The 230686-nt window shown below is 46.5% G+C and carries 200 protein-coding genes and 6 tRNA genes (1 of these 206 cut by a window edge); 88 read left to right on the top strand and 118 right to left on the bottom strand.

The genetic code is table 11. The annotated features are described in order from the left end of the window. The 3 genes from galB to AC1DYT_RS01020 all read right to left on the bottom strand — a co-directional run. Nucleotides 1-1203: the 5' portion of a beta-galactosidase GalB gene (gene galB, locus AC1DYT_RS01030; RefSeq protein ID WP_477467805.1), read on the bottom strand. 1224 nt of this gene lie to the left of the window's left edge; the window shows 1203 of its 2427 coding nt (coding positions 1-1203); its start codon is at nucleotides 1201-1203; its stop codon lies off the left edge, out of view. A 37-nt stretch (nucleotides 1204-1240) separates the two neighbouring features. Beyond that, nucleotides 1241-1639: a hypothetical protein gene (locus AC1DYT_RS01025; RefSeq protein WP_477467804.1), complete on the bottom strand. Its 399-nt coding sequence runs from the start codon at nucleotides 1637-1639 to the stop codon at nucleotides 1241-1243. A 314-nt stretch (nucleotides 1640-1953) separates the two neighbouring features. Continuing rightward, nucleotides 1954-4782 carry an outer membrane beta-barrel protein gene (locus tag AC1DYT_RS01020; protein WP_477467803.1) on the bottom strand — a complete coding sequence of 943 codons (2829 nt, stop codon included), beginning with the start codon at nucleotides 4780-4782 and terminating at the stop codon, nucleotides 1954-1956. A gap of 258 nt (nucleotides 4783-5040) precedes the next feature. Between AC1DYT_RS01020 and AC1DYT_RS01015 the strand changes: the two genes are divergently transcribed. Together AC1DYT_RS01015 and AC1DYT_RS01010 are read left to right on the top strand one after the other, a co-directional pair. Next, nucleotides 5041-6114 (top strand): sensor histidine kinase, encoded by a 1074-nt coding sequence (locus tag AC1DYT_RS01015; protein WP_477467802.1) that lies wholly within the window; start codon nucleotides 5041-5043, stop codon nucleotides 6112-6114. A 7-nt stretch (nucleotides 6115-6121) separates the two neighbouring features. Continuing rightward, nucleotides 6122-6895 carry a LytR/AlgR family response regulator transcription factor gene (locus AC1DYT_RS01010; RefSeq protein ID WP_477467801.1) on the top strand — a complete coding sequence of 258 codons (774 nt, stop codon included), beginning with the start codon at nucleotides 6122-6124 and terminating at the stop codon, nucleotides 6893-6895. 55 nt (nucleotides 6896-6950) lie between these two features. Here AC1DYT_RS01010 and AC1DYT_RS01005 read toward each other — a convergent pair whose 3' ends face one another. Further along, nucleotides 6951-7532 carry a CFI-box-CTERM domain-containing protein gene (locus AC1DYT_RS01005; RefSeq protein WP_477467800.1) on the bottom strand — a complete coding sequence of 194 codons (582 nt, stop codon included), beginning with the start codon at nucleotides 7530-7532 and terminating at the stop codon, nucleotides 6951-6953. A 127-nt stretch (nucleotides 7533-7659) separates the two neighbouring features. Further along, nucleotides 7660-7818, bottom strand: a complete 159-nt coding sequence (locus AC1DYT_RS01000) for a hypothetical protein (protein ID WP_477467799.1) — start codon at nucleotides 7816-7818, stop codon at nucleotides 7660-7662. Between the two features lie 223 nt (nucleotides 7819-8041). Here AC1DYT_RS01000 and AC1DYT_RS00995 point away from each other — a divergent pair, with 223 nt between their 5' ends. Both AC1DYT_RS00995 and AC1DYT_RS00990 read left to right on the top strand, forming a co-directional pair. Beyond that, nucleotides 8042-8866: a hypothetical protein gene (locus tag AC1DYT_RS00995; RefSeq protein WP_477467798.1), complete on the top strand. Its 825-nt coding sequence runs from the start codon at nucleotides 8042-8044 to the stop codon at nucleotides 8864-8866. A gap of 247 nt (nucleotides 8867-9113) precedes the next feature. Continuing rightward, nucleotides 9114-9320 carry a hypothetical protein gene (locus AC1DYT_RS00990; RefSeq protein WP_477459560.1) on the top strand — a complete coding sequence of 69 codons (207 nt, stop codon included), beginning with the start codon at nucleotides 9114-9116 and terminating at the stop codon, nucleotides 9318-9320. An 820-nt stretch (nucleotides 9321-10140) separates the two neighbouring features. Here AC1DYT_RS00990 and AC1DYT_RS00985 read toward each other — a convergent pair. Continuing rightward, the gene (locus tag AC1DYT_RS00985) at nucleotides 10141-11016 is read right to left on the bottom strand and encodes an alpha/beta fold hydrolase (RefSeq protein WP_477467797.1); all 876 of its coding nucleotides are present in this window, start codon (nucleotides 11014-11016) and stop codon (nucleotides 10141-10143) included. 181 nt (nucleotides 11017-11197) lie between these two features. On the opposite strand from AC1DYT_RS00985, the gene AC1DYT_RS00980 reads away from it, so the two are divergent. From AC1DYT_RS00980 to AC1DYT_RS00965, 4 genes are all read left to right on the top strand, one after another. After that, on the top strand, nucleotides 11198-12013 hold the full coding sequence (locus AC1DYT_RS00980) for a 5'-nucleotidase, lipoprotein e(P4) family (RefSeq protein WP_477467796.1): 816 nt from the start codon (nucleotides 11198-11200) through the stop codon (nucleotides 12011-12013). Between the two features lie 47 nt (nucleotides 12014-12060). Then, complete coding sequence (locus tag AC1DYT_RS00975; RefSeq protein WP_477468092.1) at nucleotides 12061-14538, top strand: alkaline phosphatase family protein; 2478 nt, start codon at nucleotides 12061-12063, stop codon at nucleotides 14536-14538. 36 nt (nucleotides 14539-14574) lie between these two features. Beyond that, nucleotides 14575-15441: an aldose 1-epimerase family protein gene (locus AC1DYT_RS00970; RefSeq protein ID WP_477467795.1), complete on the top strand. Its 867-nt coding sequence runs from the start codon at nucleotides 14575-14577 to the stop codon at nucleotides 15439-15441. A 79-nt stretch (nucleotides 15442-15520) separates the two neighbouring features. Then, complete coding sequence (locus AC1DYT_RS00965; protein ID WP_477467794.1) at nucleotides 15521-15859, top strand: hypothetical protein; 339 nt, start codon at nucleotides 15521-15523, stop codon at nucleotides 15857-15859. Between the two features lie 55 nt (nucleotides 15860-15914). Here the strand turns inward: AC1DYT_RS00965 and AC1DYT_RS00960 are convergent, their stop codons facing one another. The 9 genes from AC1DYT_RS00960 to AC1DYT_RS00920 form a co-directional block, all read right to left on the bottom strand. Continuing rightward, nucleotides 15915-16667 (bottom strand): PLDc N-terminal domain-containing protein, encoded by a 753-nt coding sequence (locus AC1DYT_RS00960; protein ID WP_477467793.1) that lies wholly within the window; start codon nucleotides 16665-16667, stop codon nucleotides 15915-15917. Nucleotides 16668-16726: 59 nt separating this feature from the next. Further along, nucleotides 16727-18568, bottom strand: a complete 1842-nt coding sequence (locus tag AC1DYT_RS00955; protein WP_477467792.1) for a glycoside hydrolase family 35 protein — start codon at nucleotides 18566-18568, stop codon at nucleotides 16727-16729. A 14-nt stretch (nucleotides 18569-18582) separates the two neighbouring features. Then, nucleotides 18583-21387, bottom strand: a complete 2805-nt coding sequence (locus AC1DYT_RS00950; protein ID WP_477467791.1) for a DNA gyrase/topoisomerase IV subunit A — start codon at nucleotides 21385-21387, stop codon at nucleotides 18583-18585. 38 nt (nucleotides 21388-21425) lie between these two features. Further along, nucleotides 21426-21803: a GxxExxY protein gene (locus AC1DYT_RS00945; protein ID WP_477467790.1), complete on the bottom strand. Its 378-nt coding sequence runs from the start codon at nucleotides 21801-21803 to the stop codon at nucleotides 21426-21428. A 136-nt stretch (nucleotides 21804-21939) separates the two neighbouring features. Continuing rightward, nucleotides 21940-22539, bottom strand: a complete 600-nt coding sequence (locus AC1DYT_RS00940) for a TlpA family protein disulfide reductase (protein ID WP_477467789.1) — start codon at nucleotides 22537-22539, stop codon at nucleotides 21940-21942. Between the two features lie 49 nt (nucleotides 22540-22588). Beyond that, nucleotides 22589-23101 carry a hypothetical protein gene (locus AC1DYT_RS00935; protein ID WP_477467788.1) on the bottom strand — a complete coding sequence of 171 codons (513 nt, stop codon included), beginning with the start codon at nucleotides 23099-23101 and terminating at the stop codon, nucleotides 22589-22591. A gap of 46 nt (nucleotides 23102-23147) precedes the next feature. Next, nucleotides 23148-24692, bottom strand: a complete 1545-nt coding sequence (locus AC1DYT_RS00930) for an MFS transporter (RefSeq protein WP_477467787.1) — start codon at nucleotides 24690-24692, stop codon at nucleotides 23148-23150. A gap of 198 nt (nucleotides 24693-24890) precedes the next feature. Further along, on the bottom strand, nucleotides 24891-26246 hold the full coding sequence (locus AC1DYT_RS00925; protein ID WP_477467786.1) for an NHL repeat-containing protein: 1356 nt from the start codon (nucleotides 26244-26246) through the stop codon (nucleotides 24891-24893). A 131-nt stretch (nucleotides 26247-26377) separates the two neighbouring features. After that, nucleotides 26378-27826, bottom strand: a complete 1449-nt coding sequence (locus AC1DYT_RS00920; protein WP_477467785.1) for an aminotransferase-like domain-containing protein — start codon at nucleotides 27824-27826, stop codon at nucleotides 26378-26380. A gap of 89 nt (nucleotides 27827-27915) precedes the next feature. Here AC1DYT_RS00920 and AC1DYT_RS00915 point away from each other — a divergent pair, with 89 nt between their 5' ends. Both AC1DYT_RS00915 and AC1DYT_RS00910 read left to right on the top strand, forming a co-directional pair. After that, a complete protein-coding gene (locus AC1DYT_RS00915; protein WP_477467784.1) occupies nucleotides 27916-28380 on the top strand; it encodes a GNAT family N-acetyltransferase in 465 nt (154 codons plus the stop codon). Between the two features lie 18 nt (nucleotides 28381-28398). Further along, the gene (locus AC1DYT_RS00910) at nucleotides 28399-29592 is read left to right on the top strand and encodes an aminotransferase class V-fold PLP-dependent enzyme (protein ID WP_477467783.1); all 1194 of its coding nucleotides are present in this window, start codon (nucleotides 28399-28401) and stop codon (nucleotides 29590-29592) included. Between the two features lie 7 nt (nucleotides 29593-29599). On the opposite strand, the gene AC1DYT_RS00905 is transcribed toward AC1DYT_RS00910, so the two are convergent. Then, entirely contained in the window at nucleotides 29600-30049 is a 450-nt protein-coding gene (locus tag AC1DYT_RS00905; RefSeq protein WP_477467782.1) for an N-acetyltransferase family protein, read from the bottom strand. A gap of 2 nt (nucleotides 30050-30051) precedes the next feature. Continuing rightward, nucleotides 30052-30939, bottom strand: a complete 888-nt coding sequence (locus tag AC1DYT_RS00900) for a LysR family transcriptional regulator (RefSeq protein ID WP_477467781.1) — start codon at nucleotides 30937-30939, stop codon at nucleotides 30052-30054. A 124-nt stretch (nucleotides 30940-31063) separates the two neighbouring features. Between AC1DYT_RS00900 and AC1DYT_RS00895 the strand changes: the two genes are divergently transcribed. From AC1DYT_RS00895 to AC1DYT_RS00880, 4 genes are all read left to right on the top strand, one after another. Further along, on the top strand, nucleotides 31064-31453 hold the full coding sequence (locus AC1DYT_RS00895; RefSeq protein ID WP_477467780.1) for a rhodanese-like domain-containing protein: 390 nt from the start codon (nucleotides 31064-31066) through the stop codon (nucleotides 31451-31453). 78 nt (nucleotides 31454-31531) lie between these two features. Then, the gene (locus AC1DYT_RS00890) at nucleotides 31532-33397 is read left to right on the top strand and encodes an LTA synthase family protein (protein ID WP_477467779.1); all 1866 of its coding nucleotides are present in this window, start codon (nucleotides 31532-31534) and stop codon (nucleotides 33395-33397) included. A gap of 44 nt (nucleotides 33398-33441) precedes the next feature. Further along, entirely contained in the window at nucleotides 33442-33774 is a 333-nt protein-coding gene (locus tag AC1DYT_RS00885) for a type II toxin-antitoxin system HigB family toxin (RefSeq protein ID WP_477467778.1), read from the top strand. Beyond that, entirely contained in the window at nucleotides 33775-34227 is a 453-nt protein-coding gene (locus AC1DYT_RS00880; RefSeq protein ID WP_477467777.1) for a helix-turn-helix domain-containing protein, read from the top strand. 47 nt (nucleotides 34228-34274) lie between these two features. Here the strand turns inward: AC1DYT_RS00880 and AC1DYT_RS00875 are convergent, their stop codons facing one another. The 7 genes from AC1DYT_RS00875 to AC1DYT_RS00845 all read right to left on the bottom strand — a co-directional run bounded on the left by AC1DYT_RS00875 (nucleotide 34275) and on the right by AC1DYT_RS00845 (nucleotide 45638). Beyond that, nucleotides 34275-35342, bottom strand: coding sequence for a glycoside hydrolase family 76 protein (locus AC1DYT_RS00875; protein WP_477467776.1), 1068 nt, complete (start codon nucleotides 35340-35342; stop codon nucleotides 34275-34277). Nucleotides 35343-35359: 17 nt separating this feature from the next. Continuing rightward, nucleotides 35360-36772, bottom strand: coding sequence for a glycoside hydrolase family 125 protein (locus AC1DYT_RS00870; protein ID WP_477467775.1), 1413 nt, complete (start codon nucleotides 36770-36772; stop codon nucleotides 35360-35362). A gap of 175 nt (nucleotides 36773-36947) precedes the next feature. Beyond that, complete coding sequence (locus AC1DYT_RS00865) at nucleotides 36948-38108, bottom strand: glycoside hydrolase family 76 protein (RefSeq protein WP_477467774.1); 1161 nt, start codon at nucleotides 38106-38108, stop codon at nucleotides 36948-36950. 154 nt (nucleotides 38109-38262) lie between these two features. Further along, entirely contained in the window at nucleotides 38263-39402 is a 1140-nt protein-coding gene (locus tag AC1DYT_RS00860) for a SusE domain-containing protein (protein WP_477467773.1), read from the bottom strand. Between the two features lie 33 nt (nucleotides 39403-39435). Further along, nucleotides 39436-41088, bottom strand: a complete 1653-nt coding sequence (locus AC1DYT_RS00855; RefSeq protein ID WP_477467772.1) for a RagB/SusD family nutrient uptake outer membrane protein — start codon at nucleotides 41086-41088, stop codon at nucleotides 39436-39438. 11 nt (nucleotides 41089-41099) lie between these two features. Continuing rightward, a complete protein-coding gene (locus tag AC1DYT_RS00850; RefSeq protein WP_477467771.1) occupies nucleotides 41100-44429 on the bottom strand; it encodes a TonB-dependent receptor in 3330 nt (1109 codons plus the stop codon). Nucleotides 44430-44690: 261 nt separating this feature from the next. Further along, the gene (locus tag AC1DYT_RS00845; RefSeq protein WP_477467770.1) at nucleotides 44691-45638 is read right to left on the bottom strand and encodes a FecR family protein; all 948 of its coding nucleotides are present in this window, start codon (nucleotides 45636-45638) and stop codon (nucleotides 44691-44693) included. A 167-nt stretch (nucleotides 45639-45805) separates the two neighbouring features. Here AC1DYT_RS00845 and AC1DYT_RS00840 point away from each other — a divergent pair, with 167 nt between their 5' ends. From AC1DYT_RS00840 to AC1DYT_RS00810, 7 genes are all read left to right on the top strand, one after another. After that, nucleotides 45806-46159 (top strand): DUF4180 domain-containing protein, encoded by a 354-nt coding sequence (locus AC1DYT_RS00840; RefSeq protein WP_477467769.1) that lies wholly within the window; start codon nucleotides 45806-45808, stop codon nucleotides 46157-46159. 219 nt (nucleotides 46160-46378) lie between these two features. Next, on the top strand, nucleotides 46379-46933 hold the full coding sequence (locus tag AC1DYT_RS00835; protein WP_477467768.1) for a dihydrofolate reductase family protein: 555 nt from the start codon (nucleotides 46379-46381) through the stop codon (nucleotides 46931-46933). 128 nt (nucleotides 46934-47061) lie between these two features. Beyond that, nucleotides 47062-48093: an SDR family NAD(P)-dependent oxidoreductase gene (locus tag AC1DYT_RS00830; RefSeq protein ID WP_477467767.1), complete on the top strand. Its 1032-nt coding sequence runs from the start codon at nucleotides 47062-47064 to the stop codon at nucleotides 48091-48093. Between the two features lie 42 nt (nucleotides 48094-48135). Continuing rightward, nucleotides 48136-48948 carry a helix-turn-helix domain-containing protein gene (locus AC1DYT_RS00825; RefSeq protein ID WP_477467766.1) on the top strand — a complete coding sequence of 271 codons (813 nt, stop codon included), beginning with the start codon at nucleotides 48136-48138 and terminating at the stop codon, nucleotides 48946-48948. 28 nt (nucleotides 48949-48976) lie between these two features. Then, on the top strand, nucleotides 48977-49333 hold the full coding sequence (locus AC1DYT_RS00820) for a glyoxalase superfamily protein (RefSeq protein ID WP_477467765.1): 357 nt from the start codon (nucleotides 48977-48979) through the stop codon (nucleotides 49331-49333). A 122-nt stretch (nucleotides 49334-49455) separates the two neighbouring features. After that, on the top strand, nucleotides 49456-49686 hold the full coding sequence (locus AC1DYT_RS00815) for a hypothetical protein (protein WP_477467764.1): 231 nt from the start codon (nucleotides 49456-49458) through the stop codon (nucleotides 49684-49686). After that, nucleotides 49686-50096 carry a putative toxin-antitoxin system toxin component, PIN family gene (locus AC1DYT_RS00810; protein ID WP_477467763.1) on the top strand — a complete coding sequence of 137 codons (411 nt, stop codon included), beginning with the start codon at nucleotides 49686-49688 and terminating at the stop codon, nucleotides 50094-50096. The genes AC1DYT_RS00815 and AC1DYT_RS00810 overlap by 1 nt, the downstream gene beginning before the upstream one ends. Before the next feature lie 3 nt (nucleotides 50097-50099). On the opposite strand, the gene AC1DYT_RS00805 is transcribed toward AC1DYT_RS00810, so the two are convergent. The 8 genes from AC1DYT_RS00805 to rhaT all read right to left on the bottom strand — a co-directional run bounded on the left by AC1DYT_RS00805 (nucleotide 50100) and on the right by rhaT (nucleotide 62105). Further along, nucleotides 50100-50690 (bottom strand): RNA polymerase sigma-70 factor, encoded by a 591-nt coding sequence (locus AC1DYT_RS00805; RefSeq protein ID WP_477467762.1) that lies wholly within the window; start codon nucleotides 50688-50690, stop codon nucleotides 50100-50102. A 182-nt stretch (nucleotides 50691-50872) separates the two neighbouring features. Continuing rightward, nucleotides 50873-52129, bottom strand: coding sequence for a YeiH family protein (locus tag AC1DYT_RS00800; RefSeq protein ID WP_477467761.1), 1257 nt, complete (start codon nucleotides 52127-52129; stop codon nucleotides 50873-50875). Nucleotides 52130-52469: 340 nt separating this feature from the next. Then, nucleotides 52470-53984, bottom strand: a complete 1515-nt coding sequence (locus AC1DYT_RS00795; RefSeq protein WP_477467760.1) for a hypothetical protein — start codon at nucleotides 53982-53984, stop codon at nucleotides 52470-52472. A gap of 31 nt (nucleotides 53985-54015) precedes the next feature. Next, nucleotides 54016-55443 carry a DoxX family protein gene (locus AC1DYT_RS00790; protein WP_477467759.1) on the bottom strand — a complete coding sequence of 476 codons (1428 nt, stop codon included), beginning with the start codon at nucleotides 55441-55443 and terminating at the stop codon, nucleotides 54016-54018. Between the two features lie 24 nt (nucleotides 55444-55467). Further along, nucleotides 55468-56772 carry a RagB/SusD family nutrient uptake outer membrane protein gene (locus AC1DYT_RS00785; protein ID WP_477467758.1) on the bottom strand — a complete coding sequence of 435 codons (1305 nt, stop codon included), beginning with the start codon at nucleotides 56770-56772 and terminating at the stop codon, nucleotides 55468-55470. A gap of 11 nt (nucleotides 56773-56783) precedes the next feature. Continuing rightward, nucleotides 56784-59921 (bottom strand): SusC/RagA family TonB-linked outer membrane protein, encoded by a 3138-nt coding sequence (locus AC1DYT_RS00780; RefSeq protein WP_477467757.1) that lies wholly within the window; start codon nucleotides 59919-59921, stop codon nucleotides 56784-56786. Between the two features lie 565 nt (nucleotides 59922-60486). Then, the gene (locus tag AC1DYT_RS00775) at nucleotides 60487-60870 is read right to left on the bottom strand and encodes an RNA recognition motif domain-containing protein (RefSeq protein ID WP_477459518.1); all 384 of its coding nucleotides are present in this window, start codon (nucleotides 60868-60870) and stop codon (nucleotides 60487-60489) included. Between the two features lie 149 nt (nucleotides 60871-61019). Next, nucleotides 61020-62105, bottom strand: a complete 1086-nt coding sequence (gene rhaT / locus AC1DYT_RS00770) for an L-rhamnose/proton symporter RhaT (RefSeq protein ID WP_477467756.1) — start codon at nucleotides 62103-62105, stop codon at nucleotides 61020-61022. A gap of 233 nt (nucleotides 62106-62338) precedes the next feature. Here rhaT and AC1DYT_RS00765 point away from each other — a divergent pair, with 233 nt between their 5' ends. After that, nucleotides 62339-62977, top strand: coding sequence for a putative polyvalent protein kinase domain-containing protein (locus AC1DYT_RS00765; RefSeq protein ID WP_477467755.1), 639 nt, complete (start codon nucleotides 62339-62341; stop codon nucleotides 62975-62977). Between the two features lie 20 nt (nucleotides 62978-62997). Here the strand turns inward: AC1DYT_RS00765 and AC1DYT_RS00760 are convergent, their stop codons facing one another. From AC1DYT_RS00760 to AC1DYT_RS00735, 6 genes are all read right to left on the bottom strand, one after another. Continuing rightward, nucleotides 62998-64023 (bottom strand): GntR family transcriptional regulator, encoded by a 1026-nt coding sequence (locus AC1DYT_RS00760; protein ID WP_477467754.1) that lies wholly within the window; start codon nucleotides 64021-64023, stop codon nucleotides 62998-63000. A gap of 137 nt (nucleotides 64024-64160) precedes the next feature. Then, the gene (locus AC1DYT_RS00755) at nucleotides 64161-65531 is read right to left on the bottom strand and encodes an alpha-amylase family glycosyl hydrolase (protein ID WP_477467753.1); all 1371 of its coding nucleotides are present in this window, start codon (nucleotides 65529-65531) and stop codon (nucleotides 64161-64163) included. A 68-nt stretch (nucleotides 65532-65599) separates the two neighbouring features. Next, nucleotides 65600-66679, bottom strand: coding sequence for a SusE domain-containing protein (locus AC1DYT_RS00750; protein WP_477467752.1), 1080 nt, complete (start codon nucleotides 66677-66679; stop codon nucleotides 65600-65602). Nucleotides 66680-66694: 15 nt separating this feature from the next. Then, a complete protein-coding gene (locus tag AC1DYT_RS00745) occupies nucleotides 66695-68179 on the bottom strand; it encodes a RagB/SusD family nutrient uptake outer membrane protein (RefSeq protein WP_477467751.1) in 1485 nt (494 codons plus the stop codon). 7 nt (nucleotides 68180-68186) lie between these two features. Next, nucleotides 68187-71141: a SusC/RagA family TonB-linked outer membrane protein gene (locus tag AC1DYT_RS00740; RefSeq protein ID WP_477467750.1), complete on the bottom strand. Its 2955-nt coding sequence runs from the start codon at nucleotides 71139-71141 to the stop codon at nucleotides 68187-68189. Nucleotides 71142-71494: 353 nt separating this feature from the next. Then, nucleotides 71495-73150, bottom strand: coding sequence for a DUF6377 domain-containing protein (locus tag AC1DYT_RS00735; protein ID WP_477468091.1), 1656 nt, complete (start codon nucleotides 73148-73150; stop codon nucleotides 71495-71497). 581 nt (nucleotides 73151-73731) lie between these two features. Here AC1DYT_RS00735 and AC1DYT_RS00730 point away from each other — a divergent pair. The 6 genes from AC1DYT_RS00730 (at nucleotide 73732) to AC1DYT_RS00705 (ending at nucleotide 78675) form a co-directional block, all read left to right on the top strand. Next, on the top strand, nucleotides 73732-74664 hold the full coding sequence (locus tag AC1DYT_RS00730) for an outer membrane protein assembly factor BamD (RefSeq protein WP_477467749.1): 933 nt from the start codon (nucleotides 73732-73734) through the stop codon (nucleotides 74662-74664). A 26-nt stretch (nucleotides 74665-74690) separates the two neighbouring features. Further along, nucleotides 74691-75023, top strand: a complete 333-nt coding sequence (locus AC1DYT_RS00725) for a DNA-directed RNA polymerase subunit omega (RefSeq protein ID WP_477459509.1) — start codon at nucleotides 74691-74693, stop codon at nucleotides 75021-75023. A gap of 165 nt (nucleotides 75024-75188) precedes the next feature. Then, nucleotides 75189-76391, top strand: coding sequence for a bifunctional phosphopantothenoylcysteine decarboxylase/phosphopantothenate--cysteine ligase CoaBC (gene coaBC / locus AC1DYT_RS00720; RefSeq protein ID WP_477467748.1), 1203 nt, complete (start codon nucleotides 75189-75191; stop codon nucleotides 76389-76391). A 131-nt stretch (nucleotides 76392-76522) separates the two neighbouring features. Then, nucleotides 76523-77464, top strand: a complete 942-nt coding sequence (gene porD / locus AC1DYT_RS00715; RefSeq protein ID WP_477468090.1) for a type IX secretion system protein PorD — start codon at nucleotides 76523-76525, stop codon at nucleotides 77462-77464. 176 nt (nucleotides 77465-77640) lie between these two features. Beyond that, nucleotides 77641-77916, top strand: coding sequence for a DUF4342 domain-containing protein (locus tag AC1DYT_RS00710; RefSeq protein ID WP_477467747.1), 276 nt, complete (start codon nucleotides 77641-77643; stop codon nucleotides 77914-77916). A gap of 219 nt (nucleotides 77917-78135) precedes the next feature. Continuing rightward, nucleotides 78136-78675 carry a hypothetical protein gene (locus AC1DYT_RS00705; RefSeq protein WP_477467746.1) on the top strand — a complete coding sequence of 180 codons (540 nt, stop codon included), beginning with the start codon at nucleotides 78136-78138 and terminating at the stop codon, nucleotides 78673-78675. A gap of 9 nt (nucleotides 78676-78684) precedes the next feature. Here AC1DYT_RS00705 and AC1DYT_RS00700 read toward each other — a convergent pair whose 3' ends face one another. Next, nucleotides 78685-78828 carry a hypothetical protein gene (locus AC1DYT_RS00700; RefSeq protein ID WP_477467745.1) on the bottom strand — a complete coding sequence of 48 codons (144 nt, stop codon included), beginning with the start codon at nucleotides 78826-78828 and terminating at the stop codon, nucleotides 78685-78687. A gap of 322 nt (nucleotides 78829-79150) precedes the next feature. On the opposite strand from AC1DYT_RS00700, the gene AC1DYT_RS00695 reads away from it, so the two are divergent. Continuing rightward, a complete protein-coding gene (locus tag AC1DYT_RS00695) occupies nucleotides 79151-79954 on the top strand; it encodes a glycine-rich domain-containing protein (protein WP_477467744.1) in 804 nt (267 codons plus the stop codon). Beyond that, nucleotides 79947-80729 carry a class I SAM-dependent methyltransferase gene (locus AC1DYT_RS00690; RefSeq protein ID WP_477467743.1) on the top strand — a complete coding sequence of 261 codons (783 nt, stop codon included), beginning with the start codon at nucleotides 79947-79949 and terminating at the stop codon, nucleotides 80727-80729. Before AC1DYT_RS00695 ends, AC1DYT_RS00690 begins: the two co-directional genes overlap by 8 nt. 54 nt (nucleotides 80730-80783) lie before the next feature. Here the strand turns inward: AC1DYT_RS00690 and AC1DYT_RS00685 are convergent, their stop codons facing one another. From AC1DYT_RS00685 to AC1DYT_RS00660, 6 genes are all read right to left on the bottom strand, one after another. Then, nucleotides 80784-81086: a hypothetical protein gene (locus AC1DYT_RS00685; protein WP_477467742.1), complete on the bottom strand. Its 303-nt coding sequence runs from the start codon at nucleotides 81084-81086 to the stop codon at nucleotides 80784-80786. Next, nucleotides 81086-81442 carry a hypothetical protein gene (locus AC1DYT_RS00680; RefSeq protein WP_477467741.1) on the bottom strand — a complete coding sequence of 119 codons (357 nt, stop codon included), beginning with the start codon at nucleotides 81440-81442 and terminating at the stop codon, nucleotides 81086-81088. The genes AC1DYT_RS00685 and AC1DYT_RS00680 overlap by 1 nt, the downstream gene beginning before the upstream one ends. Nucleotides 81443-81734: 292 nt before the next feature. Next, on the bottom strand, nucleotides 81735-82160 hold the full coding sequence (locus AC1DYT_RS00675; RefSeq protein ID WP_477467740.1) for an aspartyl protease family protein: 426 nt from the start codon (nucleotides 82158-82160) through the stop codon (nucleotides 81735-81737). 162 nt (nucleotides 82161-82322) lie between these two features. Further along, complete coding sequence (gene tamL, locus AC1DYT_RS00670) at nucleotides 82323-84581, bottom strand: translocation and assembly module lipoprotein TamL (RefSeq protein WP_477467739.1); 2259 nt, start codon at nucleotides 84579-84581, stop codon at nucleotides 82323-82325. Next, a complete protein-coding gene (locus AC1DYT_RS00665; protein ID WP_477467738.1) occupies nucleotides 84578-89701 on the bottom strand; it encodes a translocation/assembly module TamB domain-containing protein in 5124 nt (1707 codons plus the stop codon). Before AC1DYT_RS00665 ends, tamL begins: the two co-directional genes overlap by 4 nt. Before the next feature lie 157 nt (nucleotides 89702-89858). Then, a complete protein-coding gene (locus AC1DYT_RS00660; protein WP_477467737.1) occupies nucleotides 89859-90353 on the bottom strand; it encodes a hypothetical protein in 495 nt (164 codons plus the stop codon). Between the two features lie 238 nt (nucleotides 90354-90591). Here AC1DYT_RS00660 and dnaE point away from each other — a divergent pair, with 238 nt between their 5' ends. The 3 genes from dnaE (at nucleotide 90592) to AC1DYT_RS00645 (ending at nucleotide 94950) form a co-directional block, all read left to right on the top strand. After that, nucleotides 90592-94182, top strand: coding sequence for a DNA polymerase III subunit alpha (gene dnaE / locus AC1DYT_RS00655; protein ID WP_477467736.1), 3591 nt, complete (start codon nucleotides 90592-90594; stop codon nucleotides 94180-94182). A gap of 51 nt (nucleotides 94183-94233) precedes the next feature. Next, a complete protein-coding gene (locus AC1DYT_RS00650) occupies nucleotides 94234-94644 on the top strand; it encodes an EthD family reductase (RefSeq protein ID WP_477467735.1) in 411 nt (136 codons plus the stop codon). Between the two features lie 81 nt (nucleotides 94645-94725). Then, nucleotides 94726-94950: a hypothetical protein gene (locus tag AC1DYT_RS00645; protein WP_477467734.1), complete on the top strand. Its 225-nt coding sequence runs from the start codon at nucleotides 94726-94728 to the stop codon at nucleotides 94948-94950. A gap of 4 nt (nucleotides 94951-94954) precedes the next feature. On the opposite strand, the gene AC1DYT_RS00640 is transcribed toward AC1DYT_RS00645, so the two are convergent. Then, a complete protein-coding gene (locus AC1DYT_RS00640; RefSeq protein ID WP_477467733.1) occupies nucleotides 94955-95431 on the bottom strand; it encodes a winged helix-turn-helix transcriptional regulator in 477 nt (158 codons plus the stop codon). Nucleotides 95432-95561: 130 nt separating this feature from the next. Between AC1DYT_RS00640 and AC1DYT_RS00635 the strand changes: the two genes are divergently transcribed. Next, entirely contained in the window at nucleotides 95562-96317 is a 756-nt protein-coding gene (locus tag AC1DYT_RS00635) for an SDR family oxidoreductase (RefSeq protein ID WP_477467732.1), read from the top strand. Here AC1DYT_RS00635 and AC1DYT_RS00630 read toward each other — a convergent pair. Continuing rightward, nucleotides 96312-96665 (bottom strand): hypothetical protein, encoded by a 354-nt coding sequence (locus AC1DYT_RS00630; RefSeq protein ID WP_477467731.1) that lies wholly within the window; start codon nucleotides 96663-96665, stop codon nucleotides 96312-96314. The genes AC1DYT_RS00635 and AC1DYT_RS00630 overlap by 6 nt on opposite strands. Before the next feature lie 183 nt (nucleotides 96666-96848). Between AC1DYT_RS00630 and trxA (AC1DYT_RS00625) the strand changes: the two genes are divergently transcribed. After that, complete coding sequence (trxA, locus tag AC1DYT_RS00625; protein WP_477467730.1) at nucleotides 96849-97169, top strand: thioredoxin; 321 nt, start codon at nucleotides 96849-96851, stop codon at nucleotides 97167-97169. Nucleotides 97170-97299: 130 nt separating this feature from the next. On the opposite strand, the gene AC1DYT_RS00620 is transcribed toward trxA (AC1DYT_RS00625), so the two are convergent. The 11 genes from AC1DYT_RS00620 to AC1DYT_RS00570 all read right to left on the bottom strand — a co-directional run bounded on the left by AC1DYT_RS00620 (nucleotide 97300) and on the right by AC1DYT_RS00570 (nucleotide 107147). Continuing rightward, nucleotides 97300-98004 (bottom strand): head GIN domain-containing protein, encoded by a 705-nt coding sequence (locus AC1DYT_RS00620; protein WP_477467729.1) that lies wholly within the window; start codon nucleotides 98002-98004, stop codon nucleotides 97300-97302. A gap of 114 nt (nucleotides 98005-98118) precedes the next feature. Continuing rightward, nucleotides 98119-99780 (bottom strand): M1 family metallopeptidase, encoded by a 1662-nt coding sequence (locus AC1DYT_RS00615; RefSeq protein ID WP_477467728.1) that lies wholly within the window; start codon nucleotides 99778-99780, stop codon nucleotides 98119-98121. Nucleotides 99781-99795: 15 nt separating this feature from the next. Next, nucleotides 99796-100440: a M949_RS01915 family surface polysaccharide biosynthesis protein gene (locus AC1DYT_RS00610; protein WP_477467727.1), complete on the bottom strand. Its 645-nt coding sequence runs from the start codon at nucleotides 100438-100440 to the stop codon at nucleotides 99796-99798. 169 nt (nucleotides 100441-100609) lie between these two features. Further along, nucleotides 100610-102475, bottom strand: a complete 1866-nt coding sequence (locus tag AC1DYT_RS00605) for a CocE/NonD family hydrolase (protein ID WP_477467726.1) — start codon at nucleotides 102473-102475, stop codon at nucleotides 100610-100612. Between the two features lie 123 nt (nucleotides 102476-102598). Then, a complete protein-coding gene (locus AC1DYT_RS00600; RefSeq protein ID WP_477467725.1) occupies nucleotides 102599-103033 on the bottom strand; it encodes a type II toxin-antitoxin system VapC family toxin in 435 nt (144 codons plus the stop codon). Continuing rightward, complete coding sequence (locus AC1DYT_RS00595) at nucleotides 103030-103260, bottom strand: hypothetical protein (RefSeq protein ID WP_477467724.1); 231 nt, start codon at nucleotides 103258-103260, stop codon at nucleotides 103030-103032. The genes AC1DYT_RS00600 and AC1DYT_RS00595 overlap by 4 nt, the downstream gene beginning before the upstream one ends. 39 nt (nucleotides 103261-103299) lie before the next feature. Continuing rightward, on the bottom strand, nucleotides 103300-104205 hold the full coding sequence (locus AC1DYT_RS00590; protein WP_477467723.1) for a LysR substrate-binding domain-containing protein: 906 nt from the start codon (nucleotides 104203-104205) through the stop codon (nucleotides 103300-103302). Further along, nucleotides 104202-104987 (bottom strand): hypothetical protein, encoded by a 786-nt coding sequence (locus AC1DYT_RS00585; protein ID WP_477467722.1) that lies wholly within the window; start codon nucleotides 104985-104987, stop codon nucleotides 104202-104204. The genes AC1DYT_RS00590 and AC1DYT_RS00585 overlap by 4 nt, the downstream gene beginning before the upstream one ends. 2 nt (nucleotides 104988-104989) lie before the next feature. After that, nucleotides 104990-105769, bottom strand: coding sequence for a hypothetical protein (locus AC1DYT_RS00580; RefSeq protein ID WP_477467721.1), 780 nt, complete (start codon nucleotides 105767-105769; stop codon nucleotides 104990-104992). A 42-nt stretch (nucleotides 105770-105811) separates the two neighbouring features. Then, nucleotides 105812-106012, bottom strand: a complete 201-nt coding sequence (locus tag AC1DYT_RS00575) for a hypothetical protein (RefSeq protein ID WP_477467720.1) — start codon at nucleotides 106010-106012, stop codon at nucleotides 105812-105814. 127 nt (nucleotides 106013-106139) lie between these two features. Further along, entirely contained in the window at nucleotides 106140-107147 is a 1008-nt protein-coding gene (locus AC1DYT_RS00570; RefSeq protein ID WP_477467719.1) for an aspartate-semialdehyde dehydrogenase, read from the bottom strand. A 336-nt stretch (nucleotides 107148-107483) separates the two neighbouring features. On the opposite strand from AC1DYT_RS00570, the gene AC1DYT_RS00565 reads away from it, so the two are divergent. The 9 genes from AC1DYT_RS00565 to recJ all read left to right on the top strand — a co-directional run bounded on the left by AC1DYT_RS00565 (nucleotide 107484) and on the right by recJ (nucleotide 114766). Continuing rightward, complete coding sequence (locus AC1DYT_RS00565; RefSeq protein WP_477467718.1) at nucleotides 107484-108434, top strand: NAD-dependent epimerase/dehydratase family protein; 951 nt, start codon at nucleotides 107484-107486, stop codon at nucleotides 108432-108434. An 89-nt stretch (nucleotides 108435-108523) separates the two neighbouring features. Next, nucleotides 108524-109249, top strand: a complete 726-nt coding sequence (locus AC1DYT_RS00560) for a YebC/PmpR family DNA-binding transcriptional regulator (RefSeq protein WP_477459485.1) — start codon at nucleotides 108524-108526, stop codon at nucleotides 109247-109249. A gap of 145 nt (nucleotides 109250-109394) precedes the next feature. Further along, the gene (locus AC1DYT_RS00555; protein ID WP_477467717.1) at nucleotides 109395-109616 is read left to right on the top strand and encodes a DUF2442 domain-containing protein; all 222 of its coding nucleotides are present in this window, start codon (nucleotides 109395-109397) and stop codon (nucleotides 109614-109616) included. Nucleotides 109617-109745: 129 nt separating this feature from the next. Further along, entirely contained in the window at nucleotides 109746-110756 is a 1011-nt protein-coding gene (locus AC1DYT_RS00550) for a hypothetical protein (RefSeq protein WP_477467716.1), read from the top strand. Nucleotides 110757-110790: 34 nt separating this feature from the next. Next, nucleotides 110791-111192, top strand: a complete 402-nt coding sequence (locus AC1DYT_RS00545; protein WP_477467715.1) for a hypothetical protein — start codon at nucleotides 110791-110793, stop codon at nucleotides 111190-111192. Between the two features lies 1 nt (nucleotide 111193). Beyond that, complete coding sequence (locus tag AC1DYT_RS00540) at nucleotides 111194-111862, top strand: hypothetical protein (RefSeq protein ID WP_477467714.1); 669 nt, start codon at nucleotides 111194-111196, stop codon at nucleotides 111860-111862. A gap of 32 nt (nucleotides 111863-111894) precedes the next feature. Further along, nucleotides 111895-112404: a phosphoribosyltransferase family protein gene (locus tag AC1DYT_RS00535; RefSeq protein WP_477467713.1), complete on the top strand. Its 510-nt coding sequence runs from the start codon at nucleotides 111895-111897 to the stop codon at nucleotides 112402-112404. A 17-nt stretch (nucleotides 112405-112421) separates the two neighbouring features. Next, nucleotides 112422-112667, top strand: coding sequence for a hypothetical protein (locus AC1DYT_RS00530; protein ID WP_477467712.1), 246 nt, complete (start codon nucleotides 112422-112424; stop codon nucleotides 112665-112667). Between the two features lie 389 nt (nucleotides 112668-113056). Further along, the gene (gene recJ / locus AC1DYT_RS00525; RefSeq protein ID WP_477467711.1) at nucleotides 113057-114766 is read left to right on the top strand and encodes a single-stranded-DNA-specific exonuclease RecJ; all 1710 of its coding nucleotides are present in this window, start codon (nucleotides 113057-113059) and stop codon (nucleotides 114764-114766) included. 143 nt (nucleotides 114767-114909) lie between these two features. Here the strand turns inward: recJ and AC1DYT_RS00520 are convergent, their stop codons facing one another. Further along, complete coding sequence (locus tag AC1DYT_RS00520; RefSeq protein WP_477467710.1) at nucleotides 114910-116274, bottom strand: IS110 family RNA-guided transposase; 1365 nt, start codon at nucleotides 116272-116274, stop codon at nucleotides 114910-114912. A gap of 316 nt (nucleotides 116275-116590) precedes the next feature. On the opposite strand from AC1DYT_RS00520, the gene lptB reads away from it, so the two are divergent. The 6 genes from lptB to AC1DYT_RS00490 all read left to right on the top strand — a co-directional run bounded on the left by lptB (nucleotide 116591) and on the right by AC1DYT_RS00490 (nucleotide 120666). Beyond that, a complete protein-coding gene (lptB, locus tag AC1DYT_RS00515; protein WP_477467709.1) occupies nucleotides 116591-117331 on the top strand; it encodes an LPS export ABC transporter ATP-binding protein in 741 nt (246 codons plus the stop codon). A gap of 123 nt (nucleotides 117332-117454) precedes the next feature. Next, nucleotides 117455-118990: a GH3 auxin-responsive promoter family protein gene (locus AC1DYT_RS00510; protein WP_477467708.1), complete on the top strand. Its 1536-nt coding sequence runs from the start codon at nucleotides 117455-117457 to the stop codon at nucleotides 118988-118990. A gap of 57 nt (nucleotides 118991-119047) precedes the next feature. Then, nucleotides 119048-119437, top strand: coding sequence for a hypothetical protein (locus tag AC1DYT_RS00505; RefSeq protein WP_477467707.1), 390 nt, complete (start codon nucleotides 119048-119050; stop codon nucleotides 119435-119437). A gap of 21 nt (nucleotides 119438-119458) precedes the next feature. Beyond that, nucleotides 119459-119842: a hypothetical protein gene (locus AC1DYT_RS00500; protein ID WP_477467706.1), complete on the top strand. Its 384-nt coding sequence runs from the start codon at nucleotides 119459-119461 to the stop codon at nucleotides 119840-119842. Between the two features lie 13 nt (nucleotides 119843-119855). Next, on the top strand, nucleotides 119856-120245 hold the full coding sequence (locus tag AC1DYT_RS00495; RefSeq protein ID WP_477467705.1) for a hypothetical protein: 390 nt from the start codon (nucleotides 119856-119858) through the stop codon (nucleotides 120243-120245). Nucleotides 120246-120267: 22 nt separating this feature from the next. Further along, entirely contained in the window at nucleotides 120268-120666 is a 399-nt protein-coding gene (locus AC1DYT_RS00490) for a hypothetical protein (RefSeq protein ID WP_477467704.1), read from the top strand. Nucleotides 120667-120675: 9 nt separating this feature from the next. Here AC1DYT_RS00490 and AC1DYT_RS00485 read toward each other — a convergent pair whose 3' ends face one another. Further along, nucleotides 120676-121155 (bottom strand): N-acetyltransferase family protein, encoded by a 480-nt coding sequence (locus tag AC1DYT_RS00485; protein ID WP_477467703.1) that lies wholly within the window; start codon nucleotides 121153-121155, stop codon nucleotides 120676-120678. Beyond that, nucleotides 121155-122012 carry a dihydropteroate synthase gene (gene folP, locus AC1DYT_RS00480; RefSeq protein ID WP_477467702.1) on the bottom strand — a complete coding sequence of 286 codons (858 nt, stop codon included), beginning with the start codon at nucleotides 122010-122012 and terminating at the stop codon, nucleotides 121155-121157. The genes AC1DYT_RS00485 and folP overlap by 1 nt, the downstream gene beginning before the upstream one ends. Before the next feature lie 202 nt (nucleotides 122013-122214). Here folP and AC1DYT_RS00475 point away from each other — a divergent pair, with 202 nt between their 5' ends. Genes AC1DYT_RS00475 through AC1DYT_RS00460 form a run of 4 tightly spaced genes read left to right on the top strand, consistent with a single transcriptional unit; the run spans nucleotide 122215 to nucleotide 126021 of the window. Further along, on the top strand, nucleotides 122215-122697 hold the full coding sequence (locus AC1DYT_RS00475; RefSeq protein WP_477468089.1) for a DUF1599 domain-containing protein: 483 nt from the start codon (nucleotides 122215-122217) through the stop codon (nucleotides 122695-122697). Then, complete coding sequence (locus AC1DYT_RS00470; protein ID WP_477467701.1) at nucleotides 122694-123848, top strand: BT_3928 family protein; 1155 nt, start codon at nucleotides 122694-122696, stop codon at nucleotides 123846-123848. Before AC1DYT_RS00475 ends, AC1DYT_RS00470 begins: the two co-directional genes overlap by 4 nt. Nucleotides 123849-123865: 17 nt before the next feature. Further along, on the top strand, nucleotides 123866-125512 hold the full coding sequence (locus tag AC1DYT_RS00465; protein WP_477467700.1) for an AAA family ATPase: 1647 nt from the start codon (nucleotides 123866-123868) through the stop codon (nucleotides 125510-125512). Beyond that, on the top strand, nucleotides 125509-126021 hold the full coding sequence (locus AC1DYT_RS00460) for a shikimate kinase (protein WP_477467699.1): 513 nt from the start codon (nucleotides 125509-125511) through the stop codon (nucleotides 126019-126021). Before AC1DYT_RS00465 ends, AC1DYT_RS00460 begins: the two co-directional genes overlap by 4 nt. A gap of 201 nt (nucleotides 126022-126222) precedes the next feature. On the opposite strand, the gene gyrB is transcribed toward AC1DYT_RS00460, so the two are convergent. Next, nucleotides 126223-128181 carry a DNA topoisomerase (ATP-hydrolyzing) subunit B gene (gyrB, locus tag AC1DYT_RS00455; RefSeq protein ID WP_477459468.1) on the bottom strand — a complete coding sequence of 653 codons (1959 nt, stop codon included), beginning with the start codon at nucleotides 128179-128181 and terminating at the stop codon, nucleotides 126223-126225. 299 nt (nucleotides 128182-128480) lie between these two features. Here gyrB and AC1DYT_RS00450 point away from each other — a divergent pair, with 299 nt between their 5' ends. Together AC1DYT_RS00450 and AC1DYT_RS00445 are read left to right on the top strand one after the other, a co-directional pair. Then, complete coding sequence (locus AC1DYT_RS00450) at nucleotides 128481-129077, top strand: OmpH/Skp family outer membrane protein (RefSeq protein ID WP_477467698.1); 597 nt, start codon at nucleotides 128481-128483, stop codon at nucleotides 129075-129077. A gap of 124 nt (nucleotides 129078-129201) precedes the next feature. Next, nucleotides 129202-129672: a nucleoside deaminase gene (locus tag AC1DYT_RS00445; protein ID WP_477467697.1), complete on the top strand. Its 471-nt coding sequence runs from the start codon at nucleotides 129202-129204 to the stop codon at nucleotides 129670-129672. Between the two features lie 87 nt (nucleotides 129673-129759). Here the strand turns inward: AC1DYT_RS00445 and kdsA are convergent, their stop codons facing one another. The 4 genes from kdsA to AC1DYT_RS00425 all read right to left on the bottom strand — a co-directional run bounded on the left by kdsA (nucleotide 129760) and on the right by AC1DYT_RS00425 (nucleotide 133787). Next, nucleotides 129760-130539 carry a 3-deoxy-8-phosphooctulonate synthase gene (kdsA, locus tag AC1DYT_RS00440; protein WP_477467696.1) on the bottom strand — a complete coding sequence of 260 codons (780 nt, stop codon included), beginning with the start codon at nucleotides 130537-130539 and terminating at the stop codon, nucleotides 129760-129762. Continuing rightward, nucleotides 130526-131272 (bottom strand): 3-deoxy-manno-octulosonate cytidylyltransferase, encoded by a 747-nt coding sequence (kdsB, locus tag AC1DYT_RS00435; protein WP_477467695.1) that lies wholly within the window; start codon nucleotides 131270-131272, stop codon nucleotides 130526-130528. Before kdsB ends, kdsA begins: the two co-directional genes overlap by 14 nt. A 6-nt stretch (nucleotides 131273-131278) precedes the next feature. Beyond that, on the bottom strand, nucleotides 131279-132214 hold the full coding sequence (locus tag AC1DYT_RS00430; RefSeq protein WP_477467694.1) for a KpsF/GutQ family sugar-phosphate isomerase: 936 nt from the start codon (nucleotides 132212-132214) through the stop codon (nucleotides 131279-131281). 277 nt (nucleotides 132215-132491) lie between these two features. Beyond that, complete coding sequence (locus AC1DYT_RS00425; RefSeq protein ID WP_477467693.1) at nucleotides 132492-133787, bottom strand: nucleotide sugar dehydrogenase; 1296 nt, start codon at nucleotides 133785-133787, stop codon at nucleotides 132492-132494. Between the two features lie 595 nt (nucleotides 133788-134382). Here AC1DYT_RS00425 and AC1DYT_RS00420 point away from each other — a divergent pair. The 5 genes from AC1DYT_RS00420 (at nucleotide 134383) to AC1DYT_RS00400 (ending at nucleotide 145599) form a co-directional block, all read left to right on the top strand. Continuing rightward, nucleotides 134383-135399: a hypothetical protein gene (locus tag AC1DYT_RS00420; protein ID WP_477467692.1), complete on the top strand. Its 1017-nt coding sequence runs from the start codon at nucleotides 134383-134385 to the stop codon at nucleotides 135397-135399. Nucleotides 135400-135420: 21 nt separating this feature from the next. Then, the gene (locus AC1DYT_RS00415) at nucleotides 135421-138963 is read left to right on the top strand and encodes an alpha/beta fold hydrolase (RefSeq protein WP_477467691.1); all 3543 of its coding nucleotides are present in this window, start codon (nucleotides 135421-135423) and stop codon (nucleotides 138961-138963) included. A 97-nt stretch (nucleotides 138964-139060) separates the two neighbouring features. Then, complete coding sequence (locus tag AC1DYT_RS00410) at nucleotides 139061-139933, top strand: ABC transporter ATP-binding protein (protein WP_477467690.1); 873 nt, start codon at nucleotides 139061-139063, stop codon at nucleotides 139931-139933. A 4-nt stretch (nucleotides 139934-139937) separates the two neighbouring features. After that, complete coding sequence (locus AC1DYT_RS00405) at nucleotides 139938-141515, top strand: hypothetical protein (protein WP_477467689.1); 1578 nt, start codon at nucleotides 139938-139940, stop codon at nucleotides 141513-141515. A 403-nt stretch (nucleotides 141516-141918) separates the two neighbouring features. Then, nucleotides 141919-145599 carry an ABC transporter permease gene (locus tag AC1DYT_RS00400; protein WP_477467688.1) on the top strand — a complete coding sequence of 1227 codons (3681 nt, stop codon included), beginning with the start codon at nucleotides 141919-141921 and terminating at the stop codon, nucleotides 145597-145599. Between the two features lie 81 nt (nucleotides 145600-145680). Here the strand turns inward: AC1DYT_RS00400 and AC1DYT_RS00395 are convergent, their stop codons facing one another. Next, the gene (locus AC1DYT_RS00395; protein WP_477467687.1) at nucleotides 145681-146100 is read right to left on the bottom strand and encodes an RNA-binding S4 domain-containing protein; all 420 of its coding nucleotides are present in this window, start codon (nucleotides 146098-146100) and stop codon (nucleotides 145681-145683) included. A 16-nt stretch (nucleotides 146101-146116) separates the two neighbouring features. Continuing rightward, nucleotides 146117-146638, bottom strand: coding sequence for a hypothetical protein (locus tag AC1DYT_RS00390; RefSeq protein ID WP_477467686.1), 522 nt, complete (start codon nucleotides 146636-146638; stop codon nucleotides 146117-146119). 294 nt (nucleotides 146639-146932) lie between these two features. On the opposite strand from AC1DYT_RS00390, the gene AC1DYT_RS00385 reads away from it, so the two are divergent. The 6 genes from AC1DYT_RS00385 (at nucleotide 146933) to miaA (ending at nucleotide 153046) form a co-directional block, all read left to right on the top strand. Continuing rightward, a complete protein-coding gene (locus AC1DYT_RS00385) occupies nucleotides 146933-147748 on the top strand; it encodes a 2,3,4,5-tetrahydropyridine-2,6-dicarboxylate N-succinyltransferase (protein ID WP_477467685.1) in 816 nt (271 codons plus the stop codon). A gap of 113 nt (nucleotides 147749-147861) precedes the next feature. Next, complete coding sequence (locus tag AC1DYT_RS00380; RefSeq protein ID WP_477467684.1) at nucleotides 147862-148989, top strand: glycosyltransferase family 4 protein; 1128 nt, start codon at nucleotides 147862-147864, stop codon at nucleotides 148987-148989. Further along, nucleotides 148982-149548, top strand: a complete 567-nt coding sequence (locus AC1DYT_RS00375) for an L-threonylcarbamoyladenylate synthase (protein ID WP_477468088.1) — start codon at nucleotides 148982-148984, stop codon at nucleotides 149546-149548. The genes AC1DYT_RS00380 and AC1DYT_RS00375 overlap by 8 nt, the downstream gene beginning before the upstream one ends. A 385-nt stretch (nucleotides 149549-149933) precedes the next feature. Then, entirely contained in the window at nucleotides 149934-151346 is a 1413-nt protein-coding gene (locus AC1DYT_RS00370; protein WP_477459452.1) for a CCA tRNA nucleotidyltransferase, read from the top strand. Between the two features lie 36 nt (nucleotides 151347-151382). Beyond that, nucleotides 151383-152039 (top strand): IS1096 element passenger TnpR family protein, encoded by a 657-nt coding sequence (locus tag AC1DYT_RS00365; RefSeq protein WP_477467683.1) that lies wholly within the window; start codon nucleotides 151383-151385, stop codon nucleotides 152037-152039. A gap of 95 nt (nucleotides 152040-152134) precedes the next feature. After that, complete coding sequence (miaA, locus tag AC1DYT_RS00360) at nucleotides 152135-153046, top strand: tRNA (adenosine(37)-N6)-dimethylallyltransferase MiaA (protein ID WP_477467682.1); 912 nt, start codon at nucleotides 152135-152137, stop codon at nucleotides 153044-153046. A gap of 257 nt (nucleotides 153047-153303) precedes the next feature. Here miaA and rfbA read toward each other — a convergent pair whose 3' ends face one another. The 19 genes from rfbA to AC1DYT_RS00265 form a co-directional block, all read right to left on the bottom strand. Further along, complete coding sequence (rfbA, locus tag AC1DYT_RS00355; RefSeq protein WP_477467681.1) at nucleotides 153304-154164, bottom strand: glucose-1-phosphate thymidylyltransferase RfbA; 861 nt, start codon at nucleotides 154162-154164, stop codon at nucleotides 153304-153306. Nucleotides 154165-154176: 12 nt separating this feature from the next. Next, nucleotides 154177-155040: a dTDP-4-dehydrorhamnose reductase gene (gene rfbD, locus AC1DYT_RS00350; RefSeq protein ID WP_477467680.1), complete on the bottom strand. Its 864-nt coding sequence runs from the start codon at nucleotides 155038-155040 to the stop codon at nucleotides 154177-154179. Nucleotides 155041-155092: 52 nt separating this feature from the next. Further along, a complete protein-coding gene (locus AC1DYT_RS00345; RefSeq protein WP_477467679.1) occupies nucleotides 155093-156028 on the bottom strand; it encodes a GDP-L-fucose synthase family protein in 936 nt (311 codons plus the stop codon). Between the two features lie 84 nt (nucleotides 156029-156112). Continuing rightward, complete coding sequence (locus AC1DYT_RS00340; RefSeq protein ID WP_477459712.1) at nucleotides 156113-156430, bottom strand: DUF3467 domain-containing protein; 318 nt, start codon at nucleotides 156428-156430, stop codon at nucleotides 156113-156115. Between the two features lie 68 nt (nucleotides 156431-156498). Further along, complete coding sequence (gene rpoC, locus AC1DYT_RS00335; RefSeq protein WP_477459446.1) at nucleotides 156499-160785, bottom strand: DNA-directed RNA polymerase subunit beta'; 4287 nt, start codon at nucleotides 160783-160785, stop codon at nucleotides 156499-156501. 115 nt (nucleotides 160786-160900) lie between these two features. After that, nucleotides 160901-164704 (bottom strand): DNA-directed RNA polymerase subunit beta, encoded by a 3804-nt coding sequence (gene rpoB / locus AC1DYT_RS00330; RefSeq protein ID WP_477459445.1) that lies wholly within the window; start codon nucleotides 164702-164704, stop codon nucleotides 160901-160903. A 192-nt stretch (nucleotides 164705-164896) separates the two neighbouring features. After that, complete coding sequence (gene rplL / locus AC1DYT_RS00325) at nucleotides 164897-165280, bottom strand: 50S ribosomal protein L7/L12 (RefSeq protein ID WP_477467678.1); 384 nt, start codon at nucleotides 165278-165280, stop codon at nucleotides 164897-164899. Between the two features lie 61 nt (nucleotides 165281-165341). Further along, nucleotides 165342-165860, bottom strand: a complete 519-nt coding sequence (rplJ, locus tag AC1DYT_RS00320; RefSeq protein ID WP_477459444.1) for a 50S ribosomal protein L10 — start codon at nucleotides 165858-165860, stop codon at nucleotides 165342-165344. 2 nt (nucleotides 165861-165862) lie between these two features. Continuing rightward, nucleotides 165863-166561 carry a 50S ribosomal protein L1 gene (gene rplA, locus AC1DYT_RS00315; protein WP_133231749.1) on the bottom strand — a complete coding sequence of 233 codons (699 nt, stop codon included), beginning with the start codon at nucleotides 166559-166561 and terminating at the stop codon, nucleotides 165863-165865. 103 nt (nucleotides 166562-166664) lie between these two features. Next, nucleotides 166665-167105, bottom strand: a complete 441-nt coding sequence (rplK, locus tag AC1DYT_RS00310; protein WP_128531932.1) for a 50S ribosomal protein L11 — start codon at nucleotides 167103-167105, stop codon at nucleotides 166665-166667. A 204-nt stretch (nucleotides 167106-167309) separates the two neighbouring features. Continuing rightward, nucleotides 167310-167852, bottom strand: a complete 543-nt coding sequence (nusG, locus tag AC1DYT_RS00305) for a transcription termination/antitermination protein NusG (protein WP_133231747.1) — start codon at nucleotides 167850-167852, stop codon at nucleotides 167310-167312. Between the two features lie 14 nt (nucleotides 167853-167866). Next, nucleotides 167867-168061 (bottom strand): preprotein translocase subunit SecE, encoded by a 195-nt coding sequence (secE, locus tag AC1DYT_RS00300; protein ID WP_133231745.1) that lies wholly within the window; start codon nucleotides 168059-168061, stop codon nucleotides 167867-167869. A gap of 18 nt (nucleotides 168062-168079) precedes the next feature. Beyond that, nucleotides 168080-168150: transfer RNA gene (locus AC1DYT_RS00295), tRNA-Trp, on the bottom strand. A gap of 127 nt (nucleotides 168151-168277) precedes the next feature. Beyond that, a complete protein-coding gene (gene tuf, locus AC1DYT_RS00290; protein ID WP_133231743.1) occupies nucleotides 168278-169465 on the bottom strand; it encodes an elongation factor Tu in 1188 nt (395 codons plus the stop codon). 65 nt (nucleotides 169466-169530) lie between these two features. After that, nucleotides 169531-169602 (bottom strand) — tRNA-Thr (locus tag AC1DYT_RS00285). 94 nt (nucleotides 169603-169696) lie between these two features. Next, nucleotides 169697-169769 (bottom strand) — tRNA-Gly (locus AC1DYT_RS00280). A gap of 82 nt (nucleotides 169770-169851) precedes the next feature. Next, nucleotides 169852-169932 (bottom strand) — tRNA-Tyr (locus AC1DYT_RS00275). A gap of 63 nt (nucleotides 169933-169995) precedes the next feature. Then, nucleotides 169996-170068, bottom strand: a tRNA-Thr gene (locus AC1DYT_RS00270). 397 nt (nucleotides 170069-170465) lie between these two features. Continuing rightward, nucleotides 170466-170999 carry a DUF6886 family protein gene (locus tag AC1DYT_RS00265; RefSeq protein ID WP_477467677.1) on the bottom strand — a complete coding sequence of 178 codons (534 nt, stop codon included), beginning with the start codon at nucleotides 170997-170999 and terminating at the stop codon, nucleotides 170466-170468. A 113-nt stretch (nucleotides 171000-171112) separates the two neighbouring features. Between AC1DYT_RS00265 and AC1DYT_RS00260 the strand changes: the two genes are divergently transcribed. Both AC1DYT_RS00260 and AC1DYT_RS00255 read left to right on the top strand, forming a co-directional pair. After that, nucleotides 171113-171778, top strand: a complete 666-nt coding sequence (locus AC1DYT_RS00260) for a phosphatase PAP2 family protein (protein WP_477467676.1) — start codon at nucleotides 171113-171115, stop codon at nucleotides 171776-171778. 72 nt (nucleotides 171779-171850) lie between these two features. Beyond that, on the top strand, nucleotides 171851-173044 hold the full coding sequence (locus AC1DYT_RS00255) for an acetyltransferase domain-containing protein (RefSeq protein WP_477467675.1): 1194 nt from the start codon (nucleotides 171851-171853) through the stop codon (nucleotides 173042-173044). Between the two features lie 122 nt (nucleotides 173045-173166). Here AC1DYT_RS00255 and trxA (AC1DYT_RS00250) read toward each other — a convergent pair whose 3' ends face one another. Further along, entirely contained in the window at nucleotides 173167-173466 is a 300-nt protein-coding gene (gene trxA, locus AC1DYT_RS00250; RefSeq protein WP_477467674.1) for a thioredoxin, read from the bottom strand. 254 nt (nucleotides 173467-173720) lie between these two features. Here trxA (AC1DYT_RS00250) and ispG point away from each other — a divergent pair, with 254 nt between their 5' ends. Beyond that, the gene (gene ispG / locus AC1DYT_RS00245; RefSeq protein ID WP_477468087.1) at nucleotides 173721-175805 is read left to right on the top strand and encodes a (E)-4-hydroxy-3-methylbut-2-enyl-diphosphate synthase; all 2085 of its coding nucleotides are present in this window, start codon (nucleotides 173721-173723) and stop codon (nucleotides 175803-175805) included. Continuing rightward, nucleotides 175795-176289, top strand: a complete 495-nt coding sequence (locus AC1DYT_RS00240) for a hypothetical protein (protein WP_477467673.1) — start codon at nucleotides 175795-175797, stop codon at nucleotides 176287-176289. The genes ispG and AC1DYT_RS00240 overlap by 11 nt, the downstream gene beginning before the upstream one ends. 75 nt (nucleotides 176290-176364) lie before the next feature. Here the strand turns inward: AC1DYT_RS00240 and AC1DYT_RS00235 are convergent, their stop codons facing one another. Then, on the bottom strand, nucleotides 176365-176829 hold the full coding sequence (locus AC1DYT_RS00235) for a GNAT family N-acetyltransferase (RefSeq protein ID WP_477459438.1): 465 nt from the start codon (nucleotides 176827-176829) through the stop codon (nucleotides 176365-176367). A gap of 275 nt (nucleotides 176830-177104) precedes the next feature. Here AC1DYT_RS00235 and AC1DYT_RS00230 point away from each other — a divergent pair, with 275 nt between their 5' ends. Both AC1DYT_RS00230 and AC1DYT_RS00225 read left to right on the top strand, forming a co-directional pair. Beyond that, nucleotides 177105-178259 carry a helix-turn-helix domain-containing protein gene (locus AC1DYT_RS00230; RefSeq protein WP_477467672.1) on the top strand — a complete coding sequence of 385 codons (1155 nt, stop codon included), beginning with the start codon at nucleotides 177105-177107 and terminating at the stop codon, nucleotides 178257-178259. Nucleotides 178260-178499: 240 nt separating this feature from the next. Beyond that, nucleotides 178500-179579 carry a hypothetical protein gene (locus AC1DYT_RS00225; RefSeq protein WP_477467671.1) on the top strand — a complete coding sequence of 360 codons (1080 nt, stop codon included), beginning with the start codon at nucleotides 178500-178502 and terminating at the stop codon, nucleotides 179577-179579. A gap of 85 nt (nucleotides 179580-179664) precedes the next feature. On the opposite strand, the gene AC1DYT_RS00220 is transcribed toward AC1DYT_RS00225, so the two are convergent. Further along, entirely contained in the window at nucleotides 179665-180207 is a 543-nt protein-coding gene (locus AC1DYT_RS00220) for a hypothetical protein (protein WP_477467670.1), read from the bottom strand. Nucleotides 180208-180546: 339 nt separating this feature from the next. Between AC1DYT_RS00220 and dnaK the strand changes: the two genes are divergently transcribed. Further along, a complete protein-coding gene (gene dnaK / locus AC1DYT_RS00215) occupies nucleotides 180547-182442 on the top strand; it encodes a molecular chaperone DnaK (protein WP_477467669.1) in 1896 nt (631 codons plus the stop codon). 378 nt (nucleotides 182443-182820) lie between these two features. On the opposite strand, the gene AC1DYT_RS00210 is transcribed toward dnaK, so the two are convergent. Continuing rightward, nucleotides 182821-185208, bottom strand: coding sequence for a TonB-dependent receptor (locus tag AC1DYT_RS00210; RefSeq protein WP_477467668.1), 2388 nt, complete (start codon nucleotides 185206-185208; stop codon nucleotides 182821-182823). Nucleotides 185209-185466: 258 nt separating this feature from the next. Between AC1DYT_RS00210 and AC1DYT_RS00205 the strand changes: the two genes are divergently transcribed. Then, nucleotides 185467-186255, top strand: coding sequence for a DUF4261 domain-containing protein (locus tag AC1DYT_RS00205; protein ID WP_477467667.1), 789 nt, complete (start codon nucleotides 185467-185469; stop codon nucleotides 186253-186255). A 14-nt stretch (nucleotides 186256-186269) separates the two neighbouring features. On the opposite strand, the gene pth is transcribed toward AC1DYT_RS00205, so the two are convergent. The 4 genes from pth to AC1DYT_RS00185 all read right to left on the bottom strand — a co-directional run bounded on the left by pth (nucleotide 186270) and on the right by AC1DYT_RS00185 (nucleotide 188836). Beyond that, nucleotides 186270-186830 carry an aminoacyl-tRNA hydrolase gene (pth, locus tag AC1DYT_RS00200; protein WP_477467666.1) on the bottom strand — a complete coding sequence of 187 codons (561 nt, stop codon included), beginning with the start codon at nucleotides 186828-186830 and terminating at the stop codon, nucleotides 186270-186272. Nucleotides 186831-186950: 120 nt separating this feature from the next. Next, complete coding sequence (locus tag AC1DYT_RS00195; RefSeq protein ID WP_477459430.1) at nucleotides 186951-187535, bottom strand: 50S ribosomal protein L25/general stress protein Ctc; 585 nt, start codon at nucleotides 187533-187535, stop codon at nucleotides 186951-186953. Between the two features lie 135 nt (nucleotides 187536-187670). Next, nucleotides 187671-188615 carry a ribose-phosphate pyrophosphokinase gene (locus AC1DYT_RS00190; protein ID WP_477467665.1) on the bottom strand — a complete coding sequence of 315 codons (945 nt, stop codon included), beginning with the start codon at nucleotides 188613-188615 and terminating at the stop codon, nucleotides 187671-187673. A gap of 150 nt (nucleotides 188616-188765) precedes the next feature. Beyond that, a tRNA-Gln gene (locus tag AC1DYT_RS00185) sits at nucleotides 188766-188836 on the bottom strand. Nucleotides 188837-189050: 214 nt separating this feature from the next. On the opposite strand from AC1DYT_RS00185, the gene AC1DYT_RS00180 reads away from it, so the two are divergent. The 3 genes from AC1DYT_RS00180 to AC1DYT_RS00170 all read left to right on the top strand — a co-directional run bounded on the left by AC1DYT_RS00180 (nucleotide 189051) and on the right by AC1DYT_RS00170 (nucleotide 194319). Next, on the top strand, nucleotides 189051-192197 hold the full coding sequence (locus AC1DYT_RS00180) for a glycosyltransferase family 117 protein (RefSeq protein WP_477467664.1): 3147 nt from the start codon (nucleotides 189051-189053) through the stop codon (nucleotides 192195-192197). A gap of 83 nt (nucleotides 192198-192280) precedes the next feature. Next, nucleotides 192281-192883 carry a hypothetical protein gene (locus AC1DYT_RS00175; RefSeq protein ID WP_477467663.1) on the top strand — a complete coding sequence of 201 codons (603 nt, stop codon included), beginning with the start codon at nucleotides 192281-192283 and terminating at the stop codon, nucleotides 192881-192883. Between the two features lie 50 nt (nucleotides 192884-192933). Next, entirely contained in the window at nucleotides 192934-194319 is a 1386-nt protein-coding gene (locus tag AC1DYT_RS00170) for a serine hydrolase (protein WP_477467662.1), read from the top strand. A gap of 65 nt (nucleotides 194320-194384) precedes the next feature. On the opposite strand, the gene AC1DYT_RS00165 is transcribed toward AC1DYT_RS00170, so the two are convergent. Further along, nucleotides 194385-194630 (bottom strand): hypothetical protein, encoded by a 246-nt coding sequence (locus AC1DYT_RS00165; protein WP_477467661.1) that lies wholly within the window; start codon nucleotides 194628-194630, stop codon nucleotides 194385-194387. Between the two features lie 149 nt (nucleotides 194631-194779). On the opposite strand from AC1DYT_RS00165, the gene AC1DYT_RS00160 reads away from it, so the two are divergent. Further along, a complete protein-coding gene (locus tag AC1DYT_RS00160) occupies nucleotides 194780-195865 on the top strand; it encodes a hypothetical protein (protein ID WP_477467660.1) in 1086 nt (361 codons plus the stop codon). A gap of 128 nt (nucleotides 195866-195993) precedes the next feature. On the opposite strand, the gene hpf is transcribed toward AC1DYT_RS00160, so the two are convergent. From hpf to rpsU, 4 genes are all read right to left on the bottom strand, one after another. Continuing rightward, nucleotides 195994-196341 (bottom strand): ribosome hibernation-promoting factor, HPF/YfiA family, encoded by a 348-nt coding sequence (hpf, locus tag AC1DYT_RS00155; protein WP_477461340.1) that lies wholly within the window; start codon nucleotides 196339-196341, stop codon nucleotides 195994-195996. A 12-nt stretch (nucleotides 196342-196353) separates the two neighbouring features. Next, the gene (locus tag AC1DYT_RS00150; RefSeq protein ID WP_477467659.1) at nucleotides 196354-197262 is read right to left on the bottom strand and encodes a tyrosine-type recombinase/integrase; all 909 of its coding nucleotides are present in this window, start codon (nucleotides 197260-197262) and stop codon (nucleotides 196354-196356) included. Between the two features lie 95 nt (nucleotides 197263-197357). Further along, nucleotides 197358-198071 (bottom strand): hypothetical protein, encoded by a 714-nt coding sequence (locus AC1DYT_RS00145; protein ID WP_477467658.1) that lies wholly within the window; start codon nucleotides 198069-198071, stop codon nucleotides 197358-197360. A 162-nt stretch (nucleotides 198072-198233) separates the two neighbouring features. Further along, on the bottom strand, nucleotides 198234-198425 hold the full coding sequence (rpsU, locus tag AC1DYT_RS00140) for a 30S ribosomal protein S21 (protein WP_128531938.1): 192 nt from the start codon (nucleotides 198423-198425) through the stop codon (nucleotides 198234-198236). A 151-nt stretch (nucleotides 198426-198576) separates the two neighbouring features. Here rpsU and AC1DYT_RS00135 point away from each other — a divergent pair, with 151 nt between their 5' ends. Next, nucleotides 198577-199893, top strand: coding sequence for a sensor histidine kinase (locus AC1DYT_RS00135; protein WP_477467657.1), 1317 nt, complete (start codon nucleotides 198577-198579; stop codon nucleotides 199891-199893). Here the strand turns inward: AC1DYT_RS00135 and AC1DYT_RS00130 are convergent. From AC1DYT_RS00130 to AC1DYT_RS00090, 9 genes are all read right to left on the bottom strand, one after another. Next, nucleotides 199883-200569 carry a carboxypeptidase-like regulatory domain-containing protein gene (locus tag AC1DYT_RS00130; protein ID WP_477467656.1) on the bottom strand — a complete coding sequence of 229 codons (687 nt, stop codon included), beginning with the start codon at nucleotides 200567-200569 and terminating at the stop codon, nucleotides 199883-199885. The two genes, AC1DYT_RS00135 and AC1DYT_RS00130, sit on opposite strands and share 11 nt — an antisense overlap. Nucleotides 200570-200671: 102 nt before the next feature. Continuing rightward, entirely contained in the window at nucleotides 200672-201652 is a 981-nt protein-coding gene (locus tag AC1DYT_RS00125) for a M1 family aminopeptidase (protein WP_477468086.1), read from the bottom strand. Nucleotides 201653-203156: 1504 nt separating this feature from the next. Then, a complete protein-coding gene (locus AC1DYT_RS00120; protein WP_477467655.1) occupies nucleotides 203157-205082 on the bottom strand; it encodes an HsdM family class I SAM-dependent methyltransferase in 1926 nt (641 codons plus the stop codon). Further along, nucleotides 205007-205804 carry a hypothetical protein gene (locus AC1DYT_RS00115; protein WP_477467654.1) on the bottom strand — a complete coding sequence of 266 codons (798 nt, stop codon included), beginning with the start codon at nucleotides 205802-205804 and terminating at the stop codon, nucleotides 205007-205009. The genes AC1DYT_RS00120 and AC1DYT_RS00115 overlap by 76 nt, the downstream gene beginning before the upstream one ends. Then, nucleotides 205804-206892 (bottom strand): hypothetical protein, encoded by a 1089-nt coding sequence (locus AC1DYT_RS00110; RefSeq protein WP_477467653.1) that lies wholly within the window; start codon nucleotides 206890-206892, stop codon nucleotides 205804-205806. The genes AC1DYT_RS00115 and AC1DYT_RS00110 overlap by 1 nt, the downstream gene beginning before the upstream one ends. After that, nucleotides 206882-209248 (bottom strand): sensor histidine kinase, encoded by a 2367-nt coding sequence (locus tag AC1DYT_RS00105; RefSeq protein ID WP_477467652.1) that lies wholly within the window; start codon nucleotides 209246-209248, stop codon nucleotides 206882-206884. Before AC1DYT_RS00105 ends, AC1DYT_RS00110 begins: the two co-directional genes overlap by 11 nt. Before the next feature lie 685 nt (nucleotides 209249-209933). Further along, a complete protein-coding gene (locus AC1DYT_RS00100) occupies nucleotides 209934-211550 on the bottom strand; it encodes a carboxylesterase/lipase family protein (RefSeq protein ID WP_477467651.1) in 1617 nt (538 codons plus the stop codon). A 473-nt stretch (nucleotides 211551-212023) separates the two neighbouring features. After that, nucleotides 212024-212914, bottom strand: coding sequence for a helix-turn-helix domain-containing protein (locus AC1DYT_RS00095; RefSeq protein ID WP_477467650.1), 891 nt, complete (start codon nucleotides 212912-212914; stop codon nucleotides 212024-212026). Between the two features lie 144 nt (nucleotides 212915-213058). After that, nucleotides 213059-213877 (bottom strand): SDR family NAD(P)-dependent oxidoreductase, encoded by an 819-nt coding sequence (locus AC1DYT_RS00090; RefSeq protein WP_477467649.1) that lies wholly within the window; start codon nucleotides 213875-213877, stop codon nucleotides 213059-213061. A 166-nt stretch (nucleotides 213878-214043) separates the two neighbouring features. On the opposite strand from AC1DYT_RS00090, the gene AC1DYT_RS00085 reads away from it, so the two are divergent. Together AC1DYT_RS00085 and AC1DYT_RS00080 are read left to right on the top strand one after the other, a co-directional pair. Further along, nucleotides 214044-214604, top strand: a complete 561-nt coding sequence (locus AC1DYT_RS00085; RefSeq protein WP_477467648.1) for a hypothetical protein — start codon at nucleotides 214044-214046, stop codon at nucleotides 214602-214604. A gap of 114 nt (nucleotides 214605-214718) precedes the next feature. Then, a complete protein-coding gene (locus AC1DYT_RS00080) occupies nucleotides 214719-215117 on the top strand; it encodes a hypothetical protein (protein WP_477467647.1) in 399 nt (132 codons plus the stop codon). A gap of 20 nt (nucleotides 215118-215137) precedes the next feature. Here the strand turns inward: AC1DYT_RS00080 and AC1DYT_RS00075 are convergent, their stop codons facing one another. Then, nucleotides 215138-215839, bottom strand: a complete 702-nt coding sequence (locus AC1DYT_RS00075) for a head GIN domain-containing protein (RefSeq protein ID WP_477467646.1) — start codon at nucleotides 215837-215839, stop codon at nucleotides 215138-215140. Between the two features lie 347 nt (nucleotides 215840-216186). Between AC1DYT_RS00075 and AC1DYT_RS00070 the strand changes: the two genes are divergently transcribed. Together AC1DYT_RS00070 and AC1DYT_RS00065 are read left to right on the top strand one after the other, a co-directional pair. Continuing rightward, nucleotides 216187-217200 (top strand): hypothetical protein, encoded by a 1014-nt coding sequence (locus AC1DYT_RS00070; RefSeq protein ID WP_477467645.1) that lies wholly within the window; start codon nucleotides 216187-216189, stop codon nucleotides 217198-217200. Nucleotides 217201-217296: 96 nt separating this feature from the next. Continuing rightward, complete coding sequence (locus AC1DYT_RS00065; protein WP_477467644.1) at nucleotides 217297-218235, top strand: sugar phosphate isomerase/epimerase family protein; 939 nt, start codon at nucleotides 217297-217299, stop codon at nucleotides 218233-218235. A gap of 42 nt (nucleotides 218236-218277) precedes the next feature. Here AC1DYT_RS00065 and AC1DYT_RS00060 read toward each other — a convergent pair whose 3' ends face one another. From AC1DYT_RS00060 to AC1DYT_RS00040, 5 genes are all read right to left on the bottom strand, one after another. Then, complete coding sequence (locus tag AC1DYT_RS00060) at nucleotides 218278-218889, bottom strand: hypothetical protein (RefSeq protein WP_477467643.1); 612 nt, start codon at nucleotides 218887-218889, stop codon at nucleotides 218278-218280. A gap of 18 nt (nucleotides 218890-218907) precedes the next feature. Beyond that, entirely contained in the window at nucleotides 218908-219318 is a 411-nt protein-coding gene (locus tag AC1DYT_RS00055; protein ID WP_477467642.1) for a Spx/MgsR family RNA polymerase-binding regulatory protein, read from the bottom strand. Nucleotides 219319-219419: 101 nt separating this feature from the next. After that, the gene (locus AC1DYT_RS00050) at nucleotides 219420-221864 is read right to left on the bottom strand and encodes a TonB-dependent receptor (RefSeq protein ID WP_477467641.1); all 2445 of its coding nucleotides are present in this window, start codon (nucleotides 221862-221864) and stop codon (nucleotides 219420-219422) included. Nucleotides 221865-222009: 145 nt separating this feature from the next. Next, nucleotides 222010-223038 carry an alpha/beta fold hydrolase gene (locus AC1DYT_RS00045; protein WP_477467640.1) on the bottom strand — a complete coding sequence of 343 codons (1029 nt, stop codon included), beginning with the start codon at nucleotides 223036-223038 and terminating at the stop codon, nucleotides 222010-222012. Between the two features lie 50 nt (nucleotides 223039-223088). Continuing rightward, nucleotides 223089-223448, bottom strand: a complete 360-nt coding sequence (locus AC1DYT_RS00040) for a response regulator (protein ID WP_477461320.1) — start codon at nucleotides 223446-223448, stop codon at nucleotides 223089-223091. A gap of 202 nt (nucleotides 223449-223650) precedes the next feature. Between AC1DYT_RS00040 and AC1DYT_RS00035 the strand changes: the two genes are divergently transcribed. Then, entirely contained in the window at nucleotides 223651-225504 is a 1854-nt protein-coding gene (locus AC1DYT_RS00035) for an ATP-binding protein (RefSeq protein WP_477467639.1), read from the top strand. Nucleotides 225505-225723: 219 nt separating this feature from the next. Here AC1DYT_RS00035 and AC1DYT_RS00030 read toward each other — a convergent pair whose 3' ends face one another. From AC1DYT_RS00030 to AC1DYT_RS00020, 3 genes are all read right to left on the bottom strand, one after another. Next, nucleotides 225724-226032 carry a YMGG-like glycine zipper-containing protein gene (locus AC1DYT_RS00030; protein ID WP_477467638.1) on the bottom strand — a complete coding sequence of 103 codons (309 nt, stop codon included), beginning with the start codon at nucleotides 226030-226032 and terminating at the stop codon, nucleotides 225724-225726. Between the two features lie 93 nt (nucleotides 226033-226125). Further along, nucleotides 226126-226926 (bottom strand): alpha/beta fold hydrolase, encoded by an 801-nt coding sequence (locus AC1DYT_RS00025; protein WP_477467637.1) that lies wholly within the window; start codon nucleotides 226924-226926, stop codon nucleotides 226126-226128. 12 nt (nucleotides 226927-226938) lie between these two features. Continuing rightward, nucleotides 226939-228249: a GntT/GntP/DsdX family permease gene (locus AC1DYT_RS00020; protein WP_477467636.1), complete on the bottom strand. Its 1311-nt coding sequence runs from the start codon at nucleotides 228247-228249 to the stop codon at nucleotides 226939-226941. A gap of 105 nt (nucleotides 228250-228354) precedes the next feature. Between AC1DYT_RS00020 and AC1DYT_RS00015 the strand changes: the two genes are divergently transcribed. The 3 genes from AC1DYT_RS00015 to AC1DYT_RS00005 are packed head-to-tail and all read left to right on the top strand — an operon-like array spanning nucleotide 228355 to nucleotide 230402. Then, a complete protein-coding gene (locus AC1DYT_RS00015) occupies nucleotides 228355-228852 on the top strand; it encodes a VOC family protein (protein WP_477467635.1) in 498 nt (165 codons plus the stop codon). 43 nt (nucleotides 228853-228895) lie between these two features. Continuing rightward, the gene (locus AC1DYT_RS00010; protein WP_477467634.1) at nucleotides 228896-229396 is read left to right on the top strand and encodes a hypothetical protein; all 501 of its coding nucleotides are present in this window, start codon (nucleotides 228896-228898) and stop codon (nucleotides 229394-229396) included. A gap of 49 nt (nucleotides 229397-229445) precedes the next feature. Further along, nucleotides 229446-230402 carry an acetyl-CoA carboxylase carboxyltransferase subunit alpha gene (locus AC1DYT_RS00005; RefSeq protein WP_477467633.1) on the top strand — a complete coding sequence of 319 codons (957 nt, stop codon included), beginning with the start codon at nucleotides 229446-229448 and terminating at the stop codon, nucleotides 230400-230402. Nucleotides 230403-230686: the final 284 nt, after the last annotated feature.

Here is a 230686-nt window from a genome sequence, read left to right as displayed (position 1 = left end):
GCGTTTATGCCACTCGTCCCAGTACAGGTGGTAATCGTACTTGGTTTTCTGCATCTTCCACATATCGAAGGCTTCATCCATCACGATGAAACCCATCTTGTCGCAAAGGTCGAGCAGTTCGGGCGCGGGTGGGTTGTGCGAGGTACGGATACCGTTTACGCCCATGCCTTTCAGTATCTGTAATTGCCTTTCGAGAGCGCGGGTGTTGATAGCCGAGCCGAGGCTACCCAAATCATGGTGATCGCAAACGCCCAATATTTTCATGGGTTTGCCGTTCAGGATAAATCCTTTATCGGCATCGAATACGAAGGTTCGGATGCCTAGCGGGGTGGTGTAAGTGTCGACAACTTTTTTATCAATGAGCACTTCGGTTACCACTTTGTATAAATAAGGCGACTCGACCGACCATAAGCGCGGTGCATGCACTGCAAGTGTGTTTTCAAAAGAAGCAACCGAATCAGCCGATTGCGATGCGGACGGAATCGTCCCCGCTATGGCTACCAGTTTGTTATCCGCATCGAAAATCTTATTCCGTACTGTATATAATTTTGCTTGGTTCGAACTGTTCCGAACTGTTGTTTTTACCACTACACCTGCCGACTTAATACCAAGCCTTGGTGTTGTTACATAAGTCCCCCAATGATCAATTGCCACCGGGTTAGTGGTCACCAGCCAAACATTGCGGTAGATCCCACTGCCAGAGTACCAGCGCGAGTTGGGCTGTTCGGAGTTATTCACCTTTACGGCTATTACATTCACGCCACCGTAGTTAAGGTATTTGGTCAACTCGTATCGGAAAGAAATATATCCATTGGGCCTGAAACCAAGGTGGTGGCCGTTCACCCAAACATCGCTGTGATGATACACGCCGTCGAAATCGATATAAACCAGTTTACCTTTTGATGCCAGTGGAACAGTAAAAGTTTTGCGGTACCAGCCAATGCCGCCGGGCAGTGCGCCGCCCTCGGGCGTTGCCGGGTTATCTTTATTGAAAGTGCCTTCTATGCTCCAATCGTGCGGCAGGTTCAAAACGCGCCAATCTTTATCGGGGGCCGAGGCTTTATCGGCGTCCTTCACGTCGCCTAAATGGAATTTCCATCCTTTATCAAAATCGGCTACGGTACGGGCAGATTGTGCCTGCGCATTACCCATGGCGGCAACAAAAAATAAAAGCAGGGCAAGGCCCTTTTGGCAAATTTTCATGAAAGCGGCGTTTATATATTGAGTGTCAAATATACAATTATACCGCAGGCTGAAAAGCAAACAGGCCTTTATAATTTTTGCGGTATGCGATCAGTAAGAAAACGTTAAGCCCCAATACCGTGATACCCAAAGGCAGTAGTTGCTGCCCCAGGAAAACCTCGAACAAAAACATGTTCAGCGTAATTGGGAACAGTGCGATGAGGAACAAGGCGGTGAAACGATTAATGAGCAAACTTATACCGCAAAGCATCTCCAATATCTTTAAACAGGGAAAAAAGTATTCCGCACGGGAAAGCGTCATGAGGTAACTATCGGCTTTCCTATCCAGCAGTGGGAAATGCACAATGCTATCCATTATCTGCACGAATTGATTGATGCCGAAAATAAGGAAAATAAGGCCGAGCACGATGCGTGCAATAAGTATCGCTATCTTCATGACGCTGGATTTTAAGTGGTTATCCAAATATAATGAAAGGGAATGAATTTGATGAACACGAATTTTTTCAAATTGAGACGAATTACACGAATGCCATGCAAGTGGCTTGATTATAAATGGCAACCTATCGGAGATCTGACAACCTGTCTCCTCCTTTTAATTCGTGAAATTCGTCTCAATTAGTGGCATTCGTGTTCACTCAATTCGAAATAATTAGTGTTCACTCAATCTTAGCCACTAATTGCGAAAGGCACCCCTCACAGGTGCCTCGTCGCGTTTTTGAATATAGAAACAGATCAGTAAAAAGCTGTAGATTAAAACGGTGGCGGGCCGCCCATGCCTGGTCCACCCGGACCGCCGGGGCCACCCGGTCCACCCGGACCAGATGGCCTTGCGCCTGCGAATTTCTGCAGCCTGAGCGTAAAGGTGAGTAGGAAGTAACGACCCAGTTTATTGGCATTGGTTTGCGTAATATAGCTGCCGCTGCTGGTAGTGGTGTAGCCGGTGTTCTGGTTAAATACATCGTTCACCGCAAAGCGCAGGGTACCTACGTTGCCTTTTAAGAAGCGGCGTTCCACATAAGTATTCAGGATGTTGGGATTTGTTGAGCCCGTGTATCCATAGTATATCTGCTTGCTAAAATCGTAGCTCAGTGTCCAGTCTTTAAAGAAGTAGTTCTTACCGTTCAGCCCCAAAGTAAGCGTGCTGAATTTGGTATTCACGTTGGCCGCACTTAGGGTATTAGTGGTACGGTTAACGGCGTAAGTAGTATTCGCTTCCGCATCAATAATATCCGTAATGTTTACCCTAAACCTTACCCCTTGTGACAGTACCAGGTTTTTGGCGATGTTCTTTTCCAGCGATAAACCATCGGTACCGAAACCGCCTATGTACGATATATTGTTGTTGTAGTTGGCATTACCCTGAAAAAACAGGTTGTACTTACGTTTTGCCCAAGGCTTGGCAAACACGTAGAAGGCATTGGCGGCGTAGTAACCATCGGCATTTTGGTAGGTGGTTAAAATAGAGCCTGCCAGGTTAGGGTCTGATGCGTTTACCGGGTAGTTGATGGTGGTAGATACGATTTTGTTGTTGCTCTGCGTAAAGCTCAGGTTACTGAAAAACACATTGCCCGATGCAAAATCGAACTTGTTGTACCGTATCGAAAGCACGTTATTGAACTCCGGCTTCAGATCGGGGTTACCCAATACGGGGTACGATGCCGTAGAATAATCGGTAACGGGCTGCAACTGCGAATAAGTGGGCTGCTGGCTGGTGCCGTTATAGTTAATACTGAGCGATTGGCTCCGCGAGAAATTGTAGATGAACCTGGCAGTTGGTGCCACGTTGAACTGCTCCTTACGGTTTACGGCAAAGCCCGGCGAGCTGCCTTCCAGTACCGATGGCTGCGCTACCACACCCAGCGTATAGTTGTACTTTTTATCGATGAAGCGGAAGTTAAGCCCGAAACGGTTGGTGGTAAAATTGTATTCGTAATTATTGGTAAGCAGCGCATAGTTGTTGCGCACGCCGGCATCGGTAAGGGTATCGGTGTTCCTGTCGGCAGTGGTGTTTTGGTATTTATAGCCGTAGGTAAACTCCAGGTACGATTTTTTGGCCAAAGGCTCCAGGTAAGATACGTTTACGCCTACGCTATCGGTACGGCTCGCGGTATTGATCAACTGGTTGGCCGGTGCGTTTTGCCTGGTGCCCGGCGTATAAACGTAAATAGGATTTTGGTACTGATCAATATTGTATGAACCCGCGCCCACGTTCAAGCTAAAGTTACGCCCCTTTTTGGCAAAACGGTGGTTGTACAGCACATTGCCGCCGAAGTTTGGCGCGGTAGAGTGCAGGTATGAGCTGAAGGTATAATCGGAAATGATCTGCGTAGCGTTCATCAACTGGTTAGCCGCGTTTTGATCGGTAGTGACGGCTGCAAAGGCAAAGCTGGGCGTTATCTTCAGGTAATTAACCGTATCGGGTTTGTACTCTATATTGAAGTTGAAGCGGTGGTTAAGGGTGCTGGTTTCCTGTATGCTGCTTTGGTTGTTGGTGCTGGGGTTGTCTATCGAGATATTGTTCTGTATGGTGGTGCTGGTGGTATTCACGGTATTGTTGGCAAAACTGTAGCTGCCATATACGGTTGTTTTTTTGCTCCAGCTATCGCGATAGTTGAAACCAATGCTGCGAGCAGTAGTGATACCGTTGCCGCTGTTGGCATTGCCACCCGGGCCGCCTCGCGGACCTCCACCTCCTCCGCCTCCCGGAGGGCCACCGAAACTGAACAGGTTGGTGTTGGTATTATTCAGGTTGCCCAAAACGGCCAGTTGCCTGTCGCCATCAAACCTGAAGAGGTTGCCCTGCGCCACATAACGGCCGTTTTCAGTGCCGTTGGGCAGCATATCCTGCCCGCCGCCAACACTGGCCTGGCCAAAGTAGCCATAGTTTTTACTGGGCTTGATGTTGATGTTCAATATCTTATCGGGCTCGCCGGTTTTCACACCTGTAATGTTGGCCTGGTCGCCGTAGTCATCAACTACTTGTATGCTTTGTATGATATCTGCGGGCAGGTTGCGCGTGGCGGTTTTCACGTCGCCCCCAAAAAAATCTTTGCCGTTTACGCGTATCTTGGTAACACTTTTGCCCTGTGCGGTTACGTTGCCGTCTTTATCCACATCCAGGCCGGGCATTTTCTTTATCATATCCTCCACCGGCGCACCATCGCGTACTTTGTAGGCGGCGGCGTTGTATTCAACCGTATCTTCTTTAAGCTTTACGGCGTTCACATCGGTAACGGTTACTACGCCCAGCATCCTCGTGTCTGATTTAAGCACGATGGGCAGCAGCGTAAAGGGGGTTGTTTTATCATCGAGCGTAAAGCGGCGTTTTATAGGCTGATACCCCATAGACAGTACTACCAGGCTAAACTCCTTCACGGTTACGTTATGGAAAATAAAAGCGCCGTTGGCGTCGGTTATAATAGCGCTGCTATCTGTAGCGGTTATCATTTTCAGGGTGGTACCGGGCAGCGTTACGCCGGCGGTATCCTTCACCACGCCTTTTACATCCCGGCCTGCCTGGGCAAATACCTTTACATTGAGCAGTAAGGCAAGGGCTACGAATAAGTATTTAAGTTTCATATATTTTTTGATGATGCACAAAACAATAGCTTTGGGTGCAGCTAAAAAAACGGGATAGACCGATATGGGTAATATGTAGACGGATACTACATTTTACCCGATGAAAAGCAGGTAATCGTTCAAGGGAGAAAAAACTGGCTTTCGGCGGTTGCAATCGGGCCTCCATCGGTAAAAGCGCCCTCCCCGTAGATTTTGGTTGGGGATATGGCCTGCGGATATGTAATATTGTAACATCCTGTTTACAAACCTGTTAATTAAATGATATTTCAACGTTTTAAAAACTCATTCGGCAGCATACTTATCCAGGCGCTGATATGGATAGTGCTGGGTAATGTGCTGCTATTTTACCAGCCCTTTCTGCGCGATATAGAGGTGCCCTACCAGTTTTGGATAAAACAAACCTTTGTATTTGCCCTGCTTATTGGCGCGTACTATTTAAATGCGTACGTGCTGGTGCCTGCCTTTTTGCTTAAAAAACGTAACGGTATTTACTTTTTGCTGCTTACGGCCATTATTATAGCCATTGTGTTTTTAACCGGCTTTGCCGACAGGTTCTTCAACATCCGCGAATTGCTGGAAGAAGCTTTTCATAAGCGTGGCCCTATTAAACGGGGTTTTGGCAAGCACGGCTACTTCGATACGTTCACCATCACCATTACTTCGCTTGTGCTGGGTATCAGTACCAGCGTGGCTACTGTGCAAAGCTGGCAAAAGAACAGGGCCCTGCAAAAAGAGATGGAGGCCGATAAAATAAGCTCCGAACTATCCTTTTTAAAGGCGCAGATAAACCCGCACTTCTTCTTCAATACGCTGAATAACATCTACGCGCTTACTTTGGTGAACGTAGAAACCTCGCGCACGGCGCTGCACCAGCTGTCGCGCATGATGCGCTACGTATTGTACGATACCCAGAACAGCACCGCCCTGCTGAGCCAGGAGATTGCCTTCATCAAAGACTATATCAGCCTGATGCAATTGCGCCTTACCGATAAGGTTACGGTGAACTACGCATCGCCCATTCCGCTGAAGGAATACCCCGTAGCGCCTATGCTGTTTTTGCCCTTCGTGGAGAATGCCTTTAAGCATGGCGTAAGCGATACCCTGCCCAGCACCATAGAAGTGCGCGTTACGCAGGACGAAAACCAGGTAAAGCTGCACGTGCAGAACACTAACTACAAAAAGCAAGGTGCCGATCTGGAAGATAATAAAGGCATCGGCCTGGCTAACACCATCCGCCGGCTGGATTTGCTGTACCCCGGTAAGCATATACTGGAGGTGGATAACAATTTGGAAACGAATGTTTATACCGTTAACTTAACGCTTTCATTATAAACCCGCCATGACCATAAACTGCATTGCTGTTGACGATGAGCCGCTGGCCCTTGGGTTGGTATGCGCCTTTATTGAGCAAACCCCCTTCCTCACCCTGGTGGGCAAATACGGCAGCGCGGTAGAGGCTTTGGGCGGATTGCAGCAACATAAGGTAGACCTGATTTTTTTGGATATACAGATGCCCAACCTCAACGGCATCGAACTGGCGCGCGTGCTGGATGCCCGCGGACCAAGCAAGCCCCGTATCATCTTCACCACGGCCTACAACCAGTTTGCGCTGGAAGGCTACCGCGTAGATGCGCTGGATTACCTGCTGAAACCCTTTAATTACGAAGAGTTCCTCCATGCCGCAAACAAGGCTTTGGCCTATGCCGAGTTGCTTCATAAATCCAACAACCCCGCAACCACAGTTGCAGTGGCAGCAGCAGAAGTAGCGCCGCCCATTACAGAACGGGTGGAAGACGATTACCTCTTTGTAAAGGTAGAATACCAGCTGGTGCGCATAGCCCTCAGCGATATCCTGTACCTCGAAAGCCTGAAAGATTACGTAAAGATTTTCCTGAAGAACTCGGATAAGGCCATCCTCACCCTCAGCAGCCTGAAGGCCCTGGAAGAAAAACTACCCGCCAAGCGCTTTATGCGCGTGCACCGCTCCTACATCGTATCGCTGGATAAAATCAATTCCATCACCCGCAACGCCATGCAGATAGGCAAAATCAACATCACCGTTGGCGACCAGTATAAGGATGCTTTTGGAGCGTTTTTGAGCAGGTGGGTGTAGGGGGTGACGCTTGTGATGCCGTGATGACACTGATTATTGACTGATGTTTGCCGATTTATAGATATTTAAGTGAAATAACTGTTTCTTTATATCGTTCTAAAGCCTCGCTGTTTTTATGATTATTGATAAGCACAATGCAAGTTTCGATTTCCTTATAAACGTTTTTCCAAATATCTATAGAGTTTTTTAACCCATTAATTTTAGTAACTATAACAGGGGCTATCTGATAGTATTGGTTAATTTGATCAATCCCCGTTCCTAAATTCCTAACGTAGCCGTCACGGAAATTTCTCAGTATTTGCAATTCTTCGCAATTATCATTTAACCCTTTCGCTTTAATACAGGCTGTAGTTATAAAACATCCACTGTCGGAATTTTCACTGGAACTGCTACTTGATGAATCGTCATCGCCGCCACGGTCTATTTTATCTCCGTCATTATTCCAAAGGAATGAATCCCAAGTATCTGGGTCTACCGTGTAATGTATATGGTCCTTATCCTCGCGTTTCGCTTGCTGATAAGCTTGATCTGCTAAATCTTGGGTATATCCTGTCCCTTTATGAACACCGTCTGTATATTCATGATAGTCAGCGATAATATCATTTTTAAAAGAGTGCGTTTTTTTATGTTCGTTCATCTTAGTTTTATTATGGTGTTTGTAATTACTTATGAATCAATTTAATGAATATATCCTTATTCGCTACAGTTGAATTATAAACGAAGTCGCTCTCTGGAGCGACTTCGTTACAACTGCCTCGCCTCAATTAAGCCTGAGAATCAGGGTCAGAATATTCAGGTTCTACAGGATTTGCGTCGGTGCCGCCACCATCGTCGTCGTCATCTCCACCAACGCGGAAGTTTTTGAGAGTAAAATCCTTGATTTGGCTCTCGATTTTGATTTTTTTTTCATTTCCATTTTGCAACCAGTTGTTTTAGTTTACCATTTAAAAGGAACACCTCGTTGCCGTTTAATCCTTTTAAATAGCAGATTTAATTTTAATTTGTACTTTGTTTGGCAGCGCTGCCTGAACTAGGTCCTGATTTTTAAAATCAATGTAAATTTAATTTAATACTATATTATAAACGAATTAAATAGCTTATTTCCAGTTATTTATATAATTTTCGGAAATTTTCAAAAATTGCTCTATGGATAAAATATTAAAAACGCTTGATAGGAAAAAGCTTTTAAAATTTGGCAGTAGACTAATCGATTATGTGCTTTTAGAAATTGAAAGCACTAATCAAAAACTGCTATCAAGAATTAGTGGAGAAAAGGAACCCACAATTAGTGGTATTGTAAACGAAAACGGAACTGCGAGCGATAGAACAATTCGACGTTGTATATTGAAAATAATGGCCCATTATAAAGTGGAGTATAGTCAAATTGAGGATATATTTATTGGAGGAGAAAACACTTTAACAACTGAAAAAAAAACCGAGCGCACCCAATTTATCGCGGATGTAGAAATCAATCATTGTGAGTTTATTTCAGGATATTGGCTGTCAAGATTCGATTATATAAAAAATCAGGATACAGGAGAGCTTGGCCATCAGTACGATGTTGAACAACTTGAGATTTCAGGAGAAGATGATTTAGAAGGGTTAAATTTATCGGGGATTTCGGCTCACGGGAAAGTATTTTTTCATCGGTTAAAAGTTCAGGTAGTTGGAGATTATTTAGTTGGCACTTGGGCCAACTTTAAGGATTCAAAAAATATAGGAACATTTTTGCTATACATAGATATGAATTTCTGTGTGATGACTGGTCTTCATTTAGGCAATTCTAACGGCAAAACTATCCAATCTGGAAAATGGGATTGGATAAAACTTGAAGTTGATAAGCAATTAGATGACAACTTATTTAAAACTCGAACGATGGACAAAGTTGAACGTTTGGATGCGAATTTCAACCAATGGCTAAAAAACAGAGTTCCTGTTGCATTAGAAGAAGTGCTTGAAAGAAAATCTTAAGATTAGCTCCGCTTAAATTCTAACAAAATTGTTCCTCCCGCGCGCCGAGTGTCTAGGCTCGGCTAAGGCGCATAACGTTGGTAAACGTCCAGGTTTACCTTAGCCCAAACGCTAAACCCGCAGGCGCGGACGCGGACACTTGCCGAGGCGGGTTAAACTGGAAACTTTAGTTTCTTGCTACGTTTCATTTCCCACTTTCTGATTTCTATATAAAAAACAGTTATATTTGAATAAAGGGGAACACCATATGGTTATCGAACGGGACAACAACATCATTACTATTAAACTTGATGCTTCGCTTATCGGCATAGAAACCGTACAGAAATTTGCGGACTATTTTCGTGCAGTGGAATCCAATGCAAAAAATGGTGGAACACAGGAAGAGGCCGACGAACTGGCACGCGAATCGCAAAAAGGTTGGTGGAAAGAAAACCGCGACCGTTTCATAAAATGATTATTACCGTTGATGCGAATATCCTCTTCAGCGCATTAATAACCCCTAAAGGTAAATTAGCGGAAATACTTACTTATCCCGCTGCCGCGAGATTAGCGCAGCCTATCTCGTGGTTGCCTTTGTGCAAGCTTCCAGCTTGCGTCAGCTGAAAGCTGACCTTGTGCACACCACGGGCTGAAAGCCCGCGGTAGCGTATTCTTTCAAATATATAATTCAACTTAAAACGATGAACAAAAAGTTATGTCGGGCGAGTTTATTTCATGTAAGCTATTTAGCACTATTCCTTACATTAATCTTAGGTGCTTGTAAAAAGGCCAGGAATTATCCCGACGCCTACGTTTTATTAAAGAATAACAAACCCTTCATCAAATTGAAGGGAAAGAGAAATATCATGACGCATAACCTCCTCTCCATCTTTGAAAATGAAACATACGAGGATAGCGTCCTGATTCCTGTTCCATCTATAAGTGATAAGAGGATCCCGGGGCGGGAGATTGTATTTGATAATGGCAATAATAAATATTCGTACGATGGCTATGTACTCATAACGGGCAACAAATTGAAAGTCAACTTGCACGATACCGACACAGTTGATAATAGCAGAAAGCAGTATTCGTATGTATGGAATGGAGATTACACGCTCCACTATGACTCAATAAAACAGGTGCGATGAAGTAGTTTTTACCTTTTGCCTCTCCAAGTTTCTAAACTTTGCCAGGCGGAGGTGTTCCAAAGCGTTCCACAAAAAACACAAAACACTGATAATCAATAGGAATTTAAAAAACAGTGTTCCACATTCAAAGTGGAACACCTCGGGAACCTACTTCAAAAACCCATCCAGAAAACCCAATATCGTTTTCGTCTGCGTCATCAGGCTAACATGGCCCTGCGCAGGCACGATGGCCAGTTGCGATTTGGGCATCGGCGCCATATCGGCAACTACGCCACCGCCTAATAGCTGGTAGGTTTTCATCAACTCCACTTTATCCAGGCCATCATTATCGCCCGAGATGAGTAACACAGGTGAGGTAATTTTCGCGATGTTGCTGTCGCCCACGTCGAAGGATTCCCCGGCGAAAACGATCATTTGCTCTATAAACTTCCGCCATTTTGTTTTGTCGGGCGCTACGGCATCGTATCCTGTGTGCAATGGGGTGTTATCAAAAAATTCAGGCTTAAACCCATCGAACGCCTTGTTTATTACCGGCAACCAGCCGCTGGTTTTATAGGTAGAAGAAATGATAACCAGTTTATTTACCCGTTTAGGATAATTTACAGCAAACTGGTAAGCTATAGACCCCCCCATACTGTATCCCGCAACATCGGCACTGTCAACCTTTAAATAATCCATCACACCAGCCACATCGCTTGCCAGGGTAGCGATGTCTAATTTCCTGTCATAATAAGGAGAGTGCCCATGCCCCTGCATTTCGAGGGCAATTACCTTCCTTGTTTTGGATAGTTCGGGTATCAGCTCCGCCCAGTTCATCTCAATGGTATAAAAAGCACCATGCAGCAAAACGATAGGCTTGCCCTGGCCATACACTTCGTAATAAACCTTTATGCCATTAACCGGCGCATAACCGCTGGCGGCAGGCTTCAACTTTTGCCCTGCGGCCTGAAATATTGTAAAAAACAGCATAGCGATTACAAATACCGGCTTGAGGGCTGCAGTTGCTTTAGATACCTTTTTCATAGTGTGTGAGTTAATTTATGTTGATGATGTCCACAATGCAAACATAGGGGGCTTTTATACATTGCGCGCTGTGCAAAAACGACATATAAGGGGTGCAACGCGACAAAACAAATGCAATTTATTGAAAAAAATCGGAAAAATTTTCGCGCCCCGCACACCCGCATAATCGTATATTGCAGGTATGAAAAAAGCTCTCGCCATACTGCTGGCAGGCGCTATGCTGATAGCCGCCTGCTCCACTCCAAAGAAAACACAAAATTTATCATTGGCCAATGGCGGCAAGGTATGGAGCTCGCTGTGGCAGCAACGCTCGGCAGAGTATAAGGCACTGTGTTTCCAGGCGTATAATTTGGCCCGGCTGCGCCTCAATGAGGCCATCCGCACCGCTGGCAACAAACCTTTTGCCGTGGTTACGGATGTAGACGAAACCCTGCTGGATAACAGCCCCTACGATGCCATGCGGGCCGACTCGAACCTGGAATACAGCAAAGAGACCTGGAAGGCCTGGACCGCCAAAGCCATTGCCGATACCGTGCCCGGCGCACCGGCTTTCTTCAAATATGCAGCATCCAAAGGCGTGGCGGTGTTCTACATCACCAACCGCGGCGAGGATGAGAAAGCCGCCACCATCAAAAACCTGCAACTGTACGGCCTCCCCAATACCGACGACGAGCACGTGCTAATGAAGCAAGGCAAGCTATCGAGCAAAGAGGGCCGCCGCCAAAGCGTGCTGTCCACCTATAACATCGTGCTGCTCTGCGGCGATAACCTACCCGATTTTGATGCCCTGTACGATAATACCGAGGATAAACCTCAAACCGAGCAAACCCGCGCCGCCGTTACCGACCGGCTGAAGCGCGAATTCGGCAACCGATATATCATTATACCTAACCCCTCTTACGGCGATTGGGAAGGTGTGCTGTTTGATAATAAAAGGCTGAACAATTCGCAGCGCGATTCTACCATGCGGGCCAAGCTGAAGGTGACCAAGCCTTAACACATCTGTATTAAGTTTTTGTTAAAAAGGGCGCATCCAACAATACAATACGTAATTTTGGGCATACCGCTCCGCTCATGAAACAAAAACTGATTATTTGTATTGCCGCAACTATCGCCTTTGCATGTTCCGCTTCGGCGCAAACACCGGGTAAAATAGCCCGAACCGGGCAAGTACTGCTGCCCAACGGTTGGAAGTTGAGTCCCGCCGGGCGCTCGCTGCAACTGGGCGATTTACCGCTGAATATGCAATTGTCCGCCTCGGGCAAATACCTCGCGGTAACTAACAACGGCCAAAGCACGCAATCGCTGCAATTGATCGATCCGCGCAGCGAGAAACTGCGGGATGAGCAAGTGCTGGGCAAATCCTGGTACGGCATCGCGTTCAGCCGCGACGAGAAAAAGCTTTACGCCTCGGGTGGTAACGATAACATAATCCTCACGTTTTCGATCAACAACAACAAACTCGGCACGCCCGATACCATAAAGCTAGGTGTTCCATGGCCAAAAAATAAGATATGCCCCACCGGGATTGCGGTAAATAAATCAAATACCCGTCTATACACGGTTACCAAAGAAGATAGTACGCTGTACGTAATCAACCCTACACAAGGCAATATCATCAGTAAAGTAAAGCTTAGTGCCGAGGCCTATAGTTGCATCCTGTCGCCCGATGAGAAGACGCTTTACATATCCCTTTGGGGCGGCGATAGGCTAGCTTTTTATGATACCAATAGTCAAAAACTCAGCAGTATCGCCGCCGGCAGCCACCCCAACGAGTTGCTGCTGAACAAAAAAGGCAGCCTGCTGTTCGTAGCCAATGCCAACGATAACTCGGTATCCATCATCAATACAGCTACTCATAAAACTATCGAAACGGTATCTACTGCTTTATATCCTACCAAACTAACCGGCTCTACAACCAACGGCTTCGCGCTATCGGCCAACGAAAAAACACTTTACATTGCCAACGCCGATAATAACTGCCTTGCGGTATTCGATGTATCTAACCCCGGCAGCAGCCAAAGCCGCGGCTTTATCCCTGTAGGCTGGTACCCTACGAATGTAAAAATGCTGGGTAATAAAATATTGGTGAGCAATGGCAAGGGCTTTATCTCCATGGCGAACCCCAATGGGCCGCAACCGATCAAAAAAGTGGATAACAGTGGCTATCAAAGAGGAGCTACAAATACCAAAGAACAATACATCGGCGGTCTGTTTAAAGGCACGCTATCATTTATCGATGTGCCGAACGAGCTTAAGCTGAAGGCGTATACCAAACAAGTTTATGCCAACACGCCCTTTACCGATAAGATAGCCGCTACCCCAAAAGGCCAGGCCGGCAACCCTATCCCCCGCAAACCGGGCGATAAATCACCGATAAAATATGTGTTTTACATCATCAAAGAAAACCGCACTTACGACCAGGTGCTGGGCGATATGCCCGCAGGCAACGGCGATACCTCGCTTTGCATCTTCGGGCAAAAAATAACGCCCAACCTGCATGCCATAGCCAGCCAGTATGCCCTGATGGACAATTTTTATGTGGATGCCGAGGTAAGCGCCGATGGGCATAACTGGAGCACAGCTGCCTATGGTACCGATTTTGTGGAGAAAACCTGGCCCACCAGCTACGGCGGTCGCGGCGGCAATTACGATTTTGAAGGCTCCCGCAAAGCCGCCTATCCGCGCGATGGCTTTATATGGGATTACTGCAAACGCGCCGGCGTAAGCTACCGCACCTATGGCGAATTTGCCGAGGGTGGCGATAAACCGAAGGCCAACCTCAAATCTCTGGAGGGCCATTTCTGCCTGAAGTATCCGGATTTCGACCTGAGCATAAAAGATGTTAACCGCGAAGCTATATGGGAGCATGATTTCGATTCGTTGCTTACGATTAATAAGGTACCACAATTTAATAGCGTAAGATTTGGCAACGACCATACCAGCGGGCAGCGCAAAGGCGCCTACAGCCCTTTTGCTGCTGTTGCCGATAACGACCAGGCCGTGGGCCGCTTTATAGAACATCTTTCGCAAAGCGCTATCTGGAAAGAATCGGTAGTGTTTATCCTCGAAGATGATGCCCAAAACGGCCCCGATCATGTAGATGCGCATCGTTCACCGGTGTTTGTAGTAAGCCCTTATGTAAAGCGCAACGCAGTAATACACAACATGTATTCAACTTCGGGCGTGCTGCGCACTATCGAGCTTATTTTGGGCCTGCCGCCCATGAGCCAGTATGATGCCGCCGCTATGCCGTTATACGAGTGCTTTACCTCCACGCCCGATTTAAGGCCATACACCACCCAAACTGCGCTGGTAGATATTGAACAGCGCAATGTGGCCGTAAACCAAAGCAGCATACGCTCAGAATCATTTAACCTGGCCGAAGAAGATGCCGCGCCTGATCTGGACCTAAACGAGGTTATCTGGAAATTCGTAAAAGGCGAAACCGCTACCATGCCCGCGCCAAAACGCAGCGCCTTCGTAATTTTGCAGAAGAAAAAGAAACTGGATGATGATTGATTTGTTGATATATTTACCTTAGAAATATCGCAGCACATGACTATCCTCGAAAACGAATTCCTTAAGGTATCTATAGATACCCGGGGCGCGCAGCTCAGCACTTTCCGCAACAAAGCAACCGGCGTTGAACACCTTTGGCAGGCCGACCCTGCCATATGGCCCTGGCACGCGCCCAACCTGTTCCCAATCGTTGGGCAGCTATTAAACGACGAATTACTGGTAGATGGCGAGAAATACCCGATGAAAAGACACGGTTTCGCCCGCCAGTCGGAATTTATCAAGCTGGAGAGTAGCGACGTATCGGCGGCATTCTCGCTACCCAATTGCGAAAAAACGTTGGCGGTGTACCCCTACAAGTTCGATTTCCAGGTGTTGTACACTTTGATAGAAAACGCCTTGAGGATAACCTACAAGCTAATCAACCGCGATAAAAAACCGGTTTACTTTTCGGTAGGCGGGCACCCGGCGTTCAACGTGCCGTTCGGCCCGGGCGAAAACTATGAGGATTATTACGTGGAGTTCGAGTCTTTAGAAGAACCGGCTACGCACCTGCTTTCGCCCGAGGGCTTGTTCAACGGCCAAACAGAACCTGTAGCCATTCGCGAAAAAAAGCTATACCTTACCCGCGAATTATTTGCTAAAGATGCTTTGGTTTTCAAGAACCTCAAATCGCGCATGGTTACTATCAAAAGTAACACCCACGAGCATAGTCTTTCGGTAGAATACCCGCACTTCAATTATCTGGGTCTGTGGGCGAAGCCCGGTGCCGATTTTCTGTGTATAGAGCCATGGCTGGGTTGCGCCGATTCGGCAGGCGAACCGAAAGACATAAAAGCGAAAGAAGCTATACAAAAAGTAGCCGTGGGGCACGTTTTTGAGGCCTCTTTTTACATTAGTATTTAGGCTAAAGATTTTTTTTTACTTTAGTAAAACATTAGCTTCACTTTTGTGCTTATCATAAAAACACTCAACAATTAATATTATGAAAAAGAAAATTTATTTAATCGCCGTTACCATGCTGCTTATGGTAGCGTCATTCAATTCGAACGCTGCAACTTTTACTGATGACAAAAAAGCCTTTAAGGAAGCTGCCGCAAGGATGACAGACGACCAGAAGCACGCCCGTATAGAGGAAATTAAGGCACGCGTACAGGAAATTAAAGCGATGGATAAATCGAACCTGAACAAAGCCGATAAAAAAGAATTGAAAGCCGAACTGAAAAGCCTTAAGCACGAAGCACAGGCCATGGGCGGCGGTGGCGTTTACCTTTCTATAGGTGCTATCATCATCATTATCCTGGTATTGATCCTGATCCTGTAATTACAGGCCTAAAATATTAAGCATACGAAAAATGCCCCTCAGTGAGGGGCATTTTTTATTGATACACTTTCTTCAACTCTTCCTTAGCTTTTGTAAACCATTGGCGGTTGCTTTTCTTTTCTACCGCGCTTAGATGGGGCTGCTCGTCAAGCATATCGGTAAATATCTGTTCGGCATCTTCTATCCTGTCCTGCCGCATCAAAAACAGGCCATATTGGTAACGTTGCTCAAAATAAGAGTAGCGGCCTTTCATGCCTTTAAATTCGGCTTCGGCGGCATCTACCTGCCCAACTTGCTCCAATGCCATGGCGTAAACGATATGTGCTTTTGAACGGGCGAACTGCGGTATCTTATAAATTTGGCGGGCTATGGGTAATACTTCGGCATAACGGGCCTGGGCGTAATAAGCCAGCATTAGTTGCGCCAAAGCGTGTTCATTCTCGGCGAAGGCCCCGGTTAGGCTGGCTTTGTACAGGTCGATGGCCTTATCGGTAAGGCCGGCATCCAGGTAGGCATCGGCCAGTTTGATGCGGTTGGCGAAGGTATCGGTAAATTTCAGCTCGTCTTCCAGCTTTTTTAGCTTGCTGCCGGGGTTGATGATGCCTTTTACATCTATGGCCGCAGTATTGATGCGGCGGTTGCCCCAAACTTCGGTATAAAGGTATATCAGGCTGCCGATATAGGGCAGGAACACGATTATCCACATCCATTTTTGTTGCGTGCCGCGCTTAAAACTATGGAACAGGCAAAAGCCCTGCAACGCAAACGATACGTAATAGTAATTTAAGTTTAGTAATGAGGGCAACATGGTAACGCGATTAGGTTACCGAAAATAAAAAAAATGCCGCATTCGGCGGCACATTTTTATTATTCTTTTACGAGGTCGCTCAGCACGGGGTGGTTGAGGGTGGATAGCTCGGTATGACCGCCCTTCAATTCATCGAACACCACTACCTCGTTAACGCCTTTCTTTAACCAAACAGCGGGTACGTACAGGGTTTGTTGAGGGCCTATCTGCCAGTATTTACCCAAATTATGCCCGTTCAGGAACACGAATCCCTTGCCGAAGCCATGCATATCCAGATAGGTATCACCAATACCACGCAGCGAGAAAGTTCCCCTGTAAAGGGCTGGTTGCACCACATCCTCGCCTGCCGGTGCCGGTGCATATTTTAGCCCCGCAAGTGTAGTAAACGGAAACTTATACATTTTCCAGCCCAGCAGTTCCTTTCCATTCAAGGTTACTTTATCGGTAATGCCCTGCCGGTTGTCGGTTAAATACGGACCGTAATTGATACGGCCGTTGTTCTCTACCAAAATATCCAGTACCGCATTTGCGGTAGGGCTATTCAATTGCATGGAATCCTGCTTAAGCCGCCTGTCTAAAACGCTGATGCGCTTGCCATTCAAGTAAACCGTGGCAAAATCGCGCATCTCTTTTATCTTCAACAAACCGCTTGCAGCGTCTTTCAAAGTTGTGCGGTACAATACAAAGCCATAGCCCTGGTCTATATCTTCAAAGCTCAGCGGCCGTTCAGATTCTATAGGCACGCCCAAATTACCGAACAGATTTGCTTTGCCGGTTAGTTTGATTACCTCCAGGGCAAATGTCATGCGTTTTTTACCGGGCACATCGGGCAGGGTTTCCCCGGGGGGAAGGTGTTTGGCAATCACCTCGCGGAATTTGTAATATTTCGCCGTAGGGTTGCCTGCTTCGTCCAGCGGTGCATCATAATCATAGCTGGAGGTTTGTGGCGAATAAGCATCAGTACGGCTCATGTTGGCCCCGTTCATAAAATCGCGTGTGGTACCGCCGTGGAACATGTACAGGTTGATGGATATGCCCGCGCCAAGTACTTCATCCAGTTTTTTGGCATCGGCATCAGCGTTGCTGCCGCTATGAGGCTTCCCCCAGCTATCGAACCAGCCCGGGTACCACTCGGCAATATAATATGGCCCCTTGCCGTCGTGATGTTTATTGATGAGTTCTTTTACTTTCTTAGGATCGTCTTCGCCGTTAACCGCAGGTAAAAAACCGGGCAGATAACCCGCAGGCATTTGCGAGGGACCATCGCAAGTAAACAAAACGCCATCGAAACCAGCCTCGCGGAATATCCTTTCGTTTTGGGCCAGGTACTGCTTATCGTTGCTGTACGAGCCGTATTCATTCTCTATTTGCACCATAATGATGTTGCCGCCATGGGTAACCAACAAAGGCGATAGCTGCTTACCCAGCTGTAGCACATAGTTGCGGTAGGCATCCATAAATTTAGGGTCCAGGCTGCGCACCTTCAGGGTTTTATCCTTCAGCAGCCACCAGGGATAGCCGCCAAACTCCCATTCGGCGCAGGCGTAAGGGCTTGGGCGCATTACCACCCACATGCCTTCTTCTTTGGCTATCTGTGCAAATTGCGCTATGTTTTTGTTACCACTAAAATCGTACTGGCCCTGCACCATCTCGTGCGCGTTCCAAAACACGTACATACCAATGGTATTAAGCCCCATGGCTTTTGCCAGCCTGATGCGCTCGCGCCACATATCCTCGGGGATTCGGGTATAATGCATCTCGCCGGAGATTATCTGCATTGGTTTACCATCCAGCATAAAGGTGCTGTCGCCAAGGGCGAAGATATGGGTATCTGTCTGGGCCTGGCTTAACAATGCGCCGTTCAGCAACAGCGCGCAGCAAATCAATATCTTCTTCAACATTCTCTATTCACAAATTAAAATAAACCCAGTTGGCCTGTATCGTCTATATCGATATCATCGGGGTTGGTTATCTCGAAATCTATTTTCTTGGGTTGCACCGATTTTTCTGGTTTCACCGATTGCACCGATTCAGATGATTTCACCGATTCCGAAGTTGATTCATTCGGCTTCGCTGGTTCGTCTGATTTAACGGGGGTTGGGGCCGATTGTTGCTCTTCTGGCGCATCATCTGTCGGGTTGCCGCCATTTTCCGGGGTATTATCCGGATCCTCCGGGCCATCGGGTTCGGCATTGCCTGCCTCTTCGGTATCGTCCTCATCGTCGCTAATAATCGGCACTATTGATTTTACCTGGTGAATAGATACACGGTTACCCATCGCTTTCATGCCCTTTACGTCTATTAACTCAGTCAGGTTCAGGTCTGCGGTTTCGGGCACCAATGCCTTACCTTTCAGCAATTCTACTTTAACCATCGGCTGCTTGGCGCCTGTGATGAGGATAAGCTTAGAGCCCGGCTCGTCGCTGATTACGCTGGTTTGCTTGCCTATTACTGTATTCTCGAAGGTGAAGCGTTTCACCAGGTAGTTCTTCGATTTACCATCGTAATGCACTACCGAGAAAACCTTTGCAGGATCGTACTTTTCGATGATGATCATCTTATCGTCGAAGTGGTTGTTCAAATCGAAACTGGTGAGCTCGTAGCTGCCGTTGGCGAAGATATTCAAGATGCGGTCGTCGCCGTCGAATTCGCCAAGGTATTTGCCGCGGCCATCAGCATTAAGGCGCTTCAATATCTCGTCGTACCAAATCTTGCGCCCGGCCAGGGTAGATACGCCCTTGCTCTTGAGGATAACTTTCTTGACAGGGTACTTGGTTACCATGTTACCCATGGAGCCGCGACCCTTGATAGTCAGCAGCGCAAAATCCTCATCGAAGTTCAGCTTCTTGAGCTTGGCGTGGGGTTTCAGCTGCACGTTTACTATCTCGGCCTCGCCGTTGGGGTTGGCGGTAAAATACAGCACTTTGCTGCCCTTGGTGCCCTTGGTCAAATCGTATTCCTTATCGCGGGTGATGCCCGTTACCGAGAACCGCTTGATATAGCTTACGCCACTTTGCCCGTCTTTATAAATCATGTTGTAAACGGTGCGCTCATCGTTTTTCTTGAACACCGCCACATGCAATATATCCTTGCCTACGAATACCTTATCCTGCACACGGTTCACCACGAACTTACCATCCTCGCGAAACACGATAATGTCGTCTATATCCGAGCATTCGCCAACTAATTCTACATTATCGTCTTTTTTAAGGGCCGAGCCAATGAAGCCATCTACGCGGTTTACGAATAGTTTGATATTGGCCAGGGCCACCTGTGCGGCTTCTACCTTATCAAATGTGCGCAGCTCCGTTTTGCGTTCGCGGCCTTTGCCGTATTTGTCGCGCAGTTTCTCGAACCAGGCGATGGTATAATCGGTAAGGTGCTTGAGGTGGTGTTTCACCTGTTTTATTTCGGCTTCGAGATTTTTGATCTGCTCGTCGGTCTTCTTAAAATCGAAGCGGGTGATGCTGCTCATCGGCTTATCAATCAGCTTCTTATAATCCTCTGGCAATATCTCCCGGTAAAACAATGGGAAGAAAGGTGTAAACAAACGGGTCAGCGTTTCTACAACCAGTTCGAAGGTTGACGAGCCCTCGTAATCCGGGTGCTTGTACATCCCCTCCTGTATGAATATCTTAAGCAGCGAACTGAAGAATATCTTCTCCATCAGTTCTTTCAGCCTGATATCCAGCTCCATCTTCAGCAACTCGCGGGTGTAGTTGGTGCTCTCTACCAGCATATCGTTCACGCTCATGAAGCGTGGCTTATCATCCTGTATTACGCAGGTATTGGGCGATACAGACACCTCGCAATCGGTAAAGGCGTAAAGCGCATCTATAGTAACATCGGGCGATATACCCGGTGCCAGGTGCACAATGATTTCCACATTTTGCGAAGTGTGGTCGTCTATTTTCTTTATTTTGATTTTGCCTTTATCGTTAGCAGCTATAATACTTTCGATAAGGCTGACGGTAGTGGTAGAAAACGGCACCTCGGTAATTACCAGGGTTTTCTTGTCCCGTTCTTCAATTTTCGCGCGTACGCGCACCCTTCCGCCGCGTTGCCCTTCGTTATAGGCAGAAGCATCGGCCATACCGCCGGTAGGGAAATCGGGCAGTAGGTTTGGGCGGATGCCTTTTAGCGATGCGATGGACGCATCAAGCAATTCGATAAAGTTATGGGGCAATACCTTGGTGGCCAAACCAACGGCAATACCCTCCGCCCCTTGTGCCAGCAGTAGCGGGAACTTTACGGGCAATGTTATCGGTTCGCGGTTACGGCCATCATAACTGGCCTGCCATACGGTGGTATCGGGATTGAAAACTACATCCAGTGCAAATTTGCTCAACCGCGCCTCGATGTAACGCGGGGCTGCAGCCGAATCGCCCGTTACCGGACGGCCCCAGTTACCCTGGGTATCAATCAGTAGTTCCTTTTGGCCTATCTGTACCATGGCATCGCCGATGGAGGCATCGCCATGCGGGTGGTACTTCATGGTGTTGCCGATAACGTTGGCACCTTTGTTGAAACGCCCGTCGTCCATCTCTTTAAGGGAGTGCAGTATGCGGCGCTGTACAGGTTTCAGACCATCGTTGATGTGCGGCACGGCGCGGTCGAGGATTACATAAGATGCATAATCGAGGAACCAATTTTCGTAGAGCCCGTCGAGGGTGGTGATGTTATGAAGTTTGTCTTCGTTATTTTCAGGAGTTTCTGACATTTTTTTAACACAGAGATACTAAGAAGGCACAGAGTGCACTAAGTTTTTATAATTCGACGAATACCGTCTTTTAACAACAAGACGTTAAAGTTTATTAACAGCCCGAGCTTGCAACCCGATACCTTTAAATAAGTTAAAACCTGGGCCACATGCACCTCGTTTAAGGCTTCAATAGCTTTTAGTTCAACTACTAATTTATTTTCAACAAGCAAATCTAATCTATATCCGCATTCTAACTTAATTTCTTCGTAAATAAGCGGCAACGGCTTTTCTTTTTCAACGCGGATACCTTTCTTGGCTATTTCATAAAACAGGCACTCCTTGTAAGCAGATTCTAATAAACCCGGACCAAGTGTTTTGTGGACATTAATTGCTGCACCTATAACCTCAGTAGCCAGATAGTTTTCAAATTGCATACTCTGTTAACTCTGTGCCTACTTTGCGCACTCCGTGTTTAAATAGTTTAAAACACTAAGATAAATCATACAAAGAAATTCAGGTAATGTTATTTATAAACATTTCACAGCATGCATTCTGAATATGTCCTGCTAATTATTTTGCTGAAGCTAACTTCTGTAGGAAGCCTTTAACCTTCTCTGTATCATAATTAGCCATGCCCTCATGCCTGAACACTATGGCACCTTCCTTATCAAATATCAAAGTGGTGGGCAGGTTGCCGCCATAAACGCTTTCGGGCACATCGCTCATTACCTCGTATAGCGGCAAATGATAATCGTACTTCGTCATAAACTGCGCTGCTTCTTTCAGCTTGCTATCGGCGTCTACCGCTATGAAAACGATGTTGGTATCAGCCTTTAGTTTTTGGTGCAGACTATTGAGAGAGGGCATTTCGGCGCGGCATGGCGGGCACCAGGTGGCCCAGAAGTTGAGCAGCACAACCTTTCCTTTTAATTGCTTTAAGCTGATGTTTTTGCCCGATGCATCGCGGAAGGCAATATCGATAGTGCTTTGTTTGGGCACCGGGGCGGCTGCGCTTACATCGACCCTGAAAAGCCCCACGCTCATTAAGCTGCGCATCAGCAAGGCCTTAGCCGATGGCACGAAAACCAACACCGCCAGTGCAACGATTATTATCCCATTGATGAGGTTAGCTTTTGTAAGGAATTTATTTCCGGTTGGATTATCGGACATTTCGGCTGGATTATTTATTGCTGACACAGGTTAAAGGTAGGTGGAAAGTTCAGATATCCAAAAAAAGCCGTATCCGGCGATAAAAAACAAATACTACCAAAGGCACCAGCGCGAGTGAAAAAATAAGTAACATGCCAAAAATCGCACCGCCGATGGTGTAATTGTTAGTAACATATTTTTTACCGGTCGATACGTAATATTCTAACCATTCGCCACGCCAAACGGCCAGCACATAGTTATGCTGCCAATCTATATCTTTTACATATTCCTTTACCTCATCATCAACAAATTGTTCGCTTCTAATATATTCGGCATTGCCCAGGTTTGGTGAGGTGCCGTGTTTCAGTTTATTAAACTCTTCAATAGTTGGCAGCCGCTCGTTTATCACCTTAAAACTATCAATAGTTGCAATATAAGGGTTTATGCTATTTTTAATAAAATCTTTATCCCTTTGTATTTGAGCTGGCGCATCAATATATACATGTATGCCATAAGCTATAAGCATTACCGCCCAGCCTAACGAGAGCGATAGCCACACGACCTTTATAACCGGTTTAAGCATTGCCTAATTTATGTAAAAAGAAGCTGACTTATAATGGTAATCCGATTTAGTCCCGCGCCTTCTTCACAGCCTTATTCCTGATGAATATCACAGACATCAATGCCCCCATAAATCCAAGCCCGGCGGATATCCGCATAATTTTGGCATAGGCACTGATGAAGCCCTGGTGGTAAGCCTTTTCAATGCGTTTTTTATCAGCAGCGGCTACCGTGGCCGGTACTTTGGCGTTGCCGAGGTTTTTGGCAGCGGCTACTATTTCGGTCCGTTCCTGCCCTTTCAGGGGTATGGCTTTCAGTTCGGTTTGCAGTGCTGCTGAAAAGAACAGCACGGCCAGCGCGCCGAATATAGCGTTGGCAAAAACATTGGCAATGCGCGTGATGGCATTGTTTACGCCGGAAGCAGTGCCCGAGTGATGATCGCTTACCGAACCCATTACCGATGCCGTAAGCGGCGCCACCGTGAACGACATGCCCAGCCCGAACACCAACACGCCCGGCAAAAAACTGGTCCAGTACTCGGCAGGGCCGTTGGTTTGTTTTACGAACGACAGGATGAGCAGACCCGCGCCCGCCGTTGCCGGCCCCGCGATAAGCAATAAGCGCGGCCCGTGCTTATCTGCCAGCGCACCCGCAAAGCGGGCGAGCGTTATCATCATTAAGGTGAAAGGCAAAAACGTAAGGCCCGATTGCAACTGCGTATAGCCCTGCACCTGCACCATATTCAGCGACAAGAAAAGCATGCCTGCGCCCAAACCCGCGTAAAGGAAAAACGTAAGCAAATTTGCCCCACTGAACGTAAGGTTCCTGAACAGTTGCAAGGGCATCATAGGATGGCTGCTGTTTTTTTCGATAAGGATAAAAGCCGCCAGCAATACAATGCCCAAAGCCAGGGCGGCATCTACCTGCCAAGTGAAACCAGCGGCTGGGATCCGCAAAAACCCGAAAGTGAGCGCGGCCAGTCCAAGGGCTATGGTAATTGCCCCGGCAAAATCAAGCGGCTGCTTGTTATCCTCGTCGCGGCTTTCTCTTACCTTAAGTGCCAGGAACACGAGCGCGGCCAGCCCTATCGGGATATTGATGAAAAATATGTACCGCCATAAACCGGCATCGGCCAGGGCGCCGCCCAATACCGGCCCGCCCATGGTAACCACCGTAGTAACGGCCGACCATGTGCCGATGGCTTTCCCTCGTTCTTTCGGGTTGATGGAGGAGGATATGAGCGATAAACTACCAGGTATCATTAGCGCGCCGCCCACGCCTTGTACCATCCTGAACAGTATAAGCAACGTAACGCTAGGTGCCAGTCCGCAGGCCGCCGACCCGGCGATAAAGATGGCGATGCCTATCATGAAAATCTTCTTGCGGCCCAGCCTGTCGCCCAGTGAGCCGCCGATGAGGATAAGCGCCGCCAATACTAGCAGGTAAGCATTCAGTATCCAAAACAGGCTGGCACCGCTGGCACCAAGGCTTTGCTGCAAAGCGGGTAAAACTACGTTAAGGGCCGTCCCATCGATAAATGCCATAGCCGAAGCCAGGATGGCAGATGCCATAATCCATTTACCTTCGGTACTTTTTAACGCTACTGTAGCCATGAGATTGATTGGCTTTGGATATGTAGTACAAAGGTAGGGGATAAAGGTTTGGAACAAGCCGCATACGCTAATCCAAATGCACATCCCAAACCACCTGCAGGGTCGTGCGAGCAGATGAAGATGCCAATAATCCCATAAAAAAAGCCCGCGACAACAAGAGTTTCCTGTTATCGCGGGCTAATGATATGTTGCCTTTGTTTAGTTTATCCTGCGGATAAGGTTGTTGCCAAAATCGGCTACGTAAACGTTGCCGCCCGTACCTGCTGCAATGCCCGTAGGGCCATTGAACACGGCAACCGTACCCGCGCCGTCGGTAGACCCCGAACCACCCGACACGCCGGCCATAACGATAAGCTTTTTATCGGCACCAATTTTGACGATGCGCCTGTTGCCATCGCATATCCAGAAATTGCCCGAACCATCTATGCTCAGCGAATTTGGCGCACCTAACAAAGCCGAAATAGCAGTGCCACTTGTTGAGCCGCCGGCAAAGGTAGTTACCAGCATATCGGCATCAATTTTACGGATGTCGTTGTTGAGCGGCTCGGCTACATAAATGTTGCCAGTGGCATCCAGCGCTATGCCTGTTGGTTTGTTGAAGTTGGTTGCGGTGCCCGTACCGTTGGCGTAGCCGGTGGTACGGCTACCCGCTATGGTAGTAACCACGCCTGCTGCGGTAATTTTGCGGATAAGGTTATTGCCATAATCGGCCACGTAAACGTTGCCATTGGCATCAACCGCAACGCCGCGCGGCGTGTTGAATGTTGCTGCTGCGCCGGTACCATCGGCATAGCCGGCATCGCCACTGCCGGCAAGGGTAGTTACCGTACCCGTTGGCGTTACCTTACGGATGGCGTTGTTGCCACGGTCGGCCACGTAAACATTGCCTGCTGCATCAACCGCAAGGCCCGATGGCGAATAGAACTGCGCGGTTTCGGCATTGCCATCAACCAAACCCAGGTTGCCGTTACCCGCAAGGGTGGTAACCTTCCCATCGGTAGTTATTTTGCGGATGGCCGAATTATACGAATCGGCTACGTACACGTTGCCCGCCACATCGGTAGCTATGCCCATCGGATCCTGGAACAAGGCAGCCGTGCCCATACCATCCAGGAAACCGCCTGCGGTTGCGCCGGCAAAGGTGCTTACCTGCCCTGTGGTGGTGCTTTGGTCGCTGCCGGTGTTAAACTGTATTGCTGCTCCGTAAGCTGTTGCGTTCAAATAAGTGGCATAGGCCCGCAAATAGTAGGTAGTGTTTGGCGTAAGGCCGGTAATACTACTGGCATAGGTGCCGTAGTTAACCGTTTCAGACGTTTTAGTGTCGGCGATGGTGGGTTGTTGGTTGCTGCTGCTGTAGCAAACCCCATAAGCCGTAGCCGTGCCCGTGGATAAAAAACCGCCGCTTGTGGCACCGGTGCCGGCAGCATTCACAATTACGGGGCCGGTAATTACCGTGGGTGCAGTACCCGCATCGTCGCTGGTTTTGGTACAAGCGCTAAATACGGCAATGAAGATAATGGAAAAAATAGTGGGGAAGGTAAGTGTGCGTTTCATGGGTTGCAGTAATGTGCGTTTTAAGCGGTAAATAAAACACATTACGGTTGCTTGCCTGTTTATGTAACGGCTAAGCCCTGTTTTGTATCGATTAACAAGTCATCTGCCACAAACACAGCGCATAAATCTCTTTACAAAAACGACCGCACCTTTATCAATTCGCCTAACACCCTGAAACTTTTATCCACCGCATCATCATAAGGCATACCGAAACTAATGCGGATAAAGTTGGCGAAGCGCCCATCGGTACTGAATATCTGGCCCGGCGCAATGCTGATGTTGTGCTGCATGGCCGCCTTGTACAGTTCGAACGCATTGATGCTTTTATCCAATTCTATCCATAAGGCGTAGCCTCCCTGGGGCCTGCTTATTTTGGTATCGGGCGGGAAGTGGGCGGCTATGCCCTGCATGTACCGCAGGCATTGAGTATATAGCGCCCTTCGCAGGTTGCGCATGTGCAAATCGTATCTCCCCGCCTCAAAAAAGTGGGCTATAGCTGCCTGCGTTGGCGTAGCCGAACTGATGGTATGCATCATTTTGATGTTGATGATCTGCTCCTTGAACCTGCCGGGGATACACCAACCCACCCGGTAACCCGGTGCCAGCGATTTAGAAACCGATGAGCACAGCATCACCCAGCCTTCGGTATCAAAACTTTTGCAGGTATGCGGCCGTGTTTTGCCGAAGTATATCTCGCCATAAATATCATCCTCTATCAACGGCACTTGCCTTTGGGTAAGCAACTCAACCAGTTGCCGTTTACGCTCGTCGGGCATGCAGCTGCCTACAGGGTTACTAAAATTGGTGACGAAAAGGCAGGCCTTTATAGGCACTCTTTCCATGGCCTGCTCCAGGTAGGCTATATCTAAACCCGTATCCGGCGACACGGGTATCTCCAGCACTTTCAGATCGAGGCTGAGCATTACGTTGAATATACCGAAGTAGGTAGGGCTTTCAATGGCAACGGTGTCGCCCGGCTTGGTAACGGCCCGCAGGCAGAACACCAGGGCCTCCATGCAGCCCTGCGTAGTTACCACGTCATCGCCGGTGATGTTGCCGCCCCAGTTGAAGGCGTTTTTGGCTATTTGATTGCGCAGCGAAATGTTGCCTTGCAGGTGCTCGTAATTGCTGTTGCCGCTTGGGCTTTTCCGGATAGCCTCTATCATCGATTTATTGAGTTTTGCCAACGGGATAAGTTCCATAGCCGGTGAGGCGCGCGACAGCTTCAGCACGCTTTCCTCAGGCATGTTCTGGTACACGGTGGCTATCATTTCGGCAACGGTGGTTTGACCGGTGCTTTTAAGCGGAGGCTTCACAGCAGGCGATTTGCTGAACCGCGATGGCGAAAACTTAACGTAATAACCCGATTTGGGCCGCGCTTCGATGATGCCCATGTTCTCCAGTTCCACATAAGCTTTATACGCTGTACTGATGCTGATGCCCTGCTCACGGCTGAGCACGCGTACCGATAGCAGCTTATCGCCGGGTTTCAACAAGCCCTGTTTTACCTGTCGCTCAAAACGGGCGGCAATCTGCTCGTATAAAAAATCTTCGTCGGCGATAATGGCGGCGGTTTTCATGCAAAAATCTGTTATGCTCAAAATTAACAAATCTGCATCTGTTTTACTAAATGCATATGCCTTTATTTTGTTGCATAATTATTTAAGCGATGGAACTGGAATTGATAAACTACCGGCCCGCGTACCAGCCCTACTTCGAAAAATTGAATAAGGCCTGGCTCGAGCAATATTTTACGGTAGAAGAACTGGACAAATGGGTGCTGGAAAATCCCGAAGAGGCCATCATCAACCGCGGAGGCGAAGTTTATTTTGCCGCTGTCGGCGAAACAATCGTAGGTACAGTGGCGCTGCGTGTTATTGAAGATGGCGTTTTTGAGATGACCAAGATGGCAGTAGATGGTGCGTATCGCGGCGTCGGCGCGGGGCAGTTCCTGTGTAAGTCGGCCATTGAAAAGGCGAGAGGACTCGGCGCGACGAAACTTATCCTGTATTCAAACCGGGTACTGGCGAACGCCATACACATTTACCGCAAGGCCAACTTTGTGGAGATACCTGTGGTGCCCGGCACCTATCAACGATCGGACATAATGATGGAAATCAATTTCAAAGATTAAATTTAGCAAGCAAAAGCCATGACAATAAACATATTAAGCCCTGAAGAAATACAGCAATTCCGCGCCGAAACAAACGGCACAGCCAAAGTGATACACTTTAATAATGCAGGCTCATCCCTGCCGCCGGATGTAGTTACCGATACCGTTATAGCCTACCTGCGGGAGGAGGCTACCTACGGCGGCTATGAAACCGAAGCTAAATATCAGTCGCATTTGGATAACACTTACGATCTAATTGCACGCCTCATCAACGCCCATCGCGATGAGGTAGCCATTGTGGAAAGCGCCAGCGTTGGCTGGGGGCTGGTGTTCAACGGCATCGATTTTAAACCGGGCGATGAGATCATCACCTCGGAGATGGAGTACGTTACCAACCTGATGGGCTTTTTGAATGCCAAAAAGAACCACGGCGTAGCGTTTAAAGTGGTGCCGAACGACGAGGAAGGAAATTTCTCGATGCAAGGCTTGGAGGATGCCATTACGCCCAAAACAAAATTGATTGCTATAACACAGGTAGCATCAACCGCAGGCGGGATGATACCCGTGGCCGAAATTGGAAAAGTTGCCCGTGCGCATGGGATATTATATCTGGTAGACGCCTGCCAAAGCGCCGGCCAACTGCCTGTAGACGTAGAGGAAATCGGCTGCGATATGTTATCGGTAACGGGGCGTAAATACCTGCGCGCACCGCGCGGAACAGGCTTTTTGTATGTGCGCAAAACCGTGCAGGACCAGCTGAAACAAATATTGATAGATAGCCATAGCGCCGATTGGGTAAGCGAAACCGAATTTAAGGCACGCAATGATGCCAAGCGGTTCGAACTCTACGAAAAAAACCGCGCACTCACCCTCGGCTTAGGCAAAGCGATCGAATACGCGCTGAATATCGGCATCGACCGGATTTGGCAACGCATACAATACCTGGCCGATACCGTGCGCAGTAGCTTACGGGAAATAGAAGGCGTTACCGTGCACGATTTTGGGCCGCAGCAATGCGGGATAGTTACTTTTTCTGTAGCAGGCTTAGGTGGCGCAGCCGTAAAAAGCAAATTGAAAGAGCAGGGTATCAATGTATCCTTAGCCAAGGCTATCTCCACCCTTATTTACATGAACAAGAACCATTTGGAGGGCATCGTGCGGGCATCCGTACATTATTACAATACCGAAGAGGAAATTGAAGCATTGTGCGTGGCGCTTAAGAGCATCAAATAGTTCGCACTCAGGTAAGGTTCAGCGTGAACCTCACCTTGTTTAACCCTTCCGCTAAATTCCTTTTATAAAAGCGGATAGCCGGTTCGTTAAAATCGGGTGTTTGCCATTGTATGTTGATGCAGCCGCGTGCAATGGCAATCTCCCTTAGCAGATTGATGATGTGCTCGCCTATTTTTTGCCCTCTCGCTTCTTCTACCAGGAAAAGGCAATCGAGGTACATAAATTCGGCGGCATCCCAGGTAGAATAATCAAAGGTGTAGGTGGCGTAGCCAATAAGCTCGCTGCCTTGCTCCACTACCAAGCCACTCAGGCGTTTGCTCAGGAAGAGGGCGTCGGTCAGCCCTTCGGCTTTTCCCTCCGGCTTAAAAGCAGCCTTTTCATATTCGGCATGGGCGGCTATCAAAGGCATCAGTTGGGGGATGTCGGCAGGTTCTGCTTCACGTATTTTGTACTCCATGGTTATTTTATCAGTTCCTGTTTCAGGTTATCTATAAACTCCAGTATGTGTTTTTTGTGGCTGTCCTCGTGCCTGATGGCGGCATAATGGGTGCGGATAAGTCCCTTGCTGCCGATGCGCACCAGGGTAAAAGCATCGGATGTGGCAAAGGGCTTCAGCGCCCAAATGGGCATGGTCATGATACCCATGCCGGCTTTCACCATTTCCAGGGCAACCTCGGTTAGCGGGATAGCCATGATTTCGCTAGGCTGCACTTTCGCTTCCTTTAAAAAATGCTGGTGCACCGTCACCGTTTCTAACGGATAGGAATGGATGATCAATACTTCTTTAGCAAAGTCTTCCGCAGTAAGGTGTTTTTTTGTACTTAAAGCATGCCCGGCCGGCACAACCGCCATCACTTCATCTTTAAACAGTTCTATATACCGGATGCTCTTATCGTTGAGCGGGTCGGAAGTGATGCCAACATCCAGCTCGTTGTCCAGTAATTTTTGTAGTGGCCTGTGCGTGGCCTCCATCACAATCTTTACGTTGAGCTTTGGGTAGAGCAGTTTCATCTTCACCATAAAAGCGGGCAGCCAATGGTAGCTGGTGTAGCATTCTGTACTAATGCGGATATCGCCTGTATGGCCCATACGCAGGTCATTCAGTTTGGCGTTGGCTTGTTCTAGCTCATCCAAAACCCGGGTGGCGGTATCGTATAAAATCTTACCCTCATCGGTCAGTATCCATTGGTTTTTGGTGCGGTAAAATATTTTCACCCCGATGCGTTCCTCAATATCCTTTAGCTGGTGGCTCACCGCCGATTGCGTAAGGAATAATTTAGGTAAGGATTTGCTGATGCCCTTTTCATCGGCAATGGTTTTGATCAATTTAAGATGCCTCACGTCCATACGATAAAGTTACCTATTTGCGGGGCTTATTATACATGCAGATTGCTCATGTGCACTTGCGCGAATCCTCATACAAATGCATCGCCCTACTACCCTACTTTTGGATCATCAAAACACATAAGACATGACAGCAATCGATCACTACCAAAACAAATTAGCTTACGAAATGGACCCATCCGACTTGTTCGATGCACTGGAGGCCGGGCAGCAAGTCGTCGTAATTGATGCCCGTAAAAACTTTGCCTACGAGCGCGAACGCATCCCCGGTGCCACCAATCTGCCGCACCGGGAGATGAATGCCGATACCACCGCAGGGTTCGATAGGACCAAATTATACATTACCTACTGCGACGGCATCGGCTGTAATGCATCCACACGAGGTGCTTTGAACTTGGCAAAGCTGGGCTTCAATGTAAGGGAACTCATAGGCGGCATAGAGTGGTGGAAATTCGACGGTTACGAAACAGAAGGTACGCAGGCAAGCGCAGGCCTGGCCATTAAATGCGCTTGCTGAAAAATCAGGAATGATTTGACCCGGCGTTAACTTAACGGTTTTTTAACATCCGCTTTAAATAACTATTTTTGAGGCCCGATGTTAAAAAGCCTTTTTAGTTTTTGCCGATTCCTGATTTTTTGGATAGTATTCGCCTTTATTACCCGGGCGGTGTTCGAGGTATATTTCCACGAGAAATTTGAGGGCAGCACAACCTGGGATATTATCCAGACTTTCATTTACGGCCTCCGCATGGATGCTTCTATGGCCGGGTATATCGCGCTAATCCCCTTATTGGTGTTCGGGTTTAACTGGTTTACCAAATATCATATTAAACCAATTTGGTTGCGCGGGTACGTTTACTTCATGTTGTTTTTGACCTGCTTTATCACTATCCTCAACTTCAACATTTTCCGCGAGTGGGGTACCAAGGTAAACTTTAGGGTATTTGCCAATGTGTACAATTCTCCGTCGGAGGCCATGGCATCTACCGGCTCCTCGCCCATCGGCATCAGTTTGTCCATTGGCGCGGTGCTGCTTACTGTGGGCATCTTGTTATCGCATTTTATCATCGATTATAATTTCAGGAAGCCTAAGGTTTCGATATGGGCGCGGCCTTTCATCTTCCTGCTGCTGTTTGGGATAAACTTTGTTGTAGTACGCAGTGGCCTGCAATTGGTGCCCATCAGCCAAAGCACGGTTTACTTTTCCGACAGACCCATCCTTAACCAGGGTGCATTGAATACAGAGTGGAACCTGCTGCAAAACACTTTCGAGAGCGTAAAAACGCAGGATAATCCCTATCTGTTTATGCCCGCTGCCCGTGCTACGGCATTGGTAGATAGTATGTACGCGGTGAAAAAGGACACCACTATCAATATCCTGACTACAGAACGACCCAACGTGGTTATCATCCAGCTGGAGAGCTTTACCGCAGATGTGATCGAATCCCTTGGCGGCGAAAAAGGCGACGCGCCAAACTTTGAAGACTTCATCAAAAACGGCGTGTTGTTCGATAGTATTTACGCCGCAAGCGACCGTACCGACAAGGGCATCGTGGCCATTTTAAGCGCCTTCCCTTCGCAGGCTTCGCGTACCATGGTTATAGATAATTCTAAGCAGGAACACCTGCCGGCTATCAGCAACTCACTGATCAATCATGGCTATCACACCTCCTATTTTTACGGGGGCGATGCCAATTTCATGAATTTTAAAGCCTACCTGTTGAGCCATAATATTGATGGGATGGTTGATAAATTCAGCTTCTCCGAAAAGGAAATGAACTCCAAATGGGGCGCACACGACGATATTGTACTGAAACGAAACATAAAATACCTGAACGAGCAGAAAGAACCATTCTTTAGCTATATACAAACCCTCAGCAACCACGAGCCATTCGAGGTGCCCACCAAACCGCACTTCCCCGGCGAGGACCTGCCCAACAAATTCCGCAGCACGGCTTATTATACCGATGCCAGCCTGAAGGCATATTTCGACGATGCCAGGAAACAGCCCTGGTACAAAAACACCCTGTTCATATTGGTTGCCGACCATGGTCATCGCTTGCCCCTAAACCACTCTGAACCCTACGACCCGCGCAAATACCGCATCCCCTTACTATTTTTTGGTGATGCTATAAAACCCGAATACCGAGGCAAGCATATCACCAAACTGGGTAACCAGGTTGATATAGCAACTACCCTGCTAACGCAAATGGGCCTGCCGCACAAGGAGTTCAAATGGTCTAAAAACCTGCTTAATCCCTACAGCAAGGAGTTCGCATTCTTCGATTGGGATAACGGCATGGGCTTTATGACGCCCGGCCAGGCTGTATCTTACGACAACGCAGGTCAGCGGGTAAACTACGTCAAAACCCCCTCGGCACCAAAAGCGGAGACGGATGGGACGCTGCTTTTAGGGAAGGCTTTTTTGCAGGAAGTTTTTACGGAGTATATGAAGTTTTAAAAAGTTCTCTTTTTGTGAACTTTCTGGTTATATTTGTCTAAGGAATGAAAGTCCACCTTATCAAAAAACAAACGTTAGAAAATTTCGCGGCCCAGCATCCGAGAAGTAGAACTTCTTTGGAGGATTGGCTTGAGAAACTAAAATTTGCCGATTGGGAAGAGCCGGGCGATATAAAATACACATTCAACACCGCTGATATTTTTGGCAAAAGCAGTAACCGGGTTGTATTTGATATTGCAGGAAACAATTATCGTATGATATGCAAGTTTGTCTTTGGTGCAAAGCAAGTACATCTTTTTATATGCTGGTTAGGAACACATGCCGAATACGATAAGGTTTGTAAACAATGTGAACAGTACACTATTAATCTTTACTAAATGGAAGCGGCAATAAAATACACTATCATTAAAAACGAGAGCCAGTACAACGATTATTGCAATCAACTGGAAGTACTATTGACGCAGGAGGAAGTCGAAACGCTCCAGGATGAAGTGGATTTGTTAACATTATTGATAGAAAAGTACGATGAAGCGCATAACTCATTTGCGGAAACCGACCCAATTAAATTGCTACGCTCATTAATGGACGACCACCATTTAAAACCTCAGGATATGGTTATGATATTAGGCATTAGTAAGGGTTACGTATCGGATATCCTGCATTATAAAAAAGGACTCTCAAAAGAAGTTATCCGAAAATTGGCAGATTATTTTAAAGTGAGGCAGGAAGCTTTTAACCGCCCCTATAAACTAATATCCCCCGTTAACGCTCGTTTGCGTAATGCCAGCGTGATGAATACTACCAAAAAGCTAGCAGTCGCCAAAAGTTAAGCTAAAGATCTGACAACTTTTTAAAAGTTGTCAAATCTAAGGACGGCCTATTTCAACGCCGCCAACCTTGCATAAGTTTCCAGCATGGCCGATTGATCAATTAGGCTTTTTATCTTTTCCTTGCCCAACAGGTTTTGCTTGTCGCGTTCGTTATTCCAAACATGCTCGGCATCGGCGATGATGAAGCTTAGCCGCACTTTATTTTTCTCTACCTTGTATAGTTCGATATAACCCCGTATTAGCACCGCGTTGAACCAATAGTTGCCGGGCAGTTTACCGTTGCGGAAGAAAACCTTCTCGGCACCGTTGGCCACATTCACTGCATCGGCCAGGTATTTTTTGTCGTGGGTGATGTTATACAGTATAACGCCCGATTGCAGCATAGAGCCGGCGTTGTAGGTATAAAGCGCAGAATCAATTTTGAGCGAAGGCAACCTGATGTTATCATAATAAACACCCTTTGGCGATAGCAGATTCTTCTTTGTCCAGTTGTAAACGGAGATAGCGGTATCTAAATAAGCCTTGTCTTTGGTGGCCTGGTAAAGGCGCAGGGCTACCAACACTCCCGGACCGTTGGAGCAAGTGTTCTTTCCTTTTAAATTCCCTTCCTCCCAGTAAAAGCCGCCACCTGCAACCTGGTCGTGCCCGGTGAGCAGGAAACGGTAAATCAGCTTAGAGGTTTCCAAATATTCCTTTTTATGGGTTCGGGCATAGGCGTCCATCAATGCGATGGCTATCCATTCGTTATCGTCGTAAAAGCGGGGGTCTATCTTTTCCTTTACCACCATGGCCTGGTATGCCGGTGCGGGGCTGCGGTCGGAATAGTATTGATCAATCGCTTTCATCACCGGGGCAATGTATTGTTTGCCCGGTTCCAGTACCTCCATCTCATTAGCTGCCTGCAGCAAAGCGGTTAAGGGCCACAGGAAGGAATGGTTGCCTTTGTTGGCCTCCGCATTACTAGTTTCGAGGTACAGGTTTGCGCCTTTGTCATAAAAAGTTTGATAGATATTTTCATGGATAAGTCTGATTCGCTCTTTGTAATTTGGCCTTTGTGCGACAGCACTAAAGGCCATGGCACAGCCAAGTACCATTAATAATGATATTTTTTTCATAGGTGTGTTTCTAATTATTAAGCCAGTAACTGGGGCTTGGTTGTATAAGTTTCCCAAAGCAGTTCACCAAACAAGGTGTTGGCCCAGGCAAACCATTTACGGGTGAATTTCTTTGCGTCGTCTTTATGGAACGATTCGTGCATAAAGCCGGTGCCGCCGTGCGTTTTGCGCAATTGCTCTATAGCCGCTTTTATCTCGGCATCATCGCGGCTGGTTAAAGCCAGTACGGTGATGCTTATCGGCCATATCATATCCTTGCCGGCATGCGGCCCCCCTATGCCTTCGCCTGCTGCCCCTTTGAAAAAGAAAGGGTTATTTAGCGACCAGAGCATTTTGCGGGTATTGATGTAAACAGGGTCGGTGTTATCTATCGCGTTTAAATAAGGCATTGCCAATAAGCTTGGCACGTTGGCATCATCCATCAGGTTGAAGCTGCCGAAACCGTTCACCTCGTAAGCATAAACTTTCCCGTATTGCGGAGTGTCGATAACGGCGTGTTTTCGCAGGGCACTATATACTTCGACTGACAAAGTCAGCAATTCGGTAGCTAAAGCACCGTCCTTCAATATCGCCCCCACCATTTCCGAGGCTTGCTTTAAGCTGGTAACCGCGAAAAAGTTTGAAGGTATAAGATATGAATAAACCGTCGCATCATCGCTTGGGCGGAAGGAAGAGCAGATAAGTCCAACCGGTTTTACCGGGTAGCCGTAACCGTTCATGGGCACGCCATCGGTAGCCCAGGAGGTATTGCGCTGGAACGAGTACGGCCCATCGCTATCCTTACGTTGCTGCTCTTTAAAGGTTTTCAGCGTGCTTTGAATGGCCAGTTTCCAGTTGGCGTCGAATGGCGAGGTATCGCCGGTAAGTTTCCAGTATTTATAAGCCAGGCGTATCGGGTAGCAAAGCGAATCAATCTCCCACTTACGTTCGTGCAGGCCGGGTTTCATTTTGGTTACGTCGTCTTTCCATTCGCCTACTTTATTAGGATCGTCGTAAAAAGCGTTGGCGTATGGATCGCGCAGGATGCAGGTAGTTTGGCGGTTAATAACGCCCGCTACCAGGTTCTTCAATTCGGCATCTTTGTTGATAAATGCAATGTAGGGCCATACTTGTGCGCTGCTATCGCGCAGCCACATGGCATCAATATCGCCGGTTATTACGTAGGTATCAGGTCTGCCGTTAATGGTTTTATAGGTTACTGTGGAATCCAGCGTATTTGGGAAACAGTTCTCGAATAACCAGCCCAGTTCGGGGTTCTTCACTTTGGCCTTGAATTCCTTTATTGCAGCTTCTACCGCTTTGCTGGTAAATTTACGCTCATTCGCAGGTACACGCACTACGGGGTAAGCATCTGCCGCAAGGGATAGCTTGTTCATGAACACGCCTGCGCCCAACAAAGCCGTGCTGCCTAAAAATTGCCTTCTTTTCATATCTCAATAAAGTATTTGTAACGGTAATAAATCTTCCGGCAAATTAACTAAAAAGCCGGAAGATAAGGTCTGTGTTTGAAATAAGGAGCCTCTGCATCTCTCATCATAGCGACGGGTTTCAAACCCATCGCTATATGGGGGAATTCTCCTTTTCGCATCGCTATGGCATAGGGTTTTAAAATACCCCGGCAGCTTTCAGCCTTGCCGCGGCTTCTATCATAGTAAGTCCGCTTATTTGGGTAGTAAGGTCGATAGTGCCGGATGGTGCCGATTTCCAATCGGGGCTAACCGTCATGGCAGGCCTGCCAATGCCTTTGGTAAACAGCGTTTGCGCGTTGTATTTCAGGAATTTCACGTATGCATCCTTATTTGCCGGAGTAATATCCGGACTTTGTATCAACAGGGTTAAATACCGTACCAATATCCCCTTGAACAAACCGCCATCGCCCTGCCCTTCAGAACGGAGTAGACCGCCCGGCGAAATATCCGTATCTACGATGGTGGCACTGGCATTACGGGTTGCATCGGCCAGGTAGCTTGCATCCTTGGTAACGTTGTACAATTCCAATGCCGCGCCAATGTAAACACCCTGGTTATAAGTGAATTTATTCTTGCTTATCTGCCCATCGTGGTTGCCGTTGATGCCGTCCCAAATGATGCCCGTAGCGGGATCTACCAAGGTGGCTTTCATCCAGGTGTACAGGTCCTTGGCTAGGGCCAGGTCCGCAGCGTTATTTTTTAAGCGGTACAGGCGACAGGCAAATATAATGGCGGGCGCGTTTGCCGGGGTATTCTTATAATCGAGCTGCCCTTTGCGCCAGGCGATGCCGCCACCCTGGTTGGTATTTACGCCTGTTTTGATATCCGTCCACAATATGTTAGCGGCATCCAGGTAATCGTTATCGTTGGTTACCTCGTAGGCGCGCAGGCTTGCCAGGGCCAGCCATTCCATATCGTCGTAATACTCGTTYTGATATTTGTTGCCGTTGGCAATACGCGTACCGTTCAACAACGATTTCATGCGTTGCTTATAGATATCGTTACTGGTACGTTGATAGGCATCGGTAAAGGCATCAAGCGTGTGGGCCTGCGGCCAATAGTTGTAATTGGTATTACCGCCGTTATCCTGCTTAAAATAGTTGCCGTTGGCCGATAGGTAGTTGTTATAAGTAGCCGTTTGCAGCGAATCTGCCGTTTCGGCCCAGGTGTAGTTTACAACCACTGCCGCTTTGTTACCATACAGCGGGAAGGGCTTATCCTTCAGGCAGGAAGTGAGCATTAGCGGTATGATACCCGCCAGCACCACTTTGCCTATATGTTGAGTTATGTTCTTCATTTTTTTGATATTAAAAGGAACAACCATTAAATGATGCCTCTGTAAACTCTGCGCTTCCTTTGGGTACTCCGTGTTAAAAATTAAACACAGAGGTATCAGAGTAGGCACAGAGGGCACAAAGCTTTTTGGTTATTTCCGTGTTTCAATCCAATCTTTAATTAACCTTAACCGAATGCGTGTAATTAGCCACGCTGCCGCTGAAATCCACCTTGATATCTGCCGTTTTGTTGTCGGCAGCACCGGTAAACTTAAAGCAGTAGTCGTATTGCGAGCTGTTTACAGGCACCATGTAGTAGAACGACGGTGAAGTACCCGCATCCGGGCGGCTATTGTCTGAATTGGTGCTGCCATAGTATTGCGTGCTGGTTGCACCTGCGGCATCCTTAAAGGTAAACCTGAACTTATAACGCTCATCACGCCCCCACGATTCCTGGTGGAATACTACAGACGCGCCGTCTATTTCCCAAACGCCGGCGGCTTTGTATGGCAAATCGAACCAGATCTTATTATCGGCAGCAAACCAAAGGCCTACCGAAACTACTTCGGTAATTTTAAAGGATGCCACATTAAAATCAAGCTCTATACGCTGCACTTTGGCAGCGCCGGTTACCGTGGTATTGCCTGCCTCGGTAAGTTTTGTACCATCGTAAGAATACGTAGATGGCGTGCCGGTGTTACGGTCGGCAAAGTGGTAGGTACCGGCTTTAAGCGAAGTGAACGCCTCAAATTTTCCCGGTGCTGTCAATTTAAATTTGATAGCTTTAGTCAAGTCGTCCCTGCCTTCTGTAGCCGTACCTGTAAGGTAAAGCTCAGTTGGTATATCGGTAAAACCTGCAGGGCGTTGTATTTCTACAGTACGTATCTCGGCAGATTTTTGTACGTTGATACCTTTAGATGACATCACAGTCCAAATTACCTTGCCCGATTCCTGCGGCTTTACACCGGCAGCGGTGGCAATTTTGTTGAGGTCGCTAAAGGTGAGGCTCAATTTATTGTAAAGGCCGTTACCATCAGAAGGCACCGAGTAAAGGGGCTTTGAAAAATCGCCGCCCTCTTTATCGAATGCCACCTCATATAAAACCAAACCATTATCTTCTGCATGTGCCTGTGCCCATTCAAACGAAACCGAGCCCGAAGCGCCCGATGCAATTTTTACGAATTTGTTATTCTCAGGAGCAAACAGCGTGCTCACTGCCGATACGTTGGTGTGGTTAAGCGTTTTATCTTTTTTGCAGCCCGATACCACCAACACAGTAACTATAAAAGCCAGGAGGCTATAAAATATCTTCTTCATGTTCTTAAGCTTAAAGTTTTAATAATAAATGAATTACCAACCCGGGTTTTGCGTAAGGTTGGGGTTAACGTTACGCTCATCGCGCGGGATGGGCCATAAATATGCTTTGCTTTTATCAAAGCTGCGCAGGTTAGCGCGGATGTAGCCATTATCGATAGAAGCTGTACCGTATCTGGCACCATGCGCCCAACCATTCAGCACGGTTTCGGCGGTTTTCCATCTGCGTATATCGAATATCCTTAGGCCTTCCATCGCCAGTTCGGCGCGGCGTTCGTTGCGGACTACATCGCGCAGGGTAGTTTGCGCGCCGCCGGGGAAATTCAATGCGGCAGCATCGGTGAAGCCTGCACGGCTGCGGATAGGTTTAATGGTTTTATCCCATACGCCCGCGTCCAGTTGGCTCAGCTCGTTTTTGGCTTCGGCATACATCAGCAGCACATCTGCATAACGTATCATAATCAAATTCAAACCCGACTGGAAATTGGTTGCCGATGAAGGGTCGTAATACTTGCGAATGTAGTAGCCCGTAGGCGAGCTTACCGCGCCCGAGGCGTATTCATCCGTACCGCGGCCGGTGTTGGCATCAGGCGCAGGGTCCGAGCCTGGTTTAGTATAGATGGTTTTGGTGCTACCATCGGGCTTTTTCCATTGGTACAGGTTGTAAACCACGGTATTGGTTAAGCGCGGGTCGCGGTTTACGTAAGGGTTGTTCTCATCGTAACCGCTGCCTGCATCGCCTGGCTTTTTACCGTTGGCCATCAGGTAGCTATCAACCAGTTCCTGTGTTGGGGCGAGAGCATTGAGCCTTGCGCCTACCGATAGGGGGGCAAAATCAAAGAAGCTGTTATAGGTGCGGTTGGTTACGTTGGGTACGTATTCCAGATCCAGTATCACCTCGTTGTTATACTCATTCGCCGGAAGAAACAAGCCTTCGTAAGAGCTAAATAACCCGTACGTGCCATTGCTGTTGTTGCCAATGAGTTGCTCGCAGGTTGCAACCACATCTGCCCAGCGGCTATCATAAAGCTGCACCCTTGCCTTTAATGCTACGGCGGCGCCTTTGGTAATGCGGCCACGGTCGGCAGCGGGGTACGCGGTATTTACCGGCAATACGGTGGCTACCTCGTCCAGTTCTTTCAGGATGAAATCAATCACTTGCGCTTTTGGGTTACGGGCAATGGTTTTCGATTCATCGATAGTGATATCCTTATCTATCAAGGGCACATCGCCAAACCAGGTTTCTAACTGAAAAAAGTGGAACGCGCGAATAAACCTTGCCTCGCCTTTCATGCGGGCCTTCAGATTGGCATCAAGGGTGGTTACCCTATCTACATTTTCTAAAAAGATGTTGCAGGTTTTGATGCCTGCATAGTGGTAGTTCCACTCATCTTTCACGCGCCCCAACGAGGCATCGTAAGTACCGGCGGCCAATGATGCCACGCCGCTGTTATCGCCCCTGCCGTTGTAGGCATTATCAGATGCACCTTCATTGTAAAAGAACCAGTCGTTGCGGTACATTTGTGAGTAGGCGGTGTTTAAAACGCTGTTGGCTTTCTCGGCGGTGGTCCAGTAATTTATATCGGTAAATTTGTTTGCGGGTGCAAGGTCGAGTTTCTTACATGCCGATGTAAAAACAATCAGCATAATGAAGAACGCAGCCTTATTATAGTTTTTAATCTTTTTCATGATAGCAATATTTATAAGGTTACATCAATACCAAATCCGTAATAAATTGGCGTAGGGTATGCCCGACCACTATTTGCGCCGTTTGCCTGTACATTGCCGTTAAGCTCGGTAGTTTCGGGGTCGAGGAACTTCATGCCCGATACCGTAAGGATGTTTTGGCCGGTAAGGTATGCCCTCACCTTGCGCATGCCTATCTTTTTGGTAATGCCGGCAGGCAAGGTATAGCCAAATTGCACGTTCTTCACCCGCAAGTACGAGCCATCGAAAAGGTACATATCCGAACCACGGCGAAAGTTATTCTCGTTGCTTTGGCTGCCATTTGCGGCCAGGCGTGGGAAACGTGCATCAGGGTTTTGCGGAGTCCAGTAATCCAGCTGGTGTTGGTATATCACCTGCGAGTAGCCGAAGTGGAAGGGCTCTACCTGCTCGCCGCGTACGAACATGCTGCGCTTGCCTACACCCTGTGCAAATACATTCAAATCGAAACCTTTATAGGTTACGTTATAGGTAAAGCCGAACGTTAAGCGCGGGAAGCCGTTGCCTAAAACAAATTTGTCGTTATCATCAATAACGCCGTCGCCGTTTACGTCTACATAGCGGTTATCGCCGGGCACCACGTTAACACCGGCAAATTTCGGCCCGTTGTTCACATCGTCCAGGTTTTGGAAATAGCCATCGCGTTTGTACCCTACGTAAGACCCTATAGGCAACCCAACTTTGTTGATAATCTGCATCTCATCGTAGCTGCGCAACTGGTCGCCGCCTTCCAGGTAAAGCACCTTGTTTTTAGAGTCGGCTACGTTGAATGAAAACGAATGGTTGAAGCCGCCGGTTTTTAAACGGTAGCTGGCATTCACTTCCCATCCGTGGTTTTGCACCTTGCCTGCATTATAATCAGGCAAGCCCGCTCCGAAAGTGCCGGGCACTATTGGCGGCAATAAAATATCGCGCGTTATTTTGTTAAAATAATCTACCGAGAGGCTAAGCGAATTATTGAGGAAGGTCGCATCAATCCCCACGTTGAAAGTAGCTGCCCGTTCCCAGCGGATATCCGGGTTGGCAAAGGTGATAGAAGTACCGCTTACGCTGGAGTTGTTGAAGCCATATGCATCCTGGAAAGGCCCGTAGGTGCGTTGATACTGGTAATCGCTTACGTTTTGGTTACCCAAAATACCGTAAGATGCGCGCAGTTTCAGGTCGCCTACGTTGCGGCGGTAGCTATCCATAAAACCCTCTTCCGTTAAACGGTAACCGCCCGAAATGGATGGGAAGAACGCGTTGCGGTTTTGTTTGGCGAATTTGGAAGAAGCATCCAACCTGAAATCAACCTCGCCGTAGTATTTATTCTTGAACGAATACCCTGCACGGCCGAACAGCGAGTTTAAGCTGGTCTCAACCGTGTTGTTATTGGTACCCGTAGATGATGGGTCGATAATGGTTCCCGTTACCGGCGTACCCAGTTCCGGGTCGGTGTATTTTAGGTGGAGGAAATTGCTGGTGTTGTTGGTACTCTCGTTGGCCACGCCCACTAATACATCCACATTATGGTTTTTAGCGAAAGTTTTGGTGTACTGTGCCAAAAACTGGGTATTGATGAACAGGTTTTTGTTATTGTCATCGTCCGTATTCCTGTCGGCACCGTAAGTGCCTTTAGGCAAGTAGTTCACCTGTATCACGCGGCCAAACATGTGGTTAGATAACAACGTACCGCCAAAAACGCCCTTAATTTTCAGGTCCTTGGTAATGGTAAGCTCCGCGTTAAGGTTACCGAAGATATTGTCGTTATCGCGTTTGCGGTAGCCGCCTTTTTGTAAAATACCCAGCGGGTTAAACTCCTGCAAAACATCGTTGGTGAGGAAGTTGCCATCCGCATCCTGTATCTTATAATACGTAGGCGTACGGCCTGCGTCAACGATTAGAAATGATGTATTGAACGAGTGCTCTTTTATCTCGGTACGGGCATAGGCCAGTATGCTGGTCAGCTTCAATCTGCCGAACTCGGTGGTAAGATTCATGCGGTAGTTGTATCTACGAAGGCCATAATCGGGGCCAACCAGGTTGCTCCGCTGATCAGTAACACCGGCCGATACCATGTAGGTAGTATTGATTGCGCCGCCGCTCAGGGCCAGGTTGTGGCTTTGCTGCGTACCGTTTTTCAGGATAGCATCTAAAAACCACTCGTTATCGCCATTTTGCTGAAAGGCCCGTATTTGCGCCGGACTGTAAATTGGCTGCAAACCGGCATTAACCACCGTTTCGTTACGGAGGATGGCATTCTCGAAACCCTGCACCGGTTTATAGCCCACGTGCGGCATCTGCACGCCTGCCTGCCCGTTGTAGGTTAGCGTTGCGCCGGCATTCTTTTTGCCTTTTTTGGTGGTAACTAAAATTACGCCATTGGCAGATCGCGAACCATAGATGGCCGCGCTGCCCGCATCCTTCAATATCGATACACTTTCGATATCCTGGGGATTCAGCAGGTTGATATCGCCGCCTGTAATGCCATCTATTACTACCAGCGGGCTATTGTTGCCCAACGTGCTTACCCCACGGATGTTGATGGTTTGATAAGCACCCGGTTCTGAACTGGTTTGCTGTATAGTTAAGTTGGGCAGCGTACCCTGCAAAGCCTGCGTAAGGTTTACCGATGGCTTGCCTTCTATGGCTGCAGAAGATACCTGGTCTACTGCGCCTATAACGTTTAAACGTTTCTGCGTGCCGTAACCAATCACGATAACTTCGTTCAGCGATGTACGCTCAGGCAGCAACTGGATACTTAATGTAGTTTGTCCGTTAAGCGGAACTTCCTTTGCCGTAAAGCCAATAAAGCTGAAAACCAAGGTACCGTTAGCATCAGGCGCATCTAAGATAAAGTTGCCGTTGATATCGGTTACCGTGGCAATAGTAGTACCTTTTAAACGTACGCTTACGCCCGGCAGGGGCAGGTTAGCATCATCAGTTACCTTACCGCTTATCTTGGCGAATTGCCTTGCGGGCCTGGCTGCGGCAGCATCGGCCTCGGTGCGCTCGCTGATGACGATTACATCGTCGATAATTTTGTACGAGAGGTTAAATGGAGTTAAAACCTCATCAAGTACCTGTTTAATGGTTTTGTTATTTACATTAATGCTTACCCTGAAACTGGGCTTAAGCACATTATCTGCGTAAGCAAACTTCACTTGCTTATCGGCAGAAATTTTATCCAGCACATCGGTAAGCTTATCGTCTTTCAACTTAAGCGTTACCGGCTGCTCCAGGAATTTCTGGCCGAAAGAGTCGTTTGCGATGGCCGAGAGGCACATGAGGCAAACCACAAAACAGGCGAGCGAGGTAAATTTCATTAATATAAAAACATAACGAACTACTCCATTTGAAAATAGAGATATATTCATAAATTTGAAAAAATTAAAGTGTTTGAAATTCAAGTGTTTCGTTCTGAATTGGACCTCTAAACGCTGCACTTAATAATAACCCGGCATTTTAATCAACCCTGCTCAAATCCCTTTGGCCAGGGTTTTTTTATTTTTTATGTCATTGCTGTCTTCATTGCTTTTAGGGTGAATGATAATTGGTTGTATCTCTAGTTATTAATGATTCGATATTTAGCAGCCCTTGCCTTTAAAATGGTATGCCTGCCCTTCCTGCACTACTTTGCCCTTCACCAGCTTGGATATGATAACCATAATATTCTGCAAGGATACGTTGGTAAAATTGGCGGATATGGTACATTTTACCAGGTTGGCATCTGCAATCATTTTTACGTTGTAGCGGTGTTGCAAGGCGTTCAAAACTTCCTGCAAGGCCATGTTTTTAAACACCAGCCCGCCGTCTTTCCAATCGGTTAAAGCGGCAACATCAACCCCAGTGGTTTTTAGGGCAGTGTTATCTTTTTTATTAATGTACACCTCTTCGTCCGGCGTCAGGAAAACGGTTTGAGCAGGCTTGGTTTTATCCAAAGCCGTTATAACACCCACCTTACCGCTGGTCACATCTACCTTTACGAAAGCATCTTCCGGGTAAGCTTTTACATTGAAGCTGGTACCCAGCACCTGCGTGCGTATTGCACCCGTATGCACGATGAACGATTTTGCAGCATCGTGTGCAACCTCCAGGTATGCCTCGCCTTCCAGGGTAATCTCACGCAAATTGCCGCGAAATTCGCTGGGGTAACTTAGCTTGCTGCCGCCGTTTAGCCAAACTTTGGTACCATCGGCCAGGGTATAATTCGCTACCTGCCCGTTGGCTGCGGTAAGCTGTTTGATTTGTATAGGGTATAAATAGTTGAGCAAATTATCGTGATACAAGGCAAGCACGGCAGATGAAAGTACGAGCAGGGTAACAGATGCCGCAACTACCCACCTACGCGATGCAATGCGCCGCTGCGGCAGCGGCTGGTCAATAGCCGAGATAATGCGGCTATACACCCCCTCGCCGTCGAACTCCGAATCGTAATCCGCGGCCTTTTGCTGGTTTAGCTGCAAATCGTCAAAGTACTTTTCTACAAGTTTTTCCTGCTGCGAGCTATCGCCGGCCTGGTTACGTTTTTTCAAGAAGGTATGCTTTATTGGTGGTTTATATAGGTAAGATGCAATTGCGGCGGCTACCCCCTAAAGGATATGAAAATATTTTTTGGGGGAGGGATAAATAGTGCATCCGGTCTTAGCATTTTAGGTTAAGAAGGCATTATACTTGCCGTTATAATACGCTCAATACTGAAATGCAAATTATTACCCACAACAAAAACGGCATCCAAATAGCTGAATTAGTTTCGGAAGCCATTCTGATACAAACGCCCGAAGATGGCGCGCAACTCATAGCCGACCTTTACTACCAGGGCTTTGACCTGATCATTATACATGCTTACCAATTAGCCCCGTCCTTTTTTGAACTAAAAACAGGACTGGCAGGTGAGGTTTTGCAGAAGTGTTCCAATTGGCGTATTCGGTTTGCTATTATTGGGGATTTTAGTCAGCTTCCTGGTAATAGCATACACGATTTCATCTTCGAAAGTAATAAAGGCAAATCGGTTAATTTTTTAAGTTCTGTTGCCGAAGTGATTGAAAGAGCCTGACATGTTCGCCTATTGTTAAAGTGCCGCAAGGATTGTAATAATTTCACAACCGCCCAGAGATGAGCGCGTATCATTACATGCCCTTGGGATAAGCAATAGCATTTGGCTCAAAAAGCCCTTTTTTTGCCGCGATTGCCCTCAAACAAATGGATTCAATACTTTATTTTTGATAGTATCTTAGCTAATCGATTAGCAACATCAATACTAAAACCCGACACCATGAGAAAGGTAATATATGCCACCAACATCACTATAGATGGCTGCTGCGACCACACCAAAGGAATTGCTGATGACGAACTGCATGAATATTTTACGGAACTGCTGCGCGGTATGGGCCTGCTGGCCTACGGGCGGAAAACTTATGAATTGATGGTTCCTTTTTGGCCCGAGGTTGCAAAAAACCAATCGATGGGGAAAGTAAGCAACGAATTTGCCCGGGTGTTTGATTCCATCGATAAACTTGTCTTTTCTCAAACCCTGGAGAGTGTCGACGACAAGAACACAAAAATTAGCCGTGCCGACCCGGCGGAAGAGATATTAAAATTAAAGCAAGGCGAAGGCAAGCCAATAGGTCTGGGCGGCGTGACGCTTTCCTCGCACCTGATAGCGCTTGGTTTAGTTGATGAATACAACTTTGTTGTCCAACCTTTCATCGCCGGAGAAGGTACGCGGCTGTTGGCCGGAATTACCCTGCCGAAGACATTGGGTTTAAAACTTGTGGAATCGAAGGTTTTTAAATCGGGCTGCGTGGCGCTTCGGTATGTAAAACAATAGGGGAAATTAAGGCAGAAGCATTGTATGGGTAATCGAATGGCCCGCAAAACAAAATATTTCGGCCTTTAAAACAAAACAGGCCTTTTGAACTGCCGCTACCTTTGTTGCTGTTAAACAACATAAAAAAAATGGAACAGCAACAAACAGTACACAATTATAACGGCGCATTGCAAAAGCCCCTAAAGTCGGGCTTCGATGCACAATCCACCGCAGAAGAGGTGATGCAGGGCATCAGCCTAATTGGTAAAACGGCCATCGTAACCGGCGGCTATGCAGGCATAGGCCTCGAAACCGTTAAAGCTTTAACTGCGGCAGGGGCAAGCGTGATAGTCCCCGCCCGCGATATGGCCAAGGCATCCAAAAACCTGGAGGGCATGCAAAACGTCAGCATTCAGCAGATGGACCTGATAGACCCGGCTTCCATCGATGCATTCGCCCAAAAATTCATCGCCACAAACAATCCGCTGCATATCCTCATCAACAATGCCGGTATTATGTGGGTGCCGCTGCAGCGCGATCCAAGGGGCTACGAATCGCAGCTGGCCACCAATCACCTTGGACATTTCCAGCTTACGGCAAAGCTTTGGCCTGCTTTAAAACAAGCAAATGGCGCACGCGTTGTAACCTTATCCTCGTTCGGCCACCAGATGGCCCCGTTCGATTTTGAGGACCCTAACTTTAATCACCGCCATTACGAAACCCTGCAGGGCTATGGCCAATCTAAAACCGCTAATAACCTTTTCTCGGTAGAGCTTGATTACCGCGGCAGGCATGCCGGCGTGCGCGCTTTTGCCGTACACCCCGGTGCGGTAAACGGAACTGAACTGGGGCGTGTGGCCCCTATGCAACTATTCCAACAGATGGGCACGCACGATGCCGACGGCAATATCTATCCCGAGGTAGCCAAAACACTAAAAAACCCAAGCCAGGGTGCCGCTACCTCGCTTTGGTGCGCCACCAGCCCGCAATTGAATGGCATGGGCGGCGTTTATTGTGAGGATGCAGACGTAGCCGAAATAGATTCAGGCAATATAGAACACCGGTACGACAAGCCCGCCACCCTGCGCGGCGTGAAGCCTTACTCGGTAGATGCTGATAATGCACAACGCCTGTGGCATTTAACCGAGGAACTTACCGGGGTGGTATTTACCGCCGAATAGATACAGTTACCCATAATTCGCTACTTTTATATTGGCAATACCATGGCGCAGCAAACACAATACATCCATACCCATATCAAACGCGCTTGCCTTGAGCAGCAGTTTTTTAAAGCCGATGTACGGTTTGAAGACCATCTGCTGGTATGGATTATATCAGGCGAGACCCGGATAGTGCAGGCCGATCATACTTATACCATAGGCGCGGGCGAAACTTTGTTTTTCCCGCGCAATTTGCTGGCTACTGTACTTAATTACCCAAAGAATGGCTTGCCGCACCAGTCCGTTGCCATGCACCTCAGCAGCAGCCGGCTTAAGGATTTTTATAGCAGGAACGAGCCTAAGGCCCAACCAGCCAACACCCCTCCCCTTAGCTTTCAAACCTTTGCGCAGCACCCTTTGCTGAAAAGCTGCCTGGCATCGTTGATACCGTACTTCGAATTAAACGAGCCCCTGCCCGAGGCAATCGCAATGTTGAAAATAGAGGAAGCCTTGCATATTATACGTGCAATAAATCCCGGAATAGATCAGCAGCTGGCCAACTTTGCCGAACCCGGGAAAATAGGCATCGCCGGTTTTATGGAGCGCAATTACATGCACAATATGCCGATGGAGAAATTCGGCTACCTCACCGGGCGCAGCCTTACCACCTTTAAGCGGGATTTTAAGAAGGCATTCGATACCACGCCGCAAAAATGGCTCACCCAAAAACGACTGGAGCTTGCACATTACCAAATAAGGGCCAAAAACCGAAAACCCTCAGAGGTTTACCTGGAAACCGGTTTCGAGAACCTATCACATTTTAGCTACGCATTCAAAAAACACTTCGGCTATGCGCCTACCGATAGGTTTGGGTAGTATCTTTATTCGCCTGTAATCATCTGCCATGAAAATATTAAGCACAACACCTGTTAGCCATGTATCTGATATCAAAAACGCCATGGCCTACTATACCAGCATACTGGGCTTTACGGTAGATTTTGAGTATGGAGATTATGTGGGTTTAACCTATGGCGAGGCCTGCATCCATTTAAGCGGACCCAACCACGATGGTATTAAAAAGCCCGCAGGTAAGGCCTTGTTTTGCTTTTATTGCGACGACGTGAATGCTTATTACAATGAAGTTACCGCCAAAGGGGCTGTACTTGAATTCGATATTGGCGACCGAAGTTACGGCCTGCGCGATTTTGGCGTGAATGACCAAGACGGCAATACGCTGGTATTCGGCATGAATGTAGCGTAGGTGCCTGCCGCAAATCATTCACTATTATCATCAGATTTAAAGCACTTTGGTTAAAAGGGGCGCAGCCTTGATTTGATGTAAATTGGCTATATTTGTTTAAATGCAATCTTAGCCCGTGTAAAATGAAAAAAATTGCGATAAACGTACCACCGAATTTGGCTGATGCTTTTGAAAATGCAGATATAGAAAGCAAAAGGAAAGCAGAGATTTTTATTAATGCCTGGCTTACCGATTTTTTCAGCAAGCAATCGGCAAATGAAAGGCTGTTCGAAGTAATGAAGCGTGCGACCGCCGAAGCCAGCGCAAACGGGTTCAGCGAAACTGCGTCGCAGAAAATGCTTAAAGAGTCTTGATGGAATTTTTCGTTTTTGATACTAACGTACTTCTAAGTGCCATATTTAACGAAAACTCCATCCCCGGGCGTGCGTTAAAAGAAGCCCGAACAAAAGGCACCTTACTTGTCTCCGATGAAATCGTATCAGAATATCTCGACGTTTTTGCGAGAGACAAATTCAACGGATGGTTGTCGTTCGAAATCAGGATAGACTTCATCGAAAACATTGTAACCAACGCTTTACCTATACTGGTTTTGGAAAACGTGATTGCATGCCGCGACCCTAAAGACGATAAATATTTATCCCTGGCAAAAGCAGCCCAGGCAGATTGCATAGTGTCGGGCGATCAGGATTTGCTCGTACTGAATCCTTTTGAAAACATTCCAATACTTAACGCTGCAGATTTTCTGAAAGCGTTAGAGAAATAACACTCACCTCAACATCTCCATCAACAACAAAACGGCTATCGTAGGCAAATAATCCGTTAGTCCGCTACGGAGGTAGCGCAGGGCAATAGTCATTTGATTTTCTACGGTTTTTATAGATATGCCCAGGCGGGTGGCAATTTCTTTATTGCTCAGATATTCTTTACGGCTTAGAGTGAATATCTGCCGGCACTTCTCGGGCAGTTGGGCAACATTATCTTCCAGCACACGGCTGATATCGTGCTGTAGCAGGCGGCTATCGGCGCTGTACCTTTCGGCGAGAGCCTCAATGGCAGATACATCTAACGTGGCTCTTTGCGTGCGTATGTAAACCAGCACCCGGTTTTTTATGGCCACCTTTAAATACCATTCCAACGAGGCAATCTTCAATTCGCTGCGTTTGGCCCACAAATCAATAAACAGCTCCTGCACCAGGTCCTCGCACACATCTTTATCGCGGAACAGGTTGTAGGCCGCGTAGTAAAGCTTGGGCGAATATTTTTTGTACAGTATCTCAAATGCCTTACGGTCATCCAGCCTCAGCAGCTCTAACAGGTCTGCATCGGGCCACATTTGAAATTCCTGTTCTGGAAGCATAAATGGACAAAAAAAGGTTGATGAATTGGTAAGGCATAATTACAAGTTTATTTTTAAAAAGGAAAATTTTTGTTCTTAACCGGCACCGGGCCAATCAAAACATGAATTAAAAAAAACTTGCTAAGCCAAAAGGCCCGGGTATTCCCGAGCCTTTGCAGCATTATACCTAGCTTACGCTTCATTTAAAACAATATCAGTGCTATACCGAGTGTTATAAAAATATTGAAGGTTTGTGCTACCAAAAAGGCGTATAATGGCTTCTTGCTGTTCTCATTAAAGAGGTCCTTAAAATTGGTCTCTAACCCGATGCTGGTAAAGGCCAATGCAAACCATAAGCCTTGCAAATTTTTCAGGCTGTCTTTTACCAGGAGGTTGGTTGCCGGCGGCACGAGGAAGGAAAACAGCAGCGATGCGCCAATAAAACCCAATACGAATTTTGGGAAACGCTCCCAGATTACTCCCAGGGTTGGCTTGGTATCTTTATCTTTTGCCGAGGGATGTTTGGTGTAGGTCCAGTAAATAGAGATGGCGAAGGCGGCCAACCCCAACAAAACATTTTGAGAGAATTTAACGATGGTGCTCACCTTTAAGGCTACCTCGCCAACCAAACTGCCCGATGCCACTACTGCTCCTGTGGTATCGATGCTGCCACCCAGCCATGCCCCGGTAACGGGCTGCGAAAAGTTAAAATAATGCGCAATGATAGGCATAAATATCATCATGGGTATAGCGGTTATCAGCACCATAGAGATTACGTAGCTTAGCTTTTTCGAATCGCCTTTGATAGCACCAGCTGTTGCAATTGCTGCTGAAACGCCGCAGATGGATACCGCGCTGGAGATCATCATGGCAATCTCGTCATCTACCTTCAGCTTTTTACAAACCCAAAAAGCAAAATACCAAACTGAGGTAACCACCAGCAAAGCCTGGATCAATCCTAATGAGCCTGCTTTTAAAATATCGCCAAAAATTACGCTGGTACCCAGTATCACCAAACCAATTTTAACAAACAGTTCGGTTGATAACGAAGACTTGAGCCACTCTGGCAGTTTAATAAAGTTGCTGATGGCGAGCCCTATTACCAGGCTAAAAATAACCGCCTCCAGGTTTAGCGCTTTGGCTTTACTACTGCCGGCAAGTACCAGCGCAATAATAGTAAGCACATATACCAGCGGGAAACCCAGTGCATAATTGCGGATGGGCTTGCCGGTGATAAGCGCGCCTATACCGCCTATAATGAGCGTAAAAACGAATTGCTCCAGTATTTTCACGAGGTTACCGGCGCTTAGCACTTTACCAGATAGATCAGCGGCATCTTTCCAGGCGAAGGTGGGGACGGGGAGTAGGAAACCAGCCACGGCCAGTATAATAATTAAGGAACCTAAAATAACCACGGCCCAATCTTCGTGCAGGGTTAGTTTAGCTGGGGATGTTGACATGTTGTTTTGATATTTGGGTTTAAATTGATAATGTGATGTTAATTCGGGTAGCTATTTTGAGGTGGCTTTATCATCTCCTCTTTTATAAAATTTAACTTAGTTTTCTTGCGGTTGATTTTACCGCAAAGTGCGCAAAGAATTTGCTGCGTTTGAACGCAAAGAAACACAAAGCTCTGCAAAGTGTACAAGGTTGCACAATCAATTATATTACAGTTTTATTCTTTACGTTTTTACGTGAAAAACTCTCTACCGAGTAACTTTGTGTTTCTTTGCGGTTCCTTCTTTGCGCACTTTGCGGTTAATTTTTACCACAGAGTACAAGCCATCCCTACTATATAATTTAAAAGGATTTTATACTCGTTTGCCTGCCTTCTACAAGCGGATATTTCTTTGGGTCCTTGTCTAAAACTACGTAAATAGAATCTTTAAACTCGTTTATCCCAATTAAAATTAGGCGGTTTGGCGTTGGCCTGCTATAGTGCAAAACCTGCTTCTCGTTTTTGTAGTGGATGTTTTTATTTTGCAGGTAAAGGATATGTTTAACCGTATCGGCCTTGTAGTAAAAATACCGCCGTTCGCCCGACATACCGCCTACTTCCCATCGCGTTACACCCAAATCGCGTGGCTTGTTTTGCCTGGCCAATCTATCAGCGTTTTGCGAACTCGCCTCGTTTAATTTCCTGTTTTTACTTTGGGTTACCCTTAGCGGCGAGTAGCCTATCATCCGGTCGGCAATGGCTCCGCGATTGGTTTTATAACTTAAGGACGACCAGCCTTCGAAGGTCGCATCCTGCCAGCGGATAGAATCTTTTGGCGAATATGGGATCACTTTATTGTTAAGCCTGAACTCGCTTACCTGGTAATAACTCTTTGCGTCGGGCAATCCCGGTGTGCTGGGGATATTATAGTTATTTCCGTAAAAAAAGCCATAACCCCATAAAGCAACGGTTACCGGTACAAAGGCGATATTAAAAACAGCTTTTGTGGCTGTTTTAAGGCGGCGTTGCCAGGTTTGGTTTAATACGGGGTAGTAATGATAGGGCTGCAAATTGTCCCGCTCCTTTACGATGAGGTTCCATATTTTGGGCAGATCGTACCAGGAAATAAATACGCCTATAATGGCAAAATAAGCCGCCGGTACTGCTACACCTGCATCATAAGCGTGGTTGGCAATACAAATATTAAAGGTAACTACAGCAGCCAGTGCTGCGCCTAAAACCGCCGTTTTACGGTGCAGTAATAAAATGCCAGGGATAAATTCCGCGAAACCTAAAAACACCGTGTACCCAAATGACACCCCCACGTGCGACCAATACAGTTTCTTCTCAGCCATATCAATAAACGGCGTGTTCAGCATACCCACCGTCGGGTAAACCATTTGCATCGGGAAGATCTTTTTGCAGCCCCAGCCTATCATACCATAAGCCAGGCGGTAACGGGCAAGCACACGTATCCAATAGTATAGCTTATCATAAGAAAGCGTTTTCCTGTCGATAGCTGTCCAAATTCCTGCACCAACAACCGAGCCTGCAAAAAGCAGTATCAGGTTGATGTAGTTGAGAATACCGAACACCCCTTCTTCCGATTCGATGGTGATGATCTGTGGCGGCCAAAAGGCTACGATGGATTGAAAATCATTATAAGTGATCTTGCCCCACTTTAAGCTAAACAAGTGCTGGTAAAACGCCGAATACAGCGGGATACACAAAAACAGCATGTACAGGAAACCTATCCTGAAGGCTACTTTTTGGGTAAGCGTCCAGGCTTTTGGCCGGGTGGGCTCTACCACCTTTTCCGGTTGATGACTTACAGGCGCTTCCTGTACTTCATCGGGGTGAATAATTAATTCTGACATATCTTTTGATTTTATGTGATGATCGAATAGCTTAAATTTTTACGGCCCTGCGGCGGCCCTCCAGCATCATATATTTTTTGTTTATCCTGCCGAGTACCACGTGTATCGAGTCGCGGTTCTCGTTTATACCGTTTAGCACAATGGTCGAGTCATTTGGCCGGTTATAGGTGAGGAATAGCTTCTCGCCGCGCTCGTTAATGTTTTTATTTTGCAGAGCAAGCGTGTGTTTAACCGTATCTGCTTCATAATAAAAATAATGACGGCCACCATGTCCGGCCAGTTCATAATTGCGGTCGATATCTTTTTCGTGATACCCCTCCCCGCTCGAAAAATCAATTTTTACCGGGCGATTCACTTTTATGGTAAGGGTAGACCATTTTTCGAATACCACATCCTGCCAGCGGTTATGGTCGGTTTTAGAATATGGGATAGTATCCTTATTCAACACAAACTGTTTCACATCGTAATAACCGTAAGCCTTGCTTAAACCCGGTGTACGCGGAATTTTATAAGGATCGTTATGGAAATTATCAAAGGTTTTCCAGGCGAATACCAGTACAAAAAGCAGGAATGCGCTGCGTAATACCCTCCGCGTATCGCGCAGCTTTTTATCAGCAAAAACGGGCACCAGTTTATTGGCATAAGCGGGGATTTGCAGCACCAGCAAGTCGTACAGCCTTGGAATATCATACACAAACAGGAAAGCCGCAATCAAAACAATGTAAGTGCTCAGCACCTGTTCGCCCACGTCATAGAAGCCGTTAACCACGGCCACGTTACCAATAAAGCCGAATATCAGCCCAACTCCAAAGGTCACGGTTTTGCGGTTAAACAGCAGGAAGGCAGCCAGCACCTCTATAAACCCTAAAAATGATTCGTAATTGGGTGAGATTCCCAACGTTTGGAAATAGATTTTCCAGGCAAAAAAATCACCGTAATTGGTAAGCAGGTCGCTTAGCGATGGATAAGGCATTTGCAGCGGGAAAAGCTTGATAAACCCGTAGGTGATAAGCACTGCTGCCAACCTGTAGCGTACAATTACCCGCAACCAGTAATATAAAATACTATACTCTTTGCGTTTGCTGTCCAGCCTGGCCCAAACAATGGCACCCACCAATGCAATGGCCACACTTATTCCCCAGTTAACAAACCCACCCCAGCCAAACTTGGGAAGGTTTTCCTGCGAGATGAATTGCGGCTGGTATTTGGTAAGCTTTAGTAAATCGTAAAAATTAAGGTGCAGCCAGTTAATGCTGAATAGCCCGCGGTAAAACTTCCAGTCGAGGGGTACACTCAACAGCACCAGGAAGATGAAAAAGAACCGGAAGAGGCTTAGTTGCCAGCCCTTCCATTCTTTAAAAACCTGCGTTGGTTTAGCAATACTGCTTAAATGTGCGCCAAGCCGGTGCAGCCAATTCCCTACCGGGGATTGCGCTTTATTGGTTAGTGCTTCGCTCATAAATTTTAGTTTTTATTGTGATGATTAATAACCGGGGTTTTGTACCAATGCCGGGTTAGCCAATATTTCGGCACCGGGAATGGGAAAAATGTATTTGTTGGGATCGCTAAGGCTTAGCACGGCTGGTGCGCGACCTGTACGCACCAAATCAAACCAGCGTTGCGGCTCCAGGGCAAACTCCACCCTGCGCTCGTTTTCTACTGCCGGCAAAATATCGTCGGCAGTGGCCGCTGTACTGGCGGCAATACCCGATCGTACCCTTACGGCGTTCAAATCGGCTAAAGCACCTGTAAGATCGGGCGCTGCTTTTTTGGCCCGTGCTTCTGCGCGGATCAGGACCAATTCCGCTGTGCGGATCACATAACCAGCAGATACGTTTGTTGGCGAAATACCGCCGAAAATTGCCGTACCTGTTTTTGTTGCCAGTATTTTACGCCCGCCGCCAACGGCTGGGTCGTTAAGCAGGTTATACAGGGTTGCTTTGGGTTCCAGCGCGCGGTTATTACCGTTCCATAAAGAAAATGCGGGGTTAAGGTCGGTAGTGTTATAGGATAATTCCAAGACCGATTCGGTTGTACCGGCAGCTAAAGCAAAGGGTGTGTTTAGCTTATAGCCTGCATTTGCCAATACTAAACCCGCATCGTTTTCGGCCTCCTGGTATTTCTGCAGGTACAGGTTAAGGCGTGCACGCAATGCATACACTGTAAACTTAGTGGCACGGTTACGCACAACGGTAGCAGGCAACAGGGCTTCGGCCTTGTTCAGATCATCAAGCACCTGGGCGTAAACCTGTGCTTGCGTGCTTTTTGGCGTACCTACCTTATCGGCCACTACATTGGTTGGCGTTAAAAAAATGGGCACGTTACCAAACAAGCGGGCAAGGTCGAAGTACGATAGCGCCCTGATGAAGTAGCCTTCGCCCAAAAGCTGATCTTTAAGCGCCGGCGTTAGGTTAATATCAGTTACACCCGGTACCTTTTGGATAATGTGGTTTGCCCGGTTAATGGTATTATAATTATTGGCCCATAGGGTTAGCAGCAGCGGAATATCCGAGCGTAGGCTGTAGTTTACTACGTTAAGGTCGGTTTGCGCGTTATTAATAGAGCGTACGTCCCCGCCCGATTGCAGCACAACGTTTTGAAAAGTTGAGCTATAGTTTAAGCTGGCGAGGCCACGATAAGCGCCCCGCACGGCAGTTTGTGCCGATGCGGCATCAAATATGGTGTTTTCATCAGATACCTGGTTATATGAGGGCACCTCCAGGTATTTTTTGCAGGATTGCAGCGAGATCCCGGCTATTACAGTTATCAGTATTAATGTCTTTTTCATGTGCTTTGGTGTTAAAAAGTGAGGTTTACGCCAAATTGAACGCCCACCGGCTGCGGTGGCGTGGCAGTGTCTACTCCTTGCAGGTTGGCTACGCCACTGCCGGATGATTCAGGATCGGGCCCGGTGTAATGGGTGAACAGCAACAGATTGGTGCCCTGTGCATACACGCGCAGGCGCTCTATTTTAAATTTATTGGTTAATGCCTTTGGCAGCGTGTAACCTACCACCAGGTTTTTAAGGCGGATGAACGAGCCATCTTCGAGGTAGCGGCTGTTTTGCTCAATGTTGTAGTTGTTGCCAACGCTGGTTACGCGCGGCGTATTGGTGATTTGTCCGGGCGTGGTCCACCTGTTCAACTGACTTGCCAAAATTGACCGGGACGCATCGCGGGTACCACCTCCCTCTAAAATGTATTTGTTAAAGTTGAACACGCTGTTACCGTATTGGAAAGCGAAGAACGCGCTCAGATCAAAATCGCGGTAGGTGAAAGTATTGGTGATGCCGCCATAGAATTTAGGGAAAAGTGTACCCAGCAGCATCCTGTCGGCAGAAGTTACGGTAGTTCCTGTTGTACCATCCGCATGCTGGAATACGGCGTTACCGGTTTGCGGGTCTACGTACAATTGCTTGTACAACCAAAAGCTCTGTAGCGGTGCACCTTGCACATCGCGCAGGTATTCGCGGGCCTCAAAAGTGATGGGGCTGGCCAGTTTTTCGGCCTTGTTAATATTGCGGGAGAAGTTAAAATTGGTTGTCCATTCAAACTTGTCAACTTTAATATTGGTTGTATTAATGCCTATCTCAATACCTTTATTACTGATCTCGCCTGCATTGGCAAGGGTGCTTAAATACCCGGTTGATGTAGGTACCGGTAAATTAAGCAAAGCATTTTTAGTGTATTTGTAATAGCCTGTAAGATCTATCGATACACGGTTATTAAATAACCCCAGGTCGATACCGGCATTGTAAGTAGTGGTGGTTTCCCATTTCAGATCAGGGTTGGCTAATTGCGCCGGAGCGGTGCCGGCTTTAGAGCCGCCTGTCAGGTTATCCGGATATTGCGCCGCACCCGACCATAAGCCCTGTGCCGCATAATCATTTAAACCATTTTGGTTACCAGCCTGGCCAACACTTGCACGGAACTTAAGATCAGAGATGGTTTTGTTATCTTTCAGGAAAGGTTCTTCTTTTATCCTCCAGGCAGCTCCAACAGCCGGGAAATAACCCCAGCGATTGTTGGCACCAAACTTGGACGAGCCATCGGCCCTGATAGAACCTTCGAAGTAATACTTCTCGCTGATGTTATAGTTTACCCTACCAAAAAATGAAGCGATAGTCGACTTGGATTTATTTTCTGAGGAGGTGCGCACGGCCGCCGATGATATCTCCTTGTAGGAATTATTTGGAAAACCGTAACCGGTAGCGCCCGTAGCATCCAGCGTGGTGGTTTGAATGCTGTTACCGATTAATACATTCAGGCTTTGGTGCCCGCCAAGATCCTTGGTGTATGATAAAGTTTGTTCATTTTGAAAAATGGTGTAGTTGGTAATAACCGAGTTTTTGTAGCCGCCCGGGAAAGTAACACCTCCGGTAATAGTTTGGTCGTTGAAATACTCCCCCTCTTTGTAAAGGTCATAATCAAGGCCTACCGAAGTTTTAAACTTCAAGCCCGGCAGTAATTTCACCTCCAGGAACTGGTTACCAACGTAGCGGGTGCTGATGGTAGAAATATCGGTGATATCGGTATTGATCAGGTTTTCTACATTCTCGTAAAGCGAGCCGCGGGCAAGGGTGCCATCCGGGTTATAAATAGGCAGGTAAGTTGGCGAATGCAGCGCGGCCAATAAATGCCCTGCAGCCTGGCCCGCACCATCGCGCACTTGCTGGCGGATGGAATGATACACGCCGTTGCTTGAGCCAAAGGTGAGGTACTTACTCAGTTTTATATCGAAGTTGAGCTTTACACTGGCCCGTTTAAAATCAGCAGGGATCAAGATAGATTGCTGATCGGTGTACCCGGTGCCTATGTAATACCTGATCTTAGCGCTGCCGCCCGTAACGTTCAGATCATAGTTCTGCACTTTGGCCGTACGGAACTCTTCGCTCATTTTATTATAAGTCTGCTGCTCTTCCGGTAAACCGCGACCGGCAACGCCGTTGATCACCTCACTTGCAGGGCGGAAAGGCCTGTTGGCAAAATTTTGGTTTAGCGCAGGATTATCAATACCCGAGTTAATCCATTGCTCGTTTACCAGTTCGGCATGCTCGGGGCCGGTGGTGAGTTTCCATAAACGGCTTTTATCGGCCCACTGGAAACCATTGTAGGTGTTTAAATTAAATTTTGGTTTGTCTGAACCGTACTCGCCGCGTTTAGTGGTAACCAAAACAACCCCGTTTGACGCGCGCGAACCATATATCGCGATGGCGCTGGCATCCTTTAATACTTCTATACTTTCAATATCGGCAGGGTTGATATCTGCAAGCGGCGAAGTTTTCTTGCCGCCCAAATCGATGGTGGTAAGTGAATTGTTATTGGCTATGATACCGTCGATAACAAATAGCGGGTCGTTACTGGCGTTAATAGATGCAGTACCCCGTACCACGATGCGCACGCCTTCGCCCGGCATGCCCGACATAGTATTCACCTGCACACCGGGAGCTTTACCCTGTATCTGTGCATCAAAACCGGCAACGGGGGTGTTTTTGGTTTCCTGTGCGCTTATTTTACTTACCGAGCCAATGAGGCTTTTGCGTGTTTGCGTACCGTAGCCTACTACAACCACATCGTTTAATTGATTAAGGCTGGCTTTCAGCTTTATTTCTACAGGGCTGCCATCTACCACGAGTTCCTGTTTATCAAAACCGGTGAAAGTGATCACCAGCGTGTAAGGGAATTTTTGGCCGGTGATGAAACTAAAACGACCATTTGCATCTGCAGCAACCGCATGGGTAGTACCTTTTATAGTCACTACTGCGCCGGGCAGCGGCTCGGTGGTAACAGCATCTGTTACCCTCCCATTTAGTTTCGAGTTGATGATGGGCGTAGTTGGCGTTTGTGCCGATGCTATGAATGAACCAAGATTTAAGAGCGCAAAAAGGGAAAAAAGGAGTGTTATTCGCGAAGATTTGGCATGGATAAATATTTCCATATATTTAACATGGTTAAGTGAATGATAAATTTTATTTGCTTGGCTGAGAATGAAGGCTGGTGTGTGATTGCCGTTACGTAGCCGGCCTGTCATTTCGTATAACCGGCAAGGCTTCCTTGCCGGTTTGTTTTTTTATGTCGTGGTTAACACATTGCGTTTGGAGGTTGAACTTTGGGGGATTATTTGTGTGGTGGTTTAGCAAGCCTTATTGGGCTGCTTTAAGGTAACCACTATTTAATGTGGCTATTGATCAGCAACAACATATCAAACAAACACCTGCAAGGGCAGGCATCGCTTGATTTAAAGCAACCACCCCGGGAAGGGTAGCATTTGTATTTATTGTAATAGTTTTCATGTTGCGGGGGCAAACATAAATAATAATATTTAATCTACCAAATCCATAGACTAACTATTTTAAAAATAGAAAACGACGACTTTCTTAAGAAGCGAGTATTGGTTCAAGGTCCCAAAAAGCGTCGCAGGTATAATCGCCCTGTTCAATTGCTGTAAATGGCAAAGGCCTCCGAAATATCGAAGGCCTTTAGCATTTACTATGGATGTTGTTTTATTTATTGTTGCGCGGACGCCTTGGCCTCAAGCCTGTACCCGACACGGCATCGGTGGGCTGGCGTTCAACCCTTGCGTAATTTGAAGTAGTCGCAGGCCTCCTGCTGAAAGATGATGGTGCAGGCTTCTTCTTTACGTCTTCTTCGCGGGTAATTTTCACGGTCAGGAAACGGTCGCCTATCGGGCTGCCATCCAGTTCGTTTACAGCATTTTCTGCATCCTCTTCGGTAGCTACTTCTAAAAAGGCATAGCCCTTACATATCCTTGTTTTTTTATCTCTCACTATTTTGATGGTCACCACGCGGCAATACGGGTCGAACATCTGAACAAGTTCCATTTCGGTTATATCCAAAGAAAAACCACTAACGAATATTTTAACCATTTCTATTGTAATGTGTACTAAATCAGGCAAATAAAAGATAATTTACCGCGGGGCATTTGGCAAATATCAAATTCTGTAGATGTATTTGCCTGCAAAGTTAAACATTACAATTTGTATTACATTGCATCAAAAGACACTTAATGTGCATCCTATTTAAGCGAATTACCATAGCCTACGATGAGTACAGACAGGATGATGGTGGCAATGCCCGCCGTAACCGTGTACCGGGCCTTTTTACCCACGCCTTTCCACTCGTTCAGCAGCAGGCCCCAGGTATTGGCAATGAGGATGATGAAGGCCATATGCAGTATCCAGGAGCTGGCACCATTGCCCATCTTGCTTTCGCCCATGCCGTAGAAAAAGAATTGCAAGAACCAGGTAGTACCCGCCAGGGCACAGAAAAGGTAGTTCTTCAGCAGCGGTTTCTGTTTATCGGTATAGTTGCTAAATGTTTTGTTGCGTGCGTTCAATATTATGCACCATACGAGGTTGGTGCTTAGCCCGCCGCATAAAATAACCACGTAGGTAACATTATTCTGATACAGGAAGTTGCCCGGCCCGGGGTGCGATGCTTTCCATACCTCGTTAGCGGTATCGGCCATGGTTTTGCCGGCCTCTATGCCAAAGTTGAAGCAGGCGCTCAGCACGCCCGATACGATAGCCACGAATATCCCCAGCCCAAAACGGTAATCTTTATTATCGGCCACATCGGCCCGTCCTTTAGCCAGATCAGCTTCTTTCAAAGTACCGGCCCTGCCGCAAATGATGATGCCAATAACACATACCACGATACCTGCAAGCACCCACTGCCCCCAGGGGTTATGCAGCATCATGCTGAAAGTATCCTTGCCCTCCTTTGGATAGAAATTATAATAAACCGACGGAATTATGGAGCCGAACACCGCGCAAAGGCCTAATATGATAGTGCTGCCCAGCGATACGCCGAGGTACCTTACGCCCAACCCGTAGGTAAGCCCCCCTATCCCCCACAGCAAGCCGAAGAAGTAGGTGAGCAGCAATATCTGCCCATCGGTTGCCTTGATGATACCCATAAAATCGGGTATGGTAAGCCAGGCCGCGATTGGTGGTACGATGAGCCAGGAGAAGATGCCTCCCACTATCCAAAAGCTCTCCCAGGACCAGCCTTTTACTTTTTTATAGGGGATATAAAAACTACCCGACGCAAAGCCACCTATGAAGTGGAACACTACTCCTAAAAATACTACGCTGAACATGCCTGAATGGTTTAAAACTGGTTGGTTTATAATACAAGGGCAAAATAGACTTAACAATCTATACAACTGTCCTCAACTATCCCCCTTGTAAGACATCCCCCAGAAAAACCATTATTCTTGGAAAAAAGAGAAAACACTTCCGAGTAATAGCCCACCTTAACCGAGAGATTTTTGTGCGTTTAATGAGGCCTTTGAAGAAAGCATTGCAAATTGTATATTTGATTATTGTTTAAATGGAGATTAAGAAAGATGAATTACAGGATATCATTCTCAGAAATGAACAAACTTGCCCAGGCAGCCAGCTCAAAGCAGCCCAAAGCTTCCTTAGAAGATATGCGGAAACAAGTAACCCAGTTGAAAAACAGCAGCGTTTCAAAAATCAAGAAACAGCAGCACTCTTAGCTTTTTGGGGAGAGCGGTTTTATTATCACGGGCCGCCAATTATCGCAACAAATCTTATTGGCAAAGGTGCGGAACAAAAGGTTTATCGTTTCGACGATATGCATGTCGTTAAAACAAATACCACTATTTTTTATGAATGCTGGCTCGATTACTTAAATAGCCTGCTGATACACAATTATTTCTTTCCTGCCACGGCCTATACCTTTTTAGGCTTTTGTTTGATAGAAGGAATATGGCAAGCGGTAGTTAAACAAAAGTTTATCCGTTCGAACGAAACAACTGATACTACAATTGTCAAAGATTTCCTGGAATATAACGGCTTCAGGCACAAACGCAATAATGATTATTTTAATACCGAATTAGGCCTAATCTTTGAGGACCTTCACGATGAAAATGTACTCACCTATGATGGTGTACTTTATTTTATCGATACTATTTTTTATCTGACACCCGTGTTCTACGCCAGTTAAAAGGAAATAAACACGAAATTTTACAGCGAATTGCGGTTGATTACCTGGAACGGGATAACGATATGCCCGGCCGAATTATTGAGCACCAGTTCAGCGGCTTTCTCGCCCATCAGCTTAAAATCGGTAGAAATGGTGGTGATGCCGTTTAGTATAACTCGTTTTATAGGCGTTTCGTTGTAGGATATCACGCCGACATCGGTGCCTACGGTAATTTTAGAAAGGATAAGCTGTTCGATGAGTTCCACCAGGTCAGCCTCGGTTAAGTTGATATAGGCCGTGCCTTTTTTGATTACCTCGCCCTCCAGCGAGGGGATAACCTGGTATTCGAAAGCGTACTGCCGGCAAAACTTCAGGAACCCCGATAAAATATCCCTCGAAAAGTAAGAATGCTCGGGGAAGATAATCTTCAGCGTATGGTATTTGGCCAGTTTATCCAGCAGCAATTGCAGGGCCTGGTATATATCACGCGCAAAATCCTCATACACAGCACCAAACTCTCCCGTTACGCCCGGTTCCAGCTTATCCATCAGTATCAATTTTTCCTTCGGGATGGTGTTGATTACCTCGTTGGCCCGCCCGGCGCTTTCAATAAAATGGGGTATGATGACGAACTTATCGTAACTGTTGATCTTATCCGCTATAAGTTTTTTGAAGAAGTTGAAATCGTTGTTGTAGATGTAAAAATCGATAGCTGCATGGCCGCCCAGCGTATCGGCAAAGGCATCGTACATGATTTTTTTGTGGCTGCTCAGCTTATTGAAAAGCAACATTACCTTTAGCGGCTGCTTAAACTGGTGCCCGGTAATGAAGTAGCCCTTCCCCGCTACAGATTCCACCACCTTCATTTTCTTGAGTTCTTTATAGGCCCGCTCCACGGTATTGCGCGAACATTCCAGCGCAGTGCTAAAGTCGTTTATAGATGGCAAAATATCCCCCAACTCTATGCTGCCCAGCTCTATGCCCCGCAAAATAGAGTTCACCAATTGCGCATACTTGGGCGTAATGGAGTATTCATCAATGGCTACTATCTTCAGGAAATTTTTCATACCAATGAGCCAAAGCTATAAACATTTATGGCATGCTACCGCAAAACACGCAAAAAACGCCCCGGATCTCATCCCGGGGCGTTACCAATTTAACTATCACCAATCAAATAAATCAATCTTCAATTTTATCCTTGATACTATTGTGTAAGCACCAGGTACTGGTATGGCGTAACGAATAATTTGTCTGTCAGGGTAACCGATGCACCTGTGAAAGCGTCCTTCCAACCTGTTTTGCTTATGCTTGCAGGCAGATTATAGGTTACGTTATTATTGCGCAGGTTATCTATCACTAGTACTTTCTCTTTATCGGTTACCTTGGTAAAAGCAGCCACATCGTCGCTGCTGTACACCGCCAGATCGCCGTTTTTGAGGGCATCGCTGTTTTTTCTAAAGTTGAGTATCTTTTTGTAGGCAGCAGTCAGGTCTGCGTTTATGGTCCAGTCTACCGGGGTGTGGTAAAAGAAATCCATGCCGCGGGTGGTGCCTACTTCCTGGCCGGTGTAAATCATCGGTACGCCTTTCATATAGGCCGTTACCACAAATGCCGCCAGCGAGCCGTTCTTGCCGCCATACAGGTTAATGGGGCTGCCATCGCTGTTATACACATCGTGGTTGGTAATGTAGCGCACCACTTGCGAGCCACGGTATGCGGTGGCATATTCGCTGGTGTTCAGATCTTGCAGGGTGGTTACCGAGGCACCTGTGCCGTAAACCTTGCTCTCCAGGCCAGAGTAATAACCCATACCATAAACCAGGTTAAAGCCTGCTTTGAAATGGTCGTTACGGGTACCCTCGGCCAGCATCAGCAATTTGTGCGTAGTGATGGTGCGTAAGGCATCATTCGCTTCTTTCCAAAAATCGAAAGGCACAAAATCAGCCGCATCGCAACGGAAACCGTCCACATTGGCTGTGTAAACCCAGTATTTCATGGCATCTATCATCGCAGCGCGCATATCCTTGTTACTAAAATCCAGCTGCGCTACGTCGGCCCAGCCGGTGCCCGGCGGGGAGATAATGTTGCCTTTGGCATCCTGCTTGTACCAGCTTTTGTTAGCAATCCAGGCGTTATCCCAACTGGTGTGGTTGGCTACCCAATCCAGTATTACGGTCATATTACGGTCGTGCGCGGCGGCTACAAGCGCCTGCAAATCTGCAAGGGTACCGAACTCGGTGTTAACGCCCTTATAATCCTTCACCGAATACGGCGAGCCGAGGCCCCCTGCAGAGTTCAGCACACCAACGGGGTAAACCGGCATCAGGTAAATTACGGTGGCGCCTAAATCTTTAATAGCATCAAGCCGGGCGGTTACGCCTTTAAAGCTGGCATCGGCACTAAAGGCGCGCAGGTTTACCTGGTAAATAATGGCATCCTGTGGGCTTACTACGCCCGTGTAGGCCGTGCCGTACTGCGGGTAAGAGTTATCTGGAACAATGGCGGGAGTTTTATCATCCTTTTTGCAAAAGCTGAAAAAAGTAATAACAAACGCCAATAACGTATTAGTTATCATTTGTTTAATGTTATGGCTCATTTTTTTGTTGGCTAATATCGGGCGGCAGCAAGCAGCCGCCCGATGCGTTAATTTTTCTTTAACTTGTAAGTGTAGTTGGTTGGGTCGTGCAGGTCCAGCGTAATGGTGTAATTGCCGCTTGTTGGCACGCTCAGGTTATCTAAATCCCCATTGTAACCAAATACCGGATTGTCCGCGTAAGCTAATTTGCCCTCGCCTTTGGTAATACCAAAATCTATCACCCACTGATGGTTTGCCCTGAATTTGAACGAACCCGATGCGCTCATATCGCAGGTAAGCGTCCATACTTGTTTAGCAACATCGTAGCTCATGTCGGTATCGCCGCCCCATCCGCCTGGCGTGGCATCGCCTATGATGCCCCATGTGGTTGGCACTGCGCTCCAGGTTTTAGCATTGAGGTTGATAGCCACCTGCACATAACCCGGACCCGGCGAAACCAGGCCGCCGGCCAAACCATCTTCGGTAATAGTGCCGCCGCCTGCATCGCCATAGTTGATATGGTCCCAGTCCGGCGAACTGGTGAACTTAAAGTAATAGTTATCGGCCGTAGGCATGTACACGTAGCCTTCGTAAATCTTCGGCTTCAATGCTGCCGCAACCGGCGCTGTACCCGGCGACCAGCCCTGGTAAGCACCCGGTATGTACAGCACCGGTATTACTGGCGCTGCCGCGTAAGGCGTTACGGCTACTACTACGGGTTTGGTAAAAGCATATTGGTCCTGGTAAGCGCGTACTCTGAAAACCAGCGTACCTGCTGCGCCCGTTGCCAGCCCTTTTGATATGGCCAGAGCGTTAAGGTCCTTGCCTTTGTATGATTTGCTTAGCGCATCGTTACCGATGGTAATGTTGCTGGCGTTTGCCCAGGCTGCTGTACCTACGGTATCGGCGGGTACATCTACCTGTAATGTATAGGTAACCGATGCTTTGATGGGATAAGTAACAGCCGGCCAGGATAGCGTGAGCACCGATGTGGTATCATTGGCCTTGGTGAGGGTTACTGTGCCGGTTGAGGCGGTAATCGACGAACCAAAGCCCACCGTTGCCAGTTTTGTGACCACAGCATCTTTTTTGCAACCATATGCCAGGCCGCATAGCATTGCTAATGAGAGGTATATGAACTTTTTCATAATGGATATCATGGGTTAATAACCTGGATTTTGTTTCAACGATGGGTTTGTGTTCAGCGCCGAGGTAGGTATCGGGAACAGCTTGCGGAAATCTGCTACGGCGGGCACGAAGCCATGCGCCAGGGTAAATGTTCCGAACCTGATCATATCCTGCCTACGATGGCCCTCCCAATTAAGCTCGAAGCCACGCTCGTTGTATATATCGGTAAGCGTTGGGTTTGCAGCTAATGCACCTAAGCCTGCGCGCTGCCTTACCTGATCTACAAATGGCTTGGCCGCACCGGCATTACCCAAACGTACGTTGCATTCTGCCTGCATCAGCAGGATATCGGCATAGCGGTAAATAGGGAAATCGTTTGATGCGCCGCCGCCGTTCATTGGGGCCACCGGGTAAAACTTCAAGTCGCGTACGCCTTCGTTAGGCGCTGCGCCCGGGTCATCCAAAGAGCTTACCGTTTCGCTGTAATTCACCCCGCCGGATTGCGCCCCGATTAAGAACTGTTTCTTGCGGACATCGGCATTATCGTACCTATCGTAATACTCCTGCGGGATGATGGAACCGTTCCAGCCGCTGTAGCCGAATGTTGCCTGGAAATTTGGCCCGTTCAAACTCCGGATAGAGAGGATATTCCTCGATACGATATCCACCGTTACATAAATAGACAAGATGGTTTCGTCGGTAGGGTTTTGGTTACCGAAAAGCTCGTAATACTGGTAACCCAGCGGACTAGCAGCGTTTGCACCACCAGGATGCAGCGAGAAACCGCCGGTTGCTATCTTGTTGCAGGCGTTAAGGCAATCCTGCCAATGCGCAGTACCTGTGTACACCTCGGCATTGAGGTAAACCTTTGCCAGCAGCGCATAGCCCGCCCATTTGTTGAACCTGCCGTAATACTCACCGCCTTTGGTTTCAGATAGCCTGTCTACGTTTTCGGTAAGCTCCTTTACGATGAAATTGTACACATCTGCACGGCTGGCTTGCGGCAACTTATCTACCGTGATGTTGTTATCGGTATAAAAAGGTACCGAGCCAAAATCATCTATCAGCAAATAGTAGAAGAACGCGCGCAGAGTTTTGGCTTCCGCAATTTTTGATGCGTCGGCGCCCGAGCTGGTCAATTGGTCTACTGCCAGGTTTGCGGTGTAGATAGATTTGTACAGCCAGTTCCAGGTGTTGCTGATGATACCCATGTTGGGCAGCCACTGGCGCTGGTAAAGTATGGCAAAATCAAGCTGCCAATCGCCTGTGTTGCGGTGGGGTATCACCTGCTCATCGCTGCTCATGGCATTCAAGTCGTACCAGCCGTTATCCGCGCCGGCATAGCCAACACCGCCCCAGTTGCCGCCTACTTGTGAATACACATTCGCCAGCGCAACATTGGCTCCCTTTGCAGAGCCATAGAACTCCCCTGCCGGGTATTTATCATACACCTTTTCATTAACCTTGGTGCAACCTGCGCCAAGGCCTATGATTAAAATGCTCGTTAATATTTTTTTCATGATCGTATTATTTTAAAACCACATTTAATCCAACAGAGAATGTACGGGTACGCGGGTAAATACCGCCATCGTAGCCCGTCCCGTTACCACCACTCAGGTTTATCTCGGGGTCCACGCCGGTGTAGCCGGTTATCAGCGCCAGGTTTTGCCCGGTTAACGATACGCGCAGCGAGCTGATGTATTTGTTATTAGCAGTGTTGATGCTATACCCGAACGAGAGGTTCTCGAAACGCAGGAAGGCACCGTTCTCTAACCACAAATCCGACCCATATTGCGAGGTGAATAAGCCAAGCGGCACAGCGCTCGCCAGCACATTAGATTTACCCAGGTTTTCGAAATAGCTGAAGCTTGGGCGTATGCCGTTGTAAATCTTGTTGCCTCCAGATCCTCTCCACACCATAGATGCATCGAAGTTTTTGTACCGGAAGCTTGGCGTAAATGCGTAGGTATAAGTAGGCAGTGCCGAACCCTCGAACACCCTATCCGGGCTTTGGTTACCCTGGTCGATGATGCCATCGCCATTTTGGTCTACCACGGTTTCGGCATTAGATGCATCCTTGCCTTTGTGCTGCAAAATGTAGTAGGTGCCAATCGGTTTGCCTTTGATGAGGTACGAATTGCCGCCCCAGCCCACGTAATCGGTATTCAGCGGCACGCCGTTGATAGAGCCACTTAGGTTAAGCACCTTGTTTTTAATGTACGATGCGTTGCCCGCAAGCGTAAGCGTAGTAGTAGCGGTTTTGATGGCGGTGTAGCTTAAAGTAAGCTCGACACCACGGTTTTGCAGGCTGCCTACGTTGGCTGCAATACTGCCGTAAGGATATGGCGGCTGCGGCACAGCGTAGTTGTACAGCAGGTTATCGGTTTTTGCGGTGTAGGCATCTATGGTACCGCTCAGCCTGTCGTTAAGGATAGTAAAATCTATACCGATATTGGCCTGTTTACGGGTTTCCCAACGCAGATCGGGGTTAGCATTCTGGCTAATAACGAAGTTGGTAATGCTTTGCCCACCGAAATACGTAACGCCAGAGTAACCCACCAATTGCAGTGAGTTCTGCGGAGCCAGGCCCTGCTGGTTACCGGTAACACCGTAACCTCCGCGCAACTTCAATGAACTGAAAACGCGCTGGTTCTTCATGAAACCTTCCTGGTCCAAGCGCCAGGCAATAGATGCTGAAGGGAAGTTACCGAACTTATGGTTGGCACCGAATACCGATGAACCATCGCGGCGGAAACTGGCCGTAAGCAAGTATTTATTAGCGAACGAGTAGTTTACCCGGCCGAGGTACGATAGCAGGCTGCGGTCGTTTTTGTAGGATGAAAAATCGCCGGGGGTTACTTTGCTCAGATCGCCTAATTGCAGGGCGTTGTAGGTGGCAATATCGTTGATAAAGCCTTTCGCCTGCGAAAAGTTTCCGTTGTACGTTTGTATCTGGTACTCGTAAACCGCAATCGCATCCAGATGGTGCTTTCCGAAATCTGTTTTGTAACTTAAGCTGATATCGCTCAGCTTCTCGTCCTGATGATAGTTGCTGATATTGGCGATACCTTGATTGTCGATAGCTGTAGACACGGTAGACATCGCCGGCAAATAGTAGCCGGTGTTGCCGTCGACCTTACGCCAGCTACCGAACCAACCTGCAGACAGGCCTTTGTACAGTTGCAAATCGGCACGTAAGCTACCGAACAGGCTGTTTGCCTTTACATCGTTCTTAACGGTTTGCGCAACCGCATAAGGGTTGATGTACTGGAACACGTTAGGGTCCGAATAGTAGCTACCATCGGCGTTCAGCACCGGATCCGTAGGCTTTGACACATAGGCGTTGCTGATGAGGTTGGAGGTAAACGCTGCACGGCCTATGCTTGGCGGGCTGTAGCGGGCGTTGTCTATACCGCTGTTCAGGTTCATGGTGAGCGTAAGGCGGTCATCCAAAGCCTTTTGGGTAGCGGTTATCCTGCCGATATAGTTTTTGTAGTTTGAATTGATAACGATACCATTTTGCAAAATAGCTGTTAACGAAGCACGGTAGTTGAAGCTGTTTGCACCGCCACCGAAGGCCAGCGTATGGTTTTGGGTGTAGCCGTTGCGGGTAAGCAGGCTAAACCAATCGGTATTGGAGCCGTGGTTGGCAGATGCCGGTACGCCGTAATTCTGGGCCTGCTCCCACCATTGGTCGGCGTTCAGCAGCTCCAGTTTCTTGCCTATAACGTCTACAGAAACGCTTGTAGAGTACTCTACCGTAGATTTGCCGTTGCGGTTCTTTTTGGTAGTAACAATGATAACGCCGGGCGCACCACGTGAGCCGTAAATAGCTGTAGCAGAGGCATCTTTCAACACATCTACCGATTCAATTTCGCTTGGGGGCACTTGTTTGAACAGGTCCATATTACCCTGTACGCCGTCAATCACCACCAATGGGTCGTTCCCACCGATGAGCGATGTGGTACCCCGGATGCGCACGCTTGGCGCTGTGCCCGGCTCGCTACCCGTTTGGGTAACGTTTACGCCTGCGGCTTTACCTGCCAGCTGCTGCAGTGGGTTGGTAATAGGCCCGGGGTTCAAATCCTTGCTGCCGATGGTTGATACCGAGCCGGTAAGGTCGGTTTTTTTCACCGTGCCGTAACCCACTACTACTACCTCGGCCAGCGAGCGTTGGTTGGGGGTTAGGGCAACTTTAAGTGGCTGATTTGCAACCAGTACCCGTTCCGCAGCATCGTAACCCAAAAAATTAACCGTTACAGTAACCGTTTGCAGGTTACTGTTGGCGATGCTGAAAGCGCCATCTTTATCGGCTGAGGTGGTTTGGCCGGTTTCTTTTACCGCCACCGTTGCGCCGGGTAAAGGCAGGTTATGCTCATCTACAACAGTGCCGCTGAAGCGTGCTTTCTGGGCAAAAGTTGTTAACGTGCAAATAAGGAACAGCACGGACAGGCCGTACTTAAATAAGTAAACTTTGTTCATAGAAAATTGGTTTTAATAATTGGTTTTACCGACCGACAGATTGCGTAGGTTTGGCTTGTCCAAAGATATAGGAGGGCTAATTCGGTTGTTTATGCTGCGAGAGGGCTATATTAAAAATAATTGGATAATTGCCTTTTTATCAATTTGATAATCAATCACTTAAAATAAAAAACAAGCGAGAAATATATAGAAAATAGCGCTGCGTTGGAAAGCGAAAACCTGCGTTTTTCTACTGTTTTTTATAACAATAGATGTTTTTTTGGTACTTTTTTCGCGCTTTTTTGGAGATAAAAATGGCCTTTAGGCGCGGCTGATCGACAACCCGGGAGGGCTTAGTTTTTTGGGACGGACCACTAAATAAAATCGGCAACTTCTTTCACCGCCTTTATCAGCATGATGCGTTCTTCGAATTCTTCGTTGGGTACGAAAGACCGGTTCTTCACTTTGGTTTTGTAAGTATAGATGGTATTGAGCGAGTAGTTCAGGATTTTGGCAATGGTTTCGTTTTCGTCTATCCCCAAACGTATCAGGGCGAAGATGCGCAACTCGGTGTTCAGCAAATCGCCGTTATGGAGATGCACCCGATGGTCGGCGGGGAACAGCGCGTTGAAATCATCCACAAAGTTGGGGAAGATATTGAGGAACACTTTATCGAAGCTATGCGAGAGGTTCTCGCGCTCGAAGTTGGTATTGAGCTTATTTATGATCAGCGTAACCTCTTCGTAGCGCTTCTCTTTCATGTTTTTATCGATAGTGCGTTTCAGCCTGTCGAGCTTTTCTATATAATCTGAGTGGATATTGAAGAAGTAGCCGATGTACTCGTCCTTGATCATATTAGCCTCATCCAGCTTGGTATTCATGCCTGATAAGGAGCGGTTTGCACCATCCAACACCTTGTTTACCTGCGTAAGCGAGTTGTTGACCACGTTCAGTTCCTGGTTCTTGTTCACGATGATTTCATCGGCAATACGCAGCTTTTTGAGCTGCCGCACGGTAATAACGCTGAATATGATAACCACCACGATGAGCGAGGTGATGATGGATGCGTATATCATCAACGAGCGTTTCTGCTTTTCTATGCCGTTTATCTTCTCGGTTTGGATGATGGGCATAATGCTGCTTATCTGCGCCTCGCGGTGGCGGGCACCGTAAAAGTTGGCATCGTCTATAGCGCTGTTGATATAGGTAAAGGCCGTTTTGGCATCGCCTTGCTGGTAATAGTATTCGGCCAGGTTGGTGAGGGCCACCGCCTCCTTGGTAGAATGCATGTTATCTATGATGGCCGCCCGCATCAGGTTGCTGAGGGACTGCTGCGGCCTGTGCAGTTCCTTATATATATAACTGAGGCAACTGAAGTTGATGGCGCTATCCTGGTACGACTGCGGCATCCGCATTATTTGGGTATAAGGCTCCAGCGCAAACTGGTAACGCCCGGTGCGCAAGGCCTTAAGCCCCGTAGCCGAAAGGTACTCATAGGTGCCGGGCCGGGTGGAGTTGATGATAGAATCGCAATAGGCGAGGCCGATGGTGCTATACTTTTGGTAATAATCGTCGATTTTATCGTAGTCGCCCAGGTCGAAATGGCTGCGGGCCTGCAAAAACAGGTATTCGTAACGCTGACCGGCATTCAGTTGTTTCACGTCCACCTTGTTCAGGGTATCCAACCCTTCTTTGAACATCCCGGCAGAAACCAGCACGAAGCTCATATTCACCTTGGCATAGTTTATCTTATTGGCATCCTTAAGCAGGTGGGCGCAGCTGTTTAGCCGCTGGCAGTACACGTAGGCAGAATCGTGCACAAAGGATTTATAGGCATCGAACAACCGCTGGTAATTCACGTAGCGCGCGCTTAAATCGGCGTAGTCTTTTACCAATTGCGCTTTTAAGGTTTGGATATGGCGAAGCTTGGCCTGCTCGGTCTGGGCCTTATTTTCGATGGCGCGGTTCAAAACCCGTTGCAGGCTGTCTAGGTCATCAGCCGCTCTTAGCTGCCCCGCAAAGCACAACACAAACAACAGGCAGGCTGATATGCAAAATCGACCTATCGGCCTACCCTTCCTAACTACTTGCTTGCCTGTACGCTGCATCCTTGTCGTTACTGTAAAATCAAAGTTAATAAATTAGTTCATAGATAATGGTTCATAGTTCATGGTAGCTGCACGACGCGGGCTGCTGCATGAGCTACTTGTACATAATAATGAACTAAGCTTTCTTTCCATGAACCATTATCTATGAACCATGAACTATTGAAGAGTTCATAGATAATGGTTCATAGTTCATGGTAGCTGCACAAGGTTGTTTTTGGCGGAGCCGCCTCGTCAAGTGTCGACACTTGGCGCGGCGGAACAATCCCTCCTTCCATGAACTATGAACCATCAACCATGAACTATCAAACCGTTAAAAGATGTTAAATACATGCGCCGTATATGCAAGGAGCGGAAACGTCGTTATATATTCGTCCGTTAAAGCGGTTCCCCGGCCGTGCGCGGCGGCAACCCGCACAAGAAGAGGAATGGAGAACTTAAAAAGCAATCCCTGGGCTACTAAATAAATAATTGACTGATTTATAATATTCAACTATCTTTGCAAAATGTTTAAAAAGCAACTTCACTTTGTTTCGGGCGTAATGCTGTTATTACTTATTGCCCTTGGCAGTTGTAAAAGCAAGTACGAGAAACTAAAAGCGAGTAACGATAACGCCAAGAAATACTCCGAAGCGGTAAAGTTTTATAACAAAAAGGATTACAGCAAGGCCCTTGGCTTGTTCGAGGATCTGGTTACCATCTATCGTGGCCGTGCCGGCGCGGAAGACCTGTACTATTACTACGCTTACACTAACTATAAGCTGAAAGATTACACCTCGGCACGTTACCATTTCAAAACGTTTGCCGATACCTACCCTACCAGCCCGCGTGCTGAAGAGTGCCGCTTTATTGCCGCGTATTGCTTCTACCTCGATTCGCCGATATACTCGCTGGATCAGGAGAACACTACCAAAGCCATCGAAAGCTTGCAGTTGTTCATTAACCTTTACCCTAAAAGCGACCGTGTTACCGAGGCAAGCAAGTTGATACAGAACCTGCGCGATAAGCTGGAGCGCAAGGCTTACGAAAACGCTAAGCTTTACTTAACCATCGGAGATTTTCAGGCAGCAACTATTGCGTTCAACAACACCCTGCGCGATTACCCGGATACTAAATATGCCGAGGAACTTGAGTTTTTAACTATTAGGGCGCAATACAAATATGCTGAGGTAAGCAGCGAGCAGCGCCAGGAAGAACGTTTCGGCCTGGTGATAACCTACGCCGATCAGTTTACTGAAAAATACCCGGCCAGCAAATACTTAAAAGAGACTGCCGATTATAAAAAAGACAGTGAGCAGGGCATCATAACTGCCAAAAGGGTACTTGCCGAACTGGCTTTCAACCCAAAACTGGCTGCCAAAGTAGCTAATAAAGATACTACCGCCGGCTCACAGCCGCCATCTATAAAAGATAGGGACAAGCAAAAAATACCGAATTAATACATAAAGAATTTTAAATAACAGATATGAGCACCACCAACACCACTAAACCAGCTGTAGCAAGCAGCACCGTAACACGTGACCTGCGTGAACTGGATGTGAAGACCGACAATATTTATGAGTCGCTCGTAATTATGTCAAAAAGGGCAAACCAGATATCGAACAACATAAAGGAAGAATTACACCAGAAACTTTCTGAATTTGCATCGGCAAACGATAACCTGGAAGAGGTTTTCGAAAACCGCGAGCAGATAGAGATATCAAAATACTACGAAAAATTGCCTAAACCTACCCTGGTAGCCGTTCAGGAATTTTTAGAAGATAAGATCTACTACCGCAACCCGGCAAAAGAAGTATAGTAGAAGCCCCCCAACCCCCTAAAGGGGGAGCTTTTGACTTGCATGATTTTTTTAAAACTCCCTATGGGAGTTTTTTTGTTACTTTTACTTTTGCTCCCCCTTCAGGGGGTCGGGGGCTAACTTTTACTTCGGCCCCCCCTTTAGGGGGCTGGGGGGCTCGACTTTATGCTACTTGGAAAAAAAATCATCCTTGCTGTTTGTGGCAGCATAGCAGCTTATAAAACGGCTACGCTGGTGCGCCTGCTGGTGAAAGCCGGGGCGCAGGTGCAGGTAGTGATGACGCCCGATGCCACTAACTTCATCACCCCGCTTACGCTCTCTACCCTATCCAAACGCCCCGTTTACAGCGAATACTTCAAGCCCGAAACCGGCGAGTGGAATAACCACGTGGAGCTTGGCCTTTGGGGCGATTTGATGATCATTGCCCCGGCCAGCGCCAACACTATGGCCAAAATGGCGGGTGGATTGGTAGATAACCTGCTTACCGCTGTTTATCTTTCGGCAAAATGCCCAGTGTACTTTGCCCCTGCTATGGATCTGGACATGTGGAAACACAATGCCACCCAGGATAACATCGGCAAGATACAGGCGTTCGGCAACATTCTGATACCACCCGGCAGCGGCGAACTGGCCAGCGGCCTACACGGCGAAGGCCGCATGGCGGAACCGGAAGAGATAGTAGCTTTTATAGAGGCCGACATCAAACAGAAACTTCCCTTAATCAATAAAAAAGTATTGGTTACCGCCGGACCTACCTACGAGGCTATAGATCCTGTACGTTTTATAGGCAATCACTCATCCGGCAAAATGGGCTTTGCCATTGCCGATGAACTGGCTGCGCTTGGTGCCGACGTTACCCTAATAGCAGGCCCAACAGCCCAGCAAAGCAGGCAACGGAGCATAAAGCGCATCGATGTTACCAGCGCGGCAGATATGCTGCGCGAATGCCTGGCGAACTTTGGCAATGTAGACGGTTGCATCATGAGTGCTGCCGTGGCCGACTACACGCCGCTGGAAGTAGCCGAACAAAAAATAAAGAAGCAGGATGGCGGGCTTAATATCGAACTGAAGAAGACTACCGACATCCTAAAAACCCTTGGCCAGCAAAAACGCGCCGGGCAGGTGTTGGTTGGCTTCGCGCTGGAAACAAATAATGAAGAGGAATATGCTATCGCGAAGCTAAAAAGCAAAAATCTGGATATGATTGTTCTGAACTCGCTTAACGATGCCGGGGCTGGTTTTAAGGGCGACACCAACAAAATTACGATGATTGATAAGGCCCTGGTGAAAACCACCTTCGGCCTCAAAAATAAAAATGAGGTGGCAAAGGATATTTGTGCTAAATTTATCCAACTGCTAAAACCATGAAACGCTGCCTGCTAGTCATACCCACAAGGGAATCGCTTTTTATACAAAATGCGAGCAATGGCCCGTGCGATTCCCCTCTCGAGAGGGGTGGAGGGGTGTGTTTGTCGTCAGGATTAGTGGCTAACACACCCCTGCTCCCGCTCAGGCCTGCGCGCCCCCTCTCGAGAGGGGAACAAAAAAGCTTAAAAGCAATTTTCCTCGTCATCACCCTTTTGTTCTGTTGCTGTCTCGCACAGGCGCAGGATTTGAACGCGCGGGTAAAAATACTTACGCCTAAGATACAGGTGAGCAACAAGCGCGTTTTCAGCACGCTGGAAACCGCCATGAAAGATTTTTTGAACGGCCGCAAATGGGCCGCCGATGCCATTGCCCCCAACGAGCGTATCGATTGCAACTTTGTGCTTAACATTACCAATTGGGATGGCGGCAGCAATTTCAGCGGCGAGCTGCAGGTGCAATCATCCCGCCCGGTATATAACTCCAGCTATACCAGCACACTGCTCAACGTTAATGATCGGGATGTAGATTTCAGTTATACCGAGGGCCAAACCATCGATTTCAGCGACCAGAATTTCCAGAACAACCTGAGCTCGGTAATGGCTTTTTACGCCTACGTCATCGTTGGGCTCGATTATGATTCTTTTTCGCGCTACGGCGGAAGCCAGTACTTCGCGCAGGCGCAAACCGTGGTTACCAATGCGCAAACCGCATCCTTTAAAGGCTGGAAAGCTTTCGACAGCAACCTAAACCGTTACTGGTTATCAGAGAACCTGAACAACAAGCTGTACAACGGCCTCCGCAGCTTTATATACGATTATCATCGCAACGGCTTGGATATGATGGCCAACAATGCCGTGCTGGCCCGCAAATCTATCAGCGCCATATTGCCGCAGCTCACCCAGGTAGATCGCAAACGCATCGGCTCCTACTTCCCGCTGGCGTTTTTTACCGCTAAGGATGATGAGTTCGTTTCGATCTTTAGCAAAGCCTTCGGCCCCGAAAAGGCCCAGGCCATGAATATACTGCTGCAAGCCGACCCGAGTAATGGCAATAAGTACGAAACGTTGAAATAATTCGGAGGCAAGAGATAAGAATCAAGAGACAAGAATAGCAAATTTCTGAATCACAATTTTCCTGTCTTGATTCCTGGCTCTTAATTCTTGCTTCTATCTTCCGCTGTAACAATTTCTCTATCATCCAGTCCAATAATAAAAACGCAAAAACATTTAAAACCAATTACCTATATATTATGGCAACAAAAGAATCATTCTCTATCAATGGAGAGAGCATCGTAAAAAAAGTAAAAGAATTAATTGCCGAAGGCAACGTAACCAAAATCACTATCACCGATAGCCATGGTAAAGAAATCATGAGTTTCCCGGTTAACTACGGGCTGGTCGGCCTGTTGGTAGCACCGATTTTTGCAGCAGTAGGCGCAGCAGCGGCTTTGCTAACCGAGTGTACCATCACCGTGGAGCGCAAAGGCGATGCGCCGGAGGAAAAAGAAGACGTTACGAAGTTTTAAGAGGTAATTAGCCTTTCGGGCTAGCACCTTCATTGCCGTCGGTTTCAACCGACGGAACAAGCAAAATAAATTACTGGCTTTAGCCGAATTCGTAAAGAGTTTGGCTAAAGCCTTTTTGTTTGTCTTTTAGTCCGTCGGTTGAAACCGACGGCAATGGTTCTGTTATCGGCAGGAAACCGCCGTGTGCTTAGATTAGCTATTTTTGCCTCGTTATAATGCATGAAGAAAAAGCCAAAAGTTAAAAATATTCAAAATCTCAAAGGTTACCTGTTCGCCTTATTATTTTTAGGAATAATTGGCGGCCTAAACTTGTGGATTTATATGGGCGACAAAAAACTAACAGAAAAGGGGGTGAATGTAGTGGGCTTAATTGATGATAGTGGTGGTAAAAACCTGACCATTACTTATACTTACAATAACCATACATATAATGTGGTTGCAAACAAACCACATTCTTCAATAGAAATTGGCGAGGCTTATGACGTAAAAATTAACCCGCTGGATCCCGAAGATTTCCTGATCCAGTTTTGGAAACCAATAATTCGCACCGGAGACTTTCAAAAAGGCAATTGCACTGCCGCCACCAAATTATGGTTTAGTAACCTTGTTAAATTCACTTACACTGTAAATGGGCAAGATTATTCCCGTGTGCAAACCGTGCCGCCATCATTTTCAAAAGAATTGTTAACTGATGTAACACTACTATATAAAAAGGCCAATCCTAATGTGGCATATTTAATTTTTCAGAGGGCTAAGTGATGCTTAAAATCACAACGCCACGCCTTCAATCAAAACAATCCTCACCACCGCGCTATCCTTCATTCCCATAAAAGCCAGACGCTTCGGGTTGGTTTTATAGCCATCAAAATCGGCTTTGCTGCCGAAGGTTACTAAATGGATTTCGTAGGGCATGGCTCACTATTTTCCACGAACGCAATGGCTTCCGGCGCCAAAAAAAGCACTCGGGCATGCGGCATTCATTGCTTTGCGGCTCCCCATCGCCACGGGCTATAGTGTATTCCGCTACATCTTTACCCGCTTTATGATTGCCTAAAAAGCAAATTCAAAACATCATAAAACTTTTAATAATCAGGTAGTTATACGCGTTGTTTAAACGATTTCCATTATTTAGGTTTGCTTATCAGTAAAATGATAGGCCTTTCGCTTTGGGTATTGTCTTCCTTTCTAAAAGCAAAAAAACCAGTAACCTAAATTTCAAACCTTTAAAAAAAACATGATGACAACCTCACAACTCCCAACCCTAAGCGCCGACCTTGTAAAAGTGGCAAAAACTTCGCGCGGCCCTTTAAATGGGTACGGTACAACTACGTTAGTGGCAATAGAGCGCCAGTACCGTATGTTTCTAATGCTGATAAAAAAACATCGGGACACTGTTATTGCCCCCACAGAATTAATTGATGAAATGTGGCATTTACACATGCTGCACCCGGTTGCCTATGCTGCAGACTGTAAACGGATACTGGGTTTCGTGCTCGACCATAATCCCGGTTTTGGCAGCGAACATGGTGAGTTGCCAGAGTTGCTGACCGCCTTTAGTTCAACAGAAACGATGTGGGAAAAAGAGTTCGGCGAACAGTACGTGGTAAGCTTTATTGAAAAGGTCACCCTGCTGCCAACAGGGGTTGTGATGTGCGAGACTAAACCAGAAGCACCCGCAGAAGAGGAAACTGAAGACGAAGGCGAAGCCACCGAACTGCCCGCCCCGGCTGAAGAAACAAAAACCGGCAATTATAAATTTAACTTGCCTATGGCCGTTGTAATGTGCGGCACCAAAATAGAGGAAGGTACACAAGAAGGTGAAAGCGGCGAAGTGGAAACAACAGAGGTACCGGCACCGGCAGAAGAAACAAAAGACATCGGTTATAGATTCAATTTACCACGGGCTGTTGTAATGTGTGGCACCAAAACAGAAGAAGGCACGGAAGAAGGCGGTACCGGCGAGGACGAAACAACCGGCGAACCGGCAGAAGAAGGGCGCAGCGGATACGTTAAACATGCCGAACTGGAATATGCCTGAATCAAGCCAAACAAGCCTTAACTCCGATACTGCAGTTAACGACTATTTTGACAAACATTACTTATCCCTGGTTTCTTCGGAAACCAGGGGTACGGCGTGTTCTCAGCAGGCTGATTTTTTGTTAAGCTATGTCCCTGCCAATTTAAATTGCCCGGTATTAGACCATTGCTGCGGGCACGGGCGGCACCTTAAAGCCTTAGCCGCTGGCGGTTATATTAATTTAACAGGCCTGGATATCAGCGAATATTTCATAAGCATAGCAAGGGCGCAATTGCCTTTAGCCACTTCATTGTTCTGCGGCGATGCCAAAAGCTTCGTCGCGCGAGGCACATTCGGTTTTATTTATAATATCGAAAGTTCGTTCAATTGTTTTACGCCACAGGAAGCAGGCAAAGTCCTCAAGAATATCAAATGTATGCTGGCAGAAGATGGTATATTTATCATACACGTTTTTAACCCCGGCTACCTGATTAAAAAACTACCCGCAGCATTAACGTCGGTAGTTGATAACGTACAAAGTTTTGAAGAACGGCTTTTTGACGAGGAAAACGAAATAGTTACCGTACGCCAAACCCACCGGGTAAAACAAACGGACGGCATCGTCAGCCAAAAGAAAACCAATATTTCCCTGTTTATGTACAATATCGATACCCTAACACGCCTGCTTGTCGACGCCGGATTTGCCATTGAAAGCACCTACGGCGACTTTCATAAAAACACTTTTGACGGCGATACATCGCCCAACATTATCCTGGTTTGTATGCACAAGCGTTAGCCGGATGCACAATAATCATATCCTACCAGGTTTGTTAAACACCTGAGCCGATCATCACAACGCAACGCCTTCAATCAACACGATCTTATCTACCGCCCTATCCTTCATTTCCATAAAAGCCAGGCGCTTCGGGTCGATTTTATAGCCTTCAAAATCGGCTTTACTGCCAAAGGTTACCAGGTGGATTTCGTAGGGTAATGGCTCGCTGTTTTCTACGAATGCATCTGCCTTCGGCCTGATACGATAAACCAGCATGCCATTATGATTATTCAATAACGGCAATACCTTATCCTCGAATGCGTGGAACTCCTCCTCGCAGCCGGGTTTTATAAAGATGAGTTGGGTGTAATAAAGCATTATATCCTAATCATCTCCCTTTTTGAAATAAATTCTTGAAATAGCTTAAAAAACAACCTTAATGCGCCATCATCGCTTGTTGACCAAAAGCGTATGATGTTATAATAGTCTTGTTCCATTTTCTGCATTTTATATCTTTTTCGCAACCACGTATCAAAATCTGCCATCACGTCCCAATCGGTTATGGTATCATAGGAGCGGAACGTCCAGCCGTCAATGAATGCTTTCAAACAGGTTAGGGAATTATCGCCAATATACATCACTGGTCTTTCCTTGATGCAGAAAACTAAATCCACTATCGAGTCTGGTTTATTGGGTTTTGATGCCTCTTTTACAAACACTTCGCCTGATCCCATTTAGGTTGTTTTAGTCCTATATAACTGCCAATTTACAAAAAAAGCCTGTCTTCATAAAACCATTTAATAAGCAATTCTAAATCGATATACAGCGCAATAAATATCCCTCTTTACTCCTTCGCGCCTTGCGTGCCTAAAAAATCTCCTGAGGCTGGCGCAAGCGTACTCTTGTGCCCCGCTTGCAAAGTAGCCAACATAAAAGCTAAAATGCAAAGCTGCTCTGCTAACGGGCCACAAGCCAGGAGGCTTGCGGCAGCGAATGAACTATTCACTACTCACCATTAATTACTCATCATTTCAGCGCCAACACCTTTTTCCCAAAATCAATTACGGCTTTGTGCATCATCAGGATATCGCTGCCGATAACGCCTAAAACTTCAGGGTGGCCCATTTGGCTGTAGGCGATGTTGATGGTAGATAAATCAAGCACAGCAACTTCTATTTCAGGAATGAGCAAGCTGCCAATCCATAAATTATGGATGATAGCCGTGGCAGATGCTATATCACTGGCGCCCAACCCCATGGATAAGCGCTCGGTGCTGGTGATAGGCAAATCCTCGTTTGCTGCCTGTAGAAGTTGATGATCCAATGCAGTACGGGATGCACCAGTATCTAAAACCACTTTAAATGGCTTGCCGAATAGCATAATATCAAGCAATGGGTGAAAGCCATCGCCATGCAGGTCTATCATTTGCAGGGGCACGGTAATCTTGTTCATTGGGTCATTGGGTCATTGGGTCATTGGGTCATTGGGTCATTGGGTCATTGGGTCATTAATTGGACTTGGCCAAACCTTGAAGGTTACAAACATAATTCCCTAATCCGTCATTCACTCAATCAATAATTCACTACTTCACTCACTAATGAACCAATGAACCGCTTAAAACGGATAGCCTATCGCAATATTCAATATGGCATTCCTGAAGCTTGGGCTGATGCTGCGGCTGGCGCCGTTGGTACTGTAAGGTGTCATCAGCGGGAAACCAACATCGGTACGCAGTACCAGCACGGTGGCATCGAACCTTAAGCCAAACCCTGCATCCACGGCCAATTGGCTCAGGAAGTTCGGCCCGAAGGTACCGCCTGCCTGGTGCGGCTTGGCGTTCCAAACGTTACCGGCGTCGGCAAACAAGGCACCGTAAACAATGCTGAAAAGCCGCGTACGGTATTCCAGGTTGGCCTCCAGCTTAATATCGCCCGATTGATCTGCAATAAAGCCGCCGTTGAGTGAGCTGGCATCCACAGTGCCCGGCCCTATCGATCGTGCCCGGAAACCCCTGAGGCTGTTAGGTCCGCCGATGAAGAACTGCTGGTTGTATGGCAATATGGTAGAGTTGCCGTAAGGCAGGCCCAGGCCTACCAATACCCTTGCTGCAATTTTGCTGCCCACGCCCAACTTGTGGAAGAAGCGTAGCTCGGTCTCTAATTTAGCGTATTGGTTAAACGTGCTGCCCAGGAATTTTTTGTCCTTCCCGGCAAGCGTATCTGCACCTGTGAGCAAACCGTAGATGTTGTTAGATAGGCTTAGCTTGCCACGGTAAAAAATACTGTTGGTGCGGTAATCTTCGGTAGTATTATCATAGGTGTAAGCATAGCTTGGGCCCCAGGTAAACTGCGGGTCTATCACATGCTTAAGCGCCGGGTTGCGGTTGTTGGGGTTATTGATGCTATCGGTGTAAAGCAGGCTTACGTTACGGGGCTTTACATAGGTTATCTCCAATAAATTCAGCTCGTTTAGCTTATGCGGACTGGTTTTGAACTGGTACCCGAACGAGCCGCTGAACGAATTGAGCGAGTATAATTTACTACGCACAACCGAAGTATAATTGAGCGTAAGCGTGGTGCGCGGTATGTAAGCGTTATCTGCCTTTAAGTTGAACGGCCCGATGATGCGCGGCCAGGAAACCGAAGGTTGTATCCCGTACTGAAACACGTTGAAGCCCCCGTTTTGCCCGCCTACCTGCACATCGGTACTGGCAAACAGGGTAACGGCAAACAGCTCGCCGCCTTTAAAGGCGTTGCGGTTTTTCCAGCTGAGGTTTATTTGCGAACCGGTGTAGCTGGCAGAAGTAGTGCGCCCCAACAACTCCAGCTGCAGGGATTTGCGTTTGTAGGGCGTAAGGAAGTAGTAAACATCCAACTTTGGCGAATCGGGCGTTACGTCCTCGAAACGGTTTTTAACATATTGGTAAGGCCCCAGGTTGATGAACCTGTTGAGCGAATTATTATGGGTTGTGCGGCTATAAGTATCATTGGGGTGCAGCAACACCGTATTGGCAAATATAAAAGGGCGCACGGTTTTACGCGGATCTATGAGGTTGTACCAACGGTAGGGCACCGCCTGGTCCAGTTTCAACGAAGTATCGCGCAGCGAGTAGTTAGGATACACATAAATATTGCGGATGCTGTAGATTTCCCTGGCCCTTTCGGATGTGGTGGGCTTGATGCTCACGATAAGGTCTACCTGGTGATTGATGATGGTGCTATCTACCTTGATGATCAGCTGCTCGGGTGCGAAAAAGAAGAAGCCCTCCTCCTTTAAACGCGCATCAATGCGGATGCGCTCAGATTTGATGACATCCAGGTTGTACTTGTCGCCGGCTTTCAATAATGTTTGTGCCATGGTGCCTCTTACGGCTGTATCCAGGCTATTATCAGTAGCTATGGGGAACGCTACATTACGAATGGTGTATGCCGGCCCGGCAGTTACCGTAAACTCAGCTCTTGCTGTTTTGGGCTTGCCGATGGTATCGCCAATTACCGTCGACTGGAAATAACCTTCGTTTTGGAGGCGGCTTTGCATAATGGTGCTATTCTTCTCCAGGTTTACCTGGCTTACGAATACCGGTGGCTCGCCATACTTGCTGAAGAATTTTTGGATGAAGCCTTTACGCGCCTTGGTTTTATAGTATAGCCATAACTTTATGCGCAGGCCCAGCAGCTTTGCATTTGGCTGCGGGCGTATCAATGTCTTCATTTCGGCACTGATGGCTTTGGAATCTGCTTTTTTGATGTCCTTATCCGCCACTTTTACACTGCCGCCCGTGTACAGTTTCTCGCCTTTGGGCAAGTATTTGGTGGTACTGCAGGCGCTTAGCAGTACGGTTACCAACAGTAAATATGTTATACGTTTTATCATTGTGTAGTTGTGGTCTGCGTTCTGGCCCTGTCTTCTTTATCTTTTTGCTGCGAGGCTTTGTCCTGCGCGTCTTTCAGTTTCTGCTCCTCGTTGTAGCGCTTGCGCATCTCTTTCTCGGCATCAGTTCGTTTGCGGAATATCTCGCGGAAGCGGTTATAATCAACCGTGAGCGAGAAGCCCAGCCCGGTTTCGATGATTTGCCCCTGTATCACCACGTATTCGTCTTTACGGTAGGCCCGCAGCGAGTAGCGGCCATCCTTGCTCAGCTTGTAATTGACGGATACGTTGCCCGCTATGTTGGATGTCTTTTGCCCCTGTTGCGCCCCCTCTAAATTGAAGTTATTACCGACGGATACCGTAAGCCTGTCGTTGAGGAAACGCTTGGATACGCCTATGTTTAGGTCCGTTCGGTTCTGCGCCGTGCCCGAGGAATAATCCTGCCCGGAGGTTAAGCCGAAATCAAGATCTACGCCCGAGATCAGGCCACCGGCAAGGTTGTTCAACTGATCGGTAAGCAAGCTGCTTACGCTGCTGCGGATGGCTCCCTCTACCCCTGCGCTCCCCCCCTGGCTTTGCAGCGGATTATCGCCTATGAAGTGGCCCAATACCAATACGCCCAGCACTTGCTTATTCAACTCGTTTGGATCTTGCCGTACTTGATTTAGGCGGGTATTTACCGTGCTGGTTACCTCGCCGGATACATTGTAGTTGCTATCGGGCAGGGTGATATCAAAACTAATTTCGGGTTTCAGCAACTCGTTACGCAGGTTAAGATTTACATTGAAAGGCAGCTTTTGCTTGTATTGCGTGTTGTTAGCATCGCCCAGCTGGCTTGCCACCAAATCTATAGGCGGTACGTTGGCTACGTAAATGGCCGTAAGGTCGATGTTGGCACTGGTTGGGTCGCCTGTCCATGTGATGGTACTGCCCGGCTTAAAGTTGAATTTGCGGCTAACGGTTGCGTACTGCAAATTGTACGAACCCTGATTCACGACATAGGTACCCGTAAGGTTGATTTTGCCGCTGGGGTCTATGCCCCCGTTAAGGTGGGCCTCACCTTTCAGCTGCACTACATCGCCGTTGCGTTCATCTATCACAATGGTGAAGTTTGCATTCTTATTTATGTTCACCGTGGCAGTAACGTCGAGGCCACGCAATTCCGATTTCTTGAGCGAATCCAGCTGTCTGGCCAGCAGGATAGAATCCATCTTCGGTGCACTTTGATCTATAAACTCTACTACCCCTTCGCGGTCTTCTGCCGCCGGGTCGGCCGTTGGCAGCACGAAAACCATATCCGTTTTTTCGTTCACGGTTAAAGTGGCATCTACGATGGGTTTGGCCATATCGCCGCGTACCTTCACATTGGCATCCATAAACAACTTGCCGTAAAACAGTTGATTATCGGCCTTGGTAGAATTTATCATACGGAAGTTATCCGCCCGGATATCCATGCCGAATTTGAAATCGGTATAGGTTTTGGTATAGATGGTGCCGGTGATGATAGCTTTATTATTGGTAGAATCTACCAAAGTAAAATCGTTGAAGCGGATGCCCTCGTCGTTAAACGTGATGCTCTCCTTGGGCATAGTAAAATAGGAGTTGAGCATCGATACGTTGAAAGCCACCTTATTAAAGTTAATATCACCCCGTACCGCCGGCGCCGCCGTCGTCCCCGTTATTTTTAATGCCCCGGTTATATTACCGCTGGAATTGCGGATGGCGCCGAAACTAAACCCTTCGATGCTCTTCACGCCCAGGTTCACGATGTTCAGGTTCAGGTCGAAACGGCCTTCAGGAGCGGTGTAATACATACCGTTCAAATCAACCTGGTTGCCTTTGCCTGTGATGCTCATCTGGGCGGCGTAGGCGTTGGCCGTTTGGTTATTTACCTTAAGCGCGATGTTGCCTACGGTATCGCCTTTAAAGTTGAAATCGCTTACGTTGATGGCCGCTTCGAAAACCGGCGATTTCTGGAAGTTGCTCACCACCGCGTTGCCGTTGATGGTACCACCTACCAGCAATGAATCCTGCTTGGCCATTTTGGTGATGGTCTCTATTTTAAAATTCTTGAAATCTATGCTAATAGGCGCATTGTATTGGCCCGACGGTGTATTGATACTCAGCACCTGGTTGCTGTTGGTGAGGCTAAAATTGCGCGCCAGGATGCCTTTGTTGCCGAACTCCAGCGCGTTGTTGGGGTTAACGGCCCAGGCGGTATAATCAAGCATTACGCCATCCTGCAAAAAGCTGAATTGGTACTCGTTTGGTATTACGCTGAATACGCCCGCCACACGATAACGCTCTTTTTTGGCGGCATCGCGCACTTGCAGGCTAATGCCCAATTTATCATTCTGCGCTGAGCCTGTAACGCTGGTATATAACAAATCAAGCGAGGAGCCCACCTTTATCTCATCTACTGTAAGGCCGTAATTAAGTGCGTTGTTGCCGGTGTTTATAGCCAGTTTCATGTTGTTCACGGTATTGGTGCCGTATATTACTTTAGGCATCGAACCATTAACTACCAATTCGCCGGTGGTACTGTTGAAGCGGCCGTTTATCAATACCGGATCCAGCTGTTTGAGGTCGGGCGCGAATTTATCTATCAGCGGGGTTTTTACCAGCCGTGCATCAAAAGTGAATTGCTGCGGCGAGTATTTGATTTTTGCCGCCGGTGTGCCGGTCACCAGGTTGGTATTATAATATTTGTTGATCACATCCAGCACCGCCGGACCAACCTGGGTTAGTTTATATTTGCCGCCCATGTGCGCATAAAACACCGGCGTTTTAAGGCGCAGACTGCTGCTATCGGCATTGGCGGTAGATATCAGGCTAACGGTATCCAGATTGATGCGCTTGCCTGCATTGTTCACCAGCAGTTCCGTCGCCATAATATTGGCGTTGAGGTAATCCGGGTCTGCAGTGGGTACATCGGCCACTATCTTGCCGTGGAAACGCATCACCTCCTTGGTAAAGCCCAATTTCTGCAAATCGATGCTATCAACCATCAGCGTAGCGTTTACCGATGGGTATTTCTTGTTCATATTGGCCTTGGCATCCAGGCTGAAGTTGATGTTAGGATCCACCATGCGGGCGTTTGCCACGTAGGCGCCGTTCCTGGCCGTGCCTTTCATCACCAGATTTTTGTAGGTATAGCCTTTGATGTATGCGCTGGCCACATTGCCATTGAATTTAAGGCTCGCGGTTTTCGGGTCGAGGCCCGCACCACTAATGTTGGCGCTCATGGTAACCATGCCCACCATCTGAGGCTGCTTAGTGAGCGCTCCCACGTTTAGGTTATTGGCCTTTACATTGGCCGAATAAGTTTCGCTGCCTTTGCGCCTGCCGCTTTTTAGGGCCGCCACCAAATCTACCGCGCCGTAACTGCTGCGCAACTTCATGTTGGTACTAAAGTTTTTCATGGTGCCTTTAAACGTGCCCTTTAAATCCATGTTCTCGGGGATGCTCACCGTTGGCGGTATAGTGCCTTTTGGTGCCAGGCGTACGATATCGTCGCGACTGGTGCGGAAATCGTTTATTGTAAGGTCGAGATAAGCCTTATCCACATCGGGCAATCCTTTCGCAATGGCGGATGCTTTGATATAAGTATTGCCAAAGCCACTTACTTCCACATTGGGTATGCGCAGGTTATCTACCGTGCCGGTAACGCGGCCGTTTATTTTGAGCACCGTATTAGGCGATGATTTGAATGGCTCAATTGACGACATGGTAGGCATCAGCAGCAATATATCGCGCAGGCCCAATTTGCTGCCATCTAAATTGGCATTGATGCTCAGCTTGCCCAGGTTGTTGGTGAGTGCATCTATGGAAGGGTAACCCACTATGAGTTCTTTTTGGATGACTGAGGTAGGCGTTTCGGCCAGCAGATCTTTCAGGTACGCGCCCTTCGGACCGTAGAAAAAGCTGGTGTGGAATTTATTCAGCTTCAGCCCGCTTTTTTCGCTAAAGGTAACCGAGTTTACCCTGCCCAACAGGCTATCCGGGTGATAAGCCAGGTTTTCGATATCGGCATTCAGGTTTTTAATGCTCATGTGCGCAAAATCAAGCCCACGGGGTAAGGCTTTCTGCACATCGTTATCGAATTTGATGTTATCGTTCACCAGTGTTATCCTGCCCAGGTTGGCAGTCCAGCCCTTGGTCGTTTGCCTTGCCGATACCAGGGTATCCAGTTTTTTGATGGCTTTATCTATCGCCTTAGCAACGGTTTTCGGTTTTTCGAATATAACCCCGGCATCGGTATTGCTAAGTTCTATGGTTTTAACCCCTACGTGCTGGTTGCGCAGGTCTATCTTATCCATATTCACCAAAAACTTGCCCAGGTTTACCGATGCCGCCATCTCGCCGCTACGGTAATCAACCTTTACCTTATCAACGTTTATCTCGCCCAGGGTAAGGTCCATATTCAATGGCGTAATGGCGGTATCTACAACAGCCGCCTGCGCAATGGATGAGCCCGCAGGCGTTTGGATAATTTTGGCGTTCACCCCGCTCAGGTTTATCTTAGGGATGGTAAACTTCATCTTATCCAGGTCGAAATCTTTGATGCGGGTATCGAAATGGCCCAGCAGGAATTTAACATCGTTGCCGGTGGTGGCATCTTTATAGGATACGTTTATCCTGTCGAGTATGATTTTGTCCAACGAGAACTTCATAGTAGAAGCCGTGTCGGCCGGCTCTACCTCCTTCTTCTGCTCGCCTACGAATGCTTTGATGATGTAATCGAAATTGAAGAGGCTATCCGGGCCGCGGCTTATCTTGGCGGTGATGCCTTCCAGGTTTATCTCGTTTATCTCAACCTTATTCTGCAGCAGTTTCAGCAGGGTAATATCTACTTTCAGCTTATCGCCTGCTATCAGGGTGTCTTTTTTCTGGTCTTCAAAATAAACATCCTCCAGCACCAGCAATTTGGGCAGGCCCAGGCTAATGTGGCCTATCTCTACTTTGGTATGAATTTTATTCTGCAAAAAAGTTACCGCCTTATCCTTTGCGTAGTTTTGTACGGCGGGTACCTGTATCAAAATAATCACAAGCAACACCAAAAAAATGATGCTGCCGATTATCCAAAGTATTGTTTTGAGGGCTATACGTCCAAATCGTTCCAAATCTGTAAAGGTTAGGGGTAATTATGGCCCGGTGCAAGTCATTTGCCAAGGCGTTCCCTGTATATTTTGCCAACACGATTATAGCGAGAATGTTTTTTGCAAGGGGGTTGTTAGCTAAGAAAATAACTGATTTAACACTTGTAATGCAAAAATTACGTCAGTTGGAGAGATGCCAGCCCTTGCTCTTTAAAAATGCGGTGCATGATTTGCAAAATCCGGTCTCTTCATCTAAATGATTGCCGCCTTCAGCATCGCGCATAAAACAGGTTTTATTAGGGCAATGGGGCAGGCCTTGGGTGTGGCCCAACTCATGCAAAGCAAGCTTATAAAACTGGCTTGCGATTTTAGTTTTATGAAGACGATAGGTCGATATCACACAAGCGTTTCCCGGCTGCAAACCGAGGCCCATAACGCCCCAATCGACTATGTCACCATTTCGGGTACTGATGTCCTCGTTGGTTAGTCCGATGATAACCGTATCGGCGTTGCCGAATTTAGTGAGATAACTGATGATAGAATCGGCCCGGTAACGGTTCCTGGGTTTATAGTAAGCGTTTGGGGGCAAAGCAATTGAGGGTTTTAATATTGCTTTGGGGTTTACCTTTATCAGTTTCTCATACACTGCTTTTATATCCTCTGTTGATATGCCCATAAACGGTTGCACAACGAACACTCTATTTGCAGGCGGTAAATTTGGCTGGCACCCTGCACCTGTTAATAACATGGCTATAGCAAAAACAAACAAAAATACCGATCTGATTGGCGACAAGGGCACTATTTGCATCCGTGTTTTTTTGTGTTAAAGATAGCCTATGATTTTTCCACAAAACGGTATTTCGTATCGATTTTTGATAAATTTGTAATCTACACGATACGGAGAGAAAGATACCATGCCCGAATTTTCGCACTTACACGTACACACCCAATTTTCGTTGCTCGACGGCGCCGCCGATATAACCAAGTTATATAAAAAGGCCGCTGCCGATGGCATGAAAGCCCTGGCCATTACCGACCATGGCAACATGTTCGGCGCCTTCAAATTCGTGGCCGAGGCAGGCAAGCATGGTGTAAAACCGATAGTGGGCTGCGAGTTTTATGTGGTAGACGACCGGCATAAAAAGCAGTTTACCAAAGAGAAAAAAGATAAGCGCTACCACCAGCTGATGCTGGCCAAAAACGCCGAAGGGTACCAAAACCTCATCAAGCTGTGCTCTCTGGGATATATGGAGGGCCTTTACAGTAAGTGGCCGCGTATTGATAAGGAACTTATCTTAAAATACCATAAAGGCATCATCGCCACTACTTGCTGCCTGGGCGCATCCGTTCCCCAGGCTATCCTGCGCGATGGCGAGGCCGCTGCCGAAATAGAATTTAAATGGTGGCTTGATTTGTTCGGCGAGGATTTCTACATAGAAATGCAGCGCCACGATATCCCCGAGCAAAATACGGTGAACCTGGTGCTGGCCAAATTCGCCAAAAAATACAACGTAAAGGTAATCTGCTCTAACGATTCGCACTACGTGGATCAGCAAGACTCGAACGCACACGACATCTTGCTTTGCGTAAACACGGGAGATTTGCAAAGCACCCCTATAGCAACCGACGAAGAGGGCGGCAAAGGTTACCGCTTCGGCTTTACCAACGATCAGTTTTATTTTAAGACGAAGGATGAGATGGGCAAGTTGTTCCATGATATCCCCGAATCCTTAGATAATACCCAGGAAATTGTAGATAAGGTAGATGTGCTGAAACTGAAGCGCGATATCCTCCTACCCAATTATGTTATCCCCCCCGAATTTAAGATACACAGCGACCTTACGCCCGATGCCGACACCCTTAACCAGTGGGAATACCTGAAGCATTTGACTTTTTTAGGTGCTAAGGAACGTTATAAAGATATCAGCCCGGAAGCGGAGGAGCGTATCAATTTCGAGCTGTTCACCATCCGTACCATGGGTTTTGCGGGGTACTTCCTTATTGTGGCAGACTTCATCAAAGCCGGGCGCGATATGGGCGTATTCATCGGTCCTGGTCGTGGTTCGGCCGCAGGTTCGGTAGTGGCTTATTGTACGGGTATCACCAATATCGACCCGCTGAAGTACAACCTCCTGTTCGAGCGTTTCCTCAATCCCGACAGGAAAAGCATGCCCGATATTGATACAGATTTCGACGATGCAGGCAGGCAAAGGGTTATCGACTATGTGGTTGATAAATACGGCAAAAACCAGGTGGCGCAAATTATCACCTACGGCTCTATGGCCGCCCGCACCAGCATACAGGATGTTGGCCGCGTGCTGGATATGCCACTTGCCGATGTGAACGCCCTGAAAAAGTTGGTACCCGATACGCTGGGCATCAACCTGAAAACGGCCATAGAACAGGTGCCCGAGCTGCAGGCCATCTACAAATCAACCGAGCTTAAAGGTATCGTGCTCCGCGAAGCGGAGAAATTGGAGGGTTCGGTACGTAACACAGGCGTGCATGCGGCGGGTATCATCATTGCGCCTTACGATTTAACAGACATCGTACCTGTTGCCACCGCCAAGGACTCTGACCTGCTGGTTACCCAGTACGACGGGCGTGTGATTGAAGATGCAGGCGTTATCAAGATGGACTTTTTGGGCCTTAAAACGCTCACCATTATCAAGGATGCCCTGCGCATGATCAAGCAGAACCATGATGTACATATCGATATCGATTATATACCGCTTGATGATGTTCAGACCTACGAACTTTACCAGCGCGGCGATACAAACGGCACCTTCCAGTTTGAAAGTGACGGTATGCAAATGTACCTGCGCGACCTTAAACCCGATAAATTCGAGGATTTAATTGCCATGAACGCCCTGTACCGCCCGGGGCCGATAGAGTACATCCCTAACTTTATCAAGCGTAAGCATGGGCAGGAACCTATCGTTTTCGACCTGGCAGATATGGAAGAATACCTGGGCGAAACCTACGGTATCACGGTGTACCAGGAGCAGGTGATGCTTTTATCGCAAAAGCTCGCCGGCTTCAGCAAAGGCGATGCCGACGTTTTACGTAAGGCCATGGGTAAAAAGCAAATTGAGGTACTCAACAAAATGGAGTCTCAGTTTATGGATGGGGCCATTGCAAAAGGTCACCCTAAAGATAAGCTCACCAAAATATGGACGGATTGGAAAGCATTTGCCCAGTACGCGTTCAATAAATCGCACTCTACCTGCTATGCTTTCGTGGCATACCAAACGGCCTACTTAAAAGCGCATTACCCGGCAGAATACATGGCGGCAGTATTGAACAACCAAAACAACATGGAGAAGATTACCTTCTTTATGGAAGAATGCCGCCGCATGGGCGTGCAGGTTTTGGGGCCCGATATCAACGAAAGCGATATGGCCTTCGCCGCCAATAAAAAAGGCGTTATCCGCTTTGGAATGGCTGGCGTTAAGGGCGTGGGCGAAAAGGCCGTAGAAAGTATCATAGAAGAACGCAACGAGCGCGGCCCTTACACCAGCGTATATGATTTTGCGCAGCGAAGCAACACCCGATCGGTAAACCGTAAATCCTACGAAAACCTGGTTTATGGCGGGGCCTTCGATGGCTTTGGCCTTTGCCGGGCGCAGTTTTTTGCCAAGACGGAGAACGGTCTGCTTACGGGCATAGAACGCCTGATTAAATACGGTAACGACTACCAGAACACCAAAAACAGTTCGCAATCGTCGTTATTCGGTGGCGAGGTAGCATCGTATATCCCCGAGCCAGCCATGCCCGATGCAGAGGAGTGGCCCTTGATAGAGCGTTTGAAATATGAGAAGGACGTAATAGGCATCTACCTCACCGGCCACCCGCTTGATAACTATAAGCTGGAACTGGAAAAATATTGCAACACCACCCTGGCCGAGCTTAAAGTAGTGCAAAAGGCCCGTTCGGGCGAGGGCGGCGAAGAAATAATGGCCAAGTTTGCAGATTTGCGCAAGCGCGGCGAGATATGTATTGGCGGCCTGGTAGGCAACGTGCAGCATAAAACGACCAAAATGGGCAAACCCTTTGGCACCTTCGTGCTGGAGGATTACGATGAATCGTACGAGTTTGCATTTTTTGGCGAGGATTACGTCAAATTCCGTAACCTCATGATGGATGGGTATTTCCTGCACATCAAAGGCAATATCGAAGAAAAATTCAGACAAAAAGATAACTGGGATTTGCGTGTAACCGTGATGAGTCTGCTATCAGAAATGCGGGAGAAGCTCACCAAATCCGTAACCGTAAGCCTGGATATAAACGCCGTAAACGACCAGGTGATAGCGAGCCTGCTGCATATGGTGGATACCAATAACCAAAAATACCCATCGCGCAGCTGCCTGCTCAAATTCAAGATAAACGATGGAGAGGAATCGATGTTCGTGAACCTTGCATCCAAAAGCCACAAAGTAAACCCCAGCGACGATTTGATGGCCGAAATATTGAGCCTAACGAATATGAACGCGGTACTGGCGTAGGATTTGATAATGTGCAGGTTATCATCTAAATTCGGGCAACCAATTTAAAATATGATGAAAAAACAAACCGCCATACTAATTTTAGCGTTAGTCTTAGTTTTTGGCTGCCTGTCCGTAAAACAAGCAGTTGCGCAAGCCGTTAAAAAAGGCATGATAAAAGTAACTATACTTTACCCCAACGGCGAGGGTAAAACCTTTGACATGGACTATTACGCCACGAAGCACATCCCTATGGTGAAGCGTTTGTTTGGCGATGACATGAAAGGCGCCACCATAGACAAAGGCATTGCGGGAAGTGCTCCCGGCGCGCCGGCACCTTATCTGGCTATAGGCACACTATACTTCGAAAACATAGCCGCTTTTCAGAACGGCATGAAAACTTATGCACAAGAAATCCGCGCGGATATCCCAAAATATACCAACACTACGCCGATAATCCAGATTAGTGAGGTGATTGAATAGTAAATAACTAATCTTAACGGATGCGGAACCGAGTCGATGATTTAGGATTTATCAGACGATGAGCATATGATAGCGACAACAATGAGGGAGCAACTACATGATTATATCGATGAAGTTGATGATAAAAAACTGGGATTTTTACTTGCCATTTTTGAAGATGTATCTCTCGGTTCTTCAGACTTGTGGAGTGACCCTGCGTTTTTAAACGAAATTAAAAGCAGAATAAAAGAACTCGAAAGCGGTGCTAACAAAGGGAGAGATTGGAATGAAATATTGAAAGAGATTAAGTTGGCTTATCAACGTTGAGCAATTATAATTCCTTTAACAAGTCATCGAAATCTCTTGCCTCTACTTTTCCCGCTTTAACATCATTCAATTCTTTAACGGCATCCTGTAATTTTACCACTATTGCAGGCTCCCTAAACGTGTAGCAACTTTCATCCGCAACCTTTATGCTATCGCTGTTTACGGTTAAAAAGTGGGCGCCCCATTTTTCGAGGGCGTAGAATATCGAGGCGAGTTCTTTGCCTAAATCGGTAAAGGCATATTCTACGCGTGGGGGTACTTCGGGGTACACTTTGCGGGTGAGTATCTTATCTTCTTCCAGCTCATGCAATTGCTGGCTAAGCATCTTCTCGGTCATACCCTCAATGTTGCGGCGTATCTCGCTGTAGCGTTTCGGGCCATCTAAAAGCTGGTTCAAAATCTTCACTTTCCACTTGCCGCTTATCACGCTCAGGGCAGCTTCCATGCTGCAGGTGTATAGGGGATGTCTTTGTTTTGTCATATAAAAAAAGTGGAAATGGCTTTAACGCAAATGCGCCCATAACCTACCAAAAGGTGCGTTCCGTACAAAATGGTACATTCTTGACGGGGGCCTGCACCCGCCGTACATTTGAGTCATCAAAACAAAGATAATGAAAAAGTTAAGCAATAAAACAGCAGTAATAACAGGCGGCAACAGTGGTATAGGCCTGGCCACCGCACAAGAATTTATAGCACAAGGCGCAAAGGTTATCATCACCGGCCGCAACCAAAAATCTATAGACGAGGCCATCGCTTTATTAGGCGACAACGCTTACGGCGTAATTGCCGATAGCGGCAACATGGCACAAATAAAAACCCTGAACGAGCAGGTTAAAGCCATCGCTCCTAACATAGACATCATCTTCGTGAATGCAGGTATTGGTAAGTTCAACTCGGTTGAGGCGATGGAAGAAGAGATGTTCGACGATATCATGGATATCAACTTTAAGGGTGCCTATTTTACCTTGCAGCAGTTGCTGCCGTTGGTAAACGAGGGTGGTTCTATCATCTTCAATACCTCTATCAACGCTCACATAGGCATGGCTGGGGCAAGCGTTTACGCGGCAAGTAAGGCCGCCCTGTTGTCGTTAACTAAAAACCTGGCGGTAGAGTTATTACCACGCAAAATACGTGTAAACAGCGTAAGCCCCGGCCCGGTTGGCACGCCGTTGCACAGTGCAGATAAACTGGGCATTACCGATGATCAGCTGCAACAAATGGGCGAAGGTATATTGAAGCAAATCCCGGTTGGCAGGTTCGGTACAGCCGAAGAACTGGCCAAAGTAGTAACCTTCTTCGCATCTGATGATTCTACCTTCCTGTTAGGCTCTGAACTGATTGCCGATGGCGGGATGTATAATTTATAAGTTGATTGGTTTGTTTGGGATAATGGCCGGGGCATCTGCTTCGGCCGTTTTTTGCACATAGCGGCTGATGAGATAGCAGACCATGGCAATGATAGGCGTAGTAACAAAGGTGATAAACAACCCCGCAAACAACACTGCCATCCCTGGCATACCGCAGATACCTCTTCCGTGGGCTTCGCGCGACATCGCATCCAAAATAATTTCCATGGCCATAAAAGAGCATATAATACCTAAAAAAAGCGCAAACCCGAAAATGGCGAATAAGGGCAATTGTATCTTGCGTACCAGCCTTAACACCGAAAGGATAATCTGCAGAAAAGGTGCCACAAACAATAACAGGAATTCCATAACCAGCTTTTTAATTGATACCTTAAGTAGTAAAAAGGTAACCTTAAACTGCCTGATTATTACACATCTGTCAATATTATCCACATTATCAATAGAATTGTCACATTGTCATGCACCTACTTGTGGCAAGCTATTTGAATAGTATATATTTGTACACTAAAAATTTTAAATATAAAAAATATCATGGCTTTAGAAATAACAGATGCAAACTTCGAAGAACTTGTTCTTAAATCAGATAAACCAGTACTTGTTGATTTTTGGGCAGAGTGGTGCGGTCCGTGTAGGATGGTTGGCCCGGTAGTAGAAGATATTGCTAAAGAATACGATGGCAAAGCCATTGTAGGTAAAGTAAACGTAGATAACAACCCAGGCATATCCATGAAATACGGCATCCGCAACATCCCGGCTTTATTATTCTTTAAAGGCGGCGAAATTGTAGACAAACAAATTGGCGCCGTGCCAAAATCAGTACTGACCGAAAAACTAGCTAAGCAATTAGCATAAGTTTATCTATCATATATAAAACGCAAAAGGCTTCGGTTACCCGAAGCCTTTTGCGTTTGTTTAAAGTCTTTAGTCGTAAGTCAAAAAAGGATGTCTTCTGACTCAAGACTTCTTACTTAAGACTTTCGACTTACATCCTGCTTACGCTGCCGCTGCCGGCTTTTGAGGTATTGATGCTTTTTGGCGCACCGGTGTAGTGCACGTCGCCGCTTCCTACTATCGAGGCATCTAATTTATCAGAAACGTTTACGGTGGCATCGCCGGAGCCTGCTACACTTACTCTAGTGCTACCGGTGACAACGCCCCGGGCGGTGTAGTCGCCTGAGCCAACTACGCTAACGGTTGATGTATCGGCGCTGCCGGTGATGGTGATGTCGCCGCTGCCTGCTATGCTGCTATCCAAATTCTTAACATTCAGTTTGCCGGTGATATCGCCGCTGCCTGATAATTTGATTTTCAACGAAGTAGCTTTCAGGCCTTCTTTAAAAAAGATATCGCCGCTGCCTGCAAGGGTAATCGCGTTAACGTCCTTAAGGGCAACGTAAATCACAACTTTTTTATCGTGCCAGCTCCAGCTGTTGTTGTCATCGCGTTTGGTGTAAATTTTTAAGGTACCGCCCTCTACTTCGGTTACTATACGGCCAATGATATCGGCAGGAGCATCAACCTTTACCGATTCTGACGAACCCTGGGTGATGTACACATCGAAAGAGCCGGCTACGTTTACGGCGTTGAAACCGGTTAAATGGCGATCCTCAGTATTGTTTTTGGCAAATGCCGATGCGCTTGCAACTACCATTACGGCAGCCAGTATCAGTTTTTTTAATGCTTTCATGTTTGTTAGTTTATGGTTTCCATTCTATCAGACGCGCTTTACATTTAATAAGTTGCACCAAACGGAAAATATAATCGCAGACCATCACGATTGAAGCATCAGCAAACCTGTAACCTAATCAACCAAAACCCCGATGTAATAGTTAAAGGTGTCTACCTCAATATTATCCTTTGCTGCACCATCTATACTAACCTGCGTAAAACGGCTGGTTGGCTTGAGGAATTGATACTCGCCGCCCTTTATGCGCACTTTTACCGGCATGTTGAAGCCCGGCGTTTCGGCCACCCAGCGGGCCATCAGCTTGCCTTGTATGGTATCGAACTCAAGCACCGGCAGTTTTACGTGTTTAAGGTACTGCTCAAACACGGGCGAAAGGTTTATACCGCTTTGGGCGTTGATGTAGCCCACTACATCATCATAGGTAACGGTTTTATGGTAAAAGGTTTTATTGAGACCACGCAGGATGGCGCGCCATTTATCATCGTCGTTAATAATGGTGCGCACCATGTTGAGCAGGTTGCCGCCTTTGTAATACATATCGCTGCTGCCCTCTTTGTTTACGCCGTAAGCACCTACAATCGGGCCATCGTTCTGGATGTTCATGCGGGTGCCATGCACATATTCCTGCCCGGCCTGCTTGCCGTAAAAGGTTTCGATGAATAACGACTCGCTGTAGTTGGTGAAGCTTTCGTGTATCCACATGTCGCCCAAATCTTTACTGGTGATGTTGTTGCCGAACCATTCGTGCCCACTCTCGTGCACCACGATGAAATCCCACTTCAATCCCCAACCGGTACCCGATAGGTCGCGACCGAGGTAGCCGTTGCGGTAATGATTGCCATAGGCCGTTCCGCTTTGGTGCTCCATGCCCAGGTGCGGGGTTTCAATCAATTTGTAGCCGTCTTCATAAAAAGGGTAAGGGCCAAACCAATGTTCGAAAGCTTTGAGCATGCGCGGGGCATCCAGTCCCCATTGTTTCTTGGCTTTCTCGAGGTTATAGCTTAGCGGCCAAAAATCCATCTCGAGTTTGCCTTTTTCGCCCTGGTAGGTGCCGGTGTAGTGGGCGTAATCGCCTATGTTGGCTTCGAGGTTATAATTGTTGATGGGCTGCGACACAAACCAATCGAAACGGGTGTAGCCATCCTTTAACCTGGTAACCTTACGCAGGTGCCCGTTTGATACATCTTTTAAGCCGTTGGGCACGCTGATGCTTACCATGGCGCTGTCTACCTCGTCATCCTGTACATCTTTAGTTGGCCACCAAACGCTGGCTCCCATTCCCTGGCAGGCAGTTGCCACGTGGGGTTTACCTAAGGAGTCGGTAGCGTACTGTACGCCACCATCCCATGGGGCACGTTTGGCAATGGTTGGGTTGCCGCTATAGTAAACGGTAAACTCATCCTTGCTGCCCTTGCTGATGGTTTTGGGAAAGCTAAGGAACACCGCGTTGAACTCCCGGGTGTAGCTTAGCTCCTGCCCTTTGTAAACCACCTTTTCTATCTTCAGGTTGTTCCACAGGTCGAACTGCAGTTTGGTGAAATCTGCCGCGGCCGTAAACTTGAATAGCACATTACCACTGATGAATTTTTTATCGATATCGAACTTAATATCCAGATGGTAGTAGTTGATATCGTAACAGGTACGCAACGGCGTGGTGAGCGAACCGCGCAGGGTATCAGCACGGGTAAACACTTCTTTTGGCGTGCCGAGCTGGGCGTGGGCAGTGAGGGTTGATGCTGCCAGCAGCAGCGCAGCGTATATATTTGTTGCTTTCATTGTTAATTTAAAAATCTATTTCCAGTCTTCTATCATATTGTTTTTCCAAAGAGCAGAAGCATAGTCGCGGAAGCTTTTCGGGCCTGCTTTAAAGACAGCATCGAAAGTGTATTTGCCACCATAAGTCTCTTTCGGAGCGGTTTCTTTTTCTCCGGGCAATATGACTTTGGTTGTCCCTCTCACCGCATACTTTTTATCGCCTTCGTGCATAATTATCTTCAAATCGCTGGGGCTAACGTCGCCGTGGCAAACCGTTTTATACATCAGCCAAACTTCGGCTGTCCCATTATTATCTAAATCGGTAACCGCAAAAGTCTTGGGCAGGTAATGTGCCGCCAGGTCTACATCACAGTCCTTTATAAAGTCGTATGTCTGCCAGGTTAATTTTAATTCTCCAGCTGTTTTTCTATAATGATAGGCATGCAATTCTTCGTTACGAAAATTGTCGCTATCAGGGCCTTTGCTAGATATTATTCCACTCTCCGTGGTAATTACCAAATGTTCGCCGTCCTTATCGGTAAAGCTTACAGCATCAATAATATGCCCGGTATATTTGATGGACTTAGGGATAGCGGTTTTATCCAGCTGCGTTACCTTTACCTGCGCGGTGGCGTATTGGCAGGTCATCAATATTAAATACAGGTAAAGCAGTTTTTTCATTTGTCTGAACTCGAATTTTATAGAATTAATGAATTTTTAGAATGTAAATCATGGATTGGCGACGAGTTTGCCATGTCGCCCCCTCGCACCACCCCGACCGCTCCTCGACATGGTGTTAAGGGAATCCCTTCTTCCTAAATTCTAACCTTCAGCCTCTAATCTCTAGCCCCTATTTCAACACCTCCACATCAAAATAGCTATCATTAAATATGGTTTCGGTTGCTTTTATGTAATCGCTATCGTTGGCTTTGTAAGGGTTATCCAAAAACGTTTGCGGGTTGCGGGCAAACAGCGGGAAAGCTGTACTTTGCACCTGTATCATAATACGGTGCCCCTTTTTAAAGGTGTGCAATACATCCTGCACCCGGAAGTTGATATCCGTTTTCTGACCTGCCACCAGTGCCTCCGGTTTTTCGAAGCTGTTGCGGAAACGGGCGGGCATTACCTCGCTGCGTACCATTTGCTGGTAGTTGTTCAGCGTGAGGCTTTTGTTGGGCATGTAGGGGTTGTTCGGTTCATCTGCGGGGTAAACATCAATCAGCTTCACAAAGAAATCGGCATCGGTGCCGGTGCTGGCCACTTTAAGGTGCGCCATGATTTCGCCGCCAAGGGTAACGTCATCGGTAAGTACCTCTGTTTGGAAAACCAGCACATCAGTGCGGCGTCCGGCGAAGCGCTGGTCTTCGCTCATGTAATTATGCGGGGTGAAGCCTATGGTAGTCGGCAGGTCCTCGGTGTAAGGAACGGGTTTCAGCGGGTCGCTGATGTAGCTGGTAGAACCGGCATTTGCTGGTTGTGAAGCGGCCAGTTTGCCGTCGTTATTCAGGTAAAACTTTATATGCTCTGCGGCGGGCGAAGGCCATTTATCGAATGTACGCCACTCATTTTTGCCTGTATTGAACATATAGGCTTCGGGCAGGCCGCTGTTTTTATCGCCATTGCCCTTGAGGAAATGATTGAAGAATTTCTGCTCGATATTTTTTTGATAGAAAGTAGCGATGCTATCGCCAAAGTAGATATTGCTGTGCATGGTGTGTCCCGTCTCGCGCGACCACCGGCCGTGCCCGAAAGGTCCCATCACGATGGTATTGTAACCATCCGGATTTTTCTGCTCGATAGCTTTGTAAATAGCCAACGGACCGGTTAAGTCCTCCGCATCAAACCAGCCGCCAACGGTCATCACCGCCGTCTTGGTTTTGACGTAATGTTTGGGCAAGCCGCGTTGTTGCCAAAAAGCATCGTAGCTGGGGTGGTTGATGGTTTCCTGCCAGTAAAAATTGTCCTTATAGTACTTATCGGCATTTTTAAGCGGACCCATATCCAGCAAAAACTGGTAGCCATCTTTAGTGTGCGGGTTTATCATCTGGCTGTTATACCAGGGCGTTGCGGTGGTGTCCTTTTTCTGCACGCCAAATACCGGGTAGGTGAAAAAGTAGCTTTCTAAAAGCGCGCCGTTGTGATGAAAATCGTCGAAAAAGAAATCGGAAATCGGTGCCTGCGGCGATGAAGCCTTCAGAGCCGGGTGGTTGCTGAGGATACCAGCAGCGGTATAAAAACCGGGATAGCTGATACCCCATTGCCCTACGCGGCCATTATTGCCGGGCAGGTTTTTAATGAGCCAGTCGATGGTATCATAGGTATCCGAACCTTCGTCTACATCCGTTTTTTTCTTTTTGTTATCGATAACCGGGGTCATGTTTGTCCAGGTGCCTTCGCTTTTCCAGCGGCCGCGCACATCCTGGTAAACGAAAATGTAGCCTTCCTGCATCATGTATTTTGAGGGACCCAATTGGCCGGCATACTTGGTTTCGCCATAGGGCGCTACGCTGTAGCAGGTGCGCTGCATCATGATAGGATATTTATTGGTGGCCGAAGCGTCCTTTGGCGTGTAGATGGAAGTGAACAGCTTTACGCCATCGCGCATGGTGATGTACACATCTTTTTTGGTGTAATGCTCTTTTACATCGTAACTCTGCGCAAGGGCAGCGGTGCAGGCGGTAGCCAGCAGGAATAAAACGGCGAAGATTTTTCTCATGATTATCAGTATTAGCTGAGGCTAATTTAGCAAGTAAATCAACAAAATGCTAACCGTGGCAGGGTTGTTACAAAAGGGGGTAATAATTGAGGGGATTGGGGTAGTATTTAAACGAGTGCTTCGCTAAAGATACGAAGTATTAATCCCCTCGGCCTCTATAAGGTTATTCAGTAGCTTATCGTCTGTAACTGCGATGTCTACTTTCTGGGCGACGATTTTTATAGACGATAATTGCAAAGCATCTAAGGACCTCAATCCGCTAACACCATATTTTTTTATGAGTTGAAGAGCAGTATCCATACACGCATCATCTAAAGGAGTAACGATGTATTTGTCTAAATCCGCCAAAAATGAATTCAGGATATCTTCGGCATTTATTAGCGAGAGCTCTTTCGTCCGTACTTTCTTATAAACTGCGGAGCTAAACTCAATTTTTGACAATTGTGAAATGTAGATATCCGAGATATAATACTTCTCAAATAGTTCATCTATCCTTGAGGTTCCCTCCTGCCGGTAGTATAATTTAATTAAGACCGAGGTATCTAAAAAAACTTTCACAGCTGCGACCTTCGTTCTTCTATCACCGCTTCAGCAATATCGGTATGCACATCTTTAAGTAATTCCCGGCTTTTGGCAAAGGAGAAATCTTTAAGGGTTAAACGCTTGTTTACTGACTGGATATCTTCATCCATAAATGTCACAAGCACTTTAACAGGTTTGTCTACCAATACCGGTTTATCTAAAACAACAGTACCATTATCATATGTGCCGCTCAATTGTACCATAACCAAATTTACTGAAATCTATTCAAAAAGAAAAATAAACTAACCGTCCTTTAATATAAACCGGGTAGCATAATTCATAAAATTGCCCGTCAACCCGTTATCCTCCGTGCCTTTACGGCGGATGAAGTAGAAATCGCGGGTTATCTTTAGGCCCTCGATGGGTACTTCTACCAAGTCGCCTTCGGCTAATTGGCGGATGATGGAGGGGCGGGGCATAAAGCCGAGGCATTGGTCGGCCAGGAGGAAGTTTTTGAGTGCTTCGGTACCGCCGAGGCGTATTTTGATGGATAGGTCGGCCGGTTTGATATGCAATGCCGAGAGGGCTTTTAGGAGTGCCGTTAAGGTACCTGAGCCGCGTTCCCTCACCGCCAAAGGCGTTTTTACGAACTGCTTCAAGGTTAGCGATTTCCCCGCCAACGGACTTTTTGCCGAGCACACAGGTATCACCTCGTCGCTCATGAAATGGGTGTAGGTAACAGTAGTAAGCTTGGTTTCGGCCTCGATGATGCCGAGGTCCACCTCGTGCCGCAGCAAGGCATCCAGTATATATTCGGAATTACGGTTAACCAATTGCACGCCCACATTGGCGTATTCCTGCTGAAAACCCGAGAGGATATACGGCAAAATGTATAAGGCGATGGTAGTGCTTGCCCCCAGGCGCAGGTGCCCTGCGGCATTGGCGGCGTTGCTGAGGATGGAGAGCTCATACTCGGCCTTACGCTCAATTTCGGTAGCCTGTTTCAGGTAATCGTTCAGTTTTATACCTGCGTCGGTAAGTGAAATGCTATTGCCTTTGCGCTCGAAAAGCGGCATCTTGTACTGGTCTTCCAACGCTTTGATGTGCTTGCTGATGGCAGGCTGGGTAATAAACAGCACCTGCGCCGCCTTAGAGAAACTAAGGTTGGCGGCAACTTCCATAAAAACGCGGTGGCTGAAGGATATCATTCAGCTAAGATAACCTTTTCGAAATATTGGCCGGTGAATTTGTAGGTGATAAACTTTTTGGTTATTCCCCCCTCTGAAGTAATCAAAGGAATTTTTATGGTTTGCGTTTTTATATCGAACGTTAACTGGGGTTGTGTGGCTATGCCGCGATTAACTGAGGCACTCAAATCAGAGTCGATATCTAAGCAGTTATTTAGTCCACTTTTGGTTTTGATAAGTTTTGCATTGGGGTTAAGCTTCCCTTGCTCTATTGCGAAGACCTTTACTCCCTGCGTAATGTAAGCGCTTGATAGAATGCCTGTATTAACGCCTATATAATAAGTTATTTTACCTGTTTTAACCTTGTATAACCCGGAATAAAAAGGCTCATACCCTCCGGAGTCGATTACTAAAATTATCGATTTTGTAATAGGTCCGGATTTATATTGAACGAGGTTTTTGAATTTCCGCATAGTGCCTCCAAGTGCAGTATCCCAAGAATATATTCGTAACGATCCGTCGGCAGAAGTATTAATTATTAAACCCGAGTTTGTGACCGACTTAAAAGATTGATTTATAGTGTGAGGGTACTTTTTGGTGATGGACTGCAATTGCGAGGAGAATCCGTCATTTGCATGTTCAAGTGAGTCATCAGCCCCTACGTCGCCTCTTCTTTCATCCCAATAGGCAATTTTCTTAAAAGATTTTAAAAGGCCAGCTTCGATAGTTTGTGGGTTTTGCGCGAAAGCGCCCTCAACAGCCAATAAAAAGCAACTACACAATATCAATTTAATGCGCTTCATCCCTATTTTATCTTTTCGAAATATTGCCCGTTGAATTTATAGGTGATGAATTTTTTGGTAACGTTACCCTTTGTATCAACCAATGGCATACGAATGGTTTGTGTGGCAGCAGCAAAGGTAATGGTTGGCCTTTTCCCATAAGGAATGTGGACGATAGAGCCGAAATCGTACTCGTACGAAATCTCATTCTTCAATCCCGAGCCTGTTTTGAGCAGCTTTACATTGGTATTTAGCTTACCATTTTCGATAGCAAATATTTTAATGCCCGTACCCGCATACCGTGATGATTCTATAATGCCCGTAATCCCAAGATAATACGTTTTGTTGACTGCTTTAAAGGTGTATAGGTTTGAATAAAAAGGCACGCCAGTCTCTTGGGAACTGACAAACAGTTCTGATTTTGTTGTATTTCCCGTTTTATACTGCATCAGGTTCTCAAATTCGCGCATGGTGCCGCCACCACCCATATCCCATGAATAAATTCTAAACAGTCCGTCGGAAGATGTGAAAATATCCAAACGCTCTTTTTTTAATGAAGCAAAGGATTGAGCAATTGTAGCCGGATATTTTTCCGTTGTGTATTTTAGTTTCTCACCAAAAACGTCGTTTGCGTTGTCGAGGGAATCGCTTGCGCTAACAGTCGTATCGCTTAGCCTTTGATCCCAATAGGCTATCTTCTTGAATGACTTGAGCAAGTCGGCTTCGATGGATTGTGGGGTTTGGGCGAAAGAATCGACGGTTAGAGCTAATAAGGAAAGAAACATGCCGAATGTATATCCCATTCGGAGACTGATAAAGAGTTGGTATTTAAAGGGATTCATTGGTTAGGCAAATAACAATTTAAATGTAGGAAAAACTGGCCCATCAAAGTGGCAGGCAATCGCCTCGGCAATATTCAGATTTAATGCTTCAATGGTATCAGCTTCGGTAAATATTGATTGACCGATGGCTGTTGCGTAATAGCCTCCATCGACATCTTTTTCCGTCAAAAAAATCAATTTATCCACTATGAAAATGTGTTTCATAAAAATAGGGATAACCTTTCGATTATCCCTATTCATTTATTCCGTAGAGACGCAATATTTTGGGTCTCCCGTATGCAAATCCGAAATGCATGACTGAGACGCAAAATATTGCGTCTCAACAATTAAACTACACCTCTACAGCCTGCCCAATCAAATGCTTAGCTACCAAATACTCGGCAATTTGCACGGCATTGGTTGCAGCGCCTTTGCGCAGGTTATCAGATACTATCCAGCAGTTTAAGGTGTTCGGCTGGGTTTCGTCGCGGCGGATGCGGCCTACAAAAACTTCGTCTTTATCATGTGCATCCAACGGCATCGGGTATTTCAAGTTCGCGATGTCATCAGTTACTACGATGCCCGGCGATTTTGAAAGCAGTTCCTTTACTTCTTCCACATCAAAATCATTCAGGAACTCGATGTTAACCGACTCTGAGTGCCCGCCCATTACCGGGATACGCACGGTGGTAGCCGTAACCTTGATGCTGGCATCGCCCATTATCTTAACGGTTTCCTTCACCATTTTCATTTCTTCTTTGGTGTAGCCGTTCTCGGTGAAAACGTCAATCTGCGGGATAACGTTCAGGTCGATCGTGTACGGGTATGCCTTCGGTCCGTCGATGCCTTTACGTTCGTTAAACAACTGGTCAACCGCTTTTACGCCGGTACCGGTTACCGATTGGTAGGTAGACACAACCACGCGTTTAATTTTATATTTATCGTGCAGGGGCTTTAAGGCCACTACCATTTGTATGGTTGAGCAATTTGGGTTGGCGATGATCTTGTCATCGGCAGTAAGCACATCGGCATTCACTTCGGGCACGATCAACTTCTTACTTGGGTCCATGCGCCAGGCCGATGAGTTATCTATCACGGTTGTGCCAACTTCGGCAAACATAGGGGCCTGCTCCAAAGAAGCACTGCCACCCGCGCTGAACAGGGCAACATCGGGCCTTTGCTTTATCGCATCCTCAACAGAAACCACCTTATACTGCTTACCCTTAAAAGTAATTTCTTTACCAATACTTTTAGCGGAAGCTACGGGGAATAATTCTGTAACGGGGAAGTTGCGCTCCTCAAGGATCTGCAACATTTTAGTGCCTACCAGCCCGGTGGCACCTACTACTGCGACTTTCATTTTTAAATTGTTAAATAAATAATACTGTTTTAGCCTCACCCCAGCCCTCTCCAAGGGAGAGGGAGGCAAGATTGAACTTGCTAACAAGTCCTCTCCTTTGGAGAGGATTTAGGTGAGGCTCAAATATGCGATTTTTTTGCGAATGTCTACTAAACTGGTATGCGAAATATTGTCTGAACTCGAATTTTAAGGAATTAAAGGAATGAGCAGAATTAAAATAGCGCATCGCTTCGGGCTTCATTCTGTCACTTCTAAAAATTCCCCCAAATTCGAGTCCAGACAATAAATTCGAGTTCACCCAAAAAAATTTACCTTTGTACCCAAACCTGCATCTGCATGAGCGAAAAGATTTTAGTGATAGGCGCCAACGGACAAATTGGTACCGAACTGGTTACTGCTTTGAGGAATATACACGGGGCCGAAAATGTTATAGCGTCGGACATTAACAACCCCAACTATGCTATCCGTAACAGCGGCCCTTTCGAGTTTGCAAACGTGCTGGATAAAGATAACCTGCACCATATATTCGAGAAACACCGCCCTACGCAGGTGTACCTGCTGGCGGCCATTCTATCGGCCGTAGGCGAGCAAAAACCACGTATGGCCTGGGATTTGAACATGACCGGCCTATTGCATATTCTTGATTTCGCCGTAGAGTTTAAAGTTGCAAAGGTTTTCTGGCCAAGTTCTATAGCCGTTTTCGGCCCGCACTCGCCACAATATAATACGCCGCAATACTGCATAATGGACCCTAACACTGTTTACGGTTTCAGCAAACTGGCCGGCGAACGCTGGTGCGAATATTACCACGCCAAATACGGGCTGGATGTGCGCAGCCTTCGTTACCCTGGCTTGATAGGCTGGCGTGCCAACCCGGGCGGCGGCACTACCGATTACGCCGTTCACATCTTCCACGAGGCATTAAAAAAAGGCAATTACCAAAGCTTTTTGAAAGAAGGTACCGCCCTGCCCATGATGTATATGGATGATGCTATCCGTGCTACCATTACCTTAATGGATGCACCGGCCGAACAAATAAAAATACGCAGCAGCTATAACCTGGCGGGTATAAGCTTTACGCCCGAACAATTGGGAGATGAAATTAAAAAGCATTTGCCTAATTTCGAACTGAGCTACGCCGACCACGACCCGCGCCAGGCCATAGCCGATAGCTGGCCAAAATCGATAGACGATAGCAAGGCAACCGAAGACTGGGGCTGGCAAATAGAGTACGACCTTGGTAAAATGACCAGCGACATGCTCGAAAATTTAAAGAAAGTAATTTAGAAGACCAATAAAGTATATTCACCGCAGATCAACATCGGCTCAATCAATATTCGGTGTAATCAATAAAATCGGTGTAATCCAAAAAGACAATGGGAAGAGCATTCGAATTCCGTAAGGAAAGGAAATTTAAGCGCTGGGCCAAAATGGCGGTGCAGTTTACGCGTTTGGGTAAGGAAATTGTAATGGCGGTTAAAGCCGGTGGCGGCGACCCGCACACCAACTCGCGCCTGCGCACGGCCATCCAAAACTCCAAGGCCGTTAACATGCCGAAGGACCGTGTGGAAGCGGCCATTAAACGCGCCACCAGCCGCGACGAGAAAGATTACGAAGAGCTGGTGTACGAGGGTTATGCACAACACGGCGTGGCTATATTGGTAGAAACCGCTACCGATAACATCAACCGTACCGTAGCAAATGTGCGCAGCTACTTTACCAAATACGGCGGCACGCTGGGCAAAACCGGCTCGTTGGATTTTATCTTCAGCCGCAAATCGGTATTCACTTTCGACCCGGGCGATCGCGACCTGGAAGAACTGGAATTTGAACTGATTGATGCCGGTTTAGAAGACCTGTTTGTAGATGCAGACGAAGAAGGAAATGAAATTGCCGTATTGCACGCCGCTTACGAAGATTTCGGCAAAATGCAGAAAGCTTTGGAAGCCCTGGGCATCGAAACCAAATCGGCCAAGCTGGAGCGTGTTGCGCAATCAAACATCGCCGTAACCGAAGAGCAATCTGTAGACGTGTTCAAGATAATAGACCGCCTGGAAGAAGACGACGATGTGCAGGCCGTGTACCATAATATGGCGGAGTAATTTTGATTTCGGATTTTCGATTTCGGATTCTATTTTACCCAACCCGTCATTGCGAGGCACGAAGCAATCTCCCGATTAGCATATCCACAATGCAAAGCTTAGAGATTGCTTCGTTCCTCGCAATGACGCTCTAATAAAATCAACCATGCCACTAACGTCAACCCGCAAACAGGAACAAAAAATAAAGGTAACCTTTGCCAATGGTTTGCTTTTTGTAGAGAAGGCAGATGGCAAGCAACAAGCCTTCCCGCTGGAGTGGTTCCCGAAACTGCTGAACGCTACCGATGAGGAGCGCGAAGATTGGGAGCAAACGGCAACAGGGATAAGGTTTGGCAAGCTGGACGTTTTTGTAGATGTGAGATTTTAGATATGAGATTTGAGACAGGAGCGTAGCTCATTTCTTGTATAGTCCAATAATAATGTAGGTAGATATGGGATTGAGATTTTGGGGCAGTTGTCTCACATCTCACATCTCATATCTCAAATCTAAAAAACCATGACTTTCGAAGAGTTTTTTCAGAAAAAGAGGATAGACCTTACCGCGCTGCAAGCCGGTGAGCCTGCCCTGTTTTTTGAATTTAAAACCCACTTCGAGCAAATGGGAGAAAAGAGTTTCGACCATACCAAAAAATACTGGTTCAATAAGTTACGGTTGCAATACCACCTGGCAGCCGAACAAAAGCCTGAGAAAGTGCACGTAGAGAACCGCTTGGCCGAACAAACCATTGTGGAAACGCTTACAGAAAGCATCCCCGTGCCAAGTGCGAAGAAAGTGGAAAGCCCGGACTCGAAAGCCGAAATTTCTCCCGAAGCCCTTGCGCCAAAACCTGCATTTAAGCCGCGCTTCAACCCCAAAATGGTTTCTCCAAAACCGGCAGAGGAAGCCGAAAGCACAGAGCCGAAGGAAACTCCCGACGTGAAACCAGACGCGGAAAGCGCTGCGGAAACTACCGCACCAAAGCCCGGTTTCAAGCCACGCTTCAACATGAAGATGGCACCAAAACCTGCAGAGCCCGTTGAGGATAAAACAGAAGTACCTGCACAAGCTGAAGCACTGCCGCCTATTGAAGAAACACCTGCCGCTCCTGCGGAAGCAACAGCACCAAAGCCAGGCTTCAAGCCACGCTTCAATATGAAGATGGTGCCGAAACCAGCAGAGCCCGTTGAGGATAAAGCAGAAGTACCTGCACAAGCTGAAGCACTGCCGCCTATCGAGGATACACCCGTCACCCCTGCGGAAACAACTGCACCAAAGCCCGGCTTCAAACCACGCTTCAATATGAAGATGGTTGCGCCAAAACCTGCGGACGCAGAACAACCGAAAGCAGACGATGCCGCACCATCTGCTGAACCCGGCGATGAACCAGCGCCTGCTGCACCAATTGAGGTTAAGGCAGAAATACCTGCAACGCCGGATGCCCCAGCTGAGGAAACTACGCCCAAACCTGTCGGCTTTAAGCCCAGGTTCAACGCCGCCAAAATGAAGCCCAAACCACCGCAGGAATAATTAATTATTTTAGAACCCATAGTACCCAATATATATGGACCCCGAAGAATTGCTGAACGAAAACGGCACAGAATCCAATAAACCAAAAAAGGAAAGCCCCCTGGTAAGCCTCGAACGCGACCTGAAACTTTTCAACGAATCTATCCGCGAGGTAGCCGTAGAAATCATGCTCGAAGGTTTATCTATGCACCCCATATTTGTTGCTCATCAGCACGAACTCAAGCTAGGTGAAGTAATCCTTGATCGTAACGAACTCAACACCGAGTGGAGCATCCACGCATCCACCATCGAAGAATTTACCGAGCGTGGCATTATCAAAGCCGAACTGAAAGAGCGTTTCCTCGGCACCTATAAAAACCCGCACGATTTTATGTGCCTGTTTGTAGTAGTACCCGAAGGGGCGAATTTTGTGTATTATCCGTATGTGAAAGGGTAGGATGAAATCCAATATTCTTGATATCTCACCTCAATTGGCCTATTATCTTATAGATGATGTTGAGGCAATAGATAATTCAGACTTAATTGAGCGTAATAAAGATACGATAGGTAAGTATTATCAGTATTTCGGTTTGCTGCATGATAGCCGGATTCTGAAAACCACGCTAAACCCCCAAAACTTCCTTCTAAATCTAAATGATTTCACTACCCATGTATTCGCCGAAGCATTGGTTGCAAAAAAGGGATTGAAAATTGAGGATGACAAGCTCGTATTTAAGGTTGATATTAATTTTGAAACAGAAGCCATTACATTCAATACAATTGATGATGATGGGTTTATCACTACGATAAAACCTGTAAAGGTCGACGAGTATTTATATGAAGAAATCATTTCAATAACAGATGAATTTATTGAAATAGGGTTAATTGTATGGGTTAGCGGTCGCGCAAGAAAGCCGGGGCGACACATCCTCATACTTACAAAAGCTAAGAATATTTCTTTAATCGAGCATCAGGATAACGACTGGGAAGCCGTTTTTGGTAAAGGATTCGACAAGTACTATAACCGGTTTAAAGCCGAACTTTTAAAAGGAACCTATTTATCCGACCAATCCCTCTGCGGAAAATTGATAGATGAGATTGATGGCAATGCCGTTAATCAGCTTTAGTATTATATTTGTTCAAATATCCAACACTCGCCATGCCCGATAAAAAGCTCCTGATATTAAACAGTACGCAAATACAGCAAAAGATTGACCGTATTGCCTACCAGATACTGGAAGATAATTTCGACGAAACGGAGATCCTCATCGCCGGCATCCTGCCCCGCGGCAACCATGTGGCCGAGCGGTTGAAGGCCGTGCTGGATGAGATAGCGCCGTTTACTACCTCTCTGCTTACTATAGAACTGGAAAAGGACAGCACCAGCCTGAGTGCGCGCATCAATTTCGACGTGGAGGAATGCAGCAACAAGGTAATTATTTTGGTTGATGATGTGTTGAACAGCGGCAAAACCCTGGCCTATGGTTTCGGCGTTTTCCTGGATGTTCCTCTCAAGAAACTCCGCACCGTGGTACTGGTAGACCGTAACCACAAAAGCTTCCCCGTAGCAACAGATTATGCCGGCATGGCCCTCTCTACCGTTATCAAAGAGCACGTTAACGTGGTTTTGGATGTGGAAGGCGAAGAAGATGCGGTTTATTTGGTGTAGAATAATTAAATTTGTGTATGTCAGCAGCAGAAGTACAAGAGACCAAAACAAGTTTGATAGCCTGGATAGAGCAGCTATCCGATTTGGAGATGCTTTCTATGTTGGAGGGCCTCAAGGATGCCAAGTTAGAGGATACAGGAAAAGATTGGTGGGATGAACTCACCCCAGCCCAAATAGAAAATATAAACGCAGGCTTAGCGGAAGCCGAAAGCGGCAACGTAATGTCATCCAAAGAATTTTGGTCGAAGCTGAAAGATGCCTGAAGTTTTCTATGCGCCAAGAGCCCTTCGTAACGCCGCTGAAATAAAAAATTATATCCTTTATTATTTTACGCAGCGAGAGGTCAACAATTTTTCAAGGCTGCTAAATAAGTTTGAACAGAACGTCAGCGTTTTTCCGCTACTTTATCGAAAAAGCAGCAGGAACTCCAAAGTACATCGGGCAGTTTTGAGTAAGCAGCTTTCAGTTTTCTATATCCTGAAAAATGGTCTGGTTATGGTAATCGCCATAATGGATAACCGGATGAGCGAAACTAAATGGCCATAGGCCTCGACATTTCTACCTTTTATTGCCCCCGCCTTAATCTCCGCTTCTTCCCGCTCTTGCGCTCTCTTTTTCCTATCTTTACACCCTAAAAATCTACGATATATCTATGGCCAAACGGTGGGTGATAAAAGATGGAGCAGATAAAGATGTAGTGCAAGCGCTTGCCGCAGAGCTTAACATAAGTACCGTATTGAGCAATATGCTTGCCCGCCGGGGCATCAGCAACTACGACGAAGCCAAGCTCTTCTTCCGCCCAAGCGTGCTCCACTTGCACGACCCTTTCCTGATGCAGGATATGGAAAAAGCTATCGACCGCATAGATGCCGCCATCGCCCAAAATGAAAAGGTCATGGTTTATGGCGATTATGATGTAGATGGCACCACAGCTGTCGCGCTTACGTACAGCTTTTTCAAAAACCACCACGCCAATATCGAATATTACATCCCCGATAGGTATAAAGAAGGCTACGGCATCTCAACAGCTGGGATAGATTATGCGGCGGCCAATGGCATCACGCTCATCATCGCGCTGGACTGCGGCATCAAATCAGTCGATAAAATTGCTTACGCCAACACCCTCGGGGTAGATTTCATCATCTGCGATCACCACTTACCCGGCGAAGAATTGCCCGCCGCCGTGGCCATCCTCGACCCTAAACGCGCCGATTGCCAATACCCATACAAAGAGCTTTCGGGCTGCGGCATCGGCCTTAAGCTGGCCCAGGCCTATGTGGAAAAACACGACTTACCTTTCGAAGAAGTAAGCGCCTATTTCGATCTGGCCTGCATCAGTATAGCCTGCGACATCGTGCACATTACCGGCGAGAACCGGGTGCTGGCCCACTTAGGCCTGCAAATGATAAACGAGAATCCCTGCATCGGCGTAAAAATGCTAATGGAAGTAGCTGGTCGTAAAGGCCCATACACCATCAGCGATGTGGTATTTTTATTGGGGCCACGCATTAATGCCGCCGGGCGCATCAACGATGCCAAAGATGCCGTACAGCTATTAATTGCCTGCCACGAAGACGATGCCAAAGAAAAAGGTCTGCTCATTAACGAGCGTAACCAGGAGCGCAAGGAATACGATGTGCAAATTACCGAAGAGGCCCTGAGCCTGATAGATAATGACGAGGTACTCATTGGCCGTAAATCTACCGTGGTATTCAACGAGCGTTGGCACAAAGGCGTTATCGGCATCGTAGCCTCGCGCCTTACCGAAAAATATTACCGCCCTACCGTGGTGCTCACGCGCAGCAACGGGCATGTGGCAGGTTCGGCACGGTCTGTACTGGGGTATGATTTATACGAGGCTCTTTGCGGCTGCAGCGATTTGTTATTGCAATTTGGCGGGCATAAATATGCGGCGGGCCTCACCATGCAGCCGGAGCAGGTACCCGCGTTCATACAACGGTTTGAGGAAGTGGTAAGCAGCACCATTACCGATGAGCAATTGATACAGCAGGTGCTGATAGATGCAGAGCTGCAACTGAGCGATATCGAACCCAAATTCTTCAGGATACTGAACCAGTTCGCGCCCTTCGGTCCGGAAAACATGGCACCGGTATTCCTGAGCAAAAATGTGTATGTTAGCGGGAATGCGGGCCTGGTAGGCGGCAATCACGTAAAAATGAGCGTAATGCAGCCCGGCTCGCCGGCATTCAGCTGCATAGCCTTTAACCATGCCGAATACCTGCCGCAATTAAAACCCGGCGTACCATTCGATATTTGCTACGCCATAGAAGAAAACATTTGGCGCGAGCAAAGGACGATACAGTTGAATATAAAAGGGATAAGGATGGTGAGTGGTGATTAGTGAGCAGAGAGTGGTGAGCGGTTAAAACCCAAACCCACGCGTCATTGCGAGGCACGAAGCAATCTCCCGATAGGACAAGCGGTCATGCATCGCTTAGAGATTGCTTCGTTCCTTATAATGACGTGAAGCCAATGCGTTGTTAATCAAGCTGCTTTTTGTATCGTCCATCCGAGTTTTGCGGCTGCTTTTTGCAGGCGTGCCAATTTTTTTGCCGTTTGCAGTTCTACATCCTGTTGTACTTTGCCAGCATCATAGGCCTCCTGTTTGAGCACCATATTGTAGAAGATGACTGCTATTTTCCTGGCTATTGCTTTGATTGCCTTTGCGGAGCCTTTCGTCGACGCCAGTTTTTTGTACTGCTGGCCTAACGGCCCTTTATTTTGCCACAGGCTATTCGCTGCCAATCGGAACGCCTGCGTAGCCGGGTTATTGGTAATCCGTTTTTCATAACCGATGACCCTGCCGCCGGATACTTTGGGACGGGGCGCAAGGTTGAGCCAACTGGCGAAGTGCCCCGCTGTTGGCCACTTGCGCATATCGTTGCCCGTTACGGCTAAGATGGTCAACAGGCCGATTTCATCCAGTCCGTCTACTTCCGTGAGGTCTACACCGAAGATAGCCTGCAGGTAGCTTTTCAGGTTGAAGTGGTATTGGTTCTTGCGTACCATGCCCTTCTTTTGCACATCGCGGAGGGTGGCCTGCTTTTCTTCCGGCAGCAGCTTTTGAAGCGTGCCTTGTATATAGGTTTCGTAAACCGCCATCTGCGCTTTAGCGAAATCGTAGCTTTCCAGGCTCTGCGATAAGATATTGGTATAATAGTTTTGGTAATCGCCTTTCAGCGAGCTCAGCAAGTCCTCAGGGCTGGCTTTTAGCCGATTATAATCGATAAGCTTCAACAAGGCTTCCGGCTCACGGATGCCTGTGCTGATTGCCCGCAGGAGCAGCATCCCGGCAACGCCTTCGATGTCGCTTATCAGGTGCTGAAACTTGATATTCATCAGCGTCAGCACTTTTTGGATGCGGTTCAGCGTGTCGCTTTTCTGCTGCTGAAGTACCTCCCGTTCATGGAGGTAGCTGCGTAGTTCGCGGTACAGCTCAGGTGCGATGTGGGAGTCGCGCAGCATGCCATGCGCCAGCAGTTGGTGGAGCCATTGCGCATCGTTGATGTCCGTCTTGCGGGCTGACACGTTCCGGTAGTGGCTGGGGTTCACCAGCACGATCTTCATCCCGTTTTGCTCCAGTATGCTGAACAGTACTTTCCAGTAAGAGCCCGTTGCTTCCATCGTTACGACCTCTACCTTTTCGCTCGCTAATAATGCTGCCAGTTCGTGAAGGCTGTCCGTAAAGCTGTTGAATTCTGCGATACGATTGTTATTGTTGCGATCTGTGTAGGATACCACCATCAGCATGCTGCCGATATCGATGCCCGCCGAACGCGGGTGCTGCAGCCCGAATTGTTCCATCTGCACAGGCGCACCATTCTTGTTGTTTTTCTTAACTTTGCCCATATACTTGTTTTTTTATAAACAGGGCAAGCTCTGCCGCTCTCAAAGTATTAAGCTTAAAAGCACGGTAAACCTTCCGCCCTCGGGCGGAGGCTCCCAATAATGTTTTTTACAAAGAGTGGCAATCCCAAACTCGCAATCGGGCTCTGGACGGCCCCAAGGGTTAGACGGGGTGTGTAGCTTGCCTTGTTTTTTTTGCAAGGTTATGCATTCCACCGATGCAGGCAAAGCACGTCATTACATTTTTTTCCAGGGCACCCTGGTGGATACTCGCAATGACGAGGATAGTTTTCCGTTATAGCGGTAATAATTTAGAAATATGATTCTTCGGGCAGAAAATTTAGTAAAGAAATATAAGCAGCGCAGCGTTGTAAACGATGTAACCTTTAACGTGGCGCAGGGCGAGATAGTAGGCTTGCTTGGGCCGAACGGTGCAGGCAAAACCACCTCTTTTTACATGATTGTAGGTCTGGTTAAACCCAACGAGGGGCATATTTATCTAGACGATGAAGAGATAACAGGCGACCCCATGTACCGCCGTGCGCAAAAAGGCATCGGCTACCTGGCTCAGGAAGCATCGATTTTTCGTAAGCTTTCGGTTGAGGATAACATCAAAGCGGTGCTGGAGATGGGCAAGATGCCGAAGGATAAGCAGCGCGATAAACTAGAGGAACTGATAGACGAATTTAGTCTGCACAAGGTGCGCAGAAACCGCGGCGACCTGCTGAGCGGTGGCGAGCGCCGCCGTACCGAGATTGCCCGCGCCCTGGCTGCCGAACCCAACTTTATCCTGCTGGATGAACCCTTCGCCGGCGTAGACCCTATCGCTGTGGAAGAGATACAAGCCATGGTGGCCAAGCTGCGCCATCGCAACATAGGCATATTGATAACCGACCACAATGTACAGGAGACCCTCTCCATAACCGATCGTGCGTACCTGCTTTTCGAGGGCAAGATACTGGAATCGGGCGTACCCGAAGTACTGGCTGCCAACGAGATGGTGCGTAAAGTTTACCTGGGTGCTAATTTTGTATTGAAAAGAAAAACTTTTGCCCAGTAAATTATATCTTTGAGTTGATAGGTGATGGTTCATAGTTCATGGTAGCTGCGTAAAAAGCCAAAAAGCGATTTTCGATGAGCCTCCGTCTATGAACTATCAACTATGAACCATTAACTCCCCCTTATGGCCATCATAAATTCCGTATTTACCTGGTTCATGAAAAAGCGTATCCACCAGATAGAGCTTTTTATGAAATACCCCAACGAAGTGCAGGAAGAATGGTTTGAGCAGCTTGTGGCCGGTGCCGAAAATACCGAATGGGGCAAACAGCACCACTACAAAAGCATCGAAAGCCTGGCCGATTTTAAGCGGCAGGTGCCCATCCAAAATTACGATACGCTGAAACCCTATATCGAGCGGATGCTGAAGGGTGAGCAAAACGTGCTATGGCCATCAGAGATACGCTGGTTTGCCAAATCATCGGGCACCACCAGCGATCGCAGCAAGTTTATCCCCGTAAGTGAGGAATCGCTGGAAGAATGCCATTTTAAAGGTGGCAAGGATATGCTTACCATATACTTCAACAACCGCCCCAACGCCCGCATTTTCACCGGCAAAAGTTTAACCCTTGGCGGCAGCCATCAAATAGGCCAGCTAAATGCCGATACTTCTTTCGGCGACCTATCGGCGGTAATCATGAAAAATCTACCCCTTTGGGCCGAGTTTTACCGCACCCCGCACCTGGATATCGCCTTGTTGGAAAACTTCGAGGAAAAAATAGAGAAGATGGCCCACGCTACCATAGATGTAAATGTAACCAGCATCAGCGGCGTGCCCACCTGGAACATATTGCTGTTTAAGCGCATCCTGGAGATTACGGGCAAAAACAACCTGTTGGAGGTATGGCCAAACCTGGAGCTTTACTTCCACGGCGCGGTAAACTTTACGCCCTATCGCGAGCAGTTCAGGAAGTTGATACCAAACACGGATATGTACTACCTGGAAACCTACAATGCATCGGAAGGTTTCTTTGGCATACAAGATCTGGAAGAACCCGGCGATATGCTGCTGATGCTGGATTATGGCATCTTTTACGAATTCCTCCCGCTGGAAAAATTACACGACGAAAACCCCGACACCCTAACATTGGACGAGGTAGAGCTGGATAAAAACTACGCCCTTATCATCAGCACCAATGCCGGCCTTTGGCGGTATATGATAGGCGATACCATAAAATTCACCTCGCTTTCGCCCTACCGCATCGCCATTACCGGCCGTACCAAGCATTTTATCAACGCCTTTGGCGAAGAACTCATCATCGACAACGCCGAACGCGCCCTGGCCGAAGCCTGTTCCTTAACCGGTGCCATCATCCGCGATTATACCGCCGCACCGGTGTACTTCAATGGCGACCAATGCGGCGCGCATGAGTGGTTGATCGAATTCGAGAAGAAACCCGCTGAATTCGAGCGTTTTGTAGACTTACTGGATCTTACCCTGCGCCGCGTAAACTCCGATTACGATGCCAAGCGTTTTAAAGATATGGCCCTGCGCCGCCCCCAGGTGCGCAAGGTTGCCGAGGGTACCTTCTTCAACTGGATGAAGTTGAAGGGCAAAATTGGCGGGCAGCACAAAGTACCCCGTCTGGCCAACAGCCGCGAGTACATCGATTCGATATTGAAGATGCTGGATGGTGTAGTGGTGCCTTCTAAAAATTAAATACCTGTTGTAGCGTTTACCAAAAAACGCCCGTAATAGTTATAAAACCAATTGATTATGAAGAGGGCTTTACTGTTGATTGCTATTGCCACCACATTATCCGCCTGCGAAAAGGAAGGTGCGGTTAACGCCAGCGTATTTGGCAAATACGAATTGCGGGCAAGCTATGGCGGCTTCAGCTATCATTACGATAAATTCCCGGCCGGAAACGGCCGTATCTTCCAGTTTAAAAGCGACAGCACCTACGTGAGGTATGCCAACGGTGTCATTACCGAAAGCGGCAACTTCCATATCAATATAAAAGGCACCGAGAATGGCGCACGCTACGGCACCATCACCTTCGATGAGCCGGTGTACCTGGATAACTTCCGCATCAAAGCCGATACGATAACCATCGGCACAACAGCAGCTGATGGCATAGCATCAGATTACGTTAAACTAAAATAGTGGATTAAAGCAGTTACGGATATGAAAAAAGCTTTGTTTTTTATGGCGCTGATTGCCGTCTTGGCATCGTGCAAAAAGGAAAAAGTAGCCCCCGCTTATAGCATCGTTGGAAAATGGGAGCTACGCTTCACTACGGGTGGCGGGCTCGCTGCGGTTCCTGCGGCCAGTGTTTTTATTTATGAATTTAAGGCGGATAGCACTTTTGTCCAATATATAGACAATACCGTGCATGCTACCGGCCAATACCATACCTCTATAACCAACAGCACGGCCGCAAACACTTACGGCAGTATAGAAATTTCGGGCAATGGCACAGACAGCTATAAGTTGAATAAAGATAGCCTCGTCCTCGGTGTAACCAACGCTACTGGTATTTCTCATATTTACGTTAAAAAAAATAACTAAAATAAATTTTACGATGAAAAAGGGGTTGTTAATTGTTGTGGTATTGGGCTGCCTGGCGGCCTGCAAAAAAGAAGAGAACCCTAAAATTAACTCCGGGCTTTTTGGCAAGTGGGAACTGGCCTGGGTAAGTGGCGGCCTGCGCCCCTCGGTGCGCGTTACAAACAGCGGTAATATGTACCAATTCAACAGCGACAGCACCTACGTAAAATATCTTGATAATAAAGTAGTCGCCAGCGGTAAATTCAGCATTAGGATTATTGAAACACAAGATACCGTAAAGTTCGGTACCGTTACGCTCACCAACCCCGATTACCATGATGCGTGGGCAGAAACGCCTAATACGATAACCATCGGCACGTCGGCTTTTGATGGGCCATCGTACGAGTATCATAGAGTGAAATAGTATAAACCTTCAATAAATCATCATGAAGAATTTCCTGTACACACTAACGGCTATTGCAGTCTTTGCATCCTGTAAAAAAGCAGACTTGCCGGTTACATCTACCGGTTACAACGGCACCTTTGAGTTACGTGCCAGATATGGCGGCATTGCCGGCATTAGCGAAAAATATCCAGCGGGTAACCAAAGCCTCCTACAGTTAAATGCCGATAGTACTTATAAAATGTCTGTGAAAGGCGCGCAGACCTCGGCGGGGAAATTCAGGATAACAAAAAATGCCTTTACTTATGGCAATATCGTTTACGACCGGATTTACTACGATGCCGATACTTACGGCACAGAAGCAAGGTTACACGGCGATACGCTTACCTTGGGTACCGATATTACTGACAATATCGCCGCGGATTATAAAAGGATAAAATAAAGCCTTTTTTTACACCTCGCCGATATTTCCCCAAAATATCCAATGCTGGTTAAGGTAGTCGCCGCCATGTTTAAGATAAAAGTATTGGTAAGGGTTGCCAGGTGATACCCCTACGCACAAGCTACCCGCTCCAAGTTTTTTTAGCCATTCAAGCGCGGCGTTGAAAAGGTTAAGCCCGATACCCAGCCGCTGGTGCTTTTTCAAAACATAAAAGGATTGTATTTCAGCATCCATATCATACCTGGTAGTGAGGTGTACCGCTATATAACCTATCATTTCATCATCGGCAATCGCCTTAAACACCATGCGTTCGGGTTTGGCGCTTACCGGCGATTGCCCGGCAAAATAGGTCTTCCAACGGTATTCGCGGGTAGGGTAATCTATGTCAACATCTTCAACCAAATCAGGAAACGATTGCAGTTTACTTGCAATCTCCACGCTGGTAATTTGGGGGATATCCGCTTCGCTGGCTCTCTCAATCCGTATCATCACAATCCGTTACAAGCTTCCCATATTTTTACCGCTTCTACTGCTTCCTTTACATCGTGCACACGCAATATGCTTGCATCTTTGATAAGGGCAATAGTGTTTAATACGGTGGTGCCATTAAGGGCTTCTTCGGCAGTACGGCCCAGCAAACCGTATATCATCCGTTTGCGCGAGATGCCTGCCAGCACCGGCAATTGCAGCAGGCCGAATTCCTGCATACGGTTCATCAATTCATAGCCCTGCTCCGCAGTTTTGGCAAAGCCGAAGCCGGGATCGAGGATGATATCGTGCAGGCCCAATTGCCTCAACTGGTATATTTTCTTCACGAAGTAATCAAACACCTCGGCAAACACGTCATCGTATTGCGCCTGCTGTACCATGGTTTGCGGCGTGCCTTTCATGTGCATCAATATATAGGGCACCTGCAAGCGGGCCACTGTTGCAAACATATCCGCATCAAGGCTGCCGCCCGATATATCGTTGATGATATGCGCACCCGCTTTTACAGCCGCTTCGGCTATGCTTGCGCGGAAAGTATCGACGGACATAATAGCCTCCGGGAAATCTTTTGCAATGGCTTCAACAGCAGGCAATAACCTTTCTATTTCTTCCTCAACCGAAATATCTACTGCCCCCGGGCGGGATGAGTAAGCCCCAAGATCGAGAAACGTTGCGCCATCAGTCAACATTTTCTCTACCTGCTGCAGTATAGCCGCAGTATCAGTTTTGCGGCTGCCGGCGAAAAAAGAGTCGGGTGTGATATTGATAATACCCATCACTTTCGGGGTAGATAAGTCAATCAATTTGCCACCGACGTTCAGGCTTAGTTTTTTCCGAAAAAATGTATCTTTAGCCACTGGATTTGTTGGAAGGTTGAAATGTTTTAAAGTTGTAAAGTTAATCGACTTTGCCAGTACTCTCTGCGTTAAATACGAACATTTCAACCTTACAACGTTTCAACTTTACAACGTCTTGGCAACATTCCAACTTTAAAACAAAGTTTTGAGCAACACCGCAACCGAATATAAAGCCGTTATTGAGCTATGCAAGGGCCTTTTCATGAAAAAGACCCGCGATTACGGTACCGCATGGCGCATTTTAAGGCCTTCCTCCATCACCGACCAGATATTCATCAAGGCGCAGCGCATCCGCACGCTCGAAGAAAAAAAAGTATCTAAAGTGGGCGACGATATCACCGGCGAATACATCGGCATCGTAAATTACTGCCTCATTGCCGTGATGCAGCTGGATAGTAGCGACGAAACACCATACGAACTATCACCCGAACATGTAGAGCGGCTTTTCGATGAAAAAGCAAAAGAAACCGAGGAATTGATGTTTGCCAAGAACCATGATTACGGCGAGGCCTGGCGCGACATGCGCATCAGCAGCCTTACCGATCTGATACTGATGAAGATACTCCGCGTAAAGCAGATTGAAGACAACCAGGGCCAAACGCTGGCATCCGAAGGCGTAAAAGCCAACTACCAGGATATGCTCAACTACTCGGTTTTTGCGCTGATAAAATTGGGGGCAGCATGAAAAACGGACTGATTTGGTTCTGCCGGATAGCCGTAGGTTTGCTGTTCATCTTCTCGGGCCTGATAAAAGCTAACGACCCCCTGGGTTTCTCCTACAAGCTGGAGGAGTATTTCGAGGTGTTCCACCTTACTTCATTAAATGGTTTTGCGCTTAGCGCGGCCATCATCCTTTGCGCGCTGGAAATGCTGCTGGGTTTCGCTTTGCTGGTGGGCACGCGCGCCGCTACGATTGTTTGGGGATTGTTATTGCTCATCGTGTTTTTTGGTTTCCTTACTTTTTACTCGGCATACTTTAAGGTGGTACAAACCTGCGGTTGCTTTGGCGATGCCATCCCGCTTACGCCTTGGCAGTCGTTCAGCAAGGATATGGTTTTGTTGGCATTAGTGCTGGTGCTATTCTTAAACCGCAAAACCATCCGCCCATTGGTTAACGCCAAAACCGGCGATAAACTGTTGATTGGCGCCGCCGTAATCTCAATAGGTTTTGGCTTGTACACCTACAACTTCTTGCCGATAATAGACTTTTTGCCATATAAAATAGGCGCGAATATTTTGGAAGAGATGCAAACGCCACCAAATGCGCCGGTCGATGTTTACGAGATCATCTATCACCTCAAAAACAAAAAGACCGGCGAGACTAAGTTAATGACCGATAAGGAGTACCTTAAAACTCCAGCCATCTGGAAAGACACCAACTGGGAAATAGGACCCAACCCCGAAAACAGGCTGATTAGCAAAGGGTTTGAACCTAAGATACGCGACCTGAATATACAGGATGCCCAGGGGACCAATTACAATAAGGAACTCCTCTCCAACCCGTTTTATAGCCTGCTCATCGTAGCTGACAAACTGGATGAAACCAACCTGGAGGCTATCGGCCGCATCAATGCGCTGGCCGCCAACCTGCATCAAAACTATAATACGCGTACCATACTGCTCACCTCAACCCCACCGCAAAGCGCGGAAGCATTTGCCAAAAAGAACAGCCTGGTGAGTGAATTATTTTATGCCGATGGCGTTCCGCTGAAGAGCATGGTACGCGCAAACCCGGGTATTATCCTGTTAAAAAACGGCACGGTAATAAATAAATGGCACTACCACAACCTGCCTACATACGAAACCTTGAACAAGGAATATTTTAGCAAGCAATAAATCGTTACTTTTATCTTATGAAGATAACAAAGCTGGAATTAAAAAATTTTAAGCGCTTTGATGATTTAACCATTGATATGACAGGCCTGGCCCAGCCGGCTAAACTGGTTTTATTAATTGGTACAAATGGGTCGGGGAAATCTTCGGTGTTTGATGGTTTCGAAGTCTTGAATAAGATAATTAAGGGAGATAATTGGGATACCGCTAATTTATATTACCGTAAAAAGCAATATTTCAGTTTCGAAATAAATGCCTACGGGGATTTTTCTGACGTTTACGGTAAAAATCTAGGTTTCATATCATCTTCACATAAACGAATAAAAAACGGCAACTACTTTTATGGACGAAGTAGTGTGAGACAAATACCAAAATTAACACGTACGAACTTAGGCGGACAGGGAAATGTGTCCTTCGACAAGGATACCGATAGGCCTAAATCTTTTATTGACCGAGATAGTCGCTTTGAAAACGACATTGAAAAAGTAGCTTCTTCAATTTTAACTGATGTATTTAAAGGGAATAATTCTACGGAAGAAATAAAGGAAAGCTATATAAATCCGATAAACAATGCTTTTCAAAACATTTTCGGCGAGGAGGCAGGCACTAGCATTAAGTTGATTTCATTCAAGCCTCCGCTGGAAGGCAAAATAGCCGAAATTCTATTTGAGAAAGGGCAATCAAAAATACCTTATGATTTTTTGAGCAGCGGGGAAAAAGAGATTTTCAATATTCTGTTAAACCTGCTTACCCGAACGGAATACTTTCAGGATACGGTTTATTTTTTAGATGAAATAGATCTTCACCTAAACACGTTGCTGCAAAAAAACCTGTTAAAAGAAATTACCGAAAACTGGATACCTGATAATTGCCAGCTGTGGACGGCCAGCCACTCGTTAGGTTTTATTGAATATGCAAATGAGGCCGAACACGCCGCGATAATTGATTTCGATAACCTGAATTTTGATATCCCGCAGGTAATTTTCCCATCACAAAAAAATAATGTGGATGTGTTTGAGATTGCGGTAAGCAAGGAGTTTTTGTCGAAAGTGTTCGAAGGTAAACAGATAGTTTTTTCGGAAAATACTGATACGCCGTTGTACAACAATCTGAACATTAAGGACACGATTTTTTTTAATGCGCAAAACAAAGCGGATGCTTTTCATAAAACAAAAAACAACCCAAATTATAATGGATTAGTCGACCGGGATTATCTAACCAATGAAGAGCGGGTAATCCTAATGGAAACATATAATAACCTTTATATCCTTAATTACTACTCTATTGAGAATTACTTGTTCCACCCGGATAATTTAGAGGAATATTTTTCTTCCGTTGGTAAAGAATTTGACAAAACCAGCTATACTAATGCCGTAAGAGCAGCAAGCGCCGAGAAGCGGGATAAGATACTGTTAGGCCTCGCCGTGGCGAGAGATAGCTACCCTTTTTATAGAGAAAATGAAAATGTAAACAAATTAAGAACTATCAGGGCTAACAACCCTCTTATACTTGAAATGCTGGATAGCAACGATTTTGAAACTTTCTATAAAGTGTTCCCTGCCAAAGATTATGGCACCCAAATAAAAGAACGCCAAAATATCAACCGTATCGACCTTGCCAAAACCAACTGGTTCAAAACCAAAATAGAAGAAGTCCTTACCAAATGAACCGCGTATTTTTAATAGGATTTATGGGCTGTGGCAAAACCAGCTGGGGCAAAAAACTGGCAGCGGGTTTGGGTTACGAGTTTATCGACCTGGACCACGTGTTGGAAGCGCAAGTAGGCTGCACCATTGCCGAATACTTCGCCAGCCATGGCGAAGAAGCCTTCCGTAAGCTGGAATCGGAAGTGCTCAAAACAACGGAATACCCTAATGACGTTATCGTATCCACAGGCGGCGGTTTGCCCTGCTTTTTCGATAATATGGAGTGGATGAACAGCCACGGGCAAACGCTTTATATACAACTATCGCCGCGCGGACTAGCCTCGCGTTTGGAGAACGCCAAAACACCCCGCCCCGTACTGCAAGGCAAAAAAGGCGAAGAACTGGTAGCCTTTATCGAACATAAATTAGCCGAACGCGAAAGCTTTTACCTGCAAGCCACGCATCATGTGGACGGCATTGATTTGAGCGTAGAAAACCTAATCAAAACAGTCGGCCTGGACGCGAAGTAAGGTGTCTGAACTCGAATCTTAAGGAATTTATTGAATTAACAGAATTATGCTGGATTAATTACTAATTCTGCGCATTCCGAAAATTCCCTAAAATTCGAGTTCAGACAAAGTTCAGACAATAAAAAAAGCCCCGCTCTTCTCAAAGCGGGGCTGAATATTAAAAGCATCTGCACATCTGTAATTTGCACATCTGCACATCTACTACGTGTCTATACGCGCATATTTAGCATTGCGTTCTATAAATTCGCGGCGCGGAGCCACTTCATCGCCCATCAGCATGCTAAAGGTGTGGTCGCACTCGGCGGCGTTTTCTATACTTACTTTTTTGAGGGTACGGTTAGCCGGGTTCATGGTGGTATCCCATAGCTGCTCGGCGTTCATCTCGCCCAAACCTTTGTAACGTTGTACGTGTACGCTATCTTCCTTGCCGGCACCCTTAAGGCGTTGGATAGCGGTATCGCGCTGCTCGTCAGTCCAGCAGTATTCAAACTCCTTACCTTTTTTAACCTGGTAAAGCGGCGGCGAAGCAATGTATATGTAGCCGTACTCTATCAGTTCTTTCATGTATCTGAAGAAGAAAGTCAGGATCAGCGTGGTAATGTGCGACCCATCCACGTCCGCATCCGTCATCACAACAATTTTATGGTAGCGCAGCTTGGCAATGTTCAACGCCTTAGCATCCTCGGGTGTACCAATGCTTACACCCAAGCCGGTGAACATGTTCTTTATTTCCTCGTTCTCATAAATTTTGTGCTCCATGGCTTTCTCCACGTTCAGTATCTTACCACGCAATGGTAATATCGCCTGAAACTCGCGGTTACGGCCCTGTTTAGCGGTACCACCCGCCGAGTCGCCCTCTACCAGGTACAATTCGCACAGTGCAGGGTCGTTATTGGCACAATCGGATAATTTACCCGGCAAGCCAGATCCGCTCATCACGCTCTTGCGCTGTACCATTTCGCGCGCCTTACGGGCAGCGGCGCGGGCAGTTGCAGCAAGTATAACCTTCTGCACAATCATTTTGGCTTCCCTTGGGTTCTCCTCGAGGTAGTTGCCCAAGATTTCGCCCACGGCAACGTTAACGGCACCGCTCACCTCGCTGTTACCCAGCTTGGTTTTGGTTTGCCCTTCAAACTGTGGTTCCTGTACTTTTACCGAAATAACGGCGGTTAACCCCTCGCGGAAGTCATCACCGGTAATTTCGATTTTCATATTTTTCAGTAAGCCGGATTTATCGGCATATGATTTCAAGGTACGGGTAAGCCCCATCCTGAAGCCGGCCACGTGTGTACCACCCTCTATGGTATTGATGTTGTTTACATACGAATGCACATTTTCGGTGTAGGTATCGTTATACTGAAAAGCCAGTTCAACCGGGATGCCTTGTTTAATACCTTCCAGGTAAATAGGATCCGGGATGATAGCCACGCGGGTACCATCCAGGTATTTCACAAACTCCCTAAGGCCGCCTTGAGAGTAAAACTCTTCGCTTACAAAAGTCCCATCGTCGTTGGTCTCACGCTCGTCCGTAAGCGTTAAGCGGATGCCCTTGTTCAGGAAAGCCAGCTCGCGTAAGCGGGTGGCTAAAGTATCGAACTTATACTCGGTGGTCAGCGTGAATATCTCCGCATCCGGTTGGAAAGTTTGCGTGGTACCTGTCCTGTCGGATACGCCGATTTCTTTTACCGGGAACAGCGGCTTACCGCGTTCGTACTCTTGCGTAAATATCTTGCCTTCGCGATATACAACCGTTTTCACGTGTACCGATAATGCGTTAACGCAACTTACGCCCACACCGTGCAAACCGCCGGAAACCTTATAGGTATCCTTATCGAATTTACCGCCGGCGTGCAGCACGGTCATTACAATTTCCAGCGCCGATTTTTGTTCCTTGGTGTTGATACCCGTTGGGATACCGCGGCCATTATCAACAACTGTAATAGAATTGCCTTTGTGAATAGTAACGTTGATGGTATCGCAATAACCGGCAAGTGCCTCATCTATCGAGTTATCAACCACCTCGTAAACCAGGTGGTGAAGGCCCTTAACACCCGTATCGCCTATGTACATCGAAGGCCTTTTACGTACGGCCTCTAAACCCTCTAAAACCTGTATATTATCTGCTGAATAATTCGATTTATCCTCTTTTTCTTCGCTCATAATTTATCTAAAACAATAACCACTCCGGGTGGAGTTTTAACAAGCAAAAATACGAATTTTACAGCATATATACACTATTCATAGTGCCCAAAAAGGTGCCCGCATTATGTTTTTTTTCAACATATCCCCCCTCTTTACCTGCATATCAATGTCGTTTACATAAGCTGCTTAGAAGCCTCGCCAAAAGAAATCTGCACATCTGAAATCTGTAATCCGCACATCTGCCTATTTGCACATCGGGCATTAGGAAACTTGTTGCGAAAGTTTATCTTTGTCAAAAATTTTTTTAGATAAACAGAATGAAAATCAAGGCTTCTATTGTTACGAAATCAGTTTTAGTTATTGCCATTGCCGCAGGATTAGCTGCTTGCAACCAAAATAAAACCGCTGATAAACCCGCCGCTGCCCCCGCTTCTACAGTGACCGGAACCCCCGAAATTGTTTACATCAACCAGGATTCGCTGGTTAGTCAATACGAGTATATCAAAGACATGAACAAGCGCCTGGAAGAAAAAGGCAAAGCGGCCAATAATGAGGTACAATCGGTCGGACAGGCTTTCCAACGCCGGTATGCCGATTACCAGAAAAGCGCAGCAACTATGCCTGCCGATCAACGTGCTGCTATTGAGCAGCAATTGCAGAAAAAAAATCAGGAGTTTCAGCAATTGCAGCAAAACGCCAGTGCACAGGTACAACAAGAACAGCTGACCGAAACCAACGCACTTTACGAGAAACTGGTAGCGTTTACCAAAACTTACGCTAAAGAAAAAGGCTATAAAATGGTGCTTACTTTCCAAAAAGGCAATACTACCGTTTTGTTTGGCGATGAAAGCCTTGATGTAACCAAAGACGTTATCAAAAGGCTGAACGAAGCTTACGCTAAAGACAAGAAGTAAATTTCAGATGGGCGGATTTCAGATGTGCAGATAAAACCTAACGCATATTTGGATAAGCAAATAAATATTAATGAAAACCCCGGCCATTGGTTGGGGTTTTTTAATTTATAGAGATCGCAAGAATATGAAACACGAGGAGTTTATGCAGATGGCTATCGACCTGTCTGAATACAACGTAAAGCAGGGATTGGGTGGCCCTTTTGGCGCCGTTGTGGTAAAGGATGGCATGGTTATAGCCCGTAGCGCCAATAAGGTGGTGCCCACTAACGACCCGACCGCCCATGCCGAGGTATCGGCCATACGCCTGGCCTGCCAGGAACTGGGTACGTTTAATTTAGAAGGCTGCGAAATATACACCAGTTGCGAGCCCTGCCCCATGTGCCTCGGTGCCATTTACTGGGCGCGCATCAGCAAAATATACTACGCCAATACCAAGGCCGATGCCGCTGCCATCGGTTTCGACGACCATTTTATTTATGATGAACTGGATTTGCCTATGGGTAAACGCAAGATGCCTTTTAAGCAGTTGATGCGCAATGAAGCACAGGGTGCTTTCAAGCTTTGGGATAATCTGGACGGGAAGACAGAATATTAAATACCGGCGGTTTGCGGTGAGGACACCGCAACCTTGAAATAATAAACAAAATGGCGGTGTCCTCACCACCATTTGCAAAGCAATCTATCAGCTAATTAACGACTTAATTAAGTCCTCCAAATCCGTTAAATAAAGCATGTTCGGGCCATCGCTGAGGGCGTGGTCGGGATCGGGGTGGGTTTCGATGAAGTATCCGCTTGCGCCAAAGGCACGGGCCGCGCGGGCCATATTGGGCACAAACTTGCGGTCGCCACCGGTTTTGCCGCCTGCACCGCCGGGGCGTTGCACCGAGTGGGTGCAATCCATACAAACGGGGTAACCAAAGGCCGTCATATCGGCAATGTTGCGGAAATCTACAACCAAATTATTATAGCCGAACGAGTTGCCGCGTTCTGTGAGGATAATCTGCTCATTGCCCGCCTCTTTCACTTTCTGCGCCGGGTAAAACATATCCTGTCCGGATAGAAACTGGGCTTTTTTAACGTTTACCACCTTTCCGGTTTGCGCTGCGGCTACCAGCAAATCTGTCTGGCGGCAAAGGAAAGCCGGTATCTGCAATATATCTACTACCTGGGCCGCTATGGCTGCCTGGTAGGGTTCGTGTATATCGGTAGTAACCTCCAGACCGAATTTCTCTTTTACGTTGTTCAGCATCTCCAGGCCTTTGTCTATGCCGGGGCCACGGTAAGCGCTGATGCTGGTGCGGTTTGCTTTATCGAATGAGGATTTGAACACCACGGTAACCGGGTATTTCGCTTTTATCTCTGCCACCTTATCGGCCACGGTGTAAAGCAATTCCTGGTTTTCCATAACACAGGGGCCAACAATAAAAAAGGGTTTTTCGGTAATGTCTTTATATAGTGCCATCGTCTTCTATTTTTTTACGTGCAAGCTCCAGGTCCTCGGGGGTATCTATCCCTTTTTCAAAGCCTGCAACTTCTATCATTTTAATTTTATATCCATTTTCCAGGGCGCGCAGCTGCTCCAGTTTTTCCGAACCTTCTAAAAAAGAAGGCGGCAATTGGATAAACTTAGCCAGGAACTCCGCCCGGTAAGCGTACACACCCATATGTTTTTTGTACAGCGAGGCGTCGGCTTCTTCTAAAACCTTATCGCGCGAGTAGGGTATCCTGAAGCGCGAGAAATATAGTGCGTAGCCATTAACATCCGTCACCACTTTTACCAGGTTGGGATTGTGCAATTCGTCCAACGTTTCTACGGGGGCGCAAACGCTGGCCATTTGAGCATCGCTTTGCCGCAGGGCGGCAATCAGCCGGTCTATAATATCGGCATCGAAGAATGGCTCATCGCCCTGTACATTCACTACGATATCGCAGGGAATGCGCTGCACAACCTCAGCAATACGGTCGGTACCGCTGGGGTGTTCTTCTTTGGTCATAAGCACGTTTGGCGTAAACGTTTTACAAAGATCGAACACCAACTGGCTATCGGCGGCTATCCAGACTTCCTGGTGTAGTTTGGCCTTGATGCAGGCCTCATACACACGTTGTATCACGGGTTTGCCGCCCAAATCCAGCAGTACCTTATCGGGCAGGCGGGTCGACTTCAGGCGGGCGGGTATTACAATTATCGCTTTCATATCGCTTTATGCCTGGTTGAATATCTGGTAAACTCCGGTTACTTTGCCTTCGTTATTTTGCACCAACAGGGTAGTTATCTTCCGCTCCAGCATAATGGCTTCTGCATCATAGACTAGCGTATCCGCCTCCACAGTAATAGGGTTCGGGTTCATGATATCCGAGACGGATAATTGGTTTATATCGGCATGCTTTAACAAGCCGCGGCGAAGGTCGCCATCGGTTATCACGCCTTGCACTTTATCTGCATTGCCTACTATTACCATGCCCAGTTTACCTTCAGACATGCGGATGATGAGCTGCGTAAACGTCGCATCGGGTTCCAAAAACGGCAGAGCATCGGTACGCATCAGGTCCTTAACCCTTACTAAAAGCTTGCGGCCCAGCCTTCCACCGGGATGGAAACGCGCAAAATCATCGGGACTAAAATCCCTTGCGGTCATCAGCGCAACGGCTAGCGCATCGCCCATTACCAAGGTTGCTGTGGTAGACGATGTGGGCGCCAGTTCCAGCGGGCAAGCCTCTTGCTTAATGCCTACGTTTAAGTGGTAAGTAGCATTTTGGGCGAGGGTTGAATTTGGGTTGCCAGTAATAGCTATGGATAAATTCTTGTGCCATTTCAAAAAAGGCACAAGCTTCAGTACTTCTTCTGTTTCGCCGGAGTAGGACAGGATGAGGATAATATCATGTTCGCCTACCATTCCTAAATCGCCGTGGAAAGCCTCGGCAGGGTGCATAAAAAAGCTTGGCGTACCAGTACTGGTAAGCGTGGCAGATATCTTTTTGCCGATATGCCCGCTCTTGCCCATGCCGCAAACCACCAGTTTGCCTTTACTTTGCAGGATAGCCTCTACCGCCTGCGAAAACTGCTCATCTATCATCGATGCTACGTGCTGCAACGATTCAATTTCGATATCAAATACTTTTTGGGCGATACTCTTCATTAGCTAAAAAGCGCGGGTATAATTTCGTGCAATAATACTCAAAAAACAAACATCAGCAGTGCAGTAAGCCGGCGCATGTCAATCAGGTGTTCCACTATATGTGTTGAACACCCTGTTTTTACATCTACTTAATTACCAGCACTTTAATAAAATAAGTGGAACACTTTGGAACACCCCTACTCTTTATATAAAATCCATAACATACTTATCACCAGCCGCTTAAATAAAATAGCAAAAAACGGTTAAAGCGCAATGAAACACTTACGCTTCATCATAATTATAAGCGCGCATCTACAATTCGGCGGTCTAAAACCGATTTGGTATCGTATATAACGCTGGCATCGCTCACGGTGATATTTTTATAATCCAAGGCCAAAAATTCACTGTGTGCTACCGCTAAAATAATAGCATCGTATTTTTTATCGATGGACGCAGTTAGTTCTATCTGGTACTCCTGCTGCACCTTCTCAGCATCGGCCCTTGGGTCGTACACATCTACATTCAGGCCGAAGGCTTTCAGTTCGGTATAAATATCAACCACCTTGCTATTGCGCACATCAGCGCAGTTTTCTTTAAAAGTGATACCCAGCACCAGCGCGTTGATGTTGCCTATATCGTGCCCCTTGGCCACCAACAGCTTGATTACTTTGCCCGCCACAAAGCTGCCCATCTCGTCGTTAACCCTACGACCGGAGAGGATCACCTGTGGCTGATAACCCAATGCTTCGGCCTTGTGCGCCAGGTAATAAGGGTCTACCCCTATACAATGGCCGCCTACCAGGCCGGGTTTGTACCTCAAAAAATTCCATTTGGTACCTGCGGCATCCAGCACATCATTGGTGTCGATGCCCATACGGTCGAATATCAGCGCCAGTTCATTTACGAAGGAGATATTCACGTCGCGTTGGGCGTTCTCTATCGCTTTGGAGGCTTCGGCCACTTTTATGCTGGGCGCTTTGTGCGTGCCTGCTGTAATGATGGAGGCGTACAAGGCATCTACCCTATCGGCAACTTCCGGGGTAGAGCCGCTGGTTACCTTCATTATTTTGGCCAGCGTATTTACTTTATCGCCGGGGTTGATGCGCTCGGGCGAGTAGCCCACAAAGAAACCCTCGTTATATTTTAAGCCCGAGGCTTGCTCCAATACCGGTACGCAATCTTCCTCGGTACAGCCCGGGTAAACGGTAGATTCGTATATGACTAAATCGCCGTTTTTCATCAATTTTCCGAGCATTTCGGAAGCTTTTAATAGCGGACCGAGATCGGGCGCTTTAAACTGATCTATTGGCGTTGGTACGGTGACGATGTAGGTATTGCAGCTACGCAATTCTTCGGTATCAGACGAGAATTTTAAGCCGGCATCGGCGGAATGTTTCAGCACCTGCTGCAGGTCGGCCATATTGGCTTCGTGGGTGCGGTCGGTACCGAGACTGAGCTCGAGGATGCGTTGCTGGTCGATATCGAAACCTAAAACGTTGTATTTTTTGGCGAATTCTATGGCCAGCGGTAAGCCCACATAGCCCAGGCCTATTATGGCAATTTTATGTTCCTCGCTCAGGTAGCTTTCTTTCATGTAGGTGATTTAACGCAATTCCGAGCATTTTGTGCGCAGGAGTGGTTATAAAAAGCGAAAATAAGGATAAAATCCTATATGTTATTTGGAGCGAAGAACAACCGCGAAAATGAATTTCGTGCAAAAATCAGTTGCGAAAATTTGCGCGTTTTTCTAATAATACGTCGTTTTTTTATTTAAAAGAGTCGCAAAATGTGGGCTGTTTGGCGGAAAAAATGATGTAAATATCAACTTTATAAGCGCAATATCGATGTTCTCTCACTCGAAATTGCTTGCTTAACGAAAGCAAACTGCTTTAAGTTAAGGAAAGTTTATTTCACGCAAAGATTTTTAAGCTGCTTGCTTTGCGGTGTTGGCAGCTTGGCGAGATAAAACCTTTACTTATGGCATCGCCCAACGCTCATCGGGGTAAGATTGCGGGAAGTGTTTGTTGGGAAGGCAAGGTTTTGCCCATTCCTGCTCATCTTGTTATAATATTTAATAAATAGATATAGTTGCTTTTGCAGATTATTATTTATTATTTTTAAAAAATAATAAGCCCGCTTGCAATTTTGATGGTTGCTTGTTTAGATAATTACCCTAATTAATAAAGATCATGAAAACAACCTTTTTGTTTTTATCGCTGCTTTTTGTAGCGGCAACCGGTTTAAAAGCGCAAAACCTTATTGCGGTTCAAGGCGGCACCAAGGCACCCAAGTTTTATACCAAACTCCCCGAAGCAATTGAAAAAGCTGTAGCCGGCGATACGGTTTATATCCCGGGTGGAAGTTTTGATGGCGTTTTAATTAACAAACGCCTTTGTTTAATAGGAGCCGGGCACAATCCGGATTCAACAAGTGCTACGGCAAGAACTTTAGTGCAAAGCATAACTTTAGATCCTGGTGCAGCCAAAGGTTCCATAACCGGACTCGTTGTACAACAACTCTACACAAATGGCAGTGTTAACACCTATACTATCTCACGTTGTAATGTCTTTTCACTTTATTTAGATAGAAGCTACACCGGCCTTGCAAACTTCACCATCAATGAAAATATCATAAGCCATTTGGCTGTTGGTGGTACTAATCATTTGATCACTAATAATATTTTTATAGTACAAGTCGGAACAAGTAATAATAGTCCAATAAACTTTAGCACTATCAAAAATAATATATTTCTGTTAGGGGCAACACCCAATTATATATACCCTCTCTATGCATCAAATTGCAATATTGAGAACAATATATTTGAAGTGGGGGCTGGTACACCTTATGTATCTAGCAGCACTCTTTTTAATAATTTTAATGGTGGCGTAAATGGCTCCACGGGAGATAACCAAGGTAGTGGCAATATTTTAACCACAACCCCACTAAAATCAATCTTTGTATCGTACGACCCTACTAAGATCAGCGGCGATGGTATTTATAAAGCCAATTTTGCTATCCGTTCAACATCGTCCCTAAAAAATGCCGGCCGCGACGGTACGGATATGGGCATCTATGGCGGCATCTTCCCATGGAAGGCGGGCTCTATCCCTTTTAACCCGCATTTTCAAAATATACAGGTGGCGCCCAAAACAGATGCTAACGGTAACCTGAGTGTCCATATCACTGTAAAGGCACAAGATAATTAACAACTGATTTAAAGGGACTTAATGATGAAGACCGTTGCCATCAGAAAATTCAGCTATTTTTCTATTGCAGTTTTTGTGCTGTCTTTTTTTGTGGCGACACCCGGCTTTGCGCAACGGAATACGCCGTATCCTATTATTTTTATTCATGGAATAAATTCGGATAATACTACCTGGCAACAAGACGGGCCGGATAATGATGTAATAGATTATTTGGAAAAGGCAGGCCTTACTAATGGCTTGAATTTAAATATCTGTTTAAACTATGCAAGAAGCGAAACATCATTTAGCGTAAGGAAGGAAGATGACGTTGTATTGTTTACTAAAAACCCTCCGAAAGCAGATTTCTATACGATAAACTTCAGCGTCCGGTCAAATGGCGAAAGTGTGGGAACCGTTTCGCCTAAATTTGACAACATAGTGGTTTTTTCGAGCACGGCAACATCATTTAAAATAGACGATCCAGCACAATTCCTGGTTGGAGATATCATAAGGATTGGTGCGGAATATATGAAGGTGACAGGCCTTACTGGATACACGTTGTCGGTAAAGCGGAGCATCTTAAAATCGGTTGCACTACCGCATTTTGTACATGACTCCGGTTTAAATTTATCTCTCGAAAGCAATCAATCGTCAATTGCTAAACAAGCCTATGGCCTTAGTTTAGCGATAGATTCGATAAAGCATAAAACGGGAGCGAACAAGGTTATATTAGTGGGCCATTCCATGGGTGGGCTGGCTGCGCGCGAGTATATCCAATCATACAGCAATAACGATGTAGCAAAGCTTATCACAATCGGCACCCCCCATAAAGGCGCAGACATAACCAAAGCGCCGGATTTTTTATTGAGTTGGCCAGGCGTTGATGGCCAATCTGACGCAGTAAGAGACTTGAGGGCCACGTTTGACAAAGCTTTTAGTACGATATCCGGCCTTTATTTGTTTGGTAACGGTGTTACAAGCGAAAGTACGATTCCCGATCATTATTATACTAAGGACGTTAATGGAAATGGCGGAGAAAATGACCTGATTCAAGGATTAAATCTTGGCCGTGGATTTAACAAATATGCTGATATACCAAGAACCTGGATAGTATCATATTACAAACCGCCATTTCCCTTTCTTCCATCGGGTGATGATGGAATAGTATCTATTTTCAGTCAACGCCTTGATGAAAGGGATACATTGATGACCAATAGGTTCCATATAACTCTAAAATTTGCGGGAGTGGTGGGCGAATCGTTAGATTATTATAATTTACTCCGCGGCCTCGATGAACCCAATAAGCCTGTTTCCGCTTATGAAGTAGGGATTAATAGCAGGATAAAAGGTTTTATAACTTATGGGAAAGGTGTCCCGGGTATTCCGGAGAATCCACGAGATACTGACGTTTTCAAAATAGTAATAAAAAGCCTTTCTACAATTACCGTAAATGTATCGGCACCTGAATTTACCGGGATAAAAAGTATTCGCCTTTTGAATAAGGATGATGCCCCCCCGCAACGCCAATCATTTAGTGTTAATCATGAGGTCCCGGACGTTCTTAATCCCGGCGAATATTATATACAAGTAATAGGGCAGGCACAACATGGCGACCGCAACAGTGTTCCCGTTTATAAATATGCGTCTTATAACTTCCCGTATACTTTAACTATCAAGACAACTCCTGTCGCCAAGCCCCAATTCTCCGTCTCGCCGGATGCTACCCTGCCTTTTTATGATGTGGTGTTAGGCAAAACACGCGATAAGGTTATCACATTATCCAATACGGGTTCAACACCATTGTCAATTACAAGCATGGCAATAGCAAATACAACCCAATTTACGGTATTGAGCCCAACTGCCTTATCAATCGACCCTGGAAAAAGCCAAGATGTAACTATAAGGTACGCCCCTAAAACTTTAGGCGCGCGCAAGAATATTTTAACTATCACCAGCAATTCGGCAGAGAACCCTGTTAAATCAATTGAGTTAAGGGGCACTGCGGTAGATCATGCAACAAAAACGCTGATAATTACAAACGATGTTTCGTTCAATTATGGCGATGTAAATATCACTTCCTTCAAGTTTAATGCATTTACCCTCCAAAACACAGGGTCAGATTCGCTCACGGTGTCGGCCTTGTCTATCACCGGCCCAGGTGCGTCTTCCTTTAAGGTTGCAACCACACTCCCCTTCAGCCTGCAACCGGGCAAAACCAAACAGATCACCGTTAGGTTTTTACCCACAACCATCGGTGTAAAAAATGCCGCGCTGGTTATAAGCAGTAATTCGAACACGGCACCCGAGCACAGCATCGCCCTTTTTGGCAACGGCACTAACAGCATTTACACGGGTATAGGCGGCAGCCTGATTGCATACGAATATTGGTTTGATAACAACTACGCAGCAAAAGTGAGCGCCGCCTCCGGAATCGAAAACTTTGCCGGCCTTAGCGCCAGTTTCTCCACAGATGGGCTCGCTATTGGGACACACGCACTAAACCTGAGGTATAAAGATAAAAAAGGCGGGTGGAGCGCGGTGATAAGCAACACATTTTACAAATCCCCGCCATTGCCAACCGGCGAGCGCAACCTGGTGGTGTACGAATATTGGTTTGATAACAGCTACTCAAAAAAAGTAACAGACACCATTACCGCTACAAAAATTTCGGCTATAAACAGCGTTGCAGATACTAAACTTTTAGCCGCCGGTGTGCATACTTTGTATGTGCGTTATAAGGACAACAACAACGTTTGGAGCAGCATAATCGTCAAGGTGTTTAATAAAATGCCTGTTGCCCCCGCAGGGCAAAGGAAAATAACATCATACGAATATTGGTTTGACGGCAACTACGCTGCAAAAGTAGCTGTCCCCCTCAGTGCATCGCAAAGTATCGATATAAACGTCGAAGCGAATGCGGTTTCATTACCGGTGGGCGCGCATATTTACCATTACCGTTATAAAGATAATCTAGGTGTATGGAGTAGCGTGGGCAGCAGCAATTTCTATAAAATTAAACCGGGGACAGGGCAGCCCGGTGTATTAACCGCCTACCGTTACTGGTTTGATGCCGACGATGCACATAAAATAACAAAGCTCCTATCGGCCCCAAGGGCTTTAGTTAAACTATCCACTTATATAAATACGTCTAAGCTAAGCAATGGGCAGCATACCATTTACCTGCAGTTTAAAGATGCGGCCAACGCCTGGAGCGCCGTTACAGGAAATACTTTTATGGTAGCTACTGATACGCCAATACTTAAAACAACTGCGCTCAACATCAACAGCAACCCGTTTACACAGGAATTTATAAACAGGGCAGATACCATAAATACGTCGCGAAGCGTAGTAGCCTACCCTATTCCGTTTCAGGATGTGTTAAACGTTAATTTAGGGAGTAAAAGCGTCAAAAGCGCACTGGTTAAAATATATAACGCAACCAGAGGCGCCCTTGTATTCAGTACCGAATTCCATAATGTTTCTGGCAGCATATCGCTCAACGTTTCAAATTTGCCTACCGGAGTTTACGCCCTTCACCTGAATTTAGATGGATGGCAGAAAGTAATAAAAATATGGAAAAAATGATTCCCGAATGAGGTAACCAATGTTACCTGTGTTTATTTTCTGCTTCATGTAACATCACCGCGCACGCCTATGTCATAGCAGCACTCATTTTCAAACTATGGCATTAGAAATTAAGGGGCTTACCAAGCAATATAACGCAACTAAAACCGGGTTATCAGATTATTCCATCACCATTGATAAAGGCATATTAGGTTTACTTGGCCCTAATGGTGCCGGTAAATCAACCTTGATGAAGATAATTGCCACCATTAGCCAGCCTACCCGCGGCACTATACTTTTAGATGGGGTAGATATTGTAAGCAACCCTAACTTCATCCGCAAAGTATTGGGCTACCTGCCACAGGATTTTGGCGTTTACCCCAATTTAAATGCCTATGAATTTTTAGAATACATTGCGGCCATGAAAGGCGTGGGTGGCAGGGATCTGCGCCGGCGCATTGATATGCTGCTGGAAGGTGTTAACCTGACAGCCGATGCCAAAAAGCCCATCGGCACCTACTCGGGCGGCATGAAACAACGCGTTGGCATTGCGCAAGCCCTCCTAAACGACCCTAAGGTGCTCATATTTGACGAGCCCACGGTGGGCCTCGATCCGGAAGAGCGGGTTAGATTCAGGCAACTCATCAGTGAGATGGCTGATGATTGTATCATTATTCTTTCATCGCACATCGTATCAGATATTGAAACCATTGCCGATGAAGTAGCCATTATGCAAAGTGGCAAACTTATTACCAAAGGTTACCAGCACGATATTATTGAACAGGCCAAGGGACGGATATTTGAAGTGCTTTTAGAGAGTAGCGATGTAGCAGCATTTAAAACAAAGTACAAGGTTATTGATACCAGCCGCCAAAAGGACCGTACCCGGGTACGATACATTAGCACCGACACGGCTAACGTTGCTGCATCCAAACCTGTAGATGCCGGTTTAGAAGATGCCTACCTATTGTTAACGCAACATAACGCTTAAGCCGATGCAATACATTTACAGCATTGTAAAAGCCGATTACCTGCAGCGTACCCGCAGCTATGCCTTTTTACTTACACTGGCTATTACCATTTATGTGGCCTACCTCTTTGTACCGCCTGTAAGCGCTTCGTACACAACTTTGAGCGCTGTTGGGTTCAAAAGTGTTTATAACGCCGCATGGGTTGGCTATATATCAGCCACCATGACAGCTGTCATGCTATCCTTTTACGGTTTCCTGCTGGTAAATAACAGCATTAAAAGAGATATCGATACCGAAGTAGGTTTAATTATTGCGGCCACGCCTATTTCTAATTTCAGCTACCTGCTGGCCAAACAACTGAGCAACTTTGTTGTGCTTTGCACCATTGCCGTTTGCACGTTTGCGGTAAGCATACTCATGTTCTTCCTGCGCGGGGCCGGGTATCCGCTTGTTCTGGCTCACTTTATATTACCTTACTTGCTTTTTGTATTGCCGGCCATGTTCCTGGTAGCTGCATTAGCGGTAGTGGCCGAAGTATTTTTAGGGAAGCGCAGCATCCTGCAATTTATCATATACTTCTTCCTTTGCGGGGCTGCGCTCTCTTCGCTTAATACCAAAAGCGCAGAGCCTCCCAGCGGCTTTCTCGATCCTTTTGGTTTAAGCCTGGTTACAGGCAGTATTAAAAGCGAGATAAACGCCCGGTTCCATCAACATATAGAGCAGGTATCATTCGGGTTTATATTTAGCAAGCGCCGGCCCTTTCAGTTAATCACCTGGAACGGCATCAACTGGACAGCTCTTTTTATTTTTAGCCGCTTGCTGTGGATGAGTTTTGCGGTAGCGCTGGTTTACCTTTCCTCTTTCTTTTTTCACAGGTTTGATTTTAAGAAAGCAGCAGGCAAAAAGAAAAAGCAGGCAGCGGTAATGCCGCATGTTGAAGGATTCACCGCTATTCCCGCTGGTATAAGTAGTGCTTTGTTGCCACCGGTTGTATTTAATTACAGCATAGTTCCCTTTATCAAAACCGAGTTGTTATTGATTATAAGACAAGGGAACAAATGGTTGTGGTTGCCTAGTATAGGCCTAAGCATAAGCATGCTTTTTGCGCCATTACCTATAGCGTCTTTGTACCTGCTCCCGGCTTTGTGGTTTTTACAGGTAACGCGCTGGTCAGAATTGGTAACGAAGGAAAAGACTAACCGCCTCCATTACTTCACTTACGCATCTTACAAACCCTTACAACGGATGTTACCCGCCCAAATCATAGCCGGTTTCTTGTTAGCTATTGCACTGGCGTTCCCACTGGTGTTGCGATACGTTATAGTGATGGATGGCTTATCAATCATCAACCTCATCATTGGGGCCTTATTTGTGGTTTCGCTGGCCGTGGGCACGGGTATTTTGAGTGGCGGCAAAAAACTATTCGAGGTTATCTTTTTCCTGCTCACCTATGCCATTGTGAACGGCATAGCATTTGCCGACTACCCGGGCAGCCTGCCAATGCATCATAACCTGGCTTTCACCGGCATTCTTTCCGCTATTATTTTGGCCTTATTGCTCACTAGTTTTGCGGCGAGGAAGTACCAGGCAGGGCATTTGTAAGGAATCTTCTGCGCATGGATTGTCTTTGCATATCCAATGCATGCGCCGGAGATTCCCCAATATCGCTTTTACACATCTCCCTCCCGCATCAATTCGGGATGACAACGTGGTAGTATTTGTCCTTCTTTCCCCTCCTCCGGTTTCTCAAAAAAAATATCCGTAAGGTCATCCGTTTCGCGGCGGTCGCGTTTGGTGGGGTGGCCGGTACCATCTCACTTGCAAGGCTGTTACTGGTGCCTCGCCGGGTTCGTGCTTAAGTATATCAAGTCACTAAATGCGCCTAACTTTACCTAAAAAGATTTGGTCATCAGCCCTCCAAAACCGCACGCCTTATCGTTCGGTTTTGTTACAATAAAAATCAAACCCACCCAGACAATATATTAATTTACAGTAATTTATAACTTTGGAACAGCAATTGACGTTTTTGACTTACTTGAATCCATACATATTCCATATAAACCTGTACGACCTACTGTTCCTCGGAACAATTTTTACCGGGCTTACTTTTGCCCTGCAATTATTGTTTGCCAACAGGCCGGGGCGAAACGCAAACCTTTTCGCCGGCCTGGCCTTGCTCATCGTCGTTATGCATTTGGTTTGGGTGCTATGTATAGATATCGGTTTAAGCGCCTACTTCCGCCAATGGAGCCGGCTTCCGCTAAACTATTTGTCGGCACTCGGCCCCATGATCTATTTTTGGGTACGCAAAATAACCCCGCCTGGGTACAAATCCGGACAGAAGGATTTATTGCATTTGAGCCCCTTACTGCTGCAAGTCGGCGTTTGGGCACTGGCGGTGAAAGAAAGCATAGCAACGGGCGCGGCCACCTATGATACCCGCATCTTTGGGCTGTTGAATCCGGCCTTGCAGGTACTGATATTTTTTTCGGTTATCATCTATATATACCGCGCGCATAGGCATATAAAAACCTACTATCAACAACTAAAATTTAACGGGGGCGATCGGTACCGCAACAAGCTACGGTGGCTGCATAGCCTGATAAGGGGCTTCGGCATCATATGGTTGCTATGGATACCTTACGCTATTGCTTCCTTTTATCATCGCAGCCCCCTTGCCGTGCATGCTTGCTATATCTTAAACCTGCTATTGGCAATAATGATGATCCGGATAGCCATTGCCGCATTTTTAAAACCTGAAATTGTGGTATCTGCCCAGGCAGCCCCGGTAGCAAAACCAACCATCCCGGCAGATTTGAAGCAAAAAGGCATCCGGCTAAAAAAAGCCATGGAAGCCAGGGGGCTTTACCGGGATGCCGATTTAAGTTTAAGTTCGCTCGCCGTGTCGCTGGATATAAATGCGCACGATCTGTCCCGAACCATCAACGTAGCCCTCAAAAAGAATTTCAATGATTTCGTTAATGAATATCGCATTATAGAGGTTACCCGTAAAATGCAGGACCCGGCTCACGACCACCTAACGCTGCTGGGCATAGCGTTCGAGTCGGGGTTTAATTCAAAAACTACCTTTAACCGCACATTTAAACAAATGACCGGTAAAAGCCCTGCGGAATACAAATCTGAACTGAAAAAAGAGCGACCATATTATAATTCGGAGCGACACCCGGCAGCTGCGAGGGTAATTTCGTATCGTAAAACCACACCAATGTGGGCAAACGAGAAATTAAACCGCAGTTATATGTTCAAAAATTATTTCAAGATCGCCTGGCGCAACGTTATGCGCAATAAAAGCTATGCTACAATCAATGTTACCGGCCTGGCTATAGGTATCGCAGCATGCCTGCTCATTTTCCTGATGGTGCAATTCGAAACAAGCTTCGATAACTTCCATGTTAATAAAAACAACATATACCGCGTGCTTACAGTAAACAGCGGCCCTGATGGAACAAACGCCAACGCCGGGACGCCAATGCCGTTAACCGAGGGCTTGAAGCTAGACTTCCCGCAAATAAAGCAGATGTCGAACATCATGCTGAACGACGGTGCACATTATTCTGTTGGAGGGAGCGATGGGAGCGATGTAAAGAAATTTAAGGAGGATGTTTCTTATTATGCCGACCCTGCATTTTTCAGGATATTTGATTTTAAGTGGCTTGCCGGAGATAAAAACAGTGCTTTAGCAGAGCCGAATACGATAGTACTATCCCGTGATGAAGCCGACAAGTTCTTTGGCGATTGGCACACGGCGATGGGGAAAATAGTGCGGCACGATAATAAACGCGATCTTAAAGTGACCGGCATCATTGAGAATACGCCGGCAAATACCGACTTCCCGATGAAAGTGGCCGTATCATGGTTGACGCTAATTGGGAAAGGAGGCGATTTTACCAACAATGCAAAAGACTGGATAAGCACCTTCAGCGACAAGAATTGCTATATTATTTTACCGGCAGGCACGGATGTGAAACGGTTTAATACCAACCTTGCAGCATTCGCAAAAAAGCATGTGCCCCCGCCCTACAATAAAAACCAGATCTTTCAATTACAGGCACTGAAAGATATGCATTATAACACCGCGGTAGGTGTTTACGGCCGTCACCCCTTTGGTAAGGAGCTCATCAATGTAATCAGTTTGATTGGCTTGTTCCTGCTGATTATCGCCTGCGTTAATTTTATCAACCTGGCCACCGCACAGGCCGTAAACCGATCGAAAGAGGTTGGCATCCGCAAGGTTTTGGGCAGCAACCGCTACCAATTGCTGCTGCAATTCATCAGCGAGACATTGATCATAACGTTATTTGCCGTTATACTTGCTTCCATAATTTCATGGCTTACGTTGCCTTTGTTGAATAACCTGCTGGAAATACAGCTGAGCGGCGGTTTCCTGGCAGACCCATTAGTAATCTCATTTTTAGCCGGTGTACTTATTGGGGTTACCTTACTGGCGGGTTTTTACCCGGCCCTCGTACTATCCGGGTTTAACCCAATCGAGGCTTTAAAAAACAAAATCAAAGCCGGAAGCTCGAGCGGGATATCCCTGCGTAGGGTATTGGTGGTAACACAATTCTGTATAGCGCAGTTCCTGGTTATCGGCACCCTGGTATTGATATACCAGATGAATTATTTTAAAAACAAATCGCTCGGGTTTAATAAAGATGCAGTGATTACTGTGCCTGTCCCGGCAGACAGCATTAGCCGGACAAGGATAAATGCGCTGAAAGATGAGCTTCTACAGCAACCGGGGATAAAAGATATAAGCGTTAGCTTATACGGCCCGGCTGACAACGGCGGTTGGTTTAGCGACTTTAGGGTTGACAATGCAGCGAAGCCTGTCGATTTTAACGCGAGCCTGAAATGGGCCGACCCGGAATATTTCAAATTATACGGTATGCAATTTGTAGCAGGGGGGCCATACGCTAAAACGGATACTATATCAGGGTATGTTGTTAATGAAACTTTAATACATAAACTGGGCATTACCGACCCCAGGCAAGCTATCGGCAAATACATTATGTTATGGGACGACCAGAAAAAGAAGGCGCAGATAACAGGTGTGGTGAAGGATTTCCATTCGGAATCGTTGCGATATGCCATCCCGCCTGTATTGATGGCTCCATGGAAAATCTATTATCAAAAGTTAAATATCAAAGTGCAACCCACTAATTTAAGCCAAACGCTGGCGAGCGTGGCAGGTTTATGGAACAAAACCTACCCGGAGGGCGTATATGAATACCAATTTCTGGATAAAACGGTTGCTGATTTTTATAAAAACGAGGACCAACTATCCACACTCTATAAAGTATTTGCCGGTATAGCCATATTTATATCCTGCCTTGGCTTGTACGGCCTGGTATCATTTATGGCTTTACAACGCATTAAGGAAGTGGGCATACGTAAAACGCTGGGCGCATCTGTGGGGAACATCGTTTACTTGTTTTCGAAGGAATTTACAGTGCTTATTGTAGTAGCATTTGTGATATCAGCTCCCCTCGGTTATTATTTCATGGATCAATGGCTGCAGGATTTTACTTATAAGATTACCATCGGTCCCGAAATATTTATTGTAGCGATACTTACATCTGTAGCAATAGCCTGGGCAAGCGTAGGATACAAGGCGATAAAAGCATCACTGGCTAATCCCACAAAGAGCTTGAGGAGCGAATAATTTTTTGGCGGGAACATTTAGAGATAATCAGATTTGGCAACTTTTTGAAAGTTGTCAAATCTTAAGGGGTTTTATTATCACCTAATTCTCTTTCGTTTCCTCCTCCGGCTTCTCGAAGAAATTATCCTTCAGGTCGTCGGTTTCGCGGCGGTCGCGTTTGGTGGGGCGGCCGGTGCCGCGGTCGCGTTTCAGTACCGGGGCATGGAACATCGATTTGAAGGCCGTGGTTTGCTCTACCGGGGTAATGTCCTGGTAGTAATCAACGGCTTTTTTGGCATCGACCCGGTTCTCTAATAAACCGGCTACAAGTATCACTTTCCGGTCGGGGCCTTTAGATATCTGGTAGGTTTCGCCCGTCTTTACCTCGTGCGATGGTTTGATGTTGGTACCGTTGAGCTTTACGCGGCCCGCCTTGCAGGCATCAGATGCCAGCGTACGTGTTTTATACATGCGGATGGCCCACAGGTATTTATCAATTCTTAGTTTTTCTTTTTCGGGCATAATAATTTGCTAAGTACTAGTATTCTTCTTTCCCGGGTATAAACTCCGAGATGAGGAAGTTGTTGAACAATTTATTTTTAGTGGTATGTTCATTCAGGAACGCGCAGTATAACGTTAATCTGCCGCCTTTTGCAACCTCTTTGCGCAATTGCGGCAATAAATGTTTCTGTATAGGCATCCATATTTGCTGTAGGCCTACTTTCATCAACACAACCGAATCTACAAGGGTTGCTACCTGATTAGGATCTCTTTGGTTAAGGGTAAAAACCCGTTGCATCGACTGTATCGCTTCCACATCAACCGGTTGCACTTTCCCTAAAAAGGTTGCTTTAAAACGATAACTTGCCATCCTGACGTAATAAGGCGCTATTTTCGGGTTTTTTTCCACGCTTGCCGCGTATTGTCGCTCTACTTTCAAAAGAGCGGCTATATCTTGCTTTGGATAGTTCTTATTCCAGGTTTTCCAGATATCTTCATCGGTCTGTGCTTGGGCGCAGTACGTTAGGCAAGTAAATATGATTGAAAAGTATAATTTCATTTATTAAGATTATAGAGAGGCAGTATCAAAAATAAAACGCAAAATTGAACAACAAAATAAAAACTGGCCGAAACACTTCTTTGTGACCTTTGTGCAAAAATCTTAGCGCCCTTTGTGTTTAATTTTACCACAAAGATTCACAAAGGGAGGAACACAAAGAGCACAAAGCTGATTTTATTCGAATAATTTTCTAAATAACCTTATGATACAACCTTAGAAGCCTGGCAAGTACAATTATCTCAAACAAATCTCCCCAAAAATCCTTTAATTTGGCAAAATTTATTTCGTACCTAAATGATCGATCTTAAAAAAATGATTGAAGATGCCTGGGAAGACAGGAACCTTCTGAATTACAGCGAATATACCAATGCCATCGAAACCGTAATCGAACGCCTGGACAAAGGCGAGATACGCGTTGCCGAACCAATCGGTAACCGTTGGCATACTAACGACTGGATAAAGAAAGCCGTTATACTATACTTCCCTACCCGGGAGATGAAAGAAATTAAAACGGGCCCTTTCGTTTTCCACGACAAAATGGCCCTGAAAACCAACTATAAAGAACTTGGCGTGCGCGTGGTGCCACATGGTATTGCCCGTTACGGCGCGTACCTGGCCAAAGGTGTTATCATGATGCCATCGTACGTAAACATTGGCGCATATGTAGATGAAGGCACCATGGTTGATACCTGGGCAACCGTAGGTTCGTGCGCGCAAATTGGCAAGCACGTACACCTGAGCGGTGGCGTAGGCATAGGCGGCGTGCTGGAGCCTGTGCAGGCTGCTCCGGTTATCATCGAAGATAACTGTTTCCTTGGTTCGCGTGCTATTGTTGTTGAAGGCGTGCATGTAGAACGCGAAGCGGTTTTAGGCGCTAACGTGGTTTTAACCGCATCTACCAAAATCATCGACGTTACCGGCCGCGAGCCGATTGAATATAAAGGCCGCGTGCCTGCCCGTTCGGTAGTAATACCAGGTACTTACGCCAAAAAATTCGCAGCCGGCGAATACAATGTGCCTTGCGCATTGATCATCGGCACCCGTAAAGAATCTACTGACAAAAAGACATCGCTGAACGATGCTTTGAGGGAGAATAATGTAGCGGTGTAATTAGATTTGAGATGTGAGATATGAGATTTGAGACCGAAATTGTGTTAAACAGAAGTGAAGTGGGAGATATGCAGAAGCTATCTCATATCTCACATCTCACATCTCATATCTAAATGAAGCTCGGATACGATGCCAAACGTGCTTTTTTAAACAACACCGGCCTGGGCAATTTTAGCCGCTGGCTCATCAAAACCACGGCGCAGCATTATCCTGATAATACCTACCTGCTTTACACGCCAAAACTTAAACCCAATAAGTGGCGCAATTTTTTCGATAGCTTCCCGAATATTAAAACCATTACCCCCGCCGGTAAATACCTTACGGCTTTGTGGCGCAGTAAAGGCGTGGTAAGCGATTTAAAAAGAGACGGAGTGGATATTTACCATGGCCTGAGCTACGAGCTGCCGATGGGCATCGGCAATACCGGCATCAAAACCGTAGTTACCATCCATGATCTTATCTTCCTGCGTTTCCCACAATATTATGGCCGGATAAATCGCCTCATCTACACCGCCAAAACCAAACGCGCCTGCAAAACAGCGGATAAAGTAGTGGCGATAAGCGAACGCACCAAGCAGGATATGGTGGAGCTGCTGCACATCGACCCCAAAAAAATAGAAGTGATTTACCAGGGCTGCGCGCCGGAGTTCGGCATAAAGCAATCTGAAGCGCAAATGACCCTCGCGAGGCAGAAATACAATCTGCCTAAGGAATTCATTCTGAACGTCGGCACTATAGAAGAGCGCAAGAACCTGATGCTGCTGGCAAAAGCATTGCCCCATTTAAAAACAAATATACCGGTAGTGGTGGTGGGCAAACCAACGGCCTATTTGGATGAAGTGAAAGCATTCCTCACAGTTAATAATTTAACAGAGCGGATGCTTTTCAGGCACGAGGTTAGTTTTGCCGATTTGCCTGCGGTTTATCAATCGGCTCACTTGTTTGTCTACCCTTCCAGATACGAAGGTTTCGGCATACCTGTTTTAGAGGCGCTGGTATCCGCAATCCCTGTCATTGCTGCTACAGGCTCCTGTCTGGAAGAAGCAGGGGGGCCATGCAGTCGTTACGTTAGTCCCGATGATGAAAAGGAGCTGGCAAGGCAGATTGACGAGGTATTATCCAATGATGCAGCGCGGCAGCAGATGATTAGCGAAGGCATGAATTATGCACAACGCTTTCAAGACCGTACCTTAGCGGCGCAAATGATGAATATATACAAAACCCTACATGCCCATGCTTAAGGACGAAGTAAACAAGGCGTTACAGGTGTTGCAGGATGGCGGCATCATCCTTTACCCTACCGATACCATCTGGGGCATCGGTTGCGACGCTACTAACACCGAGGCTGTAAAAAAAATATTCGCCCTTAAACAGCGTGAAGAAAGCAAAAGCATGATTATTTTGGTAGATACCGATAACAAGCTGCAAAGTTATATTAGCGAGGTGCCCGAGATTGCTTACCAACTGATAGAATTTGCCGAGAACCCGCTTACGCTGGTGATGCCCGGCGCAAAAAACCTCTCCCCGGCCCTTATTGCCGAAGACGGCAGCGTGGGCATACGGGTAACAAACCACCCTTTTTGCCAGCAATTGATACAGCGACTGCGCAAACCCATCGTATCCACATCGGCCAATATCAGCGGGCAGCCTTCGCCGGAATACTTCGGCAAGATTAGTCCTGATGTTATCAATGGCGTTGATTACGTGGTAGATATCGACCAACATAGCATGGAGAAAAAAGTTCCATCCACCATCATGAGGTTGGCCCCTAACGGCAGTTTTGAATTTATTCGCCGTTAATTTTAATATGATTAAATTTGTGGCGTTTGCCTAAAAGGCTGTATCAAAACAAAAAGCCTAATTGAACAACAAATAAAAATTTGGCCTGTGCATTTCTTTGTAAACTTTGTGGTGAAAATTTTACCGCAAAGAACGCAAAGGAAGATACGCAAAGAGGCACAAAGCTTTGCTATGGGTATAAATTACTTATTAAGTTACGTTTGTAAAACGTACGGGCATTTTGGGTTATGTTTATCTGATGGCCTGTTTACAAAGCTTTGTGGTCTTTGCGCTAATGAAGCTGCAAATCTTTGCGCGCTTTGCGGTAAAAAAAACGCAAGTAACACAAAGCCAATTTATATTGATTGTTTTTGAAAAAGGCCTATCATGTGGCCTTTGTATTTTTATGAAACAACACCTGCAACATCCGGTATTTAGTGTTATCTCCAGCATTGCTGCGGCGCATGATGTGCAGGCCTTCGCCATTGGCGGGTACGTGCGCGATATTTTCCTCAACCGCCCCTCAAAAGATATCGATATTGTTGTGATAGGCAATGGCATCGCCTTTGCCGAGGCGGTTGCCGCTCAGTTGAACGTAAAGGTATCGGTGTTCAAAAATTTCGGCACGGCCATGCTGCGTTACCAGGATGTAGAGGTGGAATTCGTGGGAGCACGCAAGGAGAGTTACCGCTCCGAATCGCGCAAGCCCATCGTAGAGAACGGCACCTTAGAAGACGACCAGAAACGCCGCGATTTTACCATCAACGCGCTGGCTATAACTTTAAACAAAGAGGAGTACGGCGTATTGGTAGATCCCTTTGGCGGCATAGCCGATATGGAACGGAAGCTAATCCGCACGCCGCTAAACCCGGTAGAAACTTTTTCGGACGACCCGCTTCGCATGATGCGCGCCATCCGCTTTGCATCGCAGCTGAATTTCAGGATAGATGAAGAGGCCATCGCCGCTATCAAAAGCAACCTGCACCGCATCAAAATTGTATCGCAGGAACGGATTACCGACGAACTGAATAAGATTATCCTGTCGGCAAAGCCATCCATTGGCTTCAACTATTTGTTCGATACGGGCTTGCTGCATATCATTTTCCCGCAGATGACCGCGCTTTACGGTGTGGAGATCATCAACGGCAAAGGCCATAAAGATAATTTTTACCACACCCTGCAGGTGCTGGATAATATCTGCGAAACTACCGACGACCTTTGGCTGCGCTGGGCCGCCATATTGCACGATATTGCCAAGCCGCCCACCAAACGCTTCGAACCTGCCCACGGATGGACTTTCCACGGCCACGAAGACAAAGGCGCGCGCATGGTGCCCAAGATATTCGCACAGCTGAAGCTGCCGCTCAACGAGAAGATGAAATTCGTGCAGAAACTGGTGCAGCTGCATTTGAGGCCAATTGTATTGTCGCAATCTATCGTTACCGATTCGGCCGTTCGGAGGCTATTGTTCGAAGCCGGGGAAGACATAGAAGCACTGATGCTGTTGTGTAAAGCAGACGTAACCACCAAAAACGAGTACAAGGTTAAAAAGTATCGTAACAATTTCGAGCTGGTTTTGCAGAAATTGAAGGATGTGGAGGAGCGTGATAATATCCGAAACTGGCAACCGCCGGTAACGGGACTGGATATTATGCAACTTTTTGGCATAAAAGAGGGCCGCGAAGTGGGCATTATTAAGAATAAGATACGCGAGGCCATACTTGAGGGCGAAATACCCAACAATCGCGAGGCTGCATTGAATTTTACCATAGAAAAAGGCGCCGAAATTGGCTTGAAAGTTGTGGAAAGCACAAATTGATTTAAAACTTATTATTTTTGACAAAAATTACTACAAATGGCATTATACAGGTTCAGGGTTACTTTTGAGGATTACGATGATGTAAGCAGGGATATTGACGTTAAATCGAACCAAACGTTTGAGGATTTGCACCGCGCTATACACCAGAGTACCGGATACAATGCCGAGTATCCTTCGTCGTTCTACATCAGCAACGATCAATGGATGAAGGGCGAAGAGATAACCTACCTGCCCAACCAAAAAAGGATAGACCGCAAGATACCGCTGATGGACAAGATAAAGCTCAGCAGCTATATCGACGATCCGCACCAGAAATTCTATTATACCTTCAATTTCGACCGCCCCTTCGATTTCCACGTGGAATTGAAGCAAATTATACTGAATGACACGCCCGGCGCTACTTATCCGTTGGTAGTACGCAGCGTTGGCGAAGCGCCAAAACAGTTTGGCAATGCATTCAATTCTGCTGCGGCCGCTACTGCAGCAACTGCGCCTGATGAGGATCTGGATTTCCTGAACGAGATGCTGTACAACCCGGAAGATGCTGAAGACTTTTCTGAAGTGACTGATACCGGTATTGACGACCCTGAAGAAGAAAAGAAAGAAGATGACGAGGAAGAAGACGTATTCGGCTTCGGCGATGACGACGGCTTCGACGACGACGACAAACCGGGACGCGGCGACGACTATTAGTTAGTTCATGTTGTTCATAGATGATAGTTCATGGTTCATAGACGGATTTTTTAGTCAATTCCTTTGCAGCTACCATCAACTATGAACTATCATCTATGAACCAGCCAACCCTCATCGTAATTGCCGGGCCTACAGCATCGGGCAAAACTGCGGCGGCTATTCAGTTGGCGCAGCATTTTAATACGGCTGTAGTATCTGCCGATTCGAGGCAGTTTTTCAGGGAGATGTCCATCGGTACAGCCAAGCCCACTGCCGGGGAGCTTGCCGCTGCCCCTCATTATTTTATCAACTCACATTCTATTACAGAAAGTTTTTCCGTTGGCGATTTCGAGCGCGAGGGATTGGCCCTGCTGGAGCAACTTTTCCAGCAGCACCCCGTTGTGATTCTTGCAGGAGGCTCAGGCCTGTACATCAAGGCCATTTGCGAAGGCTTCGACGATTTGCCGGTTGCCGATTCCGCCATCCGCGACCGCCTGAATAACGAGCTGGCCGAAAATGGCATCGAAGTGCTTCAGGAACGCTTAAAACTGGTAGACCCGGTGTATTACAACGAGGTCGACATCAGCAACCCACAGCGCATCATACGGGCTCTGGAAGTTTACGAAAGTTCGGGCCGGCCGTTCTCATCTTATCGCACAGCAAAAATCAATAAACGCACGTTCGATATTATTAAAATCGGCCTGAATATGCCGAGGGAAGAACTGTATGACCGGATTAATCGCCGGGTGGATTTGATGGTAGCGGATGGTTTGGTGGATGAAGTGAAATCGCTGCTGCCTTACCGGCACCTGAATGCACTAAACACCGTAGGCTACAGCGAAATATTCAGTTACCTTGATGATGCAACAGACCTGCCAGATGCTATTGCGCAGATAAAACAAAATACCCGCCGCTTCGCCAAAAGGCAAATGACCTGGTTCAGGAAGGATGAGGGGATAGTTTGGGTGGATGCTCGACAAGAAAACCTAACAACCACTATGCTGCAAATTATCGATGCAATATGCTAAAACCTTTTGCTGCCGCAAGCGTCCTCGCTTGTGGCCCGCATGCAAGGTAGCCATTATGCAAACTATGCACATTGAAAAGCAATGCCGCTCTACTAACTGACCACAAGCGAGGACGCTTGCGGCAGCACTGAGCCACTATAAGAGAAACATGCTTGTTGAAAAGCAATGCCGCTCTGCTAACTGGCCACAAGCGAGGACGCTTGCGGCAGCACTGAGGGTTCTGAAAAAATTTCAGAATGACGATTGATTACCTATTACTACTCCAACAAGCTTTGCAAATAAGCCCCATACCCGCTTTTAATGTATTTTTGCACCAGTACTTTTAGCTGCTCGTCATCTATAAAGCCCATCAGGTAGGCTACTTCTTCTATGCACCCTATCTTGCGCGACTGGCGTTTTTCTATCACGCGTACAAACTCCGTAGCATCGCTCAATGAATCGAAGGTTCCGGTATCCAGCCAGGCGGTGCCGCGGTCCATTACGCCAACTTTTAGGTTGCCTTGCTCCAGGTAAACGCGGTTTACGTCGGTAATTTCATATTCGCCACGTGGGGATGGCTTGATATTCTTGGCTATCTCTACCACGCTGTTATCGTAAAAATACAAGCCCGGTACGGCGTATTTAGATTTTGGTTTTACCGGTTTTTCTTCGATAGATACCGCGCGGAATTCAGAATCGAACTCTACCACGCCATAGCGTTCCGGGTCGGCAACGGGGTAGGCAAATATGGCGGCGCCATCTACGTCATTGAAGCTCTGTATCAACCGGCTGAATCCAGACCCGTAGAAGATATTATCGCCTAATACCAGGGCAACTTTATCCGTGCCAATAAAATCGGCGCCAATAACAAAAGCCTGCGCAAGGCCATTAGGGGTTTCCTGTATGGCGTACTGGAATTTGCAGCCCAACTCTTCGCCTGTGCCCAATAAACGCACAAAGCCGGGGTTATCTTCTGCGGTGGTGATGATAAGTATCTCGCTGATGCCGGCCAGCATCAACACCGATAGCGGGTAGTAAATCATCGGCTTATCATAGATAGGCATCAGTTGCTTACTTATGGCCTTGGTAATAGGATAAAGCCTGGTGCCAGATCCGCCTGCTAAAATGATACCCTTCATGTGATGCTCTGTTTAGTTTTGTTGTTTTATTTCGCCTATACAAACCTGCAGGCTATCCCTCCAATACGGGATTTCGATACCGAATGTTTTCTTTATTTTGGCCTTATCCATTACCGAATACGGTGGCCTGGTGGCCTTTGTAGGGTAATCGCTGGTGGGGATAGGGATTACTTTTACATTCGTGCCAGAAATGTCGAATATCGCTTTAGAAAAATCGTACCAGGAAGCGATACCCTCGTTGCTGTAATGATAAATGCCGTAAGCCGTACTCCCCGATTGTATAATGGTGATGATGCAATCGGCTAAATCAACGCCGTAGGTTGGCGTACCGGCCTGATCGGCAATGATTTTCAGCTCAGGGCGTTCGGCACCAAGTCTTAACATCGTTTTAACGTAATTATTAGCAAATTCCGAATAAAGCCATGCGGTGCGCACGATGAAATGCTCTTTTACCAGCGCAGGAATAACCTTCTCGCCATCCAGCTTAGTTTGCCCGTACACGCTGATGGGCAATGTTTCGTCCTCCTCGTTCAAGGGCGAAGAAATATCCCCTTTAAATACAAAGTCGGTAGATACCTGTATCAGTTTTGTACCGTGCTCGCCGCATAGTTTGGCTATGTTTTCTACCCCTGTCTTGTTTATCTTTTCGGCAAGTTCCGTGTCGTCCTCTGCTTTATCAACTGCAGTGTAAGCAGCACAATTTACGGCGTAAACAGGTTTATATTTATCGAACAGTTCGCCTAAACCCTCTACATCTAAAATATTGGCTTCAGTTTCGTCCGGGAAAATAAAAAAGTCGAGGTTTTTATCTGCGGCCAGCTTTTTAAAACATTGCCCTAATTGGCCCGAAGCGCCGAAGATGATAGTTTTACTCATTTGTATCAATTTCTGTTAACGCTGTGCTAACGCTTTTTGGGATAATATTGTTCTATCGCTCTACGTGTTTTATCAAAAAATCCTCGTAAGCAAGGCGGATGCCGTCTTCCAGTTTGATGGAATACTTCCAGCCTTTTTCGGCCAGTTTGGTAACGTCCATCAATTTACGTGGGGTGCCATCGGGTTTGCTCGTGTCGAAATCGATATTACCCTCGTAGCCAACTACCTTTTTAATCAGCAGCGCCAAATCTCTAATGCTGATTTCGGTACCGCTGCCAATGTTAACCAGGCCTGGTTCGTCGTAATTCTGCATCAGGTAGTAACAAGCTTCGGCCAAATCATCGGCAAATAAAAACTCCCGCAACGGCGAGCCTGTACCCCAAATAGTAACCGTGGGCAAACCCTGTTCCTTAGCCTCATGGAACCTACGTATCATGGCCGGCAGTACGTGCGAGTTCTGCGGGTGATAGTTATCGTTATAGCCATACATGTTGGTAGGCATTACCGATATAAAGTTGCAGCCATATTGCGCGCGGTAAGCATCGCACATTTTTATGCCGGCTATTTTGGCAATAGCGTAAGGCTCATTGGTTGGCTCAAGCGTACCGGTAAGCAGGTAATCCTCTTTCAAAGGCTGGGGTGCCAGTTTTGGATAGATACAGCTCGAACCCAGGAACATTAGTTTTTTTACGCCGTTTAAGTAAGCGTTATGGATGACGTTGTTTTGTATCTGCAGGTTCTCGTACAAAAAATCAGCACGGTAGGTGTTATTTGCCACAATACCGCCAACTTTTGCGGCCGCCAAAAACACGTAATCGGGTTTGGCCTCGGCAAAAAAAGCGGTAACCTGTTGCTGGTCGCGCAGGTCTAGCTCGCCTGAGCCACGTAAGATAAAATTAGTAAATCCCTCTGCCTCCAGTTTACGATATATGGCAGATCCCACCATCCCCCTATGCCCTGCAATATATATCTTTGAATCCTTATTCATTTGTTATGAGTTGATAGTTTATGGTTCATTGCTTATAGCAGCTCTTTCGGCTATGAACTATAAACTATGATCCATGAACCAATATTAGGCTTGCCCGATGGGCCCGCCGAATGTGATGGGGAATGCGCCGCCTGTGGGGTCGTTACCTATTTTGATGCGGCCATTTACGGCCTCGTATTTCTCTACGTTGTCCTCCAGGGCGGTCAGTAGCCTTTTGGCGTGCTCGGGCGTTAATATGATGCGCGATTTTACTTTGGCCTTGGGGATGCCCGGCATCACGCGAATAAAATCGAGCACGAACTCTGAACTGGAGTGAGTAATGATGGCAAGGTTAGCATAAACACCTTCGGCAATCTCTTCAGACAGCTCGATGTTTATCTGGGTTTCGTTTTGTTCTTCCATGGTACCAAAAATAGCAAAGCCTGCTGTTTTCACGGCAGGCTTTGCAAAAGTATTTGAAAAAAATCTGATTAAGCTTCTACTTCTTCAGTTTTTGAAGCCATCAGGCGATCGAATTCTTCCTGAGAACCTACACGGATATTTTCGTATTCGCGCAAGCCTGTACCGGATGGAATTAAGTGACCAACAATAACGTTTTCCTTCAGGCCAAGCATGTTGTCTTTTTTACCTGCTATGGCTGCTTCGTTCAGTACCTTGGTGGTTTCCTGGAACGATGCCGCTGAGATGAACGATTTGGTACCCAACGATGCCCTGGTGATACCTTGCAGCATCGGGCTCGAAGTTGCAGCAATTGCATCCCTTACCTCAACTAATCTCGCATCCTTACGTTTCAGGATAGAGTTTTCGTCGCGTAGTTTCCTTAAAGATACGATTTGACCTACTTTTAAGTTAGTTGAATCACCGGCTTCGGTAACAACCTTCTTGTCGAACATCTCGTCGTTCTCTATCATGAAATCCCAGCTGTCAACAGCTTCTCTTTCAAGGAAACGAGTATCGCCGGCATCTTCAATAGCAACTTTCTGCATCATCTGGTGAACGATAACCTCAAAGTGCTTATCGTTTATCTTCACACCCTGTAAGCGGTAAACCTCTTGTATACCGTTTACCAGGTACTCCTGCACGGCCGCAGGGCCTTTAATTGCAAGGATATCTGCCGGAGAGATAGAACCATCAGACAATGGCATACCTGCTTTAACAAAGTCGTTATCCTGTACAAGGATGTGTTTAGACAATGGCACCAGGTATTTTTTCACCTGGCCGTCTTTACTTTCGATGGTGATTTCGCGGTTACCACGTTTCACGCCACCTAAAGTTACCACACCGTCAATCTCGGTTACTACCGCAGGGTTTGATGGGTTACGTGCTTCGAACAGCTCGGTTACACGTGGCAAACCACCTGTAATATCTCGCGTTTTACCGGTTGAACGAGGGATCTTAGCAATAACTTGTCCGGTTTGTAGTTTCTCACCTTCTTCAACAGAAATGTGGGCACCTACCGGGATGTTGTATCCTTTAATGATGTTACCTTTTGTATCAGCTATCTGGATAACAGGGTTTTTGGTTTTATCCCTGGTATCGATAATAACTTTCTCGCGGTGACCGGTTTGCTCATCGCTTTCTTCGCGGAAGGTGATACCTTCTAATACTGCTTCGAAAGTGGTGATACCCGCAAACTCTGATATGATAACCGCATTGTACGGATCCCATGAACAGATACGGTCGCCTTTGGCAATCTTGGCACCATCTTTCACATACAGGTAAGAACCGTATGGGATGTTGTTGGTAACGATAACCTTGTTGGTACCCGGCTCGATGATGCGGAACTCGCCCGAACGGCCCAATACTACATCAACGTTCTCTTCGTCGGTTTTGTAAGTAACAGTACGTACGTTCTCAAATTCGATTACACCTTCAAACTTCGCGTTGATTTGCGATTCGGCCGCGATGTTTGATGCGGTACCACCCACGTGGAATGTACGCAGGGTTAACTGTGTACCCGGCTCACCAATCGACTGTGCTGCAATTACGCCCACTGCCTCGCCTTTTTGCACGCGTTTACCGCTTGCAAGGTTACGGCCGTAGCATAAGGTACAAACACCTCTGCGGCTTTCGCAAGTCAATACCGAACGAATTTCGATACCTTCTAACGGTGAATTCTCTATTTTCTTGGCTATCTCTTCGGTAATATCATGACCTGCAGAAACGATCAGATCGTTAGTGATAGGGTCATGCACATCATGAAGCGTTGTACGGCCCAAAATACGATCGTATAAAGGCTCAACGATATCCTCGTTATCTTTTAAGGCAGTTGTGTAGATACCTCTTAAAGTACCGCAATCAACCATACCTACTATCATGTCCTGCGCAACATCATGCAACCTACGGGTTAAGTAACCAGCATCCGCTGTTTTCAACGCCGTATCCGCCAAACCTTTACGGGCACCGTGGGTAGAGATAAAGTACTCTAATACCGACAGGCCTTCTTTAAAGTTCGACAAAATCGGGTTTTCGATAATCTCACCACCCGAACCTGATTTTTGAGGCTTGGCCATCAAACCACGCATACCTGCAAGCTGACGAATCTGCTCTTTAGAACCACGTGCACCAGAGTCAAGCATCATGTAAACAGAGTTGAAGCCCTGGTTATCGTTGCTCAGGATGTTCATCACATTCGCAGTTAAGCGATTGTTGATACGTGTCCAGATATCGATGATTTGGTTATAACGCTCGTTGTTGGTAATGAAACCCATGTTATAGTTACCCATAACATCTTCTACTTCTTTAGAAGCCTGGGCAATCAAAGTAACCTTTTCTTCAGGAATGTTGATATCCTTCAGGTTAAATGATAAACCACCCTGGAATGCCATCTTAAAGCCTAATTCTTTGATATCATCAAGGAATTGTGCTGCGCGGGCCATACCGGTCATCTTAACAACCTCGCCAATAATATCACGCAGTGATTTCTTGGTCAATAGTTCGTTAATATAACCAACTTCTTCTGGCACGTGCTGGTTAAATAATACGCGACCTACAGTAGTCTCAATTATTTTAGAAACGATGATACCATCGCGTTCTTTAATCCTTCCCTTAACCTTAATAAAGGCGTGCAGGTCTATCTTCCTTTCGTTGTAAGCGATAATTACCTCTTCGGCAGAATAGAAAGTTAAGCCTTGTCCTTTTACAACACGTCCTTCATCTGTTTTACGGCCTTTGGTTATGTAGTACAAACCAAGCACCATGTCCTGAGAAGGTACTGTAATTGGCGTACCGTTGGCAGGGTTTAAGATGTTGTGCGATGCAAGCATCAATACCTGGGCTTCCAAAATTGCTGCGTTACCTAGTGGTACGTGCACAGCCATCTGGTCACCGTCAAAATCCGCGTTGAAGGCGGTACAGGTAAGTGGGTGCAATTGTATAGCCTTGCCCTCAACCAGTTTTGGTTGGAACGCCTGGATACCCAACCTGTGCAGCGTAGGCGCACGGTTTAGTAATACAGGGTGGCCTTTTAATACGTTTTCCAAAATGTCCCAAACTAATGGGTCTTTACGGTCAACTATTTTCTTTGCAGATTTTACTGTTTTAACAACACCGCGCTCAATCATCTTGCGGATGATAAACGGTTTGAATAATTCGGCAGCCATATCTTTTGGCAAACCGCACTCGTGCAGTTTCAAGTTAGGGCCTACAACAATTACCGAACGTGCCGAATAATCCACACGTTTACCCAATAAGTTCTGGCGGAAACGGCCTTGTTTACCTTTCAGGATATCCGAAAGTGATTTCAAAGCACGGTTACCTTCAGTTTTTACTGCGTTTACTTTACGTGAGTTATCGAACAACGAATCCACAGCTTCCTGCAACATACGTTTTTCGTTACGTAAAATTACTTCCGGTGCTTTTATCTCGATCAAACGTTTTAAACGGTTGTTACGAATAATTACACGACGGTAAAGGTCGTTCAAATCCGAAGTTGCGAAACGGCCACCTTCCAGTGGTACCAATGGGCGCAGCTCTGGCGGTATAACCGGAACGATTTTTACGATCATCCACTCAGGGTTGTTTTCAATCCTGGTTTTTGCATCGCGGAAAGCCTCAACCACCTGCAAACGTTTCAAAGCTTCGTTTTTACGTTGCTGCGAAGTTTCGTTTGCGGCCTGGTGGCGCAGGTTGTAAGATAACTGGTCAAGATCAAGGCGTTTCAGCAGGTCTTCCAACGCTTCGGCACCCATCTTGGCCACAAATTTCTGTGGATCTTTGTCGTCCAGGTATTGGTTTTCCTTTGGCAGGGTATCCAATATATCCAGGTATTCTTCTTCTGTCAGGAAATCCATGCGGGATATACCATCAGATTCTTTGATACCCGGCTGTATAACTACATAACGTTCGTAGTAAATGATTAAATCAAGGCGTTTGGTTGGTAAGCCCAGCAGGTAGCCAATTTTGTTTGGCAACGAGCGGAAGTACCAGATATGCGCAACAGGCACCACCAGGTTGATGTGGCCCATACGCTCGCGACGCACCTTCTTTTCGGTTACTTCAACACCGCAACGGTCGCAAACGATACCTTTGTAACGGATACGTTTGTATTTACCGCAATGGCATTCGTAATCTTTTACCGGACCGAATATACGCTCGCAGAACAAACCATCGCGCTCAGGCTTGTAAGTCCTGTAGTTGATGGTTTCCGGTTTTAAAACTTCACCGCTCGAACGCTCCAGAATAGATTCCGGGGAAGCTAAGCTGATCGTAATTGTGGTGAAATTACTTTTGATTTTATTATCCTTTTTGTAAGACATAGTCTCCTTTGTTTTTAATGTTGTTGAAAGGTTGGAATGTTTTAAGGTTGAAATGTTGGAAGGTTGAAATGTTCAAGCAAAACTTTACAACATTTCAACCTTTCAACTTTACAACTTATTCCAGAGTGATATCCAAACCTAAACCTCTTAATTCATGAACCAATACGTTGAATGATTCAGGAACTGATGGTGTTGGAAGGTTTTCACCTTTAACAATAGCTTCGTAGGTTTTGGCACGGCCGATAACATCATCCGATTTAACGGTCAATATCTCCTGCAGGATGTTAGATGCACCGAATGCTTCGAGTGCCCAAACCTCCATCTCACCAAAACGCTGACCACCAAACTGTGCTTTACCGCCCAATGGCTGTTGTGTGATAAGCGAGTACGGCCCGATAGAACGTGCGTGCATCTTATCATCAACCATGTGACCCAGTTTAAGCATGTAGATGATACCTACGGTAGTCTGCTGATCGAAACGGTCGCCGGTTAAGCCATTGTACAGGTAAGTACGGCCAGATTCAGGCAAGCCTGCTTTCGCAACCCACTCTTCTACTTCGTGGTGGCTGGCACCATCGAATATAGGGGTAGCGAATTTAACGCCCAGCTCTTTACCAGCCCAACCTAATACAGTTTCGTAGATCTGGCCCAGGTTCATACGCGAAGGTACACCCAGTGGGTTCAGTACGATGTCAACCGGTGTGCCATCTTCCAGGAACGGCATATCCTCGTCACGTACGATACGTGCAACGATACCCTTGTTACCGTGGCGGCCCGCCATTTTATCGCCCACTTTAAGCTTACGCTTTTTGGCAATGTAAACCTTAGCCATCTGTACAATGCCCGATGGCAACTCGTCGCCCACGCTAATCGCGAATTTATCGCGGCGGTATGCGCCAAGCTCTTCGTTTACCTTGATGTTGTAGTTGTGGAGCAAAGTTTTTATCTGCTCGTTCTTATCATCATCAGTGGTCCACTTGGTAGGGTTGATGTTCTCGTAGTGCAGTTCGGTAAGTATCTTCTGGGTGAATTTAACGCCCTTGGCTACGTACAGCTCTTTGTAAACGTTGTAAACGCCTTGCGAAGTTTTACCGTTAACAATCTCGAACAACTTGTCAATCAAAGTATTCTTAAGCTCTTTTACAGCTTTATCGTGTTTAACGTCAAGCTTTTCAATCTGTGCTTTTTCTTCGGCCTTAGTGGTCTTTTTAGCACGGCTGAACAATTTGGTATCGATAACCACACCGGCAATTGATGGCGGTGTTTTTAACGATGCATCCTTAACGTCGCCTGCTTTATCACCAAATATGGCGCGAAGCAATTTTTCTTCCGGTGATGGGTCCGATTCGCCTTTAGGGGTAATCTTACCAATCAGGATGTCGCCTTCTTTAACTTCGGCGCCAACGCGAATGATGCCGTCTTCGTCCAGATCCTTGGTAGCTTCTTCTGAAACGTTAGGGATATCCGGTGTCAACTCTTCTTCACCACGTTTGGTATCGCGTACTTCAAGCTCAAACTCTTCAACGTGCAACGATGTAAAGATATCCTGAGAAACAACGCGCTCAGATATTACAATCGCATCCTCAAAGTTGTAACCCTGCCAAGGCATGAAAGCCACTTTAAGGTTACGGCCCAATGCAAGCTCGCCATTTTGCGTAGCGTAGCCTTCGCAAAGCACTTCGCCTTTTGTAACCCTTTGGCCTTTCTTTACAATTGGCTTAAGGTTGATGGTGGTGCTTTGGTTGGTCTTTTTGAACTTGGTTAAGATATAGCTCTTAGTATCGCCTTCGAAAGAGATCAAACGATCCATTTCGTCGCGGTCGTATTTAATTTTTATTTCGTTGGCATCAACATACTCTACCACGCCATCGCCTTCGGCGTTGATGAGGGTACGAGAGTCTTTTGCCACACGGCCTTCCAAACCTGTACCTACTATCGGCGCTTCGGGGCGCAACAATGGTACGGCCTGGCGTTGCATGTTCGAACCCATCAGGGCACGGTTAGCATCATCATGCTCCAGGAACGGGATCAGCGATGCTGCGATAGACGTGATCTGGTTTGGTGCGATGTCCATCAAATCCAACCTTTCCGGCTCGATGATCGGGAAGTCACCTTCGAAACGTGCTTTTACTTTTGGCAAGGCAAATACACCTTTGTCATCGTAATGCGCGTTGGCCTGGCCAATAGTTTTACCGTCTTCATCTTCTGCAGATAAGTAGATAACCGGCTCGTTAACCTGTACTTTACCTTCAACCACACGTTTGTACGGGGTTTCAATAAAGCCTAAGTTGTTGATCTTGGCATGTACGCAAAGCGATGAAATCAAACCGATGTTCGGGCCTTCCGGAGTTTCGATGGTACACAACCTACCGTAGTGGGTGTAGTGTACGTCACGAACCTCAAAACCGGCACGCTCACGTGACAGACCGCCGGGCCCAAGGGCTGACAGACGACGCTTGTGCGTGATCTCTGCCAGTGGGTTGGTTTGGTCCATAAACTGCGATAACTGGTTTGTTCCGAAGAACGAGTTGATTACCGATGAAAGTGTACGTGCGTTGATCAGGTCGGTTGGTGTGAACACCTCGTTATCACGAATGTTCATACGCTCACGTATAGTACGTGCCATACGTGCCAAACCAACACCAAACTGTGCATAAAGCTGCTCGCCAACGGTACGAACACGACGGTTGCTCAAGTGATCAATATCATCCACCTCGGCTTTCGAGTTGATTAATTTGATCAGGTACTTAACAATCGCAATGATATCCTGCTTGGTTAACACCTTAGTTTCGTCAGAGGTGTTCAGCTTCAGTTTGCGGTTGATGCGGTAACGGCCCACATCGCCCAGGTCATATCTTTTATCAGAGAAGAACAAGCGATCTATGATACCACGTGCAGTTTCCTCATCAGGTGGTTCGGCGTTACGCAACTGGCGATAGATGTGCTCCACCGCTTCTTTCTCCGAGTTCGAAGTATCTTTTTGTAAGGTATTGTATATAATAGTATAGTCACCGCTGGTGGCAGCATCTTCCTTGTTAAGGATGATGGTTTTAACACCGGCATCGATGATCATATCAATATGGTCGTCTTCCAAAACGGTTTCGCGCTCAAGGATAATCTCGTTACGGTCGATAGATACCACTTCACCGGTATCCTCATCCACGAAATCTTCTACCCATTTTTTAAGCACCCTTGCGGCAAGCTTACGGCCAATGAATTTCTTCAAGCCGCTTTTGCTTACTTTTACCTCGTCGGCCAGTTCAAACAATTCTAATATATCTTTATCAGAATCGTAACCTATGGCGCGAAGCAGCGTAGTAACCGGGAATTTCTTTTTACGGTCAATGTACGCATACATCACGTTATTAACGTCTGTAGCGAACTCTATCCACGATCCTTTGAAAGGGATAACACGGGCCGAGTATAATTTTGTACCGTTGGTGTGGCGGCTTTGGCCAAAGAACACACCTGGTGAACGGTGTAACTGAGATACAATTACACGCTCAGCGCCATTGATAACGAAGGTACCCTTAGGTGTCATATAAGGGATGGTACCCAAATAAACATCCTGTACAATCGTTTCAAAATCTTCGTGCTCGGCATCGTTACATGACAAGCGAAGTTTTGCTTTTAATGGCACACTGTAAGTTAAACCGCGCTCAATACACTCGCGTATATCGTAACGTGGCGGATCAATAAAGTAATCAAGAAACTCCAGAACGAAGATGTTCCTTGAATCTGATATTGGAAAGTTTTCGGCAAATACTTTAAACAACCCTTCTTTGTAGCGGTTGTCTGACGTGGTTTCCAATTGAAAAAATTCCTGGAAAGACTGTAACTGCACATCCAGGAAATCCGGGTAATCAAGTACCTTTCTGCTGGTTGCAAAGTTTACTCTTTGGTTATTATTGTTTGCCAAGGTATTATAATTTTAGTTTATTAAACCTGTATTAGATATGGGATTTTATATAAGGATTTGAGACAAAATGAAAAAACACTTTTAAATAAATGCGAGATTTCATATCCCATATCTCACATCTCAAATCCCTTTAAACAGCAATAGACCCCGACCAAAAAGGTCGGAGTCTGATGCTATTTTGTGTGGGCTAAATTATTTAACCTCAACTACAGCTCCGGCTTCCTCTAATTGTTTTTTCAGAGATTCAGCTTCTTCTTTAGTTACGCCGGTTTTAACTTCTTTCGGAGCCTGGTCAACTAAGTCTTTAGCTTCTTTCAAGCCAAGGCCTGTAAGGTCTTTTACTAATTTAACAACTGCCAATTTAGCGCCACCTGCTTCTTTCAGGATAACGTCAAACGCAGTTTGTACTGCTTCAGCAGCAGGAGCATCATCGCCACCTGCAGGAGCAGCAGCAACTGCAACAGCAGCAGCAGCAGGCTCAATGCCATACTCATCTTTCAAGATCTGAGCTAATTCGTTTACTTCTTTTACTGTTAAGTTTACCAACTGTTCAGCAAACGCTTTTAAATCCGCCATTTTATTTTAATTTTTTACTTTAATGCTTTTTGTTTATTTCGAACTTTTAATGAGGCGTTCGTTAACCTCTTTCTTGTAATGTTTTCACTAAGCCTGCAATAGTATTTCCGCCTGATTGTAATGCAGAAATAACGTTTTTGGCTGGTGATTGCAGTAAGCCTACTATCTCGCCTATCAGTTGTTCCTTTGATTTTAGTTTGGTCAAAGTATCTAACTGATTATCGCCAACAAATATTGCTGAATCGATGTACGCTGCTTTAAGGATTGGTTTCTCGCCTTTTTTCCTCAATTGTTTGATCAGCTTTGCCGGGGCAGTTGCCGATTTTGAGAAAAAGATTGATGATGAACCTTTCAACACATCGTATATCGGGCTAAAATCGCCACCGGCAGCTTCCATCGCTTTTTTAATCAAGCTGTTTTTTGCTACCTTCATGGTGATATCTGCCTCGAAGCATTGGCGACGGATATTGTTAACTTTTGCAACTGTAAGATCAGACGTATCAGTAATATAGAAATTACCATACTCTTTCATCTGCTCGCTTAGAGCAACGACAAGGTCGTATTTTTCTTCTTTATTCATGATTAAATTCCCGTTACTGATTTAGTTTCAACTGTTATACCCGGCGACATTGTTGAAGAGATGTGAATGCTCTTAAAATATGTTCCTTTTGCTGCTGATGGTTTTAATTTAGAGATAGTTTGCAATACTTCTAATGCATTCTCGTAAATTTTATCGGCAGGGAAAGACGCTTTTCCTATCGAGGTATGGATGATACCGGTTTTATCAACCTTGAAATCGATCTTACCAGCTTTTACCTCAGTTACAGCTTTACCAACTTCTGGTGTTACTGTACCCGATTTAGGGTTAGGCATTAAGTTACGTGGACCGAGGATACGACCCAAACGACCAACTTTAGCCATAACGCTAGGCATAGTTATGATAATATCAACATCAGTCCATCCGCCTTCGATCTTGGCAATATATTCATCCAAACCTACGTAATCTGCACCTGCGTCTTTAGCTTCTTGTTCCTTATCAGGAGTACAAAGAACTAATACACGTACAGTTTTACCGGTTCCATGAGGTAAAGTTGCGATACCACGCACCATTTGATTGGCTTTACGCGGATCTACACCTAAACGCACATCAATATCAACAGACGAATCGAACTTGGTTAAGGTTAATTCCTTTACCAAAGCTGATGCTGCTTCTAATGAGTACGATTTGTTCGCCTCAATTTTGGATAGTGCCGCTTTTTGATTTTTTGTTAATCTAGCCACTGTCTTAAACTGATTTGTATTAATTAATAATTTTGACCTTAGATTTGAGATGTTAGATAGGAGCTTTAAGCCCCATACCCTGCTTCCCCAATCCTTAGATCATTTAGTTCCAGGGAGCCGTACCTGATACGGTGATTCCCATACTGCGGGCAGTACCTGCCACCATTTTCATGGCTGATTCTACTGTAAATGCATTCAAGTCAACCATTTTATCCTTGGCGATAGTTTCAACCTGTTCCCAATTTACATTGGCAACTTTTTTACGGTTGGGCTCTGCCGAACCACTCTTTAAGCCTGTTGCTTCTAAAAGCTGTATAGCTACCGGAGGGGTTTTGATGATAAATTCGAAAGACTTGTCGACATAAACAGTAATAAGCACCGGTAACACTTTCCCAGCTTTATCCTGGGTACGTGCGTTGAACTGCTTGCAAAACTCCATAATGTTCACACCTTTTGCACCCAATGCTGGGCCAATTGGTGGAGATGGGTTTGCAGCGCCGCCCTTTACCTGAAGCTTTACCATCGCACCGACTTCTTTTGCCATTTTACTTTGATTTAATTATAACTCAATGTTAGTAAGTGGAAGCTAAGTAACATTTAAGACGTTTGTAGATTTGAGATGTTAGATATGAGACTTGAGACTCATACCAGGTTATTCAAACCTTAATATTTTATGATTATTGTTTAGGTTGATCAATTTGACTTTGCGATGTTTCTCACATCTTAAATCTCACATCTCCTATCTAAACTATTCTTTCTCTACCTGCATGTAATTCAATTCAAGCGGCGTACGGCGCCCGAATATCTTTACCATTACTTTCAGTTTCTTCTTTTCCTCGTTCACTTCTTCTATCACACCGCTGAAACCGTTGAAAGGGCCGTCCATTACCTTTACGTTTTCGCCAACGTAATATGGCACGTTCATGGTTTCGCCCTGTGCGGTCATCTCGTCAACCTTGCCTAAAATGCGGTTAACTTCGGCCTGGCGAAGTGGGATAGCGTTACCTGCCTTATCACCAAGGAAACCAATTACGCTGTTAATGTTTTTGATGATGTGTTCCAACTCGCCATCAAGCGCGGCCTCCATCAATACGTATCCTGGGAAATAGTTGCGTTCTTTAGCAATCTTCTTCCCATCGCGCATTTGGTAATATTTCTCGGTAGGGATCAGTACCTGCGGTATAAGATGAGTTATGCCTAAGCGGTTTACTTCGGCATCGATATATTGCTTTACCTTTTTTTCTTTACCGCTGATAGCCCTAACTACGTACCACTTTAATTGATCGCTCATCTATAATATATAATTTAGGCTACTGATGTATAGAATGTTTTTAGCAGGTACCCAATAATTTGGTCCATACCAAAAATAACCATGGCTATGATAATAGCGGCAACCAATACCAGTACGGCACTGTTTTGCAACTCCCTCCAGGTTGGCCAGGTTACTTTCTCGGTCAACTCGATGTATGATTCTTTTATATACTCAGCTACGCCAGCCATATTTATTGATACTTAAAGCACGGGAACAAGGATTCGAACCCTGATCAAAGGTTTTGGAGACCTCTATTCTACCGTTGAACTATTCCCGTGTATTATTAAACCTCTTGTTTAGGGAGATTTGTTATGTTACTTATATTGTGAATAAAGTACCGAAGCGAAGGCTCCGGTACTTTACACAAAAATTAACCGTTTTGCTACCCATTTAAGGGTAAGAAATTATTTTAAAATTTCAGTTACCTGGCCGGCACCTACTGTTCTGCCACCTTCACGGATAGCGAAACGTAAGCCTTTTTCCATTGCGATTGCGTTGATCAACTTTACAGTGATAGTAACGTTATCGCCAGGCATAACCATTTCTACACCTTCTGCCAGGCTGATTTCGCCTGTAACGTCTGTTGTGCGGAAATAGAACTGAGGACGGTATTTGTTGAAGAAAGGCGTGTGACGGCCACCTTCAGCTTTTGATAATACGTAAACTTCTGCTTTGAAATCTGTGTGTGGTTTTACTGAACCTGGTTTGCAGATAACCATACCGCGACGGATATCGGTTTTCTCAATACCACGTAACAATAAACCTACGTTGTCACCAGCTTCGCCACGGTCAAGGATCTTGCGGAACATTTCCACACCTGTAACTGTAGATTTTAAGTTTTCGGCACCCATACCCAGGATGTCTACTTGCTCGCCAGAGTTGATAACGCCACGCTCGATACGACCAGTTGCAACAGTACCACGACCAGTGATCGAGAATACGTCTTCAACAGGCATAAGGAACGGAAGATCTGTCAAACGCGGAGGGATAGGGATGTAGCTATCTACAGCATCCATCAACTCCATAATTTTGCCAACCCATTGTGGATCGCCATTCAGGCCACCTAAGGCAGAGCCCTGGATAACCGGGATATCATCACCTGGGAAATCGTAGAACGATAAAAGTTCGCGGATTTCCATTTCTACTAATTCTAACAATTCTGGATCATCAACCATATCCACTTTGTTCATGAATACAACCAATGAAGGTACACCTACCTGACGAGCCAAAAGGATGTGCTCGCGAGTTTGTGGCATAGGACCATCAGTAGCAGCTACAACAATGATTGCACCGTCCATCTGAGCAGCACCTGTAACCATGTTTTTCACATAATCCGCGTGACCCGGGCAGTCAACGTGAGCGTAGTGACGGTTTGCAGTTGAGTACTCAACGTGCGCAGTGTTGATTGTGATACCACGCTCTTTTTCTTCAGGAGCTGAGTCAATTGAATCAAATGAACGAGCTTCTGATAAACCTGCATCAGCTAATACTTTAGTGATAGCTGCAGTAAGGGTTGTTTTGCCGTGGTCAACGTGACCGATAGTACCGATGTTTAAGTGCGGTTTACTGCGGTCAAATTTTTCTTTTGCCATGATTTATATTTGTTTGTAGGTTAATTTATACTTTAAAACGTATTATACTTATTATTAATATAATGAGCCAACAATGGGATTTGAACCCATGACCTCTTCCTTACCAAGGAAGTGCTCTACCCCTGAGCTACGTCGGCTTTTTTGTTCATTGGTTCAATTGTTCAGTAGTTCATTGGTCTTTTCCGGCTGTCACTAATGAACAAATGAACCAACCCACTAATGAACCAACCGAGCGGAAGACGAGGTTCGAACTCGCGACCTATAGCTTGGAAGGCTATCGCTCTACCAACTGAGCTACTTCCGCAATTTTTCAAAATCTAAAAGCTAAACTCTAAACCCTAAAACAAATTTTAGAATTTAGAATTTAGCACTTTAGGCATTTAAAGTGGGGGGAGAAGGATTCGAACCTTCGTAGCCGAAGCAGCGGATTTACAGTCCGCCCCATTTGACCGCTCTGGTATCCCCCCGTTGTTGATTTCGGATCTGCCATGCTCAATTGGAAGCTAAGCATCACATCTCCGAAATAACAGAGCCTCCTATCGGGATCGAACCAATGACCTACTGATTACAAGTCAGTCGCTCTACCAGCTGAGCTAAGGAGGCTTAATTGTTACCAATTTGCAGTACTCACATTTAGCTTTCCCAAAATCGGCGGCAATTAATATTGCGCTATTTTTTTTATTTTAAAGAACCTTTCCGCTTGCGGCGAGGAGCATGTTAATGACCTCTCTGAAACGGATTGCAAATCTACAAAAATTTAAAGCCGTGCAAAATTATTTTTCAAAAAAAATCAAGGGGTGCTAAAGCAGCATAATTCGGCTGATTTTGTGCGGAAAACGGGCCTTCCCGCCTTGTGTACAGATGCGCAGGGGTATCTTTATCACTGTCAAAACGTTAAGTTTTATGCCCGGCTGTTCCCGGGGATACCATCAGGAGCATGCTTGTTTATCGAATTTAGCAAGTTTCGCGCTCCCCTGGCAACGTAAATTCTGCAAACAGGTTATATGCCTTTTGCGTTTCGCATCCTGATGAGCGAGAAATTCAAGGTAGATTTACTTACTGCCGCCGCCACATCAATAAGAGACGGGGTAAACCTCAGCTCCACATTGCGCTTCAGCAGTTCTTCTATTATATTGGCAACCCTATGTTCGGCAACGGGCTTTTCGGGCTCATAAGATATGTGATAACCGGCGCATGCATCAAGCAAGGTGAAATTATCCGGCGCAAATTCATAGCAAGTTAAAACAGTATCGCATATTTGCTTATACCATCCGCTCTCTACTATTATAATATGGTTGGCAGCCGATGTACCCATGAAACTATCCCTATCGGCCCGGCTGGTATCATCGCCTGCATAAAAGGTAACCCGCGGGCAATTGCGCGGCAGCAGATAATTGTGCAGCAACTTGCCGCTAATGGCAAATACCACATCGCCTGCAATGGCCTCGAAATAAGATGGTGAGGGTCTTGGCACGAAAAGCTTGATGCCTGCCTCTTCACTCACATGAAATATGCCCTCCGCCAATTGCTGCACAAAAAAGGTTTTGTTTGCTGCTAATTTATACGCTATTATTGAATAAATAACCCCAAAATTAAAACCCGGTGCTACATATCAGGTTAAATAATATAAGCTACGGAGAATTATAAATGAACAAACGCAGGCGACACATATTGTTTTTAGTATTGGCTATCATCAGCATCGGCTTTATCGTGCTTACCATTTTGGTGATGCTGCACCCAACATCGTTCATCGATATCGAATTCTCGGAAGAGATACAGGAGCATCAGAATAAATTTCTGGACACGGCTATGTACCTCATCAGCTGCCCTGGCTTTATGCCCGAGGCACCCATTATGATTGTTTGTACCAGCCTGCTGCTTTTTATTTTTAAGTATAAAAAGGCCGCTGTATATATATTGTTTACCATGGTAGCCGGCCTGGTAAGCACCATTGTAAAAGTATTGGTAAACCGCCCCCGCCCTACCGACGACCTGGTGCGGGTGGTGCTTAAAACCACCCAGCAGAGTTTCCCCAGCGGGCATGTACTCTTCTATGTGGTATTCTTCGGCTTCGTGGTGGTGCTGATGTACCAGTTAGAAGGCATTGCCAAATGGGCAAGGGTAATGGTAGCACTAATAAGCCTCTTTATGATATTTATTATCCCCTTCTCGCGCATTTACCTGGGGGCGCATTGGTTTACCGATGTAACCGGTGGTTTCCTCCTCGGCCTGCTATGCCTCTACCTGCTATCGTGGCTGTATCTGCGCAAACCGGCAAAAAAAGACGAGGCGCCGGTGGCAGAGAAACAATAACTTCGCTGGGCGGCTTATTTGCAATTCCGAAAGGAATAATCGTATCTTCAAGGCTCAAAACCTTTATATACAATGACAACCGTTGCCGCTCCCCAAAAGATAAGGATACAATCTATCGACATCCTTCGCGGAGCAATTATGCTGATTATGGCGCTTGACCATGTGCGCGACTACTTTCAGGTTGGCGCACTCACCAGCGACCCTACCAACATGGCTACCACAACCCCGGCCCTGTTTTTTACCCGGTGGATAACGCATTTTTGCGCGCCAACATTTGTGTTCCTCAGTGGCATATCGGCTTACCTGGCCGGTACGCGCCGTTCAAAAAAGCAGTTTAGCGGTTTTTTGATGAAAAGAGGATTATGGCTTATTGTAGTAGAACTATTACTGATAACGCTGGCACTTACATTGAACCCGCTTTATAACGTGCTTGTATTGCAGGTGATATGGGTGATAGGGCTTAGTATGATATTCCTGGGATTGCTGATATGGCTGCCGAAATGGATTACGATTAGCCTAGCCGTTCTGCTATTCTTCGGGCATAATATACTCGACAGCATGGTGCTGCCCCAAACAGGCGCATCATCGGTATTGTTAATGGTTTTCCTTACCGCCAGGGGCACTGTACTGCCGCTTGATGCAAGCCACTTTGTTTTTGTATTGTACGCCATACTACCATGGACGGGCGTAATGCTGATGGGGTATCTTTTCGGGCCGCTTTATAACGCCACCTTCGATGCTGCCAAACGCAAGCGATTATTATTAGCGGCTTCTGCCACGGCATTTGTGCTATTCGTAGTATTGCGCTATACCAATATCTACGGCGACCCTGCTCCCTGGGCCCTGCAAAAAAACAGCACCTACACCTTCCTGTCGTTTTTAAACGTAAGCAAGTATCCGCCATCGTTGATGTACACGTGCATGACGTTATCGGTTTCCCTGCTGGTGCTCGCCCTTACCGAAAGGGGTAAAGGCAAAGTAGCCGCGTTTTTTACCACCTACGGCAACGTGCCTTTCTTTTATTACATGCTGCATTTTTACCTAATCAGGCTGCTAACGGTTATCCTGTTTTTTGCACAGGGTTTTAAAACATCGCAAATTATTACGCCAAACATCCCCTTTCTTTTTGCGCCGCCCGGCTTTGGTTACAGTTTGGGCGGAGCATATATCATATGGCTGCTTGTTATTTTAACGCTGTATTTCCCGTGCAGATGGTACAGCCAATACAAGAAAACGCACAGCCGGTGGTGGCTGAGTTATTTGTAAACAGGACACGATTAAGGGATTGAAAGATTAACAGGATTGTCTGAATCAGAATTTAAGAATTCTCAGAATTTTAAAATGATGCGTCTGCTTTTTTCTCAAATCTCATGTCTCATATCTCAAATCTATTTAATAAACTGCTGTATCACCTGTTGCAGTTGGCTTGCCGGTATTACACCGCTTTGGCGCCATTTGCTTTCGCCGTTTTGGAAAACCATTAGCGTGGGTACGCTTTGCACATGGTAGACGCTGGCGGCCGAAGGGTTTTTGTCGATATCTATTTTCAGGATGGTCACTTTATCGCCCAGCGCATCTTTTACCTGTTTCAATATAGGTGGCATCATTTTACAGGGGCCGCACCACTCGGCGCTAAAATCAATCAAAACGGGTATTTCTGATGCGATGATGTCTTTGAAATTTGCCATGGCCTTATCTGTTTTGCAATGATAACGGATGAGCAGGTAAAACGTTTCGTTCAATGGAGGTTTTGCAGGAGATTTTACGTGCCGCTGAGATATTAATATATCCGGGCTGCGATGGCTCACGAGCGTCACGGATATTTGCACCTCCCAACCTCTCCAACTTTTCTAACCTTTTTAACTTTTCTAACTATTCTCAACCTTTCTAACTACTTCCAACTTTATCCTTAAATTTGCAGCTTATTAATACCACCCTGCAAATGAATGCTGATGCCGTAAAAATGCTGCAAGGCCGTTACTGTAATTCGTTATCCGAGTACTCCCGTTTCGTTACCCGCGAGGTGTTTATTGGCGATGTGCCGATGGGCGGCAGCAACCCTATCCGCATCCAAAGCATGACCACTACCGATACCATGGATACCATTGGTACCGTAGAGCAAACCATCCGCATGGTTGATGCCGGCTGCGAATACGTGCGCATCACCGCGCCCAGCATTAAAGAGGCCAACAACCTCGCCGAGATAAAAAAGCAATTGCGCCAGCGCGGCTACACCGTGCCGTTGGTTGCCGATATACATTTTACGCCAAACGCTGCCGAAGTAGCCGCCCGTATAGTAGAGAAAGTGCGCGTAAACCCCGGCAATTACGCCGATAAAAAAAAATTCGACCAGCTGGATTATACCGATGCCCAATACCGTGGTGAACTGGAACGAATCTTCCAAAAGTTTACGCCGCTGGTAAAAATCTGTAAAGAATACGGCACCGCCATGCGCATCGGCACCAATCACGGCTCGCTGAGCGACCGTATCATGAGCCGCTACGGCGATACCCCGCAGGGCATGGTAGAAAGCGCAATGGAGTTCATCCGCATGTGTGAAACGTTGGGTTATTATAGCCTGGTGGTATCTATGAAGAGCAGCAACCCGCAGGTAATGGTACAAGCCTACCGCCTGCTGGTGCAAACCATGGTGGCCGAAGGCATGAATTACCCGTTGCACCTGGGCGTAACCGAGGCCGGCGACGGAGAAGACGGCCGCATCAAATCTGCCGTAGGCATTGGTACCTTATTGGAAGATGGCCTTGGCGATACCGTCCGGGTATCCCTTACCGAAGAACCCGAAGCAGAAGCACCCGTGGCGATTGCGTTGGTGAAACGTTATGTTGAGCGGGCAAGCCCCACCCAACCCTCCCCGGAAGGGAGGGCTTCAGAAAATCAAAAAGTCTCCCCTATCGGGGGAGATTTAGAGGGGGCTCACTCCCCCTACGAATACAAAAAACGCGATACTTACGAAGCTAATGCCTTTATAGGCGGGCATATGGTGCCGAGGGTGGTGGTTGATATTTCACAAGCCAACCTGAAGGACCCTGCCGTAATGAATGCTGCTGGTTACCTGTATTCGCCCCTGCTGGATAAATACAACATGGCCGAGCAATCGGTAGATTTTGTTTACCTGGGCGATAGTTTGCCATCGTTTAGCTTGCCCGGTAACTTAAAACAGCTTTACAATTACGCTACCTGGCAAAAACTAGCCGACAGAACGCTTTGCCACCCGTTATTTACTTTACAGGAGTTTATTGCCAATGATGCCAATCGCACCTCTGCTTTAAATCTGGTAAGAATTACCCATGCCGATTTAGATTCGGAAGCTTTTGGCTTACTGCCGATGGATAAAAGCCTGGTCTTCGTTTTGGAAACAAATGAACTCCACGGCATGGCCGACCAGCGCGCTTTCTTCCTCAAATTAGAGGAGTTTGGGCTGGATGTGCCGGTGATTGTGAAGAGAAGCTACACCAGCCCCACCCAACCCTCCCCGGAAGGGAGGGCTTTAGGAGCAATTGAAGTCTCCCCTACCGGGGGAGATTTAGAGGGGGCTACTACGCTATTACAGCTTTACGCTGCCACCGACCTGGGCGCTTTATTGGTAGATGGTTTTGGCGATGGGATTTGGATAGATGCACCGCAGGTAGAAACCTCGGTGATTACTTCCACAGCTTTTGGGATATTGCAGGCCACCCGTTCGCGCATATCTAAAACAGAATACATTAGTTGCCCAAGCTGCGGGCGCACCTTGTTTGATTTGATGGTGACTACCCAGATGATCCGCAGCCGCACCAGCCACCTCAAGGGGTTAAAAATCGGCATCATGGGTTGCATTGTAAACGGCCCCGGCGAAATGGCCGATGCAGATTACGGTTACGTAGGCTCCGGCACGGATAAGGTAACGCTCTACCGCGGTAAAGAGGCGGTAAAGAAAAATATCAGTTCGGCCAATGCGCTTGATGAATTGGTCGGTATCATTAAGGATGATGGTAACTGGATAGAACCTGTAGAATATGTTAAGTAAAAAGTTGGCTCTTCTTGTACTGGTACTCGTAACATGTTTTAAAAGCTTTGGGCAAGACAGCAATTTTGATAAAGGGCTGATGGCCTTTGACGCTAAAAATTTTAACGAAGCCCTTGTTAAATTAAAACCCTACGCCGAAAATGGCAACTGCCTTGCGCAGTTTGCCGTCGGATTTTCATTAATGTATAACGGTGCGGATTCGCACGATTCCACAGCGCGCCATTGGCTTAAGTTGGCTGCCGAGCAGAAACAACCTAACGCGATGGGGCCATTAGCTGTAAATTATTTTGGATCAAACGCGGATCAGGCGAATGTGAACGCTTACTTATGGGCAATGCTCGCGGCAGAATATGACCCTCGGCAACAAGCCACCACCGCCCGGGTTTTAATAAAAAGTTATTTATCGCCCGGTGAATTAAAGAAGGCCGAAAGCCTGATAAAAGCTTACCTCGACAAGTGGAAAGAAACGCCCAACTGTAGATAGACTTTTCGTCCGGCAAGCCAGCTTCATGTAGTAAATAAGCACCCCGCTTTGCAGGCAGGATGCTTAAGTACTCAACTAAGGTCTCCGCAGATAAAATGCCGGCCGGTTGTCCCTTACGCCGTTTTCAACAAATCCGGCTTTTGCCAGTATCCGTTTAGAGGGCGCGTTCCAATCGTCTGTGCTGGCCCATATCACTTTTACGTCCGGGTTTTCAAAGCCCCACTCGCAGATGCGTTTTAAGCCCTCGGTGCCGTAGCCTTTGCCTTGCTCATTACGGTCGATTGAGTAGCCGGTGATAGATTCGCCTTTTTCATCGGGCCAACCCAGGCCGAAGCCGCCGATGCTGGTATTGGTGTCTTTACGCACCGCCTCCCAAATGCTGTACCATATCCATTTATCAGGATTAGCAAGTGTTTTGGGGATGCACCAGTTCTCGATGGCGTCGGCAAGTTCGTCTTGCCAAATCTGGTCTACAAGCATATTTGATGGATTAAGGCCCATAGATAGTTCCATTTTTTCGCGGCTTTCTTGTAATAACAAAAGCTGCGTGTGTGTTAACGGTATTAATTTTAACCGTTCGGATTCGATAAAAAACATTGTTTTGGTTTAAATTATATAACAAAAGAAATTCAGTCCACCGGCAATTGGTGGTTAAAAGCAGCCTTTAGAATGGCTGAATGTTATACAATTCCAGGCAGTGTAATTAGCCTGTTTGGTGCGTTAAGTAACAGCGGCGGTAATTTTTGTTATTCAAATATAGTGTTTTGTAATTTTCAAATTATCTTATTTTCAAATTGAAATCCTAATTTTAAGGCATGAGTACTGAGCTTATCTTAAACATCATCACCTGCAATTGCTTTTTTTTGATGGCTTTTGTGGCCTGGTTCAATCCGCATAAGGTAAACGTGGTGGCCAACCGTTGGCTGGGGCTGTTTTTTGCTGCGGTAGGCTGCATGATTTGTAATGTGGTGCTTTACGATGCCAGGTTGGATGCTACATACCCACGCATCATCGGCTTTAACGAACTATCCCGCTTTGCGTTGGCACCCGCCTTGTACCTAAGTATTGTGCAATTCACCACGCCGGGCAGCAGGTTTAAAGCAAAGGATTACCTACATTTTATACCTTTCGCCATCTTCTTTTTATATATGGTGCCGACGCTCTATTTTCCCGGTTACCAGTTGGTGCATTTCAGTTTACCGCCAAAGGTGAGTTTCGTAATAGGCTTTTTGGTGCGATGGTCTATCAATGTGCAATTGCTGGCATACTGGGCACTGGCGTTTAACACTTTGCGCAGGCACCAGAAGCACTTATTGCTAATCGCTTCCGATACGGTGCCTGTAAACCTCATCTGGTTAAAATACCTGCTGCTGAGCGTCGGCGGTATGCTCGTATTGTTTTTCACATCCATTTTCTTCGGGATACAGATATCACCGGTTGTTATTGCTGCTGGCTACCTCCTTGGCGGCCTCGCCATATTTTATTATTCGCTGGCACAAAAAGAGGTGTTCCCCTTCGAAGTGGCAGAACTGACGGCCCTCAACGAGGTTATCGTGGAAATTGATGCACAGCTAAAACCCATCAAACAACGCCTCACCGAAGAGCAGGCCAAACAAATGCGCATCAAACTCGAAACCCTGATGGCTGCCGAAAAGCTCTACCTGGATAACGAACTCAATCTGCCTCAACTTGCCGATTCCATCGGTGCATCGGTACACGACCTTTCTTTTCTGCTGAATGAGAAGATAGGGCTCAACTTTTTCCAATTCGTAAATGCTTACCGGGTGGAGGAGGCTAAGCAGATTATGCTGTCGGATAAATATAAGCACCTCAATATGCTGGGTATTGCCTACAGCGCGGGCTTTAGTTCTAAAACCACATTTAATACCGTGTTTAAAGCGCAGATGGGGATGTCGCCGAGTGGGTTTATAAATCAGCATAAGGCGGCGACGGCTTCTTTGCAATCCTGAAAAGCGGGATATTTCCGGTTCCCCTCCAGGGAGGGGGCGCGCCGGATTGTGCGGTGGCAGGGGTGGGTTTCACCACAATACTGACTAACACACCCCTCCACCCCTCTCAAGAGGGGAATCGCACAAGCCCCTCCTCGCTTGACTTGAAAAATATCCCAACAAACACGCCCCATTGGATAATCCCGAACGACAGGCATTACCCATTCGCCTAACATTGTGCAACAAATAACACAATGTATTATGGAACGTAAACCTTTCTCCCCACTTGCCCTTGCCGCTTTTATTGCCGCCGTATTGGGCGCTATTGTTTTTACCCGCGCCGTACGTGTTGCTGTAGGCGAGAATATATCGCCGCTGCTACTATATGGCGTAGCGCTCGGTTACCTGTTCACCGTTTTAACGCTGATATTTGTTTGGAAAAGCAAAGCCACAAAAGGCACTATCGATGTAACCAATTACACCGCCTTTTGGCAAAATGCCGTGCGCTACACCCTCGCGCTCGATATGGTGATGTTTGGCGGACAGAAGCTTTGCCACCTGCAATTCTATGTGCCACTCGGTATGCTGGACGACCCTTTTACCGCCATCCCTAATGAAATGCTGATGTGGGCCTTTATGGGGCGCTATCATTCTATGGTGGATATTATCGCCTGCATCGAGATCCTTGGTGGCGTGCTTTTGCTATTCCGCAAAACCCGGTTGGTGGGCGCTTTTGTACTACTCCCCATGCTGCTGAATATTATGCTGCTGGATTTTTATTACCTGAACCTGCTGGTGCAGGTATATGTGGTACTGGAAGTACTCGCCATAATATACCTCATCCTGTTGGAGTACCGCCGTTTGGTGGAGTTTTTCCTTATCGCCAAAGGCAGCTCTCCGTTGTATAACTTCCGAAACAAAGGATTTGGCTATGCCGTAAAAGCATCGGTAATCATTATCCCGGCAATTGCCCTTGCTATGCACGAATACCCAAGCAATTACACCGAAATAATGGGTAAATATGAAGTGAAGCGTGCCTTCATCAACAACATCGACCAAAGCAAGGCATCCTGCCGCGATAGCGTGCTCACCCATGTATTTATCGACCATTACGACCTTGTTTTAGGCTACCCCGATTACCGTAACAAGGTAATTGGCAGATACAATTACAACCCGCAAACCAAACAAATTACCGTAAAATTCCAATACCCCGAGACGATGAAAGATTCGCTTACCGCCACTATCACGCCCGGCACCGGCGAAATGAAAACACTCGTTGGAAAAATAGGTGGTAAGACATTGAAGATTGAAATGGAAAGGGTAACGCCAGTGAATAATTAATTAATTTGATGATGAGATAATTTGAAGATTTGAAAATAAGCTTCTGCATTTTCAAATTATCTCATCCTCAAACTTTCAAATCGAATTAATCATTGGTGATAATGGCCCTCGCGATGAGCTGCCATTTACCATCCTTAAGTTCGCATAGCAGCATATCGCCTCGGCCGCAGGCAATACCACAACTAAAATATTCGCCTATCAAAACGCGGGTGGCCTTTTCATTTAACCAGAAAGGGTTCGAAAAGGTGTATATCGTTTTTTGCTTATCGAGCAGTTTCAACTCCGATTTGATGCCGGCCGTGAAAACCACCGGCAGTTGCTTGTACCAAATGCGCCAGTTGGTAAGCATAGCCGGTTGAGCCTTTTTGCAGCCCGCAATTTCTTCGTCCGTAAGGTAATTGCTTAAGGACCGGCTGGTATCTATCTGGTTATCCGGTTTTAATACGGACTTCATCGTTAGATACCTGTTGCCGTAAAATACACCGTCGTTGGTCTTCGGTTGCAGATAGTGGATATGGTGGGCTTTGATGAGCCAGTTCAAAAGCGAAGTTGTTTCTGCTCTGCCTGGTGGTTGGGCGGATGCGTTAAGCCCAACCATCAACATCAGTAAAACCAGTGCATTTTTCATTCCCCAATATAGGGAATAATGATATAATCATACGCAGGTGGATCTACCACTAGTTTTCTTTCTCGCAAAGGCGCCAAGACGCAAACTAATAAAACTTGGCTTTGCGACTTAGCGTCTCTGCGTGCTATACTAAGCTACCCAGGCGTTCATCTGCACATCTGAAATCCGCACATCTGCACATCTACTTTCTGCCAACCTGTCACCACAAAGTAATCCATCCTGCCGCTGTGTAAGTATTCTGCCAATTACATACAATTTTCTCTGCCATTTAAGTATTGGCACAACCCTTGTTAAATAGCGTTGGTAAGCAATACTTAATAAAGAAAAAAATCAATCAATATGTCTAAAATAATTGGAATCGACTTAGGAACAACAAACTCCTGCGTTGCTGTAATGGAAGGCAACGAGCCTGTTGTTATAGCCAATAGCGAGGGTAAACGTACTACGCCGTCAGTAGTAGCTTTTGTGAACGATGGCGAACGTAAAGTTGGCGATCCGGCAAAACGCCAGGCTATCACCAACCCAACAAAAACTATTTCTTCTATCAAACGCTTCATGGGCAACCAGTTTAACGAGGTTACCAAAGAAGCTGATCGTATGCCATACAAAGTGGTTAAAGGTGACAACAACACCCCACGCGTAGAAATTGGCGACCGTAAATATACGCCACAAGAGATCTCTGCCATGATCCTTCAGAAAATGAAGAAAACTGCTGAAGATTTCTTAGGCCACGAAGTTACTGAAGCGGTTATCACTGTACCGGCTTATTTTAACGATGCACAGCGCCAGGCAACTAAAGAAGCCGGTGAAATTGCAGGTTTAAAAGTTCGCCGTATCATTAACGAGCCTACTGCTGCTGCCCTTGCCTACGGTTTGGATAAAGCACACAAGGATATGAAAATTGCCGTATTTGATTGCGGTGGTGGTACACATGACGTTTCTATCCTGGAATTGGGTGATGGCGTGTTCGAAGTAAAATCTACCGATGGTGATACGCACTTAGGTGGTGATGACTTTGACCAGGTAATTATCGACTGGATGGCAGACGAATTCAAAAGCGACGAAGGTGTAGACCTGCGTAAAGACCCAATGGCTCTGCAACGCTTAAAAGAATCTGCTGAGAAAGCAAAAATCGAGTTATCAAGCTCAACCCAAACAGAAATCAACCTGCCATACATCACCGCAGGTGCCGAAGGCCCTAAACACTTGGTTAAAACTTTAACCCGTGCAAAATTTGAGCAATTGGCCGATAGCCTGATCAAACGTACTATCGATCCTTGCCGTACTGCTTTGAAAAACGCAGGTTACAGCACTTCAGATATCGACGAAGTTATTTTGGTGGGTGGTTCTACACGTATCCCTGCTATACAGGATGCCGTGCAAAAATTCTTTGGTAAAGCGCCTTCAAAAGGTGTTAACCCTGATGAAGTTGTTGCCATCGGTGCTGCTATACAAGGTGGTGTATTAACCGGCGAAGTAAAAGATGTGTTGTTGTTAGATGTTACCCCATTATCATTGGGTATCGAAACCATGGGCGGTGTAATGACCAAACTCATCGAATCGAACACAACTATCCCAACCAAAAAATCAGAAACCTTCTCTACAGCAAGCGATAACCAGCCATCTGTTGAGATCCACATATTACAGGGCGAGCGCCCAATGGCACAGGGTAACCGTACCATCGGCCGTTTCCACCTGGATGGTTTGCCACCTGCACCTCGCGGCGTACCACAGGTAGAAGTTACCTTTGATATTGATGCTAACGGTATATTGCATGTATCTGCAAAAGATAAAGCAACCGGCAAAGAGCAAAAAATCCGTATCGAAGCTTCTTCGGGTTTAACTGATGCAGAGATCAAAAAGATGAAGGATGAAGCAGAAGCAAATGCAGATTCTGACAAAAAGGCAAAAGAAGAAGTTGAAAAACTGAACAGTGCCGATGCGTTGATCTTCTCTACAGAAAAACAACTGAAAGAGTACGGCGATAAGATACCTGCCGATAAAAAAAGCGCTATCGAAGCCGGCTTAGAGAAACTGAAAGCGGCTTACTCAGCAAAAGACCTTGCAGCTATCGAACCTGCACAGGAAGAACTGAACGCAGCATGGACAGCGGCTTCTGAGGACATGTACAAAGCATCTGCCGATGGTGGCCAACAGCCACAAGGCGATGCCGGCCAGCCACAAGCTGAAAATGCCGACAACGTAACTGATGTTGATTTTGAAGAAGTGAAGTAATTCACCTCGGATAAATATCCAAATAAAAACCCCGGTTGAGTAAAATCAATCGGGGTTTTGTTTTTTAAGCTTTTGGCAATGAACTTGAAAAGCCATATCGATTGAAATGCGCGGGAACGTGCGGTCCCCCCCCCTTTGGAACATAGCCGTTAACTTGTCGCTCGCATATTTGACTCACCCCGACGGCACTATCGTGCGTCGACCCTCTCTGCTCCGCAAAGAGGGTGAGGAAAGAAAACAAAAAATATCATCTCAATGTCTCCCCTTCTTTGCGCAGCAGAGAGGGGGCGGGGGGTGAGTCGACTCGCGACGCAGCCATGACAGCCATATTTCGAACACATAGTAGTAAACCCGCTGCTAAAACCTCTGTTGGGCCGTCTAATTCCTTCCTCCCCCACTGGTATCATCATTATTGATGCCGCGCTGGTTCTTTTTAAGGCTGCTGTTCAGCTTGCCGAATTTATAGTTGAAGCCTATACCGAAGGTGCGGAATAGCTGGTAATTATAGGAGGTATTGATAAAATCCTGTGTGCGGGTAGAGAAATCGAGCTTGATGAATTGCTTGAACGGCCCGTTGGTGTACACAAATATGCTTGCCTTTTTGTTGAACAGTTCCTTAGACGCATTGGCGCCATAGCCCAGGTAATAGTTATCTGTACCCTGCAGCAATACGTAACGGCTATCGAAACCTATATTGAGGCCAATGCGGTACCCATTATCGAATTTATAACTGCTGTTGGTAAACACATGGCCCTGATAGCCGCGGTTCTTGAACAACTGGTTGCTGTAAAACCCTTCCAGCCAAATGCGCAGTAGTTCGGCATTTATATTCACATTCAGTTTTTTGGTAATGGGGTAGTTCATGTTCAGATCCAGCCCCAACTGCTTGTTTTTACCCACGTTGGCGTAGGTGGTAGTGGTAACCGTTCCGTTTACGCTGGCCAGTTGCTGTATGGTATTATTGGCGAAGGAATAGCTGGTACTGATATTGACCGAGCCCTTGGCGAAGTTGCCGTAGCTCAGCTCGAAGTTGTTGTTTACAGCGGGAACAAGCGCCGGGTTACCGGTGGTGATGTAGTTAGGGTTGCTCCTATCTACAAAAGGATTCAGCTGAAAAATGCCCGGGCGCTGTATGCGCTGGGTAAAACCAAAAGTAATGCTGCTATTTTTGAGGCTACGCTGTATAGATAACGAGGGCACCACGTTGGTAAAGTTTTGATCGAGGCTGGTACCGGTTGATGAGAAGTTGGCATCTATATTGGTCCGCTCATAGCGCACGCCGCCTTTAACGGTAAACTTGGTAAACTTTAACAGGTAGGAGTTGTACAAGCTGTACACATCCTGGCGATAATCAAAAACATTATCCTGCGCGGCATCGGGCAGGTATTGCTGGGTGGCGGCATCATACACATCGGTGTGGAAATCGCTGAAGTTGTTACGATCGATCAGCTTACCACCGGCTTCCAGGGTAACCACTTTGAATGGCTGTATATAGTCGAGCTGGGTAGTGTGCTCTTTGGCACCCGAGCTGTTGAACTGCCGGTAATCGCTGGTGTTACCGGGGCTTACGGTGTTGAGGGTGCTGTTGCGGTTATCGCTGAATTTGTACGAAGCTGTCAGCAATCTTTCTTTGTTCCCCTTAAAACCCAATTGATAATTCAGGCCAAAATCTTTGCCCTCGAATTTGCCGTTGCCCATGTTGATGGTGGTGAAATCGGTTTCGGTGCCGTTATCGGTTTGTTGGGTAACCTGGTTGCTGCCGGTGGTATTGGCGTTGCGATAGTAGTTGAAAGAGCCTGTGAGTAGGTTAAGGCTGTCCGCCTCGAAGCTCAATTCGGTACTTACATAATTATTTGTACCACCATTGAAGCGGCTTCCGTTTTGTATGATAGATGATGGCTGCTGCAAAAAGTCGGTTTGGTTGAAGTAAGCTGTGCTGCGTTGGGGGCGTTTGCCGGTACCACCATAACCACTCAGGCCGAATTTGCCCTGCTTTACCGTAAAATTAAGATTGCCGCGTATGCCATAAGCCGTATTATAGTTGGAGTTTATCCCCACATTGTAACCCTGGTCGGCATTTTTCTTGGTGATAATGTTGATGATACCCGCAAGGCCCTCGGCATCGTACTTGGCGGGCGGGGTGGTAATAACCTCTATCTTCACGATGTTGGCACCCGGCATGGCTTTTAGTATATCAGATGGGTTACGCGCCATAATGGCCGACTCCTTGCCGTTCAGCAAGATCTTGTAATTACCGCTGCCGCGCAGCTTGATGGCATCATTGGCATCTACCGATAGTAGAGGTACTTTGCGTATCATATCAAGCGCGGTGAGGGTTTTGCTTTCCGGGTCGGCGAGTACATCGTAGCTCAGGCGGTCGACCTCCTGCTTCATCAAAGGTTTGGCCGCCGTTACGGTTACTTCGTTCAGCTGGCTGCTTGATGGAGAAACCAGCAGTCTGCCCAAATCAATTGTTGCACCTTTAAGTTCTATGGTCTTTGTTTTATATCCCACCGAAATCAACGACAATCTGTAGGACTTAGCGGCGAGGCCGGTAAACTCAAAGGAGCCATCATCTTTACTGAGGGCGCTTTTTACGGGAGCATTGGTAGCAATATCGCTAATGGCAACGGTAACGTAGCTAAGCGGCTTGTTTGCGGCAGAATCTATTACGATGCCTTTAATACTGATAGTGGGTTGATTGCTTTGCGCGAAAGATATCAGGCTTAAGAAACAGCCGAACGCTGCCAGTAAAAGTTTTCTCATGTAATAGTGTAATAGTTGTTGAAAAGACGCACAAAAATACGCTTCCGTTACAGAGGAAAAGGCTTTTTTAACTAAAGAATTAGGTAACAAAAGTATTACGAATAAGATTTCTATAATACCTCGTAGGAGCAAGCGTTTTGTAGCAACATCCCGGGAAAAGAATTGCGCCGTAGGAATACGCCTATTGCCGGTTCAAAAAAATCGTCGACGTAAAACAACATTATAGTATCTTTCGGCCATAAACAACCATAAGAGAACATGGGCCTATTCGATTTTTTTAAGAAAACACAAGAACCAAAAAGCCAGGAAAGTAAAATTTTGCTGGCGATGCCTATTTTCAATAACGGCGATAGCTTTGATGTTGATAAGATCATAGCACATTTCGAATCGCACTGGGGTGTAAAACCTCTGGATAAAGAAGGCAATAACGAAGTTGCTACATTTAGTGTAGATGGGGAAACCGTTGCACTTGCCGAAATGCAGGTGCAAATTCCCTGGGCCGATATAGAAGGAACAGCGCAGTATGCATATAATTGGCCAAGCGCCTTAGAAGACCTAAAACATCATACCGGGCATGCTTTAGCAACGCTCATGGCGGGGCAAAAAAACAGACGGGAAAGGTGTGGAATTTTAAGCAGGGTTTTTTATTCTATTTTTAAAACGTCCGAAGCTATAGGCGTTTACCTCGGAAGCGAATCGTTGCTCATCCCTAAAAAACAGTACATAGACAGTATGGATATACTTGAAAACGGAGATTTCCCGGTTTCGTTATGGGTATATATTGGGTTAAGGAAACTGGAAACCGGTAACTGTGCCTACACTTACGGCCTTAAAGAGTTTAATAAGCAGGAGATAGAAATCGTCAATTCAAAACTTAGTTTAGAAGACTTGTACGAGTTTCTATTGAACATTTGCGCTTACATCATTACAAGCGACGTTACATTAAAAAGCGGCGAAACAATCGGCCTGTCGCAAGAGCAAAAAATCCCTGTAATGATTTCAAAAGGCAGGTTTGTTGAGGGAGAATCTATTAAGCTCACATTATAAACCTTCGCAACGGTTTACTTATTAAACTTCGTCATCGTCAGCTCTGTGCCGATAGTGCAGAAGCTTTTCACCATCTCGATAGAGCGGTCGATAAGCGCTGGTAGTTCCGGCAGTTCCTCTTTATCGAAACCGCTTAGTACGTAATCAACCTGGCGGCCTTTGGGGTAATTATCGCCAACGCCGAAACGCAGGCGGGCGTATTCGTTATTGCCTAAGGTAGCTTCTATGTGCTTTAGCCCGTTGTGCCCGGCCGCACTACCTTTCGGTTTAAGGCGCAGGGTACCAAGCGGCAGGGCAATGTCATCCACTATCACCAGTACATTCTCTACGGGTATCTTCAGCTCTTTCATCCAATGGTTAAGGGCCTTGCCGCTAAGGTTCATGTAGGTAGTAGGTTTAATGAGGTGCAGCATGCGGCCTTTATAAGGCACCTCGGCATAATAAGCATGGCGCATACTGTAAAACTTTTCCTTCTCCTGCTTCACCAGCTCATCAAGCACCATAAAACCGATGTTATGCCTGGTATCAGCATACTCCGGCCCGATGTTCCCTAAACCTACTATTAGATATTTCATGCCCCCTCCGCCCCCTGAAGGGGGTACTTTTTAAAACGCAATTATACAAAAATAGCGATGGGTTTAAAACCCATCGCTATTAACATTACCCATTGTTCCCCCTTCAGGGGGTTAGGGGGCTTACTTTTTACCTGAAGCAGCTTCTTGTTCTGCCTGGCGCAATGCACGTGAGGTAGTTACCGATACGATGGTATCTTCCTGTGCGTTGGTGATGGTTAAGTTTGGCAAAGAGATTTCGCTAACTTTTACCGATTTACCAACTTCAAGCGCGCTGATGCTCACTTCGATGTTATCTAAGTGGTCTTTAGGCAAAGCTTTAACACGCAGTTTGCGCAGTTTCTGTACCAGTTTACCACCCACCTTTACGCCCGGAGAAGTACCTGTTAATTTCACAGGGATCTCGATAGTTACGGGTTTTTTCTCGTCTAACAACAAGAAGTCGATGTGGATAAGCTGTTCCGTTAACGGGTGGAACTGTGTATCCTTAATAATAGCTTGTGATGTAACACCAGCAACAGTAATGTCGATGAAATGAACAACCGGAGTGTAAATTACGGCTCTCAAATCAGCTGCGGACACAGAAAAGTGGGTCTGAGTAGCACCACCGTAAAGCACTGCAGGCACCAAACCTTGGTAGCGCAGCTCTTTTGCGTCACGTTTCCCTACGTTCTCCCTTGGAGAACCGCTAATAGCAATTGATTTCATTATTTATTTATTTATTTGTTAGTTCATGGTTCATAGATGATAGTTCATAGCATCTAACTTCCCCACAAAATTTTTAATCTCTTTATTGTTCAAAGGCTCCGGCTATGAACCATCACCTATAAACTATCAACCACTTTAATCTACCTTAAACAACTGGCTTATCGAGCCGTGTTCATTTACGTTGCTTATCGCTTTCGCAAACAGGTCGGCAGTGGTAAGCACCCTTATTTTAGGGCTGCTGTGTTTCAACGGTATGGTATCGGTCACAATCAGCTCGGTTAATGCCGAAGCTTCTATCGTTTCGTACGCCTTGCCCGATAATACCGGGTGTGTACAAACCGCGCGTACGCTTCGTGCACCGCGTTCCATAATAAGGCCGGCTGCTTTTGCAAGCGTACCTGCAGTATCGCATATATCATCTATCAACACGATGTCCTGATCGGTCACATCACCAATAATGGTCATGCTCTCAATTTCGTTGGCGCGTTTACGGCGTTTATCGCAAATTACCACTTCAGCGTTAAAGAACTTGGCAAAGCTGCGTGCCCTGTAACTGCCGCCCATATCCGGCGAGGCAATAGTCAGTGCTTTTAAGCCAAGGCTTTTAATGTAAGGCACGAATATGATCGATGCATCCAGGTGATCTACAGGTACATCAAAAAATGCCTGTATCTGCGCTGCGTGCAAATCCATCGTCATGATTCGGTTGATGCCCGCTGCTACTAATAAGTTCGCAACCAGTTTTGAGCCGATGGCCACACGTGGCTTATCTTTCCTATCCTGCCGGGCCAAACCGAAGTAAGGGATAACCGCAATGATGTAATGGGCAGATGCACGGCGGGCGGCATCAATCATCATCAACAGTTCCATCAGGTTATCGGTAGGCTGGTGGGTGCTTTGTATCAAAAACACATCGCAACCACGGATACTCTCGTTAAAATGCGGTTGAAACTCGCCATCGCTGAAACGCGAAAGCACTACGTCGCCAAGTTCCTGGCCATAAGATGCAGCAATATGTTTCGACAGATCCAGCGAACCGGAACCTGCAAATAGCTTAACGGTATTAAACTGTAAAGGCATCTTTTGATTTTGGATGTCGGATGTTCGATTTCGGATTTTATTCCTTTATCTATACCCGGTAAACTTAGCAACCTGTATAAAAAACTTCGGATTTCTAATTTCCAATACGGTTAATCCGAAATTGAAAATCCGAAATCCGAACTCTTATTGTTGCCCGACCAGGATTCGAACCTAGACAAACGGTACCAAAAACCGTCGTACTACCATTATACTATCAGGCAATCTCCTGCGTTGCGTTATCCGCCCCGAAAAGGAATGCAAATATAGGACGATTTTTTGGAACTCAAAAGCAAAAGTTAAAAAAGTATTTGAAACGGTTTAACGCACACCTGCCCATACGTTAAAAAGTGTTAATCGGCAGCTTTTTCGCTTGAAAGCATAATTCTTTTACTAATTTCGACTCTTTAAAAACCTGCATACACAGCATAACACGCTATGAACTATAATAAATACAATAACATTTTTGGCTGGGCAACCTTCCTTATCGCATCCATCACCTACATTTTAACGCTCGAGCCCTCTACCAGTTTCTGGGATTGCGGCGAATTCATTGCCTGTATTTACCGCCTGCAGGTGGCCCACCAGCCCGGTGCGCCGCTGTTTACCATGATTGGCAAAGTTTTTTCGCTGCTCTCTCTGGGCGATAGGAACCAGGTAGCCTATTTCACCAATATGTCGTCGGCATTGGCCAGCGGGGCCACTATCCTGTTCCTTTTTTGGACCATTACCGCACTTGCCAAAAAAATGCTGGTAAAAGCCGGCGAAGAGATAAGCAACACCAACCTTATCCTTATTATGGGTTCGGGCACGGTTGGCGCACTAGCCTACGCTTTTTCGGATACGTTCTGGTTCTCCGCAGTAGAATCCGAAGTATATGCGCAATCTTCTCTTTGTACGGCCATCGTTTTCTGGGCCATATTGAAATGGGAGGCCCACGCCGATGAGCCACGGGCAGATAAATGGATTGTTTTCATCGCTTACGTAATGGGCTTATCTATCGGTATCCACTTATTGAACTTGTTGGTTATCCCGGCTATCGCTTTGATTATTTACTTTAAACGTGCTAAAAACGTAAGCACCGCAGGCACCATCTTAACGTTCCTTTTAGGCGTTGTTACCGTAGCGGTTATCCTTTGGGGCGTTATACAGTTTACGGTAAAAGGAGCGGCCTTCTCCGATCTGCTTTTCGTAAACACCCTTGGTATGGGTTTCGGCAGCGGAGCCATCGTGTTTTTCTTGCTCGTAATTATTACCCTGGCAGCAGGTATCTATTATACCATCAAACCGTCAAACGCATTCCTTTTTATATCGGCGGGCGCATTTGTGGTATTGCTTACCATGAGTGCCGGAATATGGGGCTTTATAGGCTCTGCGATTGTGCTGGCTGTTTTGGAATATGCACTGAATGTACGCCAAAAGCTTGCCGCCCTCAACCGGGTTTTGATATGCGCCGTGTTTATCCTGTTCGGCTATAGTTCATTCGTAATGATCATTATCCGCGCTAAGGCCGGCACCAACCTTAACAACAGCGACCCTGAAGATGCCTTCGCGCTGAACAGCTACCTTAACCGCGACCAATACGGCGACACACCATTGTTGTACGGCGAGTTCTTCGATTCGGAAATGGTGAGCCAGAAGCCCGGTGCTATACTTTACCGCCGCGGCGATACCAAGTACGAACAGGCCGGCACCAAGATCGTAACGGAGTACGACCGCAACACCCTGTTCCCGCGTATGTTTAGCCAGAAGCCTAACCACCCACAGTTTTACCGCGAATGGACCCACCTTGACGCGCAGGAACACCCCACCATGGGTACCAACATCAGCTTTTTCCTTAGCTGGCAAGTAAGCCAAATGTACACCCGCTATTTCCTGTGGAACTTCGCTGGCCGCGCAAACGACCTCGATGGGCAAAACAACACGATAGATGGCAGCTGGCTCAGCGGCCTCAACTTCGGCAAGCAATTGCCTGCATCGGTAACCAAAAGCAACGCATACAACCGCCTGTACTTTTTGCCGCTCATCATTGGCCTGCTGGGCATGGTGTACCACTTCAAACGCAACCAGCGCGATGCGGGCGTGGTGGTAGTATTATTCTTCTTTACCGGCCTGGCCATTGTGCTTTATCTTAACCAGGACCCGCTGCAGCCCCGCGAACGTGATTACGCCTATGCAGGCTCCTTTTATGCTTTTGCCATTTGGATAGGCCTGGGCGTGCTAATGATAGCCGAGTTCCTGAGCAAGAAACTCAATGCCAAAACAGGCGCAATTATAGCCAGCGTGGTATGCTTGCTGGCTGCCCCGGTACTGATGGCCAACCAGGAGTGGGACGACCACGACCGCTCTACCAAGCTCACCCCGCACGATATGGCTTACGATTACCTCAACTCCTGCGCGCCCAATGCTATCCTGTTTTGTTTTGCCGATAATGACACCTACCCGCTTTGGTATATACAAGAAGTTGAAGGCGTGCGCCCGGATGTGCGTATCGTAAACCTAAGCCTGCTGGGTACCGACTGGTACATCCGCCAGATGAAACAGAAGATGAACGAATCAGACCCGCTGCCGCTCACCATGAGCAACGATAAATTCAAGATGGGCGTGCGCGACGTAATTTATTACGACGACGCTAAACTACCTGGAGCATCCGAACTGAAAGAAGTATTCGATTTCATCACCTCTGATAACCAAAGCAACCAGGTACAATTCAACGATGGGCAATGGGGCAACTACCTGCCAACCAAAAACCTTAAGCTAACCGTAAATGCCGATGAAGCCATTAAAAACGGCGTGGTGCCTGCGGCTCTTAAAGACCGTATCCCCGCTCAGCTCGATTTTACCTACCCGGGTAAATACGTAACAAAAGATAACCTGGCCATTATGGATATACTGGCGCACAACAACTGGAAACGCCCGATATACTTTACCGTAACCGCCGGCAACGAGAACATGCTTGGCCTGGATAAATACATGTACAACGAGGGCTTTGCTTACCGCCTGTTGCCGCTTAAACCCGATAGCACCGTTTCGCCGTTGGAGGCTACCAACACGCTGGTAATGTACAACAACGTGGTAAACAAATTCAGGTACGGCCAACTCAAGACCGCCAAAAACCTCGACAATACCTCAACCACTTTGTTTTACCCGGTAATAACGCGCATGTTCGTAAGCCTTACGGATGCACTGGTAAAAGAAGGCCATGTAGACCTGGCAAAAAACACCTTGAAGAAATTCCAGGATAATTTGCCCGATGATATGTCTTCGCCTGAAATCGCCATACGCAAGTATTACCTGGCGCAAAGTGCTTACGCAGTTGGAGATGCAACCCTGGGCAATAAGCTGACACAATTGGTTTACGATTACGTGGTAGATCAATTGGCTTACAATTATATCGTGTACCAAAAAGATGCAAACGATGTAGACGTGCACGCCGTACAGCTTTCGTTATCCTTGCTCAACAGCATAAAAAGCTTAGCCACCGGCGTAAACCAGCCAGGCTGGGCCAAAAAAGCGGAAGCACAGCTAAATGATTATGGCGGCAAATTCTCGGCCTTGATGCCACAAGGGCAAGGGCAGCAATAACCAGCCGCCTTTCTATATAAAAAACAAAAACGCCCCGCCAACCGCGGGGCGTTTTTGCAATAGGATAACAAAATCACCAATTTATGACCAGCGTTTTTAACACTCTTGTTTTTAAACTTTCTGTTATAAGTTCATTGCTATTGTTCTTCTCAATAATGTTTGGTGAATATTTATGGACCCAATTATGGATGCTATTTGGGCTTATCGAATTCGCGTTAATTTTATTGTTTGCCTACGTACTTATTTGGAGTATTATCTATTGGGCAACACACCGCAAAGCTGATAGACTTACTTACGCCCCGTTTCTCATAAATGTCATATTTCTGATAATGGTAATTGCTTTGCCATTGAATTTTATACGCAACCTGGTAAAATTCAGTCTGCATCGAGGTGATTTTGAAGCGGCATCTCAAATTGCTTTTACAACAAAGGCAGACACGCTTCAAAGGGTAAAGCTACCTGCCGATTATCATTACCTATCCATTAACGATGGGGTTGTCCGCATAGCGCATAATAAGACGGTATCGGTAGTCATCTTCTATACATTCCTTGGCGTGCCTGATGGACAAGGTGGTCTTGTTAAGGTGTCTGGTGGGAAATTCGACACTGCTGAAAATGGAATTTTTGATGAAGTGTATGAAGTTAGATCTTTGGGAGACAATTGGTATTATGTGAAGGGCAATTAAACACGTAACAATAAGTTAAGAGCGGGGTCTAAATTCTACATCCATCCCCTATGAAAAAATACGCTGCATCGTCCCTCCTATTCACTTTAGTGCTGATAACAGGCACCCTATTTGGCCAAAATAAGGCGGTCACCATCGATACCATGATACAACGCAGCAACCGTATGGGCCTCTTCAGCGGCAACATTATGGTGATTGATGGCGGAAAGATCGTGTACCAAAATGCAATCGGTTTTACCGACGCAGCTAAAACCAAAGCCCTTACCAGGGAGTACCGCTTCCATATCGGTTCAATCGCCAAGGAATTCAACGCCGTAGCCATTATGATGCTGCAAGAGCAGGGCAAGCTTAACATCAATGATAAGCTATCGAAATTCTTGCCGCAGCTGCCTGCCTGGGCCGACTCCATCAGCATACAAAACCTACTGCAATACACCAGCGGCCTGCCCGATGTAAAATGGAAAACCGTACTAAGCGATGCCGGCAACATGGCAGATATCATGAAGATTACCCATCTGGATTTTTCGCCCGGCACCCAGTATAACTATAATAACAACAACGTGTTTATGCAGCGCCGCATCATCGAAAAGGTAACAGGCATGCCCTTCAATAAATTCGTAGAGGAGAAATTACTGAAGCCCGCCGGCATGGCAACCGCCGTTATAGACCCTGACTTAAACACCCCTTTGATGGCACACTCCTACACCAACGATGGCAAGCAAGGCTCGTTCTTTTACCCTATTACCGGCTGGGTGGCCGTAACACTGGATGATTTCTACAAATGGGAACAGGCCTTAGAAAGCTTCAAACTCATCAGCCCGGCATCTACGCGCGTACTTGTTACGCCCTTTGCGCCGGATAAGCAATGCGGCCTGGGCGGCGGCACTATGCAGGGCGATAAGCTGGTGTTCCACAAGCACGATGGCGCAAGCGTTTATTACCAGGCCCTCATCGTAGGCAACCAGCCCAAAGGCCGCACGGTGATACTGATGACCAATAACAAGCAAGAGAATATCTTCGATATAGACAACGCAATAGAGGATATACTCGATGGCAAGCGCTATAGCCAGCCCAAACGTTCTATACTGGCCGATTACCGCAAACAGCTGGATACGCTAAGCGGCGCGCAGGTACTGGCTTTGTATCAGGATCTCAAAGCCAAACACCCCACCGAATACGCTTTCGACAATGAAAGCACGCTAAACGAGATTGGCTACTCGCTGATGGGTGCTAAAAACATTGATGCAGCCATCGTGGTATTAGAATACAACACCACCCTGTTCCCTACATCAGGCAATGCATTCGATAGCCTGGGCGAAGCCTATTACAACAAAGGCGATAAAACCAAAGCGCTATTGAACTACAATCGCTCCCTGCAGTTGGACCCAACTAATGAAACGGCGAAGAAAGTGATAAAGGAGTTGGAGGGGAAGTAACTTATATCGAACATGTCTACGACTGGCCTGCATAGGACGACATGGCGGAACTTGCAACGGGACAGCTAAAATTGGGAACTATCTTTAGCGTCTTTTCTCGAATGGCCATATAGCATATTATCGAAATCCTCGGCTTGATAATTTTTCTCAGCAACTGTTTTATCAAGATGCTTTTGCATTTTCTCGTTGTTAAATTCCAATAATAAATGCCGCAACTCTTCCAAGTCTTGCTCGTCGCATTGTGCGTTGACTATTTGCAAAACCATCAATTGTGCATCGGTTAAGATTGACGATTGAATACTTTTTCTCATGTGAATTTATATGAGACATCAATATAGTGATTTTTTAATTATGATACTCCCCACTTTACTCGCGCTGACTTGAGAGCGAGATTAATAACAGCAAAATACTCAAACCCTTGTATTGCAACGATAAGTATTTTGGATAATTTTATACCCGTATGTTAAATATTGAAAGAGTAAAAGACATAGGTAAGAAAAAAGGTTACCTTATTGTTAACGGGGTGCCTGATGAGTATTCATTCTATGGCGACTTTTCTCATAAAAGTGCTCACTTTTATGATCCGCAAGTAATTGACGATATTAATAGCCATTCTCTTTTCGAGGTCGCGGACCATTTCGATGAGATAGATTACACATACGACTTAAGCTTTTGGGCTTACTCCGCTAACATCACGATTTATCTTAACCCTTATGAATGGCAGAAGTATAGAGCTTTACAAATTGAATTAAGGGTAGAAACTGATTTATGGGCGGCAGGATGGAGTTTAAAAGAATTTTCCGATACCTTGCGTGAGGTCGTATCTAAGCCAGATTTCAAAAATGTAACTCATTTCCAAAGCGATGATGATTTTGTTTCAAACGGTTTTGGCTTAGAATTCACTAATCTCGATTTCAATGATAAGCTTGATAATGTAATTGACTCGATGCTCAATATAGCAGCGGATGCTGTCGCCAGAGCCAACAGCCAGTTAGAACTTAACGCAGGAAAAGAATCGCTAATAACATTTTTCGACTTCCCCGAAAACATTAAGGTTCCATGCCGGCAATATCTAATGTATTTTGCACAATTTTTGAAAGATTTAGGCATTGAAGCCGAAACGGAAATTAAAGATTATAATAATTCAACTCTTTTCAAAGTAATTCCTAATGATAAAGCCCAGGCTTTAGAAAGAATTAAAGAGGCATTGGATTCGTATATTAGTTGCCCTGGAATAAAAGAATTACAATTCCAAGAAATGCATAATGGTGATATTGCATTTATACAACTGCAAGCCAATATCATGCATCTTAAATCGCAATTAATGTTTTTGAATACAGCTCTTAAAATGAAAGATGCTACAATCGAGACTTTGGAAATATCAAACTATCAATTAAAAAATATTGTTGCAAAATTAGAAGCAAACATCAATCAGGAAGAAGAAGTGATACCAGGCATAGTATCCTTAAAAAAATATGAAGGTGACGGTTTTTCAGTGAACTTGCCTGAAATCTTGAAACGATTGAAACGAACTTTCAAGAGATAAGCCGGATTTACAAAGGCTGGAAGAGTCGTCCTATTCATGGCAAATCGGTCCATCCTCGACACAAAAAAAACCGGCAAACTTCACAGCCTGCCGGTTCCCGGGGGATTAGTACCCTTGTTTTATGATGTCTAAAAATCGTCTTCGGCCGGTAACAGCACTGCTTTTTTTGCAGCTTCGGCGGCTATGGATTTTTTGGTTTTATGTTTCTCGATCTGCAGTCGCAGGCTTTCAACTACTGCATCTGTTGCTTCTTCAAAAGTTTTACACTTTTCTTTAGCAAAGATCTGGTTGCCCGGCAGCAGCAGTTTTATCTCCGTTATCTTGTTTGCTTCGTCTTTTACATTCTCCAGTTTTAAGTAAACCTCGCCACTAATAATGTGGTCATAAAATGTTTCCAGCTTGTCAACCTTTTTTTGGATGAAACTCAGCAGTTTCTGGTCTGCTGTAAAGTGAATAGATTGCACTGTAATTTTCATTTTTCCTCCTTTTTAACCCTTTGGATGGGCTTGTTTGTAAATAGACTTTAAACGTTCAACTGAATTGTGGGTATAAATTTGGGTAGCGCTCAGGCTGGCGTGCCCCAAAAGTTCTTTAATGGCGTTAAGGTCGGCACCATTATTAAGTAAGGTAGTTGCAAAGGTGTGCCGCAGCACGTGGGGGCTCTTTTTATTTTGGGTTGATATGTTGCCAAGGTGTTTATTCACTATCAGGTAAATTAACTTAGGGTATGCTGCTGTTCCTTTAGTTGTAACGATAAAAGTTAAGGAATTGTTATGAAAATTTTCAATTCGTTTTGCCTCCTGGTATTGCTTCAGCAGTATCAGCAGTTCGTTATTGAGGGGTATTATCCTCTGTTTGTTGCGTTTACCTAAAACCTTGATGGTGTTTTCGTAGAAATTTATATCTGTATCCTGCAGACCCAATAATTCGGCCAGGCGCATGCCGGTGCCGAACAGCAGCTCGATAACCGTTTTATCGCGGATACCTTCAAAATCGTTGGCAAAAATAGGCACGCCAGGCTTATCCAGCTTGCCATCCAGCATATCGGTAAGCTTAGCGCCTTCTACCACGGTGGGCAAATTCTTTGGCGTTTTGGCGGGGCCGAGGCGCGATGCGGGGTTGGTTTGGATATCCCCCTCCTGCAATAAAAATTTGAAGTACTTGCGCAGGGTGGCCAGCTTGCGGTTAAGGCTGCGGGGCGCGAGCGTTTCATCGCTCACCATCCAGCTGCGGATATCGTGATGGGTAATTTCTGAGGGGTGGCTAATGGCTAATGGCTGGCCTTCGGGGTTCAAAAAAAGCATGAACTGCTCCAGATCCGACCGGTAGGCGGCTACAGTATGCGGCGAGTACCGTTTTTCGTATTGGATATACTGTATGAACTTGCCTAAAAACATAAAAACTATTTATACACACCGGAAAGGTAATGTACAAATAGTTTTTTTATGTTGACAAGAAAAAGTTTAAATTATTAATTGGCGGTGACGAGCAACTATTGGCCGAACATTTCCTTTTCAACCCTTAAGTAATTTTCACTTACCCGCTTTGCCATGGACGTATAATTCTGTAAAAAAGTCTTAAGTTTCCCTTTAGGCCGAAATGATAAAATCATCCCTGTGGGCACGTTTCCATGAAATATTTTCAGAGAAGGGCTGCTGTTAAAATATTTAAGGAGCTTTTCGCAAAGTTGAATTTTACCTGCACTATTAGCGATGCTTATTTTATAAGTCCCATGGTTCCATTTACTAAACCTTACGTATGCCCCGGCTAAAAATGCCATCTTTTGTTCATCTGTAACCAACATGCTATCGATGAGAACGCCATAGAATATTGTTTCGTTCCCGGGATATGAGGAAGCCCCCGAAGGTTTAAAAAGGTACCATCTATTAAGCCTTTCGGCAATGGGCTCTGAAATTATTTGAAATGAGATTAGCTTATGCGCTGCATTAGTATCTCGTTTGATCTCGTAATCAGATACTTTGTAGTCCTTTAACAGCAACGAATCGATAATATGAACTATGACATCTTCACCAGGGTCATAATTATCAACCACGTTTTTAAAACCGGCATCGCCCCTTCTGCCCATGTAATCATTAAGTGTGCCTAATATAAACGCCTCCCGTTGCGCCTTATTAAGCTCCTGCGCCCCTGCTGTCGACGATACTATCATCAGCAAGGCAATCATAAGAAAGATGCGGTTATTCATGTGGCAGTTTAGGTATCCATGCAGCTGGGGTGGCTTTGGATCGGTTACTTAAAAAAATTCCCTAAAAGCATAAAAACTATTTATACACCCCAATAATTGAAATGTACAAATAGTTTTTTTATGTTGACAAGAAAAAGTTTAAAATTCTTTCCGCAGAAAAAATTAAACAGTTTCTATATTCATATTCTGCTTGTAGATGGCATGCTTAATTTCGTGCCTGCGTGTGATAGATTTCTTCTCGAATGCCTGACGGCTGCGAAGTTCTCTTAATACACCTGTTTTCTCGAATTTCTTCTTGAAGCGTTTCAATGCTTTATCCAATGATTCGCCGTCTTTTACGTTGATAATGATCATAATCCCAAATACCTCCTTTCAGGGACGACAAAGGTAGGAAATAATTTAAATTCTGAAACACAATATTTTAATATTTATTTAAGCGTTGCAACCTGCGTTTTTATCCGGATTGTTATTATAAATTTGGGCAACTATTGATCCCTAAATCAACATGTCCCCTGCTACTGTAAACCGTTTAAAAGGATATCGCGCGCTTGTTATTGGAGACCCGCAAAAGCTTTCGCTGGAGAGCCGGATCTTCAATACCTTTTCTTTCTTCGTACTGCTTATACTGCTGTTCGAGGTGTTTTTCAATATCGTCATCCACATGTACGTATCAGCTGCACTGGCTTTGGGGGTGCTGGGGGTACAGAGCGTTTTATACTACATTGTTCGTTTTAAAAACAAGTTACAACTTGCAGTAATACTCTCGGCTATTGAAATTAATGCGATAAAGGGGTTCGGATACTATTATAATGATGGTATAACCGGTGCCACCCTGCTGCTTTTTGCTGCATCATTATTTGTACTGATGTCGGTATCGCACAAAAAACTATGGCCCTTTCTATTGGCTTTTAATGCGTTGGTGGTGGTATCAATTATCATATCTGAATATCTGAACCCCGGTATCATCCAAAAACATTACGAAACACGTGGCGAGCAATTTGCCGATAACATTGTATCGTACCTGGTTACCATCATATTATTATATGTAGGCACTGCGGCTATCCGCCAAAGCTACACCCGCCAAAAAAACCTTACCGACGAAAAAGCCCTTGCCCTCGAACTGCTGAACGCCGAGAAAGTGAAGCTGTTCTCTATCATCGCACATGACCTGCGCACGCCGCTGGCATCGGTACAGCAATATTTTACCGTAATGGCCGAAGTGGGCATAGATGCCGAAGAGCGGGCCGAGATGGAGAAGAGCCTGATGGAAACCATTGGCAAAACGCAGGACCTGCTTACCAACCTGCTTAAATGGGCCAAGAACCAGATGCATGGCGAAACCGCCCACCTGCAGGCCGTACAACTAAGCACCTATCTGGAAGAAACCACCGAGCTTTTCCAGACCATAGCCGTAAAGAAGGACATTACCCTCAGCACCATTGCCGACCAAACCATCACCGTACGCGCCGACCCGGATATGCTGCAGATTGTAATACGCAACCTGCTCAATAATGCCGTAAAGTTTACCCGCCCCGGCGGCCGCATTATCATGAAAGCCATTGCCGATGGCGCCAACTGCGTTATCTCCATAAGCGATACCGGCGTAGGAATACCGCACAAAAGGCAGGCGGATATCTTCTCGCTCAATAACTCATCAACCAACGGCACCGGCAACGAAAGCGGCACCGGCCTGGGGCTTGTACTTTGTAAAGATTATACCGAACTGCAGGGCGGCCGCATATGGTTCAACAGCGTGGAGAAAGAGGGCACCACCTTTTATATATCGCTGCCGCTGGTGCAGCTACGGCTGTTTACGGAGTAGTAAGCGGCGGCAGGCTACGCTTATCGGCCGGCAGGGCCTGGAATTTTTTGTAGCTATCGTTTATATACGCCACTAACGATTCGGCATTGTTGCTACGCAAAAAAGCGTAAGTGGGGCGGTACAGCGTAATGAAATTCTCCAGGTCCTGACCCTTCAATGGCACGATGCTGCCCACGTAAGCTTTACTGAAAACCTCGTCCACATGCCGCTCCTGCGCCTCGCGCTGAAAGTATTTTTTCAGCCGACGGGCATCCTTCCCTTCCTTGCTGAACCAGGTGGATGGCGAAAAAGCGTACACCTTGCTCTTGGTGTAAACCTCCGGGTATTCTTTATGCGGATCGAAGGCCAACCGGGTAGAGCGGATATTCACCTGCCCCAAAGCAATAGCCACGGAAACCATCGCCACCCTTTTAGGTCGCATATCAATTACGTACAAAGTATCTGGCGTGTAGCCTGGCGAAGTAAATATAAGGGTATGCCCCGTAGCGGTTTTGATGCTAAAATCACCGTTCTTATCCGTAAGGGTTATCTGCTTGTTGTTATTATCGCGGATGAATACATTATTGAGCCTGGTGTTGCTGCCGTTCTCTACAACCGTCCCTTTTAAAAGGTCCTGTGCCTGGGCAAAGGCGACTGCGGTTAGGGTGAGGATGATTAGTGAGAATATCTTTTTCATAGCGGCGGGTATATATAGTTTAACTTGCTTAAGCTGGCAAAGGTTTGCTCAATGTAGCATTTAGGCAAATAAAAAACCCGGCTTGCGGCCGGGTTTGATTGTTTATTGCTTTCTCCAGACATTGTTGTCCGGGTTGAAATCGGGCAGTTGCTTGTCAGGGTCGTACGTTACCGATTCTATCTCTTCGGTAGATGGGTACTTCACCACAAAGCTGTTGTTGCGTTCCCATATCTCTACCGGCAGTTTCAAACGGCTTACTTTGCCGCTTACGGTCTTGATATCCAGTATCACCGGCATGGCCAGTTTTTCCATATTGGTGAGGGTGATGTAAGCGCCTTTCGCAGGGTCGCTGCCAATGTATTTCACATCGGTAACGGCAACATCCAAACGCCAGTTGTTTACAAACCAGCCCCTCCAGAACCATTGCAGGCTTTCGCCGCTTGCGTTCTCCATGGTACGGAAGAAATCATCTGGCGTTGGGTGCTTAAATGCCCAGCGCGCCACATAGGTGCGGAAAGCGAAATCGAAACGCTCGGGACCCAGTATCTGCTCGCGCAGCAGGGTAAGGCCTATGCCCGGCTTAAAGTAAAGCAGGGTGCCGGTGTTGCCTTCCTTCAAATTATCGGGGTTGCTCAAAATGGGCTCCAGGCTTGTGTTGGTAAGGGCATTGCCTGTGCGCTGCATATCAGTCGGGCGTTTTGGCCCGTACTCGCCTTTGTTGAAATCGGCGGTGCTGAGGGTATTGATAAAGGTATTGAAGCCCTCGTCCATCCAGCCGTACAAGCGTTCGTTAGAACCAACGATCATCGGGAACCAGGTATGGCCGAACTCATGGTCGTTAACGCCCCATAGCGAGCTCCTTTTGGCGCGGTACCCGCAGAACACAATGCCCGGGTACTCCATGCCGCCCACGTTGCCCGCAACAGCGGTAGCCGCAGGGTAAGGGTACTCAAACCATTTTTGCGAATTGAATTCGACAGATTTCTTTACGTACTCGGTGCTGCGGCCCCAGGCATCGTTGCCGTTGCTCTCAACCGGGTAGGCCGATATGGCGATAGACTTCTTGCCGCTTGGCAAATCCATCTTGGCTGCATCTACGATAAACGCGGCCGACGATGCCCATGATACGTCGCGGGCGTTCTTGATCTTGAATTTCCAGGTCAGTTCTTTTTTGCCGGCAGGGCGCGATGCGGCATTGGTAACCTCATCTGCCGAGCGGATTATTACGGTCGTTTCACTCTTCTCGGCATCCGCCCAGCGTTTTAATTGCTCGGATGTGTAAACCTCCGCAGGGTTCTGCAACTCGCCCGATGCCACCACAATGTGGTTGGCCGGCGCGGTAATAGCCAGGTCGAAATCGCCGTACTCCAGGTAAAATTCGCTGGGGCCGGTGTATGGCAGGGCGTTCCAGCCCATTATATCGTCGTACACGTACATGCGGGGGTACCATTGCGCAATGGTGTAAATTTTGCCGTTTTTGGTGTTGAGGATACCCGTACGGTCGCTGCCATACTCGGGCGCGATGTACGAATACTCGATATTCAGCTTCACGATGCCGCCGTTTGGCTTAACCGACTCGGGCAGAAAGATCTGCATGCGGGTATCGTTGATGAGGTATTTTACATCAACCCCGCCAATTTTTACCGATTTTATCTTGTAGCCGCCATCGGGCATATCGCCCCTGCCGCCGTTGCGGCTGCCGCTTGGCGGGATGATAGCCGTACCGCGCGAATCTGACTTGAACAGATTCTGATCCAGCTGCATCCACAAAAAGCCCAGGCTTTGCGGGCTGTTGTTGGTATAAGTAAGGGCCTCGGTGCCGGCAATCTCGTTGGTTTGATCGTTAAGGTGGGCCGTTAATTGGTAATCGGCACGGTTTTGCCAGTATTTAGGGCCGGGCTGCCCATCGGCGGCGCGGTATTCGCTGCCATTTTTAGTGTAGAAAAGCGGCGCAAAAGCATCGTGGTAATTGTAGTTTGATGCTGCGGGACTGGCAGGCGTTTGCTGTGCCTGCGCGGCACTGCCAACAGCCATCATGGCCAGCGCGCAGCCGGCTAACAGGTTTAATCTCATAATAATAAAATCAGTAATTGTATTTAATGTGCAAGTATAATAAAATATGGATTAGTGATTAAGCAATTAAGGGCTTGTAATGTTTTAGTTACGAAAGTGGTGAAGGGGGGGGAGATAGTTTTTGTTTTTGACGGTTGGAGGGCTGTATTGATTTACTGAATCATAGCCCCCATCGTCCTTGCGAGCGATAGCGCGGCAATCATCGGTTGGAAGAGGCATCATGCAAATTACCGCCAACACAATCAGCCATGCGATAATGCGGGAGCGAAACCATTTTTTTGTTGGAGTAAACTACCAACTGCAAACCGGAAACTGCCAACTGGATAATGGCGTTGCCTGCGGCCCGTGCTATCCACTCATACGCGCACAAGGCCTTAGGCGCGGGCCGGTATCCGCTGCTATCACTAACGCGAGGGGAGGTTAAAGCGCGGGGACGGTGCTTGCTTAGCCACGTTGCATGCTTGCGTGAGTGTAGTGGAAGTAATACAATGATAAAGCGGAGCAAGGGGGGGGGTCAAATCATTTGTAAGTGATTGAGTTCATATAACTCTTCTAAAAATTCATTGACATCATCAAGTTCCAAAAGAACTGCCCTTTGTTCTGCACTTAGTTGAAAAACTCCGAAATTTTTTAAATAATTACGACTCATAGATATATATCCCGATGAATAATCCTTTGTAGTGCTACTAATATATTTGAAAAAGAGGTCAGATTCCATAATTTTTTTGATAACCCTCAAATCTTCCAAATTATTGGAAACGATTGCCATTCCGTTATAAAATAACAAATCCATTTCTTCACATAAAACGAAGTTCGGACGGTCACATATGTGAGGAAAAAATAGTTTATAGGCATGGATATCCATGGACTGCCGGCGACCGTACGCGTACCAAGCTTCATAGTCTCCGGTGCTTTTATCTCTACCAGATAAAATTTGGCGCTTAGTATTTAAATAACGGTAGGCTTGGGGGAAAGTCGCGCGCATGGTATCTTCGGGTATGATAACAGTCCTGTCATCATATGGAAAAATAATTTTTTCACGTAGGCGATCAATATCGTCGATGACCTTCAATTTGTTAGCGTTGATGATATCGCGACATATTTCAACCTCAATTGGAAACCGCTGCCCGTTGTCTTCTAGATAATAAAAATGGTCGTCTTCAAAAACAGGTTTAAATTTATAGACATCGTTTTTTAATGTGGCAATACCATTTTTGGTATTATAAAGGTCCTTGAACGGAATACCTGTATTTTCGATAGAATTGATAAAATTGACAGCCTGTATCTCATTTACTAAGTTCCATCCATCATGGTGATTTAAGTCTACGTAGTTAAAGCGTAGAAGATTGGCCAAGTTGACATCTTCCAACTCATTGCTTGACAAACGCAAATAGTCAATACCACCATTGCCGTGGCTTAAAAAACAAATACAGGTATAAGTGTTCCGGTCATGGAAAACCTGCTCGCCGCCAAAGTTTAACAAGATAAGATTGATATCGTTTGTGGCAAAATACTCTCTTAAGGCTCGTCCGTTGATGCTTTTAATGAAAGTATTAACAGTAATGTAACCTAAAATACCTGTTTCGTTTAAATTCTCAAGGCCAATTTGAAAAAAGGGGATATACAAATCAGGATGACCAGTACGCGCTACCGCGAAATCTCGTAATAATCGTAGTGTTTCAATATCCATGTTTCTCGACGCCACGTAAGGCGGATTGCCAACAATCAAATCGAACCCGCCATGTTGATTGATTGCTAGTACTTCCTGACGCCAATTGAATACCAGTGAATCTCCTATAAAAAAATTAAACCCGAAATCTTCCTGATCCTCATTGTTTAGAATAGCTAACAAGGACAACAGCAATTTGGCGCGATCAACACTATACTTTGTGATATCTATTCCGAAAATATTCTCACTAAAAATCTTATGAAAGGGCTTATTAGTGAGAGACTTAATTTTTTCAACCGCGGTTAACAGAAAGCCACCACACCCGCATGAAATATCAGCAATCTTAATTTGATCTAACGTGGCCCCGAAACGCGTCATACACTGATTGACAATGTATTCGCGAATATACTTTGGCGTATAAATGGCACCATTGACAATTTTATCCGAAGGTGAAATCACAAACTCAAACAGTTCGATAAGCCCTTCAAAATCAAGACTACCAGCAGGCAAAAGCGCTATAAAAGTCTCTAAAATGGCTTCATCTTCACTGCCTTCGATGATTAAATGCCGCCGTATTTCTCTGTTTAATACGTTTTCAATACCATTAACCCGTATGTAGCCACTGATAATAATACTATTGACTTTAAAAGTGTCGCTTGAATAGTTGCGCAAAAAGTTGAAGATACCTGCGTGCATTAGCTGACTGTTAATAATTGCGGCCATATTGACACCGGGTTCCAGTTGACACTTTGTTGGGCAAATGGCTTCCAATGAGAGGCACTGCTATGTGCATAAGGCTTCCAGAAATAAGCCTGATAGTCGCGCACTAAGTTTACGTATTCACCGTCCCGGCGCAATTCCCGCCAAGTGGCGGAAAAGAAATTTGATAAAACAAAGTCAACACCTAATACGACATCCATGGGGTAGTGCACAACACGCGGAGAATCTAAAATCAGTGCATTACCAAAATCACGATATTTCTTTTCAAGTTTCCGACCACCGAATTGAAGATGATAAATTGGGTGGCAGTCTTCAGGATCATTGTCACCTTCCTTGAAAAGATGACGGTCTAAGTGATACGAAGTTATCAATTCTGTGCTTTTTCTTGTGTCCCTATGCGTATAATTACCGGTTACCAAAATATTGAATTCCAAGTGCTTGTAAGGGTCACATATATTCAAAAAGTCTTTGTAGTCTGCAATCATTCGCACGCTCAACGATAAACACAAATTCGTGGCATTTTCGGGGTGAGTATGTCTCGGCAGTTGGGTAAAATAAAAATTGATATCACCGGTATCATAACCCCACCAATCATAATTAACAAGATCGTCTTTTTCTATCTTAGGAACATAGTCGAAATTTCTGAGCTGCTTGACGGCATCAAATATCTTACTTGCGTCACAAATACCCGATTTATTGAGTACCCTGGCGAATTGATCTAGTTCACTAGCCCTTTCTAGTCGAAAAGCTTTCATTTTTTGAGTCACTGCCATTATTGGACGGATTTAAGAATGTTTTCAAAACGTTCCCGTTCCACAGGATTTATTTTCAACCCAGAATCTCTTTTAATTCTTTCGAGGGCAGCTTCAACAGACATATACTTGGTGTCTTGCCACGGCAACGGTTCTGGCTCACTAATGCGCAGGCCTTCCCGCGAATCGAGAGGCTGATCATACCCTTGACAAATTGTCCAGTAGCGGTAGCTAGCCGCTTTAGGTAATGGCTCGGCTACATTCAATTCGTAGGCAAATTTTTCATTTAGTTTTTCGATTCTATCTCGTGCATCAAGCCCAGCGAGTGATTGTGGAGAAACATTAGTCTCCCACCAGTTATTTAATTTATGCATCCACCACCTATCCCAACCAGAAGAAAATACACCAGAATATTTGATGTCTTGTAATTGTTCATTGACAAAATCCAGCCATTTTTTAGATCGCTTAATATCTACTCCCAGCCTTGCAGCTAAATAAAGCTCATTAATGAGCGGGCCTGGCTTGCGAATCAGTTCATCAAGTATATGCTTTGAATAACTGTAAATCACCGTACTTTCACCACTTATTAATTTATAAGAAAAAATTCGTTTGTCAAGTTCTTCAAGATTTTCGAGACCTAACATTTTAGATATATTCGGTTTATTCCTCGCAATAGTAAAGTAGGCCTCAACGATAGCGTGGATTTTGATTTGTAGTTGCTTATCGGTAATCTTTTCCTTGGTAAATAATATATCGAATAGTTGCTTGCTAGGAGTATCGCCGCTAAAAGCTGCGTTCATTTTCTGTTGTGTGGTGAACAAAATTAAAGGCATTTCGTGTTGCCATCCGCCTTCGCTTGCTTTTGTCCTTAACTGTTGCGCTAATGATGTCGCAGAATAATAGGCTTTTCTGTCTCCCGAAAGATTTTCGTCTAACTTTAGATCCAAAATCAACCCTTGATATTTAGTTCCATAAGCTTCTAACTCTTTCAGTTGATCTTCAAAGGAAGTTGGTCTAGCGGGTGTTACGTTAATGAGCCCCGACGTATTAAACCCATCAACAATGCTGTCTTTCGGGTCGTCATCGATATAGAGTAAATTATAAATCATACTGTGTAATTTCATCTTCTGAGGCAATCGGAACTTCAACACGAAATGTTGTTTTGAATCCGCCTTCAGATGCTGTCAAATAAATGTCCCCTCCATAGCTTAAGACAATGTCGCTAATAATCTTTAACCCGAGACCCGTTCCTGCCATTTCTTCGTGAGCGGTACCGGCGTGTCCAACCTGGCTAGAAGTGGTAAAGAATGCTTTAAATATCTTGTCTTCATTTTCTGGAGGTACTCCATCCCCGTTGTCGCTGAACTCAAGGTAAACGGTCTCTTCCGTTTTGCCTGCTTTTATTTTGATACACCCCTCCACTTTTGCCCGCTTGATTGCTTTTTTACTGTTACTATAAAGATTAAAGAGTATTGACGCCCATTCCGATGGATGCATTTTGCAAGTGAATAAGCCATAGTCTACAAAATTAGAAGTGACCTCAAATGAACTACGTTCTGTATCCGGCACAATCACGTTAATAAATCGATTAACCACATCGCGCAATTCAATAATAGTTAATTCGCGTTGGACGTTTTGAGAAATAGTTTCGTCAAAGTAGGAAGCATACGTATTAAACGAATTAAAGGAACTCTTCAATCTCAAGGCTCTTTTTTGTAATTCAGAGCCTTTGAGCGTATTATCAATCAAATATTCCGAGTCGACATCGAACGCTGGCAAATACTGCTTGATTTCGTGGGTGAACTCGCCGATAGTTAAACCTAACCCTGCCAGCACTCGTAACATGCCAATCTCTTCCAAACTTTCCGCAGCTGCACGTAACTTTTCGGCAAATTCGCGGAACCTTCGTGATCGATCATCCGATGAGCCTTTCTTCCCCTCATCCTGTTCGGTCGAATTTTGAGCTGGCTCTGCATCAACATTATTCTCATTGGGATTTTGTCCGCTGTTCTCATTCTCGATTTCATCTGCCAAACCTTCAAGTTCACTCGCAAGATCGCTTACCTCTTCCGCTGCTGTCTTTTCTTCTTTTACGTAATTTTTTTGGCCAGTGGTCTGTTTTTTCTTCCTGAAATCTGCAATGCGTAACACTGAGCCTAATATTGACCGGTAAACAAAATCCACCAATTCGTCATACGCGCTATCTTTAAACAAACCTTCTCGGCTTGATAGCTCATTAAATGTTATGTTGTTCGGATCAGTAATCTCAACAAAACCAAAAAAATTGTTGTTACCGTGTGATGGAAGTATGACCCGTCTTCTAACAGATTCATCTAAGCCTAACCAATCATTTTGAGGCTCACCATAGGGAAGTACACGGAAGCCATTCCTATACAGCCGAAAGCCACCTGCGTCTTTTGCTTTTTGTTGAATATATCCGCTGACCATTTTGGGAATCATCCCAATATTATAGATAAAATAGTAAGCTTTAAATTCTATATCCTTTAAATGTTTAAATGGCTCTCCCTCCTTTTTAGTATCGCCGCTAATGTCGCTATGATCAAATAAGCCAAGTTTAACACTATCGATATCCCATGAACCATAGCCACTCGCGTTAACCTTCCCAGATATTTCCGCCAACGCGTGACCGAAGATCATGGTGTCATTGTCTGCTACTTCATCCAAACCACCGTTGATTGACACCCAGCATCTGATTTGAAAACCAGGATCCGTAACCGCGCCATCAACGAGGTTCTCCTCTTGTTTTGTATCATTTGTCTTCGACAATGGGAACGGCTGGATTACATCCAAGGAGTATTTATATACTCGCCTAATTGCAGCATCCGTCCATGTTTCCCGAAGATTGGTTATTGTAAGTGTAGTTCCTTTCTCACGCTGTTTCGGGACTTCTACGATTGAGTTTGAAATAACAATAAGATTCTGATCGATACTAAAGAGTGACCAGTCAATCTCAATCTTTAAGGCAACAGGATTCTCTTTCGTCTGGGTTACAATAGTTAATTTCTCTCCCAATCTTTGCGTAGCAAACCTACCTATGCCTTTTTTGCCGGCTCGGGTTCTTCCGTAAAATGGAGAAAAAGGGTTATGAAATTTGTCGGAAGAGGAGATTTTCATGAAGCCGTTCACCAACTGTTCTTTGGTCATTCCATGCCCGTCATCCTCCAAAGTTAAAATCCCCTTGTCTAAGTTAGCATCGTAGAAAATGATTTCAACATAGGTCGCATCCGCGTCATAGGCATTTTTAACCAATTCAGAAACAGCAGTTTCGTGACGCGCAACTAATTCGCGCCCCAAGCGGTCAATTACACCGGCATCGACAGAAAACCGTACGTGTTTATTGTCGAACGCTGCAAGCTGGGTGGATAGTTCAAGAATCTGGCTATAATTTTCCGGTTCCTTTGCTAGCACAAAAGATAGTTGTTCTCGTATTTCCTGTTCGTTCATGTTAACCTATTCAAAACCGGACAAATAACTTCCAGCGGACGGATATTTTCTAGATGTTAAAGATATGTAATAAATTTTACCCTTTCACAATAGCCAATTGGCCCTACGCCTGCTATCCATATATTACCCGCAATTCCAGGCGTCCTCTCCCCGCCTTAGGGATTGGCGCGGATACCGGCCTTCGCGCGTAAGGCCTGCAGGCGTATGAGCAGAAAGCCCGGCCCGCAGGGAAGGCCATCATTGGTATGTTGTAAATGGGGAGCGGTGAGTGATTACATTGGGGCTAAACCTCGCTCCCGCCAGCGTTATGCCGATTTATATCGGTACCCCACACGGCAGGTAAACGGCATGCAAAGCGGCTAAGCAAGGTGGTGCCTTTTATGATGGGGTGTTGAAACAATAATCAACATGACGGTTTTTTATTTAATAAACCCCACGTTATGCCGAATTAATTTCGGCACCCCACACGACAGGTAAACGGCATGCAAAGCGGCTAAGCAATTGGCCACTTTTATGATGGGGTGTTGAAAAAATTTCAACATGACGACAGTTTTAATTTCTCGCCGCTATTGGTCACAAGCCCAACAGTGGCGGGGGATAAAACAAACGCCGCTGGTCACAAGACCAACGGCGGCGGATGCTGATATTTGATAGACGCGTTTAAGCGAACAATACAATCCTTAACTTAAGACTTTGGCGCGGCAGCTATTTTTAACAGCTCGGCATCGGGATGGTTGCGGACTATGGGCTTAACGTCCAGTATCATTACCGCGCCATTGGCTGTGGTGTAAGCCGGCCATTGCGGCAAGCCGGGTGTATTAGGGTTACCAGTGGCGGCAAAACTGATCCAGGCGCTGCTTATTTTGGCGGCAAGCGCATAGGCATCTTTGCCACCGCCGGTCATTTCTTCGCAGCGTTTGATATTATCAAATTGAAAGGCAATATCCATACAATGCATGGCTTTATACATACCATCGTTTACGGGCGACTGCCAGGTAAAAAGGTACATGTACACCGGCGCCGCGCCTTGTAGTGCTGATTTTTGATCTGCCTGCTTGATGGCTAAGGAACGAAAACCAAATTCTATATCGATATACTCCGAAGGCTTGCTGGTATTTGGATACGCCTGCTTTACGGCCGCCATGTAGGCATCTGTGTTGCTTCCGTATTTCTGCTGCAGCGTTGCTTTTACCTTGTCTATAGTGAGGTCCTTAGGCGTGGGAGCGAAAGCTGCAAATTCATTTTTTGTTGTGCCTACCAACAAGGGTATTTCCCTGGCCAGTTCCATTGCCTTAGCGTCGGCAGGTTGGTAAGGGAACATTTCTCCATCCAGCACGGCATTCCAGCCTGCATTGGCCGGGTGCCCTTCTTTTCTTAATTCGGCACTAACTTTTGCTATCGCTTTTTTGCCCGCTAAATTCAAGGTTTCGTAAGGGATCTTTTGAAGCGAATCTACTTGAGAGGGCTGCAGATGTAATTCGGTAAGCAAGGCTGCCGCTACCCTTTGCGAAACAGTTTTATCTGTGAACGAAGTAACATAGCTGCCGCTTTCAACAATAGCCTTTTGAAACAGGCCCTTTGCCAGGGGCGAATTCATCAGGCAGGTAACTTTCCCTCCCCCGCCGGATTGCCCGAAAATGGTGACATTGTTTGGATCGCCCCCAAATTGGGCAATATTTTCTTTTACCCATTGCAAAGCTGCTACCAGGTCGGCAAGCCCGGCATTACCGGAATTCTTATATTTTTCGCCATAGGCAGAAAGATCGAGAAAGCCTAAAACGTTTAAGCGATGATTTACCGAAACCAAAACAACGTCGCCCTTTTTGGCGAGGTTTTCACCATCGTAAGATGGCAGCTCGATAGATGAGCCGGCGGTAAATCCGCCTCCGTGCAACCAAACCATTACGGGTCGTTTTTTACCGTCGTTTAATTTCTGTGTCCACACGTTTAAGGTTTGGCAATGCTCGTTAGAATAGCCTAAATTATGGTTGAAAGCAAATTCAAAAGGGTCGCTTACGCTTGTAGTAGGGTCTGTTGGGCAAACGGGGCCATAGGTCATTGAGCTGCGTACATCAGTCCAGGGTGTTGGCTTTTGCGGCAGGGTAAAGCGGTCGGCCCTAGCATAAGGGATCCCCTTAAAAGTAAAGATATTATTGTGGATATAGCCCTTTACTTTACCGTACACGGTAGTGGTAACCGCGATATCCGCACCGGCTTTCACGGCGTACTGGGTTTGCGCAAATGTGGTTGTACTGAGCAGGTACAGGCACAATAATGTTGACAGCGTGATCTTTATTCTCATATAGTTTTTTGTTGGTTACAATTTACATTGCGTAAATATAACGTAATGATATTTAAAAACTATCTATATAATAAATTTCTGCCCTTGTTGGTGTTCTCCGCCGTTGTTGGTCCCCGGCTTTTGGCAACAAGTGATGATTAACGTCATCGCATTCCCACACGAGTCTTCCCCACCCCCAAAAGCCCATTAGAATTTATTAGAAACCCACACATAAAAATTACCGAAAACCTGGAAAAAGCTGGAAATTTTAGAGGCGTTTTTGCCCAAAAACAGCGGTTTTTGCCATAATTCCCTGGCCCGAAAAACACCGAAATCCTCCGAAAAACGAAGAAAAACACAGAAAAACGCGGAAAAAAACGCACTAGTATTTGATGTCGTTAGCCGCTGTTCTGCCTGAGTTTTCTATAAAATAAAACTGGACAAGAATCAGATTTTTGGTGTCGTTTCGCGCCCCGGTACTTAGTTCGTCCCGACTAATTCAGCATCTGCTTTTTATAGGTGTTGGGACTGATGCCGGTTTCCTTTTTGAACAGGCGCGAGAAGTACGAGAGGTTCTCGAAACCGAGTTCGTAGGCTATCTCCGATACCGACAGGTCCTCGCCCAGCAGGCGGTTCTTGGCCTCGGAGATGAGGTAGATGTGGATATGCTCCAGCGCGGTTTTGCCGCTTTCCTGTTTCAGCACATCAGTAAGGTAGCCGGGCGATATATTGAGCCTGCTGGCCATTTCCTGCACCGATGGCAGCCCCTTCGCAGCCAGCAAACCAGCTGATACATAATTATTTATCTCCTGGTTAAAACGGGTAACCGTTTTTCCAGAAATCTCGGCCCGGTTGATGAACTGCCGCTTGTAGAACCGCTGAGCGTACTTGAGCATGGTATCTACGTTGGCGAGGATGATTTCGCGGCTGTACTCGTCCTGGTTGTTGTTGTACTCGCCCTCAATGATGCTGTAGAGTTCCCAAACGGTTTTCTCCTCGCGGGGCGAGAGGTGCAGGGCCTCGTTTATCTCGTAATCGAAGTAGTGGTATTTCCTGATCTCGGCGTGCAGGGGGTGCCCGCTCAGGTAGTCCTCGTGCACGAACATCATGAAACCGTCTTCCTCAAACTGGAGGTTCTTCATTTCTATCACCTGCCGCGGTTTGAAAAACATCATGGAGCCGGCTTCATGGTCGTACCGGGTGCGGCCATACAGCACCATGCCCGATTTTATCTTCTTGAAGCCGATCATATAAAAATCGCTGGTGAACTCGCGGTCGCCCATACTGCAGCTGTGGTCACAGCGGTAGGCGCTGAAGAGCGGGCTCTCAGGTGCGGGGAAACCATTCTCGCGGTGCAGTTCGGTGAGGTTCTTATAGTGTTTCATAGCGGGTAAATTAATGTAGCAGAAAAAGCCTCATCCCAACCCTTCTCCAAAGGAGAAGGACTTAAAAACCGGCTCTAAATTAACAAGCCACAAACTACGCAATTTGCATGCACAGCTTGTGGCTCAGGGTGTTAAAATGATTTATTAATGACCGTGGGCAGCTGCAGACACCTCTTTCCAGGCATCGAAATCGGTCTGGCGCGCGGCGTAAACACCGGCCACCATCGGGTAGGCTACCTTACCCAGCAGGAAGTGCAGCGGCGGGTTCGGACTATCTATCAAGGCCAGTACGGCATCGGTGGTTGTTTCCGGGTTACCCCATGCATCTGGCGTGTTGCCTTCGGCAAAGGCTTGTTTTACCGGGGCGTATGCTTCAATGGCTTCGGTTTGCGCAGCCGATGCGCCCGACCAATCGGTAGAGAAACCATTAGGCTCGATGAGGCTTACGTTGATGCCGAAGCCTTTTACCTCTGTTGCCAGGGTTTCGGTTAAACCGTTTACCGCAAATTTGGATGCATTGTAGAGGCCTAAAACCGGCAGGGTCATCAGGCCCAGTACGCTTGATACCTGGATGATATGCCCGCTCTGCTGCTGGCGCATGATAGGCGTTATGGCCTGCGTTACCCAAAGCAGCCCGAAGAAGTTGGTTTCCATCTGCTGGCGGGCCTGCTCTTCGGTAGTTTCTTCTATGGCACCGAATAAGCCGAAGCCTGCGTTGTTGATCAACACATCTATTCGGCCGAAGTGTTCTTTTGCTTTGTTTACCGCGGCAAAGCTGGCGGCACGGTCGGTAACATCCAGTTGGATAGGGAGTACCGCATCGCCGAATTCGGCTACCAGATCATTAAGGCTATCGGTATTGCGGGCGGTTGCGGCAACTTTATCGCCACGTTGTAAAAGGGCTTTGGCCCAAATTTTACCGAAACCACGCGAGGCACCGGTAATAAAGATTATTTTTGACATTGCTTGTTTTGTTATTTGTTGATAACAAAGGTATGGCGACCGTCCGGGGAGGATTTATACAAAACACGGGATGTTTAGCACAGATGCAGGGAAGGAATGTTTTAACGAACGCGAGGCACGCGCGCACGAGCGAAATGGGACTAAAACGCCAACTAAAATTATTTAAATGAGCAAAGGAAAGAGTAAGAAACTTACCCCAAAAGAGTTTTTGCTGTGTACAGTTGTAGTAGGGCTGATTTTTGTGTTTGCGTACACTACAGATAGGATAATAAACTACCCTTACTATTTGTGGTATTATCCGACAATCGCATTTTCGGTTATCTTTTTTTGTATCAAACTAAAGGCAAACCTGGTTGCGGCGGGAAATTTTAAATCCCTAATCGACAAAGCGCTTTTCTTTATTTTTAGAGTATTAATTTATCTCGGATGGTCCATTTGCCTTGTAGCCATATTGCTTATACCGTTTAATTACTATAATATCAACTATGCCGACCGAAACCCCAGCAGGGAATATAACTGCACAATCGTTGGGGTGGATAACAAATCCCGAAGTCCTGGCATAAATTACATTTTTAGAAATAAAATTAATTTGATTAACACCAGCATACCAGAACTGGATGAGATGGATACTCCGGAAAAGTATGAGCAGTATTATCTTGTGGTAACAGCAAAGGAATCGCTATTAGGCACCTACATATTGAAAAGCTGGGAGTTAAGGCATAAATAAGTTTCGCCGCGAGTACTTGTGGCAGCAGGGGGATAAAACAAATCCTTATTTTGTAGCATGAAAAAGCCCATGCCCTATGATTTCCTGCTGATTACCTTCCACGCAATATAATAAGTGGTACCGGCCATTGGGATGTTCTATATCTATCTGGATAAAAAGATCGTGTTGATCTTCCGGAAAACCGGGAAAAACCCGCAGCATAACGGTGTTTGGATATCTACAAAACGCGAACACCACGCCAGCCTGAAAGCGGAGGTACCGGCCATAACCGATTTTGAATTTGACGAGGGTTTTGATACTGTCTGGCTATTGCTGAGCGATACCCGTGATGATTTTGAAAGCGCCGCAGAAGCGGTATGCGAACTTGTTTGGAAAAGGGATGAAAGGATTGGGAAGGTGACACCTAAGAGGGCATCGATTGCTGAGCGAAATTCTTCAGTCAGGCGAGATGCCAGTTTACAATGGGCGATTAGCAGTTTTAACCAACCGCCCAAAGCGTTATCATTTAATTGACGAAGGTTCCTTCCCTCCCATTAATCGGCTTTCTCGATCCTGCCCGAGCCGGAATGGCTTTCGTTAATGATTTTTGCATTGCCCGAATATTGTAAACTACCCGACCCGGATATACGTGCCGAAACGGACTGGTTTGCTGTGATGCGGATACTGCCCGAGCCGGAAATGGAGGCATCTACGGTGTTTACCTGCAACGCCTTTGCGTTTACTTCGCCCGAGCCTGATACACTGATGCGGGTATTGTTGCCGCTACCGCTTAATTTGGCATTGCCTGATCCGCTTACCCCGATCAGGATGCTTTCGGCCTTTACTGCCGCAGTTAGGTTGCCCGATCCACTTACTTCTATTTTGGCGCGCTGCCCGGTTATGGTACCGACAGCCAGTACCGCATTGCCCGAGCCGCCGCTGCCCAGATAGTTTAAACTTTTTGCCGAGATATAAATATTGGCGCGTTTAATGTCGCGGTGTTTTTTCCAGCCGTCTTTTAGTTCTATCTTCAATACGCCGTCTTTTACTTTTGTTATTACGTCTTTTTCGGCATCGGCATCTACATCGAGGGTTAAGCTTTCGGTACCGTCTATTTTGATGGTTACGTTAAACGGGCCGTTGCATTCGATGCCAGTATAGCCGGATACTGGCCGTGTGGTTGTTTGCGCTGTAGCGTTTGTAAACATAAAGGACACGCAAACGAGCGTTAAGATGGCGGAGAGGTGCTTTTTCATACAGGTAATTTTTGATAATGTATTTTAATGATTGGTTACGCTAACGTAATCAATTGATGTGCCTTTTTTACATATAGCTTAATTACAGATACTTGTGTTATTTGTGATGGTAAGGATTGCCCGTTTTTGGTACAGCGGGTGGGCGGAAATGGGCGGGTTAGTGAATGGGGAGTGGTTGTATGATGGATTACCGCAAGGCACTTTCAAAGATACATGCGGAGACGTGTACGGTAGCACCTTATGTGGAAATAAACTTATCTTTAAAGCCAGTGCCTTACGGCAGGGAATAAACCCCCAGCGCGCTGCATTCGTTCGATGATTATGATACCCTAACTGCCCTTTATCTCATGAAGAAGATTCACTTAACCTTAGCTACAGCATTTATTACAGTTCAGTTTTCTTTTGCTCAAAACACATTCCCTCCATCGGGCAATACGGGTATCGGCACCGGCAAGCCGGCATATCCGCTACAGGTTAACGGAATAGCAACTTTTACCGATGGCACCCCTATTGGTGTTGGTGCGCTTGGCATCCCAGCAGCAATTTTGGGTAGCCAGGCAATTTTTTCTACCACCGCCAGCGATAAGTTTAAGATCGCAAATTTTAATTATGCCGAGCAAAAAGCCGCAACAATTGGCTCAATACAAGGTACAGAGGGCTTTGTGGCAGTATCGCACCCATCGGGCACGGTAAACCTGGCTTTGGGCACCATAGGCAATGTGCAACTTAATAGCACCCAAACCTTGACCAGCGCCATTAGTGTACAAGGCGGCGGTAACACCAGCCTGCCGGGCACTATCAACAGTTGGAAGATCTTCCGCGCCGGCATAGGCAATACAGGCGCGGCTAAAATAGCCAATGCATATGGGCTGTATGTAAATACTTTCCCCGTTGGGGTGGGCAATAAGTATGGTGTGTACGTGGAGGATAGCAGCGCAAACAATTTTTTCGCGGGGAACGTTGGGATAGGCATATCAAACCCTTCAGATAAATTGTCGGTTGGCGGCACTATCCGTGCGAATGATGTTAAAGTGGATTTGGATTTGAGAAGCGATGTTTTAAAACCGGGTTATATATTAACTCCTCTATTGAAGCTCAGAGCTTATATCAATCGGGCACACAGCCTGCCGCAAATGCCCGTGGCGGGCAGCAACACTAACGATGGTGTAAGCCTTGTTGAGATGAATAACCTGCTACTTCAAAAAGTAGAAGAACTCACTTTATACCTGCTTGAGAAAGATAAACAGATAAAAGAGCTGGAAGAAAAACAACAGGCTCAGGACCAGCTCAGCCAAAAAATGTTGAAACAACTTATACAGATACAAAATCAACTGAATAGTAATAAGAAACTGAAACCGTGAGGGAGGCCCTTCCTGTTTTTTGCTTACCTTTAAAAAGCAGATGCCCCTAAAGCAACGCCCTCCTTTAGCCAATCTATTTTTCATTAAAAACCATTTATGACAAGCTCCTACTCGCGCCGTAAATTTTTGCAAACTTCATCGCTGCTGGTAGCAGGAGCCGCCGTCGCATCCTCATTTACTTTAAAAAAAGATAAACCGCTGCTCAGCTTCTCTACCCTGGGTTGCCCGGATTGGCCTTTCGCTCAAATCGTCGATTTTGCTGCGCTGCATGGCTACAGCGGATTGGAGCTACGCGGCATCCTGCGGGAAATGGATTTGACGAAAGTTAAAGAGTTAGCCACCCCCGAAAGCCGGAAAGACACCCTGCAATTGATGAAAGATAAGGGACTGCGCTTTGTCGACCTCGGCTCATCCTGCACGCTGCATTTTGCCGATGGTGCCGAGCGACAGAAGAATTTGGACGAGGGGAAACGCTTTATAGATTTGGCGCAACAACTGGATTGCCCTTTTATACGGGTGTTCCCCAATAACTTCCCTAAGGAACAGGATAAGGCGGCTACTATGGACTTAATGGTAAAAGGCCTGCTGGAACTGGCCGACCATGCCAAAGGCAGCAAAGTAAGCGCACTGATAGAATCGCATGGCGACCTGGTGCATAGTGCCGACCTGGAGACGGTAATGAAAGCTGCCAAACACCCCAACGCAGGGCTAATATGGGATGTGGTGAATATGTGGTCTGTAACGCAGGAGCCACCCGCCGAGGCTTATAAAGTATTGCAGCCCTACATCAGGCATACGCACATCAAGGATGCGAAGATACTGAAGGGTGACAATGTGAAAAAAGGAGAGAACCTGCAATATGTACTGCTTGGTCAAGGTGATACTCCTATTTTAGAGGCCGTTGATATCCTGAAGAAAGGCGGCTACAAAGGCTACTACAGTTTTGAATGGGAAAAACTCTGGCACGCTGAGCTAGGCGACCCGGCAATTGCTATTGCCGATTATGCTAAAGTGATGAAGGAGAGGTTGGGGTAAGGTGAGGCATAGTCGTATTAACGCAGTTTTTATTTGAGAGTGTTAAAGCAAATCATCAACTACCGTTAATAACTCGTTTGCTTTTTCTAAATCGTAATAGGTGTTTACAACTTGCACATACATATTCCGGTAACCCATTTCTCCCAAATCGTAAAAATTTGATACAGCTTTGCCATCATTAATAAAAAGGCGCATGGTGCATTTTATTTTTATCAAGTCCTGGTGGTTTAATTTCATGGTCTCCAAATGCCTTACCTCATCATAAACACATTTCTCATCGTAAAAATTTTCAGTAAATGGGCTTTGTTTAAACCATGGAGTCAGCGCACTCCAATTTTTTGCTTTAAGCATCCCGCGATAGCTTTTAAAAATTGGCGGGGTATAGTCGTGTGCCGGGTTTTCGCCCCAAAGTTTCCAGGCGTATTTCCCTCTGGTAGCCGGATATTTGCCCATTGGCATCGGGAATAACAAAAGTCCGGAGGATACGATGTCATCAATAGGAATATCTACACTGAGTTCATTCACGCTATAGTTATATACCTTTACCAACATGCCATCGAATTCAGAAATCTCAGAAAAATCCGAGATTTCGGCAAATAGGAACCCGTAGCCAAAATCTAAAGGAATAGCATATATTTTCCCCGAATAACTCATTTGATGTTAGGTTTATACTTACAACAACCCCTTACTATAAACCCCCTCATCAAACCCAAAAAACAAAAAGCCATCCTTTTCTATCACCGGGCGTTTTATCATGCTGGTTTTTTCTTTCAGCAGGACAATGGCATCTTCCTTGGTTTTGATGCCATCTTTTACTTCCGGGTCCAGTTGTTTGTAGGTGGTGCCCTGTTTGTTCAGGAACTTTTCGTAGCCGGCTTTGGCATCCCATTCGTGTAGCTTTTCGGCGCTTATGCCCAGCTTCTTAAAATCGTGGAATTCGTAGGGTACTTTGTTGGCCTTTAGCCAGTCGAGCGCTTTTTTTACTGTGTTGCAGTTGGTGATGCCGTAAACTTTCATGGGGGTAAAGGTAAGGAAATGTCTGAACTCGAATTTTTCGCAGTTTGTTATTTTAATGATGCTCAAGAGGGCTCCGCCGTTTTAAGGAATTTAAAGAATTTTTCGAATTAGGAGCGCCTCTCTCCTGTAAATTCTTTTAATTCGACAAATTCGAGTTCAGACAAATTCTAATTCGACGGCGCACTCTTTCCTTGCGTATCGTCATTATTAATACCGCGCTGGTTCTTTTTGATGTTAGCGTTCAGCTTGCCAAATTTGTAATTGATGCGAATGGCAAAGCTGCGGTAGCGGTTGCTGAAGAACGACGACTGCTCAAAATCGGGCGTGGTGGTGTACGATTTAAAGGTACGGAACTTAGCGTAAGGGTTATTGGCCACCGCCGATATGGTGAGCGTTTTCTTGAAGAATTCCTTACCCAGCACATACGATGAGAAGATGCCGCTGCCATTTTTGCCTTGCAGCATTACATTGCTGCTGAAATAGCCTGCATCTATACCGAAGCGGTAGCCGCTCTCCCATTTATAGCCCAGATTGGTGAACACATTGCCGGTGAAGCCATCGTTTTTATAAAACTGGCCATTGTAAGTACCCTTTAACCAAACATGGCTAATGCGCGCATTCAGGCTGAACGATAGGCGCTTGCTTAGTTGGTAATTGCTATTGAGGTTTAAGCCCAGCGTGCGGTTGCTGCCCAGGTTTTGGTAAGTGGTGGTGGTAACCGTATCGGGGTGCGCGGTGCCGGCATTTTCGATATCGATATTGGTGACATTCTGGATAGAATTATTAGAGAACGCATAGCTTAAGCTGGCATTGATAGAGCCTTTAGAGAAATTGCTGTACGTGAGTTCGAAGGTATTGTTCAGTTCGGGGCGCAAGTCGGGGTTACCTGTGTTGATGAACTTGGGGTTGCTGCGATCCACGAATGGGTTAAGCTGGTATATGCCCGGGCGTTGTATGCGCTGAGTAAAGCCAAGGCTTACGCTGCTTTTGCTAAAGCTGCGCTGTACCGATATAGATGGGATAAGGTTGTTATAACCTTTATCCAGCGGCGTGCCCGAAAAATCGGCGTTCACCTCTGTGCGCTCCAGCCTGGCTCCAAATTTGGCGGTAAATTTGGTGAACTTTAACTGGTAAGAGTTGTAAAAGCTATATACATCCTGGTGGTAGTTGAAGATGTTGGTTTGGGCATCGTTAATAACATATTGGCTGCTCACCGGGTCGAAATCCTCGCGGCGGAAATCACTAAAATTATTACGCAGGATAGCCTTCGCGCCGGCCTCTATGCTCACTTTTTTGACGGGGTAAGCATAATCCAGTTGAAAGGTGTGTTCGCGGTTACCCGCCTCGTTGTACTGGCGGTAGTTGGGCTGCAGGGCTTCTGCATAATTTAGGCGGTTGCTGAATAAGTTGTCGGCAAATATAGTACCGGGCCCGTAGCTGTATTTATAACTTAGGGTAAGCAATTCGTCTTTATGGCCCTTGAACCCAAGTTGGTAGTTTACGCTCAGGTCCATACCACGATCGTGGTTGTACCCATCTGATGCTAAATTGTAGCCTTGCATAAGCGCGCCTGCACTATTGGTTTGGGCAGATAGCTGGGTGCTACTCTGGTCGAAATCGCCCTGAAACATTTGATACGAACCTGTGATGAGATTAAGCGAATCTATCTCATAGCTCAACTCGGCATTGGCGTATTTAAAGTGGCCGCCAAAGGTATTTTCTCCGTTTTGCTGTATGGTAGTATTCTGCGCAAAAAAGGTTTGCGAAGTGCTGAATGGGTTGCTGTTATGCCCGTTGCTGCCTATCCCCCCAAAAAGCGACAACCCGAGTTTGCCCTGTTTTACCGTTCCGTTTAAGTTGATAGCCGGCCCGAATACACTGTTGATGCGCGAGTTGAGGCTGCCATTGTACCCCTGGTCGCCATTTCTTTTGGTGATGATATTGATGATGCCTGCCAATCCCTCAGCATCGTATTTGGCCGGAGGGGTGGTTATCACTTCTATCCTTTCGATATTGGTGGCGGGCATAGCCTTCAGCACATCAGATGGATTCCGGGCCATCAATGCCGATTCTTTACCGTTGATTAATATCTTGTAGTTGCCGCTGCCTTTTAGTTGTATCTTATCGTCGGCATCAACAGATAACATCGGCACTTTGCGCATCATATCAAGAGCCGATAATGCCTTACTCTCCGGGTCGGCCAGCACATCGTAGCTTATGCGGTCAACCTCTTGTTTCATTAAGGGGCGGGCTGCGGTTACGGTTACCTCGTTAAGTTGTTTGTTGCCTGATGATAACATGAGTTTCCCAAGGTCGATGCTAGCATCGCCCTTTATATCTATTATTTTGCTGCGGTAGCCCATAGATACGATGGTAAGCTTATAGGCCTTTGCCGGCAGGTTGGTTAAGGAGAAGGTACCGTCGTCTTTAGTCAGGGTGCTTTTTACGGGTGCGTTGGTAGCTGCGTCAGATAGCGCGATTGTGGCGTAATCTAATGGTTTATTTGCGGCAGAATCTATCACCATGCCTTTAATGGCAATAGGCGCGGTGCTTTGCGCAAAAGACAAAGTGCAGCTTAAACTGGCTATGGCGGCAAGTAAAAATATTCTCATTGTAATAGTTTTGGTTTACAAGACGCACAAAGCTATAGCGCCGTTGCACCAAAAAATGCCATTTAACATCTTTTAACTAAATTTCTAGGTAACAGTTTTGATACAAGGTCGCTCATGGGCAAACAAGGCTGGATCCGGGTGATTATTATAAGCCCATTTTCACGAAATTATTGATGGCGATAAGCAATTTCCTGCGCCCGTTGCCGCTATAGTCTAAAAAAACGAAGTGGCCACCGGTAATAGTCAGCTTCTTTTTTGGCGCGTTTGCAAGTTCATCATAAAAAGTATCCACGTCTATCGGCCGCGACCAAAAGTCTTTGTCGCTACGGATAATTAGTGTGGGTACCGTGATATCCTTCGCATCCCAATATTTTCGGCCGCCGGCCATATAAAAGCTTTCTTTACGAAACCCTCCCGGCGTTTTAAGCAAATGCTCATCGTTAAAACTCACTGCGCTTTTGGCAAAGGCTTGTATGGTGGCAGAATCTGCCTTGCTGATGGTGTCGGCCTCTGCCAACCCCGTCTTCCAGATATCGGCTACTGCCTGCTCGTCGGATTGGCGATAAGCGGAAATGCTATTACTGAATTTAGAGGAATCGGCAGCATCTGCAAACGCTTCGTTAAATGCCCAGGGAGCTTTTACGCCGTATAGGCTATTGAGTACGATAAGGTTGGCTACTTTGTCGTTATGTAGGGTAGTATAGTAAGCCGCCCAATGCCCGCCCGCAGCCCAGCCAAACAGGTTTATTTTACCGGCGGGGTTGCCTTGCAACACATAATTCACTACGGCGTCTATGTCAGAAGCCGCTTCCTGGCAGCTGCCCGCAACCAGGGAGGTATCGGCAAGGTTGTAAGCCGGCGCTGTAGAACGTTCCCAGCCGCGTATGTTCATCAGATAAACGGTAAAACCACCAAGTGCGAGCGATTTGGCGAACGAGGCATCCTCTAAATTCAAATCGAAAGAGGTGGTAGCTCCCGTGCCACCATGTATCAGCAACAGTGGCAGTTTACGGCGCGACGAGTAGGTAGTTTCTACAATTTTGCGCACCTGCAACTGCAACGGACCGTTGGTTACAAAAAAATCGGTAGTTGTATAGTTGCTTTGGCCCGATGCCGGGCTTAAGGTAAACAGCAACACGCAGGTAAGCGCTAACGCATAAAATTTGCTAAGCATAATACAGCTTAAACTTTAATAGGACTTTTTAATTATGGGCGACGGGAAATTTACGAGATAAGGTTGTTTACTTTTTCTACCAGCTCGGTAAGGTCGAACGGTTTGTTGATAATGGCATCGCAGCCATAGCGCAAAAGTTCGGCATCGCGGTTGATGTAGGCAGAAAAAATTATAACAGGCACGTTGCCGAATTTGGGATGCGCTTTTATCTGACGGCAAAGCTCGCCGCCGTTAGTGCCCGCTACACGGTAATCCAATATCACCAGGTCGGGTTTAAATTCTTCAACCAAAGGCATTACCTCTTCGCTTTCGCCGGTACTCCTTACCTCAAAATTTTCGTAAGTGAGGGTTTCATGCACTATGTCCAGAATGTCCTGGTTGTCGTCTAATACTAAAATACGCTTTACCATAAAAGATGTTTAATAAACTACAAAAAGCCAAAAATGGTATTCAAGTATATGATTTTTTTTAACGCTGCATTCAAAAACTACAGATAGCGCAAATATTCGGGGGAAAGGCTGTTCAAAAATAGCATAATTATTTTACATAGTTTAAAAGAATATGAAACGGGGTGTTTCTTATTAATTGTATTATTATTGTTATATATAAACCGTGGAAACAAACTCAAGCCAAGCTGGCAATTTAAACCAGCAAAATTTTTCTGATTTAATAGCACAAGCCCCTGTAGCTATAGGTGTTTTGCGCGGTTTCGAACTGGTTATCGAACTGGCCAACGAACAAATGTTGCAAGTATGGGGCAAGGGCCGCGAGGTTATAGGGATGCCCCTTAGCCAGGGCCTGCCCGAAATTGTGGGTCAGCCGTTCATCAGTATCCTGCAGGGTGTTTATGATACGGGTGTTACCTACTACGGTTATGAAGCCAGCGTATTTTTAGTACGCAATAATGTAAAGGGCCAATACTATTTCAACTTTGTTTATCAGCCCATAACGGCACCCGGCGAAGGTATAACGGGCATTATGGTGATAGCAACCGATGTTACCGAGCAAGTAAACTCGCGCCGGAAGCTGCAGGATGCAGAAGAGCGCTTGCGCCTGGCTGCCGAAGCTACCGGCCTGGGCACTTTCGATCTGGATTTGCAAAGCGGGACCATCATACACTCTCCGCGGCTGGCTGCTATATTCGGCAGGGATAGCTCGCAAACTATCGCCCATAGCGAATTGCGCCAGATAATACTACCTGCCGACCTGCACATCCTGATAAAAGCTTTTGATGAAGCCCTGCTTACGGGTATTTATTTTTACGAGGCGAGGGTGGTTTGGCTGGATGCTACTATACATTGGATACGCACTACCGGCAAAATACTTTATAACGATACCGGCGTGCCGGTGCGCATGCTGGGAACCGTGCAGGACATAAGCGAGCAAAAGCGCATTATGCAGGACCTGAGCAAAAGCGAAGAAAACCTAAGGTTGGCTACGCAGGCAGCGGAGCTGGGCACCTTTGATATGGACCTGATGAACCAAAGCCTGATTTGGGACAACCGCTGCCGCGAATTGTTCGGCATAGATGACAGCGGGCCTCTAAGTTACGAAACGTCCTTTTTATTAGGGCTGCATCCCGACGACCGCCAAAAAACCGACGATGCGGTTACCCACGCCTTCAACAAAGGGCTTAGCAACGGCGAGTACGATGTAGAGTATCGCACTATAGGAATAACCGATAAACGCCTGCGCTGGGTGCGGGCAAAGGGCAAAGTAATGTTTACCGACGAGGAAGTGCCTTACCGCTTCATTGGCACTGTGCTGGATATTACCGAAAGCAAACAGGACGAGATACGCAAGAACGATTTTATTGCCATGGCCAGCCACGAATTGAAAACGCCGCTTACCTCGCTAAAAGCATATATACAAGTACTACTCTCTAAAGCGGTAACCGCCGGCGATGCCTTTCTGATAAATGCCTTGCAGAAATCAGAAAACCAGGTAAACAAAATGACCAAGCTTATCTACGGTTTCCTGGACCTTTCCAAGCTCGAATCGGGTAAATTAACATTGGACAAAAGCGAAACCGACATCAACAGCCTGATAGAAGAGGTGGTGGCCGATTACAGGCCCATTGCCGCAAGCCATATCATTACGTTTGAGGGAGGGCCACTGGTTACTTTAGAGGCCGACCGTGAAAAGATTGGGCAGGTAATCAATAACCTCATTAGCAATGCGGTAAAATATTCGCCCAAAAACACAGCAGTAAAGGTATCGATACAAACACAGGAAGGGCGGGTAAAAGTATCTGTGCAGGATCGGGGCATTGGCATTAAGCTAAAAGATCAGCAAAATATCTTCAAACGCTTTTACCGGGTAGAGGACGAAAGCACCAAGGGATTCAGCGGTTTCGGCATTGGGCTTTACCTATGCGCCGAGATAGTAGAACTGCATCATGGCAAAATAGGCGTAGAAAGCCAGGAAGGGCAGGGAGCCGAGTTCTATTTTGTATTGCCGGTGTAACTTCTCCCTTCTCTCATCGTCGTTTCGAGGAACGGCGCGGGAAACGTGCGGCGACACGACGTGGCAATCCTCGCCAAGCAGAGTCCACTATGCAAAGACGATTTCCCTGCCGATGATTGCCATGCTATCGCTCGCAAAGAGGATAGATAGTTGAAGGCCGGGCACCAAAAAAAGCCCACGGCCAATCGCCGTGGGCTTCCCTGCGTAAAACCACCTTAATTAATATGGGTATGCTTTGCCCGGATGCGCAGCTTTCCATGCCCTGCGGCGTTGTAGCCACGCGGCATGTTTCTTTTTCTGTTCGCGCCTCCGTGCTTCGTTACCAATAATGTAACCGCCACCTGCACCAATGGCACCGCCTATTACGGCACCCTTAACATTGTGACCTATTAAAGCGCCGGCAACTGCACCGCCTGCACCGCCTATAATAGCGCCCTTACCTTGTTTGCTTATTTGGGCCTTGGCATTCATGCTTAAACCTGAGGTTAATGCCATAATTAGGCCGCCGTATATGAATATCTTTTTCATGGTGATAGTATCTAAATATGGCTTGCTATTACAAATAGCAGGCCACGCGGTTTACATACTATGGAGTGCTTAAAACGGCTATAGTTTAATGCTCTATTGCAGGAAATGGATAATTGCTTCAGAAAACTGTATAGTTTTCCCTGCATTATTATGGTCGCCGGGTACGGCAGCCATCTGCGCATGCGGTATCAGTTTCTTCAAATCGGCAACGTCGCCATTGGTGGTGTCCTCGGTGCCATCTATCAATAGTACCGGTATCTTCAACTTTGCCAGTTCGGCAGGGCTGGTACTGGGTTGATGCTTTTGCTGCAGGGCCAACGCCACTTTATCAAAGGGGTTCTTGTTTATCCATACCATCATATCATCAACATCGTGCAGGGTGGTATCGCCCTCCAGGGCTTTCCAGGCGTGTATGCGGCGTTGCCAGTTGGGGTTGGTATAATCGGCTCCCATGCCGCCCATTACGGCCTTCTGCACGCGTTTATCCAGCACCATCACCCGCGAGGTAATGATAGAGCCGCGCGAGTAACCAATAACATCATACTTTTTTATGCCGAGACTGGTTACAAGGCCTATTACGTCCTTTGCCTCAGCATCATTGCTATATCCGGCATCGGTATGTGGCTTATCAGAGCGGCCATTTCCGCGCATATCCAGTATAATTACCTTGTAGCCCAGCTTTAGCAGGTTATCGTATAACAGGCCGTTCTTCCATCCTTGCGCTGTGCCGGTGAAGCCGTGCAGCATCACCACCGGGAACCCCTCCCCTTTTACTTCATAATAAATTTTGGTGCCATCGAACGATGTGTAATAGCTGCCATCGTCAGCTATTGCCTGTGCATATATTTTTGTGCCGAATGCCAGGCAAAGGGCCAGGATTATTATCTTTTTCATTATTGATGGTTTTTAAACGAATACATTCAATAGCAACACACCCGCCAGCCCCACAACCGATACCACCGTTTCCATTACACTCCAGGACAAGAACGTATCCTTTATAGTAAGGTTGAAATACTCTTTGTATAGCCAAAAACCCGAATCGTTTACGTGCGAAAAGGCCAGGCTACCCGCCCCTATAGATAATACCATAAGGTTGGGGTTGATGCTGGGGTCTTTTATCAGCATGGCCGATACAATGCCCGCTGCCGTAAGGCCCGCCACCGTGGCCGAACCCAGGCTCACGCGGATGATAGCCGCTATAAGCCAGCCCAGGAACAACGGTTGTAGGTTGAAAGATTTAAGTCCGTCTGCAATCTGGCTGCTTACACCGGCATCCGTAAGTACTTGTTTAAATGCCCCCGAACCACCGATGATGAGCAGGATAAGCGAAATATCCTTTATAGCATCGGTATAAATGCCGGCCAGCTGGCCCATATCCTTTTTTTGTTTTGTGCCGAGGGTGTAAGTTGCCACAACGAGAGCGATAAGCATCACGATGGGCGGGTCGCCTATAAAGGCTATAACTTTGTGCAGGTAGTCTTTATTATCTCCAATGAAAGGGAACGCGGCTGTAATGCCCAACAATAATACGGGCAGCAGGGCAGCAAAAAAACTATTGGCGGCACTTGGCAGTTTTTCCTGCGGTATTTCTTCGGCACGGAAAGTAGCCAATGGTTCCGAAGGGATATTTTTAAGGAACTGCGACAATACCGGGCCAGCCACTATAATAGCAGGGATGCCTACTATAAGGCCGTATAATAGCGTAACCCCCATATTGGCATGGAACAGTACCACCAATGCCGATGGCGAGGGGTGCGGTGGCAAAAAGCCATGCGTAACAGACAATGCCGAAAGCATAGGCAAGCCAATGTAAACTGCCGGTAATTTATACTTATAAGTAATCGAAAATATCAAAGGCACCATCAATACGAAACCGATGCCATAAAACAAGGGGATACCTACCACAAAGGCGGCAGCTACCAAGGCCAACTGTATATATTTTGTTCCGAATGCGCTTACCAGCACCTCGGCAATTTTTTGCGCGGCACCGCTGGTGGCCACCAGCTTGCCCAGCATAGCGCCAAGGCAAATGATAATGGCCAACTGCCCTAAAGTATCTCCCAGGCCTTTTTGTACCGATGCGTTTATCTTATTCAACGGAATGCCAAGGCAAAGCCCGGCAGTAATAGATACGATAAGGAAAGCCAAAAACGGGTTTACTTTAGCCCAGCTTACCAGCAATATGAGCAGCACGATGCAAAAAAATATGACCAGCATGGATAAATGGTTATTAACAGGTGCATCTAAAGTAACAACATTTATGTAAAAGATGAACAAGGCCTTTTATTTTAGACAGATATTATTAGGTATCTTTAGCTTAACATGAAAAAAGCATTCATCACCCTCGGCTTTGTGGCGTCGTTTGCCATGGGCTGGGCCTTTAAATCGGTAAAACAAAACAACAGCAATAAGAAAGCTACCGGTATCGGCGGCATCTTCTTTAAATGCAAAGACCCGCAGAGAATGCGCGATTGGTACAGCAAGAACCTGGGCCTGCATACCGATAAATATGGCACCAGCTTTGCCTGGTATCAGGGCGGCGACAGCAGCAAGCGCGGGTACACGCAATGGAGCCCGTTCTCCGAAAAAACCAAATACTTCGCCCCATCGGCCAAAGATTTCATGATCAACTACCGGGTAGAAGATTTAGAGGGCTTGCTGAAGCAACTGCGTGCCGATAGCGTAACGATAACCGACCAAGTGGAAACAGCTGCATATGGCAAATTTGTGCATATTATGGACCCGGAAGGCAATAAGATAGAATTATGGGAACCCAATGATGCCGAATACCATAAAATAGCCGTAGCGGTAACCCAATAACGGAGCTGCTATGGGCACTAACCTTTTAAACATATCTACAATTATGCAAAGGATATCTTCCTTATTATTCTTCCTGATGATGGGCACCACCGCCGCCTCGGCGCAAACTCCGGATAGTCTGCTGAAACCCTCGCCTGTAAAAACCATCAGTAACAGCCAATATGATGCGCTGATGAAAGGCCAGGATTTGTACCAGATGAGCCTGGTTGCCGATCTGAATGGTTACCCGTCTGCGCAAAAGGCTTTAAAATACAAGAAAGAGCTCGGCCTTAGTCGCGCCCAAATCGCTGCCTTAACCAAAATAAACACTGAGTTACAGCGTAAGAAAATAGAAATGGGCGGCTTTATCGTAGCCAACGAAGCCAAGTTGGATGGCCTGTTCCAGTCGAAAAAGGTGAATGACGGGGATATACTATTCTTTGCCAACCGCTACGGATTGTACCTTGGCGAACTGCGCATAGCCATTTTAACGGCGGCTTATAATACCCGGCTGCAGCTTGCGCCGTCGCAAATAGAAAAGCTCAAATCATTCAAAAATGAATAATTGATGATATGCCGTTTGATTTTTTTAATTTAGCAGCTCAATAAATCGTATGAAGATTACATTTGATTTTGAAAAACCGCTGGCAGAGCTTCAGGGGCAGATAGAAAAGGTGCAGCAGGTGGAAGAGAAGAACAAGCTGGATATGAGCGCCACCATTGCCGAACTGGAAGCCAAACTGGAAGCCGCCAAGAAAGAAATATATAGCAACCTTAGCGGTTGGCAAAAGGTGCAGATATCGCGCCACCCCGAACGTCCTTACACCCTGCAATACATAGAGCTGATGTGCGATGATTTCATCGAGATGCATGGCGACCGTACCGTGGGCGACGATAAGGCCATCATCGGCGGCTTTGGCACTTTAAACGGCCAAACCGTAATGTTCATTGGCCACCAAAAGGGCCGCAACACCAAAGAGCGCCAGTACCGCAACTTTGGCATGGCGAATCCTGAGGGTTACCGCAAAGCCTTAAGACTGATGAAAATGGCCGAAAAATTCGGCAAGCCGGTAGTTACCCTGATAGATACCCCCGGCGCATTCCCAGGCCTGGAAGCGGAAGAACGCGGACAGGGCGAAGCCATAGCCCGCAACTTGCTGGAAATGGCCGTACTGAAAGTACCGGTTATATGCGTAGTTATAGGCGAAGGCGCATCGGGCGGTGCATTGGGTATAGGCATAGGCGATAAAGTAATGATGCTGGATAATAGCTGGTACTCGGTTATTTCGCCGGAGAACTGCTCTACCATCCTGTTCAAAACCTGGGAACACAAGGAGCGTGCAGCAGAAATGCTGAAGCTTACCTCAACCGAGATGCTGAAAAACAAACTTATCGACGGCGTGATGAAAGAACCTCTGGGCGGTGCCCATCAGGATCCGGTTGCTATGGCAGCTACCCTAAAAAAACAACTCCTGAAAGACCTAAAGGTACTTGGCGAACGCAACGTAGATGAACTGGTTGCCGAACGTATAGACAAGTTCTGCAACATGGGCGTAGTGATAGAGGCGTAATTATAGGGACAGGAATCGAGAGCCAAGAATTAAGAGGAAAAATCGAAGGACAACATACAAGACAAGGAAGCGGCGTTAAGCCGCTTTTTTTGTTGCCCTTAGTTGAGGTGATAATTTCTATTCCACTGTAAAAAGCCCATCGAGTAGGAAAGTAGGGATTAGTTCCCTACTTGTCCTCTCACACCACCGTACGTGCCGTTCGGCATACGGCGGTTCATTAAACAGTAACAGTCTTAAGTGGGGTTGAGATGTCTTTGAGACTTACAAAGCCCATTTTCTTTATG

It is taken from the genome of Mucilaginibacter sp. P1_D10 (genome assembly GCF_056406215.1).
This window is presented reverse-complemented; position numbering and strand designations above follow the sequence as displayed.

Excerpts from the sequence above, each read along its gene's own strand:
- AC1DYT_RS01025 (WP_477467804.1), bottom strand. The coding sequence starts at position 1,639 with ATGAAGATAGCGATACTTATTGCACGCATCGTGCTCGGCCTTATTTTC.
- AC1DYT_RS01020 (WP_477467803.1), bottom strand. The coding sequence starts at position 4,782 with ATGAAACTTAAATACTTATTCGTAGCCCTTGCCTTACTGCTCAATGTA.
- AC1DYT_RS01015 (WP_477467802.1), top strand. The coding sequence starts at position 5,041 with ATGATATTTCAACGTTTTAAAAACTCATTCGGCAGCATACTTATCCAG.
- AC1DYT_RS01010 (WP_477467801.1), top strand. The coding sequence starts at position 6,122 with ATGACCATAAACTGCATTGCTGTTGACGATGAGCCGCTGGCCCTTGGG.
- AC1DYT_RS01005 (WP_477467800.1), bottom strand. The coding sequence starts at position 7,532 with ATGAACGAACATAAAAAAACGCACTCTTTTAAAAATGATATTATCGCT.
- AC1DYT_RS00995 (WP_477467798.1), top strand. The coding sequence starts at position 8,042 with ATGGATAAAATATTAAAAACGCTTGATAGGAAAAAGCTTTTAAAATTT.
- AC1DYT_RS00990 (WP_477459560.1), top strand. The coding sequence starts at position 9,114 with ATGGTTATCGAACGGGACAACAACATCATTACTATTAAACTTGATGCT.
- AC1DYT_RS00985 (WP_477467797.1), bottom strand. The coding sequence starts at position 11,016 with ATGAAAAAGGTATCTAAAGCAACTGCAGCCCTCAAGCCGGTATTTGTA.
- AC1DYT_RS00980 (WP_477467796.1), top strand. The coding sequence starts at position 11,198 with ATGAAAAAAGCTCTCGCCATACTGCTGGCAGGCGCTATGCTGATAGCC.
- AC1DYT_RS00970 (WP_477467795.1), top strand. The coding sequence starts at position 14,575 with ATGACTATCCTCGAAAACGAATTCCTTAAGGTATCTATAGATACCCGG.
- AC1DYT_RS00965 (WP_477467794.1), top strand. The coding sequence starts at position 15,521 with ATGAAAAAGAAAATTTATTTAATCGCCGTTACCATGCTGCTTATGGTA.
- AC1DYT_RS00960 (WP_477467793.1), bottom strand. The coding sequence starts at position 16,667 with ATGTTGCCCTCATTACTAAACTTAAATTACTATTACGTATCGTTTGCG.
- AC1DYT_RS00955 (WP_477467792.1), bottom strand. The coding sequence starts at position 18,568 with ATGTTGAAGAAGATATTGATTTGCTGCGCGCTGTTGCTGAACGGCGCA.
- AC1DYT_RS00950 (WP_477467791.1), bottom strand. The coding sequence starts at position 21,387 with ATGTCAGAAACTCCTGAAAATAACGAAGACAAACTTCATAACATCACC.
- AC1DYT_RS00945 (WP_477467790.1), bottom strand. The coding sequence starts at position 21,803 with ATGCAATTTGAAAACTATCTGGCTACTGAGGTTATAGGTGCAGCAATT.
- AC1DYT_RS00940 (WP_477467789.1), bottom strand. The coding sequence starts at position 22,539 with ATGTCCGATAATCCAACCGGAAATAAATTCCTTACAAAAGCTAACCTC.
- AC1DYT_RS00935 (WP_477467788.1), bottom strand. The coding sequence starts at position 23,101 with ATGCTTAAACCGGTTATAAAGGTCGTGTGGCTATCGCTCTCGTTAGGC.
- AC1DYT_RS00930 (WP_477467787.1), bottom strand. The coding sequence starts at position 24,692 with ATGGCTACAGTAGCGTTAAAAAGTACCGAAGGTAAATGGATTATGGCA.
- AC1DYT_RS00925 (WP_477467786.1), bottom strand. The coding sequence starts at position 26,246 with ATGAAACGCACACTTACCTTCCCCACTATTTTTTCCATTATCTTCATT.
- AC1DYT_RS00920 (WP_477467785.1), bottom strand. The coding sequence starts at position 27,826 with ATGAAAACCGCCGCCATTATCGCCGACGAAGATTTTTTATACGAGCAG.
- AC1DYT_RS00915 (WP_477467784.1), top strand. The coding sequence starts at position 27,916 with ATGGAACTGGAATTGATAAACTACCGGCCCGCGTACCAGCCCTACTTC.
- AC1DYT_RS00910 (WP_477467783.1), top strand. The coding sequence starts at position 28,399 with ATGACAATAAACATATTAAGCCCTGAAGAAATACAGCAATTCCGCGCC.
- AC1DYT_RS00905 (WP_477467782.1), bottom strand. The coding sequence starts at position 30,049 with ATGGAGTACAAAATACGTGAAGCAGAACCTGCCGACATCCCCCAACTG.
- AC1DYT_RS00900 (WP_477467781.1), bottom strand. The coding sequence starts at position 30,939 with ATGGACGTGAGGCATCTTAAATTGATCAAAACCATTGCCGATGAAAAG.
- AC1DYT_RS00895 (WP_477467780.1), top strand. The coding sequence starts at position 31,064 with ATGACAGCAATCGATCACTACCAAAACAAATTAGCTTACGAAATGGAC.
- AC1DYT_RS00890 (WP_477467779.1), top strand. The coding sequence starts at position 31,532 with ATGTTAAAAAGCCTTTTTAGTTTTTGCCGATTCCTGATTTTTTGGATA.
- AC1DYT_RS00885 (WP_477467778.1), top strand. The coding sequence starts at position 33,442 with ATGAAAGTCCACCTTATCAAAAAACAAACGTTAGAAAATTTCGCGGCC.
- AC1DYT_RS00880 (WP_477467777.1), top strand. The coding sequence starts at position 33,775 with ATGGAAGCGGCAATAAAATACACTATCATTAAAAACGAGAGCCAGTAC.
- AC1DYT_RS00875 (WP_477467776.1), bottom strand. The coding sequence starts at position 35,342 with ATGAAAAAAATATCATTATTAATGGTACTTGGCTGTGCCATGGCCTTT.
- AC1DYT_RS00870 (WP_477467775.1), bottom strand. The coding sequence starts at position 36,772 with ATGAAAAGAAGGCAATTTTTAGGCAGCACGGCTTTGTTGGGCGCAGGC.
- AC1DYT_RS00860 (WP_477467773.1), bottom strand. The coding sequence starts at position 39,402 with ATGAAGAAGATATTTTATAGCCTCCTGGCTTTTATAGTTACTGTGTTG.
- AC1DYT_RS00855 (WP_477467772.1), bottom strand. The coding sequence starts at position 41,088 with ATGAAAAAGATTAAAAACTATAATAAGGCTGCGTTCTTCATTATGCTG.
- AC1DYT_RS00850 (WP_477467771.1), bottom strand. The coding sequence starts at position 44,429 with ATGAAATTTACCTCGCTCGCCTGTTTTGTGGTTTGCCTCATGTGCCTC.
- AC1DYT_RS00840 (WP_477467769.1), top strand. The coding sequence starts at position 45,806 with ATGCAAATTATTACCCACAACAAAAACGGCATCCAAATAGCTGAATTA.
- AC1DYT_RS00835 (WP_477467768.1), top strand. The coding sequence starts at position 46,379 with ATGAGAAAGGTAATATATGCCACCAACATCACTATAGATGGCTGCTGC.
- AC1DYT_RS00830 (WP_477467767.1), top strand. The coding sequence starts at position 47,062 with ATGGAACAGCAACAAACAGTACACAATTATAACGGCGCATTGCAAAAG.
- AC1DYT_RS00825 (WP_477467766.1), top strand. The coding sequence starts at position 48,136 with ATGGCGCAGCAAACACAATACATCCATACCCATATCAAACGCGCTTGC.
- AC1DYT_RS00820 (WP_477467765.1), top strand. The coding sequence starts at position 48,977 with ATGAAAATATTAAGCACAACACCTGTTAGCCATGTATCTGATATCAAA.
- AC1DYT_RS00815 (WP_477467764.1), top strand. The coding sequence starts at position 49,456 with ATGAAAAAAATTGCGATAAACGTACCACCGAATTTGGCTGATGCTTTT.
- AC1DYT_RS00810 (WP_477467763.1), top strand. The coding sequence starts at position 49,686 with ATGGAATTTTTCGTTTTTGATACTAACGTACTTCTAAGTGCCATATTT.
- AC1DYT_RS00805 (WP_477467762.1), bottom strand. The coding sequence starts at position 50,690 with ATGCTTCCAGAACAGGAATTTCAAATGTGGCCCGATGCAGACCTGTTA.
- AC1DYT_RS00800 (WP_477467761.1), bottom strand. The coding sequence starts at position 52,129 with ATGTCAACATCCCCAGCTAAACTAACCCTGCACGAAGATTGGGCCGTG.
- AC1DYT_RS00795 (WP_477467760.1), bottom strand. The coding sequence starts at position 53,984 with ATGTCAGAATTAATTATTCACCCCGATGAAGTACAGGAAGCGCCTGTA.
- AC1DYT_RS00790 (WP_477467759.1), bottom strand. The coding sequence starts at position 55,443 with ATGAGCGAAGCACTAACCAATAAAGCGCAATCCCCGGTAGGGAATTGG.
- AC1DYT_RS00785 (WP_477467758.1), bottom strand. The coding sequence starts at position 56,772 with ATGAAAAAGACATTAATACTGATAACTGTAATAGCCGGGATCTCGCTG.
- AC1DYT_RS00780 (WP_477467757.1), bottom strand. The coding sequence starts at position 59,921 with ATGGAAATATTTATCCATGCCAAATCTTCGCGAATAACACTCCTTTTT.
- AC1DYT_RS00775 (WP_477459518.1), bottom strand. The coding sequence starts at position 60,870 with ATGGTTAAAATATTCGTTAGTGGTTTTTCTTTGGATATAACCGAAATG.
- rhaT (WP_477467756.1), bottom strand. The coding sequence starts at position 62,105 with ATGTTCAGCGTAGTATTTTTAGGAGTAGTGTTCCACTTCATAGGTGGC.
- AC1DYT_RS00765 (WP_477467755.1), top strand. The coding sequence starts at position 62,339 with ATGGAGATTAAGAAAGATGAATTACAGGATATCATTCTCAGAAATGAA.
- AC1DYT_RS00760 (WP_477467754.1), bottom strand. The coding sequence starts at position 64,023 with ATGAAAAATTTCCTGAAGATAGTAGCCATTGATGAATACTCCATTACG.
- AC1DYT_RS00755 (WP_477467753.1), bottom strand. The coding sequence starts at position 65,531 with ATGATAACTAATACGTTATTGGCGTTTGTTATTACTTTTTTCAGCTTT.
- AC1DYT_RS00750 (WP_477467752.1), bottom strand. The coding sequence starts at position 66,679 with ATGAAAAAGTTCATATACCTCTCATTAGCAATGCTATGCGGCCTGGCA.
- AC1DYT_RS00745 (WP_477467751.1), bottom strand. The coding sequence starts at position 68,179 with ATGAAAAAAATATTAACGAGCATTTTAATCATAGGCCTTGGCGCAGGT.
- AC1DYT_RS00740 (WP_477467750.1), bottom strand. The coding sequence starts at position 71,141 with ATGAACAAAGTTTACTTATTTAAGTACGGCCTGTCCGTGCTGTTCCTT.
- AC1DYT_RS00730 (WP_477467749.1), top strand. The coding sequence starts at position 73,732 with ATGTTTAAAAAGCAACTTCACTTTGTTTCGGGCGTAATGCTGTTATTA.
- AC1DYT_RS00725 (WP_477459509.1), top strand. The coding sequence starts at position 74,691 with ATGAGCACCACCAACACCACTAAACCAGCTGTAGCAAGCAGCACCGTA.
- coaBC (WP_477467748.1), top strand. The coding sequence starts at position 75,189 with ATGCTACTTGGAAAAAAAATCATCCTTGCTGTTTGTGGCAGCATAGCA.
- AC1DYT_RS00710 (WP_477467747.1), top strand. The coding sequence starts at position 77,641 with ATGGCAACAAAAGAATCATTCTCTATCAATGGAGAGAGCATCGTAAAA.
- AC1DYT_RS00705 (WP_477467746.1), top strand. The coding sequence starts at position 78,136 with ATGAAGAAAAAGCCAAAAGTTAAAAATATTCAAAATCTCAAAGGTTAC.
- AC1DYT_RS00700 (WP_477467745.1), bottom strand. The coding sequence starts at position 78,828 with ATGCCCTACGAAATCCATTTAGTAACCTTCGGCAGCAAAGCCGATTTT.
- AC1DYT_RS00695 (WP_477467744.1), top strand. The coding sequence starts at position 79,151 with ATGATGACAACCTCACAACTCCCAACCCTAAGCGCCGACCTTGTAAAA.
- AC1DYT_RS00690 (WP_477467743.1), top strand. The coding sequence starts at position 79,947 with ATGCCTGAATCAAGCCAAACAAGCCTTAACTCCGATACTGCAGTTAAC.
- AC1DYT_RS00685 (WP_477467742.1), bottom strand. The coding sequence starts at position 81,086 with ATGCTTTATTACACCCAACTCATCTTTATAAAACCCGGCTGCGAGGAG.
- AC1DYT_RS00680 (WP_477467741.1), bottom strand. The coding sequence starts at position 81,442 with ATGGGATCAGGCGAAGTGTTTGTAAAAGAGGCATCAAAACCCAATAAA.
- AC1DYT_RS00675 (WP_477467740.1), bottom strand. The coding sequence starts at position 82,160 with ATGAACAAGATTACCGTGCCCCTGCAAATGATAGACCTGCATGGCGAT.
- tamL (WP_477467739.1), bottom strand. The coding sequence starts at position 84,581 with ATGATAAAACGTATAACATATTTACTGTTGGTAACCGTACTGCTAAGC.
- AC1DYT_RS00660 (WP_477467737.1), bottom strand. The coding sequence starts at position 90,353 with ATGGGCATATCAACAGAGGATATAAAAGCAGTGTATGAGAAACTGATA.
- dnaE (WP_477467736.1), top strand. The coding sequence starts at position 90,592 with ATGCCCGAATTTTCGCACTTACACGTACACACCCAATTTTCGTTGCTC.
- AC1DYT_RS00650 (WP_477467735.1), top strand. The coding sequence starts at position 94,234 with ATGATGAAAAAACAAACCGCCATACTAATTTTAGCGTTAGTCTTAGTT.
- AC1DYT_RS00645 (WP_477467734.1), top strand. The coding sequence starts at position 94,726 with ATGAGGGAGCAACTACATGATTATATCGATGAAGTTGATGATAAAAAA.
- AC1DYT_RS00640 (WP_477467733.1), bottom strand. The coding sequence starts at position 95,431 with ATGACAAAACAAAGACATCCCCTATACACCTGCAGCATGGAAGCTGCC.
- AC1DYT_RS00635 (WP_477467732.1), top strand. The coding sequence starts at position 95,562 with ATGAAAAAGTTAAGCAATAAAACAGCAGTAATAACAGGCGGCAACAGT.
- AC1DYT_RS00630 (WP_477467731.1), bottom strand. The coding sequence starts at position 96,665 with ATGGAATTCCTGTTATTGTTTGTGGCACCTTTTCTGCAGATTATCCTT.
- trxA (WP_477467730.1), top strand. The coding sequence starts at position 96,849 with ATGGCTTTAGAAATAACAGATGCAAACTTCGAAGAACTTGTTCTTAAA.
- AC1DYT_RS00620 (WP_477467729.1), bottom strand. The coding sequence starts at position 98,004 with ATGAAAGCATTAAAAAAACTGATACTGGCTGCCGTAATGGTAGTTGCA.
- AC1DYT_RS00615 (WP_477467728.1), bottom strand. The coding sequence starts at position 99,780 with ATGAAAGCAACAAATATATACGCTGCGCTGCTGCTGGCAGCATCAACC.
- AC1DYT_RS00610 (WP_477467727.1), bottom strand. The coding sequence starts at position 100,440 with ATGAAAAAACTGCTTTACCTGTATTTAATATTGATGACCTGCCAATAC.
- AC1DYT_RS00605 (WP_477467726.1), bottom strand. The coding sequence starts at position 102,475 with ATGAGAAAAATCTTCGCCGTTTTATTCCTGCTGGCTACCGCCTGCACC.
- AC1DYT_RS00595 (WP_477467724.1), bottom strand. The coding sequence starts at position 103,260 with ATGGTACAATTGAGCGGCACATATGATAATGGTACTGTTGTTTTAGAT.
- AC1DYT_RS00590 (WP_477467723.1), bottom strand. The coding sequence starts at position 104,205 with ATGATATCCTTCAGCCACCGCGTTTTTATGGAAGTTGCCGCCAACCTT.
- AC1DYT_RS00585 (WP_477467722.1), bottom strand. The coding sequence starts at position 104,987 with ATGAAGCGCATTAAATTGATATTGTGTAGTTGCTTTTTATTGGCTGTT.
- AC1DYT_RS00580 (WP_477467721.1), bottom strand. The coding sequence starts at position 105,769 with ATGGGATATACATTCGGCATGTTTCTTTCCTTATTAGCTCTAACCGTC.
- AC1DYT_RS00575 (WP_477467720.1), bottom strand. The coding sequence starts at position 106,012 with ATGAAACACATTTTCATAGTGGATAAATTGATTTTTTTGACGGAAAAA.
- AC1DYT_RS00570 (WP_477467719.1), bottom strand. The coding sequence starts at position 107,147 with ATGAAAGTCGCAGTAGTAGGTGCCACCGGGCTGGTAGGCACTAAAATG.
- AC1DYT_RS00565 (WP_477467718.1), top strand. The coding sequence starts at position 107,484 with ATGAGCGAAAAGATTTTAGTGATAGGCGCCAACGGACAAATTGGTACC.
- AC1DYT_RS00560 (WP_477459485.1), top strand. The coding sequence starts at position 108,524 with ATGGGAAGAGCATTCGAATTCCGTAAGGAAAGGAAATTTAAGCGCTGG.
- AC1DYT_RS00555 (WP_477467717.1), top strand. The coding sequence starts at position 109,395 with ATGCCACTAACGTCAACCCGCAAACAGGAACAAAAAATAAAGGTAACC.
- AC1DYT_RS00550 (WP_477467716.1), top strand. The coding sequence starts at position 109,746 with ATGACTTTCGAAGAGTTTTTTCAGAAAAAGAGGATAGACCTTACCGCG.
- AC1DYT_RS00545 (WP_477467715.1), top strand. The coding sequence starts at position 110,791 with ATGGACCCCGAAGAATTGCTGAACGAAAACGGCACAGAATCCAATAAA.
- AC1DYT_RS00540 (WP_477467714.1), top strand. The coding sequence starts at position 111,194 with ATGAAATCCAATATTCTTGATATCTCACCTCAATTGGCCTATTATCTT.
- AC1DYT_RS00535 (WP_477467713.1), top strand. The coding sequence starts at position 111,895 with ATGCCCGATAAAAAGCTCCTGATATTAAACAGTACGCAAATACAGCAA.
- AC1DYT_RS00530 (WP_477467712.1), top strand. The coding sequence starts at position 112,422 with ATGTCAGCAGCAGAAGTACAAGAGACCAAAACAAGTTTGATAGCCTGG.
- recJ (WP_477467711.1), top strand. The coding sequence starts at position 113,057 with ATGGCCAAACGGTGGGTGATAAAAGATGGAGCAGATAAAGATGTAGTG.
- AC1DYT_RS00520 (WP_477467710.1), bottom strand. The coding sequence starts at position 116,274 with ATGGGCAAAGTTAAGAAAAACAACAAGAATGGTGCGCCTGTGCAGATG.
- lptB (WP_477467709.1), top strand. The coding sequence starts at position 116,591 with ATGATTCTTCGGGCAGAAAATTTAGTAAAGAAATATAAGCAGCGCAGC.
- AC1DYT_RS00510 (WP_477467708.1), top strand. The coding sequence starts at position 117,455 with ATGGCCATCATAAATTCCGTATTTACCTGGTTCATGAAAAAGCGTATC.
- AC1DYT_RS00505 (WP_477467707.1), top strand. The coding sequence starts at position 119,048 with ATGAAGAGGGCTTTACTGTTGATTGCTATTGCCACCACATTATCCGCC.
- AC1DYT_RS00500 (WP_477467706.1), top strand. The coding sequence starts at position 119,459 with ATGAAAAAAGCTTTGTTTTTTATGGCGCTGATTGCCGTCTTGGCATCG.
- AC1DYT_RS00495 (WP_477467705.1), top strand. The coding sequence starts at position 119,856 with ATGAAAAAGGGGTTGTTAATTGTTGTGGTATTGGGCTGCCTGGCGGCC.
- AC1DYT_RS00490 (WP_477467704.1), top strand. The coding sequence starts at position 120,268 with ATGAAGAATTTCCTGTACACACTAACGGCTATTGCAGTCTTTGCATCC.
- AC1DYT_RS00485 (WP_477467703.1), bottom strand. The coding sequence starts at position 121,155 with ATGATACGGATTGAGAGAGCCAGCGAAGCGGATATCCCCCAAATTACC.
- AC1DYT_RS00475 (WP_477468089.1), top strand. The coding sequence starts at position 122,215 with ATGAAAAAGACCCGCGATTACGGTACCGCATGGCGCATTTTAAGGCCT.
- AC1DYT_RS00470 (WP_477467701.1), top strand. The coding sequence starts at position 122,694 with ATGAAAAACGGACTGATTTGGTTCTGCCGGATAGCCGTAGGTTTGCTG.
- AC1DYT_RS00465 (WP_477467700.1), top strand. The coding sequence starts at position 123,866 with ATGAAGATAACAAAGCTGGAATTAAAAAATTTTAAGCGCTTTGATGAT.
- AC1DYT_RS00460 (WP_477467699.1), top strand. The coding sequence starts at position 125,509 with ATGAACCGCGTATTTTTAATAGGATTTATGGGCTGTGGCAAAACCAGC.
- gyrB (WP_477459468.1), bottom strand. The coding sequence starts at position 128,181 with ATGAGCGAAGAAAAAGAGGATAAATCGAATTATTCAGCAGATAATATA.
- AC1DYT_RS00450 (WP_477467698.1), top strand. The coding sequence starts at position 128,481 with ATGAAAATCAAGGCTTCTATTGTTACGAAATCAGTTTTAGTTATTGCC.
- AC1DYT_RS00445 (WP_477467697.1), top strand. The coding sequence starts at position 129,202 with ATGAAACACGAGGAGTTTATGCAGATGGCTATCGACCTGTCTGAATAC.
- kdsA (WP_477467696.1), bottom strand. The coding sequence starts at position 130,539 with ATGGCACTATATAAAGACATTACCGAAAAACCCTTTTTTATTGTTGGC.
- kdsB (WP_477467695.1), bottom strand. The coding sequence starts at position 131,272 with ATGAAAGCGATAATTGTAATACCCGCCCGCCTGAAGTCGACCCGCCTG.
- AC1DYT_RS00430 (WP_477467694.1), bottom strand. The coding sequence starts at position 132,214 with ATGAAGAGTATCGCCCAAAAAGTATTTGATATCGAAATTGAATCGTTG.
- AC1DYT_RS00425 (WP_477467693.1), bottom strand. The coding sequence starts at position 133,787 with ATGAAAGAAAGCTACCTGAGCGAGGAACATAAAATTGCCATAATAGGC.
- AC1DYT_RS00420 (WP_477467692.1), top strand. The coding sequence starts at position 134,383 with ATGAAAACAACCTTTTTGTTTTTATCGCTGCTTTTTGTAGCGGCAACC.
- AC1DYT_RS00415 (WP_477467691.1), top strand. The coding sequence starts at position 135,421 with ATGATGAAGACCGTTGCCATCAGAAAATTCAGCTATTTTTCTATTGCA.
- AC1DYT_RS00410 (WP_477467690.1), top strand. The coding sequence starts at position 139,061 with ATGGCATTAGAAATTAAGGGGCTTACCAAGCAATATAACGCAACTAAA.
- AC1DYT_RS00405 (WP_477467689.1), top strand. The coding sequence starts at position 139,938 with ATGCAATACATTTACAGCATTGTAAAAGCCGATTACCTGCAGCGTACC.
- AC1DYT_RS00395 (WP_477467687.1), bottom strand. The coding sequence starts at position 146,100 with ATGCCCGAAAAAGAAAAACTAAGAATTGATAAATACCTGTGGGCCATC.
- AC1DYT_RS00390 (WP_477467686.1), bottom strand. The coding sequence starts at position 146,638 with ATGAAATTATACTTTTCAATCATATTTACTTGCCTAACGTACTGCGCC.
- AC1DYT_RS00385 (WP_477467685.1), top strand. The coding sequence starts at position 146,933 with ATGATCGATCTTAAAAAAATGATTGAAGATGCCTGGGAAGACAGGAAC.
- AC1DYT_RS00380 (WP_477467684.1), top strand. The coding sequence starts at position 147,862 with ATGAAGCTCGGATACGATGCCAAACGTGCTTTTTTAAACAACACCGGC.
- AC1DYT_RS00375 (WP_477468088.1), top strand. The coding sequence starts at position 148,982 with ATGCTTAAGGACGAAGTAAACAAGGCGTTACAGGTGTTGCAGGATGGC.
- AC1DYT_RS00370 (WP_477459452.1), top strand. The coding sequence starts at position 149,934 with ATGAAACAACACCTGCAACATCCGGTATTTAGTGTTATCTCCAGCATT.
- AC1DYT_RS00365 (WP_477467683.1), top strand. The coding sequence starts at position 151,383 with ATGGCATTATACAGGTTCAGGGTTACTTTTGAGGATTACGATGATGTA.
- miaA (WP_477467682.1), top strand. The coding sequence starts at position 152,135 with ATGAACCAGCCAACCCTCATCGTAATTGCCGGGCCTACAGCATCGGGC.
- rfbA (WP_477467681.1), bottom strand. The coding sequence starts at position 154,164 with ATGAAGGGTATCATTTTAGCAGGCGGATCTGGCACCAGGCTTTATCCT.
- rfbD (WP_477467680.1), bottom strand. The coding sequence starts at position 155,040 with ATGAGTAAAACTATCATCTTCGGCGCTTCGGGCCAATTAGGGCAATGT.
- AC1DYT_RS00345 (WP_477467679.1), bottom strand. The coding sequence starts at position 156,028 with ATGAATAAGGATTCAAAGATATATATTGCAGGGCATAGGGGGATGGTG.
- AC1DYT_RS00340 (WP_477459712.1), bottom strand. The coding sequence starts at position 156,430 with ATGGAAGAACAAAACGAAACCCAGATAAACATCGAGCTGTCTGAAGAG.
- rpoC (WP_477459446.1), bottom strand. The coding sequence starts at position 160,785 with ATGTCTTACAAAAAGGATAATAAAATCAAAAGTAATTTCACCACAATT.
- rplL (WP_477467678.1), bottom strand. The coding sequence starts at position 165,280 with ATGGCGGATTTAAAAGCGTTTGCTGAACAGTTGGTAAACTTAACAGTA.
- rplJ (WP_477459444.1), bottom strand. The coding sequence starts at position 165,860 with ATGAATAAAGAAGAAAAATACGACCTTGTCGTTGCTCTAAGCGAGCAG.
- rplK (WP_128531932.1), bottom strand. The coding sequence starts at position 167,105 with ATGGCAAAAGAAGTCGGTGCGATGGTAAAGCTTCAGGTAAAGGGCGGC.
- nusG (WP_133231747.1), bottom strand. The coding sequence starts at position 167,852 with ATGAGCGATCAATTAAAGTGGTACGTAGTTAGGGCTATCAGCGGTAAA.
- secE (WP_133231745.1), bottom strand. The coding sequence starts at position 168,061 with ATGGCTGGCGTAGCTGAGTATATAAAAGAATCATACATCGAGTTGACC.
- tuf (WP_133231743.1), bottom strand. The coding sequence starts at position 169,465 with ATGGCAAAAGAAAAATTTGACCGCAGTAAACCGCACTTAAACATCGGT.
- AC1DYT_RS00260 (WP_477467676.1), top strand. The coding sequence starts at position 171,113 with ATGAACAAACGCAGGCGACACATATTGTTTTTAGTATTGGCTATCATC.
- AC1DYT_RS00255 (WP_477467675.1), top strand. The coding sequence starts at position 171,851 with ATGACAACCGTTGCCGCTCCCCAAAAGATAAGGATACAATCTATCGAC.
- trxA (WP_477467674.1), bottom strand. The coding sequence starts at position 173,466 with ATGGCAAATTTCAAAGACATCATCGCATCAGAAATACCCGTTTTGATT.
- ispG (WP_477468087.1), top strand. The coding sequence starts at position 173,721 with ATGAATGCTGATGCCGTAAAAATGCTGCAAGGCCGTTACTGTAATTCG.
- AC1DYT_RS00240 (WP_477467673.1), top strand. The coding sequence starts at position 175,795 with ATGTTAAGTAAAAAGTTGGCTCTTCTTGTACTGGTACTCGTAACATGT.
- AC1DYT_RS00230 (WP_477467672.1), top strand. The coding sequence starts at position 177,105 with ATGAGTACTGAGCTTATCTTAAACATCATCACCTGCAATTGCTTTTTT.
- AC1DYT_RS00225 (WP_477467671.1), top strand. The coding sequence starts at position 178,500 with ATGGAACGTAAACCTTTCTCCCCACTTGCCCTTGCCGCTTTTATTGCC.
- AC1DYT_RS00220 (WP_477467670.1), bottom strand. The coding sequence starts at position 180,207 with ATGAAAAATGCACTGGTTTTACTGATGTTGATGGTTGGGCTTAACGCA.
- dnaK (WP_477467669.1), top strand. The coding sequence starts at position 180,547 with ATGTCTAAAATAATTGGAATCGACTTAGGAACAACAAACTCCTGCGTT.
- AC1DYT_RS00210 (WP_477467668.1), bottom strand. The coding sequence starts at position 185,208 with ATGAGAAAACTTTTACTGGCAGCGTTCGGCTGTTTCTTAAGCCTGATA.
- AC1DYT_RS00205 (WP_477467667.1), top strand. The coding sequence starts at position 185,467 with ATGGGCCTATTCGATTTTTTTAAGAAAACACAAGAACCAAAAAGCCAG.
- pth (WP_477467666.1), bottom strand. The coding sequence starts at position 186,830 with ATGAAATATCTAATAGTAGGTTTAGGGAACATCGGGCCGGAGTATGCT.
- AC1DYT_RS00195 (WP_477459430.1), bottom strand. The coding sequence starts at position 187,535 with ATGAAATCAATTGCTATTAGCGGTTCTCCAAGGGAGAACGTAGGGAAA.
- AC1DYT_RS00190 (WP_477467665.1), bottom strand. The coding sequence starts at position 188,615 with ATGCCTTTACAGTTTAATACCGTTAAGCTATTTGCAGGTTCCGGTTCG.
- AC1DYT_RS00180 (WP_477467664.1), top strand. The coding sequence starts at position 189,051 with ATGAACTATAATAAATACAATAACATTTTTGGCTGGGCAACCTTCCTT.
- AC1DYT_RS00175 (WP_477467663.1), top strand. The coding sequence starts at position 192,281 with ATGACCAGCGTTTTTAACACTCTTGTTTTTAAACTTTCTGTTATAAGT.
- AC1DYT_RS00170 (WP_477467662.1), top strand. The coding sequence starts at position 192,934 with ATGAAAAAATACGCTGCATCGTCCCTCCTATTCACTTTAGTGCTGATA.
- AC1DYT_RS00165 (WP_477467661.1), bottom strand. The coding sequence starts at position 194,630 with ATGAGAAAAAGTATTCAATCGTCAATCTTAACCGATGCACAATTGATG.
- AC1DYT_RS00160 (WP_477467660.1), top strand. The coding sequence starts at position 194,780 with ATGTTAAATATTGAAAGAGTAAAAGACATAGGTAAGAAAAAAGGTTAC.
- hpf (WP_477461340.1), bottom strand. The coding sequence starts at position 196,341 with ATGAAAATTACAGTGCAATCTATTCACTTTACAGCAGACCAGAAACTG.
- AC1DYT_RS00150 (WP_477467659.1), bottom strand. The coding sequence starts at position 197,262 with ATGTTTTTAGGCAAGTTCATACAGTATATCCAATACGAAAAACGGTAC.
- AC1DYT_RS00145 (WP_477467658.1), bottom strand. The coding sequence starts at position 198,071 with ATGAATAACCGCATCTTTCTTATGATTGCCTTGCTGATGATAGTATCG.
- rpsU (WP_128531938.1), bottom strand. The coding sequence starts at position 198,425 with ATGATCATTATCAACGTAAAAGACGGCGAATCATTGGATAAAGCATTG.
- AC1DYT_RS00135 (WP_477467657.1), top strand. The coding sequence starts at position 198,577 with ATGTCCCCTGCTACTGTAAACCGTTTAAAAGGATATCGCGCGCTTGTT.
- AC1DYT_RS00130 (WP_477467656.1), bottom strand. The coding sequence starts at position 200,569 with ATGAAAAAGATATTCTCACTAATCATCCTCACCCTAACCGCAGTCGCC.
- AC1DYT_RS00125 (WP_477468086.1), bottom strand. The coding sequence starts at position 201,652 with ATGGATTTGCCAAGCGGCAAGAAGTCTATCGCCATATCGGCCTACCCG.
- AC1DYT_RS00115 (WP_477467654.1), bottom strand. The coding sequence starts at position 205,804 with ATGGCAGTGACTCAAAAAATGAAAGCTTTTCGACTAGAAAGGGCTAGT.
- AC1DYT_RS00110 (WP_477467653.1), bottom strand. The coding sequence starts at position 206,892 with ATGATTTATAATTTACTCTATATCGATGACGACCCGAAAGACAGCATT.
- AC1DYT_RS00105 (WP_477467652.1), bottom strand. The coding sequence starts at position 209,248 with ATGAACGAACAGGAAATACGAGAACAACTATCTTTTGTGCTAGCAAAG.
- AC1DYT_RS00100 (WP_477467651.1), bottom strand. The coding sequence starts at position 211,550 with ATGAGAATAAAGATCACGCTGTCAACATTATTGTGCCTGTACCTGCTC.
- AC1DYT_RS00095 (WP_477467650.1), bottom strand. The coding sequence starts at position 212,914 with ATGAAACACTATAAGAACCTCACCGAACTGCACCGCGAGAATGGTTTC.
- AC1DYT_RS00090 (WP_477467649.1), bottom strand. The coding sequence starts at position 213,877 with ATGTCAAAAATAATCTTTATTACCGGTGCCTCGCGTGGTTTCGGTAAA.
- AC1DYT_RS00085 (WP_477467648.1), top strand. The coding sequence starts at position 214,044 with ATGAGCAAAGGAAAGAGTAAGAAACTTACCCCAAAAGAGTTTTTGCTG.
- AC1DYT_RS00075 (WP_477467646.1), bottom strand. The coding sequence starts at position 215,839 with ATGAAAAAGCACCTCTCCGCCATCTTAACGCTCGTTTGCGTGTCCTTT.
- AC1DYT_RS00070 (WP_477467645.1), top strand. The coding sequence starts at position 216,187 with ATGAAGAAGATTCACTTAACCTTAGCTACAGCATTTATTACAGTTCAG.
- AC1DYT_RS00065 (WP_477467644.1), top strand. The coding sequence starts at position 217,297 with ATGACAAGCTCCTACTCGCGCCGTAAATTTTTGCAAACTTCATCGCTG.
- AC1DYT_RS00060 (WP_477467643.1), bottom strand. The coding sequence starts at position 218,889 with ATGAGTTATTCGGGGAAAATATATGCTATTCCTTTAGATTTTGGCTAC.
- AC1DYT_RS00050 (WP_477467641.1), bottom strand. The coding sequence starts at position 221,864 with ATGAGAATATTTTTACTTGCCGCCATAGCCAGTTTAAGCTGCACTTTG.
- AC1DYT_RS00045 (WP_477467640.1), bottom strand. The coding sequence starts at position 223,038 with ATGCTTAGCAAATTTTATGCGTTAGCGCTTACCTGCGTGTTGCTGTTT.
- AC1DYT_RS00040 (WP_477461320.1), bottom strand. The coding sequence starts at position 223,448 with ATGGTAAAGCGTATTTTAGTATTAGACGACAACCAGGACATTCTGGAC.
- AC1DYT_RS00030 (WP_477467638.1), bottom strand. The coding sequence starts at position 226,032 with ATGAAAAAGATATTCATATACGGCGGCCTAATTATGGCATTAACCTCA.
- AC1DYT_RS00025 (WP_477467637.1), bottom strand. The coding sequence starts at position 226,926 with ATGAAAAAGATAATAATCCTGGCCCTTTGCCTGGCATTCGGCACAAAA.
- AC1DYT_RS00020 (WP_477467636.1), bottom strand. The coding sequence starts at position 228,249 with ATGCTGGTCATATTTTTTTGCATCGTGCTGCTCATATTGCTGGTAAGC.
- AC1DYT_RS00015 (WP_477467635.1), top strand. The coding sequence starts at position 228,355 with ATGAAAAAAGCATTCATCACCCTCGGCTTTGTGGCGTCGTTTGCCATG.
- AC1DYT_RS00010 (WP_477467634.1), top strand. The coding sequence starts at position 228,896 with ATGCAAAGGATATCTTCCTTATTATTCTTCCTGATGATGGGCACCACC.
- AC1DYT_RS00005 (WP_477467633.1), top strand. The coding sequence starts at position 229,446 with ATGAAGATTACATTTGATTTTGAAAAACCGCTGGCAGAGCTTCAGGGG.